The organism is Thalassospira sp. ABL2_045, from assembly GCF_056161285.1.
Window position 1 is genome coordinate 170,706 of record NZ_JBSWYV010000002.1, and the last position, 223,921, is coordinate 394,626.

Consider the following 223,921-nt stretch of genomic DNA (forward strand, 5'->3'; position numbering starts at 1 on the left):
AACCGCCTGCGGGGCCATCAGCGGCGAAAAGCCTCCAAGCAACAACATCGCAAGCCCGAGCCCGCCAAGGGCAAAGGCGACCGGCACACGCATCAAAAGCAGCGAAAACATCGCCGCCAGGGTCAGGACAATCGTCATTCGTGTGCCCCTTTCGGAATATCCTTGCCACGCGCAAGTCCGATGATTTCAATCACCGCCTGAATGGCAAGCAGGGCAAAGCCGATGGCAACCGGCAGTTCGGCAATCCATGCCGGAAGATCAAGCATGGTGCCGCTGGTGCGCCCGCGTTCGAAACTTTCATAGAAAATCTCCCAGCCCTTGATGGTCACCATCACTGAGAAGGCCAGAATGCAGGCCATGGCGATGATTTCGACAAGGCGCTGGATCTTGGGGGCGAGAAGCCGGGTCACCGCATCCACCGAAATATGGCGACGCGCCGACAGCGCCCAGGGCATGCCCAAAAGCGATCCCCAGATCAGGCACAGCTGCGAAAGTTCGGCCGCCCAGATGGTCGGTCGCACGAAGAAATAGCGTGCCAGCACTTCGTAGGTCAGCATGCAGCCCGCCAGTACGAACAAGATGGCCGCGACCCACGCAAGAATAAGCGTTAATCGATCAAACATGATTTAAACAGTGCATGTTGGAAGACGGGAAGCCATCACCGCGACAGTATGAAAACCAGTGGAACCTGCGCGGTGATGACACCAAATCAGATCAAGCCCAGATGAAGCCCAGTTCAGCTTCAAGCGACGTCCGGTCGGCATCCATCCGCAATCATGGCTGGCATGGCAGATGGCACCCGACCGGCGAGCGTCAAAGGACTTAGAACTTCTGAGCGGCCTCAAAGACCTGTTTGCCGAGATCACCGGCATCTTCAAGGAAGGCGTCATAGACAGGCTGTGCAACCGAACGCCATTTGGTCAGTTCTTCCTCGGTCGGTTTATAGACCGTCATGCCGGCTTCTTCGGATGCGGCATAGGCTGCTGCCTCGATCTCGCTCATGCGGTTGCGCACATCGGCCTCGGCATTCATGGCCGCGGTGTTGATGATGCTGCGCTGTTCGTCGGTCAGACCGTTCCAGAAGTCGGTATTGACCACGACAATGAACTCGACATCGGCATGGTTGGTCACGGTGATGTTGTCCATGACTTCCCAAAGCTGACGGGATTTAACGCCCGAAACACCGGTCATGCCGATATCAACCGTACCGCGCTGATAGGCGATATATTGTTCGGAACCGGAAATCAGGGTCGGCGCACCGCCGGCAGAAACCGTGAAATCACCCAGCGTCTTGCCAAAGACACGGACCTTTTTGCCTTCCATGTCTTCCGGGCCATGCAGTGGTGCATCCTTGGACAGCATGATGGCCCCACCATAAGCCTGCCACCACAGAACCGACGCACCGGTTTCGGCAATCGCGGCATCAAGCGGCGCACGTACCGGGGAATCCTTGGCGGTCGCCTTGCGGACCTTTTCCTCGGTATCAAACAGGAACGGCTGATAGAACACATCGACCGCCGGAATATCACCGACATAGCGGGTCAGCGATGCCACACCCATTTCAATCGCACCCGAGCCAACAGCAGCCGGGACTTCCTTGTCCTTGTAAAGCTGGGCTGAGTCATAAATCTGGACTTCGATATCGCCGTTTGACTTTTCCTCAACCTCGTTCTTGAACATCAAAAGGTTCTGACCGAGGTGGCTTTTCATCGGCAATTGCAGGGAAATACGCAATGTCAGGTCTGCGGCCTGAACGGTGCCGGAAAATCCGACAGCTGCCATCAATGCGGCAGCAAGGGCAAATTTCTTCATGATGGACGTCCTCCGAGAATTTTTATTCTGTTTCTTGCGTCAGGACGGCAAGGATGCGCCCATTTTTCGGCGCGGTTCAACATGTTTTGACTACGGCGAAACCCTGATCCCGCATGTCTTGATGCGGCGCACACAGAGGCCGAACACTACGGTAAAAAGACATCGCGAATACCAGCGCCGATATGATTACGGCACTGCAGTAATTAAATTTAATTGAGCAACAGTCAGTCAAAGACCGATTCTGGCATGCCAGAACACCCGTTCTGAATACAAATCCGAGAATCGTATAGGGTTTCAAACCACTATCTGATGATGCGCTTATACATCACGGTCGTGGCACTGAGCTTTTCTGAGTCCGGATCGCGGGCGAAATCGGGGATGATGCCCGTCGTCTCGAAGCCAAGTGCGGTGTAAAGCACCTCGGCACTGTCGCCGGTGCGGGTATCGAGCGTCAGAAGGGTCCGGCCGAGTTCGCGCGCACGGGTTTCTGCTGCTTGCATCAGCAATCTGGCAATGCCACGCCGGCGGCAATCGGGGCGCACCATCAGTTTGCTGATATCACCGCGATGGACCTGATTGGGCATGGTATCGTAATCAAGCTGCACTGTTCCGACCACCCGGTCCCCATCAAGGGCGGCAAACAGGATGCGCTTTCCCCCCTTAAGCGCCGGGATGGTTTTCCCACGCCAGAAGGCGGCAGCCTCGCTTAGCGGGAAAGGATCAATAAAGCCGATGCTGGCCCCGTCATGGACGCAGGCATGAAGCATTTCGGCGAACTGATCCAGACGGGCTGTGAGTTCATCAGCATCAAGGGTGAGGATTTCGGGATGGGGTTTTGTTTGCGGGTTCGACATCATGGGGGGTTCTTTCGATTAGTCGATGATAAACAGGTGGTACTTTGCCCCCTGATCCGGTGGTGTCTGAAAAACGTTGCCACCGCGCAATTGATAGCGCAGGCAATCGCCCTTCCGCAGGTCATGGGTTCGGCCATCTATTTTCATAGCAAGCGCGCCTTCGAGCATCACCAGATGATGTTCAAGCCCGTCGCGCGGCGATCCGTCATATTCAATGCGCTGACCTGGACCAATTTCGACTTCGATCACCTCGCCCGATAGCTGCTTTGATGTCGGGGAGACCAGCCGCCTTTGATAGCCGGTATCCGGATCGGTCCAGATTTCCTGATCATCGCGTGCGACCAGCGGGGCAAAGTCGTCTTCGACCATCTGCATCAGACGCGACAGGGTTACGCCGAAGGCGACACAGAGTTTGCCCAGCACGCTTGCGGTCGGGCTGACTTCGCCCTTTTCGATGCGCGACAGGCTGGCGCGACTGACTGCACTTTTCTGTGCGAGTTCATCGAGTGACCAGCCGCGTTCTGCACGCAGATCGGCCAGGCGATGGGCCAATCGGGTTTCTATTTCGTCCATAACAAACTCCGCGAATCTCTTATTTGGGATAATTTCCCTTTTATGAGAATTCGTCAAGATGGAAAAACCGGCCCCGCAGTCTGCACAGGCCGGTTCCCATTAAATCAAGGCATTATGTCCCGAAGGGTACCGCCTCAGGCATTGCCTGCCGGGATACGGGCAACGACCTTGATCTCGAAATCAAAGCCGGCCAGCCAATTGACGCCAACGGCTGTCCAGTTGGGATAAGGCGCCTGATCAAAGACAGCCCCCTTCACCGCCATGATGTCATCGAACTGGTTTTCCGGGTCGGTGTGGAAGGTGGTGACGTCAACTATGTCATCAAAGCTGCAATCGGCAGCCTTCAGCACGGCCTTGAGATTATCAAAGGCACGCTCGACCTGCTTTTTGAAATCAGGTTCGGGGGAGCCATCTTCGCGGCTGCCGACCTGGCCTGAGACAAACAACAGATCGCCGGATCGAATGGCCGGGGAATAGCCGTGGGCCTCATACAGCGCATGTCGGTTGGGCGGGAAGACGGGTTGGTTTGCGAGGGCCATAAAGACCTCCTTGTTTGAGGAAAATCAGCGGTGTGGTGTTTTGAGCTCAATTCAGATACGCTGCGTATGTGAAGACAGATATATTCACATACATCACGTATGTCAATTAACATACGCGGCGTATGTTAAATTCGGAGTGCCTGATGGCTGCCAAGACGCGCGCTGAAAAAATGGAAGAAACCCGCCTCAAACTGATCGCAGCAGGTCGCAAGGCCTTTGCCGAGAAGGGTTATGCGGATGCCTCGATGGATGAGTTGACCGCGACAGCCGGCCTGACGCGCGGCGCGCTGTATCATAATTTCGGGGACAAACGCGGCTTGCTGGCGGCTGTTGTGGATGAGGTAGATTCGGCCATGGCGCAAAAGGCCAAGGATACCGGGGATGCTGCCGGGGGTGGCTGGGACGGCTTGATGGCGGAGGGCCGGACCTATATCGAACTGGCCCTTGATCCCGAAATCCAGCGGATCGTGCTGCGAGATGGACCAGCCTTTCTGGGGGATCCCTCGCAATGGCCCAGTCAGAACCGCTGCTTGCAGGCAACGATCAAGACGCTCACGGAACTGGCCGATCAGAGCGCCATCAAACCGGTCGATATCGAGGCCCTGGCGAGATTGCTAAATGGTGTTGCGATGAATGCCGCCCTTTGGGTCGCAGCCAGTGACGATCCGCAAGACACACTGCGCAAGGCAATCGCCGCGTTTGAAATTCTTGCCGCGGGTGTGTTGGTGACACCTGCCGACAAATGATGTCCGCTTAACTGTGCGCTGAATGCTTAGGTGCCGGGATCACATTCCGGTCCCTGCCCCGTCATCAAGACGGGTCAGGCATCCTCGGCACCTTCAAGATCAAACCCGGCACGGGTCCAGCTTTGAATGCCGCCCTTGAGGTTGCTGACGGCGCAATCGACATGTTGCAGAACGGCGTTGGCGGCGCCAAAGGAGCGCTGACCGACCGAGCAGACAAAGACCAGATCGGTGTCACTTTCATCGGTGAGATCGACAAGGGCCGGGATATCGAAGTTCGAGGTCGGGATATTGATCGCGGTTTCGATATGGCCGGTTGCGAATTCTTCGACCTCGCGGACATCAATGACGGTGACGGCTTCTTCGCCGATCAGACGATCAAGTTCATGCGGTTCGATAAACTGTACGGTTTCGTCGCTCATAGTGATGTCCTTTTGGTGCCGTTTTGGGCCCGATCCTGTTTGCCCGTGATAGCGCCGGGCCCGCCTATTACGCAAATGCAAAATAATTTTGGTCGAGGCCTTTGACCAAAAAGCGGCACCAACACTGGACTGGCGGTCACTTAGATGTGAACAGGACCACATAATTTTCGGCTCTTCGACTTAAGCATCGTCTTGCGAAATCAGTTCCTTATTCCCACGTCTGAAGAACAGGGCAATTTGCCTTGGCAGGCTCAAAGGTCATTTTGATTTTCATTCGACAGAAGCCTGCCCCGACATATTCAATGTCGGCTTATTGGTCGCCGCACCGGGACCCAAAAGAGTCTGATCAAGACTGCAAAACGGCATACAGGCCGCAACTGCACAATCGAATTTTCACACGTTTGGCACGATCTGCCAGAGATTAATCGTGAACGCCTTTTGTTAATGCATGACCGTCTGGCGACGTCCCATCGCAGGAGACATGCCGACGTCGCCAAAACAAGGTCGGGCATTTCGCGCCCCGTAAAAGACAGAACGCATCATTGCGCAAGAACAGGAATGAAACAGGAAACACAAGTTTGACAGTGCGATAACGTTTGAAAGGAGACCGCGCCATGGCTGAGAAGGATATCTTCGAGCTGTATGCGGAAGGCTATGACGGAAAGCAGGAAACTGAACTGACCATCCGCGATTACCTTAATCTGTGTCGCGAAGACCCGACTGCCTATGCCTCTGCCGCTGAACGCATGATTACTGCGATTGGTGAACCGGAACTGATCGACACCTCGACAGATTCCCGACTAGGCCGCATTTTCCTGAACCGGACCATCAAACGTTATCCAGCCTTTGCCGATTTCTATGGCATGGAAGAAACCATCGAGCGCATTGTCGGCTTCTTCAAATACGCAGCCCAAGGACTTGAGGAACGCAAACAGGTGCTTTACCTGCTGGGGCCGGTTGGCGGCGGTAAAAGTTCGCTTGCCGAACGGCTCAAGGAGCTGATGGAACGTGAACCGATTTATGTCCTTAAGGCAGGCGATGAAATCAGCCCGGTCTTTGAAAGCCCGCTTGGTCTGTTTAACCCGGCCAAGATGGGCGACGCGATTGAAGACAAATACGGCATTCCCAAACGTCGACTGACCGGGCTTATGTCGCCCTGGGCGGTCAAGCGTCTGGATGAGTTTGGCGGGGATCTGACCAAGTTTTCGGTCGTCAAGCTAATCCCGTCGCGCCTGCGTCAGATCGCAATTGCCAAAACCGAACCCGGTGATGAGAACAATCAGGATATCTCATCACTTGTTGGTAAGGTCGATATCCGCAAGCTTGAATATTTCAGCCAGAACGACCCGGATGCCTATAGCTATTCCGGCGGTCTGAACCGTGCCAACCAGGGGCTCCTTGAATTTGTCGAGATGTTTAAGGCGCCGATCAAGATGCTGCATCCGTTGCTGACCGCGACACAGGAAAGCAACTATATCGGCACGGAAAACCTTGGCGCCATTCCGTTCCAGGGTCTGATTCTGGCCCACTCGAACGAGGCCGAGTGGCAAAGCTTCAAGGCCAACAAGAATAACGAGGCCTTCATTGACCGCATTTCCGTGATCAAGGTGCCCTATTGCCTGCGGGTAACAGAAGAAACCATGATCTACGACAAGCTGTTGCAGGGCTCCGAGCTTGAACACGGGTCCTGTGCCCCCGGCACGCTCAAGATGCTGGCGCAGTTTTCAGTGCTGTCACGCCTGCAGGAACATGAAAACTCCAATCTTTATTCCAAGATGCGGGTCTATGACGGCGAGACATTGAAGGATGTCGATCCCAAGGCGAAATCCATGCAGGAATACCGCGACACCGCCGGTGTTGATGAGGGCATGGATGGCATTTCAACCCGCTTTGCCTTCAAGGTTCTGTCGGAAACCTTTAACCATGACACGCACGAAGTTGCCGCAGATCCGGTGCATCTGATGTACGTGATGGAACAGGCCATCCGGCGCGAACAGTACCCGGAAGAACGCGAAAAGGCCTATATGGACTTCATCAAGTCCGAACTGGCCCCGCGCTATGCCGAGTTTATCGGGGCAGAAATCCAGAAGGCCTATCTCGAAAGCTATTCCGATTATGGTCAGAACCTGTTTGATCGGTATGTCGCTTATGCCGACGCCTGGATCGAGGATCAGGACTTCAAGGATCCCGATACCGGTCAGCTTCTCGATCGCAAGATCATTGATCAGGAGCTTTCGAAAATCGAGAAACCGGCGGGCATCGCCAATCCCAAGGATTTCCGTAACGAGGTCGTCAAGTTTGCCCTGCGGGCGCGTGCCAATAACAAGGGCAAAAACCCGGCATGGACATCCTATGAGAAACTGCGCGATGTGATCGAAAAACGCATGTTCAGTCAGGTCGAGGACCTGCTGCCGGTGATTTCGTTCGGCTCGAAAAAGGACAGCGAGACCGAGAAGAAACACAACGAATTCGTCAAACGCATGATCGATCGCAAATATACCGAACGTCAGACCCGCCGTCTGGTCGAATGGTACATGCGTGTCAACAAGGCCGGTTAAGCTTCCCCCTGTCTTTCCCGGCCCGACCGGGCGGCATCGTCCCTTGTCCGCCCGGTTACTTCTTCGCCGCAGGATGTGGCCTTGGTCCATCACCCAATGTCACATCCTGCGGGCATTCAAGGCGCAAGCGACCTGCACAACGCGCTTTTGAACCGTGCAAGGATGTGACTGCCCATGCTTTATATTGTGGATCGCCGCAAGAACCCGACCGGCAAAAGTCTTGGCAACCGGCAACGTTTCATGCGCCGCGCAAAGGCCCAGATCAAAAAGGCGGTTGAAAACACCATCCGGTCGCGCGGCATTACCGATATTTCCAGTGGCGATCAGATCACCATTCCCGGCAAGACGTTGAAGGAACCGGGTTTCCATCACCAAGGCCGCGGCGGCAACCGCAACTATGTCCTGCCCGGCAACAAGAAGTTTGTTCAGGGGGATCGCATTGCCCGCCCGCAAGGCGGCGATAATGGATCGGGCGGATCGCAAGCCAGCCCCGACGGTGAAGGTGAAGATGAATTCCAGTTCACGCTGACCCGTGACGAGTTTCTGGATGTCTTCTTTGAAGATCTGGAACTGCCCGACCTTTTGAAAAAAAGCCTCAAGCAGACCACCGCCTTTCGCACGGCACGGGCGGGCTTTTCGGTTGAGGGCACACCATCGAACCTGAGCCTTGTGCGGACCATGCGCAATTCACTGGCACGGCGGATCGGGCTCAGGCGTCCGAAAACCGCCGAGGTGCGCGAACTTGAAGAAAAGATATCCGCCCTGCAGGCCAAGGCGGAAAAACGCCCGAATGGCAAACTGACCAAAGCCGATGACGAAACCCTTCATACCCTGCTGGCCGATCTCGAGGAAGCCAAACGGCGAATGAAGGCGATCCCGTTCATTGATCCGATTGATACCCGCTATAACCAGTTCCAGCAGATCCCCGATCCCAATACACAGGCGGTGATGTTCTGTCTGATGGACGTGTCGGGATCGATGTCTGAGCAGATGAAGGAACTGGCCAAGCGGTTCTTCATGCTTTTGCATCTTTTCCTGCATCGCAAATACGAGCATGTCGAGGTGGTGTTTATCCGCCATACATCGCGCGCAGCCGAGGTTGATGAGGAAACCTTTTTCTATTCGCGCGAAACCGGCGGCACGATCGTGTCCACGGCACTCGAGGAAATGAAAAAGGTGCTGGCGGATCGCTACCCCACTGATCAGTGGAACATCTATGCCGCCCAGGCTTCGGACGGGGATAACTATTCCAACGACGGTGCGAAATGCACCGCCCTACTGGCCGAGGACCTTTTGCCGAAATGCCAGTATTACGCCTATATCGAAATCACCGATGAGCGCGAGGCAGAGATATTCGCCGCCGCCGAAGGTGAAACCGCCCTTTGGAAGGCTTATGCCCCGATTGCCCGTGACAATCCGCAATTCGCCCTGAAACGGGTGACGAAGGCCGCCGACATTTTCCCGGTCTTCAGGGAACTGTTTGCCAAAAACCGTGCGGAGGCCAAGCTATGAGCAGCAAGACCAAATCCGCCGACAAACTTCTTTTCACCAGTGCCGACTGGGATTTCGAGACGCTGAAAGCGACCTATGACGCGATTGAGGATATCGCAATCAACGAGCTCAAGCTTGATGTCTATCCCAATCAGGTCGAGGTGATCACATCCGAGCAGATGCTGGATGCCTATTCCTCGATTGGCATGCCGCTGATGTATCATCACTGGTCGTTTGGCAAACGCTTCGTGCGTGACGATGTTATGTATCGCAAGGGCTATCAGGGGCTGGCCTATGAGATCGTGATCAACTCAAACCCGTGCATTTCCTATGTGATGGAAGAAAACACCATCGTCATGCAGGCGCTGGTGATCGCACATGCGGCGTTCGGGCATAATCACTTTTTCAAGAACAACTACCTGTTCAAGCAATGGACCGATGCCGACGGCATTCTTGATTACCTGCAATTTGCCAAGCGCTATATCGCCAAATGCGAGGACCGGTATGGCTTTGATGCGGTTGAGCGGATCCTTGATGCCGCGCACGCCCTGATGGATCAGGGGGTTAATCGCTATTCCCGGCCGGAAAAACCCAACCTTGCCGCCGAGTTGGAGCGCGAGCGCGAACGCGCCAAATATGAAGACGAGACCTATAACGATCTGTGGCGCACCCTGCCCCAGTCCGACCCCGGTGATCAGGACATGGACGAGCTCAAACGCAAGATGCGGGTCGAGGAACGCCGCGCGCAGTTTGGCCTGCCCGAAGAAAACCTGCTTTATTTCCTCGAAAAGAACGCCCCGTCGCTTCAGGCGTGGGAGCGCGAGATTTTGCGCATCGTGCGCAATATCGGACAGTATTTCTATCCGCAGAAACAGACCAAGGTGATGAATGAAGGCTGCGCGTGCTATGTGCATTACGCCATCATGAACAGCCTGTATGACAAGGGCCTGATTTCCGAAGGCGCTATGATGGAATTCATCGATTACCATTCCCGCGTGGTGTTTCAGGCCGAATATGATGATCAGCGCTATTCGGGCTTTAACCCCTATGCGCTTGGTTTTGCCATGATGCAGGACATCCACCGCATCTGTGTTGACCCGACCGAGGAAGACCATAAATGGTTCCCCGATATCGCGGGTAACAATGAACCGGTCAAAACGCTTAAGGAAGCCTGGGCGCATTACCGCGATGAAAGCTTCATCCTGCAGTTCCTGTCACCAAAGCTGATGCGCGACATGCGGATGTTCATGATCAATGATCACAGCACGACACCGCATCTCGAAGTTGCCGCCATCCATGATGACAGTGGCTATCGCAAGGTGCGCCGGTCCCTGGCCCGGATGCATGACATTTCAGTGCGCGAACCGGACATGCAGGTGGTTGATGTCGATATCCGTGGCAACCGTCAGCTTTATATCCAGCATACCGAACATGAAGGCATCCGCCTTGAAAAGTCCGAAGCCGAAATGACGCTGGGCTATATCGGGCAATTGTGGGGCTATGGCGTGACATTGCAGGCCGTCGATTACGAAAGCGGCGAAATCCTGCATGAAATGAATTTCCAGCCCGAAGACCTGGCCGGGAATTGATCACCGTCCCCATCGCATCCAGGCAATAACGAACGGCCTAGCGGCAAGCGTGCAATCAGCGCGCGAATCCCGGCTCGATTCCACCCCTTTTGCACAGTTCGCTCCCTCTTTTGCGCGCAAAAATACAACCAATGCGTGCTTAAGATAAATCTTCAGCATGCCATGGTGGGAAAATTTCATACTGAGCCCTCTATTATGAAATTAAGAACTAAAATCAGTTGCACTGATGAAATAGGAATGATTATTACTTTCGAATGTCATGACACATCGCAACTACCCCCTTCCGGTCCAAACCGGAATGAAAGACCGTTTTATGGTTTCGCGCGTGACTGCACGCATATCCCATGCCCTGATCTTGCTGTTCATCGTTTCGGTGATCGGCTTTGCGTTGTTGCGGCTCATGCCCGGCGACTTTGCCGAAATCCTTCTGATGGCGCAGATGGATGGCACCCTGCCCGATGCCGATCAGGTGGCGCGCTATGCCGATCAGAACGGTCTGAATGATCCCCTGCCCCAACAATATCTGCGTTGGCTTTTCGCGCTTTTGCAGGGGGACCTTGGCACATCCTTTATCACCGACGAGCCGATCATAAGCGATATCACGCTCCGTATGGGGCAATCGCTTTTGCTAGCCGTGCTGTCGATGTCACTTGCCCTGATCATTGCTGTGCCGATTGGTATCGTCTGTGCGCGCTATCCCGGCAGCCGAATTGATCGCATTGCCGGCATGATCAGTGTCATTGGCATGTCGATCCCGAATTTCTGGTACTCGCTGCTTCTCGCTCTTTTGTTTTCGCTTGTACTCGGTTGGCTGCCGACCGGCGGGCATGGCACATGGGCGCATGCGGTTCTGCCGACATTGGTGATTGCGACCTCGATCGCAGGCGTACTGTCGCGCTATGTGCGGGGCAGCCTGCTTGAAGAACTGTCCAAACCTTATATCCGCACCGCCAAGGCCAAGGGGTTAAGCCGCCTGCGCACCGTTCTGCGCCACGCGGTGCCCAATACCGCGCCCGGTATCCTGACCTTTTCGGGCATGCAGTTTGCGCGAATTTTTGATGGCATGATCATTGTCGAAACCCTGTTTGCCTGGCCGGGGCTTGGCCGGTTCCTGGTGGAATCGCTATTGAACCGCGATTACCCGGCCATTCAGGCCTGCTTCCTGTTGATTGCGGGCAGTTACATTCTGGTCAATCTGATCGTTGATCTGAGCATTGCCTTTTACGATCCCCGCACCCGGGAGATCGTGTGATGCAGATGGAACGGATGTCATTTACCGGGGGGAAGCTGTTTCATGCCGGACGCCGCGTGTTTCGCGGTTATGTTCTGGTGATGGCGCTGGTGATCCTTGCGGTTTTGATCCTGCCGTTCTTTGCGCCCAATGATCCCTACAAGACACAGTTCCTGTTCCGGCTTCAGCCGCCAAGTTTTGATTATCCGCTTGGCACCGACGCGCTGGGGCGATGCGTTTTATCGCGCCTGATGTATGGCGCGCGCCTGACCACCGCCGCGGCCCTTGCGGTTGTCATTTCGGCATCCGTAATCGGCAGCCTGATCGGAACCCTTGCGGGGATGGTGGGCGGCATTATGGACCGGGCCATCATGCGGTTTTGCGAAGGCATGTCGGTTTTCCCGGCCCTTGCCATTTGCATGATCATTGCCGGGACATTGGGGCTTGGTCTTCAGGCGGTGATCATTGCGCTGATTACCGTGCACTGGACCGACTATGCCCGGGTGGTACGCAATGCGGTAATTGTCGAGCGTACCAAACCCTATGTCATGGCGGCCGAGGCCCTTGGTGCCCGCCACCACCGCATCGCACATCGTCATATTTTTCCGAACATCATCGGCCCGCTTCTCACCCTTGCGGCCTATTCCATGTCCTGGGCGATCCTGGCTTTTGCAGGATTGAGCTTTTTGGGACTGGGTGTCGAACCCGGCACGCCGGAATGGGGCCTGATGATTGCTGAATCGCGCAATTACCTGCGCGATCACCCTCGCCTGGTGCTTGCACCGGGCCTGACCATTGCGGCGTTTGTCGTCGCGGTCAATCTGCTCGGAGACATGTTGGGAGACCGTTTCCGGCTTCGTCAGATCAACTACCTTCACTAGATGGACAGAGACAGTAAGATGATCAAAAAGACACTTCTGGGTGCTGCCTTCGCAGCGATTGCCATGGGCAGCTTTGCCCTGGCCCCGCAACCTGCACAGGCAACCGAGGACAACACGCTTGTCATCGGTACCATGTGGGAATCCATGCCGCTTGCCATGAAGCCGCGTCGCTCGCGCTTCTTTAATGAAAGTGAAATCCTCGATACCCTGGTCAAGCTTGACTATGACCTGAAACCGATCCCCGGTCTTGCCACAAGCTGGAGCCGCGTTTCCCCGACCGTCTGGCAGTTCAAGCTGCGTGAAAATGTCGTTTTCCATGACGGTACCAAGCTGGATGCCGAAGCGGTCAAATTCTCGCTCGAACGGGTAATTGATCTGCTGCCGTATGCCGCAGACCTTCTCAACATCAAATCGATCACGGCGGTTTCGCCGCTGGTGCTTGAGATCGAAAACACCGAACCGTTTGCCGCCCTGCCCAACCAGCTTTCCGACGCGATCACGGTTGTCTATGCCAAGGCATCCTTTGATGATGCTGGCGAGTTCGTCAAACCGGTCGGGACCGGCCCATGGGTATTTGAAGAATACAAAAAGCAGGATCGCACCATTGTGACCCGCTTTGACGATTATTGGGGCGAAAAACCGGCCCTTGAGAAAGTCGTTTATCGCTATATCCCGGATCACAACTCCCGCACGTTGGCGCTTGAAGCGGGCGAGATTGATTTTGTCACCAACATGCTGCCCTCGGACGTCAAGCGTCTGTCTGAAGATGAAGACTTCAAGGTCTATGCCGAGCCGACCTCGGGCCTTTATTACGGTGCGTTCAATGCCGGTGAGAAAAGCGTTCTGTCGGATGTACGCATCCGTCGTGCGGTGAATGCGCTGGTGGATCGTGATCTGATTGTCAAAGGCGCGCTTGACGGTATTGGCGAGCCGGCCTGGGAATTCTTTGCCCCGACCTTTGACTGGGCCCCGCAGGCGGACGAGAAATACACCCTTGATCCGGAACTTGCCGCATCCCTTCTGAGCGATGCAGGCTATGAGAAAACCGATGGCAAATGGATGAAGGACGGCGAACAGCTGACCCTGCGTATCCTGAGCTATTCCTCGCGCACCGAAATGCCGATGATCACGGAGGCGATGGCCGCCCTTCTCAATGAACAGGGCATTGCCACCGAAGTCGGCATGTATACCTGGGGCGGGATGCTCGATCTGGTCAAACAGGGTGAATATGACGTTTCAGTCGTCTTCTGGACCCCGGAAATGACTGGTCATCCGGACCTGCACCTGAAATCGCAGTTCCATTCCAAGGCAGGCCTGAACTATCAGTTCTGGGCAAACGAAGCATTTGATGCCGCTGTCGACAAGGGCCGCACCCTTGATCCGGGTGCAGAACAGGTCGCGACCTATACCGAAGCGATGAACATCCTGCATGACGAAGCACCGATCATTCCGCTGGTGCACAAGGTGTTTGTTGTTGCCTCGACCAAGGATCTCGAGAACTACCGCATCCATCCGTCGGGCTTCTTCTTTGACTTCAAGAGCGTGTCGAAATAACCCTCGCGCACTTTGATCCAGCATAACGACCAAGAGCCGCCCCTTATCGGGCGGCTCTTTTGGTTTTTGGCAGAGATCCGGGCTTTAACGATGGAAACTACGGTTGTTGATTTTTCATTCCGGGTCCGTAATGCGTCTATTACGGTCAATCAACAGACTTTAATTTGATTAATTACTGAACCAGTAACGGTAAAGATCCGAGCTCGTCTGGCTTGTCATTTCAGGATTATCGAGGTCGATAATGTTCAAGCCGGGATGTTCCCGGAGGAAGCTGATGGCTGCCGATATTGTCGGGTGTTCGCGAAAATAGCGGTCTATAGCCCCGTCCTTTTCCGCGGCCTGAAAACCCTTTTCGATCATGTCGTGCAAAGCTTCGCTGTCCTTGCGCACATAAAAATAAAAGTCATAGGGATAGCGCAGCAGCAATTTTTCATAGACGGCAAGATCGTGCTGTTTGATGAGCGCCGAGATATTGTTTGTTTTGATCTCATGGATCGCAAGATGCATCGCATCAAACCGCTTGTTTTCAAGCATGCTATACAGGTTTTGCCCCGGCCCGCCCGTGACACAAAGTCCGGCATGTTTGAGAATGACTGTATCCACCCAGGAATTACCAGACCCGATACAAACGCTTTTGAGGTGTTCTTCATCATCGACGAAATCGAGAGTCTTGAGATTATCGGCCTTCGTGATCAGCAACCGATATCCTTGCAGGCCCTTGGTCAGGGGGAAGGCAATCTGCAACAAGTCACGTTCGGCAGTGCGGCTATATCCGGCAAGAGCAACATTCACCTCACCGTGATCGAGCATCTTAAACACCCGCCTTTGCGACAGGCCTTCAACAGGAACGATTTCGAGGCGATGGCGCCCCGGCGCATATTCAAGAGCCAATTCAAGCAAGCCGGTCTGAGCCGCATAATGGGCTTCGCGCCCGGCGGGCAACGGCACCTTGAGTGTTTCGGCATATAGCGGTTTGGCCATCATCAAGGCAATCAGAACCAAACCCCAAAAACATCTGAGCACTGACACCATCCCGTTCCTAATTAATCCGACCTGTTTTGCAAATCGACCTACACTGATTTAGGTGGGGATTATCCGTACGGGAAACAGCCCTATCGACACGCAACGACTAAAAAATCACGCCCCAGGGTCCAAACAGCATCGAAATCCTGCGCGGATAGAAAATTGACGACTTTCAGCTTGACGCTACGTTATGTTATATCATAACAAATAAAGTCGAATGAAAAACCCACCTCAGACCGGATGAATCATATGCCTTCCTTGCGCCACTCGCTCCGTCGATTTTTGCTTGCCGCCCCGCTTTTTGTCGCAGCCCCGCTGAGTGCAGCTGCCCATGGCGATGATGCCCTGAAGGTCGTGACATCCATCAAGCCAGTGCACGGAATTACCAGTGCCATCATGAAGGGTATCGGTGAGCCGGTCCTGTTGATTGATGGCGCGTCTTCGCCGCACACCTATTCACTGCGCCCCAGCGAAGCGCGCGCCTTGAATGACGCCGATCTTGTGATTTACGTGTCGCACGCGCTTGAAGGTTTCCTTAAAAAACCGCTTGAGAGTCTGTCGGGCCATAGCCATCAGCTGGAACTCGTTTCACTCACGGAATTGGCGCTGCGTGACATGCGTGAAGGCGGCACATGGGAAGCACACATGCATGATCATGAAGGTCATGACCATGATGATCATGAGGACCATGATGAGCATGATGATCATGAGGACCATGACGAACATGCCCATGATGACGACCACGACCACGATCACGACCATGACGCCGAACATGATCATGAGGAACATGAGGACCATGATCATGACCACGCGGCAGAACATGATGACCATGAAGAACACCATGACGAGGCCCACAACCACGACGACCACGATGGTGTCGACCCGCATATCTGGATGGATCCGGCCAATGGGGCGTCGATTGCGATTGCCATTGCCGATGAGCTGGCCGAGATTGATCCGGAACATGCCGAGGACTATCGCGCAAACCTGCAGACACTGCTTGCAAGCCTGACCAACCTTGGTAATGATCTTCGGGCAAAAGTTGCGCCGATCCATGACAAACCCTATGTCGTATTCCATGATGCCTATCAGTATCTCGAAGCCGGCTTTGGTTTGAATGCGGTCGGATCGATTACGGTATCACCTGATCAGAAGCCCGGAGCCAAACGCCTTCATGAAATCGAAGACAAAATCCATGATACAGGCGCTGTCTGCATTTTTGCCGAACCGCAATTCCGCCCGGCAATCGTTCAGGCTGTGGTCTCGGACACGGGTATCCGCACCGGCACGCTTGACCCGCTCGGTTCTGACATTGCAGCTGGTCCAAATGCCTATCAGGAAATTCTGGAACAGAATGTCGACGCCCTTGTCGACTGCCTTGGTTCCGGCTCGTAAAACAGCTTCGATGACTTTGGTTGCCAGCGCTTGTGTGCTGGCAACCGCCCCGTCGGCATTTGCGCATCCGCATGTCTGGATCGACGCAAATGCCGAATTTGTTTTTGAAGACGATAAGATTACGGCTGTGCATGTGCACTGGGTCTTTGACGACCTGTTTAGCATGACCATGATCGACGAGTTCGATAAGAACTATGACACCCGTTTCTTTGACGATGAAAATACCGCGGTGCATGACAATGCCTTTGCCGCCCTTGCCGAGTTTTCATGGCTGACACATCTGCGCAAGAACGAAGAACTGATTGCCTTTAGCGGTGCGCGTGATTTTGTCGCCGATATTACCGATGACCGTCGGGCAACCTATGATTTCACCCTGATGCTGGAAACACCGCTGGACCCGATGCAGGATGCCATCAGCCTGTCGGTCTATGACGCGGAATACTATATTGATGTTGCCTACACGCAGGTCGATCCCGTCCTGTTTGCCGGGGCCAGCAACCTGTCCTGCCATTTCGAGATGAGCGAAGATGAAAAGAACCGCATCTATTTTGACCTTGTCGCTCCGATCCGTGCCGACGTTATTTGCGCGGCCAAGGTGGCAGATGGCAGCAATTCTCGCGGCCTTGCTCCTGGCGATTTCGTTCTCGTCGAGTAATCCGGCAGCAGCACAATCTTCAAACCTTCTGGGCCGTGGGGCCGCTGATAGCAGTGAAAGTACGCCTGCGACTGCACCGGGCACCAACGCCCCCGACGACAGCTTCGTGTCCCTGCCCGACTGGCTGTCCGATATCATCGGTCAAACAGTCATCATTCAGACCAAGCTTAACCGTGAAATCACCGCCACCCTGCGCGAGGCCAAAAACGGCGACAGTTTCTGGCCGGGTCTTGTCATTATTGCCCTCTCCTTTGGCTATGGCGTTTTTCACGCGGCGGGTCCCGGACATGGCAAAATGATCACCACCACCTATTTCCTGTCACGTGATGCCGGATGGAAACAGGGTGTGGCGATGGGCAGTTTGATTGCCGCGGTTCAGGCCGTGTCGGCCATCATCATGGTGGGCGGTCTGACCCTGATCCTTAATCTGGGCCCGGCGGCTGTCACCAAGAACGGCCTGATCATGGAGACGGTGTCATATGCCTTGATTGCTGTGCTGGGCGCTGTGATGGCGCTTCGTATCCTGCAGGGCCGTGACGACTGTTGTGATCACCATGGACCGGGCGAGCATCACCACCATCATCATGATCACGATCATGCGCATGACCATGATCATCACGGGCATCATCACGATCACCATGACCATCACGCCCCTGCCGTTCAATCCAACTGGCAGATGATCTCGACCGGCATTGTCGCGGGCTTACGTCCCTGTACGGGATCGATCCTTGTGCTGCTGTTTACGCTGGCCAATGGCATGTTCCTGATCGGGATCGGCGCGGCCTTTGCCATGGCGCTGGGCGTTGCGATTACGGTCAGTCTGATCGGGCTGGCCGCGATTGGCATCCGGACCGGAACCCAACATATCTTCAGCCTGTCGGAAGCATCATCAGGCATCCTTCGCCGCACGGTCGGTTTTACCGGAGCTGCGATCATTACCCTGTTCGGGGTGATGCTGTTGCTGGCGTCCGCCCGGCAACTGGGCTGGCTATAATCAGGATTTGTAGGCGGCCGGGATGCTGTCTGTTGCCTTGATCAAGGCATCCATCACCATACGCACCCCGGGCGAGCGCCGCATATCAGGATGGACCACCAGCCAGACCGACTTGCTGAGTTCGGCCAAGCTATCATCGGCGACCACTTCCAACCGGTCATCTTCGTCGGCCATATAACGCGGCAGCAAACCCAGCCCGTGCCCCGTGGCAACGAAGGCCTGAACGGTCTGGGTGTCGTCGGCTTTTACCCGCACGGGCAGCTCCTGATCCAATGTATCCCAGACCCACCCTTGCTGATAATCGCCAAATGTATTGCGACCATCGGCACAGAATTCCCAATTTTCCTTGGCCACGCGGTCGGTATAGCCCTTGGCGGCATAAACCGCATAACGCAGATCCACCAGTTTACGGACAATCAGGCCGCTTTGATCCGGGCGGACCATGCGCACCGCCACGTCCGCCTCGCGCCGGGCCAGATTGGCAACAACGCTTGATCCCAGAATTTCATATTCAAGGTTCTTCTGGTCACGCAGCAACTCCGCCAGACGCGGAGCAAACAGCAATCGACCGGCACTGGGCGGGACGGCGATCTTGACAACCCCATGGGCACTTTCATCGCCGCGTGCCTGACGCTCGAATACAAGCACATCATCCTCGATCCGCAAGGCGACCGGCATCAGGTTTTCGCCAGCCTCGGTCAGTTTCCAGCCCGTGGCCAGACGATCAAACAGATGTGCACCAAGATCGGCTTCAAGCGCTTCGATCCGGCGTGAAACCGTTGTGTGATCCTTGCCAAGGCATCTTGCCGCGCCAGACAAGGTTCCTTCCTTTGCCACCGCAACAAAGAAACGCAGATCATTCCAGTTCATCAATCCGTTCCCGGCTCGGTTTGCATACATTTGATCACCTGCGTAACGCCGAAAACAACGTTCGACCATTGCGCAAATCTGCACAACTGTAGCGCAGTTTATCGGAATTCATTTGTATTTTTGCGCATGCCAACCTTGTCGACATTACAGAGCCCAACCGATCAAGGAGCATCAAAATGGCAGCCTCACACCATCTCGAATGTCATTCCGTCGTTGGTTGCCTTTCGAACACCTCATCGTCGGAGATGGTTGCACAACGCCCAAGCTCCCCTGCCGCGCGCCACCACGCTACCCAGGGCATTCGCGCGATCATCCCGACGATCCTTAAGGCTTTGCTGGCGGCTTACAAACGGCATCATAACCGAAATGCCCTTCATCGGCTGAGCGATGATCAATTGCGTGACATTGGTCTGGAACGCACACGTGACGGATACGCCACACGTGACGGCTATTGATTATTCTTCAATTCCCGTCCCCCGAACATCAAAGCGGCCCCGGTCCGAAACAGAACCGTTGGCAATCGACACGCTTTGATGCCACCAGCCTGGCAACAGGTTTTCGCCAGGCTGGTCAATGCCTCCCTTAAGGCATGCAAAGGCCCCTGCACTGCAGGGGCCTTTGTCCATTTTGAAACACTTGATCAGACCTGATATTCCTCGGCGATGTTATCGGCGGCCTTGACGAGGGCATCCATCACAAGGCGTACACCCGGCGAGCGGCGCATATCGGGATGGACGACCATCCAGACACTTTCGCGGCTGCGCCCGTCGACATCGGCGTGGATCAGTTCCAGTTCCTCGTCCTGATCGCCGAAATAGCGTGGCAAGACACCTACCCCGTGCCCGGCCGCGATGAACTGTCGCACGGTTTCGGTATCATCGGCCCGGAAACGGCAAGGCAATTCACGATCCAGCACCGTTCGTACCCATTCGCGCTTGGACGCGCCATAGGTGGTGTCTTCGTAGCCGCAGAATTCCCAATGCATTTCCGGCACGCGTTCCTGATACCCGACCGCGCCATACAGCCCGACCCCCAGCTCTACCAGTTTTCGGGTAATCAGGCCCGGTTCACGGGGCGTGATCATACGCACAGCAATATCGGCCTCGCGCCGGGCAAGGTTAACGATGTTGGCCGCCCCGACGATTTCAAATTCGAGTCCCTGATGCGCCTTGAGCAAGCGGGCAAGACGCGGGGCAAACAGCACACGCCCGGCCACCGGTGGCACGGAAATGCGCACCACGCCGTGGGCCGCTTCATCGCCCTTTGCCTGTCGCTCGAAAGTCAGGGCTTCTTCTTCGACTCGTTCTGCGACAGGAACAAGATTTCGACCCGCCGAGGTCAGCTGCCAGCCGCGTGGCAATCGGTCAAAAAGCTTCGTTCCAAGATCACCTTCGAGCGCCTCTATCCTTCTTGCAACGGTGGTATGCTCTTTACGCAGACGTCGCGCCGCACCCGATAAGCTATTTTCTTCTGCAAGAACAAGGAAATAGCGCAAATCGTTCCAATTCATAGCCGCTATTTCACCTCTTGGAATCACTTCAAATTTCCGTGCATTTTTGCACACTAACTATGCAAAACAAAGTAATTCCCGTTTTATTTCGCATATGACATTTTCCGCTCATCGAAAGGCAATCAACCGTAGATCAAAGGAGGCCATTATGGCACACACGGTTTCCGCTGCACCGCAGTTCAACGTCTCTGCAGACCCGTTCACCAAACGCATGCCGTTCGGGTCTATCCTGAGCCAGATCGCCGCCAAAATTGGCCCGGCACGTGCTCATAAAGCCGCCAGCTACGGTTGGGATTCGCTTAGCCACGCAGAACTTGCCGACCTCGGTCTGCAGCGCAAGTTCAACGGTTCGACCTGGTATGTCGACCGTATCCAGGGCTAAGCCTTGACCCGGTTGCGACACCGATAACGTCGCATGGACTACCCTGATGAAAAAAGGGACCCTTTCGGGTCCCTTTTTTTGTGTCTGAGCATTGGGCGTTTGATCAGAAACGATCAGCTGCGCAGTGCCTTGACCCTATCGGTTGCTTCCTGTGCAAGCTTTGTAATCTTGCCCCAATCGCCTGACTTGACCGCATCCTTGGGCGCAACCCAGGAACCGCCCACCGTAATGATGTTTGGCAGGGCCAGATAGTCAGCCAGGTTGGACAGCGACACGCCACCGGTCGGGCAGAAGGATACCTGCGGCAACGGACCGGAAATGGCTTTGAGCATCGAAACCCCGCCCTGCTGTTCGGCCGGGAAGAATTTCAGGATGTCATAGCCATGATCAATCAGGTTCATGATTTCAGACGGCGTCCCCGCCCCCGGAAGCAGCGGGCATCCGGTGTCTTTGGCCGCTTTCAGCAGACCTTCGGTATGGCCCGGGGAGACAGCAAAGGCACAGCCGATTTCGGCCATGCGTTCCATCTGCTTGGCATTGACGACCGTTCCGGCACCGGTAATCGCATCGGGCACTTCGGCAATTATGCGTTTGATGCTTTCTTCGGCCGCCGCACTTCGCAGGGTGATTTCAAGCACCGGCAAACCACCGGCGACCAGTGCCTTGGCAAGCGGCACGGCATCGTTGGCGTCTTCGATCACCAGAACCGGTACCACCGGCGCCTTGGACAGAATTTCTCGCGATGAAAGGCTCATAAACTTTCCTCCAGTTTTCGATTACGCCGTTAAAATCTTGGCGCAACCGATCAGGGCCGGGTATTTCGCCGTCATCAGGCGCACCGGCACATCATTCATCAAATCACGGAACCGCCCTTTGGCGATCATGCGCTCCTTGAGCGCGCTTTTCTTCATATAATCAGTAATGCGCGGACCAATCCCGCCGCCGATAAACACCCCGTCAAAGGCGCCGAGCGTTAAGACCAGATCCCCGGCAACACCGCCAAGGAACATGCAGAACCGATCCAGCACCTTGCAGCACAGCGGATCATTGGCACCAAGGGCTGCTTCAACCACCTCGGCTGCGGTTTTGGGCGATACATCCAGCCCGTCAATCGCAGCAAGCGCCCGATAAAGGTTTTCAATCCCCATCCCCGACAGCACACGTTCGGCCGATACCCGGTCCAACTCACCCGACAGGAATTTGACGATCTCGTAATCGAGATCATCAACAGCGGGCAATGACACATGCCCGCCTTCGCCCTGGATTGGAAGCCATTTACCTTCGTGAGGTAAAAGTCCCGAAACACCAAGACCCGTGCCCGCACCGACCACTGCCAAAGGCAAGCCTTGGCGCCCCGGTCCATCAAACAGCGTGATCAGGTCTTCGTCGCCAAGATAGGGAACCGACATGGCCAGACCGGTGAAATCATTGACCACCACCAGCCGATCCAGATTGAATTCGGCCTTAAGTGCGTCTTTGGAAAACACCCACGGATTATTGGTGAACTTGACCGTATCGGCCATGGCGGGACACGCCACGGCCACCGCAAATTCACGCAAATCCGTGCAGTCGGTTTTGGCCATGAAATCGCGCATGGCATCACCGATGGTGGCATAGTCACGCACCGGCAATGTCATGGGTGTATAGGGATCGCCAGCCTCATCCAGCCAGGCAAAGCGGGCATTGGTCCCGCCAATATCACCAACCAGCTGCATTATGCGACTTCAGCCTCCCCCGGGAAGGCCGCACTGGCACCAAGTTCCGCCAGACCAACATGTTCGCGGAAGACGCCAAACATCTCGCGGCCAAAGCCGTCCTGATGTTCGGCCTTGTTATCAAAGGTCGCAAAGTCACGCTTGGCCAGTTCGGCCTCGGTAACATTGAGCAACAGCTCGCCGGTTTCGGCATCAAGGCGAATGACGTCACCATCCTGAACCTTGGCGATCGGGCCGTTCATCATGCCTTCGGGTGTCACATGAATGGCGGCCGGAACCTTGCCCGATGCGCCAGACATGCGGCCATCGGTGACAAGGGCAACCTTGTAACCAAGATCCTGCAAGACACCCAGCGGCGGGGTTAGCTTGTGCAGTTCGGGCATCCCGTTGGCCTTCGGGCCCTGGAAGCGGACGACACAGACGACGTCACGATGCAGCTTGCCTTCCTTGAAGGCGTCCATCATTTCTTCCTGGGATGTAAACACCGCAGCCGGGGCTTCGATCACGCGATTTTCCGGTTTCACAGCGGAAACCTTGATCACGGAACGGCCGAGATTGCCCGAAAGCATGCGCAGGCCGCCATCGGCACTAAACGCCTTTTCGGCCGGACGCAGGATTTCCTCGTCATGGCTGTTTTCCGGCGCATCACGCCAGGCAAGCTTGCCATCATCAAGGAACGGCTCGGTGCCATAGGCCGCCACGCCACCGGTATGAATCGTTTCAAGATCCGGGTGCAAAATACCGTTCTTGAGCAGGTCGGAAATCACAAAGCCCATGCCGCCCGCGGCATGGAAGTGGTTCACATCCGCCTGGCCGTTCGGATAAACCCGGCACAGAAGCGGCACCAGACGCGACAGCTCATCGAAATCATCCCAACGCAGCTCGATCCCGGCGGCACGCGCCATGGCGGGCAGATGCAGGGTATGGTTGGTCGACCCGCCGGTGGCGAGCAAGCCAACAATACCGTTCACAAACGCCTTCTCATCCAGGATCTTGCCAATCGGGCGATAGTCATTGCCAAGCTTGGTGATTTGCATGGCGCGACGTGCAGCTTCTTCGGTCAGCGCATCACGCAGGTCGGTGTTCGGATTGACGAATGCCGCCCCCGGAAGGTGCAAGCCCATGACTTCCATCAGCATCTGGTTGGAGTTCGCCGTGCCATAGAAGGTACAGGTCCCCGGGCTGTGATAAGACGCGGTTTCTGCTTCGAGCAGTTCCTTGCGACCAACCTTGCCCTGGGCATAAAGCTGACGGATGCGGGCCTTTTCATTGTTGGGAAGGCCCGATGGCATCGGACCGGCCGGCACAAACACCGCCGGGATATGGCCATAAGACAGTGCGCCCATGACAAGGCCCGGAACGATTTTATCGCAGACGCCAAGATACATGGCAGCATCAAACACGTCATGCGACAGCGATACCGCGGTCGACATGGCAATGACATCGCGGGAGAACAGCGACAATTCCATGCCCGGACGGCCTTGCGTGACACCATCACACATGGCGGGAACGCCGCCGGCAACCTGTGCGGTGCCACCGGCCTCATAGACGGCCTTTTTGATACGGTCGGGATAAACGCCAAGCGGCTGATGGGCCGAAAGCATATCGTTATAAGACGTCACGATGCCAAGGTTTGCACCGTCTTCGCCGTTAATGCGCTGCTTTTCCGCAGCCCCGCACCCGGCCGAGGCATGGGCAAGGTTGCCGCACGAAAGGGCCGCGCGATGCGGGCGGTCAGATGCCGCCGCCTCGATTTTAGCCAGATAGGCTTCGCGGGTTGGTTTGGAACGCTCGATAATGCGTTTTGTAATCTGTTCTATTTCACGTTTCATGGGGTTCAGCCTTTCGGGTTCTCGGCGCTCCACCACAGATCGACGGGGACATCGTTCTGTTGCAAGATTGCGCGAACCGGCATCTCTTCGATTTCCGTGCCGTTTTTCGCGGTTTCATAGGTCGACCATTTGGACTGTCCGGTAATATGGATCGCAATATACCGGGCATTGAGGATGGCGGGCAAAGTCATGCTGATGCGCGGGACCGGGGATACGGTCGGGCGGGCAGCGGCGACCAGTTCGCCATGCTTGGGATAAAGCCCCTTATCAAGGGCTTCGGGGGTTGAGGACGGGAAAAGCGATGCGGTATGGCCGTCATCCCCCATCCCCAAAAATACGATATCAAGCGGCCAGTGCATTTCGGTGCGCAGACGCGCGCTAACGGTTTCGACGGCGTCTTCCGGGCTGGTATCGGCTGTTTTCAGCGATACAAAGCGGGCATTCTGCGCTTCGTTGATAAACAGGTTATCGCGCACGAGCTTTTCATTGGACTGATCATCATCAAGCCCGACCCAGCGATCATCGCCAAGGGTGACAATCACCTTTGACCAATCCAGACGCGCCGTAGAAAGGGCCTGAAACAGCGGCTTGGGAAAGCGTCCGCCGGCCACAGCGATGCTGGCGTGACCACGGGTTGCGATGGCAAATTCCAGCCGATCAACGGTTTCCTTGACCATTGCCGCAAGCATTTCATCGCCGCTTTTAAATGTGCGTTCGTTTGTCATGTCTTCTTCCCGAAGTTGGGGTCATGGCGTGGTTGCGCAAGTCCCCGGCACCAGGCATTGCCGCCCGGGCCGGGGTGCACAATTCTAGAACCCGGCTTCTTCGTTCCAGGTCCGGCCATCACGTTCGATCAGTGCGATGGCCGCAGACGGGCCCCACGTTCCGGCGGTATATCCCTTGGGCGTGACATGATTGTTTTGCCACGCATCCTGAATGGCATCGACCCATTGCCAGGCAATGTCCTGTTCATCGCGACGGACAAACAGGGTGTTGTTCCCATCAATCGCATCAAGCAACAGACGCTCATAGGCATCGGGGCTGCGGCCACCAAACGCCTCGGCAAAGGACAGGTTGAGTGCGGTTGGGCGCAACCGAACAAGACCCGGCCCCGGGTTCTTGTTATTGAGCACAAGATGGATGCCGTCATCAGGCTGCAGGCGCAGGACCAGCTTGTTGGCCTGATAGTTGGTCATGGATTTTGCCAGCGGGAAAATCTGGTGCGGGACGTCACGGAACTGGATGACAATTTCCGAATGACGCTTGGGCAAACGTTTGCCCGTGCGCAAATAGAACGGCACACCCGACCAGCGCCAGTTATCAAGCTCTGCCCGGATGGCAACAAAGGTTTCCGTGGTGCTGTCGGTATTGGCACCATCTTCTTCAAGATAGCCCGGGACTTCCTTGCCGCCCACGGCCCCCTTGCGGTACTGCCCGCGCACGGTGGAGCTGTCGATATTGGAATCATTGATCGGTTGAAGGGCTTTGAGCACCTTGACCTTTTCATCACGCACCGCATCCTGATCCAGGACATAGGGTGGTTCCATGGCAACAAGGCAGAGAAGCTGCAGCATATGGTTTTGCACCATATCGCGCATGGCACCCGCATCGTCGTAATAGGACCAGCGGCCTTCGACCCCGACTTCCTCGCCAACCGTGATCTGCACATGATCGATGTGCGCACTGTTCCACAGCGGTTCGAACATCGCATTGGCAAAGCGCAGGATCATCAGGTTCTGCACCGTTTCCTTGCCAAGATAGTGGTCGATACGGAAGATCTGGCGTTCTTCGAACACTTCACCGATCTGGCCGTTGATTTCACGGCAACTGTCAAGATCATGGCCCAGCGGCTTTTCAAGCACGACACGGGAATTGGGCGTCACCAGACCGGCCTTTTTCAGATTGAAGGCCATGTCGGCAAACAGTGCCGGACTGGTGGAGAAATAATAGACACGGTCGCGATCAGGCTGATCGGACAGCTTTTCATGCAGGGTCTTGAAGCCGCTCTCATCACCGGCAGATACCTGCACATAGGCGATGCGATTGGCAAATTTCGACCAGATTTCTTTGTCAAACTCACCTTCGGGAATGAATTTCTTCCCGGCTTCGAGCAGTTTGGCCCGGAAGTCTTCGTCGCTATGTTCGCTGCGCGATGCGCCAAAGATGCGGGTTTCATCATCGAAACGGCCGGTGCGTTCCATTTCATACAGTGCGGGAAAAAGTTTACGTAACGCCAGATCTCCGGTCCCACCGAAAATCACGATATCCGCGATACGATGCTTAAGCCTTTGCCTTTGTTTCATTATGCCCTTAGCCTTCCAACGTTTCCTTCCCGTCGCCAAGGTGGGACCCCGGATCTTGCGATCCTGGCAGACAATCGGGGCACGGCCGATGCCGTGATACAGAACCGGATTTTCCGATCCTGTCTGTTTTTTGTCACCCGACAGGAATATGACACCCGCCTTAATGACCGATCTTCTGTAGTCAGATCGCTGACAACCGGAACCCTGACATCCGGCTCTGCTGTGTCCTGATCAGCAAAGCTATTTTATCAGGTTTCTAACGCGCACTGTTACACGATCCATGGGGGCAAGACCACTGCGATCACGCGCGATAGAAGACGTTTTACCGAAATCCGGTTTAACCGTAACAGTTTGTAGCAAAACCACTGAGATTACAGCCGGATTTCCTGCATTTTAGGACAGTTGAAACATCGTGCAACAATTTGATTCTCACCACCCCTTTGCACCGACTGACCAAACAGTTTGCCGTTTTGACAAAACCCGCACCTGTTGTTGACAAAAACGTCACTCACGGGCCGTGCGCATGCATGTTCTTACAGCGCCAGCCAGCGTGGAATGAAGAACATCAAGCTCAAATTCGCGCAGACTCGCAAAGACTCGCAGATTTCCGCGCCTTCCCGGATCTTCCCTTGCCCAACAACGGCGTTCTTGTTCCCGTTCCTCGCTAAAAACGAGAACATTTGTGAACACAATTTATTCTTTTAATATCAATATTTTATAAGATTACACGCCCATTTGTTCCAATTTTGTTCTTGCTGGAACAAAATCAGAACAGTATGGTTTGTTCAGACAGATTGAGGAGGACAGACCATGTTGAAACTGATTGATAACCCGACCCGCTTGAACGAGCTTTGCAGCACGGTCGCCGTTGTCGGCAGTACAGGATTTTTCCTGTTCGTCATCGGACTTGGCATGGCTCAAACCCTTCGCGGTCTGATCTAGGAATTCCCAACACACGTTATCTGTGTTTCTGAGGCCCGGACCATAAGCCACCAAAGCTTTTGTCCATCACGGGCGTCTGACCGGCAGGCAACCCCGCACCCAAACCCTGTCCCGCCTGTCGGTCAGACCTTCCCTACGCCCGGCCTTCCCCAACAAGGCCTCAGTAATCGCAATAATATTTCCGCATACTGGCGCCGCTATTTCCCCGATAGCGGTGCTTTTTTTTGGTTTGGGCGAACCTGGCACCAGGACCCATCTGCCAAAAATGTGAGGAATGCTCATATTTAAGGGAACCCTTCCCGTGCGCGATATTGCCTGAAGGCTGAGAAAAACAATTATTGCAACGCAACAACTTACGCTGCATTGCAAAATTTCACTCGACAAAACGGGGAAATTTCGCTTGAATCAGGGTGAAAAATGACAATTTGGTCTTTCATCATACTTAATGGCTATTGCAAGTAAGCTGAACTCACGTAGGCTTCGTGGCAATTACTGGATTTCTGAACACTGCTAACCAGCCCTATTCCGCTGCGCACCAGATCAGCCCACGCCAAATGGCGGGTCTGACCAGAATCCTGAAAAACGCCAAGCTGCGCGCGCAAACTGCGGTGTGTCAGCTGAAACAGGATGAAAGCCGTAAACCAGGTCGGTGACCACATAAACGTTTGTCGGTCACCCGGGAGTGAGAGTTAATGCTGTATCACCTTTATGAATTGCAGCACGCCACAATAAGCCCGCTTCGCATGGCCGCTGATGCCAGCAAGAAGTGGCTGCGCAATCCGGCCAACCCGATGTCCTATACCCATCAGGGTCGGGCCGCGGCCGCAGCATGTGACGTGTTCACCCATATCACCCATCGTTACGGCAAACCGGAATTCGGTCTGGACAGCACGGTGATTGACGGCGAGACCGTACCGATCACCGAAGAAGTCGTTCACAGCGAAGCTTTTTGCAATCTGTTGCATTTCAAGCGCGAGACCGACCATCTGAAAACGCAACCCGATGACCCGCGCCTGTTGATCGTCGCCCCGCTTTCCGGGCACTTTTCAACCCTGCTGCGTGGCACGGTCGAGGCGTTGCTGCCCGATCATGACGTCTATATCACCGACTGGATTGATGCCCGTCTGGTGCCGGTTCATCTCGGCCATTTCGATCTTGATACCTATGTCGATTATATCATGCGCTTCTTGCGCAAGCTTGGCCCGAACACCCACATGATGGCGGTGTGCCAGCCTTCTGTGCCGGTGGTTGCGGCAGCGTCGCTGATGGCGGACGGTAACGAAGCCTGCCAGCCGGCATCGATGACCCTGATGGGCGGGCCGATCGATACACGCGAAAACCCGACCGAGGTCAACAAGTTCGCCAAACAGCACAGCCTGGACTGGTTTGAACGCCATGTGATTTCGCACGTGCCGCTGCCCCATGCAGGTGTGATGCGCCGGGTTTATCCGGGCTTCATGCAGCTGGCCGGGTTCATGAGCATGAACTGGGACCGTCACGTTTCAGCCCATCACGACATGTTCAACCACCTTGTCGAAGGCGATGGTGAAAGCGCCGAAGCAAAACGCACTTTCTATCAGGAATATCTCGCCGTGATGGATATGACGGCCGAGTTTTATCTTCAGACACTAAAGGTCGTGTTCCACGAACACAGCCTGCCCGAAGGCACCATGCGCTGGCAGGGTGTGCCGGTCGATCCGTCTGCCATCACCAAAACCGCCCTTCTGACCGTCGAAGGCGAACGCGATGACATTACCGGCATGGGCCAAACACGGGCTGCGCACAAGCTGACCACCAATCTGCCAGACAGCATGCGCATGCATCACGTTCAGCAGGGTGTCGGGCATTATGGCGTGTTTAACGGCCGTCGCTGGCGCGAACAGATCAGCCCGCGGATCAAGGATTTCATCCGCCGTCACGATCATGAGGGCAAAGGCGCGCGCAGCGCACCCAACGTTACCCACATTAACGCTGCCGAATAAGGCACCTAAGACTCAAAGCAAAAAGCCGCCCGCTGCAAAACGGGCGACTGTTTTGTATGCTGACACGGGCTATTCGACTGTGTATTCCGGCTGAACCCGACCATCATCGACCGACCCGCCATAGATCCCGTCGCCGTAAGGATATTGTTCGACCGGGTTAAGAGTATCAACAAGGTGGGCGAACACATCCGATGCACTGGCCTTCCAGGCACTGATGGCGCCGATGATCACCGGATTTGCAGCACCATCAAGCAGCGCAATTGCCGCATCAATATCGTCATTGGTCACCGCATTCTGGTCATCACGCAGCGGCAGATGCACGCCGATGACCTGATCGTCCTTGATCCCCATCAGTCCGATGCAGGATGTAAACTTTGTGAACATGACCGTATCGGCCTTTGCCCATTGCAACTCGGCAACGGCCTGTGCGTCCTGGGCCTCGCTATATGCAAACGCCATTTTGAAATCCTTTGTGCTTGTGATGGAAATAGCTTTCGACGACGCGTCACCCAAGCACATGTGAACCGCCGCAACGGCCACGCCGTAACCAGAATATCAACCACAGCAACGAGCCCGCCAACATGAGCACCCTGCCCGCATTTGAACGCTTCCCCCAAGATGGTCTTGCCGTGGTTTGTGGCGCAACAGGTGGCATCGGACAGGCTTTTGTGGATCATTTGCGGGCCAGCAATCGGTTTGCAGGTGTGATCGCGCTGTCACGGTCGAGCAGCCCGGCGCTTGACTTTGATCGTCCAAGCTCCGTTGCCGAATGCGCCGATTTCATCAAAACGCTTGGTGGGGAGTTGCGGCTGATCATTGATGCCACCGGCTACCTGCATGACGAGACGTTTCAGCCCGAAAAATCCCTGCGTCAAATCGATCCGGACTATATGGCCAAGCAGTTTCAGATCAACGCCATTGGTCCCGCGCTTTTGATGCAGCATTTCTGTCCGCTTCTGCCGCGATCGGGCAAATCGGTGTTTGCCACCCTGTCGGCCAAGGTCGGCAGCATCGGCGATAATCGCATGGGCGGCTGGTATGGCTATCGCGCCGCCAAGGCCGCCCTTAATCAGTTGGTGAAATGCACCGCGATTGAAATCGAACGCAACAAACGCGAGGCCGTCTGTGTCGCCCTGCATCCAGGCACGGTTGATACCGGGCTTTCCGGGCCGTTTGCCAAATCCGGCCTTCGGGTACAAAGCCCGCTTGAGGCGACGGCGAATATGTTAGGGGTGCTTGATAAACTCACCGCAGAAAACTCCGGCGGGTTCTTTGCCTATGACGGTGAGGCGCTGCCTTGGTAGCAGCGCTTAACCCGCAAGCAGACCAGTCAGAAGCGCGTGCTGAAGCAAAATGACCGTCTTGGCATCGCGGATGCGGCCATCGGTGATCATTGGCAGGATGTCATCGAACGGGACTTCGAGAACGTCGATATCCTCGCCCTCGTGATGCAGGCCACCGCCCTCGCCTTCGCGATGCTCGCGGGTGACTTCGGCGACGAACAGATGCAGGCGTTCGGTAACCGATCCCGGGCTCATGAAAAGATCAAAGACCTGCACGGGCTTGCCGATCTTGTAGCCCGTTTCTTCCTCGACCTCGGCAATCACGGCCGACATCGGATCGCGGTCATCAAGGACACCGGCCGGAACCTCGATCAACAGGCCGTCTTCATTGCCATTCACGAAACTTGGCAAACGGAACTGCCGGGTCAAGATCACGGTGCGATCAGTAAGGTTATACAGCAACACACCAGCCCCGTTGCCGCGATCATAGGCCTCGCGCGATTGATGTTGCCATGATCCGTCGGTGCGTTTCAGCTCAAAGCCCACACGATACAGGCGATACCAGTTATCCGACAGGCAATCGATTTCCTGCACCTGCACGTGATCCTGCTTGGGGATCGACCAGCCATTTGGAAGATCGGGATCGGACACAGGGATGTTCCTTTGTGCTGTCACCTAGCGATTGAGAAAAGCCGAAAGGGTCAGCAAGACAGCCTCGGGCTTTTCGGCATGGACCCAGTGGCCCGCCCCCTTGATGCTGGTAAAGGCGGCCTTTGGGAACAGCGCCTTGATCTGATCGCGGTCCTTGGGGTCGACATAGTGCGAATTGGCCCCGGCGATAAACAGCACATCATGATCATACTGATCAGAAAGCCCGTCTTCGGGCCAACCGGTAATATCATCCAGGTGATTGGCCATGGCATCGATATTGACCTGCCAGGACATCTTGCCGCTGTCCTTGTCGGTCACGACGTTCTGGGCCAGGAACTGCCGCACGCCTTTTTCCGAAACACCTGATGACAGGGCTTCTTCGACCTCGGCCCGGCGCGACACCGCATCGAAGTCAACCGCGCGCATGGCAGAGATATAGCCACTGTAATCGTGATCATAGACCACGGGCGCGACATCCACGACCACCAGATCAGCGACCAGTTCGGCTTCCGAGGAAAGGGCCAGCATCATTGATGCCTTGCCGCCCATGGAATGGCCGACCAGATGCACCGGTTTATCTGAAACTTCGCGGATCAGTTCTGCCAGATCGCCCGCCATGGCGGGATAGGTCATTTCCATATCCCAGCCCGATCGTCCGTGATTGCGCAGATCTGCGGTAACGACGTGATATTTCTCGGCCAGACGCCGAGCAATGGCCGTCCAGTTGCGGGCCTGACCAAACAGGCCATGGATGATCACGACGGTACCGTTGTCACGGTTTTCTTCGCCAAAGGCGTAATGGGCAAGCTTCATAAACACCAACTTCTGCGCGTTTCGAACGGGGTCGATCCCCTTTAATAACGATGCAAACCGCGAAGGTGAAGGGCACAAACAAAAACGCCCTCGCAACATCATGATGCGAGGGCGTTTTTAAGCGTACCGTTTACACGGTCGCAGGGCTTGGTTGAGCAGCGCGATCAGGCGCCAGCAGCAACACCGCCGTGCGGTTTGTTGTGCGTGCCAAACAGGCCACCAACTTTGCGTACAAGTGCGACAAGCATATTGCGCATCGCCTGTGCACGAAGATGTTCAGCTTCACGCTGCAGGGCAACCAGATCATAACCACGATACATTTTCATGTCCGTTTCCTCTTAAAAGCATCCGGCGTTGTTCCCGCCGGGGTTTCGCTGTGTGTTTCGTTAAATCCGATGTACGCCTGTTTGCGCATTCCTACGAGAAGAGTTTTCTCACCTCAAATATGCATTTGACGCATACCTATTTACCCGGATGTCATTTTTTCATCATGCATAATTAACATGTTTGTTTCATGACAAATAAAACGCTCATTTCCCTTGGGGTTTTGGCCGAAATCTCCCAACACGCAACGGATCGAGCAACACGGAGAAATGGAATACCACGGCCAAAAACGCGTTCAGCGCCTCAACCGCAGAAGAAAAATCATGGGAAAATGTTTTTCACAGGCGGGATTTTCTTCGGATTTGATGAATTTGACCCACGTTTTCGCCAGACTCCGACCAAACATTTTTGCATAGCTTAGCCAAAACACAAAAACGGCAACACCATTACCCGGTATTGCCGTTTTACGATCCTTGATTTCAGGCTTAAATTGAGGCCTCCCACTTACGCGGGCGGGTTCAAAACCTAAAGCGCGTAATTGAGGTATTTAGGTTCAAGATATTCCTCAAGCCCCCAATGCCCGCCTTCGCGACCCTGACCACTTTCCTTGACCCCGCCAAACGGCGCCCCTTCGTGGCTGGTGGTGCCATCATTGATGCCGACCACGCCGGTTTCAAGCCGATCGGCCAGACGTTGAATACGCCCAACATCGCGGCTGTAGATATATGACGACAGGCCGGTATTTACACGATTGGCGAGGGCAATCACTTCGTCCTCGGTGCTGAACCGATAGACGGGCGCGACCGGGGCAAACAGTTCCTCGTCAAAGCAATCCGCATCATGGGGCACATCGGTCATGACCAGCGGGCGGGTAAAGAAGCCTTCTTCGGGCAGTGCGGCACCATGGATCAGGGTCGCACCACGCTTTTGGGCATCGGCGACAAGGCGCTCGACCTTTGCCACAGCCTGCCGATTGATCAGCGGACCCAATTCTGTGCCGGGCACGAAACCATTGCCCATGGTCTGGGCGTTGCTGGCGGCGACGAACTTTTCGACAAAGGCATCATAAAGCCCGTCCTGCACAAATATCCGGTTGGCACAGACACAGGTCTGCCCACTGTTGCGGAACTTTGAAATCATCGCACCGGCAACAGCCGCATCAAGATCGGCATCGTCCATGACGATAAAGGGCGCGTTGCCGCCAAGCTCAAGGGAAAGCTTTTTCATCGTCGGCGCACATTGTTCCATCAGTCGTTTGCCGACCGCGGTTGATCCGGTGAAGGACAGCATGCGCACACGCTGATCGCCTGTAAGCGCCTCGCCAATCGGATGCGGAAGGCCGGTGACCACGTTAAACACACCGGCCGGAAAACCGGCCCGCTCGGCCAGTTTGGCAGCCGCCAACGCAGAAAGCGGGGTATCTTCGGCCGGTTTGACGATGACGGTACAGCCCGCCGCCAGTGCCGGGGCGCATTTGCGCACCACCATGGTCAGCGGGAAGTTCCAAGGTGTGATCGCGGCAACCACGCCCACCGGGTGCTTTTGCACGACAACACGACGATCACGCTGGGTGGCTGGCATGGTTTGACCATAGGCCCGCTTGGCCTCTTCGCTATACCATTCGGCATAAGCAATTGCCCCGACCACCTCACGAAGTGCCTGATCAAGGGGCTTGCCCTGCTCAAGCGTAATCAGGGCAGCCAGTTCTTCCTGATGGGCTTCGAGAAGATCGCGCCAGCGATGCAGGATATCGGCACGTTCGCGTGCCAGCATCCCGGACCAGGCCGGAAAGGCCGCATGGGCGGCATCAATCGCCTGACGGGCTTCGGCGGTACGCATAAACGGGACCGCCCCAATCACATCGCCCTTTGCCGGGTCCACAACATCAAGGGTTTCACGGCTGTCTGCGGTGCGCCACACACCATTGATATAAGCGTGCTTCAGGTTCCAGTCCCGAATGACAGCACGCGCACGTGCGCGCCCTTCACGGATCAGAGCATCCTGCGTCTGCGGTTCCGGGGCAGATTGGGTGGTTGGCGGGGTGTTGCTGGTGGCAGCAGGCATGGGCGAAGGTTTCCTCGGCGCGCGGCAACAAAAAAATCATCGTGATCACGCGCTTGTGATTACAGTTTCGGGGGCGTTGCTGGGACACTAAGCCTTTCGGCGGGCTCATGGCAACAACATGCTTACATCTCAATATAATAATTTTAAACTGAGCGCTGCATCCCGAGAGATACGTTATCGCGTTTTGAGAAGAGAGAACACACGATGAAGAAGCTCCTTACTGCAGGAATCCTTGGCTCTATGATGGTCGTGGGTGCCGCTTTCCCGATGATGGCACAGGCTGACGAAGCATCCGACAATGCGGCCGTTGAAAACCGCAAGATGCTGATGGATGGAGTCGGCGGTGCAATGGGCACGCTTGGTTGCTATATGAAGGGCCAGTGTGAACTGCCCGACCCGGTTCTGGGCAATCTGGCGAAGGGCATTGCCTTTGCTGCCGGTTCCGGCCCGACCGCGTTTGAGCCGCAGACCCCGGATGCATCCGTCAAAACCACGGCAAGTGGCGACATCTGGACCGACTGGGATGAATTCGCCGGCGGTTTCCCGGAAATGCAGCAAGCCGCCCTCGCCCTTGCGGAAGCGGTTGGCGACAAGGGTGCGATGGGGGCTGCCATGGGCAATCTTGGCAAGACCTGCAAAGGCTGCCACGACGAATTCCGCACCAAGTAACATTTTGCCTTGTCGCCCGCCTCACCCCGGGCGACCGCCCCTGATCAGATGCCCCCCCCCCATGCACTGTCCCCCAACAGCGCAACCGAGATTCTGATCAGGGGCCTTTTCTTCCAAAAGCAAAGGCCAACGTCATGCTCCCGCGACGTTGGCCTTTTTGTTTTGCGCATCACAGAAATCATCGGCGCTATGTAGTCAGGTCCTGACCCTGGGCTTATCCGCGGGCTAGGGTAATGCCACCCCAAACCGCCAAGGCACAGATTATCAGGATCGCAAGCCCCAATGCAGGTGACGCAAAGCGAATGGCAGCAAAACGCCCAGCCAGCTCAGCGGGCACCTGGCGCGTACCGATCACCATGGCCCGGATCAGGTTTTCGCGTTTGACCACCAGATAAAACACAGCGGCAAAGACATGCAGTCCGACGGCGGCATAGATCAGATTGATATTGGTGTGGTGGATCCAGTTCATGGTGCCGGCAAAGTCGGAACTGACATAAGCTACCAGCGGACCATCAAAGAACAGGAAGGTATCCTCGCTGGCAAACAGGCCCGAGACGGCCTGCAAACCGACCAAAATAATCAGTACCGCCACCATCCAGCCCCCTGCCGGATTGTGCCCGGCATAGGTCAGATCGGACATCGTCCCGTTCGGGATCTTCAGCATGTAATTGATCACGCGCTTGGGGCCGGTCAGGAAGTCCGCAAAGCGGGCGTTTGAACTGCCAACAAAGCCCCAGATGATGCGAAAGATCACAAGTACGAGCACGCTGTAACCGGCAATCGCGTGGATATCAATCATCACCTGCCGGTTGGTCCACCAAGCCGTCACAATGGCGATGACAAGGGCCCAGTGAAACAGGCGGACCGGGAAATCCCAGAGTTTGACTTTTGTTTCTTCTGATGTCGGGTTGCTCATCGGGCCTCTCTCTTTGCGCGATCAGTGGTTTTCAAATTCAAGAAAACGCCATACAGCACTGTCCAACAGGAAACTTAAAAACACATCAATTTTCAAAGCTTGGCACAGGCCTGACAACAGACTAGCGCCAACCCGTGGTTATCACATTGCGAAAACGTAAAATTTTGCAAATTCGTGATTCTTTATTTGAAATTCATTATCACAAGCAGTATCAGTTAGACGGAAGCATAGTGATCAGGGTCACAATCCGGGCGCGCACTTTATGGTGTGCACAGGATGGTTTCACTCTGGTCCTCGGGGCACTAGGCCCTTGGCTCACCATTCAGGGATAGATGGGAACTCCTATGAAGATCGCAAAGATTCTGGGTACGGCCGCGCTGGTCTCTACCCTTGGCGCGCAGGCATATGCCGCACCGGGCGCAAAAGATGTGCTGACCACCTATGCCGACATCGCGCATGCCGGTTACGAAGATTCACTGATCACCGCCAAGGAACTGCAGGCAGCGATTGACGACCTGGTCGCCAACCCGTCAGCAAGCACCTTTGATGCGGCAAAGTCGGCATGGCTGGCATCGCGCGCACCGTATCAGCAGACCGAAGTTTATCGCTTTGGCAATGCCATCGTCGATGACTGGGAAGGCAAGGTTAACGCATGGCCGCTTGATGAAGGCCTGATCGACTATGTCGAAACCGGTCTTTACGGCGAAGAAAGCGAAGAAAACCCGGCTTACACCGCCAACGTCATTGCCAACCCGACCCTGACCATTTCGGGCGAAACCATTGATGCATCGACCATTGATGCAGATCTGCTTGAAAGCCTGCATGAAATTGATGACGTCGAAGCAAACGTTGCGACCGGTTACCATGCCATTGAATTCCTGCTTTGGGGTCAGGACCTCAACGGGACCGATGCCGGTGCCGGTGAACGTAAATGGACCGACTATGCAGCTGGTGATGCCTGCACCAACGGCAATTGCGACCGTCGTGGTGAATACCTTCAGGCGGCAGCCGATCTGATGGTTTCCGATCTGGAATGGATCACCGAACAGTGGGCCGAAGGCGGCGAAGCACGTGAAACCGTTCTTGAAGGTGACGGCGTTCCGGGCCTGACCGCGATTGTGACCGGCATGGGTTCGCTGTCTTATGGCGAACTGGGCGGCGAGCGTACCAAGCTTGGCCTGCTGCTGCATGATCCTGAAGAAGAGCATGATTGCTTCTCGGACAACACCCACAACAGCCACTACTATGACGCGCTGGGCATCCAGAACGTTTATCTTGGCCGTTACACCCGTGTTGACGGTTCGGTCGTCGAAGGCGCATCGCTTTCCGATCTGGTTGCAGCCAATGACGAAGCGCTTGATACCGAACTGCGCGCCAAGCTGGCTGCATCGGTTGTTGCCGGTAAAGTCATGGTCACCCGCGCAAAGGGCGGCGAAGCCTTTGACCAGCTGATCGCCATGGGCAACGAAGATGGCAATGCCGTCGTTCAGGCCTTTGTTGATGCGCTTGTCGACCAGACCAAATCGATCGAACAGATCATTGCCGCTGTCGGCATTGACAGTATCGAATTCGAAGGTTCGGACAGCCTCGACAATCCGTCTGCAGTGAACTAATCGTTATCATCAGGCACCTGCCTGAATGACAGTGAACGGCGGGGGATGAATTCTCCCGCCGTTTTGCTTTACCTAGGGCTAGGACCTAACAGTTAGAAGACTTCCATGAACCGTCCCGCACGCACTTCCCTGTTTTTGCGCCCGTTCTGGGTGGCAGCCCTTGGCCTTGCCTTGGCGCCGATCGCACTTCAGGCCGAGACAATCGGCAACCCGGCCCTGCCCGGTGGGGAAACAAGTTGGCGTGCTGATCATGGACGCGATGCCTTCATGCATCAATCCGCCAATATGAGCTTTGAAAAGCGGCTTGATTTCAAGCTGGGTGAAGCCCTTTTTCAAAGGTTATGGGTCACCGCCCCCACCCGCACCAAGGCGGCAGACGGGTTGGGACCACTGTTTAATTCGCGGGCGTGCAGTGGCTGTCATATCCGAAATGGCCGCGGACATCCGGTTGATGAAAACGATAGCGCGGCCGGGGCCACATCCATGTTGCTGCGCCTGTCGATCCCGCCGCAAACGGCTGAGCAACTCAGCGATCATCTGGATGGCAGGCGCACCACCATTCCAGATCCGGTTTATGGCGGGCAGTTTCAGGATTTCTCGGTTGCAGGCATCAATGCCGAAGGCCGGGTCAAGGTCAGCTACGAGACCATGGACGTCACGCTTGCCGGGGACGAGTCCGTCAGCTTGCGCAAACCGACCTATGAGATGACCAATCTGGCCTACGGGCCACTGCATCCCGATATCATGGTCTCCCCGCGGCTTGCCCCGCCAATGATCGGGCTTGGCCTGCTGGAAGCAATCCCAGAAAGCACCCTGATTGCGGCCAGTGATCCGCAGGACGCAGACGGCGATGGCATTTCAGGGCGGCTTAATCAGGTTTGGGATATTGCAAAGGAAGACATGGCGATTGGCCGCTTTGGCTGGAAGGCCGGCATGCCGACCCTTGATCAGCAAAACCAGAATGCGTTTCAGTTTGATATCGGCCTTTCAACCCCGCTTTTCCCGAATGGCAGCGGGGACTGCACCATGGCGCAAACGGCCTGCCTCAATGCGCCAGATGGCAATGACCAGGAATTCGAAGGCCTCGAAGTTCATTCCGTCATGACGGACCTTGTATTGTATTACGCGCGCAACATAGCCCCGCCAGCCCGGCCCAAGGCCAATGATGCGGACGTCGTCGCGGGCGAGGCAATCTTTGAGGCAATTGGGTGCGCATCATGCCATACGCCGCACTTTGAATTGCCCGAACGTGCTGACCTGCCCGAACAATCCGGACAGGTGATCTGGCCATACACAGACCTGTTGCTCCATGACATGGGAGACGGCCTTGCCGACCACCGGCCAGAGGCACAAGCATCCGGCCATGAATGGCGCACCCCGCCGCTTTGGGGGATTGGCCGCGCGCAGGAAATAGATCCCCGCGCACGCTTCCTGCATGACGGGCGGGCGAGAAGCATTCTTGAAGCCATCCTGTGGCATGGTGGCGAGGCCCAAAGCGCGCGCGATGAGGTCACAAAGCTGCCACCATCAGAGCGCAGTCAGTTGCTGGCGTTTCTAAAGTCCTTGTGACGCGTTATATGTTGCGGAACAAGATACCCAGTCAGATGCCAAAACACGTGAATATCGGGAAAAGTCACATGATCTTCAAACCCAGTTGGCGCAGCTTGTCGCTTTCAACCACGACCATTCTTGCTGTTGGGTTGAGCGCCCCCGGTGCCAACGCCGATATCCCCGATGAGAGCTATCAGCCGGTTCTGGCGCATTTGCTGGGCACGGTTATGCCGCCCAAGCTTGATGAATTTCACGCGGCGACCGAAGACCTGGCCGATGAATTCCAGGATTTCTGTGCCGATCCGGATGATGACGGACTTGAAGACACCAAGACCGCCTTTCACGGGGCAATGGATATCTGGCAGGAAATCCAGCCCTGGCGCATGGGACCGCTGGTTGCCAATGGCCGCGATCAGCATATCGAATACTGGCCGGACAAACATGGCACGGCCGCGCGGCAGTTTCGCAAGCTGATGTTTGACAAGCCAGCTGCCTATACCGATCCCGAAAAGCTTGCCGGTGCCAGTGCCGCGCTTCAGGGTTTCCCGGCCCTTGAAGAAGTGCTGTTCGCCGATGATCACGGTGATCAGATGATTGCGGCTGATGAAGACGGCGTGTTCCTGTGCCAGTACGGCACTGCGATTGCCACCAACCTTGTTGCTCTGTCAGGCGAGTTGCAGGCCGAATGGCCCGCCTTTGCCACCGCGATGGAAAATGCCGGGCCCGACAGCATGGATTATCCCAGCGCGAAGTTCGCCGCGACCGATCTTTACCGTGCCCTGCATGAAGGGCTTTTGATCATCTCGACCCAGAAGCTTGCCCGACCGCTTGGTGAAAATGCCGAGGATGCCCGTGCCAGCCGTTCCGAAAGCCCGCTTGCGGAACGGTCGCTTCGCAATATCGAACATAACCTGATTGGTCTGTTTGCGATCTATGACGGCACGTGGGGCGATGTCGGCGAAGAAGGCAAGGGATTGGCTGCCCTGATTGATAACAGTCTTCTCAATCGCTCCTTCAAGCTCAATTGGCAGACGGTTGCTGACACGGTTGCTGAACTGCCGCCGTCGGTCGCAGAGGTCCTTGATCAGTCAGATGGCTATGCCACGCTCGCCGACCTCAAAGGGCAGATCGAATTCCTGACCATGCTTGTTGAAAACGATGTTGGCGGCAATACCCAGCTTGGCGGTGGCTTTAACGCCCTTGATGGCGATTAAGGCACACTGGAGAGGAGATCAAAGATGGAATATCAACGTCGTAGATTCCTGAAGCTTATGGGTGTTGGTGGGGCCTTTACCCTGTTGCCGGTCGGCCTTGCCCGTGCGGCTGCCCAGCCAAACCCGGAAGACCGCGCAGTTTATATTTCCGCCAGTGCCGGGGAGCATGATGACTATTATGTCAGCGCGTTTAGCGCATCGGGCAAAATCCTGTTTGAGCAGACCCTGCCCGGCCGTGGGCATGATATCGGGCTTCGCCCCAACCATGTTGATGTGGCCGCCGTTGAACGCCGTCCGGGGCTTTATGGCCTGATCCTTGACCGCCATACCGGCGAAGTTCGCGCCAAACTGCATTGCCCGGAAGACCGCCGGTTTTATGGCCATGCCATCTATTCCAATGATGGGCGCTATCTTTACATCACCGAAAACGACTTTGATCATGCCCGCGGGGTTGTTTCCGTCTGGGATGCCGAGGATGGCTATCGCCGGGTGGCGGAGTTTGACAGCTTTGGCACCGGGCCGCATGAACTGCATCTGATGCCGGATGGCGAACATCTGGTGATTGCCAATGGCGGCCTGCATACCCATCCCGATCAGGATGGCCGCACCCCGCTTAATATCAGTTCGATGGAACCGAACCTGTCGATCATTGAACGGCGCACGGGAAAGCTTGTCCATCAGGCAGCCCTCAAACAGGATTGGCACAAACTTTCGATCCGCCATCTTGATGTCGCCGCCAATGGCACGATTGCCGCAGGCTTCCAGTATCAGGGCGATCTGACTGATCAGGTGCCACTTGTCGGTATCTGGAAACCGGGGTCGGAAATCCGCCCGGTCGAGGCACCCGACACGGTTCAATACCGCATGCGGCAATATTGCGGATCGGTCCGTTTTGATGCATCGGGACAGGTATTTGGCATTTCATGCCCGCGGGGGGGGCTTGTGACATTCTGGGATGCGCAAACCAATGACTTCCTGACCCATATTGCCGCCCCGGATGGCTGCGGCCTTGCCGCCACGAATCAGCCCGGCGAATTTGTCGGCACCAGCGGCCTTGGCAATGGCTGGCGGATGGACGCGATTCGCCGAAAACGGGTCGAACTGCCCGACGATTCGCACAAATCGCTGCATTGGGACAACCATTTGCGGCGTATTCAGGCCTGATCAGGGCAATCGGCAAGACATTCAAAACCCGCACAAACCGTGCGGGTTTTGTTATTTAACAGCGCTGAAAACCGCAGAAAACCGCCCCCTTAACCGACTGTTCTTATCGGGATATTTACATCAGCAAATACTCAACCAAAAATTTTACGCAAATGAGAACGATTTTCACTTGCGCTGCATTTGGAGCTCACCTATAACGGTTCTCGACACAGCCCGCGAATGCAACCCATTCGCATTTGTCCCCAAAACGGCTTGTCTCTCGCCTACGGGTCCTCTCTCTCCGTAGGTCTCTCAAGGTGGAAAAGCGGTGGTTATCGATGCGGGAAACGATAACCGCCGCTTTCTCTTTTCGGGGACTGATTTCCATTCCGAAGACATGCAGAAACAAAAACACCCGGATGTTCAATCCGGGTGAGCGCAGAAGATATATGTCTTGTTGGGTCAGACCGTCTTGGAAAGCTTGTCACCGGCCGCCTGAAGAACGTTTTTGTAAAGCCCGTAGTTTTCGCGCGCGTCATCCTTTGGCGCGACGATACATAGCGTTGCTGAACAAATACCACTCTGATCATAGACCGGTGCGGCGAAGCAATGCGTGAAGGTATCAACGATGCTGTCGAACGAGAAAAAGCGTTCTTCATGTGCACGACGGATCTCGGCAATATAGGCATCGATATCCATTTGACGCCCATCGGGCAGGATAAAGTCTTCTGCCGGGATCAGGTCGCGGATTTCCTGATCATCAAGATGCCCCAGCAACAACCGACCAGACGCCGTCCAGGGGATGGCTGTGCGTTCGCCAACATCGGCAGAGATGCGAAATGGGCGACTGCCCTCTCGCTGAAGGGCGACGGTATATTTGTTGCCGTCCAGCATACAGAACTGCGACGTTTCCTTGGTGCTGGCGGTGATTTCATCCAGCACGCCAGCCGCCTGACGGGTCAGGTCGAAATAGTCGCGATAGGCAAGTCCCAGAAAATAAACCCGCCGACCGAGAAAGACCGAACCATGGGCATCGGTCGTCTCAAGCATGCCATGATCAATCAGTGTTCCGATCAGATCATAGACCGTAGAAGTCGGCGCCCCCAAGGCTTGGGCGATCTCGGCGGGACGCTGAGAGGTTTTGACATCACGCAGATGGTCAAGAATATCGAACGCACGATCAATCCCACGCGCACGCTTTCGTACCTGCTGTTCTGCCATAAACCCCTCTCTTAACGTCTTAGCGCAATAGTTGCAGACAGTTATGCCTTACGGAAGGCAATGCAGTCGACCTCTACTTTGCAATCAACAACCATTGACGACTGGACACAAGCACGTGCCGGGGGATTTTCGCCAAAATATTCCTCGAACACGCCGTTGAAGGACCAGAAATCACGCGCGTCATCAAGCCAGACACCGATACGCATGATGTCAGCCGCGCTGTAACCGGCGTCTTCGACGATTTTGAGCATGTTCTCGATCGCGATACGGGACTGTTCAACGATGCCGTTACCAACAACTTCACCGTCACGCATCGGGGTCTGGCCCGATACATACAGCCATCCGTCGGCTTCGGTTGCCTTGGCAAACGGCAGTGCCTTCTGACCGTTGCCCTTACCTTCGCCAACACCGTGTCTTTTAATGCTCATTAAAAATATCTCCTCGTTCTCAAAATTCTGAATTTGCAAGGAAGCCCTGCAAACGTTCGGTTTTCGGCGCGCCGAAAATTTCTTCGGGGGTGCCTTCTTCGTGAATGCGTCCCTGATGCATGAAGACGACCTTGCTTGAAACATCGCGCGCAAAACGCATCTCGTGCGTCACAAGCAACATGGTCATGCCCTCATTGGCCAGATCGCGAACAACGGCCAGCACCTCTGCGACCAATTCGGGATCAAGGGCCGACGTCACTTCGTCAAACAGCATGATTTGCGGGTTCATGGCGATGGCACGTGCGATTGCCACGCGCTGCTGCTGCCCACCGGAAAGCTGACCGGGATAGTGATCGCGACGTTGGCCCATCCCGACACGCTCAAGCCACTTTTCAGCAACTGCGCGGGCTTCGTCCTTGGGCATTTTCTTGGTCTTGATCAGACCCAGCATGACATTGCGAAGGGCTGTCATATGCGGGAACAGGTTGAATTGCTGAAACGCCATGCCGGTCATGGCACGCTGACGGGCAATTTCGCGTTCTGGCAGGCGACGTCGCTGACCACCGTCCTGCTTGTAACCGATGGATTGACCAGCCAGTTCAATCGAGCCCTGCTCGAAGTCTTCGAGAAGGTTCACACAGCGCAAAAGCGTGGTTTTACCCGAACCGGACGATCCGATCAGCGAAACGACGTCGCCTTGCTGCATGGTCAGATCGATGCCCTTGAGGACTTCGACCTTGCCGAAACTTTTGTGAAGGCCGGAAATAGTCAAAATTGGGGACATGATTGCCTCTTTATGGGATCGAAATGCGGCGTTCGACGGCACGACCGGCCTGCTCGATCACGAAGTTCAAAAGGAAATAGACAAAGCCCGCAAAGAGATAGAACTCAAGGCTGAGATAGGTGCGCGAGATAACCTGCTGCGTGGCGAGAAGAAGCTCGACAACGCCAATGATCGACAAAAGCGTCGATGCCTTGACGATCTCGGTCGCCGTATTGACCCAGGTTGGCAGGATTTGACGCAAGGCTTGCGGCAGCAGCACATAAACAAAGGTTTGTCCGAATGTCAGACCAACGGATTTGGCTGCCTCGGTCTGACCTTGTGGAATGGCGGACAAAGCGCCTCGGACGATCTCGCCAACATGCGAAGAACAAAACAGCGTAAGTGCGAGAACACCGGCCTGAAACGCCGTCAGGTCAAGACCAACTACCGACAGAATGTAGAAACACGCCAGGATCAGCACGAACACCGGCGTTCCACGCAAGAAGTCGATATACAAGCGCACGATAAAGCGCAGCCATTTCGCGCCGTAAGTCATCGCCAAACCGACAAACACGCCAAGGATCGAACCAAGCACGACCGATGCCACAGATATCAGGATGGTATCGCCCAAACCCGAAAGCAGGCTGAGCCGCGCGTTCCAAAGTTCAGTCAGGAAAAGAGAAAAGTTCATCTGATACCCCTTTAGCGCGGAACTGCAAGGCGCAGCTCAAGGCGGCGCAGGAGTGCTGCGATCACATAACAGGCAACCACATAGATCATTGAGGCGACCATCCATGTTTCAATCACACGGAAGCTTTCGACATTGATCTTGCGCGCATAAAAGGTCAGCTCCGGCACCGCGATCGCAGCAGCCAGAGACGTGTCCTTGAACAGCGAGATGAAGTTGTTTGAAAGTGACGGCAGCACATTGCGGAACATCACCGGAATGATGATGTTGGTTTTGATCTTGAACTCGGTCAAACCAATTGCAAGCCCCGCTTCACGCAGACCTTTTGGCAACGCCACCAGACCGGAACGGAACACCTCGGCCAGATACGCGCCAGCATAGATCGACAGCGTAAAAACAAAGGACGAGATTTTGTCCAGTGCGATGCCAAGCTGCGGCAGCGCGAAATAGCAAAACAGGATGAGAACAAGGATCGGGGTATTGCGGATCGCGGAGACATAAGCCACCGCGATCCAGCGCAAGGTTTTATGACGCGAAAGCATCCCGAACGCCGCCAGAAGACCGATCCCGCATCCGATCGCAATCGAGACAACGGCCAGAAACAGGCCAAGCCCCAGACCCTCTGCGAGGAGATCCCAGTTACGCCAGATGACGTCAAAATTGAAATCGTAATTCAAAGCGGAATTCCCGAATGCTGGCGTTGATTACTTGTACTCGACAGGGAAACCGATTTTCGGCGTGTCGAGTTCTTCACCAAACCACGTCTTGAAGCTTTCCGCATAGAACGGGAACTCAACGCCGGTCATGCCTTCATGCAGCACGGTATTGACGAAGTTCAACCAACGCTGATCGCCCGGCTTCACGCCACAGGAGTAGCTCTGCGGGTTCCAGGCATAACCGGCATCCTCATAACGGTCCGGGTTCTGAACCATGAACCAGCGAAGGGCAGACTGGTCAGTTGCAGCCGCTTCGGCACGCCCGGAGTTCAGCGCCTGATACATCAGATCGACGCTGTCATACTGATCGACTTCTGCGTCGGGCAGTGCGGAATGCACCATCTCTTCAGCATAGACGTTCTGCAGCACGGCAACAGTAACGTCATCACCAGCTGCTTTCAGCGCGTCGTAATCGGCATAGTCACCATTTGCCATCAACAGCAGGCCAACACCTTCGCGGTAGTAAGGAATGGTGAATTCGATCTGCTGTGCACGTTCGGCAGTCACCGTCATGAACTGGCAGGCCATGTCGACTTTGTCGGTCACAAGGTTCGGAATACGCGCATCACCAGACTGCTGAACATATTCGATCTTGTCCGGATCGCCGAACAGCGCCTTGGCAACCAGACGGCCCATATCGACGTCAAAACCCTTGAGCTGATTGTCACCATCGACAAAGTGCCACGGCGGGTTGGTCGAGCCCGTACCAAGAATCAGATAGCCACGATCAAGGACTTCCTCAAGCTTGCTTGCTTCCTGGGCCGATGCGGAACCAACTGCCGAAACAGCGGTTGCGGTCATGACAGTCGCTACTGCCAGGGTTTTAAGAAATGTCATTTCTGTCTCCAGTTTCAAATAAGCCACACATTCTTGAACCGTTTCTTATTTTTCCGTTATAACGGAATACATGCCGTTATTTCGGATTTACCCTAGCAGCGGCGTTCAAGATATGTCAATTTCGTTTTGCAAAAAGCTGAGAGCGCCAACCTCAAACTCACCAGGAACCAGCATGTTTGATACTCCCTGCCTTGTGATTGATCTTCCGGTCGTCGACGAAAACATTGCGCGTTTCCAGAAGCTTGCCGATGCGGCAGGCCTGCAGACGCGCCCGCATATCAAAACGCACAAACTGCCGTTTTTCGCCAACCGGCAAGTCGCAGCTGGCGCCATCGGCATCACCTGCCAGAAGATCGGTGAGGCCGAAGTGATGGCTGAGGGCGGCCTCAGCGACATATTGCTGACCTACAATGTGATCGGTGACGCCAAGCTGGATCGCTTGTTGGCCTTGGCCAAGAAATGCAAGCTATCGGTGACCTGCGATAATTCGACGGTGGCCGAAGGCCTTTCTTCGCACTTCGCCAATGCAGGGATCGATCTGACGGTTCTGGTCGAATGCGACACGGGTGCAGGTCGGTGTGGAGTCCAAAGCCCGATTGCAGCTTGCGAACTCGCATCGCAGATCAACGGTCTGCCGGGCTTAAGGTTTGGCGGATTGATGACCTATCCGCCGATGGATCATTCCGACGATGTCGATAAATGGTTGGCCGATGCCAAGAAGCTGATCCAGGCTGCCGGCATTGCATGCCCGGTTGTATCCACCGGCGGTACGCCGAACATGGATACACTTGCGGCCTTTGACCACGCAACCGAGCACCGCGCGGGCACTTATATCTACAATGACCGTTCCCTTGTTGCGCGCGGTGCCTGTGGTGTTGAAGACTGTGCTGCCGTGGTTAAAGCAACGGTGGTTTCCCGCCCGACAAAAACACGTGCGATCATTGATGCCGGCTCAAAGGCGCTCAGCTCCGATCTTCTGGGGCTCGAAGGGTTTGGCATGGTGCGCGAGGCAGCTGATGCTTCGATTGTTGGCCTGTCCGAAGAACACGGCATCATCGAGCTTGGTGATAGTGGTTGGAATCCGGCGGTCGGTGACATCATTTCGATCATCCCCAACCACATCTGCGTCGTTTCCAATCTTTTTCCGACCATCTGGGTCAAAGATGAAACCGGCGAAATGACGGAAATGCCTGTCGCGGCACGTGGCATGCTGCGCTAATTCACCCAAGGGAGTTTTGTGATGTCTGTTGATGTCATTTGCATTGGCGAGGCCATGGGTGAAATTTCATTCAGTCCGACAGCCGATACCAGCGTGAAGGTCGGCGGTGATACGTTCAACACCGCAGTTTATCTGGGCCGCCTTGGTATCAAAAGCGCATTTGCCTCCGCCGTCGGGACAGACCCGTTTGGCGATATGATCCGCGCCGAGCTCCAAGGCAATCAGGTCAGCGACGCGTTTCTGATCAGCACGGAGCACGCGAATACCGGCTTATACTCGATAACCAACCGCGCTGACGGCGAACGTTTTTTCCATTACTGGCGCAACCAGTCGGCCGCACGCCAGACATTATCACTGGCCTCCCCCAGCTATCTGCAGGCATTTGAAGATGCAGCTTGGCTTTATCTTTCGGGCATCAGCTTGCATGTCCTAGAAGATGACATGGCGTTGCTGCTACAAACGCTGGAAGCCTGTAAGGCAAAAGGCGGCAAAATCGCCTTTGACGGCAATTTCCGCCCAAAGCTTTGGGAAGGAAAGCATGATCAGGCGCGTGAGATTTATGCTCGCATCACGGCCTTGTCCGATCTCATCCTCCCAACCTTTGAAGACGAGGCGCTTTTATGGGGTGACGCAACAGCACAGGCAACAATTGATCGGATCGCCAAGCTTGGTCCGTCAATGATTGTCATAAAACAGGGTCCAGATGGTTGCTTGCTTTATGATCATGGTGATATCACGCATATCGCGATCCCCAATCCTGTCACGGCCGTCGACACCACGGCTGCCGGTGACAGCTTTAATGCCGGCTTTTTGGCCGCCCTGATCGAGGGCGAGGACGGGGCGGCGGCAACCTTGTCCGGCCACGAACTGGCAGCAAAAGTCATCACACATCGTGGTGCGATTATCCCCGCCGACGTCACGAACGGGTTGCAACCCATATCACCATGACCGCTTTAAAAGCCAAGTCTGGTATTTCGCCTGACTTGGCTTTGTCATTACAGCTTGCGCAAGGCGATCAGAAGCCTCAGCGAGTTGATCGTCACCAGTACTGTCGCCCCGGTATCGGCCAGAACGGCCAGCCACAATCCGGTCAGGCCGGTGATGGATGTGACAAGGAAGACCGCCTTGAGCCCAAGTGCGATGGCGATGTTTTCGCGGATCACCCGCCTTGCACTGCGTGACAGTTTCACGAGATTGACGACATCCCCCAGCCGGGCCTTGACCGCGACCGCATCAGCTGCCTCAAGCGCGATGTCCGTGCCACCGCCAATCGCAATCCCGACATCGGCGGATTTCAGTGCCGGGGCATCATTGATGCCATCACCGACCATGGCTACCGGGCCAGAACGCTTGGGATCATCCCGAAGGGCAGCGAGCGCATTCAATTTGTCCTCTGGCATCAGTTCGGCGCGATATTCCATGCCAAGCTCTGCGGCCATGCGCTTCGCAACACGGTCGGCATCACCGGTCAGCATTACCGGTGTGATGTTCAGTTTGTTGAGCGCTGCCAAAGCCTGTTTTGCATCGCCACGCGCCACATCGCGGAGCGCCAGCGCCCCGATCACCTGCCCGTCTTTCAGAACGACAACAGCCGTACTGCCATCTTCTTCCTGTGTGCATAGCCAGTCGCCCATTTCGCCACCCGGCATACCACTCAGACGTTTGGCAGCGCCGACCTGATACAAAGCACCATCAATGCGTCCTTCGACGCCGGCCCCCGCGATGGTTCGGGTCTGCTCGACGACCGGAAGCTCAAGACTTCGGTTCTCTGCGGCAGTAACAACCGCACGCGCCAAGGGATGGGATGTGACGGCCTCAAGGGCAGCGGCAATCGTCAGAATGCCGTTTTCGCCATATCCCTCTGCCGCCTTGATCGCGCTTAGTTTCGGTTTTCCTTCGGTCAGCGTCCCGGTCTTGTCAAACGCCATGGTGCGCACCGCCCCGATCAACTCCAGGCCAGCACCGCCCTTGACCAGAAGGCCGATCTTTGTTGCCCGGGCAAGGGCCGAGGTCACAGCCGCCGGGGTGGAGATGACCAGCGCACAAGGGCAACCAATCAGAAGCAGGGCGAGACCACGATAGATCCATTCTTCCCAGCCCTGCCCGAACAACACGGGCGGGATCATGACCGTTGCCAGGGCAAGACCCATGATGATGGGGGTATAGATGCGGGCAAACTTGGCAACAAAGCGCTCGACAGGGGCCTTGTGTTTCTCGCTTTGCTCAACCAGTTCGATTACGCGGTCAAGCATCGTATGCCCGGCCCTCCGGGTGACAGAAATCCGCACAGGACTGTCCGTCACGATGGCCCCGGCAAAGACCTCGGCGCCAACGTCGCTATAGACCGGAACGGATTCACCCGTCAGGTGACTGTTATCGATCTCGGCCGCACCAGTTTCGATCACACCATCGGATGGCACGCGCTCACCCGGGCGGACTTCGATGAGATCGCCGATTGCCAGCTGCTTGAGGGAGACGGCCTCAAACCCATCGCCCGAAACCCGCCGAGCGGTTTCCGGGGCAAGCTTCATGAGCGCCTTGACCCCGCTTCGCGCCCGGCCAGCCGCAACACCTTCAAGGCGTTCACCAATGGCAAACAGCAACACGACCATTCCGGCCTCAAGGCTTTCGCCAATGGCAACCGCGCCGATGACGGCCACTGACATCAAAAGCTCGATCGAGAAGATCGCCCCGCTTTGCGCAAGCCGAATGGCCTTTTTCATCACTGGCATGGCCGCCAGCAGGGAGGCCACGGACATCGCATAAGGCACTGTTGCCGGTAAGATCGCCCCGATCACCCCACCCAATGCAAGGCAAATGGCGGCAAAGGCGATCTCGTCATTATCCGCAGACCATGGCGCTATGCGACGCAACAGGCTTTGGGGCGGCGACACGGTACCTTCCCCATTCCCGTCATTCCCCGCGGCATCCTCACAGCAGGACGTGCCGCAGGATGGCTTTGCACCATCACCGCTGGTGGCCGTGCTTTTCTGTTCTGCTGGATAGCCAAGCTTGCCAAGTGTCGGGGAGACGGACTGGCTTTGATCCGCCTTATCAGCGGTGAACCCCAGAGTGACGCTTTCACGCATCATGGAAACATCGACACAGGCAACACCATCCATGCGGCCCAGCGCCGTTTCGATCTTTGCGACGCAAGATCCGCAATCCATGCCCGAGACATGCCATTGATAATGGACGATGCCCGTTTCCTGATCCTTGAGAATTTTCTGAAGGGTGGCGTTGTCATCATCACCCAGCTGGGCCGGGGTCGAAATCCCCTGCCCGTCATCAGAAAAGCTTTGATGCGGCATCGCCTGCGTCAGCGCCTTGAGAACCGCTTCCCGGCAATGCGCGCAGGAACCGACAGTCGGCACATCCGTCCATTTCGCGATGAAAGACATCCATCACCTCAAACAATCAAATTTCCGTTCATGTATTAAGGCGAACGTATTTTGCAGATGACTTCCTGTCAAGGACATTCAAATGAATATTTGAATGTCGAGCTCAGCTAGTCGTGTGTCACATGCGCAAAGGTATCGCGCACGACATGTGAAATGTGGTCATCATCGATTTGATACAGGATATGCCGCCCGCGCCGCTCGGATGCCAGGATACGCTGATCGCGCAAATGGCGGAGATGATGGCTGCAAAGCGATTGCGACATATTGGTCGCCTCTGCCAGCTCAGAAACCGTCTGGGGCTTTTCCATGCAGCGCAAGACAAGCTGCAAGCGCCCGGCATCGCCCAGAAGGGCAAATATCTTTGCGGCCGCTTCGATATCCGGCAAAGACAGGTTCTGCCCAGTTGCCCTTGACGCATCACGGGTAACAGCTTCGCCCTGCTCAGAACTCAGACCGAGACGGGCAGCAGTGTCGCATTCCTGACAATCATCAGGGTCGGTGACAGTAACGGGCGTGCGGGATTTTGTTTTGCTCTCTGACATGGGGACTATTTTCCACGCCCGCCCGCACAAGGCAAGGGGCACGTGAAAATGCTCGCAGATCGCCGCCGCTTCAGACAGGCCTGAAACAAATACCATTGACTCTTTTCGATAATTTATTCATGTTTTACATGAATTACGTAACGTGATTTGAAATTCAGCATTCAGGAGCCCCACAGATGCCCCCAACCCAAGCAGTTGATACGCTTCAGAAAGTGCGCACCATCAGCACGCTTCTTTACTGGGTCTGCGCGATTGCCATCATTTTTCAGATCCTTGTCGTGCCACTTATCTGGTACGCGCCGGGCTGGGTTGAAACCAGCGCCAGTCAGATGACCGTCAGCCTTGCCGATCTCCATGCCCTGTCTGGTTGGCAGAAATACGCAACCATGTCGGTAATGATGATCCCGTCACTTGTTTTGGCCTATGGGATCTATCGCTTGCGCAAGATGTTTGGTGCCTTTGCACATAACGCCATTTTCCAGACAGAACCCATCCGTCACCTCAAGGCGTTTGGGATCGCTCTTATGGCGCAAACCCTGATCAAACCGCTAACAGGTGCGGCAACCTCGGTTCTTGCAACCTTCCACCACCCGGCAGGTGAGCGGATTCTCGCCATCGGACTTAGCAATGCCGAAGCCAGCACACTGTTTCTTGGCGGACTGATTCTTGTGATTGCCTGGGTACTGGGCGAAGCAGCACGGATTGATGACGAAAACCGGAGCTTCGTCTGATGGCCATCATTGTCCGACTGGATGTCATGCTGGCCACCCGCAAGATGAAATCCAAAGAGCTCGCCGCCCGGATCGGGATCAGCGAACAAAACCTTTCACTTTTGAAGTCCGGCAAAGTGCGTGGTGTGCGATTTGAAACGCTCTCCGCCATCTGCACGGAACTCGAATGCCAACCGGGCGACCTTTTGGAGTTTCAACCAGATTAGTGCTCGGCCCAGGCACACAAGCCGAGTACAATAAATCCCGACAACGCGTCCGTTTTAAACCTTCATCCGATCCCCGGACGGGTCGTAGAACGGACGCAGGGATGCTTGGGCGCTCACCACTGTTCCAGCGACATCGATGCTATAGCTTGATGCCAGAATGTCGTTGGCCGTCTCGCCTTCGCATCCGATATAGCCCATCCCGACAGCAGCACCGAGATGATGACCATAGGCCCCCGATGTCAGGTGACCGACAATCTTGCCATCGCGCAGGATCGGTTCGTTATGGAACAGAAGCGGTTCCGGATCGCTCAGGAGGAACTGCACCATACGGCGTTTCAGACCGCTTTCACGTTTGGCGAGAACCGCATCCCGGCCAATAAAATCAGGCTTGTCGGTTTTAACCGCAAAACCCAGCCCGGCCTCAAGCACATGATCCTCGCAGGTGATGTCATGCCCGAAGTGGCGGAAGCCCTTCTCGATACGGCAACCATCCATCATGTGCAAACCACACAGCTTCAGGTCATGGCTTCCCCCCGCTGCTAGCAACGTTTCGAACACATGGGCCGCCATGTCGGTACTGACATAAATCTCCCAACCCAACTCCCCAACATAGGAAACGCGGTGGGCACGCGCGATCCCCATGCCGATTTCGATTTCCTGTGCCGTGCCAAACGGGTTGGCGGCGTTTGAAAAATCGTTGGGCGATACGGTGGATAACAAATCACGTGATTTCGGCCCCATCACAGCAAGCACCGCTTCGCCCGCTGTGACATCGGTAATGACGACCAAATGATCGTCAATATGGCGGCGCATCCACGTTTCATCAGCCAGCCGCGTTGCCGCCGGTGTGACAACAAGATACACCAGCTCCGACAGGCGGGTGATGGTCACATCGGCCTCGATCCCGCCGCGTGAATTCAGGAATTGGGTATAGACGATCTTGCCAACCGGCACGTCCATCTCGCCACCGCAGATGTCGTTAAGGAAGGCCATTGCATGTGGCCCTTCGACCCGGATTTTGCCAAAGGACGACATGTCATACAGACCAACACCGGTTCGGATCGACAGATGCTCTGCCTTGGCATTGTCAAACCAGTTCGGCCGTTTCCAGCTATATTCATATTCCGGTTTCTGACCCGGGTTGGCGAACCAGTTGGCACGTTCCCATCCGGCAAACTCGCCAAACACTGCACCGTTCTTTGCCAAATGTTCATGCAGGGGAGAACGACGAATACCGCGTGACGTTGCCTTTTGCCGGAACGGATAGTGATCTGCATAGAGCAAGCCGAGCGTTTCCGAAACGCGCTCCGTCAAATAGGTTTTATTGCCCTGAAATGGCTGCATGCGGGCGATATCGACATCCCCCAGATCAAAGGGTTTCTCGCCGTCTTCCATCCATTGCGCCAGCGCCATGCCAGCCCCGCCGGCCGATTGAATACCGACCGAATTGAAACCGGCCGCAACCCAGACATTCTCCATGCCTGGTGCCAGACCAAGGTGATAGGCGTCATCGGGCGTGAAGCTTTCCGGACCATTGAAAAAGGTATGAATGCCGGTTTGCCCCAGAAGTGGCAACCGATTGATTGCCATTTCAAGGATCGGTTCGAAATGCTCGAAATCGGGCGGGAGCTCGTCAAACTCGAAACTGTCGGGAATGCCGTTCATGCCCCATGGCTTTGCCTTCGGCTCAAACATCCCCAAAAGGATCTTGCCGGCATCTTCCTTGTAATAGGCGCACTCGTCTGGCACGCGCAGGACCGGCAAGTTGCCGAGATCGGGGACATTGTCGGTGACGATATAATAGTGCTCACACGCGTGCAGCGGCACATTGACCCCGGCCATTTTGCCGACATCACGCGCCCACATGCCCGCACAGTTGACAACCATATCACAGGCAATTTCACCCTGATCGCCATCTTCGGATTGCCATGAAACGCCAGTGATGCGTGCTCCCTGTTTGCGCATGCCAGTCACCTTTGTGCGGCTATAAATCTTGGCCCCGCGTTTGGTCGCACCGCGCGCGAGCGACAACGCAATATTTCCCGGATCGCCCTGCCCGTCTTTGGGCAGATACACACCCGCGGTCACGTCATCAAGATTGACATGCGGGTAGTAACCTCCAACCTCAGCAGGTGAGATTTCCTCGATCTCAACGCCAAATGCACGGGCCATGGCGGCCTGCCGGAACAGTTCTTCCTTGCGGTCCTCGGTCAGGGCCACCGTGATTGCGCCAACGCGTTTGAAGCCCGTGGCAACCCCGGTTTCGTCTTCAAGCGTGCCGTAAAGCTCCTGGGAATATTTGGCAAGGCGGGTCATGTTGGCGGTCGCGCGCAACTGGGCGATTAACCCGGCCGCATGCCAGGTGGTGCCAGATGTCAGTTCCTTGCGTTCAAGCAAGACAACATCTTTCCAACCAAGTTTGGTCAGGTGATAGGCCACCGAACAGCCAATGACACCCCCACCAATGATGACAACACGCGCTTTATCAGGAACAGACATTGGTAAACCTCAATACACTGGCGGAGAAATAATCCACAGCGCAACCGCCGGGATGTCATAAGGATTGGACCAGCGATAGCTGTCACCACGAATGCGGAAACTGTCACCGGTGGAAATCGTGTACATCTCATCCTCGATCCATAGATCGAGGGTCCCGGAGATCAGATAGACGACCTCGGTGGTTGGACGTTTGATGCTGTCCGCGATCTCTGCCCCGGGTTTGAAGGTGGAATGGATCACTTCGAAATCGTCAGTCAGATCCGGCGAAATCAGGGTTTCGACCAAACCGCTGTCATACGCCCCGATCTGACGCCTGGCGGCAGCGCGCACAACGCGTCCCTGCTCATTCTCCGGTGCTTCTGTGGTGCCGAAAAACAGCGACAACGGCACATCAAACAGCGCGGCGATCTCACGCAGATCCTCCATCGTCGGCACAGAAAGACCACGCTCAATCTGTGACAACCAGCCAACAGATCGCCCCAACTGCTGTGACATCTTATCAAGCGTCATCTTCCGGGCGTTTCGCAGGGCACGAATGTCCTGACCGAGTTTGGCAGCGTTCGACATGACTTTCCTCAAAAGGTCTCGCAGCTTGGCATCAAGCTTCGTGAAATTTGTGTCGTATTTTTCACAATCCGTCTATGAAAATTTTCGGTATTTTTTCACGTCCGGTTGATTTCGACCCTCCGTATCGCGGTTTTCCGGGAACCAGCCCCTGTTCCCCAACTAACGTTTTTGAGGTCGCAGCAAGGAAATATGGTTGGAATCACATATGCAGCACGCTGCCCCGACAGCATCGACCATAGAGTCCTTGCCGCTGGTAATCTGATTTGCCTATATGAAGATCAAGAACAGGCGCGACATCAGCGGGCACAAGCCCGCACCAACAGGGAAAACGCTTCAGGAAAGGAAGTCATTCAATGACGCAGAAAGTCGCATTGGTCACGGGTGCTGCACGCGGTATCGGACTTGCCACCACCAAACTGTTTATCGATCAGGGCTGGAAAGTCGCCATGATTGATCGTGACGGACCGGAACTGGATGCTGCGTCAAAAACTGTTTCCGATGCGGCTTCGGCCTTTGAATATGATGTCTCGGACCCAGTACAGGTTGACGAGATGGTCGATGCGGTCCTTTCGGCCTTTGGGCGGCTTGATGCTGTGGTGAACAATGCCGGTGTTGCCGACTTCCTGCCGGTCGAAGAAACCAGCTTTGCTGCCTGGCGCCGGATTATGGAAACCAACCTTGATGGTGTGTTCCTCGTCTCGCAGGCGACGATCCCTGCACTCAAGGAAACCAAGGGCGCGATTGTCAATATCGGCTCGATCTCGGGCCTTCGGGCATCAACGTTGCGCGTGGCCTATGGCACGTCAAAGGCGGCGGTTATTCACATGACCAAACAACAGGCCGCCGAACTTGGTGAATATGGCATCCGCGCCAATTGCGTTTGCCCCGGCCCGGTCAAAACCAAATTGGCAATGGCCGTGCATTCACCAGAAATCATCTCGGCCTACCTCGACGCCATGCCGCTGGGGCGTTACGGCACAGAAAACGAAATCGCCGAAGTCATCCACTTCCTGTGCTCGGAAAAGGCAAGCTTCGTCACCGGCCAGATCGTTGCTGCCGACGGCGGGTTCGAAACCACAGGCGTCGGCCTCCCGGCCCTTCGCGCCAACAAGTAAGGCACAAGCCATGCGCCCCCTTCGCGTGACCATGACGTTTGTTGCAATCCTCTCTCTGACTTCCTGCCTGACCTTCAACTGGCAGCGCAGCGTCCAACAGGCATTGTCGAATGCATGTAACTCTACAGGGGATTGTGGCTCTGAGGGGCCGGGCTCAAACTGAACCCAAAACAAAACGGCGCGTCCTTTTATGGAACGCGCCGTTTGCTGTTTTCTGAAGCGGAAAACTTACTCCCACTCAATCGTCCCCGGGGGTTTCGAGGTGAAGTCGTAGGTCACGCGGTTGATGCCGTTGACTTCGTTGATGATGCGGTTGGCGATGCGGCCGAGCAGTTCTGGCGGGAACGGGAAGAAGTCTGCCGTCATACCGTCGGTTGAGGTGACCGCGCGCAGTGCACAGGCATAATCGTATGTACGACCGTCGCCCATAACACCAACGGTACGCACCGGCAGCAGCACGGCGAATGCCTGCCAGATGGCGTCATAAAGACCGGCATTGCGGATTTCTTCGAGATAGATCGCGTCTGCCTTGCGCAGCACATCAAGCTTGTCACGCGTGATCGGCTGACCCGGAATACGGATCGCAAGGCCCGGACCAGGGAACGGGTGACGGCCGACAAAGCTGTCGGGCAGGCCGAGTTCACGGCCCAAATCACGGACTTCATCCTTGAACAACTCACGAAGCGGTTCGACCAGCTTCATGTTCATGCGTTCCGGCAGGCCGCCAACGTTATGGTGCGACTTGATGGTCACTGACGGGCCGCCGGTAAAGGACACACTTTCAATCACATCGGGATAAAGCGTGCCCTGTGCCAGGAAGTCGGCACCACCGATTTTCTTGGCTTCTTCTTCGAACACTTCGATGAAGAGACGGCCGATGGTTTTGCGTTTAACTTCCGGATCGGTTTCACCTTCGATCGCGCCGATGAAGGTTTCCGAGGCATCCACATGCACCAGCGGAATGTTGTAGTGGTCACGGAACAGCGAGACGACCTGATCGGCTTCGCCCGCACGCATGAAACCATGATCGACAAACACACAGGTCAGCTGATCACCAATGGCTTCGTGGATCAGAACCGCGGTAACGGAGCTGTCAACACCGCCCGACAGACCACAGATGACCTTGCCATCCCCGACCTGCTTGCGGATTTTGTCGATCGCATCGTCCTTATAGGCATGCATGGTCCAGTCGCCGGAGCACCCGGCAACACCGTGCGTGAAGTTCCTAAGGAGCTGTGCGCCATGCGGGGTATGAACCACTTCCGGGTGGAACTGCACGGCGTAGAATTTCTTCTCGTCATTGGCGATGGCTGCAAACGGCGCCCCGTCGGACTTGCCAACAACACGGAAGCCATCAGGCAGCGCGTCAACGCGGTCGCCGTGGCTCATCCAGACCTGTTCGCGTGCGCCTTCGGCCCAGACCCCTTTGAAAAGCTCGCAATCCTCGATCACATCGACAAAGGCACGCCCGAATTCACGATGATCGGAGGTCGAAACCTTGCCGCCCAGCTGATTGACCATGGTCTGCTGACCGTAGCAAATGCCCAGAACCGGAATGCCCAGCTCAAACACCTTGGCCGGTGCAGACGGCGCCTTGTCCCAGTGGACCGAAGCCGGACCACCCGAAAGGATCACGGCCTTGGGGGCATATTCATCCAGGAACGCGTCCGAGATGTTGTTAAAAGGATGGATCTCGCTATAGACACCGCTTTCGCGCACGCGACGTGCAATCAGCTGGGTGACCTGGGATCCAAAATCAATAATCAGCACGCGATCAGTCATCGGGCCGTATCTCCGTCGAAGATTGGGTTGCGCCGTACATACGCCAAACCATCGTCATGGGCAACCCGGCGCAGGTGGTCACCCAACGATGCATTCAAAAAACTTTTCCAAGCCTTGCGAGACGGGATGGTCAATTGCGGCGGTTTTGCGCGCAAGCCACCCCGAAAATCCCACAATTGGTCCCTTTTTTCTGCGCAATAGCCGCGCAGTATCCACCCTAACGGAACACGGGAAACACCCCGTCCAAGCATGAGCAGCACACGATCACGCAGAGCAAGGGACACATTATCATGAGCAGTTCTACCGGCAGCAAAATCGCCATGGCCGTTGCGGGCCTTATCCTGATTGCGGGTACGGCAACCGCGATCGCCATGACCCAGAAAGGCGGCGGCACCACCCTGCCCGTCACCAACAGCGAAGAAGCCGCGCCAAGCGAAAGCAGCAAAAGCCTGATCCCCGATAGCGTCGAGGAAATCGTTCCGGGCATGAAAAACCTTGAGAACGGCGACGCATCCAAAGGTGATGGCAACGCAACCGGCACCGGCAGCATCTTTGACGAGCCGGTAAAGTCCACCGAGTAACGCATTCTTGCGTTCACGGTTAAACAAAATCGGCCCTGCGAGCATCGCGCGCAGGGCCTTTTTCTTTACAGGCAGAGTAAGGGCGGCATGAGGCTTGGCTTGGGTTTCATATGCCATGCCCGCCACTGCCATTACTTTACCTTGCCTTTTGCTGTACGTTCGAACACCGCAACAAAGAAGCCATCCGTGCCATGGACATTCGGCGACAGACGCAGCCAGGGCTTGTCCTTGCCACCCGGGACTGGCACCGATTTCGGCGCATCCGGCCAGATTTCACTGATCGGCACAGGTTTGAAGTCCTTGCGATCGCGCATGAAGGTTTCGATCAGACGTTCATTTTCTTCGGGCATGATCGAGCAGGTCGCATAAATCAGGCGTCCGCCCTTGGTGACCTTTGCGGCACCGGCCTTAAGAATTTTGCTTTGCTGCGCCATCAGGGCCCGCAGATCGCGCTGCCCGATACGCCAGCGCAGTGCCGGGTTACGACGGAGCGTCCCAAGACCCGAACACGGTACATCCAGTAACACGCGATCAAAGAAGCCTGACTTGTTGCGCAGCCAGCTATCGCGTTCATCGGCAATGATGCGCTGCTGAATGCAATCACCTGCGCCTGCACGGCGCGCACGTTTACGGGCATTGTCCAGACGACCGCCATGGGTATCGCAGGCAAGAATGCGGCCCTTGCCGCGCATGTCTGCAGCCATGCCAAGCGTTTTGCCGCCACCGCCTGCGCACATATCAAGGATCGTCATGCCGGGCTTCGCCCCCACAAGGTTGACGCAAATCTGCGATGCCTCATCCTGAATTTCGATCAGGCCATCCTTATAGGCCTTGGTTACCAGCATGTTGAGGCCAAGCGGCAGGCGCAAACCATTGGGCGCATATTTGGTACGTTCGATATCCTTGATGCCATCGGATTTCAGCGACTTGATCGCATCTTCGACGGAACCCCGCAGGCGATTGACCCGCAGGTCAAGCTTGGCCGGCTGGTTATAGGCCGCCATCTCGTCTGCCAGATTTTCATGATGGAGCTTGAGCAGCTCTGCATAGAGCCATTTTGGCAGTTCGGTTTTGACCGCACCTGGCTGCGCATCATGATCAAGGCTGTTACCCGCAAGCTTGTTGGCAAGATGCCGTTCATTCGGGCGCAGTTCATCGGGGCAGAACTGATCGCCGTTAAACAGCCCTTCGATGGTGTCGCGGTCCAAGCCGTCATGCAGGACGAGCTCGGCGATCATGCGTGCACGGCCGTCCTGGAACTGATAGTCGCATTCGGCCAGCCACCAGCCCAGACGGGCCTGATGGCGGATCAGGTTATAGAAACGCTCACTGATTTCGCGACGATCCCCGCCACCGATATACCGGCGTGATCCGAAATAGCCTGACACAACGCGGTCGGCGTCATCTCGGTTATGGGTCCAGCCATCGTAAAGTTCAATAACGGCTGCTATGCGGGCACCGGGTTTCAAAGCGAAAAATCCAACCTGTTTGCGGGTGATGAACTGCTTCGCATATGGGAAGCAAACGATCACTCTACCTGAAAAAAGCTGATGACGGCAGGGATGCCTGCCGTCATCGAAATTTGAATGCGCCTCATATCATGGCAAGAACCATTCGCCAACCGCATGAAACGCAAGGCTGGTCCGCCAATCAGCGGGCGCAACCGCCTTAGCCGCCCGGACGATAGTTCGGTGCTTCGCGGGTAATCGTCACATCATGGGCGTGGCTTTCACGCAGGCCCGCATTGGTGATGCGGACAAACTCGGCGCGTTCGCGGAAGTCCGCAAGGGTAGCCGAACCGGTATAACCCATCGATGCCTTGAGACCACCAACCAGCTGGTGGATGATCTGACCAGCCGGACCTTTGTAAGGAACGCGGCCTTCGATGCCTTCGGGGACCAGTTTCAGATTGTCCTGAACATCCTGCTGGAAGTAACGGTCCGCCGAGCCACGTGCCATCGCTCCGACCGAGCCCATGCCACGATAGGACTTATAGGAACGTCCCTGATAGAGGATGACTTCACCGGGTGCCTCGTCGGTACCCGCCAGAAGCGAGCCGACCATGCAGGTGTTAGCCCCGGCTGCCATCGCCTTTGCGATATCGCCGGAAAACTTGATGCCGCCATCGGCAATGATCGGCACACCAAGCTTTTGCGACATTTCGCCGCATTCAAGAACCGCGGTCAGCTGCGGGACGCCAACACCGGCAACGATACGGGTCGTACAGATCGAGCCTGGGCCGATACCGACCTTGACGGCGTCGGCACCGGCTTCTGCCAGGGCCTTGACGGCTTCGGCAGTTGCTACGTTACCGGCAATGATCTGGGTATCGCCAACCTGTGCCTTGATCTGCTCGACCGCCTTGATCACACCCGCCGAATGGCCATGTGCGGTATCAATAACGAGAACGTCCACACCGGCTTCGACAAGGGCGGCGGCACGTTCAAAACCGGATTCCCCGACACCCGTTGCCGCAGCAACGCGCAGACGACCACTTTCGTCCTTGCAGGCATTCGGGTGCAGCTTGGCTTTTTCGATGTCCTTGACCGTGATCAGGCCGGTGCAACGATAGGCCTCATCAACAACAAGCAGCTTTTCAATGCGGTGTTGGTGAAGGAGTTTTTTGGCCTCAATCGTTTCGACATTCTCGGTCACCGTGACCAGACCTTCGTGGGTCATCAGTTCGGAAACCGGCTGCGAACGGTTGGATGCGAAACGCACATCACGGTTGGTCAGGATACCGACCAGCTTGTTCGAGCCACGTTCGACAACCGGAATACCGGAAATGTGGTTGGCATCCATCAGGTCGAGCGCATCGGCCAGCGTCTGATCGGGATGAATGGTGATCGGGTTAACAACCATACCCGATTCGAACTTTTTCACACGGCGAACTTCTTCGGCCTGCTGGGCGATATCGAGGTTCTTGTGAATGACCCCCATGCCGCCATGCTGTGCCATGACAATCGCCATTGCGCTTTCGGTTACGGTATCCATTGCCGAGGAAAGCAGCGGGATTTTGAGTTCGATATTCTTGGTAATGCGGGTGTTGGTCTGCACCTGAGCAGGCAGCACTTCTGATGCTGCGGGTTTGATCAATACGTCGTCAAACGTCAGGGCTTCGGCAATGCGGGTCATCTGGCCACCTCGTTAATCTGAGTTGGCGCGGAATTTATACACGTTATGCCCCAAATGCCAAGTTTTGTGCGCCCATAACAGCCCTGTGATTTTATTGATGCTTTATTTTGCGCATTCCGTTAGAAACTGGTCGATGGGGCTGCCGTCAGGCGAGCCCCTTTTTTGTTTCTGCAAATGCGGACCGCAGGGCAAGCGCCAAGCCAGCAACAAGCCGCACCTTCACCTAGAGGCTAAAGACGAACTGGTCGTAATCCATCCCGGCATCGGCAAGCAGGCCCGTGACCATTTTGATCCCGCGCGCCATGCCTTCCTTGCGGTTGGCTTCCTTTGCCTCTTCGTCGCAAAGTGCCTTATAGAGCGGGATGACCTTGTCGACCGCGTCACGGCGCGGCACACGGCGGTTGGAATGATATCCGATGATCTTGCCATCCGGACCAAAGGTCGGCGTGACATTGGCCAGCACCCAGTAATGATCACCATTAGCACTGCGATTGATCACATAAGCGAAAATCTCACGCCCGGCCTCGATGGTTTGCCACAGCAGGGCAAAAACACATCTGGGCATGTCAGGATGTCGGATGATGCTGTGCGGCTGACCAAGGATATCGCGTTCCCGATATCCGGCGACACGCAGGAACGTGTCATTGGCATAGGTTATTCTGCCTTTGAGATCGGTCTTGGAGACAATGATCTCATGCTCGTCAAAATGACGCTCCACACCTGTCAGGCTTAAGTTGTCCTGTTTCATCAGATAATTCCCACAAGCAATGGCCACCCCACATGGCCCGTTCCACCCATTCTGCAAGGTTTTTTACCTTGCCCTCTGATCATTAAAGCCAACAGCCTGATCAGGGTTTGATGTAACGCAACAATGCCTGAAGAATTATAACTATTCCAGTCTAGCGCCTTGTGGATACTGGAATAATTTTTCGCCTGTTATTCGACAGGCGACCAGCTGTCGTCTTCGCGAATCTCGGCATTCTTGATGTCGTCTTCGGCATTGTTCTGCCCGCGGAAGCCGGTTGCGATCAGATAGGCCTCGGGACTTTCCGGGCGCGATGCTGGTGGCTTGGCGTGTTTGGTGACGCGGAAATTCTTCTTCACGCGGTCAAGCAGGTCGTTCTCCGTTCCGCCCTTGAACACCTTGGCGATGAAAATCCCGCCCGGTGCCAGAACTTCTTCAGCAAACAAAAGCGCATGTTCGACCAGATCGATAATCCGGATATGGTCGGTCTGACGATGGCCGGTGGTTTCCGGCGACATATCCGAGATCACGGCATCCACCGGGCCCTGCAATTCATGCTTGATCATGTCAGGCGCCTGGATGTCGAGGAAGTCCGCCTGCAAACAGGTCGCGCCCGAAATACCTTCCCATTCAAGGATATCAAGGCCAACGACCTGGCCCTTGCCATGTTTGGAGCCGACCATATCAACCGCCACCTGCGTCCAGCCACCCGGAGCTGCGCCAAGGTCAACAATGCGCATGCCGGGTTTCAGCAAATCGAACTGGTTGTTGATTTCAATCAGCTTGAAGGCCGCGCGGGATCGATAGCCCAAGCGTTTGGCTTCCTGCACATAGGGATCATTGAGCTGGCGGTCGAGCCAGCGCGTCGAGGACAGCTTGCGCCCCTTGGCACTTTTCACCCGCGTGCGCAGGCCACGGCGTGCGCCGGTATCGATGGCTGCAATGGCCGAACCCTTGCGGCGGCGCTGCCCGCCTTTTCCGCTGCGATTGTCGCTCATGATCTATCCTGAACTGAATTCTGTTTTGGTCAAACCTGTCGGGACACAAACGTCAACCGATCAGGAGGAAGCCGGAATATGGGACACTGTATGACGGCGCGCGTCGCACGGGTCAATAGCATGGCCGTCTGCACGCATCAAATCGACCAGAATGCCTTCACGCAGGCCACGGTCGGCAACCTTGAGCGTCGCCAGCGGCCAGATATCACGAATCGCGGCAAAGATCGCAGCCCCGGCATCCATCAGTTCGGCACGCTGATTACCGATGCAGGGATGCCCCTTGCGCTTGTCCGATCCCATCCGCAAAAGCAATTCGGTCACGCGTTCCGCATCATCAAAGCGCAGATCAGACCCATCGACCTTGTGACGTTCATACCGTTCAAGGCCCAAGGCAATACCGCAGAATGTGGTCACGGTACCCGATGTGCCAACCATCTGGACCTTGTCATCATCAAGCATGTCCGAGCAGCAATTGCGCTGCGCAAATTCTTCGAGACGCTGCCGGATCTCGCTGCGCATGGCTTCAAACCGTTCGCGGCGTTCCTCAACCGTGGCATAACGTTCGGTCAGGCACAAAACACCACACGGCATGGAAAGCGTTTCAATGCACTGGGTCTTGCCGGTTTTATCCACCTTGATCCAGCAGATTTCGGTACTGCCACCGCCAATATCGAACACCACCGCATAAGGGCGTTCATCAAGCAGTGCCGAGCAGGCCTGAAGGGCCAGGCGGCTTTCTTCATCCGGGTTGATGATATCAAGTGAAATGCCGGTTTCATCAAACACGCGACGCACGAATTCTTCGCGGTTATCGGCACTGCGGCAGGCCTCGGTCGCGACCGCACGCAGTTTCGCACCGGGATGGCGGCGCAATTTCTTGGCACAAACACGCAGCGCGTCAATCGCGCGATCCATCGCCGCATCACACAGATAGCCCTTTTCACGCACACCTTCGCCAAGGCGAACAACGCGCGAAAAGGCATCAATGACCTTGAAGCCGTCATTACAGGGACGCGCGACCAGAAGTCGGCAATTCGAGCTGCCAAGATCAATCGCGGCATAAATCGGGGCGGTGATGCAATCGACCATGCGTGACGATTTGCCACCATGATCCGGCACGTGAACGGCGGTTCCCGGTTGCGGCATGCCCGGTTTATCCGGACCATCCAGCACGGCATGCCCGCCCATTGCAGCGCCGCCTGCCGGGCTGCTGGCCCTGTGCGTGTTGCTATGGGGAGAAACGTGCTTCACCTTTCGAAAACCTGCCTTTTGTTACGTGCGCATATTCCGTATCGCTGATCATCAAGACATTTATGTGACGATCTTGCGAATCAACTATATGAGTGTAACGACAATCCCCCGCAAGGCAAATCCCGTATGCCGTAATCGCATGGTTGAACAGATCGAAACAAAAAAGGGGTTGCCAAAACCGGGCGGGTTTTATACATAGCGGCCCACACCGCGCCGCATGTCGTGCATGGTGGACCAAGTTTTGTTGGGGAATAGGTTAACGGTAGACCTACGGACTCTGACTCCGTCAGTCCTGGTTCGAATCCAGGTTCCCCAGCCAACCTTTCCGGATATTGCAGCGCATTCTTTGCCACGCAATTTGTACGTTCCGGGCTATAAATGACGTACGCAAAGTCCTGCTGGGGAATAGGTTAACGGTAGACCTACGGACTCTGACTCCGTCAGTCCTGGTTCGAATCCAGGTTCCCCAGCCACTTTGCCCAACCTTCCCCAAAAGCCTTACCCATTTCAGACAGCAGCATAGTTGCCGCCTGTGCATCTTCGTTTTAGAGTGCCGCATTATTTATCGCGATTGGGGCATTATATGAAAACCGCGACCGGTGGCTGCTTGTGCGGCAAGATCCGATTTACGATCGGAGGTGAGCCCTATCGGGTCGGGCTTTGCCATTGTCTTGATTGCCGCAAACATCACGGGGCGTTGTTTCATGCCTCTGCCGTTTTTCCGGATCAGGCCGTCAAGGTTGACGGGGAAACAAGCAGCTTTCAGGGACGGCATTTCTGTGCGGCGTGCGGGTCATCGGTCTTTTCGCGCACCGAGGACGAGATCGAGGTGCATCTGGGCGCCTTTGACGCCCCGGACCAATTCATCCCGACCTACGAGCTTTGGACGATCCGGCGAGAAGCCTGGTTTCCTGAACTTCCGATCAAGCATCACTATGAACGCGATCGCACATCGGAAGGCCGCCGGGAGGATTAAGCGATCCGGGTAATACCCTGGTCGGTGATCAGCACATCGACCGGGACGTCATATTGATGGGGCAAAATGTCATCAAGACGGGTTACCTCAAAGCCGATGCCGATGACCAGTGGCTTGGGATCACATGCCGCCAATGTCCGGTCAAAGAACCCACCGCCATAGCCCAGCCGGTAGCCCTGCCCGTCAAAGCCGACAAGCGGGGCGAGCAGAACATCGACTGCAACCACGTCTGTTCCCCTGGGTTCCGGAATACGGGCAAAGCCCGGCACCATTTCGGTTTCCGGCGTCCATGCCTGAAAGACCATCGGTTGATCCTTGCCCGACACCACCGGCAAGGCCGCACGGCCCCCGGATGCAATATGCCCTTCGATCACCGGGCGCACATCGATCTCGTTCTGGATTGGCCAGTAAAAACCGACATTGGTATTGCCATGATCGGCAAGGAACGTCGCAAACTGCGTGCGAATTTTATCAGAGAGCTGATGATGGGTCGCCGCATCAAGGCCAGCCCGCCAGCCCAACAAGGCCCGCCTGACAGCGTGACGCCATTCTGACTGGCTGGTTGCGTCACCGGTGGCGGGTGCAGCGGGAAGATCAAGGATCATGAATGCCTGGAAAGTTTGCCGGTTTTATCAAAGTCGTTCCGGGAGGCTACATCAAAAACCCGGGCCCATAAACGCATAACGCGCCGGAAACCCGGCGCGTTAACGGTTGTCAGCAAAGAAAGCTGCAAGCCAGATAGAAATTTAGAGAATGGCGAGTTCTTCTGCCGACATGCGGCCATTGCGACCTTCAATCAGCTCAAACTGAATTTTCTGCCCTTCATCAAGTCCCTGCAGACCAGCACGCTGAACAGCGGTAATGTGCACGAATGCATCTTTGCCGCCCTCGTCCGGGGTGATGAAGCCATAACCCTTGGTCGCATTGAACCACTTAACCGTTCCGGTAGCCATATCCGTAGTCGTCCTTAGTTTAGTATGCGCATTTCCAAAGTCAGAAATGCTTGAAAACAGTCCCTACCTTACACCGCGCAAGGGCACAATTACCATCAACCAGAAAGCAACCACGCACTTGAAAGATGCACTGCATCGTTTCAATAATTACCGAAATTTTGGCTTAGTGCAATGGATTCATGTATTAAGTTCTTTTTTACCATCAGGAATTATCTGCCATGTGATGTGTATCACCGGGCTGCAACCGGCCTGAACCGAACACACCCATAGATAAATCAAATATAGACACTAATTCTCGCAAAGGTTCTGTATCGCGACAAATCAGCGACAGATCGACCACAATCACCGGCGGCAAATCGGCTGCGACGATATCGGTCCGACCAAACACGCGGATATTGGTGCTGTCGCCAATGATCCCGGTCAAACGGTTGGCAACCAGAAGATCGACGGCCTGCTCAAGACTGCTTAAGTCATGCCTGACGACCTCCCCGCGCAGCGAAAGTTCCGGTCGTGGCAAATTGGCAAGGATCCCCACATCCACCTTGGGCAAGGCGCGAATATCGATGACGACACGCTGAAACACCCTGAGCTCAAACCGAACCTTGCTGTCAGATGCGATGGTATTTTCAAACGTGGTCGGGCGCGAGGCCAGAACACAGTCGGTCAATCCGCTATCAAGGGCATCGCGAAACCGGTTATAGGGAAACACATCGAACGCCACCGGGCGCATCTGCGCCCCAAGGAGCGTGATAAATTTACGCTGTTCCGGAAGTGCATAACGCCCCACATTTGGCCTCAAACACGATATTGCTCGCAACCCTGACGGCATCGGTCGCCTGCGCAGCAGAGGCCCCAAACCCCAGGGCCATAACAACCATCGCCCCCAACACCATCCATCGTGCTTTTAGATTGAAGTTTCGGATCACTTGAACGCCCTGAATTTATGGTTATCGGGCTGACGCCGCGCGCAACGGATCGCGGCACATCAGGCCATGTTGGGTGCGGCCAGAAGCGCATCATAGAATGTGCTTTGCGCAGCATCGAGCGTCGACAATCAACAAGGTGAGACAACAGCAAAATTGCCGACTTTGACCTCGCCAGAAACAGTGATTTCATCAGATTTCTGTTTATCTGCGCGCAGCGGCACCGCAGACACGATAAGCAAAATCGTGACAGATGAAAGCACTCGGACTGCACGAAAAACAAGATGCGATACCATCATTCACCCGCCGCCTTTTGCGACACCAGTTTTCTGTGTGACTTCTTTGCCGGCTTACAAAAAACTTGTGCAAGAAACTCTTGTCATCAAAGGCTTAGCGGCCCATTTATTCGAAATGACTGATTTTGTCATTTTCTCTGGGGTAGAATTGCGTGACAAAGCCCTATGCTTTAGACGATGATAGAGATAACAGTATAGAAAACGTATAAATTACACTCAATTGTGTACGAGCAACCTAAAGCATCGGTTAATAACGGTGCGGGGTTGAAATTGGGACACCGTTAACTGAATGGGTATGGAATTCGGATCGGATAACAGGCAGTGACAGCGACAACCAAGATCGCGAACCCGCGCGATATTGCTCATAGCGTTATGGCGCTCGTTAACGAACTCAACCTGCAGCCTACGCCACAGGTTTATCATGTATTTTACAGCTATCTGACCGATGAGGTTCCCGAACTCAGCCAGTTGATCAAGGTTCTGATCCGCAACACGCAGGATCTTGATGAAGAGACGGTGTTTCGGATTTACCACAAATATCTTGGCACCCACGCGATGCAGCAGCATCTCAAACAAGGGGTCGAGGGACTTCAGTCCGCGGTCGAGCGGGTCGAACAGGCCGTCACATCAGTGATGCGCGATACCGATGTCTTCTGCGGCGAGATTGATGTGGCATCACAGCAACTGCTGGCCGATGACATTACCTTACAAGAAGCGCGCTCTGTCAGTCGCGATCTTTCGGAGAAATCGACCAAGGCGCGCGATACCTACAGCTCGTTTAATGGCAGTCTTGAGGAATATCACAAGGAAGTCCTTCGGGTGCGCACCGAGCTTGAGCTTGTCCGTCGCGATGCGTTGACCGATACCCTAACCGGGATTGCCAACCGCAAGAATTTTGACTCCTCTTTGCGTGATGCCGTGACGACGACCATGGAATCCGGTGCGCCGCTGTCGCTTTTGATGATCGACATCGACCACTTCAAGGATTTCAATGACAATTTCGGGCACCGCGCCGGGGACGGGGTTCTCAAAGCTGTGGCCCGGGTTCTGGTCAGTTCAACCAAGGGGGCGGATACGGTTGCACGCTATGGCGGCGAGGAATTCGCGATCATTCTGCCCGATACGGCCGCCGACAACGCGCAAAAACTTGCCGACAAGTTGCGACAAAACGTTTCAAACCAGCATATTATCAACAAGAAAACCGGCAAGGATTTCGGTAAGTTAACCGTTTCAATTGGCTTGACGGCCTATCATCTTGGAGAGAATATACTGGAGTTTGTGGACCGCGCAGACAAAGCACTTTATATGGCTAAGCAGGATGGTCGAAATACCTGCATTGCCCAATAGACAAACCGCTGCAGAATGCACCAAAACAGGACATAAATAAATACATCTCTGATAACAGAGAGACAGACCATAAAAACAAGAATAATAACCAACAAAACACCGAGCTAACACACGTGTCCGAATAGGCCAAAAGAACAGGACCGATGATCTAACAATCGGGCTTGTCATGTACAACATGGTAATGTGGTGCGCTGGCTTTGCAGGGCGGAGAAGCAGATGAATACACCGAGTAACGAACGTAAGATCGAGCTTGAGCACAAGATTTTCAAAACGTTCGAAGAATGCCACTTTCAGAAGTCTGATGTCTCAGACGAAGCTCTTTTTGTCCTGAAAATGGCAGAAGGATCGGTTGTGTCTTTGCCGCTTAAAGCGATTTGCCGGGAATTCGATATCGACCCGGAATCCAAGGATGGCGATCTGATCAACCTGATCGACAAGGCGCTGAACTTCATCAACGTCCTGCGCCCGGGCGATAATTTGCCACGCGAAGTCCTGACTGGCGAAGCATCCTGGGCTGTTGACGAAGACCACAAGGCGATTGCCTATAACCGTATTACCATGCAGTTGGTGACCTGGATGTCGGGGAGCGAGGAGCTCATCACCGACCCGGACGAACTGATGCAGATCGCCGAAGATCCGAACACCAAGAAAAAGATCAACCAGGCCTTTGACGAAGTTGCCGAGAAGCTTGGCATGGGGAAGGAAAACCGCGAGGAAGTCGTCAACCTTGTCCATCAGGTCGCAGACGAGCTGTCTTATATCGAGACGCTTCGCGTGAAATATCGCAAGATCCTGATGGTGGATCGCAAGATGCAGGAACTGCGCCGCATCTATGCCCATGAAAAAGGTGTTCTGGAAACCGTAACACAGGCCATTCGCCTGCTTGATGACGCCAAGAAGAAGTTCGAAACCACGTTTGACGAGCTGGACGCCAATACCGGGGAAATCATGTCGGTTCTGCGCAACTTCACATCCCAGCGCCAGTACATCCGAAGCCAGCGTGACGACCTCTATAAACGTCTGCGCGCCTGGCAGCCGCTGATTGAACAGTGGGAAGAACTCGAACTGGAACGCGGCCCCAAGGCCGTCAATCTGGTCAAAGAGACCTATCAGTTCTTGGCCCCGCGCTTCATGAAGGTCAAGCAATGGCTTTTGATGACCAAGGTGCAGGACGGCGTTTCCGAGCAGCATAACTTCAAGAACGAAGACGAACGCATGGGCAAGCTCAAAGGCAAAATGATGCAGTGGTAAGCCCTGCCCCACCTTCCCCGACATGAACAAAGGCGCGCTGTTTAGCGCGCCTTTTGTCATATGGGCTTTTTCAAGATCGCCTGATCAGAAAACCTAGCCGGTCTGATCACCGGTCATCGTGATCTTGAGCGCGATATGATCGTCAAGAACGGCAATCGACTTGGATGCATTTGCCGGAACAGGCACCTTGCGATCAATGCAATAAGCAATCATTGCTGCCGCCAATTCTGCCCCTGCTGTCGGGATAATCGCCTTTTGACCATCATCAGAGGTCACCGTCATACGCGCGATCACTTCGGGCTTGCGTTCCACTTCAAAACTGCTGATCTGACCAGCCGGAAGCGTTTTCCCTGTGCGCCGACCATGGGCCAGAATGGCCTTGATCAGTTCGCCGTCCTCAAAAACGATGCAGCGTATTTCACGCATGGTCGGAAACCCTCAAACAGTTGTTTGATTACATATGCTTGGAATCAAACAACAAAACAAACATCTAACGTCGCATGCGCCATTAGACATAGTGCTGATCGCTTGCGCAATCGGCAAAACCGCCATCTCAACTGGTCGCAAGCCAAACACCCACACCGATCATCAGCGTGCCGGCAACCCGGTTGAGAATGCGGACATTGCCGCTTTTTTCAAGGAACTTGCGCAGTGAACGACCGCCCGTCGCATAAAGCGTCATGCAAATCAGTTCAGTGACAAGAATGATGGCAACCAGTACCGAAAGCTGCGGCGCAATGGCATGCTGAAGACTGATGAAGGGCGGCAACAGGGAAATCATGAACGCCCAGCCCTTCGGGTTGGCAATTGCCGTCACAAAGCCCTGTGCAGCCAACCCGCCGGCCGAGGCTGTCTTGGCGCTTTCGACCTCTGCCGAAATGGCCATCCGCCCGCGCGACCGCCACAGCTGAATGCCAAGCCACACCAGATAGGCGCCGCCAATATATTTGAAGACCGCAAAGACCGCCGGGTACTGAAGCATGACGGCGGCAACACCAAGCGCAGACGCAACTACAACGATGCCAACACCCACCAGTTCACCCATCATCATCCAAAGCGTACGCTTCAGACCAATTGTCATGCCAAGGGTAAGTGCAAGTGTCATGCACATGCCCGGCGTAATGGAGACAAAGAAGGCCGTGGGGATAAAAGCCCCGATCAACGACAAACTCAGCATAACGTTTCCTGTGGCTTGGGTGGCGCCGTGTCCTGAGCGTCATTTTTGGGGCATGACGGCGTCAGGGCGGAAATGACTAACCCATAAGTGAAATCCCGACCAGTCTCTTTTTGTCATGACCGCCTTAACATCCCCCTCACCCCATCTGTTTGCCACCAAAAACAAGGCTGTATTGTTGGGAAACGACGCATCGGACCGACCCGCGCAATCCGGCCTCGCTAAATTCCACTCAAAAAACAAACCAAAAGGTACAAAAATTACTTGACCTGAAGCGGCCCCGCGACGAAATTGGGGGCGTCGCCAGCAAAGGCTGGCATCCTAAGCCAATTGATGAAGACCGATGACCGCAGACATTTGCAACATTGATGCATATGCCGACCGTGCCGAAGCCAGCGCTTCGCGCACCATTGCGCTGTCTGCCCTCAACCTAATTTCCGGTCTCCTTGGTCTAGCAGAGCTAGGCGCTCTACGACTTACTCGCCCCTGAGCGAACCATGCCGGTCCGGATCACACGCAAATCATGTCGATCCATTAGCCGCAGCTCAGGGGAAAAAGTCGCGCCAGACGGCCCGCACTCCTTCCAGACAGAATTCACATACCGGGCAAAGACCCGAATGATCAGGAAACAAGACAATGGCTAGTGCAAACGACAATCGCGTCATCATTTTCGACACCACCTTGCGTGATGGGGAACAGTCCCCGGGTGCTTCGATGACGCTTGATGAAAAGCTGCGCGTGGCGCAGGCGCTGGCGGAATTGAAGGTTGATGTTATCGAAGCGGGCTTTGCCATTGCATCGAACGGCGACTTCCAGTCCGTCAATGAAATCGCAAAACAGATCTCCGGCCCGACCATCTGCTCGTTGGCCCGTGCGGCCAAGGGCGATATCGAACGCGCCGCCGAGGCATTGGAACCGGCTGAGAACAAGCGTATCCATACCTTTATCTCCACAAGCCCCCTGCATATGAAATACAAATTGCAGATGGAGCCGGAACGCGTTCTGGAAAAGGTGATCGAAAGCGTGACCTTGGCGCGCAACTTCACCGATGATGTCGAATGGTCGGCAGAAGACGGTTCGCGCACCGAGCACGACTTCCTTTGCCGTTGCGTCGAAGCCGCCATTGATGCCGGTGCGACCACGATCAACATCCCGGATACTGTCGGCTACACCACGCCGACCGAATATGCCGACCTGATGAAGATGCTGATCAACCGTGTCCCGAACATCGACAAGGCAATCTTGTCAGTTCACTGCCACAATGATCTGGGTATGGCTGTTGCCAACTCGATCTCGGCGGCCAATGCCGGCGCCCGTCAGATCGAATGCACCATCAATGGTCTGGGCGAACGTGCGGGTAACGCCGCACTTGAAGAAATCGTTATGGCGATCAACACCCGTAACGATGCCTTCCCGTTCACCACGGGTCTGGACACCACCAAAATCATGAGCGCCTCGCGGCTGGTGTCAGCCGTTTCGGGCTTTGTCGTGCAGCCGAACAAGGCGATTGTTGGCGCGAACGCATTCGCCCATGAAAGCGGCATCCACCAGGATGGTTTCCTGAAGAATTCCGAAACCTATGAAATCATGAAGCCGGAATCGATTGGCCTGAACAAATCGAGCCTGGTGATGGGCAAGCATTCCGGTCGCCATGCCTTCAAGGAAAAGCTCAAGGAGTTGGGCTTTGCCGAATTGGGCGACAACGCGATCGAGGATGCATTCGCACGCTTCAAGGAATTGGCAGACAAGAAGAAAGAAGTCTATGACGACGATATCGTCGCCCTGGTTGATGACGGTCTGCGTGACAACGAACATATCAAGTTTGTTGGCCTGACCGTAACCTGTGGCTCCAAGGGTCCGCAGACCGCAGAGCTGGAATTGACCGTTAATGGCGAAACCCGCACGGCCAAAACCACTGGTGACGGCCCAATTGATGCGACCTTCAACGCGATCAAGGAAATCTATCCGCATGACTGGCGCCTGAAGCTTTATCAGGTCCATGCGGTTACCGAGGGCACCGATGCACAGGGCACTGTGACCGTGAAGCTCGACGGCGAAGATCGCACCGTGGTTGGCAACGCATCGGATACCGACACGGTAGTTGCGTCCTGCATTGCCTATGTCACCGCGGTGAACAAGCTGATCGAAAAGAGCAAGAAGACCGCACCGGACGCCATGGCATCCTGATCCGGTTTCACGCCGAAAACACAACAAGGGGTGGCATTTTTGCTGCCCCTTCGTCGTTTTGAGCCATGCGATTGCTCACCATGTTATTCATGGTATCTCAGCGACTCGCATTGCGTCTCAACGTACGTCGCAGTTACCACCAACGCCCAAGAATTGATTATTATGCAACCTCAGGACAACGTGATATATCGCTTGGGGAAAATTGAACTTATCCGCCAAGATCATATTCCTGATCATGTTTTTGACGTGCAAATTCAGGAAAATTACGCGCCTTAATTATTCCTCAATCCCCTGAGCAGATTATTCGTGCATCGGCTTAATCCTTGCGCTATCAAAGCCGATACATTCGTATTCAAGATTTTACTATTAACCGGGGCATAGGGCAGGAATGTTTTCCAAGCTTCTTGGGGTTTTATCCTCCGACATGGCGGTGGATTTGGGCACCGCTAACACACTGGTTTACGTCAAGGGACGTGGCATTGTCCTGAACGAACCATCCGTGGTGGCCATCACCGACGAAAAAGGCAAGAAACAGGTTCTTGCAGTTGGTGAAGAAGCCAAACAAATGCTCGGTCGTACCCCGGGGTACATTCAGGCGATCCGCCCGCTGCGTGACGGCGTTATTGCGGAATTCCACATCGCCGAAGAAATGATCAAGCACTTCATCCGCAAGGTTCACAACCGCCGCAACTTCGCGAGCCCGGAAGTGATCATCTGCGTTCCGTCCGGTTCAACCGCCGTTGAGCGCCGCGCCATTCAGGAAAGTGCTGAAAGTGCTGGTGCCCGCAAGGTCTGGTTGATCGACGAACCGATGGCTGCTGCAATCGGGGCCGGCCTGCCGGTTACCGAGCCGACCGGCTCCATGGTTGTTGATATCGGCGGTGGCACCACCGAGGTTGCCGTTCTGTCGCTGGGCGGTATCGTCTATGCACGTTCGGTCCGCGTTGGTGGCGACAAGATGGACGAAGCGATCATCGCTTATATCCGTCGTACGCATAACCTTCTGGTTGGTGAAAGCACTGCGGAACGCATAAAGAAAGAAATCGGCTCGGCCTGCGCCCCGGATGATGGTGATGGCGCAACGGTTGAAATCCGTGGTCGTGACCTGATGAACGGTGTTCCGAAGGAACTTCTGATTTCTGAACGTCAGATCGCAGAAAGCCTTGCAGAGCCGGTATCGGCAATCATCGAGGCGGTCAAGGTCGCCCTCGAACAGACCCCGCCGGAACTGGCTGCTGACATCGTGGACAAGGGCATTGTCCTGACCGGTGGCGGCGCGATGCTTGGCAACCTTGATTACGTTCTGCGTCATGCAACCGGCCTTCCGGTTTCGATTGCAGACGATCCGCTTTCCTGCGTTGCACTGGGTACCGGTCGCGCGCTGGAAGAAAAGAAAATGCTGCGTAACGTTCTGCACACAGCATACTAAACAAGGTCGGCTTGAATTATCATCACCGGGTCGTATCCTTACTGGACGCGACTCGGTGATTTCGTTATGGTTGAATATCCCGCACGGGATGATGAGCAACCTTTTGGGAATTCGCGGGGAATACATTGGCACAGCATGGTGGTCCGCAGCAGCGTATCTTTTCGCCGTTACGCACGGCCCTTCACCGCTTCGCTTTCATATTGCTGATTTTTTCGGCTTTCGGCCTGATGCTTCTGGGCAAGGCCGATACGGTTCTGATCGAACGTATTCGTGCGGCGTCGGCTGATCTCGTATCCCCGGTCATGAATATCGTTTCCCGCCCCGCTGCCAGCATCAATGAATTGACCGACAAGGTTTACAACCTTGCCCATCTCTATGAAGAGAACGAGCGCCTGCGCCGTGAAAACCAGCAATTGCTGGCCTGGCAGCAAGCCGCACGCAATCTTTCGCATGAAAACGCCCGCCTGCGCGACCTTGCGACCTATACCTCGCCACCGGCGCTGCAGCTGGTGACATCGCGCGTTATTGCCGACATGGGTGGTGCCTATGCCCATAGTGTGATGATTTCCGCCGGCTCGCGCGATGGTGTCTCCAAGGGACAGGCTGTCATTTCCGACGAAGGCCTGATCGGTCGCGTGGCCGAGGCCGGATATCAGGCGTCGCGTGTTCTGCTGATTACCGATATCAACTCGCGTGTGCCGGTCGTGGTCGAGAACTCCCGCGACCGTGCGTTTCTTTCGGGTGACAACACCAACCGTCCGCTTCTGACCTTCCTGACCGCCGATGCCGCCGTCGCACCGGGGGACCGCATTTTGACGTCTGGTCATGGCGGCGCCTTCCCACCGGGCATTCCGATCGGCATCGTGTCGTCTGTTTCGGAAAATGCGGTTCGCGTCGCGCCAATGTTCCGCCGTCATCAGCTTGAATATCTGCGCGTTGCCGATTACGGCCTACACGGCATTCTGAGCAACGACCGTATCGAGCAAAGCCAGCCGACGAACAACGAAAACACGACTGAGGTCTCGCCAGACATTCCCGACGGTGTGGGAATTGTTCCAGCCAGCCCGGCAGGAAGCGAAGCGCAAGCAGCCAATAACGCCCCCTCCCCCAATGCGGCAGGGGAAGCCCAGTGAAACCCGGCGTCTGGCAGCGACTGGACATTATTGCGCGCGGCCTTTTCCCAGCCTTTAGTGTCTTTGTCCTTCTGTTGATCAACCTTCTGCCGATCAGTGTGCCACTGCTTTCGACCGCATCACCGGCGCTGGCATTGATGGCTGTGTTCTATTGGTCGGTGAACCGTCCGGATCTTTTGACCGGCGTGACCGCCTTTTTCCTTGGGCTTTTGCAGGACCTTTTGATGGGCTTGCCGCTTGGCGTCAGCTCGCTGGTCCTGTTGCTGGTTCAGACCGGATCGGCAAGTCAGGGGCGCTTTTTCCACAACAAGCCCTTTAGCGTCATGTGGTGGGGATTTGCGCTTGTCGCCATTCCGACACTTCTGGTGCAGTGGTTGTTGAGCTCGGCCCTGATTGGCGCCCTGCTACCGATCAAGGCCACCATGATCAGTTATGTTCTGACCGCTGCGCTGTTCCCGATTGTGGCCTGGGTCCTGGCGCGCGCCCAGAACAGTCTTCTGCGCTATGTTTAGCGGGCCTTGCGCTGGCAAAAATCTGCGCGATATTGATGATTTGGCAACGGCTATCCACTATGCTGGCAGAAGGTGGTTTTCATCCCGGTTCAAGCGGGCTAAAACGGGCCAGAAATTGACCGCCCGGCCTTATGGCAACTGACCAAAAACAGGTATCCATCGCCCATGTGGCATCGTGACTCAGACCGGTTCAGACTATTTACCCGACGCGCGCTGATGCTTGGCGCGGGCAAGGGTGTATTGCTGACGGGTCTTGCCGCGCGGATGTATTACCTGCAGGTGCTTGAAAGCGATCGTTACCAGACGCTGGCCGATGAAAACCGCATCTCGCACCGCCTGTTGCCGCCACCGCGCGGGCTGGTCACCGACCGGTTTGGCGCCCCGCTTGCTGTCAACCGCCAGAACTATCACATCATGATCGTGCGCGAGCAGACACCCGATGTCCGCCGCACGTTACAAATCCTTGATCAGATTATCGAACTGGGTCCCGACACCATCGAACGTGTCGAGCGTGACGTTGCCCGCCGACGTTCATTCGTGCCGGTCACGGTCCGCGACAACCTGACATGGGATGAAGTTGCCCGCGTCGGGGTCAACGCACCTGATCTTCCGGGCCTGATCATTGATGCCGGACGATCGCGCGACTATCCGGAAGGCCCGCATCTTGCCCATTCACTTGGTTATGTTGCGGCCGTCTCGGAAAAGGAATTGACGGGCGATCCGCTTTTGGAATTGCCGGGCTTTACCATCGGCAAAAGCGGCGTTGAAAAGGTTTATGACCTTGCACTGCGGGGGACGGCTGGGACAAGCCAAGTCGAAGTCAACGCGCTTGGACGTGTCATTCGCGAACTGGAACGCGAGGAAGGCGACAGTGGCAACACGGTCGTCATGACACTTGATCTGGATTTGCAGCGTTATGCCAATCAGCGCCTGTCCGACAAGGAAAGCGCGTCAGCCGTTGTCATGGACATCCATAATGGCGAAGTGCTGGCACTGGCATCCCACCCGACCTATGACCCGAATGCGTTTACCAACGGTATTTCGCACAAGCTTTGGAACAGTCTGGTCAACAATCCCTATGCGCCGCTATCAAACAAGGCGGTTAATGGCACCTACGCGCCAGGCTCGACCTTCAAGATGTGTGTGGCCCTTGCCGGGCTCGAAGCCGGGATCATCACGCCCAATCAGAAATTCTTCTGCAACGGGCATCTTGATCTTGGCAATGCGCGCTTCCACTGCTGGAAACGTGGCGGTCATGGCTGGATGGACCTGCATGATTCCATCAAGCATTCCTGTGACGTTTACTATTACGAGATTTCCCAGAAGATCGGGATCGACCGGATCGCAGCCATGGCGCACAAGCTTGGCCTTGGCGAAGATACCGGTATTGACCTGCCCAACGAGCGAAGCGGGCTGATCCCGACCAAGGACTGGAAGGAAGTCCAGTTGGGCAAACGTTGGCAGGGTGGTGAAACTTTGATTGCCTCTATCGGACAGGGCTATGTCCTGGCAACGCCGCTGCAGCTTTGCACGATGACGGCACGACTGGCATCGGGCAAGGCGGTGCGCCCGCACCTGACCCGCGATAATGTCACCCCGGAAGGTGTCACCAGCCGTCAAACGGAAGAATTCCCTGAACTTCAGGTCAGCCGTGCCAACCTTGCGCGTGTGCGTGATGCCATGAATGGTGTGACCAACGAACTGCGTGGCACCGGCCATCGTGCACGCATTAAAATCGAAGGCATGGAAATGGCTGGCAAAAGTGGCACCAGCCAGGTTCGCCGCATTACCATGCGCGAACGCCAAACCACCGGCGTTCTCGATAACGACGTCCTGCCATGGAAATACCGTGACCACGCCCTGTTTGTCGCCTTCGCCCCGGTCGACAACCCGCGCTATGCCTGTGCGGTAGTTGTTGAGCATGGCGGTGGCGGTTCAAGCGTTGCGGGGCCGATTGTCCGTGATCTGCTGCAAAAGGCGCAGGAACTTCAGTCCGCCCGTCAGGGTATTTCTGCTGCCACGCCGACCAACCGCGCAAATTTGCGCTGGGATAAGTCCCAAACCAATCAGGACGAGGGTTAAGCCATGGCCGCAAGCAGATACCGTATTGGCGAGGACCCGGATTACGTCCCGATTGGGCGTCGGCTACTATTGCTGAACTGGACGCTTGTTTTTCTGATTGCCGCCCTGTCAGGGATCGGTTTTGCCATGCTGTATTCCGCGGCAAACGGGTCGCTTCAGCCTTGGGCTGAACGCCAGATGATGCGCTTTGCCGTCGGGGCTACGTTAATGATCATCATCGCGGTAACCGACATACGCATATGGCTGAAGCTTGCCTATTTCTCGTATTTTGTTGCGCTGATCCTGTTGATTGCGGTCGAGATCAAGGGTGACATCGGCATGGGCGCACAGCGCTGGATCAATCTGGGCTTCTTCCAGCTCCAGCCGTCCGAGTTGATGAAAATCTCATTGGTTCTGGCACTTGCACGGTATTTTCACGGCCTGACGGCCGAGGATGTCGGGCGCATCACGCTTTTGATCCCGCCGATCCTGATGGTGGCGGCCCCGTCCGCGCTGGTGTTACGCCAGCCCGACCTTGGCACGACCTTGCTTCTGATTGCCGGTGGCGGTGTGATTTTCTGGCTGGCGGGTGTTCGGATCTGGAAATTTGCCCTGGTTCTGGGCAGTGCGCTTGCCGCCATTCCGATCGGCTGGCAGTTCCTGCGTGAATACCAGAAGAACCGTGTTCTGACCTTCCTCAACCCGGAAAACGATCCGCTGGGGGCTGGTTATCACATTACCCAGTCCAAGATCGCACTTGGCTCTGGCGGGCTGTTTGGCAAGGGCTTCATGCTGGGGTCGCAAAGCCATTTGAACTTCCTGCCGGAAAAACAGACCGACTTCATCTTTACCATGCTGGGCGAAGAATTTGGCCTTGTGGGCGGGATGGCGTTGCTGGGGCTTTATGCGCTGGTCATCACTTATGGCTATGTCATCGCCCTGCGCTGTCAGAACCAGTTCGGACGCCTGGTCGCGATTGGTGTGACCTCGACCTTCTTCCTGTACGTCTTTATCAACATTGCCATGGTGATGGGGCTTATCCCGGTGGTGGGTGTTCCCCTGCCCCTTGTATCCTATGGCGGCACGGTCATGATGACCATTCTGGTCAGTTTCGGCCTGTTGATGAGCGTCTCGATCCACCGTGATATCCGGATATCCAGACAGGGCAATGACGACGGCCGCAGCTAAGAAGCTGCTTCGTCACACCCGCCATTTTCCCGATCACGCATCGAAGGGAAACAGGTCTTTAAACTCGGAAATTGTTTTGAAATCGGCCAACTTGCACCGGTTACGCCCGGTCTCCTTGGCCTCATAAAGCGCGCGGTCTGCCAGCGAATACAGTATTCCCGATATGTCAGCCTGTTCGGCGTTTCTGAGCATCTCGAACTGCTTTGCGACATCCGGGTCAAATTCTGCCATCCCTTCTTTTGAGGGCAAACCTGACACGCCAAAGCTTGATGTGAAGGAAAGCTTGCTGCCGCCAAAATCGACACTGTTGGCTTCGAGTTTATTGCGCAGACGTTCTGCAAGGATCATCGCACCTTCAAGTTCCTCGCCCGGTAGAAGGACTGCAAATTCTTCACCGCCCATCCGGGCCGGAAGATCAATTGTCCGCAAGGTTTTTCGAAGTGTCTCGGCAAGGGCGACCAGAACCGCGTCACCAGCCTGATGGCCGTAGGTGTCGTTCAGGGCCTTGAAACGGTCAATATCAAGCAGAATGACCGATACCGGCGTATCACGACGTCGCCAGGTCGAAATGGCTTCTTCAAGTCTGGCGAGATAAGCGCGCCGGTTTGGCAGTTCCGTCAGCGGATCTGTCGATGCAATCACCTCAAGCTTTCGCATCGCTGCGTTCAATTCTTCGGTGCGTTGTTCAACACGATGCTCCAACGTGATGTTCGCGTTCTGCAGTTCGTCACGCGCCTTGCGCAATTCCGCAAGTTGTTGGCGGATGGTTGCGAAAAGCCCAACCGTTACCGACCCCAGCAACTGCACCTCATCATCATGACGATGATACGGGGGCATGATCAGTGTTCTGCTGTCATCGGTCGGGTTGGAATTGACGATATAATTGCCAAGGCGGATCACGGGACGCGAAAACACATAATAGCTCATTGTGGCGAAACACATGGCCATCACTGCGGCAAGAACCATGGTGGCCAGAAATGACCACGACAAGCGGGACATGTAGGCATTAACGTAAACCTGCGGATTAAGATCGATCACCATTTCGCCAATGGTGGTCAGAGGTTTTCGATCAGGATCTCGGACCGGAACCGTGATGGTTTGCAAGCCACCAAACATCTTCTCGGCCCAACGAGAAGTCGGTATTTCACCTGCCGGACGTTTGAGCTCAAAGAAAATGCCATTCCGGGCATTGGTCAGCGTCACACCCGCAATCGAGCGATTATTAAGCATGCCGCGCGCCATCACATCGGCAAGTTCCCGGTCGTGTTTGACCAGCACCTGGGTTGCAACGGGCACACTTGAAGAAACGATACGCTGATTGCCCTGCTGATAGACGCCTTCAAGCCATTTATAGTCTTGGTATCCACGGATAGCGACAATCGCAAGACCAAGTGCAACAGCAAGAAAAAGCGTATATTTCAACTGGCGGGCTGCAATTGTGCTGCCCAGTTTCAAGCTGGCAAGAGCATCCATTTGCTTTTCATCAGACTGTCCCGCCAAGCGTATCGACCTCGTCTTCCTGAAGGGGGTTCCCGGACTGGCGCCTGTTGTTCCTAATCTCCGTCGCCAGGATGCAACGCAAAGTCATACTCCGTGCCGGGCGCGGAGTTGGCAATACTAAAATCATTAAAATCGAGACTATTCCAATCCCGGCTGCCGAGAACATCCACGAAATAGGAAATATTTTCGCGTGTGATGGCCTCCATCCTGAATGAGATTTCGGGATGACGGGACAGAAATTCAACACCTTGTATATAATCATGAAGCAATACGATTGCCCACGCACCGGCAAAGAAATGCCCGCCATGGGTCATCGTCATCTGGCCTTCTGCGACCTTACGAAGCCCATCGGGTGACCAGTTAAGCCCGCCAACAAAGACATCTTTGCCAGGCTTTCGTCCTACCTTTTCAAGCGCAGCCATTGCGCCCAGTGCGATATCGTCATTGGCAGCCCAGATGGCATCGACGCATCCACCACGATCCAACCAGTTTTCGATTTGACGGTATGCCTCATCATAGGACCAATTGGCCACCAGACGGCGCTGTTCCTTCAGAAGCGGGAACCGGCTCAGCGCATGATCCAGTCCTTCCAATCGCTGAAGAGACGCCGGGGTTTTGCGATCCCCTGCAATCGAGATCAGGCACAAAGGTCCCGGTTGACGATTGTCGCTTCCAAGGCGTGCACCGTCGATCAGCGATTTCGCAATATCATATCCGGCGCGTTCGTTGTCGGGCGTCAATGACAGGATTCGGTTTTCGAAATCCTTGCCCGGTTGCCCATGCGTAGCTTTTTGCTCATCGGTCAGATCATTGAGCAACATGATCACCGGAATGCCGCGTTCTTCTGCTTCAAGAACAATCCGGGTTCCTTGCTGATGCTCGTTCACGGCAATGATGTAATCAGGGGCGGGATCAAGGGCAAAAACCTTCTGCGCACTTTCGATCATCATATTGCTGTCGCGGTCGCTGTTAAAAACGATCAACTCATACCCGAACTGATCAGCTGCCGCCTGCATGGTGCCGCGGACATCTTTCCAGAAACCGCGATCTCCATATCCGGGATTGATGAAGGCAATGCGCACCGGCGCGTCTGAACCATCAGAGGACGTCATTTGCGCTTGTGCTGGCCCCGCCAGAAACGCAATCAGTCCCAAAAGAAAAAGCACGGCGTGGGGCTTCAAACCGGTTTCCTATTTTTGTTCTTGTTTCCATTCACCAGCGCGACCGTTCAAACGAGCTGCGTTGGCATCTGTCATCTCAAGGCGCATTACAAACCGTGAAACGCTGTCTCTTTCAAGCGCGACGATAGTCTCGGTCACCCCAAATCAATCGTCAGGAGCGACCCCGCCTTTCGACAGATGTTAATATACAATTGTATACAAACTTGGTGTCATAATTGAAACCGGTACTTTACAGTATCAAGATAAATGGTCAGGCCTTCATCCTGCGCCTGACTGCGCCTGTCGCAAAGCCGCTACAAGTTCTTCGTTCGACATGTTTGCCCGGTTCTTGATCCCCTTTTGCGCGGCCAGATGATACAGATCATCGCGGCGCCACTTGTCATATGTGGGCGCGGTATGCAGCCGACGTGCAGAAGTTTGCGGATCAGTTTCTCCAGAGAGTTTCCTATAGCTCGCCACTCTTGCCTCCTTTGTGGGACGGTCACAAGCAGTCTTGGTAATTTACTCAGTGTCACTGAATTGGAATGTTTCCACATTTCATGTAGGGGGTATTGCGGCATTTTCTATTGCCTGACGACATTTTTCACCGTCATCAGACCTAACAAGCTGAGCAAAAATGGAAAAATTTCCGGGCCAGCAGCATCTGACCGATTGCCAGATTGCGGTTCAGACCGCTCAAACCGGATGCCTGTGGATTATTTGCTTGCCAGGAATTCCTGCATGGCGACAAGCGTTTCGTTCACAGTCTGATCAAGCCCCTTGATCCGATCAACAAGCGGATCGCCGAAATCACCGTCAAAGCTTTCAAGTGCCAATGCTTCTTCGGCAAGTCGGGCGGCGGCCATGTTTCTTGCCATGCCCTTGATCGCATGCCCAGAGCGGTGAATACCGTCTGGGTCTTTGGTATCTGCGGCCGCGACAAGGCGTGTGCGTTCTTCCTCGTACGATGCAGGTAGCAAGTTCACCAGAAGCAAAACCTGATCCTTGCCAAGGGCGTCACACAACTCGTCAAACCGGGCGGTATCAATCAATTCCATCTGCACACCTTTCTCGTGCTGCAACGGATATCATCTCTGCGCGCACGGTGTTTCTCAAGATTGCCAGACAATAGCGACCTTTGGGTGGCTTATCCACGGGCCACGGTCGAGCACGCTTTTGCGACTTCTTGCGCCCAATGCAAGGTCTGGGCATCCATCGTCTGCATATGACGATATTTGTCAAACTGGGCGACAATCAAGGCCAGACGTTGCAAGAAAGCCGGGGGATTATCCAGTGCCAACAATTCATTGGCAAGCGGATCAAATGCCGCATTCTGAAATTCAAGTGACAGGCTGATGCGTGGCGCGCTTGCATAGGGGCTTGACCGTCCGCCCCAATGATAAAGATCCTGTCGCCAGCCCATAACCGCACCGGGCTGTGCCGGAAGTGCGCGCACATCCTGTAACGGCACATCAGCGGGCTTGGACACCGGTGCAGAATACCTCTTTTCAAAGTTTCGTGGCAAAACGTGCATGCAGCCGTTATCAGGCGTCGCGCTGCTAAGCGGCACCCACAGTGACAGGCTGATCAGCATGTCATCACCTATTGCGCTTTCGCCCTGATAATCACGATGGGGTGGCCAGCCGCTTCCATCAGCTTGCGGATCAACGTGCCACGCCCAGAAATGCGGTAAAAGCGCGATGCGATCGCCCAGAAAATGACTGAGGAGTGGACGCAAGCGACGAAAGACATCCCACCCTTCGTCATAAAGATAGATCAGCGCGGGCGACAGGTCGTTTGCAACCAGTGTCTCGATCCCGACCCGCAGTTTCGCAAGATCATCTTCTGGCAAAACATCGTGGATCAGAAAGTACCCCTCATCCCAAAACCGATCAGACAGTGCTCCTCCGTCAAAGCCACCTTTATCCGTACCAATTTCAGCGACATCGGCAGTTGGTCCGCCATCCCCCGAAATCGAAAGGTGCGGATTAAGCTTCTGCCAAACCTGAATGTCGACGGCATTTTGGGGTGTGATCATGGGAAAATGTCCGGTATTGAGGATGGCCGGACGATACGCAGCACATTGTTTGATGGCAAGCGCGGAAAAGTGTCGCCGGCAACAACGCGCACTCGATGGCAATCAGGATCAGGCTTGGCACCCGACATGACAAACGACACAACACAGTCCAAGCATCAAACACCGATCAATCACGGTGGCGCTGTTGACCGGGCCGCACAGCAATACGGTATTCCGGCACATGACTGGTTGGATTTGTCGACCGGTATCAATCCGCTCGCCTACCCGGTTGGCGACATTGATCCGGCCCATTGGCGAAGACTGCCGCTGGCCACAGAACTTGATGTGCTCAAGCAGGCCGCCAAGGATTGCTACCAGACACCGACTACAAAACACATTGTCAGTGCGCCGGGCACACAGGCCCTCATCCAGTCCATTCCGTTCTGGTTAAAAGACCGGATGACATCCCGCACACCAACACGCGTGCATATCATGGGCCCGACATATGGCGAGCATGAGCGGTGCTGGCTTCGGGCCGGCTTTCCCGTCGAGAACCATCAAACCCATCCGAATGATCGCTGTGAACAGGCGAAGGCAATATTGCGCAGTGCAGATGACGGAACGGTCGTCGTTCTGGTCAATCCGAACAACCCGGACGGCAGTCGCTTTGCCCCCCGCGACACCATCGAACTGGGCAAGCTTGCAGCAGCGCAGAATTGCTGGCTTGTGGTTGATGAGGCCTTTATGGATTGCCAACCAGACCAGTCGATCTGTCCCGATATTGATCAGTTGCCAACCACGATTGTCCTGCGCTCTTTTGGCAAGTTTTTCGGACTGGCAGGTGCCCGACTTGGCTGTGCGGTGATGGGGCAAGACCTTGCGATTGACCTTGAAAACCGCATTGGTCCGTGGGCCATTCCGGGCCCGACACTTGCGGTTGGCACAAAGGCCCTTCTGGATCGGGATTGGCAGGAAACAACGCGGGCCCGCCTAAGCTCTGATGCCCTGCGACTTGATCAGCTTATTACTGAAAACAGTGCATTGGTTCTTTGCGGGGGCACGGATCTGTTTCGCTATTACGATGGCGTAGATTGTGCCGCCCTGGCTGATCATCTTGCACGTCGCGGGATTTTGGTCCGGCTGTTTGATCATGATGGGAACAAGGTCCGCTTCGGCCTTCCGGGAACAGACACAGATTGGAAGCGCCTTGAAGATGCCATGACAAACTGGCGCTAACCCGATGATCAGGGTGCCCTAGTCCTGGTTTTCTTCCCAAGACTGTTTTTTGCGGTAAATCGTAGACGGACTAACACCAAGCGCATCGGCCGCACGTGGAATAGACCCGCCGCAACGTTCTATTGCCTCTTCAATCGCTTGTTTTTCGACCTGCCACAGGGGCTTGATCTCGCCAAAGGTTCTGTTGGCGGGCGCAAATGGTGGTGGCGACAAAGCGGCGGCTTCATCAGCGCCCACGCTTACCCCGACACTTGCGCCAAGCAGTTGATTGCTCCGCTCGGAATGATGGTTTTCAACAACCTTGCGCATCTGTCGCGCACCAGCCAGGAAAGCAAGTGCCTCCGGGTCGCCTTCCCACAGGCGTCCGGGACCGCCCGGCTCGTTTGAAACAACCGGGTGTGGTGGCGGCGCCTCGATCGTGCCTGATCCGAACTGATCGCCTTCGGACCCGCTATTGACCGGGCGCGGCACCATCGAAAGCGTGACCTCTGTCCCGTTATTCAGGACAACAATGTTTCGGATGATGTTTTGCAGCTGGCGAATATTGCCCGGCCAGGAATAGCGCGCAAACAGGGCGGAAACTTCGGGGCTGAAGCGTTCGAAATCGCGCCCTTCTTCGCGCGTGAAGCGCTGCAGATAGAAATTCGCGATCTGCAAGATATCGTTGTCACGGTCGCGCAATGGCGGCATGTGCAGCGGAATAACGTGCAGGCGATAATAAAGGTCTTCGCGGAACCGGCCGGACCGGACTTCCTCAAGCGGATCGCGGTTTGTCGCACAAACAAAGCGCACATCAACCGTTTCAATCGAACTGCCACCCACCTTCTGGAAGGATCCGGTCTGAATGAACCGCAGAAGCTTGGTCTGCAGATCAAGGTCCATTTCACAGATTTCATCAAGAAACAGCGTGCCGCCATCCGCGCGGTGTGCGGCCCCTTCGCGGTCTGAAACCGCACCGGTAAACGCCCCTTTGACGTGACCGAAAATCTCGCTTTCCATCAGGTCTTTGGGAATCGCACCGCAGTTTAGCGGAATGAAGGGATCTCTTGTGCGTTCCGAACGACGATGGATTGCCTCTGCCGCCAGTTCCTTACCCGTACCGGACTCACCGGTGATAAACACGGTGGCTCTGCTCGGCGCGGCATTTTCAATAATGCGGTATATATCGCGCATGTTTTCCGACCCACCGATGATGTCAAAATACATCTCGTCGGTATCGGCATCTTGCGGATCAGCCTCTGGTGCAGCCTGAAGTGATGGCCCACCCTTGACGGCCTTGGTCACCGTTTCGCGCAGTTTATCGGCGGTAAAGGGCTTTAACAGGAAATCCCAGGCACCTTCGCGCATCGCTTCGACCGCGACATTGATCGATCCGTGCGCGGTGATGACAACGATCTTGCAATCGGGTGCAATCTGGGCGGCGGCACGCAGAACTTCGCGGCCATCCATATCGGGCAAAATCAAGTCCAGAACAAGGACATCCGGCGGGTCCTGGCGCAAACGTTCAATGGCGTCGGTGCCACTGACGACATGATCGACAAAATGACCATCCGCACGCAGGTAATCCTGATACACACGCGCCAGCGAAAGTGTATCTTCAACAATTACAATGCGTGCCTGCTCTGGCATTTTCTTGTTCGTATCCCGATATACTACTGTGGGTGAGCATACCGACAGTGTTGCTCATCCCACAACTACTAACATTTGTTGCAGTCACAGCCCAAACCATACACAATCATATCAATGTTAAGAAAAGCATAGCCTTTATCAGGGTTTTGGCCCTGGTTACGCGCTTTGAGGGAGTCCGGACTTGAACTACAAGACAGAATTCGCCGATGGCACCACGACAGTTGAAGTGACGGGTCGCTTTACATTTGGGGACCATTCGAGTTTTCGCAAACTGATCGAAGAAGTCCGTGGTCATGAATCATCCACTCTTGTCCTGAATATTTCCGGTGTCGATTTCATTGATTCCGCCGGTCTTGGCATGCTGCTGCTTGCGCGTGACGAAGGTGAAAAGACCAACACCACTGTCGTCTTGCGTGGTGCGCAGGGGCAAGTCAAACGCATGCTTGAAGTTGCCCGCTTTGACACCCTATTCCGGCTGGAAGACTGATCCATGCCGGCAGGCGGTGAGGCCCATGCAAAGCATCTGATCGCCGTTGCGCAATCAGTTGCGCAGGAAGACGCCAATCAGCTTGTTCTCAACCCGAACATCTGGCAACAGCCAGACGACATTTCCATCAAATATGCGTCCGGCCAAACGCCCGAAGACTTTTCCAGTCAACGGCATTTTTCCGTGTGCATCCTGCCACCGATGGTCGGACGCGACTGGCTTGGTGGCCTGATCCGCCTCAACTGCGAAACATTTATCGAATGCTTCCCGGAACTTGATCTGGATGACCTTGCGCCGCTTTCTGGCAAAAAGTCGCGCCCCAAGCATGACCTTTTGGTGTGCCTTTCAACGCGCAGTGCCTATCACCTGCCGGTGGCGCGAAAGTTTGTTACCAGCCTGCGCCATCGCGGATTGATCGGCGACAGCATCGCATCCTCTGTCGAGATGGCCGTTCAGGAAGCCTTTGCCAACTCGTTGGTGCATGGCAATCTCGAGCTCGACACGGGTGGTCATTTATCGATGGATCGCTTCAAGGAGCTTGGCGAGGAAACCGAACGCCGCCTGGCCTCCAGGCGCCACGGTTCACGTGCCATTATCCTGACAGCGCGACGGCGCAAAAATGGTCAGGTCGTCATCACCATCAGTGATCAAGGTCAGGGTTTCACCCCACCGGACGAAAAGGCGACACTTGATATCACGCGCAAGGACAGCACCTTTGGCAGGGGGTTGCCCCTGATCCGAAGTCTTTGCCAATCGGTCAATTTTCTGCGCGATGGGCGCAGTATTGAACTGACATTTGATGACGACCAGTCTGCGAAACTGTCGCCCGAAGCCTCGTTCCTGTCCGATCTTGAACATCGCCTGACAACGTCAGCGGACACCGCACTGCGCATCCCGCAGAACGCGACCATATTGATCGCGGATGACACCATGTTGTCGCGCGAAATCATCGCGTCCTATTTGCGTGCGGACGGGTTTACCAATCTGGTCTTTGCCAAGGATGGCGAGGATGCCCTTGCCCAGATCAAGGCCCACAATCCTGATCTGATCATTCTTGATATCATCATGCCCAAACTGGACGGCTATGCGGTCTGCAAGGCGGTGCGCGCCGATCCGGCCTATGCCAAAACGCCGATCATTGCCCAGACTGCGCTGGAAGAAAACGAAGGCCGCACGCGTATTTTCGATGACGGGGCGACCGATTTGATCCTGAAGCCCCTCAACAAGGCTGAACTGATCGCACGCACCAAGATCCACCTTGAAAACCGGCTTCTGGTCCAAAAGCTTCAAGCCTATCAGGAACGCACCCAGTCCGAGCTCGAACTTGCGCGCAACATGCAGGAAAACCTCAACCCCGCCCCGGAACATTATCGCGGTGTCGGAATGGATTACGGCATGCGCATCAGCGCGACCTTCCAGATGTCCTCGGAACTGGGTGGTGACATGTGGGGACTGGTGCCCATTGATGCCCACCGCTTGGGTGTCTATATCGTCGACTTCGCCGGGCATGGGCTTGGTGCCGCGTTAAACACATTCCGCCTGCATTCCCTGATCTGGTCGGAACAGTTTGATGATCAAACGCCAGATACCTATCTGCAGGCCCTGAACCGCCGCCTTAAGGGGCTTCTGCCGGTTGGCCAGTATGCGACCATGCTTTATGGCATCATTGATCGGCAAAAGAACGTGTTCACCTATGCCAGTGCCGCCTGTACGTCGCCTGTTTTGGGCAACAGCATCACCGGTGATGCGCGCTATCTCGACGGGTCGGGTGTTCCGCTGGGTGTGATCCGTGATGCGCGTTACGAAACCCGTGAAGTGCCGTTCGACAAGAACAGCTTCCTGCTGCTTTACAGTGATGCCCTGATTGAAACCACGCTTGATAACGGTCAGTTCCTGTGTGAGGAAGGCTTGCTTTCAATGCTGCAGGAAACCGTGCTCGAAGGCGGCAGCGACATTGATCTGGCAGCACAGATCGCCGATCAGTTCATGGACCGGGCACCCGCAAAGCTTGATGATGATTTCACGATTGTCTCGTTGCAGTCCGCCATGATCCCGGCGGCAAGCCGAGAGCGCTGAGAGACTGTTTTTCGGGAAACGTAGCGCGCCGGACCAACACAAGACTGCACCAGATCACCGAACGGTTCGATATCCCCCCACGACACCTGCGTGCGATCAAGGGGCATCTCCAGTTCCCTGGAAACCGTATCTTTCGAACCGGCCTGAAGACGACTTGCGATGGCTGCCCGCACAAGATTGGCCAGCCCTTTGCGCGCGCCGGCATGATCCGGTTCAGACGCCAGTACCGCGCCAAGCTGATCCAGGGCACGCATTTTGTCGCGACAGCCAAGCATGTCAGCCGCCAACACCCGCAATTCCCGTGCATCCGGGCGCAGGCTGATCGCGATTTCAAGATGTTCAAGGCCAAGATCACGACGGCCGGTCTGAATATACACTCGCGTCAGCCCCAAATGGGTTGCCCCATCAAGATCATCAATCAGCAACGCCCGACCAAACGCGTTCAGTGCCAATTCGGACAGTCCAAGATCAAGCAACACATGCCCCAAAACACGAAGACGGGCTGGCTGGTCAGGAAGACTGTCGATCAGATTGCGCAGACGGGCACGGATTTCAGGGGCAAGATCAATCTCGCCCGCGATGGCCATTGCGGATGTTTGCAAAGTCTCTGTCTGCGACGACATGGTCAAGGCCCCGTTCCCGCCAAAACTCGGAACCGATAATCACGCCATATGGCCCGGATATCGATCCGTCTTGGAACAGAGTACTGTCATCTGGTTGCGGGAATATTAACCGAGTCGCAGCTTTTACGGTTTGGCACCTTAACGCAGGCAGATGCCTTGATTACCGAAGTCCGCCATCAAGTGCTTCAAGTCTGACTTCGCGGTTCGGACGGGCAAAGAAATAGCCCTGCATCAGCCGCCCGCCCAATGTGGTCAGAACATCACGCTGGCTATCGCTTTCAATCCCTTCAAGCACGCAATCAATGCCAAGGTTCTGGCACATATCGATCACGGTCTTGACGATCCGTCGACTGCGTTCATTGTGCGGCACGGGGGAGACAAAGCTGCGATCAACCTTGAGCACATCAAACTCCAGCTCATGGACATAGCGCAGACTGGAATAACCGATGCCGAAATCATCAAGGGCAATACGGGCACCATGTTCGCGCAGATAGCGGATGCTGGTACGCGCGGCTTCAAAATCGCGCAGGAATGCGGTTTCGGTGACCTCGAATGTCAGCCTGCCCGGATCGATATCGTGTTTCCTGATCTCGTCGATCAGCCATTCAACGGTGTCTGACAGCACAATATCGCGGGCCGACAGGTTAAACGATACCGGCAGCTTTGCCGGCCAATCCCGCATATCGACCATCAGTTTTTCAAACAGAACCCGCGTGAGGAAGCTGACCTGTCCGGTCTTTTCGGCAACCGGGAAAAACGTCCCCGGGGATACCTGCCCCATCAGAACACTGTCCCAGCGTGCCAGCGCCTCAAGCGAACTGACCTCGCCCGACTGGATGTCAAAAATTGGCTGATAATGCAGGCTGAGCTCACTCGAAAGGTCGGCCTTGCGCAGCGCCTGTTCGATCTGGGAATCATGTCGGATCAGGGTTTCATGATGGGCGGCAAACAGAACCGCCTCACCGCGCGCATTCTTCTTGGCGTGATAAAGGGCAAAGTCGGCCCGCTCAAAAAGACCATTCGGGGTGCGGGCCACAGTCGGATAGGTCGCAAGGCCTAGCGATGCCGAAACCTGAACCGTTACACCATTGAGCAAGAAGGGACGGTTAAGGCCATCACACAGCTTCTTGCCAAGCGCCATCAAGGTCAGCGGATCGCCATATCCCTTGACCAGCAAGCCGAACTCATCCCCGCCCAAGCGGGCCAAAAGCATGTCGGGGCCAAGGATATTGCGCAAACGTCTTCCCGCCTGCTGCAAAAGCTCATCACCGGACGGATGACCATGCACATCATTGACCGGTTTGAAGCCATCAAGATCAATCATTGCAACGGCAAAGGTCTCGTTCTCCTTGGCAGCATTCACCGTATCTTCGAGGGTGGCAAAGAATGCACGCCGGTTCGACAGGCCTGTCAGCGGATCAATCAGCGCAAGCGCCTCGTTCTGGCGCGAAAGATCAATCATCGCCTTGTGCTGTGCTTCCAGATCATTCTGGGTTTCAATCAGACCCGAGAAATTGGCATAGAAGCTTCGGATGATCTGAATGATCATCACCGAAACCAGCGCCATATTCACCGCAATCGCGACATAGACCTCGTTGCCGCTTGATCCGAAAAAGACCACGAAAGTGCCCAGCACGATGCCCACCACCAACATGGCGGCCGGCGGAAAGTTGACCAGACAGAAGATACAACCGACAACCGTGATCGAGATGAAATAGGCAACATAGCCGCGCTGAAACGCATCGCCATAGCCAAACATGGTAATGGCCCAGGCCGTAAACAGCACCGCTACCATCACGGCCAGAACTCGGATCCGCTTGAGATGCTTTATGCAGGCGTCGACATTATCCACATCGACCCGCGCCCAGTCCCAGGCAATGGCGCGAAAGATACAAATGGCGCCCAGAACGATCACAGCATGGATCGTCATCCAGTCAGGGGCGGAGCCATAATGGGTGTAGGCAAGTGCCACCGCATTGGCCAGAAGCAGCATGTAAAGGACGGGAATTTGACGCGACAGGGCATTAACCTGCGCACGCACCAGCTCCGGCTTGTCCGTTCGAATTTTAAGCGTGTCGGCAATCCCTTGCCACCAACTACCGGCTGCCACGTTTCAGAGACCTAATGCATTCTGTGTCATGCAAAAAATATTACACAGATTTTGCCGAGGGGACATCCCTGATTGTGCAGGGCACATAAAGATCTTCTTGCTATGGAATTTCTAGGTCTTCTTTGCCGCAGATGACTGTTTTCGCCCCTTCTTTTTCGGTCGATTCTTTGCGGCATGTGCCCGACCAGCTGCCCCCAGCGCCATATGGGCAAATTCAAGAAGCTGATCCTCATCATCAAGCCATTCCCCGGGCGCTGCGAAATAGGCAATCGTATGGGGATCCTTCTGCGATGGGACGACAAATCTCGGCATTCCGATGGTGTCATAGGTTGCTTGTGTTTGCGCGTCCCCCTTGAGATACAGGACATCATCAAACACCAGCGCAAAGAACAGCCCGTCACAATAAAGCCCGAAGCCACCAAACATCCGCCGTGGGCGAATGGTACCAAGTGGTGCCAGAAGTTCCGAGACCATCTGAACGAATTCGTTATCGACCGATGCCATTGAGTATCTCGCCTTCAACACCTTCGGAAATCAGATAGTCACGCAACGACCGCCCCGGAACCGGGCGAAACCGCGCGGTCGAAATATCCATATGGGCAATGCGGTCTGCACGAAACACGCGAAACGCTTCACGCAATTCGCACCAACTGGCCAGAAGCCATGTACTGCCAAAAAACAGCATGCCAAGTGGCCAGACACGGCGGCGGGTATTATCCCCCTTGGCATCGGTGTAGTCGATTTCAATCAGAAACCGTTCGCGAATGGCACGCCTGAGGTCGGGCATCGAAATGGCAATCGGTTCCTGGGCAATTTCGGCCACCGCAATCGGAACACCCCCAACCAGTCCCCGGATTTTCTCCGGCAGGACCGCCTCGATCTTGGTCAGGGCATCGCCCGCCGCACGCGCCATTTGCGGATCGGTCCAGCTTTGAACCATGCGCGCGGCAACCACAAGTGCCTCGATCTCGTCGGCATCAAACATCAATGGCGGCAGGTCATAGCCATCGCGCAGGATATATCCAACGCCCGCCTCGCCTTCGACCGGGACACCCGATGCGGCAAGGTCGCGAATATCGCGGTAAATGGTGCGTTCGGAAACTTCCAGTTCCTCGGCCAGATCACATGCGCGGCAAAGTTTCCGGCGGCGCAAGATTTGTACAAGGCGAAATAGTCGGTCGGCCCGTCTCATGATCACTCCTTCGTCATCCTGCCCCGAAAATTATCATACCGCTCCTGACAGGCTCCTGTCAGGAGGGATGTGCAACCATGGCGAAATCGGGACAGGATTTACCCCCCAACGTCAGGAGCATGACGATGAAAGTGACCAACGCCTTTCAGATTATCATCACTGAAAAATTCAGCCAAAGCCGCGCCTTCTATAAAAAGCTCGGCTTTACCCCGGTTTTTGACGGTGACTGGTATTGCCAGCTTGTCTGGCCATCTGCCCCATCCGTTCAGCTCGGCCTGATGACACCGGGCCATGAAAGCCAACAGGCAATCTTCCAATCCGCCACCATCGGCGACGGCACCGTTCTGACCCTGGAAGTCGAAGAAGCCCGCGATGCCGCCGATGAGCTGCGCGAAGCCGGTTTCGAATTCGCGGTCGATCTTCGTGATGAACCCTGGGGACAGCGCCACTTTGCGCTGCTGGATCCCAATGGCGTGCGCATTGATATCGCAAGCCCGACCGCCGAGCTTTCCCCGAAATTTGCCCAGCAGTTCAAGGAAACCGGCGAAAGTGCAATCGCCTGATCCCCCTTGCGCCCCAAAGCCCCACGCACCTTAAATCAGCGGCCTGCCCCAATGGCAGGCCGTTTCTTTACGCCAGCGATTTTGCAAACTGGGATATCGCCGCTGCGGCATCCGCGATGTTCTGACTTTGGGTCCGACCGGAGCTTTTGCGCGGTTTGAAATCATGCTCGCCGTCTTCAACCCAGTGAAGCGCGATGCGATCCGAAAGGTCATAACCCGCAATCTCGTCAGGTTTGCCAAACGGATCACGCGTGCCATGACAAATCAGGCTTGGCGTTTTAAGGGTCTTGAGATGCTCTGTTCGCAGGTTCTCTGGCTTGCCGGGCGGATGGAACGGATAGCCAAGACAAACAAGCCCGGCAACACCAAGATCATCTGCAACCATGCTGGCGATCCGACCGCCCATGGATTTCCCGCCGATGATCAGCTTTTCCGGCCCACCAAGTTGGCGAACCACGTCGCCATAAAATTCGATCAATACCGGTGCCCGGTCCGGTCCGCGCTTTTTGCCATCGATCCGGCGTTTGGCCATATAGGGGAACTCAAATCGCGCCACGCGCAGGCCCGCCTGTACCAGTTCGCTGGTCATTTCGTCCATGAACGGGCTATCCATCGCCGCCCCGGCCCCATGGGCCAGAACGATCGTGTGATCGGCCTTTTCATCGCCATCGAACTGAAAATTGATTGGATCGGTGCTCACAACAGGGTCTCTTTTGACTACCGGATATCTCCATCCGTCATACAGAACCCATCAACACACTCCAAGTCAGATATGCCCATAATGAGTTGGAACCACTCAAATACTCGCATCCAACGCGCGGCAGAGCTATACTGGCCTCCCCACCACGGCGCGCCCCACAGCGCCATACCAACATCACATCGCGCCACCCGCGATCAGATGCCTGACATCCACGACAAAGGCCCCAATCGTGCCCCCAGAACAAGATCCGTTACCGACAAATCCGCCCAAAGAACGGCTTGGCCTTCTTCCCAAACCGGTTCAGTGGCTGTTGCTGATCTCGGTTTCGCTGGTGTTTTCCGTCCTGCTTCATCATTGGCAGGTTCCGGCATCCCTTCTGGTCGGGCCGATGATCATCGGTATCCTGATGGGAACCAATGGTGCGACCATTGCCGCCCCGAAACCGCTTTATCTTGGCGCGCAGGCCGTGCTGGGTGTGATGATTGGCGGATCGATGACGGTGGGTATCCTGACATCCTTTGCCACTGACTGGCCGATGATCCTTGGCATTACCGGCGTCACCCTGCTTGCCAGCAGCTTTCTGGGCTGGATCCTGTGCGTCAAACAGGTGCTGCCGGGCACGGCAGGCATCTGGGGATCAACACCGGGGGCTGCGTCCGCCATGGTGATCATGGCCGATGCCTTTGGCGCCGATGCCAGGCTGGTGGCCTTTATGCAATATGTCCGCGTGGTGATCGTGGTCGGTGTGGCATCGAGTGTCGCCAATTTCTGGGTGGATCCGGAAATGCTGGCAGCGATGGGACCGCATGACTGGTTCCCGGCCTTTGATGCCGGCGGCTTTGCCATCACACTTGGGTTGGTGGCGGTGTGTTGTTATGTCGGGCAGATATCGCGCCTGCCATCCGGACCGCTTCTGGTGCCGATCATTGTCACCATGATCCTGCATGTCAGCGGGGTGTTGGATGTCGTGCTGCCGGAATGGTTTCTGGGGCTGACCTACGCCATGATCGGCTGGGTGATCGGATTGAAATTCACCCCACCGGTTCTGCGCCACGCGGCACATGCGCTTCCCAAAATCCTGCTCTCGATCTTTGTTCTGATCGGGTTCTGTGCCGGGATTTCAGCGCTTCTGGTGGTGTTTATGGATGTTGATCCGCTGACGGCCTATCTCGCGACCAGCCCGGGGGGGCTTGATTCTGTTGCGATTATCGCGGCCAGCACGAATGTCGACCTGTCCTTCATTCTCGTGCTGCAGGCGACGCGCTTTTTCATGGTGCTGGCCTTTGGGCCGCCGCTGGCACGGATGGTTACCCGGCGCACAGCCCATCTGACGGGCTGAAGCACCGGGCTACAAAGATGTATGGGCTTAGACCCGAATACGGCGAAATACGCCCGATGCGGTCATCACGCCAAGGATCACCAGAACCACCGCCAGAACCAGCGCAAGGTTGCCCGGCTCCGAAAGCAGGATCACACCGCCCAGTGCGGTCAGGGCCGGGGTCATCGCGCCAAAGGCCGATGCACCGGTCGATCCGATATGACGCACGGCAAGGCCATAGGTGATCACGGCAACACAACCCGCCAACAGGCCTTGCGCTGTGAGCAACATCGCAATCTCGCCAATCGGGGCATCACCAATGGTGGTACCGGTAAACAGCGTAATGATCGCCATCGCCACAAACGACCAGAACCCGACAAAGGATGCCGCTTCAAGCGCGCCAAGACCGCTTTGACGCATCGCATGGGTGTAGCACGCCCACATAAACGCCCCGGCCGATACAAGGCCATAGCCCATCAGCATGTCATCACTGATCACACCAGCCGGTTTGAGCGCCACAAGCGACAGAACGCCAATCACAACGGCGGCATAGCCGATCATGCGGACCTTGCCCGGACGTTCCCCAAACAAAAGGATTGCAATCAGAACCGCCCAAACCGCCATGACACCGGGCAAAAGAATGCCAACATGGCTTGCCGGAACGAATTGCAGGGCACTTGCGACCATCAGGGTGTAAAACGCGCCAGAACCGGTGATCATCAAAAGGCCGTTGGCCCATGAAAGGCCTTTGGGCCAAATGCCTTTCTTAATCCATATCGGGGCAAGCAGGACAAAAGGCACTCCGAAACGCATCAGGCCAATATCAACAGCGGTAAAGCTTGAAGTCATGGCATAGCGGGTGGCAATCAGCCAGCCGGCCCAGATGCAAACCGTCGCAAGCGCGGCGGTCACACCAACCAGTCGGCTTTCCGTCGCACCAGTGGTAGAGAGCGCGGAAGTTTCAGACATAACAGGGTATCCAGTAACGGGTTGATTTTGGGGCTATTGATCCTGAATTCGATCACGCATCTGCGAAGACGGCAACCCCTTTGACGTCGAGCCTGCTATGCGCCCCACTATACGCAACGAAAAACGGCGCAAGGTTTCCCCTGCGCCGCTTTGGTTTGATGGCTTTGATTTCTGATCAGATGCCGAATTCGGCGAAGAAATCGTTGCCCTTGTCATCAATGACGATGAAGGCCGGGAAGTCTTCGACTTCGATCTTCCAGACGGCTTCCATGCCCAGTTCCGGATATTCGTGCACTTCAACCTTCTTGATGCAATCCTGCGCCAGACGGGCTGCCGGACCACCGATGGAGCCAAGATAGAAACCGCCATATTTCTGGCAGGCATCCTTGACCGCCTTGGAACGGTTACCCTTGGCCAGCATCACGAACGATCCGCCAGCGGCCTGGAACTGTTCGACATAGGCATCCATACGACCCGCCGTGGTCGGGCCAAACGAACCGGACGGCATGCCTTCTGGCGTCTTGGCCGGGCCCGCGTAATAAACCGGATGGTTTTTAAGGTATTCCGGCATCTCTTCGCCGGCATCCAGGCGTTCCTTGATCTTGGCATGCGCGATGTCACGGGCCACGATCACGGTGCCGGTCAGCGACAGACGCGTCTTGACCGAATATTGCGACAGCTGCTTGCGGATTTCATCCATCGGACGGTTGAGGTCAACCTTGACCACTTCGTCATCAAGATGCTCATCGGTGACATGCGGAAGGTATTTCGCCGGATCATGTTCGAGATCCTCGATAAAGATACCGTCCTTGTTGATCTTACCGAGAATCTGACGGTCGGCAGAGCACGACACACCCAGACCAACCGGGCAGCTAGCCCCGTGACGCGGCAGACGGATCACACGCACATCGTGGCAGAAATACTTGCCGCCAAACTGCGCACCGATGCCCATTTCGCGGGTCATCTCAAGGATCTTCTGTTCCCATTCAAGATCACGATAGGCCTGACCATGATCGCCGCCTTCGGTCGGCAGGTTATCGTAATAACGGGCTGAGGCCATTTTCACGGTCTTAAGGCAGGCTTCCGCCGAGGTACCACCAATGACAACCGCCAGATGGTAAGGCGGACATGCCGAGGTCCCGAGTGTGCGGATTTTCTCATCCAAAAACTTGCGCAGGCTTTCCGGGTTCAGAAGCGCCTTGGTCTGCTGGAACAGGAAGGTCTTGTTGGCTGACCCGCCGCCCTTGGCCATGAACATGAATTTGTATTCATCGCCCTTGGTCGCATAAAGATCAATCTGTGCCGGAAGGTTCGAGCCGGTGTTCTTTTCCTCGAACATGTTTTTCGGCGACACCTGCGAGAAGCGCAGATTGTGCTTCTGATAGGCCTGCCACACACCCTTGGACAGGGCTTCTTCATCGGAACCGTCGGTGATGACCTTGCCACCACGCTTGCCCATGATGATTGCAGTCCCCGTATCCTGACACATCGGCAAAACGCCGCCCGATGCGATGGATGCGTTTTTCAAAAGATCCATCGCCACGAACTTGTCGTTGGCGGTTGCTTCTTCGTCATCAAGGATTTTGCGCAGCTGTTCGAGATGCCCCGGACGCAGCAAATGCGAGCAATCAAAGAAAGCCTGAAGGGTCAGCTTTTCGATCGCTTCAGGATCGACTTTCAAATAGGTCTCGCCATTGACGTCAACGGTCGAAACACCCTCGTCCCCGATCTTGCGGTAAGGGGTCGTGTCTTTACCCTGATCAAACATGGGTTTATAGACAAAATCACTCATGGGAAGGTTCTCGTCTCTCTCAAAAACAAGGTGGGTTTGTTCTTTGTGTGGCTGGTTTTAGCGCCAATTGTACCAAATTGCCACGATACATTAGCGTAAGACGCCTTGCCCCGGACGCGGGAAACATCAACGGGTTCGGGCAAAGAAAAAGGGCGGATTAAACCCGCCCTTTAAACAACTTATTTCTTTCGGAACGCATCAAGTGCGATGACCTCGCCGGTTTCATTGGCATCCGGCTTGGGCTTCTTACGCGCCTTGGACGGTTCGGCGACCAGTGTCGGTGCGCCCTCTTCGTCTTCGATCAGATCGGCATCAAGATCGTCATCTTCATCATAGTCGAAATCTGCGTCATCCATTTCTTCTTCGACGCTAAACGTCAGCATGAAGTTGGCAGACGGATCGACAAAGGCCAGCATGGCATCATAGGGCACGACAACCGTGGTCGGCATGCCATCGAAGCTCATCCCCACCGAGAAGTGATCATCTTCGGATTTCAGATCCCAGAACCGGTGCTGCAGGACAACGGTGATGTTGTCTGGATGCGCCTTGCGCTGGCTTTCAGGCAGGGCCACACCGGGATGGTTGGTCTGGAAGGTGATATAATAGTGATGCTCTCCGAAAAGGCCCTCTTCGGCTACGCGCGCGAGGATGTCTTTCACCACACCGCGCAGCGCCTGGTCGACCATAAGATCGTAGCGGAATTCTTCCGGTTCTTGCATCAGTAATCCTGTGTCTGGCGAAACCACCGGGGATGTCCGGCGCGTCCCGTCATTGTCATATGGCATCTTTGCGCGCCAATTACATCTTGGCGCGTTTGATAATGACTCTATTCATAACGAAGCGGGAAAGAAATACAAGAGTGGGGCGTTCTGTTGCTAGGTGCCCCGTCCCCCACCAAATTACCGCTCCCGGCAATCGGAATTTCGCTTTGGTGCTAGTACCGCTTAGGCGGCAGCAGCAACCGGAGCATTGTTGTCGTTTGCATTTACAAACATTGGCCCGATGCGGTGGTACCATGCCGAGCGCCCACATTGACTTTTACTGCTCACGTCGATCCTATTTCGGCCCCACGAAGATTGTCTGGGTCGGACAACCGATAAAGTTTGGTGGAGCCGCCGGGTACCGCCCCCGGGTCCGTAAAGCCTATTCTGTCACGCAGTTTAGCGCCGTAGTCGAGTTGCCCCGACAGCCCCTATATAGGTCAAAAGCCCCCCGTTTCACAAGGGGAATCGGGAAATCTTTTTTTCATTTTCGACGGAACATTTCGCGATCCCCGCAAGCAGCCACGCCCCGCATTGGAGGGAATCACACGCGGCGGAAGGTGTCCGGGTAATCGATGACAAGACCGATGTCATCAATCTCAAGCTCTGCCGAGAAATTGCGAAACAGCCCTTCATAACGATAGCGTTTCCCGGGCACTAAACAGGTGTAACGCTGTGGCGCGCTGCGCGGTAGGAAATCACCCTCTATCTGGCTTGGCAACGGCACATAGGCCGCCGAAATCTCTTGCGCCTCGCCCTCAGCCGGTTTCAATCGCTTGATCGGAAGCATGTTTGTCGCAGGTGTGATGCCGATATCAACATCAAGGCACCCTGCCAAAGACGGCAGGCCGCGCTTTGCGATGCAATCAAACCAGTTTCCCTTACCGTCCGACGTCACGTGCATTTCTGCCCCGCCGACATAGCTTACCTTAACTTCGCGTGTCGCGAACGCGGCATCCGTCACCACAAGATAAGACCCGCCATAATGGCCCTGACGCGTCCCGACCACGTCTCCTTCAAGCTCTATCCCGTCCGGACCAGACTGACAGAAACAGTATTCAAGGCCGTTTCCATTCCAATCGACCCACTGAACAGTCTTTTGCAAAACCAACACTCCCATGTGGCAAACGCACCCAAATCCCTGAAAGCTGACTATACCCAACATTCGCGATTTTGCCTGACCTGTCCTGACAGGATGTGTCAGTAGAGGCGGCATGCTTAAGGGCATGACAAAGATCGGATGGCGTCGCTTGCCCGTGCCACTCGACCTGACTATGCTGCGACCAAAGCGATTCCAAAAATGCAGGGAACAGCATGCAGCAATATCTCGATCTGATGCGTCTGGTGCGTGACACCGGCACACGCAAGGAAGACCGGACCGGCACCGGGACTGTCTCAGTCTTTGGTCACCAGATGCGTTTCGACCTCGCCAAGGGGTTCCCGCTGGTCACCACCAAAAAGCTGCATCTGAAATCGATCATCCACGAATTGCTGTGGTTCCTTGATGGCGATACCAACGTCAAATATCTGCAGGACAATGGCGTGCGCATCTGGAACGAATGGGCCGATGAGAATGGCGACCTTGGCCCGGTATATGGTGGCCAGTGGCGCTCCTGGCGCGGTGCCAATGGCGAAACCATTGACCAGATCACCGGCCTGATTGACCAGATCAAAAACAATCCCGATTCCCGCCGTCTGATCGTGTCGGCCTGGAACGTTGCAGACGTGCCCAACATGGCGCTGCCGCCGTGCCACTGCCTGTTCCAGTTCTATGTCGCCGATGGCAAGCTGTCCTGTCAGCTTTATCAGCGCAGTGCGGATATCTTCCTGGGTGTGCCGTTCAACATCGCATCCTATGCGCTATTGACCATGATGATTGCGCAGGTCTGTGATCTTGAGGTGGGTGATTTTGTCCATACCCTTGGGGACGCGCATCTTTACACCAACCATCTTGATCAGGTCGAAGAGCAGCTTGCGCGTGATACCCGCCCGCTTCCGACCATGAAGATCAATCCGGCGGTCAAATCGATCTTTGATTTCAAGTATGATGATTTCGAACTGACCGGCTACGACCCGCACCCGCATATTGCCGGCAAGGTTGCTGTCTGATGACTGATCCCGAAATTGAACGCGTCGCCGTTGTTGCCGCGGCCGCCAATGGTGCGATTGGCAAGGATGGCTGGATGCCGTGGGAGCTGCCCGATGACCTTAAACGGTTCAAGGCACTCACCCTTGGCAAGCCGATGATCATCGGGCGCGTAACGTTCGAGGCCATCGGTCGCCCGCTTCCCAAACGCACATCGATTGTTGTTACCCGCGACACCGATTGGTCGTATGACCATGAAAATGTCCGGGTGTGCCACACCATGGAAGACGCCATTGCACTGGCTGATGAAATTGCCCTGCGCGAGGGCGTCAATGAAGTGATTATTGGCGGCGGTGCGCAGATCTATCATCTCGCCCTGCCCTATACGACGCGGTATGAGCTGACAGAAGTCCATGACGAGATCGAAGGTGATACCTTCCTTGATCCGCTGCCCGCCGATCAATGGCGCGAAACAGCCCGCGAGAAGATCGAAAATCCTGACGGGCCGGATTACAGCTTTGTCACGCTCGATCGCATCGTAAAATCCTGATTTATCCGTGCGTTGCAAGCTGCCGGTTGATTTTCCCGCGCATTCGCCCCATCTTGGTTTGAATTATAGAACAGTCGTTCCAAAGCCTGGAACCGATCAAAGGATCTGCCGATGCCACGGCCACGCGCGTTTGACGAAGAAAGCGTTCTTGATAACGCGATGAACATCTTCTGGAGCAAGGGGTTTGAAGCAACCTCTATTCAGGATCTGGTTGATGAAACCGGCCTGAACCGCGCCAGCATGTATGCAAGCTTCGGCGACAAGAAGGCTCTGTTCCTGCGCGTGCTGGATCATTACAGCCAGAAAATCAGTTCTGAACGATTTGCCGATCTGCGCAACATCGATGACGGCCGTCTGGCAATAGAAAAGACATTTCGTGATACCGCCAAAACCGGCTGTGCCGAGGGCCGACACAAAGGCTGCCTGATGGTGAATTCCGGTATGGAACTGGCGCCGCATGATCCGGAAACCGCCGCCATCGCCCATCAGGCGTTCCGCCGGGCCGAAGATACCTTTGCCACCGCCCTAAAACGCGCCATGGACCAGGGCACGATTTCAAAAAACAAGAATGTCCGTGCGCTTGCCCGCTTCCTGACCGGATCATTCCAAGGCGTTCAACTGATGTCGCGCCGGGGTGCCGATCAGGAAACACTTCAGGATTACACCGACACCATTCTGGCCGCGCTGGACTAATCCACCACGTTTTCACCACCGTTTCCGGTTGCGCATTGCCTTGCGCTCCTTGATAGTCTGGCAACGCAATCCATGCCCGCAATTTGTGCACACATGCCGGACACATCATGAAACGCAGCGACACGTTCTGGGACTCTGTTGCCGACAAATACGCCCGCAAACGCATCGGCAACGAAGCGGCCTATGCGCAAACCCTTGATCGCACGCGTGCCTATCTTTCCCCCGATCAACAGGTTCTTGAAATCGGCTGTGGCACGGGCACGACAGCCCTGAAACTGGCCGCCGATGTTGCGCAGCTGACCGGTACCGATATTTCCGGACGCATGATCGAAATCGCCCAAGACAAGCTCAAGGGTGACGCCCCCAAGAACGTCAGCTTTGCAAAGCAAACGATTGAAGACATCGCCGCTGCGCCAGATCGCTTTGACGTCGTGCTTGGCTTTAACATCCTGCATCTGTTTGATCAGCCCGAAGATGCCATCTCCACCCTGCATAACGTCATCAAGCCGGGCGGGATGTTGATTTCCAAAACACCCTGCCTTGGTGAGAAGCTTGGCTATCTCAAACCGCTGATCTGGATCCTTCAGAAACTGGGCAAGGCACCGCGCATTCATTTCCTGAACTATGACCGACTTGAAAACATGATCCGCACGGCCGGGTTTGAACTGCTTGAAACCGGTGAATATCCAGCCAGCACCGGATCACGCTTCATCGTCGCCAAACGGGATTAGCCCCCTTCCCGACATATGCTTCCCATCACAGTTCGGTGATGCCTGATCTTTGCTGTTGATTTATGGAATGATCGTTCCATAATCATATCCAACAAAACACAGCCCAAGTCATGAGGAACGAAATGTCTGCAATTACCCCACTTATGCCGCGCCAGAAGGTGCCGTCCCTGTCCGTCCCGCTTGTTGGTGGCGGCACATGGTCGCTTGCCGACCAGAAACCGGAAAACTTCACCATGGTCGTTTTCTATCGCGGCCTGCATTGCCCGATCTGCGGCAAATACCTTAAGGATCTCGATACCAAGCTTGAAGATTTCGCCAAACGCGGCGTCAATGTTGTGGTGGTATCGTCCGATGGCGAAGACCGCGCGACCGAGGCCAAGGCGAAATGGGGCCTTGAGAATGTGGATCTTGGTTATGGCCTGAGCCTTGAGAACGCCCGTGAGTGGGGTCTTTATATCTCGACCTCGAACGGGGTGACCTCGAGCGGCTATGAAGAGCCGGCCATCTTCTCTGAGCCCGGCCTGTTTCTGGTGCGCCCGGACGGCACGCTTTATTTCGGCACGTTTCAGACCATGCCATTTGCCCGTCCGGCCTTTGACCAGATCCTTGGCGCACTTGATTTCGTCATTGCCAAAAACTATCCGGCACGCGGCGAAGTGATTGATCATACCAATCCCTAAGCACGCCTCTTACAGCCGATAAAATGCCAAAGGTCCGGTTCCAAAGCGCAGGAACCGGCCCTTTTATTCTTCATAGCATTACAATCGCCGATTAGCCTGCCATGGCAGCGGCAAAATGCGGCGCATCCAATTCCTGTGCGCGCTGATAGGCCGGGCGGGCATCAATCCGCGCGATATAGGCCTCGAACTCCGGATATTTCGGCAGAATGCCAAACATGCAACCAAACCGGATGGTCGAACCATACACCACATCCACCGTGGTGAAGTTCTCCCCCATCAGCCAAGGGTCCGCCTTGCCAACAAAATCAACCAGGATCGGCACCAAAGTTTCCCAATCGCGATAGGAATTCTGGCTGCTGTCCTCGGACCTGTACTGGCGCACCCGGTCAATCATGGCCGGTTCGATGGTGGACGGCGAAAAGAACAACCAACGCAGATATTCGCCGCGCTTCGGATCATCAAGTTTTGGCGCCAACCCGGCCTCGGGATACAGATCCGCCAGATAGCAGCAAATGGCGGCCGCCTCGGTCACGACCGTGTCGCCATGGACGATGGTCGGCACCTTGCCAAGCGGATTAAGCGCAAGGAATTCTGGCGTTTGTCCTTCACCAGCACGAATGTCGAGAAGTTTGACATCAAACGGAATCCCCAACTCGTGCAGCATCCAATGGACGGTACCGCTGCGTGACGGGATCGCGTGATAAAAGGTCAATTTCCGATATGATGACATTCAAAGTGCTCCTGCGTTTGCGCGTGTTGTTATGTGCGATATGCAGAGGCAATTTCCCCTTGTTTCCCAATAATGTAAATCGCACCACACGCGGGTTCCTGACAGCTATATGGCAGGAGGATGTCAGCCAACCGCTCCGCCTCGCCCAAATGCATCAGCACCACTATATATTCAATAGCCCTTAATAAAATCGCCCTTGGGTTGTATAGTGAATACCAACGTGACCAAAAAAGATCGCGGGGCATCACATCACACACAGGGGACTTCACATGACCAAGCGCAGACTGATCGTGTTTTTCGACGGCACCTGGCAGGAACCGGCCAACACGCCGCAACCCACCAATGTCGTCAAACTTCTCCGCGCCGTCCCCAGCAGTGGAGGCGATGTATCGCAGATCGTGTTTTATGATCGCGGGGTCGGTACCGGTAATTGGTTCGATAAGCTACGCGGCGGTGCATTTGGCAACGGGTTGTTGGAAAACGTCGTGGATGGCTATCGCTTTTTGGGCAACAACTACCAACCCGGCGACGAGATCTTTATCTTTGGCTTTTCACGCGGTGCCTTTACCGCACGCAGTCTGGCAGGACTGATCGGGCTGTGCGGCATTTTAAAGCCCCCCTATCTCGGGCATCCGCTTCAGGATGATATTGCAAAAATTGCCAGCTCCGACCTGTCGGCAGAAGCCAAACGCACCAAGATTTCGACCCTTGATATCGAAGCCCATCAGGACGTGCCGATTGAATGTGTCGGCATCTGGGACACGGTCGGATCGCTCGGTATTCCAGGTGACCTTGGCCGCCGCCTGATCCCGGCCAAATATCACTTTCATGATGTCCAGCTTGGCGCCAATGTTCGGGTTGCCCTGCATGCCATGGCGATTGACGAAAAACGCAGCGCCTTTTCGCCCACCCTGTGGGTCAAGGAAAAGGGCAGCAAATTGCCAAAAGACCAGATCGTCGAGCAGGTCTGGTTCCCCGGCGTGCATAGCAATGTTGGTGGGTCTTATGATGATTGCGGGTTATCGGACATCACGCTTGACTGGATGATCAAGCGGGTCAAGAAACACACCAAGCTCAAGATTGATGAAGCGGGCCTTAAAACCAAACTGGCCCCGTCCGTCGAAGGGCGCGGGTATGAAAGCCGTGGAACGCCATACGTCCTGTCGCGCTTCTATCCCTATCAGCGGCTGATCAATCAGATCGTCCCAAAAGAGGAAAGCTATTTCGACAAACTGCGTCTGAAATGCCCGGACTATGATTGCCGCAACATTATTCCCGAGGGGCTAGAGACGATCAATGAGGCCATCCATGTCAGCGCCCTGGAACGCTGGAACATCAGCACGGGTGTCCTGCATGACAACTCGACGGAGGGATCACTCGAGCGCGTGCTTTATCGGCCGTCCAATCTGAATGCGGCGTTGAAGGCGCATTATGCCGGCAAACACACGCCCAGCATCATCAATTGGAGCGGGGCCACCATGCGCAAGGACATCCCGTGGCCCGAGCAATCAACACTCACATAGCGCGCGATTAATCGTCGCTGGTTGACGGCTTGCGCGGACGCAAAACAATCCACGCCGCCACCAATGTCAGCAAAGCCATACCAAACCAGGTCAGCGCATAACTGAGATGGTTGTTGGGGAAACGGATTTTGGTCAGGCCGCCGAGGGGCAGTTTGGCCGGATTTTCCGCGCCGTCCCCATCAATGAAATAGGGTGCGACGTTTGAGGCATCAAGGCCACGTTTAGTCGCCATTGCATGCACATCACGCGAATACCAGCGGTCATCATTGGGCACGTTATCGCGCATGAAGGTGCCAACCGGTTCGTTGATGCGAAGCAGGCCGGTTACAGTGACCTCGCCTTCAACCATGCCTTCGGGGCGCGTATCCGGATCGCGCTTTTCGGTCGGAACGAAACCACGATTGATCATGACGATCGTGCCGTCACCGCGCATCAAGGGCGTCAGCACCCAGTAACCCGCCCCGTAGTCGGTGGCGGTATAGACCTGACTTTCAAGATCGTTGCGATAGGTGCCCGTCACACGGACCTTGCGGTATTCATCGCGCGCCCGGCTGACATTTTTCCAGTCATCGCGTGTGGGGGCCGCCACCGCGTCACCATGAACGCGCGCATCCACCCGATCAATGAGATCAAGTTTCCACGCCCGACGTTCCACCTGCCAGTAGCCAAGGGCACAAAACCCGGAAAACAGGATGGCCGCCAGCAGCACGACAACGATCTTTGTTGTCGTCGAGGGGCCCTTTTTCGGAGCATCGGTTTCGGAGATGGAAACATGATCGTCGGACATGCCGGGTTCTTTCAAATGGCGGTATGCGGGTGTTTAAACAAAAAGGGCGCGATCCCCCTACAGGTATCGCGCCCCCTTTAAATATCAAGCAGTGCCTAGCCGAAGCTCGGGATCATGTCGTGATCCATCTGCGGCATCATGTTGGTATTCAGGTGATACATCACCCACAGCGAACCGGCGATGGCAATCGCCACGATCACAAGGGTAAAGATCAGCGCCAGCATGTTCCAGCCACCTTCAGATTTGGTGTTCATGTGCAGGAAATAGACCATGTGAACAATGATCTGAATAACCCCAAGACCCATAATCCAAAGCGCGGTTGCCACCTTGCTGTCGAGAACACCATCCATGACAAGCCAGAACGGGATCGCGGTCAGGATGACCGACAGGACGAAACCGATCACATAGCTTTTATAGGTACCATGCGAGGCGCCGCCATCATGATGGTCATCATGTGCGTGTGAATGTGCACTCATCCCAGAACTCCCAGCAGATAAACAACGGAGAAGACACCGATCCAGATCACGTCAAGGAAGTGCCAGAACATCGACAGGCACATCAGACGACGCTTGTTCTCGACGACCAGGCCGCGCTGGGCGACCTGAACCATCAGGGTCACAAGCCAGATGATGCCAAAGGTCACGTGCAGACCGTGGGTTGCCACCAACGTATAGAACGCGGACAGGAAACCACTGCGCATCGGCGTCGCACCAAGGTGCCAGAGGTGATGGAACTCATAAAGTTCCAAGCCCACGAAGGCGATACCGAACAGGCCGGTAATCGCCAGCCAAAGCTGGGTTCCTGCAACATTGCCCTTTTCCATCGCCAGCATGGCAAAGCCATAGGTGATGGATGAGAACAGCAGCATCGACGTGTTGATCGCCACCAGTTCAAGGTCGAACAGGTCAGCCGGTGCCGGACCCGCTGCATAGTTTTGACCAAGAACGGCATAGGTTGCAAACAGGATCGCAAAGATGAGGCAATCGCTCATCAGATAGATCCAGAAGCCGAGCATCGTACCCGTTTCCGGGTGATGCTCTTCTTTCAGGTAAAAGACCGGCGCTTCGGTCTGAGAGGCAGTTGTATTCGCCATTGTCATTCCCTTACGCCTGCTGTTTTGCCAGAAGGGCGGTACGTTCTTCTTCGGTCGCCACAACTTCGGATGCCGGGATGTGATAATCGCGGTCATAGTTGAAGGTGTGGGCAATCGCCCCAACGATCAGCACGATGAAGCTTGCTGCAACAAGCCACCAGATGTGCCAGACCAGAGCAAAGCCAAGAACGAGCGAGATCGCAGCCAGGATAAAGCCAGCGCCGGTATTTTTCGGCATGTGGATATCCAGGAAGCCCGACGTCGGACGGACGAAACCACGTTTCTTCATGTCATCCCAGGCGTCCAGTTCATGAACAACCGGGGTGAAGGCGAAGTTGTAGGCTGGCGGCGGCGACGAGGTCGACCATTCCAGCGTACGACCACCCCACGGGTCACCGGTTTCATCACGCAGTTTGTCGCGTTTGATCACCGCAACAACGATCGACATGATGAACGAACCGATACCACCGGCAATCAGAAGCGCACCAAAGGCCGCAATGATGAACCAGATCTGCAGCGACGGATCGTCAAACTGGCTCATACGGCGGGTGACACCCATCAGGCCGAGAACATAAAGCGGCATGAAGGCGAAGTAGAAACCAATGGTCCACAGCCAGAAGGACATCTTGCCCCAGAACTCATCGAGCTTGAAGCCGAATGCTTTCGGGAACCAATAGACGATCCCGGCAAACATCCCGAAGACCACACCACCGATAATCACGTTATGGAAGTGAGCAATCAGGAACAGGCTGTTATGCAGGACAAAGTCGGCCGGCGGGACAGCAAGCATCACGCCCGACATGCCACCAATCACGAAGGTCAGCATGAAACCGATGGTCCAGAGCATGGGAACATCGTATTTGATGCGGCCCTTATACATGGTGAACAACCAGTTGAAGACCTTCGCCCCCGTCGGGATCGAGATGATCATGGTGGTGATGCCAAAGAAGGCGTTCACACTTGCCCCCGACCCCATGGTGAAGAAGTGGTGCAGCCAGACGATATAGGACAGGATGGTGATCACCACCGTCGCATAGACCATCGAGCTGTAACCAAACAGGCGCTTGCGGCAGAAGGTCGACACAACTTCGGAGAACACACCAAACGCCGGCAGGATCAGGATGTACACCTCTGGGTGGCCCCAGATCCAGATCAGGTTAATGTACATCATGGCGTTACCGCCAAGATCGTTGGTGAAGAAGTTGGTGCCCGCATAGCGGTCAAGACCAAGCAGAACCAGAACGGCGGTCAGAACCGGGAACGCTGCAACAATCAGAATGTTGGTGCAAAGCGAGGTCCAGGTAAAGACCGGCATTTTCATCATGGACATGCCCGGTGCGCGCATCTTGACGATGGTGACAATCAGGTTCACCCCCGAAAGCAACGTCCCGACACCGGCAATCTGCAAGGCCCAGATATAGTAATCAACCCCGACCCCCGGACTGTAGACAATGTCAGACAGCGGCGGATAGGCCAGCCAACCGGTCATTGCGAATTCGCCGACAAACAGCGACGCCATGATCAGCGCGGCACCACAGGTGGTCATCCAGAAGCTGAAATTGTTCAGGAACGGGAAGGCAACGTCGCGCGCGCCGATCTGCAGCGGCACAACGAAGTTCATCAGACCGGTCACCAGCGGCATCGCAACGAAGAAGATCATGATTACGCCGTGGGCTGTAAATATCTGATCATAGTGGTGCGGCGGAAGGAAACCTTCGGCACCATTGAAAGCGATGGCTTGCTGGGCACGCATCATGAGAGCATCGGCAAAGCCACGCAGAAGCATGATGATTGCCAGAATGATATACATGATGCCGATCTTTTTGTGATCGATCGACGTGATCCACTCGCGCCAGAGGTATCCCCACAGACGGAAGTAGGTCAGACCACCGACAACGGCGATGCCACCCACGACCACACCAAGAAACGTCACAAGAATGATCGGATCATGGAGAAACGGGAAGGAGTCGAGGGACAGCCGGCCAAATATAAAATGTAAAAGGTCCGGATTGGAGAACATCGGATTACTCTTCTTTCAAATGCAGAATGGCACCGCAACCGATGCCAGAACTGCGAAGGGCCGGTTGGCATTCACCAACCGGCACTGCATTTAAAACCCTGCCGAAACACCTGTGGGTGCAATACTCATCGCACGCGAAACCGGTTCGTTATCAAACAACGGAAGGTTCGCGATTTCGCCTGACAAGCCACCTTCGGGGGTGGTGCAAAGCGTTGCGACGAAGGACTTGCTATCAGGCAACGGCTGGCTGCCACGCATCTGCGGAACGTCATAAGTCAGCGACATGACGTTATAGATACCGGCAAGACCGCCACCGCCGTTTTTGTCGATATGCATCATCTCGTTCATGCACATCTTCGACTGATCGACGCACATGTTGAGAATGGCCTGATAGAGTTCCGGATCCACAGAGCTATAGTAGTGGACCGGTTCCTTCACACTCGGCTTTTCGAGTTCGAGATACTGCGAACGGCCAAGGAAGTTCTCATCAGACTTCACATCGTTCACCCAGGCGTCAAAGCCCTCTTCGCTCAGGCCGTGGAACTTGAAGCGCATGTGAGAGAAACCCTCACCGCTATAGTTCCCCGAAAAGCCATCAAACACGCCCTCTTCGTTGATCACGGCATGGAGTTTGGTTTCCATACCCGCCATCGAATAGATCTGACCCGCAAGGGCCGGAATGAAGAAGGAGTTCATGATCCCCGAAGAGGTAATCTTGAATTCAATAGGTGTGTCGATCGGAGCTGCGAGCTCGTTAACGGTCGCAATGCCCTGTTCCGGATAAAGGAACAGCCATTTCCAATCGAGGGAAACAACTTCGATCACCATGTGCTCGGCCTCATCGTCAAGCGGACGCTCGGCATCGATACGGTCAAGCGGACGATACGGATCAAGCGTATGGGTGGTGACCCAGGTAATCGCGCCAAGGGCAATAATAATCACCAGCGGTGCCGCCCAGATGACGACTTCAAGCTTGGTGGAATGGTGCCATTCGGGATCGTATTCGGCATTCTTGTTACCCTGGCGGTATTTCCAGGCAAAGAACACGGTCAGTGCCATCACCGGAACGATGATCAGCAACATCAGAATGGTCGAAACGATAATCAGGTCGGACTGCTGGGACGCGATATCACCGGCCGGGTCGATTACAACAAGGTTGCAACCGGCAACAAGCGGCAAAATCGAGGCCAAGGCTGCGCCACGTACAAGTTTTGAAAGCATGTGCTTCATACTTCCTCAGTCTCTGGAAGATGTTCTCAAAGACAACCATATGCCAATGAGTCGCATAAGCGATCCAACAAAGACCGCTACGCGCGTACCCCGCCGCACCCGCATATAGGAATTACAATTCCAAACATCCACGGAAAGGGCACAAAGAAAGCAATTTTTTTTCAAAAAAATGCCGGATCGGAAAGTTGGCGAGATTGCTATAGCTGCATCGCAGCAATGTCAAGCTACCCGCGGCGCATAGCAGGGTCTTAATGACAAATATCATTCTAATGTAAACCGGACGTTGTGCGGTGCAGAACGATAATTGACACTGACGTTTGCAATTCACATGTCTATACTTAGACTCGATCCAAAGTCGTATCGTTCATTCATCCGAATTTGTGATCCAATCAAAAGCAGTTAGGACCAAAATGGTCCGACCAGTGATTTAGGGAGAACGGCGTGAACCAAACGACAGAAAACTACGCGACCGCCACCTCTTCAGGTTTGGAACGCGATGCGCGGCATCACAACGCCGACGCCACCAATGATCCGGGCCAGATCGCGCTTGGCGTGATTATCGGCCGGACGTCCGAGTTTTTCGATTTCTTCGTCTATTGCATCGCATCGGTACTGGTCTTTCCGCAATTGCTGTTTCCCGGTGAAACGGCCCTTTTCGGCACCATGTATTCCTTTGCCATCTTCTCTCTGGCCTTTGTCGCCCGCCCTGTCGGATCCCTCGTCTTCATGACGGTGGACCGCCGATATGGACGGGGTGTGAAACTCACGATTGCCATGTTCCTGCTGGGCGGCTCCACCGCCGCCATGGCCTTTCTGCCAAGCTTTGCCTCGGCAGGGGTACTTGCGATATATCTTCTGTGTGCTTTCCGCTTCCTTCAGGGTCTTGCATGGGGTGGCGCATGGGACGGGCTGGCATCGCTTCTCGCACTTAATGCGCCGGACAACCGCAAGGGTTGGTATGCGATGATCCCGCAGTTGGGCGCACCGCTTGGTTTCATGCTGGCCGCATCCCTGTTTGCCTATCTTCTGCTGACCTTGCATCCGGATGATTTCCTGGCCTTTGGTTGGCGATACGCGTTCTTCGTGGCCTTTGCCATTAACGTGGTCGCGTTGTTTGCCCGCCTGCGTCTGGTGGCAACCTCGGAATTTGGCCATCTGCTCGAAAAGAATGAGCTTGAAGCAGCCCGCGTCATGGATACGCTCAAACATAACGGGCGTACCGTTATGTTGGGCGCACTGGTCCCGATGGTCAGCTACGCCCTGTTCCATCTGGTCACTGTCTTTGCGCTGAGCTGGGTGTTCCTGTATGCCAACGGCAATCCGGGGCAGTTCCTGCTGACCCAGGGTGTTGGTGCGGTTCTGTGTGCCTTCGGGATTGTCGCATCGGGCTTCATCGCCGATCAGCTCGGCCGTCGCCGCCTGTTGGGCTATAGCGCCGGGATCATCTTGCTGGGGGCGGTTCTGACACCGCTGCTTTACACCTATAACATCATCAATGAAGGCATGATTGTTCTGGGTGGCTTTGCAGTTCTGGGCCTGTGCTTTGGTCAGGCGGCCGGAACGCTGGCATCAAACTTCAAGCGCGAATACCGCTATACCGGCTCGGCCCTGACATCCGACCTTGCATGGTTGCTCGGTGCCGGTTTCGCACCGCTGATCGCACTTTACTTGTGTGACAAGTTCGGTCTGCCCGGTGTCGGTGCCTACCTGCTGTCAGGCGCTGTGGTGACCCTTCTGGTCCTGCAATTCAACAAGCAGTTCGGCGCAAAAACCAGCGACTGATCGCCAAACACCATAATACCCAAGCAAAACACCCCGGCCAGATTGGTCGGGGTGTTTTCGTTTGATACCTGTCGAAACGATCTTGGTTTATGCCGATTAAGGTTTGGCAGCTGATGGTTCCGTTTCAGCAGACGTTGACGGTTCATCTGCGACAATCGCCAACCTGAAGCCATTATAGCGTTTGCGCAGCATCATTTTGATGACAACAAACATCCAGAAGAACGACCACAGGAAGCCCACAAGACCTGTGATGTAACCGACTTCAATATCGGGTTTACCCATCGCGGCACCGACAAATCCGATGATAAAGCCAATCACCCCACTCAAGACAGCACTACCAACAATTGTACCTGCGTAGGATCGCCAAACGAGCAACCACCAGATCCTTACAAGCCGACCATCCGTGATTTCGAGTTCCTGCATAACGACAACCTCGCTTTAAGCATTTAAATTTTACGTATTATGGTTGTCTCCCCCAGCGGATATTCCACCTGAAACTCTTGATTGATGCAATACCAAAACCGCAAACCTAAAACACCCCGACCAATCTGGCCGGGGTGCTTTTGTTCGCCAAAGAGCGAAGCAGTCTTAGGAGTAGTTCGACGGGAACATGGCGCGTTTTGCTTCTTCATCCATTTCGGTTTTGAACGCGTGATCCTTGCCGACCTCACGTGCGCTGATGGCGGCGGGCAGGCTGTTGATCGCGTCAAACCAGCGTTTGATATTGGGATACTTGTCCCAGACATCCGGGTTCTTGTGCACGAACGGTGCCTTGTCGACCCAGCCCCAAGCAGAGATATCGACAATCGTCATCTCGTCGCCAACAATGAACTCGCGGCCTTCAAGGTGATCTTCGAGCACCTGATAATGGCGGGCGATCTCGTTGCGATAGCGGTTCACACCATAGTCGCTGCCTTCGGGTGCTACATGCTGGAAATGCACCGCCTGGCCGGAAAACGGGCCAAGGCCGGTGGCGATGAACATCAGCCAGGACAGGAACTCACCGCGGTCTTCCGGCTTGCCCAGGAACTTGCCCGACTTTTCGGCGAGATAAAGCAGGATCGCGTTTGAATCAAACACCCGCACTTCCTTGCCGCCCGGACCATCGGTATCGACGATGGCTGGCACCTTGCCATTCGGGTTGATCGCCCGAAAGGCCGGGTCATGCTGCTGACCTTTGCGGGTATCGACCGGCAGGACCTCGTAAGGCAGTCCGGATGCCTCGAGCATCATCGAGATTTTCTGCGGGTTCGGCGTCGGGTGGTAGTAAAACCGGATCATAAACATCTCCTTGCAGGTCTTCACCGTTACACAATGGCGTGACCCGCTCTTGCATTTTGGAACGATCGTTTTAAATTGACCCATAACGTCCCGATTGGCAAGCTTCGATCATTGAAGACGCCACAAGAAAGATATCCAGGAGCGATAAGTCCATGATTGATCTGTATTACTGGCCGACCCCCAACGGCCATAAAATCACGCTGTTCCTTGAAGAAGCCGGACTGGATTATAAAATCGTGCCGGTCAATATCGGTGCCGGGGATCAGTTCAAACCGGAATTTCTTGCCTTTTCACCCAACAACCGCATGCCGGCGATCATTGATCATGATCCGGCCGACGGCGGGGATGCCATCACGGTGTTTGAGTCTGGCGCCATCTTGCAATATCTGGCCGAGAAAACCGGCAAGTTCCTGCCAACCGGTGTGCGCGCGCGCAAAACCGTGATGGAATGGCTGTTCTGGCAGATGGGCGGCCTTGGCCCGATGGCCGGTCAGAACCACCATTTCGGCACCTACGCCCCGGAAAAGCTCCCCTACGCCATCACCCGTTATGTCAATGAGACCAACCGTCTTTATGGCGTCCTCAACAAGCGTCTCGAAGGACGCGACTTCATTGCCGGGGACGAGTACACCATTGCCGATATGGCCTGCTATCCGTGGATCGTCAGCCACGAAAAACAACAGCAGGACCTTAATGACTTCCCGAACCTGAAACGCTGGTTTGAAACCATCAAGGCCCGCCCGGCGACGATTGCGGCCTACAAGGCCGGTGAAGAGCTCAGCAAATGGCAGATGAGCGAAGAGGACAAGAAAGTCCTGTTTGGCCAAACCGCCAAAAGCACCAAGGCCTGAAACAAGCCCCACCGCCCTGCGTTGATATGATGCAGGGCGGTGGAGTTTGCCCATCCCCCTGAAAGCAGGCAACAGTGATCTGTCGGCGTACAGTTCGGCGTATATTTTCAAACAGTTGCGCGCATTTCTGTCGCCACTGCCTGACGACCAACCACGCAACGGGGATCAGATGCGTCACGACCACACCGCTTCGACCAAAATGAAAGATTGGCGCCGCGCTATCGCCAGCACGGCGCGCAAGACCCTGACCGTTCTGATCCCGACCGTAATCCTCGCATCCTGCGCCTTCCCGCCCGAGAACGAGCTTTATCAGCAATCGCCCGATATCCCGCCCTACACACAAGACAGCTTTGCCGAATATGTCGCGCAAACCCGTGACTGGGTGGCCGAGCATCGCGTTTTCATCACCGATGACCGCGACACCGAACTGGCGCGCAATATTCCATTTGAACTGGGCCGGACAACACCAGACGGCAAATCCCCCAAACGCGGCGTGCTGTTTGTCCATGGCCTGGGCGCAAGCCCATGGTATTTCCATGACATCGCAGCTGAGATGGCCCAAAACGGTTGGCTTGCGAGATCAATGCTGCTGCCCGGCCATGGCACCCGCCCGGCTGACCTCAGCATCCCGGATTATGCCGACTGGACCGCGGCGGTCGCCCATCAGGTCAAACTGCTTGAACGCGAAGTCGATGAAGTCTGGCTTGGTGGTTTCTCGACCGGTGCGAACCTCGTGACCAGTTATGCCGCGCGAAATCCTGGAATCTCGGGCCTTTTGTTGTTCTCGCCGGGCATTGAACCGGGCACCGATCTGTTGTTTCTGACACCGGTCATTCAGTATCTTTGGGATTGGGTTGACGCCGACCCGGAAGACAACGCCATCAACTATCAATCCCTGTCGACCAAGGCGTCCGTGCTCTATTACCGCAGTGTGAACGATGTCGAAGATGCGCTTGATGAAGGCCCGTTTGACCGCCCGACGCTTGTTTCGATGAGTGCTGATGACAGCGTCCTTGATCCGCTTGCCATATTGCGCCGCTTTGAAACCGATTTCACCCACCCGGCATCGCGCTTTGTCTGGTATGATGACACCGATGCGCCAAGTGATGATCCACGGGTCAAAAGCCTTAACAGCAATCTTCCAGACCAACAGATCAGCAATTTCTCGCATCTGAGCGCGCTGTTCTCGCCAAACAATCCCTATTACGGCACGGATGGCAGCTTTGTATTTATCGAGAACGGTCAGGAAGATATTGAACGACCAGATGATCGCGCCAAACTCTGGCGCAGTGCCTGGGGCTATACCGAGCCCGGCAAATATCATGGTCGTCTGACCTGGAACCCCTATTTCGATGCATTGATCGACACCATTAACGACGTCACCAACTAACGCCAAGGATCGGGTCCCCATGACCGAGACGACACAGCAAACCACAAACCCGCGCTCCAATCATCGCACCCGGGTATTTGCCCTGATTGCGTTTATGGTGTTGTGCCTGATCATTTCGGCCTTTGGCGGGGCGGTGACAGCCACCAGTGTTAATGACTGGTATGCGACGCTGAACAAGCCGTTTTTCAATCCGCCCAACTGGCTGTTCGCGCCGGTCTGGACCATCATTTATTTCATGATCGCCTTTAGCGGCTGGCGCGTCTGGCTGACCAACGGGTTTGCCCAGACAAAATTGGCCTTTGGCATTTATGGCGCGCAATTGGCGCTTAATCTGGCCTGGTCATTCCTGTTCTTTGGGGCGCAGTCACCATTACTCGGCCTGATTGATGTCATCGCGCTGCTTGTCATGATCCTGATCAACACGATTGTCTTCTTCCGGTTGGATCGCTTCGCCGGGATACTGTTACTGCCCTATGTCGCCTGGGTCGGGTTCGCCACACTTCTGAATGCCGCCATCTTGCACCTGAACAGTTAAGGCCGGATCACACGGCCTTCATCGGGAGTCGAATTTTTGATTGCGTTCTTCACCCTTGATCGATAAATGTTACGTTATAACATAACATTTATCCCGATATCCAACCGAGGTCGATTGATGAAACGCCTTCCCGTTACGGTCCTGTCCGGCTTTTTGGGGGCCGGCAAGACCACCCTTCTGAACCACATCCTGAACAACCGCCGTGGATTGCGGGTCGCCGTGATCGTCAATGATATGAGCGAGGTCAATATTGACGCTGACCTTGTGCGCAATGGCGGGTCGGAACTTTCCCAGACCGATGAAAAACTGGTCGAGATGACCAATGGCTGCATCTGCTGCACGCTGCGCGATGACCTTCTGGCCGAAGTCCGCCGCCTCGCCGAACAGGACCGGTTTGACTACCTGCTTATTGAATCCACCGGCATTTCCGAACCCCTACCCGTCGCGGCAACCTTTGATTTCCGCGATGAGGATGGTCAGTCGCTGGGTGACATTGCCAAGCTTGATACCATGGTCACCGTGGTCGATGCCGCGCGCATGATTGCCGATTACAGCTCCACCGACATGCTGACTGACCGGGGCGAAAGCCTGGGGGATGCGGATAATCGCAGCATTGTCGATTTGCTGGTCGACCAGATCGAGTTCGCCGATGTCATCGTCATGAACAAACTGGATCTGATTTCCGATGACGAACGCAAATCGGTTCTTGCCATCATCAAGGCGCTCAATACCGATGCCGAGGTGATTGAGACCAGCAACAGCATCGTTGTCCCCGAAAAGATCCTGAATACAGGCCGCTTTGATTTTGATCGCGCCCAAAGCCATCCGCTGTGGGCCAAGGAGCTTTATGGCTTTGCCGATCACGTGCCCGAGACCGAGGAATACGGGATAAAAAGCTTCACCTTCCGAACCTCCCTGCCGTTCCACCCCGAACGGTTTCACGCCTTCATCAACAGCGAATGGCCGGGTGTGTTGCGGGCAAAGGGGCATTTCTGGTTGGCCACCCGCCCGAACTGGGTCGGTGAAATCAGTCAGGCCGGTGCGGCGGTCAAGACCGAGGCACTCGGCACCTGGTGGTGTGCGGTTCCGCGCGACAGATGGCCCGACAATCCGGCATGGCGCGACATGGTTCTGTCGAAATGGGATCCGGTCTTTGCCGACCGTCGACAGGAAATCGTCTTTATCGGGCAGGACATGAATGAGGCCGCCTTGCGTGCCCGTCTGTCGGATTGCCTGATTGACGAAGACACAGACGGCCTGTCGGTACGCTTTGATCCCGAACGCTATGCCGATCTTGCCGATCCGTTCCCACGCTGGGGTCAGGCTGCCTGATCAGGATGCCCTAAACAAAAACGCCACCTTTCGGGGTGGCGTTTTCTGCTTCTGACTGCTGGATCGGATCAGTGTGCTGTGTCGTTAGCTGCTCGGTTCAAGGCCCGCTTCTGCGCTTTCGGCTTTGGCGTCATCGTTTGCCACTTCGTCGGCCTTGACCTGCGCAACACTGTCCATGCCAAGCCGACCGATAGACGGCAGGCGCAAGGCCGGGCGGTTGAAATCAATCCCGAAATTAAGGCCAAGCAGGTTCAGCTCGATCCCTTCTTCCAGACCAAGCGACATGCCAAGCACCCCCAGAAGGTTGGCCTGAACACCCTGCCCGCTGGATGACAGTCCGACCGGATTGGTGATCGGACGATAATCCTTGCCGATCGCATTGGCCGGCATATCAAGGTTCAATCCCGGCACTTCACGACCGATATGGGCAATGAAGGTATTGCTGTTCGGCCCCGGATAGCTGCGGTATTCGCGCGGGAACGGATAGGATTTGATGGCCTCTTCGATTTCGGGGATCAGCTTTTCGGCCGCTTCACCGCGATGATCAGCCATCAGTTTCGGCTCCGAGCCATACCAGAGACCATCGGGGATCGCGTAGTTCTGTCGCACCACATTGCCGCTGCCCCAGCCAACCACGTCATAGCGGGTATAGCGGGTCTCACCGGCACGTTTGTAAATGATCCACGGATGCACCGCAAAATAGCTGCGCCAGCCAAACGTATCGGCCGCCATCACCATGACAATCGCCTGATCGCGGTTGGCTTCTGCATCGGGGGCTATCCCTGCCGAATGGCGCGGCGCATTACGCCACGTATAACGTTCCTTGTTTTTCTCACCCGGCGGGTCCTCTGCCAGGCTGATGCCAAACGGCAGGACAAGAACGGCCAGAAGACCAAGAAACAGGGTTTTGCCTTTACGCACGATCAATCCAATCTGATTTTGCAACGCAGTATGCGTCCGGTTAAAGCAAAGAAGTAGGATCAAAAAAAGGCAATGCAATCTTTTATCCTGTGGGGAATGCGCCCATCCCCTCAAAAAGGTGATGAAGGTAACACCAAACGATTGCGACCAGCCCGGACTTAGGGCCAGGCGGCAAAGGTATCGTCGCGCACCCGTTCCGCCGCACGCCTGAGCCGGCGGTAGGCCCCAGGCGCCTCGCCCATATAGCGTTTGAAAAACCGGCTGAAATAAGCCGGGTCGCGGAACCCCAGGCCATAGGCAATCTGTGCAACACCCAGCGGTGACTGTTCAAGGCGCATGCAGGCTTCGCGCAATACGCGTTCATGGATGATGGTGAGTGGCGGCTTGCCGGTCGCGCGCAAAACAGCTGATCCCAAACGCCGTTCACTGACCCCAAGCGCAGTTGCGTAATCGGCCACATTCCAGTGTTCGCGAAAATGCAGTTCAAGCACCTGCAAAAACCGCTGAAACGTGATCGAGCCCGGACCATGTTTGTCACGCTGGGCCATCACGCCTTCGGCCAGACGTAGCACCATGGTCAGAATGATCTGAAGATGCGCACCCACCACAAGACTGGCCCCAAGTGCATTTTGCATCAGCTCCGCCCGGATCGCCTCAAAGCTGCGAGAGAGGAGCAGCAGGTTTCCGCTATCCTCAGCCGGGGTCACGTTATGCACCGTGTCGGCCGCAAAGCGAAGCGGCAAGCCACCCCCGGCCGGCGTTCCACCAGCCATCCCACTGCCATCCCCGCAATGGCGCGCCACCAGATCATCCGCAACCGACAGCAAATACCCGTCACTGCCCGCCGTAACACGAAAGCGTTGCGTTTCGCCAAGCGGCAACCAGACAAGCGCTGGGGCCTTGCAGGTAATCGTCCCCTGCCGCAAGCCGATCTCGGCCCGCCCCCCAAGCAACAGCACGGCATAACACCGATCACGGCGGCCGGGATCATTCATCACCCAGGACTGAACCGACAAGGGATGATCAAAGCGATCCATCACCGCCTGTGTCGTGACGGGCAGCAGATCCTCGAACGGGTTGTCGGCAAGTGTTTCCGAACGCGTAACCGGGCTTGAGACCGGAATTTGACGGGGAAGTTGATCAGGCATGCCTTTTTGTCGCGCATATATTCCAAATGGTCAGGGTCAGGACCTGTTAATTTGGTTTGAATGGTCGCTCAGATTTGTGCGGATACTAGAAGCACAGCCGCAGGAAGATATTAATCTTTCAAGGCTTTGCGACGACGTAGCCCGTGCAAATCTGAGCGATCCGAAGGACAGAGCTTATATTTGCAAACTCCTGCGTCAAATCCCTTGCACGGGATACCAACCCGCTCGGCGGCATTTTCCTTGGATTTCACAAATATAAGCTCTGCCATTCTAATCAAATTAACAGGCCCTGACCCTTGACGCATAAAAATACAATTTTTCGTCTTAAATTGTCAATTTCGCCGTCTTTACATTGGAACCGTTCCATCGCTTACTAGGATGGCGGTCAAAGAAACCGTCAAAAACAACAATACACATAAAGAATGCGTTCCCATTATTTTGCACATGCGAACTAATGGGCGGGAGGTTACGCCGGAGATTTACTTCATATCACGAAGTAAATAACAGAGTATCTTTGCCTAAACTCCTGAAAATACGCGCAAACGGGAAAACCGTCTCTGCAAAGAGATCAGGAGGAATAGCATGCAAATCTCAGCAAAACTGCGCCTCGCGACCATTGCTGCGGCAACCACCGCTGTCATGAGCACCGCGACGCTGTTTGGGGCCAACGCCCAGGACACATATCGTATCGGTTATGCCATCTCGAAAACCGGCCCGGCCGCCCCGGGTGTGGCAACCAGCACCATCCCCAACTATGAAATGTGGGTAAAGGAAATCAACGATGCTGGCGGCCTTCAGGTCGGTGACAAGAAACTCCCCATCGAGGTCGTTGAATATGATGATCGCTCAAGCTCCGAAGAAGCGGTGCGCGCGATTGAACGCCTGATCAACCAGGACAAGGTTGATTTTATCCTCTCACCCTGGGGCACGGGCCTTAACCTTGCCGTGGCACCGATCCTGGATCGCGCGGGCTATGCCCATCTCGCTGGCACGGCCGTGACCGACAAGGCGCCGCAACTCGCCAAGCGCTGGACGAATTCATACTGGCTGCTGGGTACTGGTGAACAATATGCCGTTGAGTTGGCCAAGTTCCTTGAGGGCCTGAAAGCCGAAGGCAAGATCAATGACAAGGTTGCAATGATCGCGGTTGCCGATGGTTTTGGCATCGAGCTTTCCAAGGCCGGTCGCGAAGCGCTTGAAGATCGTGACTTTGATCTTGTGTACGACAAGACCTATCCGCTGGGCTCGCAGGATCTGGCAACCATCGTCAATGACATAAAGGCCCTTGGTGCGGATACCTTTGTCGCCTTTTCCTACCCGCCGGGCACTCTTGGCCTGACCGAACAGTCCCGTGTTCTGGGCTTCAACCCCAAGGTCTTCTATGCCGGTGTCGGCACCGCCTTCCCGCTTTATAAAAACCGGTTTGGTGACAATGCCGAAGGCGTCGTCAGCCTTGGCGGTGCGAGCGAGGATGATCCGAAAATCGGCGATTACATCAAACGCCACGTTGAATTCGCAGAACGTGAGCCAGACCGTTGGGCATCCATCGTCAACTGGGCGACGCTTCAGTCCCTGCAGCAGGCCATCGAGCGTGCTGGCACGACCGACCGCGAAGCCATCAATGCCGAACTGGCCAAAGGCGGCTTTGACACCATCCTTGGTACCTACAAGCCGGGAGACCAGACCTTCTGGCAGGTTGGTCAGTGGCAGGATGGCAAGTTTGTCGGCCTTGCCCCGACCGACATGGAAGGTGCAGCCGAGCTCGTCTTCCCGAAACCTGAATGGAAGGCTGCGCAGTAAGCGCGCCACATAAGGACGTCGGGGTTCCTCACCCACCCAAACTCCCGGGAACCCCGACGCCCCTTTTGGATGAAGTGAATGTTTAGCTACGCAGTCTTTTCCGGGATTACCCTTGGCGGGATGTATGCCCTCGTCGCCATGGGCCTGACCCTGCAATATGGTGTTTCGCGCATCATGAACCTTGCCTATGGCGAGCTGGTGATTGTCGCGTCCTTTATTGCCTTTGTTTTCATGACCTCGCTTGGCATCAACCCGCTTGTCGGTCTGTTGATCATCATTCCCGCAAGCTTTGCGCTGAACTGGGTGATTTATCGCATCCTGCTGACCCCGCTGGTCGCACGCGCAAAGAACCGCGGCATGCTTGAAGTCGACAGCATCCTGGCCACCTTTGGCCTGCTGTTCATCGTTCAGGGTGTGCTGCTGGTCTGGTTTGGTGGCAATTATTACAGCTACGATTTTCTCAATAACGCCGTCGATATCTTTGGCGCGACGATTGCCGCCAATCGGCTTGTTGCCCTTGGCTTTGCGGTTGTCATCGGACTTGGTTTCTATCTGATCCTGACGCGCACCCGCATGGGCACTGCACTCCGTGCAGTTGCGGCTGATCCGACCTCGGCGCGCCTGGTCGCGATTGATGTCAATTTCGCATCCTGCTTTGCCTTTGCTCTTGGCGGTGCGATGGCGGCCGTCGGGGGCGTTCTGGTCAGCATGTTTTTGACCTTCTCAACCTCGATGGGGGTTGTCTTTACCATGAAGGCGCTCATCGTTGTGATCATGGGCGGGCTTGGTAACATGCTGGGCGCGCTGATTGCAGGCCTCATCCTGGGTGTCGCGGAAAGTCTGGTTGCGACATATATCGACCCGGGCCTGACCATTGCGGTGACCTATGTGATCTTCCTGCTGGTGCTGCTGATCAAACCATCCGGCCTGTTCGGGAGGGCCGCGTCATGAGCATGCTTAAACCCGATTTCATCAAGCCCGTGGGGCTTGGTGCGGTGATTTTTGCGGCCCTTGCCTTCCTGCCGAGCCTCGTTGACAGCTACTACATGTCGCTTGCGATCAGTGTCGTCAGCTTTGCGGTTCTTGCAACCGCATGGTCGATGTTCTCCGGCCCGACGCGCTATATCTCGCTTGCCACTGTCGTGTTCTTTGGCATCGGGGCCTACACGGTCGCGGTTCTGGGCGAAGTCCTGCCGTTCCCGTTGGTGCTTATTTGTGCCGGATTGGCCGGGACGGTGATTGCCCTTCTGGTTGGCTTTTCCACGCTGCGTCTGGCGGGTGTGTATTTCGTGATCTTTACCTTTGGCCTGACCGAACTGGTCCGTCAGGTGGTCAGTTGGTACGAAGTCAACGTTACCCGCGAAATGGGGCGCTATGTCTTTCTTGATATCACCCAGAACGACATTTACTGGCAGCTGCTTGCCCTGTTTGCGGTCCTGCTGCTGACCGGGTTCATTCTGGGCCGATCTCGCCTTGGCTTTGCCCTTCGCATCATTGGCGAGGACGAAACAGTCGCCAAGCATTGCGGGATTGATGTCACCCGTGTGAAAGTTGCGCTGTTTGTTCTGTCTGCCTTGTTCATGACACTGACCGGCGCCATCATGGCCCCGCGCTGGACCTATATCGATCCGGTGATTGCCTTTAACCCGATGCTGTCGTTCCAGGTTGTCATCATGGCACTTCTGGGCGGTCCGCGTCGCTTGCTCGGTCCGCTTCTGGGGGTTATTCCGCTGACTCTTCTGTTTGAGGTCCTGACCGCAAGCTTCCCGAACCATTTCAGCATCCTGCTTGGCTGTGTGTTCATGGTGATTGTCTATCTTCTGCCCGGCGGGGTTGTCGGATTGTATGAAAAGTACCGCGCCCCGAAAAAGCGCGTGCTTGCAACCGATCAAAACGCCGAACCCGGGGGGAACGCAGCATGAATACCGAAATCCTTCTGTCGATCTCAGGCCTGCACAAAGCCTTTGGCGGGTTGATTGCCGTCAATCAGATGCAGTTCGATGTCCATCAGGGCGAAATTCTTGGCCTGCTTGGCCCGAACGGATCGGGCAAGACCACGGTGATGAACCTGATCTCAGGCGCCCTTCAGTCCAATGACGGCAAGGTTGTCATCAGCGGCAAGGACATCACCAACCTGCCTGCCCACAAGATCAGCCATTCCGGCATTGCCCGCACCTTCCAGCTCGTGCGTGTCCTGCCCGATCTTGATTGCGTGGAAAACATCGAAGCAGGTCTTGCCTATCGCACCAAGCCGCTTTGGGGCGATGCTGCGCACGCAGCCGCCCTTGAATTGCTTGATCGTATCGGTCTTGCCAAACAGGCCCATACCCCGGCGGGCGATCTGACCTATATCGATCAGAAACGCCTTGAACTGGGGCGTGCGCTTGCCCTTCAGCCCAAGCTTCTTTTGCTTGATGAATGGCTCGCCGGGCTAAACCCGTCCGAACTTCAGGATGGCATTGCCCTTGTGCGCAAGCTCAAGAACGAAGGGCTTACCATCATCATGGTTGAACATGTTATGGATGCGATCCGAAGCCTATGTGATCGATGTGTGGTGATGAATGCCGGGGCCAAGATTGCCGATGGCACACCAGACGAAGTTCTTTCCGATCCGGAAGTCGTGCGCGCCTATCTGGGAGACAGCCATGCTTGATATCAAAAAACTCTCCGTCTCCTATGGCAAGCACGCCGCCCTTCGCGAAGTCGACGTTACCGTTGATCGTGGCGAGATCGTTGTCATGCTCGGTGCCAATGGTGCCGGTAAAAGCAGCCTGCTTAAGGCCTGTGCCGGTCTGGTAACCGCCCATGACGATACCCGCATCAATCTTTCTGGCAGTGAGTTGACCGAACTTTCCGCGCACAAGATTGTCGAAGCCGGGCTTGCCCTTGTGCCGGAAGGGCGCGGCATTTTCGGCGAACTGACGGTGCGTGAAAACCTCGCCCTTGGTGCCTTTGCCAAACGCGCACGGACGGCTGAAAAGCAAAACCTTGAACGCGTGATTGATCTTTTCCCCAAACTGGCAGAACGGCTTGATCAGGCGGCCCGCACCATGAGTGGCGGTGAACAGCAGATGGTGGCCATTGGCCGCGCACTGATGTCCAATCCGGATATTCTTCTGCTGGATGAGCCATCCCTTGGCTTGTCGCCGATCATGACCGGGGACTTGTTCAAAGCCCTTGCGGCCATTCGTAAAACCGGGGTTGGTGTGCTTCTGGTCGAACAGAACGCCCATCAGTCCCTTGCCATATCAGATCGGGGTTATCTGATCGAAAACGGGGCCATTACCGGGCAAGATAGTGCCAAGGCCCTGCAATCCGACCCGGCTGTGCAAAAGGCCTTCCTTGGCCTTGGGGCTGCGTGATGCAGCCTTTCGCCACCACACAGCAAACCACAAGAAAGTCAGGAGAAACGTCATGAACGACACGAAATTGTTGATCGATAATCAGGACGTCAATGCGTCCAACAACCGCACCTTTGAACGCAAGAACCCGGTCACCGGCGAAGTTGCAACCGTTGCGGCCGCAGCCAACGCGGCAGATGCGCGCAAGGCTGCCGATGCCGCCGCCGCAGCCTTTCCGGAATGGTCCAAAATGGGTCCGGGTGCGCGCCGCAAGGTTCTGCTTAAGGCTGCCGACATCATGGAAGCCAAGGGCGATCAGTTCGGTCAGCTGGTGCTTAATGAAACCGGAAGCACGCGCATGTGGGGTGGTTTCAACGCCCATCTTGCTGCCAACATGCTGCGCGAAGCCGGTGGCATGACGACGCAGATTCAGGGTGACCTGATCCCGTCCGACACACCGGGCCTGATGGCCATGGGCATTCGCCAGCCGGTTGGTGTGGTTTTGGGCATTGCGCCGTGGAACGCACCGGTGATCCTTGGCACACGCGCGATTGCGATGCCGCTTGCGTGCGGTAACACCGTGGTTCTAAAGGCATCCGAACTGTGCCCGGCCCTGCATCGTCTGATCGGTGATTGCCTGGTCGAGGCCGGCGCACCGGAAGGTGTCGTCAATGTTGTCACCAACGCACCGGAAGATGCGCCGGAAATCGTTGAAACCCTGATCGCCCACCCGGCCGTGCGCCGCATCAACTTTACCGGGTCGACCCGTGTGGGCCGCATCATCGCCAAACTGGGTGCCGAGCACCTCAAACCGGTTCTGCTGGAACTGGGCGGCAAGGCGCCGTTCCTTGTTCTCGATGATGCCGATCTTGATGAAGCAGTTAACGGTGCGGCCTTTGGTGCCTATATGAACCAGGGCCAGATTTGCATGTCGACCGAACGCCTGATCGTCGATACCGCGGTTGCCGATGACTTTGTCGCCAAATTGGCCGCCAAGGCCAACACCTTGACCGCCGGCGATCCGGCCAAGGCTGATCATATCTTGGGCGGTGTTGTCAGCATCGAGGCGGTTAATCGCATCGAAGAACTGGTCGAAGATGCCGTTTCCAAGGGCGCAAAACTGGTTGCCGGTTCCGGCAAGGCCAAGGACGGTGTTTTGATGGATGCGATCCTGCTTGACCACGTCACCCCAGCCATGAAGATCTATTCCGAGGAAAGCTTTGGCCCGATCTGTGTCGTCATCCGTGCCGGTGACGAGGACGAGGCTGTCCGGATCGCCAATGACAGCGAATATGGCCTGTCCTCTGCCGTCTTCTCGACCAACATCCCGCGCGCGATGGAAGTTGCCAAACGCATCGAAAGCGGCATTTGCCACATCAACAGCCCGACCGTGCAGGACGAGGCACAAATGCCTTTCGGTGGCGTGAAATCATCGGGCTACGGGCGCTTTGGTTCCCAGGCATCGATTGATGAATTCACCGAAATGCGCTGGATCACGATCCAGAGCGGCAAGCGTCACTACCCGTTCTAAGTCGACAGACGCGATTGGCCCGCGCGGAACATCCGTCGGGCCTTTCCGTTATCAAAGCATACGCAGGGGGGAAGCCTGATTTCGTGAGAACTGTTCCCTCACCAAATCAGGACCTGTGTGCGGGCCGTCAGATGCGTCATCTGGCGGCCTGCTCTTTTATGGCGGGGTGATCAGCCGCGCAGAACGGCCTGTATCAAGACTTCAAGCGCACTTGAAAATTTCGACCGGTCTTTCTGGGTAAAGGACGCATTGCGCCCCTGCTCGCCAGTCACTTCGCGCATATGGGCGGCGATTTCGCGGCCCGCCAGCGCATTGCCGATATTGGCTTCGGTAAATTCCTGCCCATTGGCTTTCAACACCCGCGCACCGATCTCAATCCCACGCGATGCCAGTGGAATGTCGTTGGTGACAATTACATCGCGTGCGCGCGCATTCTCAGCAATCCAGTCATCGGCGGCATCGGGTTCCGGCGGCACAATCACGATCTTGATCAGCGGATTGCGCGACGGGCGAATGCCGCCATTGGACACCAGGATCATCTCGATCCGGTGACGCTCGGCCACACGTTCGCATTCTGCCTTGACCGGGCAGGCATCGGCATCAACCAGCAAACGTGGGCGGGAGTTTTCAGTATTTTCGTTCATGTCCCGATCATCAATGGGACGCGATCAAAGTCAAGCAATCATGAACCCAGCTGCGCGGTCGCAGATGTTTTGGCATCGCGCATCATCGCCAGAACCACCGCCCCGACAAAGGCAAAACCACAGGCCATCAAGACGGTCGTCTGGAAGTCAAACGCACTGGCAACTACCCCGGTCAGAAGGTTCCCGATTAGCCCGCCCACAAACAGCGTGCTGACATAATAGCTGGTAGCGACACCGGGCTGGTCGGTGGCGAAATTCTGAACGAATGTCATGCTGATTCCGGCAAAGATGCCGTAATAGATGCCATCAAGGGCGGCGAGTGCCAGCACATCAAAAAGTGTGCTCGCCTGATAAATCAGGCCAAAGAACACAGCCCCCAAAAGGGCTGCGATCAGCATGCCCTTGCGCTCCCCCGTGCGTTTAATCAGCGACGCACAGAAATAGATCACGACAACCTCGACAAAGCACTTCACGGTCAGCGCAAAGCCCGCCGAAGACGCCATCAAGCCAAGCTCGGTCGAGAAATAAAGTGGCATGGCCGAAACAAACACCACATTGGCCGCCCCAATGAAAAACACCGGCACGCAGGCCAGCAAAAGCCCGACATTCAGCGGCACCTTCCCACCCTGTGCCAGACTGTCAGGATGATGGGTCTTGAAAGCATTGGGCACGGTTAGCAAACAAATCACAAACCAGATCACCGCCAACCCGGCAATGGTGTAATAGGTCGCCGAGAACCCGAACGCCCCATAGAATGAAAGCGATGCCGCCGGCCCGACCATCCAGCCAAGCGAGGTCTGCATACGTAAAAAGCCATTAAACTTGACGACATCACGCCCGGTCTGCTCGGCAAATAACCGCCCGAAACTATACATCACCGAAAGCGCACCGGCCCCAACCCCAAGCAGGACCGAGACAATCACCAGATAAACCCAGTAAACCTGAAACGTCCCAAGGATCGCCATGCCCGCGGTGAAACACAGGATGCTGATCACCAGCAAAATCTTGACCGGAACCCCACGATCAATCGCCCGCCCGAACGTCCGGTTGGCAAGCAGCGTCACACTGACCTGAACGATCATCACCATGCTAAGCTTCCATGGCGGCTCCCCAAGGCCTTCAACCACGTAAAGCCCGGCCAACGGCACCGCCCCGCTTGAGGTAAACGCCCCCATCAGAAGCAAGCCCAGCACCAGAAACGGATACCGATCCAGAAGCGCAATCGCACCCTTGGCGGAACCAACTGGAGTATCAGACTTTTCGTGATGGGCGGGGTGGCTCATAAACCGTTTCTTTCCCAAGGGGTTGATGAAACGGTTCTACAAGCAAGTCCCAAAACAGTAAATGATTCCAGACATCAGGATGAAGATGTCACGAATTCGACATGGTCGGGATTACGCAAGACCACCAACAAAGCTTGCAAGCTCTGATGTCTTGGGATTTGAAAAGACTTCTTCCGGGTCGCCGGTTTCGTGGATGCGGCCCTGATGCATGAAGACGAGCTTGTCACAGACTTCACGGGCAAAACGCATTTCATGGGTCACCATGACAAGGGTCATGCCCTCCTCGGCAAGTTTTCGAACAACCGCCAGCACCTCATTGACCAGCTCCGGATCAAGGGCGGAGGTCACCTCGTCACACAGCAGCACCTTTGGTTTCATGGCAAGAGCACGGGCAATTGCAACACGCTGCTGCTGCCCGCCTGAAAGCTGATCGGGATAATGCATCATCTTGTCGGACAGCCCTACCTTGGCCAGCATTTCCTCGGCAATTTCCTTGGCCTCCGCCTTGGATTGCTTTTTCACGACCTGCGGGGAAAGCATCACATTTTCAAGGGCGGTATAGTGGGGAAACAGATTGAACTGCTGAAACACCATTCCGACCTGAAGACGCAAGGCCAGAAGATCGGCATCACGTTCACTGATCTTGTTTCCGCCAACCATAATCATGCCGCTGTCGATCTGCTCAAGACCGTTGATGGTCCGCAAAAGGGTGCTTTTCCCCGATCCGCTTTTTCCGATCAGGGCAATCACCTGCCCTTCATCAATGGTAAGATCGATACCTTTAAGGACTTCCAGTTCGCCAAAGCTTTTGTAAATAGCATGCAGTTCAACGAGCGACATGGCGGAACTTTCCTTCAAGATGGCGGGCAAAAAGCGATAGCGGATAGCAGATCAGGAAATACATCAACGCGACACAGCCATAGACCGTAAAGGGTGCATAGGTTGCGTTGGTGATCATCGTTCCGGCCTTTGTCAGCTCGACAAACCCGATGATGGAGGCAACAGCCGTTCCCTTGACCACCTGAACCGAGAACCCGACCGTCGGCGGAATGGCAATACGCATGGCCTGTGGCAGGACGATATAGCGCATCTGCTGGGTGAAGTTCATGCCAAGGCTTGCCGATGCCTCCCATTGGCCACGCCCGATCGATTCAACACATCCCCGCCAGATTTCAGCCAGAAACGCACTGGTAAACAGTGTCAATCCGAGGGTTGCTGCGACCCAAGGCGACACATCCAATCCGATCAGGGGCAATCCAAAGAACACAATGAACAACTGCATCAAAAGCGGGGTACCCTGAAACAGCTCGACATAGCCGCGCACCAGCCGCACCAACCACGGATTTCCCGCTGTCTGGATCATCAAAAGAACAAGACCAACCAGCCCGCCCAGCACAAAGGCTGTTAGCGAGAGCAAAACCGTCCAGCGCCCGGCCAGCAAAAGATTATAAACAATATCCCACAGGGTAAATTCAGACATGACGCCGCCGTTCGAACAGGTAATTCCCCAGTACCTTCAACCCCATCCGAAGCAGGATCGACATCACCAGATACAAACCGGTAACGACAAAATAGACTTCAAAAGCGCGGAAATTGATGGCCTGGATATAGTTGGCACCAAAAGTCAGCTCCTCAGCCGCAATCTGCGAACACACTGACGAACCGAGCATCACGATAACGATCTGGCTTGAAAGTGCAGGCCAGATTTTTTTGAGTGCAGGCAGGATCACGACATAGCGGAAAATCTGCAGCCTGTTCATGGCAAGACTTTGCGCAGCCTCAATCTGCCCTTGCGGGACCGCTTGGATCCCTGCCCGAATAATTTCGGTCGAGTAGGCGCCAAGATTGACAATCATGGCAAGGAGGGCCGCCTGAAACTCGGTCAGCTTCACCCCAAGAGCGGGCAACCCAAAGAAAATGAAAAACAGCTGAACCAGAAACGGGGTGTTGCGGATCAGTTCGACATAGATGCCAACAATCTGGCTGATCACCGGGGCGCGCGACGCACGCGCCCACGCCCCCATGATCCCGAAACCGACGCCAACGACCGCACCGATCACGGTTAATTCCGTCGTCAGGATTACTCCGTCAAACAGCAGCTTCCAGTGCGGCACAATTGCGCCGAAGTCAAATTCATATGCCATTGATCTGCAACGATCCCGTCAGGTCACAAAAGACGCTTAGAGCTCTTCGGGAAGCGGAATGCCAAGCCACTTTTCGGCAATCGCATTCAAACGTCCATCAGCCATCGAAGCGGCAATGATCTCGTTGACCTTGGCCTTGAACTCCGGCTCTTCCTTGTTCAGACCCACATAGCAAGGCGAATTCTTGATCAGGAATTTTGGCTCCGGCTTGCGCGGCGGGTTGCGCTCGATGATCGCAGCTGCGGTAACGTTACCAGTCGCAATCAGGTCAACCTGACCTGCCAGGAATGCTGAAATCGTACCGTTATTATCTTCGTAGCGTTTGATATCAACATCAGACGGGGCGATTTTCGTCAGTTCCAGATCCTCGATCGCGCCACGGGTAACACCAACCGACATGCCCGCAAGATCAGCAGCCTTTTCCACCGAATAATCGGCCGGGCCGAACACGCCGTTATAGAACGGTGCATAAGGGTCGCTGAAATCAATGACCTTTTCACGATCCGGGTTCTTGCCAAGGCTGGAAATCACCAGATCGACCTTGCCCGTGGTCAGATACGGAATACGGTTGGACGAGGTTACCGGGACAAGCTCAAGCTCGACACCGAGATCGTCGGCAATCAGGGCAGCCATATCAATGTCATAGCCTTTTGGCTGCATGTCGGTCCCGACCGAACCGAATGGCGGGAAATCCTGTGGAACAGCAACTTTCAGCACGCCTGCTTCGGAAATGCTGTCCAGAGCACCGGCACTGGCCGCACCAAGCGGGGCTGCGAGCATTGCAACTGCGGCAATCGCCGTCTTGAAAAAGTGTTTCATAAGCCTCTACCTGTTTTCAGTGTGATTTATGCATGTTTTTTAGACTAGTTAAAACGCTGCACATTTTTTGATCTTTTGTCTATGAGTATTTTTCCATTCGGCCTAATCTATTGTAAGAAAATCAACCAGAACCCCGAAAAACCGCCAATGATGCCAAAGAACAATTTCCTTAACTGGTCTGACCAGATAAAGGAAAAATCATGACACGAAGTGAAAGCACCCCAGAGCGCGCAGCTCGGGATATCCAAACCCTGATCGGAGACAAGGGATTAAAGGCAGGCGACCCGCTACCAGCCCAGCGCAACCTTGCAGCAACACTTGGCATCAGTCGCACCAGCTTGCGTGAAGCATTGGCAACGCTTGAAGCGCTCGGGATCGTTCATGTGCAGGCGGGAAAAGGTGTATACATTGCGGATCGCAAGACCCATACACCGCTGGATCAGGACCGCAACCGACAGGCAGCACAAGTCTATCAGTTCAGGTTGGCGATTGAACCTTATGTCGCCGGGCTTGCCGCGCATATGCGCACACGTGATCATTTGATCGCCCTTCAAAGCAGTATTGATGATATGCGCGTAGCCCTTGAGGCGGATGACCTGATTGCTGCCGCCAGTGCCGATACCGATTTTCACGAAATTCTGCAAAAGGCCTCAGGCAACCCGATGTTTGCCACCGCCATGCATCCTGCAGCACAGACCATCCATGAAAACCAGATGCTGCCTTTTGCCAATGCCAAGGCCATCGCAGCCCCCCTGGCAGAACATGAGCTCGTTCTACGCCACATCAATGATCGCAATCCGTCGGGCGCGCGGGATGCCATGCATCTGCATGTGCTCAGCGCCGCGACCAGAGCAAAGATTTCCTTCCTGCGCCCATAGCGGCTCAACATGCCAAAACAAAACCCCCACCCGGTTTCCCGGATGGGGGCTTCGTTAATGCGGTGCCCTTCACAAGGAAGGACAAGCCGAATTAGCCTGCCGACAGATCGTCAGCCGAAACGCGACCCGAACGGGAGTCGGTGCGCAGTTCGTAGTTGATTTTGTCGCCTTCCTGCGGGTGGCCCATGCCAGCGCGCTCAACAGCGCTGATGTGCAGGAATACGTCATTTCCGCCTTCGTCCGGCTGAATGAAACCAAAACCTTTAGTTGCGTTGAACCATTTAACGGTACCTGATGCCATCTTAAAATCTCCTATCGAGTATTGATTGGCGTTGTGACACACCCCGCGTGGGTGCGCCTATCTGTGTCCGGTCAATCAAATCAGGCGCGATCGCGTCTTTTCTGATTGCCCGGGGAAGTCTTGTGGCCTCCGCCGCCCGGCTGCCCGCCAGACTGGGATCCACGGTGATTGCGGTTACGGTTTGCACCGCCGCTTTTACCTTGCGGTCTGGCATTCCGGGCGCCCTTGCCCCCGTTGCCATTCGCGCGGCGTTCTTCGGTGCTGCCCATAAAGGACAAACCGGAAGAAATTGAATTGTCGCCCTTGGCCCGATCACGACGTTGACCATCGGATGAAACCCTTTTTGCCGGGCGCTTGCGTCCGTCATTCGAACGCGCGCCACCATCGGCGCCATTACCATTGGCGGATTTGGTTTTCATCCCGCCCTTGTAACGGCTTTTGGATTTCTCAAGCGCCGGGTTGCTTGCAGCCTGTTCGCCCGAAGCACTTTCAGCAGCACGGCCACCCTCGCCCTCGCGGCGTGGATTGGGTTTGTTGCCATCAGTGCGATCACGACGCGGCGCGTTGCCACGTGCGTCCTGACGCGGACCACGACCATTACCCCGATTACCGCCTGCGCCACCAGCATTGCCACGGCTACCGTTGCCACGCCCCTGACCACCGCCATTATTGCGGCGGCCCTTGTTGGCTTCGCGGGCGGCCTCGGACTGTGCTTCCTGTTCGGCAGCAGCCTTGGCGTCGCGACGGTCAATCACCGGAATCGACTGACGGGTGGTTTTTTCAATATCACGCAGAAGGCCGCGTTCCTCGTCATCACAGAATGCGATGGCGGTTCCGCTGGCACCACCACGGGCGGTACGACCAATACGGTGCACATAGCTTTCCGGAACGTTCGGCAGTTCGAAGTTCACAACGTGGGTCACGCCATCAACGTCAATGCCGCGCGCAGCAATATCGGTGGCAACCAGCACGCCGATCTGACCATCCTTGAAGGCATTCAGCGCGCGTTCACGCTGGTTCTGGCTTTTATTGCCGTGAATGGCAGCTGCACTGATTTTGTTGGCTTCCAGATGGCGCGCCACACGATCTGCCCCGCGCTTGGTGCGGGTGAAAACGAGCGTGCGTTTGAAAGCCGGATTATCAAGAAGCTCTGCCAGCAACTGACGCTTACGCGTGCGTTCAATCATATAGACCGACTGATCGACCCGTTCCTGCGTGGTGGCAACCGGGGTTACAGAAACCTTCACAGGATCAGAAAGCATATCGCCGGCCAACTGACCAATCTGACCCGGCATGGTGGCCGAGAAGAAAAGGTTCTGACGTTCGCGCGGCAGCATTTTAATGATGCGCTTGATCGGCGGCAGGAAGCCAAGATCAAGCATATGATCGGCTTCATCCAGCACGACAACTTCAACATGTTTGAGCGACAGCTTGCCGCTATCAACATGATCAAGCAAACGACCGGGCGTTGCGACCAGCACTTCGACACCGGGCGTAATCGCCTTGATCTGCGGGCCATGGGCAACACCGCCCACCACAACAGCGGTGCGGACATTCAAAAACCGGCCATAGGCACGGAAACTGTCACCGATCTGGGCGGCCAGTTCGCGCGTCGGCGCAAGAACAAGCACCCGGCAAGCGCCCTTGGGCGTGCGGGTATCGGATTTGGAAAGACGGTCAAGGATCGGCAGCGCAAAAGCCGCCGTTTTGCCGGTGCCGGTCTGTGCGATACCAAGCAGGTCCTTGCCTTCAAGCAGCGAAGGAATGGACTGCGCCTGGATCGGGGTCGGCGCGTCATAGCCTTCTTGTGAAAGCGCGCGCAAGACCGGCTCGGCCAAGCCAAGTTCTGAAAACTGGGTCAAATAAGGATAACTCGTGGATTAGAGGCTGCAGACAGCTGGGACATCGCCCGGGAAAATAAAGTAATCAGGTCTGCGCCTTGCAGTTCTGGAAGCACCCGCGTAGCTGGACACTTCAATGCGTTCTTAGGTCAATCACTCGACAGTAGGGATTTTTAATTCCCTCTACGCTTCTGGAGCGATCAAATATCGAAGCCACCATGCGCAGAGTTTTATCCCCTTGTCAAACGGGATATTTGTTACAGCCCCGCGTTTTACGCACAACGGCACGGCAGAATTGCACTGCAATAACCTCAGAACGCCCGGCTAGAACAATAACTCTACTTACCTAGAGCGGGTTCAGCCTTTGCGAAGCGGTTTTCTCTGTGCCAAGCGATATAATCTTTCGACGGCAAATATCGAAACGGCTGATAGATATCCTTTCCATCGAAACCAGAAAGAACATCTTCGATCCTCTGGTCATGTTTAACCAACGAATGCAGACGTCGATCAACCTCGACCCGGTAGTTTTCATCCAATGTCCAATAGCCGCAATCAAACGCTCGATGATGATTTCTACAGAGAGAAAGGCCGTTGTCCGGTCTGAGGCGATGAATTTCCTGATCACTCGCACTGTGATCAATGATATGTGCAGCCTCCAACATCTTCGTCAACGACAGACCACATACACAGCATCGATTCTTATATCCAGTAAGCACTGCATCCCTGAAAAAACTCTGCCCTAATCGCACAGTCACTTCAGCTTTGGTTGCAGTTTTACGGCCGGAAACATCAAACGGCTCGTCCGCTTCCTCCATACCTTTCCTAAGGTACAAATCATTGGCGCTGTCAAAACCCAAATTCGTAGTGGTGTTAGAGAGTTTGAAGCGTTCGATGGCGCGTGCCATTTCCGCCACCACACTTTCCGGGCTGCGGTGAAAGCGATCAATCAACTGTCGATCAGCCTTGCTGACGTTGGAGAAGCCCTTACGATCAAGCGTAGGGTCTAGGTTTGCGTAGTTCCCCAATTTGAAAGCGATTGCACTTGGCGACCTACCAATCACCTGAGACAGAGCAATAACTTTTTTGTTTCGCTGATCGAACTGACCGAACTCTAGCTCGAAGTACAAGCTCAGGGCCGCATACCGTTGGTCATCTGTCCAGTTTTTGCTCACCAAAAGAACTCTCCGCCGCAACCTCCTTGAAACTTATATCTTTTCAAGGGGTTGCGAAACAGAAAACACTTAGTACGCGCTGCACGGGTTGCCGGCCCCACACGGATTATAAGCTGCGCAAGGGTTACTCGCCGCGCACGGATTTGCCGCCGCACAGGGATTGCTCGGTGCAGGCGCACAAGGCGAGACAGCACAAGGTGACGCCGCACAGGGGTTATAGGCACCACAAGGGCTACCAGCCGCGCAAGGATTGTAGCCCGCGCACGGGTTGGCAGCACAAGGGGCCGCGGCACACGGATTGGCCGAACGGACTCCCGTCGTGCTGAATGCGCCACATGGACTTGTGGCAGGCGTAGCCCCGCAAGGATTAAACGCGGCGCAAGGATTGGCTGAACACGGGCTTGCCGCGCACGGGTTTGCAGCGCAGGGATTGTAGCCTGCCCCACATGGGTTGGCTGCGCACGGGTTATATCCCGCCCCGCATGGGTTCGCGGCACATGGATTCGCCGCACAGGGGTTGTAGCCGGCGCCGCACGGGTTCGCACCGCAGGGATTTGCGGCACACGGGTTTGCACCACACGGACTAGCCGCACAAGGATTGGCACCACACGGATTTCTGCCCGCACCGGGGAGTTTTGCCGGGGCCGGATTGGCAACGGCGGGGATATTTGCGGTGTGGCTGTAATGGTCAAGCGCAACGGCACCGGTTGCTGCAAGGAAGACCGCACCAAACAGAAGTGTGTTTTTCTCGCTCATTTCCGGAAACCATCCATTCCAAAGATCGAACGCAGCGCAATGCCAACCCAACTGCCCCCAAAGGCCAGCGCAAACCACAGCCAGCCATGGACACTGCCCGATGCGATCCCGCTAAAGAACGCCCCGATATTGCAACCAAAGGCCAGACGCGCGCCATACCCCATCAAAAGCCCGCCGATTGCCGCCGCCAGAAGGGATGCGACCGGAACGGAAACCTTTGGCGCGAACTTGCCCGCAAGGGCAGCAGCAAAGGCAGCACCGATCACGATGCCGAAATTCATCACCGAGGTGTTGTCTTGCAGAACGGAATTGCCAAGCGCACGCGCCGGCCCACCCCAGTTCCAGAATTCCCAGGTTTCGACCGGAATACCAATCACCTGCGCGATCTTTGCCCCCCAAAGGCCAAAGCCAAAGGTGATCGACCACGGGTGACCCGCAATCAAAAGCGTCGCGACATTGAGCCCGGCCAGAAGCAACCCGGTCCAGATCAGCGGCCACGGCCCATGGAAGAAACGCGCAAGGCCTTCGCGCGGCGCACTTGAAACCACTTCAAGCCCGCCATGAGCCCGTTTTTCAACAAACACGGTTAGAAGCGCCACCAGCGCCAAACCACCAAAGGTCACAGCAAGGCCACCGCCCATTCCAAATTCACGGCCGAGGCTCATCGGCGGCAAGGACGGCAGTTCCAGCCACATCGGCAAATGGGCCGTACCGATTACGGCACCAATAATAAAGAAGACAAGTGTGAGCAGCATGCGCGCGCTGCCACCACCAACGGTGAACAAGGTGCCAGAACCACACCCGCCGCCAAGCTGCATGCCAAGACCAAACAGAAACGCCCCGATCAGAACCGACATGCCAACTGGTGCCACCGCCCCGACAACAGATCCGCCCAGTGGACTGCCAAGCGAGAGCATCGGGATGAAGGCCGCCGCAGCAACACCAATCATCAAAAGCTGCGCGCGCAAGGCACGGCCACGTTTCTCAACCGAGAACCGGCGCCAGCCGCCCGTAAAACCAAAGGAGGCATGATAAAGCGCAATGCCAAGCAATCCGCCAAGGCCATACAGAACAGCCTGCTTAAGATCGACCGCCTGTGAAATGGCGATGCCGACAAGGACAAACAGGACGGCGGTGACGACGGCCGGTCCCTTGTCAAAGGTGAAACCCGGTGTGCCCGGATTTGCTTTTAGGGTCGTGTCAGACATGGTGAGGCTCAATAACCTGAAATCAGATACTTAAATGAAAACGGAACCGGGTCACCGGTTCCGTCCAAAATGTTCGAAGCTGTCAGGAGCCGATCAGGAACCCGGGGTTTCCGGGATCACCATTTCACGGTTCGGGTCAGCCGCCCATTCGGTCAGGGAACCATCATACATGGCCGTGTTCTTGTTGCCCATCACTTCGGAAAGACCAAACCATGCAACCGATGCCCAGTGACCGGTATTGCAATAGGTGATTTCCTTGGCATCCGTTGCGACACCGGCATCCGTAACAAGGTTTTCAATCACGTCCGCCGCAACAAATGCGCCGTCCTGATCACTATAGAACTGCGACTGCGGGATGTTTTTTGCACCTGGAACGGCGCCAGGGCGTGCGACCACGCCGCTTTTCGCCTTGCCGGTAAACTGTGATACCGGGCGGGCATCAACAAGCTCAATGCCTTCGGCCCGCGCCTTGGCAACGTCATCGGCGGTTGCCAGAAGTTCCGGACGGAAATCGGCGTTAAACGCGACTGCAGTCGGTGCGACCGGATCGTTTGAAACGGCTTTGCCCGCTGCCAGCCAAGCGCGCTGACCACCATCAAGAATGGTGACCGCATCATGACCCAGAACCTTGAAGGTCCAATATACACGAGTGGCAGAACCGAAGTCCGAGCTGTTCTGACCGGCCGGAACAACAACAACCTGTTTGTCATTGTCGATGCCAAGGGCACCGATGCGTTTGGAAATCACATCAACCGGCGGCAGCATGCCAACCACATTGTCGACCTTGGCGCGCCAGCCGAATTTGCCATAAGGCGCGTAAACCGCACCCGGAATGTGGCCGGCTTCATACGGGCTGCCATTCTTGGTCAGCGAACGGATATCAACGACAACCAGCGACGGGCTATCAAGATTTTCCGCGACCCAGTTGGCATCAACCAGCGGCTTTTCGGTAAGACGTTGAGCCTGCGCAGCACTTCCGGCAAAGGCAAAAGCGACCGCAGCAACGGCAGAAAGGATAAGGGAACGCATGGGGCTGTCTCCAATGATCATTTCATTCTGATTTTGTGCAACATACCTAATCCATCATAAATAAATGTCAATAGAATCTATAATACGTATATTTTTTGTATTTATAGATCAAACGCCAAGCCCACCCGCGAAATCAGGCTACTGATTTGGCGCCCTAAGGTCGAAGGTTGTTCAGATAGCGCGCAAATTCGCGGGCAAAGGAATCCTGGGTTTCGAGATTGCGCAAGGCCGGTGGCCGCGTCAGGAAGCCGTGAAGGGTTGCAATGATGAATTCTGCCACCGCAGATGGTTCAACATCCGTGCGCACCATCTTGTTGAACTGGGCCTTGCCAAGATGCGAGGCCAGCCCGCGCCGCCAATAGCGATACACACCATCAATACGCTTGCGCAGGTTTTCATCAAGCTCCCCCGCCCCCGATGCCAGACGGGCAAGCGGGCAACCGCCCGCCAACATGTCCGGGGCATTTTCACCACCCAGTCGATCAACCTGCCCCATTATCACGGGCAGAATGTCATCGGCGCCTTCAAGGTCATCAAGCCAGACATCATCAACATAGCCCGGCAGGCATTCCTCGATCACGGCATTGACCAGCTTGGCCTTGCCCGAAAAGTGATGATAAAGCGCGCCCTTGGTGCAGCCGCTTTGTTCCAGGATATTGCTGATGGATGCGCCTCCAAACCCGGCGCGACGGATTTCACCGAATGCCGCATCAAGAAGCTTCTGTCGGGTAGCGTCCGGATTGCGGACCCGTTTGGGCACGAGTGCCGTTTCAGCTGAACCGTCAATCGAACCATCCAGTTCCATGCTTTCACCGACTTCCAGAACATCATCGTCAAGATTTTCATCAGGACGTGAAATGCGGGAAAGTGCGGCAGAAAAGCTGAAAGGTTGTTTTGACATCGAGCCGTTCTTTATTCTTGATTGAACCAGGAGTTGGACCCCGTAAACATCAGGTTCTACTGTTTTTTTCACGACGTCAATAATACTGCAGTCCAGTCGAAACCTCTGTATAGGGGCGATTATCACGCAGCCCCTTGCAATTCAGATCAAAGCGTACTCTATTGTTCGCCCATGCCCTTTCGGGCCGAGCCCAAAACATCCGTTGGATCGCAGATGCAGCTTGATTCCATCGCCTTCGTTGCGGCCGAAACCAAAATCGCACAGGATGCGATGTATCGGCTGAAACACCGATACGGTCACATCGCGCCCGACAAGGCCGAGGTGATTGTAGCCCTTGGTGGTGACGGGTTCATGCTTGAAACCCTGCACCGATATATGGGCCGCAAGGTGCCGATTTACGGCATGAACCGGGGCACGGTCGGCTTCCTGATGAACGAATTCCGGGAAATGGATCTGACCGACCGCATTGCCGAGGCCCAGACCGTTGAACTCCATCCGCTTCAGATGGAAGCTCATACCGTTTCGGGCGAAAGCCTGTGTGCGCTGGCGATCAACGAAGTATCGCTTCTGCGTGAAACCCGTCAGGCAGCTAAACTTCGCATCAAGGTTGATGGCGTTGAACGTCTGGCCGAGCTGGTTTGCGATGGCGCACTTGTTTGCACGCCGGCCGGCAGCACGGCCTATAACCTGTCGGCCCATGGTCCGATCCTGCCGATGGGAAGCGGGTTGTTAGCGCTAACACCGATCAGCCCGTTTCGCCCGCGTCGCTGGCGCGGCGCGCTTTTGCCGCACGGTGCTGAAGTCGTGTTTCAGATCGAGAACCCCGAAAAGCGCCCGGTTTCAGCCGTTGCCGACTATACCGAGGTGCGCGATGTCGCCAGTGTAAAAATCCGTGAAGATCGCAGCATGAAAATCAAGCTGCTGTTTGATCCGGAACACAATCTTGAAGAACGTATCCTCAAGGAACAATTCGTCGAATGACCACCAGTGCCCTTGCCCCGTCCAAAGATACCGTTGAATGGTGCCGTAAACTCATCCGTCACCAATCCGTCAGCATGACACCCAATCTGGCGCTGATTGACGAGGTGAAGGCATTCCTTGACGCGCTCGGCTATGACACGCTGGTGGTCCACGACCCGTCCGAGACCAAGGCCAACCTGTATGCCACCATCGGCCCGAAGGTGGATGGCGGCGTGATCCTGTCCGGCCATAGCGATGTGGTCCCGACCGAAGGCCAGAACTGGGCATCCGATCCGTACGAAATCGATATCCGCGACGACAAGATGTTTGGCCGCGGCGCCTGCGACATGAAAGGTTTTCTCGCCTGCCTGCTGGCCAAGGCGGAAACCTTCAAGAACGCAGATCTGCGCGTGCCGATCCATTTGGCGTTTACCTATGACGAGGAAGTCGGCTGCCTTGGTGTGCCCAGCCTGGTTGAGGCGATCAACAATCTGCCGCACAAACCGGCCATGTGCATTGTCGGTGAACCGACCGAGATGAAGGTCATCACCCAGCACAAGGGCAAGTTTTCCGCGCGCGCCCATTTCACGGGCCGTTCGGGCCATTCATCCCTGCCGCGCGAAGGTGTAAATGCGGTTGAGTTCGCATCCGAATTCGTCGTCTTCCTGCGCCAGCTTGGCCGCAAATGCCGCGAAGAAGGCCCGCATGATGATGAATTCGTGCCCAACCACACCACCTTCCATACCGGGGTGATCGAGGGTGGCACGCAGCTCAACATCATTCCACAGAACTGCTTTGTCGATTTCGAATTCCGCAATCTGCCCAATGACGACCGCGAAGCATTGAAGGCGCAGATTTACGATTACATCGAAAACACGCTGCAGCCCGAAATGCGCGAAATCTATGAAGATGTCGGGATCGAGATCGAAGTCGTTTCCGACATGCCGGGCCTTGCCACTGGCGATGACGAGGAAGTCACCAAACTCGTCATGGCCCTGACCGGGGCCAACACCACCGGCAAGGTCAGCTTCGGCACAGAAGCCGGCGCGTTCTCGGCCCTTGGCGATATCCCGACGGTCGTCTGTGGCCCGGGCAATATCGAACAGGCCCATAAACCCGACGAGTTCATCGAACTGGATCAGTTAGGGCGCTGCGAAGTGTTCCTCGACAAACTGCTGGGCGTGTTGGTCAAGTAACCGGGCACACCGCCGGATTAGCGAAACTCGGCGGCCATTTGCTGCAACTCACCCCACAGACTTTCGGCAAAGCTTCGCAGGACAATCAGCTCGAAACTGTCATCACCAACCCGGGTGATCATCGCGCCAATATGCCCGACCTGGGTCATGGCCGACTGGCCAATGGCGAACAGATCGGCTGACAGATCAACCATGGTCCCCTTGGCCAAAACCGTGCGCGATGACGGCCCCGACAGCACCATACGCACCCGCCCGTGTGTCTGATCGCAAAGAACAAACTGACCCGAAAGTACCGAGCGGATTTCAACCAGCTTATCATCGGCAACATCAACACTTCCCACCCAGAACCACTGACCGGGCGAAGATTTCCGCATATCCGCACCCAGTTCCGCGGCAAGCTTTGTGATTGCCTGCTTCAATGCCGTTTCATCGCTTTTGGCATCGCCGAGCACATGGAAGACAAAGCCACCCGTCACCGGGGCGAGATTGATTGACGCGCCCGATGCGACTTGGGGCGAAAATACGCTGCGGTTTTCGAGTGGATAATCACGCATGGAGCTTCTCATTTTCCGGGTCGACAAAGGCAGGATTGCACAGGATGCCGGTGACAGTTGTTCCGGCCAATCCATTCCAGATTACAACTTCTTCCCCAACACGGCTCGGGCCGTTTTTCACCAAAGCCAAGCCAATCGCATGCCCCAGTGTCGGCGAATGACACATCGAGGTGACATAACCCTGATCATTGGCAAGGCTGACGTCATCACCGGGATTAAGAATATGCGATCCGGTGGCGAACTTGTCTGATGCTGATTTCGGCTTGATGCCGACAAGCGCCGGACGGCTTGGGTCCACCAACCCTTCGCGCAGGTTCATCACGCGACCGATGAAATCATCCTTCTTGACGGAGACCATCTTGCCCATGCCGAGATCCGCGGGTGTCACCGTGCCGTTGATTTCCGCGTGGGTGACATGGCCCTTTTCAATTCGCATGACGCCAAGGGCCTCAGTGCCATAGGGTGCAATGCCAAATTCCTCACCGGCTGCCATGATGGCATCGGCAACGCTTTCGCCATATCCGGCCGGTACCGCGATTTCGTAAGCCAACTCGCCCGAGAACGAAATCCTGAACAACCGCCCCTTCAGGCGCCCGCCAAACATCGACACATCGCGTGCGGCCAGGAACGGGAATGCCTCGTTCGAGATATCCTCATCAATGATTTTGGCCAGCACATCGCGCGATTTCGGCCCGGCAATGGCCATCTGTGCCCATTGATCGGTAACTGAAGCCATACGGACATCGAGCTCCGGCCACAGTACCTGCGCACAGAATTCAAGATGGGTCAGAACCCCGGCAGCAAGGGCCGTCGTCGTGGTCATGAAGTAATGATTTTCGCCGAGACAACTTGTCGTGCCGTCATCATACACAAAGCCATCCTCGCGCAGCATGATGCCATAGCGCGCCTTGCCCACCGGCAGCTTCAGGAAGGCATTGCAATAAACGCGGTTCAGGAACTCTGCCGCATCGGCGCCAAAAATCTCGATCTTGCCAAGGGTCGATACATCACAGATGCCAACCTTGGTTCTGACCGTGTTTACTTCCCGATCAACACTGTCGCGCCAGAACGTCTCGCCGTTTTTCGGGAACCAGCTGGAGCGATACCAAAGTCCGGTTTCAACAAACTTGGCCCCATTGCGTTCTGCCCAGCCGTGCAGTGGCGATTTGCGAATGGGCTGGAATTCCACGCCCTTTGACGCGCCGACAAGCGCGCCAAACGACACCGGCGTATAGAAGGGGCGGAAGGTCGTGGTGCCGATTTCACCCGGCGACACCCCCTTGATGTCAGCCAGAATGCCAATCGCGTTTACATTCGATGTCTTGCCCTGATCGGTTGCCATGCCATTCGTGGTATAGCGTTTGGCAAGTTCGACATGATCATACCCCTCGCGCATGGCAAGCGTGATGTCAGATGCCGCAACGTCGTTCTGGAAATCGACAAACGCCTTGCCCTTGGTCGATGCGACCGACCAGATCGGCTGGACATGATCGACGGTTTCATCACCTTGCGTCACCCCCGGAAGCGTTGCCGCCTCCCCCATGACGCCAAGCTCTGCCAGCATCTTGACGGCCGCTGCCCCACCGGCTGCAAAGCAATCGACAATGCCGGTTTTCCCGGTAACGGCGCCGCACGGCGTCATACCATCGTTTTCCGGCGGCATGAAACCGACATGCTCATCCGACCAGACAGGCTTGCCCCCACGGTGGCAGGCCAGATGGACAATCGGGCTATAGCCGCCTGATACGCCAAGGGCATCCACCGCAATGACTTCATCTCGGCCATCATCATGGCGCACCGTAATCGATTTGATCGCCTTGCGACCTGCGGTATCACGCACCATCGCCCCGGCAATCATGCGCGCCTTGCCGTCATAACGGATATTCGGGCAGGTACGCGGGTCAATGATCGCAGCGACATCAATCCCGCGCGCCTCAAGATCCATCGCCGTCTGATAGGCCTGATTGTTATTGGCAAAAAGCGCCACGCGCTTGCCCGGTGCCACGCCATAGGCATTGAGGTACGTGCGCATGGCACCCGCCATCATGACACCCGGGCGATCATTGCCACCAAAGACAATGGGTCGTTCTTCTGCGCCGGTCGCGAGCACCACCTGACGCGCGACAATGCGCCACAGGCGTTCCATCGCACGATGGGGACTGATCGCGTCTTCGGGCAGATGCTTTTGCACCCGTTCGACCGCGGCAAACACCTGATCGTCATAGGCGGCAAAAACGGTGGTGCGTTTCTTGATCTCGACATTGGGCAGCGCATGCAATTCGCCGACGATATCGGCCAGCACCGCATCGGCTGGCTTACCGCCAACCGGGCTGCCTTCTGCAAGCAGGCCACCGCCAAGTTGCGCGCCCTCATCGGCAACGATCACCCGCGCCCCGGCGCGCCCGGCGGTCAAGGCTGCTGCCAAACCGGCGGGGCCCGCCCCGATCACCAGAAGATCACAATGCGCCCAGCATTTCTCGTAATAACTGGGATCGGGATCATAGCTTGCCCGGCCCAGCCCCGCAGCCTTGCGGATCAGCGGTTCATAGACTTTTTCCCAGAAGGCCGCCGGCCACATGAATGTCTTGTAATAGAACCCGGCGCCCAAAAGCGGCCCCAGCAACCCATTGGCGGCCCCGATATCAAATTTGACATTCGGCCAGCAGTTCTGTGATCGCGCCTCAAGCCCGTCAAACAGTTCCGCCATGGTCGCACGGGTATTGGGATCGCGCCGCCCATCCCGCCCGATGGTCAAAAGCGCATTGGGTTCCGCCGCCCCGGCGGTCAGGATGCCGCGCGGACGATGATATTTGAAACTGCGCCCGACAAGTTGTCGGCCATTGGCCAAAAGGGCTGAGGCAACCGTATCCCCGCCAAAGCCACTAAGCGCTTCGCTATTAAAGCTAAAGCGGCGCACATCGTTGCGGTCAATCAGCGTACCGCCATCAATCCGGAAACTGGTCATGCCCCGCCCTCCGTTTTAAGGGTACTGGCGTCAACCACCTCGGATGTTTCATGGGTCAGGGTATTACGGCTAAGCACCAGCCAGCGCCGACACCCGCCGGAATGGTGCCAATATTCGCGATGCTCCCCGCGCGGGTTATCGCGCAGGTAAACATGATCGAACCACACGGCTTCATCGGCACCGGCGTCTGGGCGCGGGGTTGCGACTTCGCTGCGAACGGAAAATTCCTCTTTCGGGCGCAGACCGCAATGAGGACATTTGACAAGACTACTCATTTCCAAATTTCCTCAATGCAAGTTGGCCTGGGCGCCAACGCCCTTTTCATCCAGAAGATAACCGCGTGCAAAGCGGTCCATGCGAAACGCGGCTGCGGTTTCATGCGGCGTATCGGTCGCGAGCAAATGGGCATAGCAATATCCCGATGCCGGGGTTGCCTTGAACCCGCCATAGCACCAGCCACCATTGAAATAGAGATTGCCAAGATGCGTGCGATCCATGATCGGCGATCCATCCATGCTCATATCCATGATCCCGCCCCAGCTGCGCAAAATGCGCACCCGCGAAAGTGCCGGGATCATCGCCATGCCGGCCTCGGCGACATGTTCGACACAGGCAAGATTGCCGCGCTGGGCGTAGGAGTTATAACCTTCGATATCCCCACCGAATACAAGGCCACCCTTATCGGATTGCGACACATAAAAATGCCCGGCGCCAAAGGTCACCACGGTATCAATGAACGGCTTCAAGCCCTCGGAAACGAAGGCCTGCAAGGCATGACTTTCGATCGGCAGGCGCATATCGACCATTTTCGCGACATGGCTTGAACTCCCCGCCACCGCCATGGCGAGCTTGTTGCACGTGATCGCACCACGCGTGGTTTGAAGCCCGGTGATCTGATCGCCATCGCGGTCAATGCCGGTGACTTCGCAATTCTGGATGATATCAACGCCGTTCTGATCGGCCCCGCGCGCAAAACCCCACGCCACTGCGTCATGGCGCACCGTGCCGCCGCGCGCCTGCATCAGGCCGCCCATGATCGGGAAGCGGGCATTTTCATAGTCCAGAAACGGCAGCTTTTCGCGCAGCTTTTCGCGCCCCAGAAGTTCCGCATCCACCCCATGCAGGCGCATGGCGTTGCCACGCCTTGTATAGGCATCGCGCTGGGCATCGGAATGAAACAGATTAATCACGCCGCGCTGGGACACCATGGCGTTGAAATTGAAATCCTGCTCAAGGCCTTCCCACAGCTTCATCGAAAGTTCGTAAAACGGGTTGTTGCCTTCCAGCAGGTAGTTGGATCGAATGATCGTCGTGTTCCGCCCGATATTGCCCGAACCGAGATAGCCCTTTTCAAGCACGGCGACATTGCGCACACCAAACACCTTCGAGAGGTAATAGGCGGTTGCCAATCCATGCCCGCCACCGCCGATAATGATCACATCGTAATGGGGTTTCGGGTCCGGATTGCGCCATGCCGGCTTCCAGTTCTTGTTCTTGGAAAACGCATTGCCAAGCAATGACAGGGCTGAATAACGCATCATCGATCTTTCGCTGTTGCCCACATCGGGTACTCAGCAATCTTGACAGAGGCGCGAATTCCAGCTTGTCTTATAAGGACATCCGATAACACAAATGCGACATTCCTGGGTGAATGTCGCGCCAAAGCGGGGCCGTGGCCATCATGACATCAGATATACAATCCAAGGCCACACCTGCCACTTCTGCCCGTTCGGTCGGCAGCAAACCGCTTCCGGCAACCCAGCATATCGGCTTCATGCTGCTGCCCGATTTTGCCTTGATGTCCTATGCCTCTGCGATTGAGCCGCTGCGCGCCGCCAACCTTCTGGCTGGCCAACCGATCTACAAGATCCTGAATTACTCGGCTGCGGGCGGAAATGTTCTGTCCTCATCCGGCACCATGGTGCCGACCTCCCCGCTTTCGCAGGCGCCAACCAACCTGCATACCCTGTTTGTCTGTGCAGGCGGCCATCCATCCCAGTGGCAGGCGCCGGGCATGCTTGGCAATTTGCGCAAGCTGGCCCGTTGGGGTGTACGCATGGGGGGCATTTCAAGCGGGGCTTATGTTCTGGCTGCCGCCGGGCTTTTGGCGCAGCGGCAATTCACCATTCACTGGGAACATGCCCCAACCCTGATCGAAGCCTTTCCGGATCTGGAGCCCGAACGCGCCCGCTTTGTCATTGACGGGGATCGCATCACGTGCGGCGGCGGGGTCGCCCCGCTTGACATGATGCATGCCATGATTGCCGAAACCCTTGGATCGGATTTCGCCACCCGCGTATCGGACTGGTATCTGCACACCCAGGTCGGACAATCGGGCAGCCCGCAGAGGGCATCGCTTGCCGAACGCTATAACCTGCATCATCCGGGATTGCTTCGGGTTCTTGAAAAGATGGAAACCACCATCGAGGATCCCAAAACCCGCGATGAAATGGCACGCTTTGCCCGGCTTTCAACCCGTCAGCTTGATCGCCTGTTTGATCAGCATCTGGGTAAATCGTTTCTGGAAACCTACCGGCAAGTAAGGCTTGAACATGCGCGCAAGCTTCTGACCCAAAGTGCGCTGACCATTTCCGAAATCGCCTTTGCCACCGGCTTTTCCAACAGCAGCCATTTTTCGCGCAGCTACAAATCGGTTTACGGCATCAAGCCAAGCGAGGCACGCGGCAGCTAGCTGCCCTCGATACCTCGGAACCTATCCAACCGAGGGATGCATTCCCGAGACGCGAATTCGACAGAATCGGCACAACTCCGCGAATCTGCGTATTTGATACGCATCGAATTTTGACGTCTAATTTTTACTCAAAATTGGGCACATTTGATTTAGCAAATTTATAAGTTATTGTTTTTATTAATTTTACTGCGTCGCACAATAAAAAACACATTAGAACTTGTTCACTATAGGGAATTGATTTTTAATAAAAGGAATGTCCATCGGGGGGCATTATGTGATGGAGAGACTAAAATGGAACAATCCGTACCAGAGTTGATGGCAAGGCTGGACAGCCTTGAAGCATCGCTCAGCATGGCAACGACCATCAATTCCGAAGTATTCTATTGGTGGTGTACTGCACTGATGCTTGCAATTCACGCGGGCTTCCTTGCTTACGAAATGGGTGCATCGCGTGCAAAGAACGCGCTGGCATCCGGCATGAAAAACCTGATCGCATTCGCATTCCTGGTCCCGACCTTCTATTACGTTGGTTGGTGGATCTATCTTGCGTTTCCGACAGGCTTCACCATTTCCGACGGTTCCGAGGCAGGCCTGCCCTGGAGCGAATATATGGGTCCGAACCTGACCGATAACGCATCGGGCATTTTCTATGCGGCCTTCACGCTGTTTGCGGCAACCACCGCCTCGATCATGTCGGGCTCGGTGATCGAACGTATCCGTATTTCTGGCTTTACGATCCTTGCGATCTTCCTGGGCTCGGTTGTCTGGATCCTTGGTGCATCCTGGGGCTGGCACCCGGATGGCTGGCTCACCACCGAGTGGGGCCTGCATGACGTTGGTGCGGCGGGTGCCGTTCACACCGTGGCCGGTTTCTTCACCCTTGGTGTTCTGATCAACCTCGGCCCGCGTATCGGTCGCTTCAACGCCGACGGTTCGGTCAACAACATCGACGGCCACAACATGCCGATGTCGCTGATTGGCCTGATGCTCATCGTGATGGGCTTCTTCGGCTTCCTTGGCGGCTGCATCATCTATACCGGCGACACCTGGATGACCATCTACAACACCCCGGCAACCCTGTCGGCATTCGCATTCAACACCCTGATGGGCGTTGCAGGCGGCATGATCGGTGCGTATCTGGTCACCCGTGATCCGTTCTGGATGATGTCCGGTGCGCTGATCGGTGTGATTTCCTCTGCGCCGGCACTTGACCTGTACTATCCGGGTCTTGCCTTCCTGATCAGCTTCGGCGGCGGTTGCGTCATGCCGAAACTCAACGACATCCTCGTCGAGAAATTCAAAATCGACGATGCGGTTGGTGCAGTTGCTGTTCACGGCTTTGGCGGTGTCTGGGGTCTTATCATGGCTGGTATCTTCGCTTCGGGTTACCCGAACGTTGCCGGTCCGGAGATCTCGTTCGTTGGCCAGCTTTCGAGTGCTGTTGTCTTCATGATCCTTGGCTTTGCACCGGGTTACGTTCTGTCCCTGGTTTTGAAGGTTGTTGGTCTGCTGCGCGTTTCTGAAAACGCAGAGCTGGCTGGCCTCGACAAGGCTGAAGTTCCGGCAAGCGCATATCCGGAAAGCTCTGTTCCGGCTGCGTTCACCAACGATCCGACTTCGCCGACCCCGGCTGAGTAATCGCGATCTGAATCTTTCGAAACAAGGAAACTGAGAAATGAATACAGCTCCGCTTACAACCTGGGAAGGTGCAGAAGCTTACTTCACCTTCGCTGACAAGCCGGCACTGCTTGTTCTTTTCACACTGGTTGGTATTGCCGTGTGTGTCTGGACCATCACCTCGATGGCCCGCCACGAGAACAAAGCATACAAAGACATGTAATCTTTGGATTGTCGGGATGTGTTGCCGATGCGCCCTGAACCCAAGCGGCATCACATCCTGCCACCATGATGCGAAAGGCCAGCTTCAAAACTGGCCTTTCTGCATTTCTTGCCCGAATTGACACCGGGCGAAACCACCCGGACACGACAAGATCGCCATGATCAGAAACGCGATCACACGTCACCCGTGACGGCACCCAAAGGCAAACGCCACCGCCGCCCGCACCAAGATCATTCACTGCACGAGGCCACAATGATCGACTTTTCCCGAACTGACGTGCCTTATCCCCATTCTGTCCGCGCCGCCCGGCCCAGTCGCATTATCAATGCCGGACGTACCGCGATGGACCGCAACCGCGAACGCTATGAAGTACCGGGCCGCGGTGCGATCATGATTTCCGTGCGCGAAGGCGACCAGCTGGCACTCCGCAATTGTGAAGGCATGCAAACGGTTGAACTGATCGGTCTGACACCGGCCGGTGCCCCACGCCCCGAGATTTTTGAACCCCTGGCCCACGGCGCGCCCAAAGGCCTGATGGATCTTTTGTCCGATCCGCTTGATGACAGCCTTGCGCGTTTTGCCCAGACCCTGCGCAAACGTGATATCAAACTTGGAGCCTGTCTTGCGCATCGTCTTTTTGGCAATGCCAGCCCCCCGGGCGATACGGTTGAGCTGACGATCCAACTTGATGGATATGTCATCATCGCCACCCCGGCCCCGCTGATGCAGATTGATGCGCACAATACGGCAACACCGATCACCGCCCTGATCAAACGCGCCCATCATCATGACACCTATAGCTTCGCCCTGCCCGATCCATTGGCCGATCCGGTTGTCGATTTGCGGGTCAATTCATCAACCGCAGAGTCCTATGAAATCAAGGCCGGGGATTACATCCAGATTCTCGATGTCGATGGGCGGCAATGTACGGATTTTCAGTGCTTTGATGCGCGCAAGCTTGATCGCGGTATTCAAAACCCGCTTGATGTCACCACCACACGCACCTTGATGGGCCATGCCTATCCAATGCCCGGCCTGCATGGAAAGTACTTTGATCAGGATATGGACCCATTGGTCGAGGTCATTCAGGACACCTGCGGGCGCCATGACGCCTTTGCCATGGCTTGTGCGGCGAAATATTACGATGACATCGGCTACCCCGGCCATGTGAACTGCACGGATAACTTTAATGGCGCGCTGTCAGGCTACGGTGTTGATCCGCGCCCCGGCTGGATGGCGATCAATTTCTTTTTCAATACCGGTATTGATGATCACGGCGTGATGTTTGCAGATCAGCCCTGGTCGCGTCCGGGCGATTATGTGCTGCTGCGCGCAATGACCGATTTGGTCTGTGTCTCGTCGGCCTGCCCGGATGACACATCAGCCGCAAACGCCTGGAAACCGACCGACATCCATATCCGAAGCTATGACGGCAACGAGAAGTTTTCCCACGCCGTTGCCTGGCGCCCGACTGCAGAGGCCGAAGCAAAAATGACCAAAGAAACTGCCTTCCACCCCCGTCTGAGTGAACTGACCCGAAACTTCGTCGAATATAAGGGGTTCTGGCTGGCCCATGAATATACCGGCCATGGCATGATCGAAGAATATTATGCCTGCCGCGAAAAGGCCGTGGTGATTGATCTGTCTGCCCTGCGCAAGTTCGAGATCACCGGCCCGGACAGCGAAACGCTGATGCAATATTGCCTGACGCGCAATGTCAAAAAGCTTGGCATCGGACAGGTCGTCTATTCCGCCATGTGCTATCCCCATGGCGGCATGATTGATGATGGCACGCTGCTGCGTCTGGGCCAGGACAATTTCCGTTGGATTTGCGGCGATGACTATAGCGGTGTCTGGCTGCGCGAACAGGCTGACAAACTTGGCCTGCAGGTCCTGATCAGATCATCGACCGATCAGATGCACAACATCGCTGTTCAGGGCCCCAAAAGCCGCGATATCCTGCGCGAAGTGATCTGGACCCCACCCCATCAACCCAAGCTTGATGAAGTCGAGTGGTTCAAATTCACCATCGGGCGGATCGGGGGCGCCAAAGGCGCGCCTGTTGTCGTCTCACGCACGGGCTATACCGGCGAACTCGGCTATGAAGTCTGGTGCCACCCCAAAGACGCCAGCACCGTCTTTGACGCCGTCTGGGACGCGGGCAAGCCACACGACCTGACCCCGATGGGGCTGGCGGCCCTTGATATGGTCCGGATCGAGGCGGGTTTGATCTTTGCCGATTACGAGTTTTCCGATCAGACCGACCCGTTTGAAGCCGGGATCGGCTTTACCGTACCGCTGAAATCCAAGGAAGATGATTTTATCGGCCGTGATGCCCTGATCCGGCGCAAGGAACACCCATCGCACAAGCTGGTCGGGATCGAGATTGATGGCAATGTCACGGTCGGGCATGGCGATTGCGTCCATATCGGACGTGCACAGATCGGCGTAATCACCAGTGCGGTGCGATCGCCCATTCTTGGCAAAAACATCGCGCTAGCCCGGGTGGATATCGCCCATGCCGATATCGGCACCGAGGTCGAGATTGGCAAGCTCGATGGTCATATGGTCCGCCTGCCTGCGACCATCACCGCCTTCCCGCACTATGACCCCAAAAAGGAAAAGCCACGGTCCTGATGGCCGTGGCGCTCAAGCCCGAAAAGAAACCCCGCAGCCAGTAAGGCTGTGGGGGTGACTGCGAGTTTGGTTAAGGGAGACGGCGGACTTACGCCCGCTTCTTTGAAAGGCTTGGAAAGCGCGGCTGCCTATTCGGCAGCCGTTTTCTTTTCGATCTGCAAATAGGCTTCAAGGCTGTCATCAAGTTCTTCAAGCCACGGCGTGTGATGGGGTGGTGACATATTGCCCGTCATGAGCGAGCGATAGGACTTGTTGCGATAGCCCATGATGTCGTCGGCCTTGTCATGTTCCCATTCCTCGAAGGTCTTGTTCACCCCTTCGATATCGAACATTGGATAGTCCGTCATTTCAATGAGATGGGCGGTGTAATCACCCTGGAACCAGATCATGTCGTGATCGTCCTTAAGGCCTTCTTCGCGATCACGCCAGGCTTGGCTGTCGGCCTTCATTTCATCCTTCGATGGCAGGGGAATGCGGCCCATGATGACATCGCGGGCAAACCATGCCTGCGCATCAAACATGTTGAAGGTAAAGAACTGGTCCTGCATGCCGAGATACATCATCTTCGGATTTTCTTCCCAGACGACACCTTTATAAAGACCCAGCGGCCACAGACGGTTATCGGTCTTAAGACGCAGATCATCGGTCAGGAACGGGAAGTAATGCTGATAGCCGGTACACAGAATGATCGCATCGACATCACGCGATGAACCATCCTTGAAATAGGCGGTATTGCCATCAACCTTGTTCAGAAGCGGCACCTCTGCCCAGTTATCGGGCCAGTCAAAACCGATCGGATTGGTCCGGTGGCTGACTGTGACCGACTTGCAGCCATATTTATAGCATTGCGATCCGATATCCTCGGCCGAATAGGACGTGCCGATGATCAGGATGTCCTTGTCCTTGAATTCCAGCGCGTCACGGAAATCATGGGCATGCAGCACACGCCCGCCAAAGGTATCAAAGCCCGGGAACTCCGGCACATTCGGGGTCGAGAAGTGACCATTGGCAACAATGACATGATCAAACTCCTCGGTCGAAACCACGTCATTTTTCAGATCATGTGATGTTACCGCAAAGGTCTGGCTGTCTTCATCGAACTCGACCGTGCGCACCGGGGTTCGGAACCGCACCCACGGGCGGACATTGGCCTTTTCAACGCGGCCTTTGATGTAATCCCAGATCACCGCGCGCGGCGGATAGGACGCGATGGGTTTGCCGAAATGTTCCTCGAAGGTGTAATCGGCAAATTCAAGGCATTCTTTCGGGCCGTTCGACCACAAATAGCGATACATCGACCCGTGGATCGGTTCGCCATATTCATCAAGACCGGTGCGCCAGGTGTAGTTCCACAAACCACCCCAGTCTTCCTGACGTTCAAAACACACAATTTCGGGGATTTCGGCCCCTTTCGCTGCGGCAGATTGGAATGCACGCATCTGCGCCATGCCTGATGGGCCGGCGCCAATAATCGCAACACGAAGTGTCATAGCCTCAAATCCCCAATAAAAGCGTTATGCGTCTCCTCCGTCCGGTTTCGCACCGGTTCTTTCTTGGTTAATCGGGGAAAATCCCCGGTGACGTCGGCGCGCCGTCGTCAAATTGTGAAAGCCATTCGACCAGGATCGGGTGGTAGCGTGACAGCCCCTTGTAATCGACAAGCTCGGGGCGCAGATCGCGCATGACACGATGAATGCGGCGCGCCCATTTCGGCTGGGTCACCACTTCGTTCATCGCCATCAGATAGGTGCGAATGGGAAACAGGATCGCGTTTGATCGCGGCAGACGCCAGAAGGTCTGAAGCTCCACCCGCAGATGGACCTTTTCGCCAATATTTTCCGGCGTTACGGTCATGCGATCCGGACCCCATTTGGGATAGTTTTCTGGACTGGTATCCAGACGCGGGTTCACCGTCAGCGTCCAGTTCAGGCGACGTGAAGGCTGTCCTTGCGGCAAGGTCAAAAGGAACTTCAACGCACGCTGGAACACGCCCAACTCATGGGCGAGCGGCACCGGCGCATGCCATTCAAAGAAATTCATACCAATGTCGAAATCAAGCGACCAGTCGGCCTGTGCGGTGATGATCCCGGCATCCATCCAAAGGTTGCCATCACGCTGATCAAGGATGGCATGATCACCCTGTACCTGACGGCCGATATATTCCATCGGATGGCAGGGCAGCGTCGAACTGTCGCCAAAGGTGAAAGTATCATCGATCTGAAGCGGCTTGTTGATCCAGTGCCAGCGATCACCATCCATGGTCAGTTTGAACAGGTCGGGATAATCACGCGCCTTGGACACCATCACGAGCTCGACAAAATCCCAACCCGCCGTTTCCATATGTTGCAGGGCCTGACAACGACCGGGATCCTCAGCCAGAACCAGCGCTCGGTCCTTCATTTCCGCGACATAATGCTCATCGACATCGAACGCATTTTCAAACGGGCTCCCGGCACGGGCAGCGTGATGCGGCTCGATATTGGTCGAGTACATATATTCGTCTTCCGGGAACGGAAACGGAAAACGCGGGATGTTTGACAGGCTGTTGGCGTAGGAAAAATCGCCGCGGAAGCTTTCGTCTTTAAACTGGATTGTCATGACTGAAATCCCCCTTACAGATCAAGTTCAAGGCGTTTGCCACGGAAGCGCGAAACACACGGCATGATCAGCTGCTTGGATGCGCGCTGTTCTTCATCAAGCCAGTGGTCGTTGTGCATGATCTCGCCGTCGCACGAGACGACAGCCGTTTCACACTGACCACAAGCCCCGCCACGGCACATGCAATTGATCGGGGTGCCCGATGCTTCGACCGCTTCAAGCAGGCTTTGCTCGGCCCCGACGGTGATATCAATCCCGGCCTTGGCCAGATGCACTTCAAAGGGTTCACCAACCGGTGGCGCGAGGAAGTGTTCAAAATGAACATGGGCTGCTGGCCACCCCAAATGCGTGGCGGTTTCAACCACCCGTTCGATCATGCCTTTGGGGCCGCAAACATATACATGCGTGCCCAAGGGCTGACTGGACAGAAGCGCTTCGAAATCAACGCCTTCGCCCTGATCATCGCAATAGCACGACACATGGTCGCCAAAGCGATCGGCAAGGCTATCCATATATGCCGCTTGCGAGACGGATCGCGCGGCATAATGCAGCTCAAACGGCACACCGAGTTTGTCGGCCTGGGTCATCTGGGCGATGAACGGCGTTATGCCAATCCCGCCTGCGATCATCAGGTGTTTTTTGGCGCGAAGATCGAGTGAGAACAAATTGACCGGGGCGGAGATTTTCATCTCCATGCCGGGTCGCACCTGCTCATGCATGTATTTCGATCCACCGCGCCCGGTATCGTCACGACGCACTGAAATCGCATACTGATCGCGCTCAAACGGCGAACTCATCAGTGAGTAGGGATTTTTGCGTTTCGTGCCATCATCCAGCATCTCGACAACGATATGCGCCCCGCCGGAAAAGGCCGGCAGTTCATCGCCATTCACATGCTTGAATTCGAACCGTTTGATGATCGGATTGACCTCGACCACGTTGCTGACGACAACCGGAATCAAATGATCGGATGCACTCATTTGAACACCTCCTTGATTTCGATTTCCTCAGTCGGGTCTTCGGCATTGATGCACACACCCTGGAAGGCAGCCAAACGCCGGGAATAGTGATCGCGCACAAACAGCAACAAGTCACAGGACGGGCATTTGACCGGCTGGGTGGTGACATCCTCGATCATGGTTTTGCAGTGAACACACTGAACACGCCGCGCCAGACTCCCACGGTGTTCACACTGCACGGCTGTATGATCGAGGCCGCATTCCTCGCCCTTGGCAACACCCTGCCCGACAAGACCTTCGGTCCCGGCAAGATAAAGCTGCGTGCCCATCTTGGCGTCCGACAACCATTCGCCAAGCTTTGCGACGGCCTCTTCAATGGTCGGGAAATGTTCAAACCGGTTGGCGCCGAGTGCATAAAGCGACGTGATAAGGGCGGCCTCACCCGGGGTCGGCACATACAGGATATGCACCTTTTCCATCATGTCGCGCGGCAGTTCCTGCACAACGCGAATGACACATTCGGCACCGGATGCATCGGCCAGAAAATAATGCGCCAGACCCGGCACGATCTTAAGCGTGCCATAAGTCGGACGGGAAAGAATGCTTTCTTCGATGATACTCTCAGACATGGTAGCGGGGTCCCATTCTGTCAGAAACCACAAGGATCAAGGCGCGTGATCCGGGGGCCCCTCTGGCAGCCCCCGGTCATCTGGCTTAACCCTTGGCTGTTCTTTTCGATTTGGTGGGGTCGTCAAATGGCATGGTATGGGCCATTCCGCCGAGCATGCCTTTTTCGCCAGCAACCTCAAGGCGCACACCCTGTTCGGCGCAATCCACCGCCAGACGGGCAATCGCCATGGTCTGATCCTTGAGCGGGGAATACATCGCACAGGTCACGACACCGACCTTGCTACCGTCCTTGAACACTTCGGCCCCTTCGGCCGGGACTTCCTTGCCATCAAACAGGATGCCAAAGATCTTGAAGCGTTCCTTGCCCTTCAGACGATAATGTTCCTCGGCACCGCGGAAGCCAGTTTTGCCGGGGCTGACGGTGAAATCAAGGCCAAGCTCCCAAAGCGTATCGCCCGGACCTTCATTTTCGAACGGATACATCTGCGAGTTATCATAAGGGTAAAACAGCAGGTAGCTTTCAACACGCAGCATATCAAGCGTGGTAAAGCGGGTCGGGATGATGCCCATATCCTTGCCCTCGGCAACGATACGATCCCAGATCACCCCGGCATCCTGACCGCGACAGAAAATCTCATAGCCGCGTTCACCGGTATAGCCGGTGCGCGAAATCATCACCGGCAGACCAAACAGCTGGGTCTGCATGTGATGGAAATAGGGCAGATCGCGAATGCCCGGCACATATTCCGCCAGATAATCGACGGCAAGCGGCCCCTGCAGTGACAGATCATGCAGGTTGTCGTCAAAACGAACCGACACATCGCGACCGACAGCCGCCTTGGTCAGTTCTTCGTGCCCGGTGCCAGATCCGTGAACCACCATCCAGGAATTCGGACCCATGCGATAAATCACGCAGTCATCGGTGAATTTGCCCTGATCGTTGAGCATGCAGGCATAAACCGATTTACCGGGATAGATCTTTTCGACGTTGCGCGTGGTGGCATAGTCGATGACGTGGGATGCATGCGCGCCGGTGATGTGAACCTTTTTCAAGCCCGAAACATCCATGATCCCGGCTTTGGTGCGGATCGCGACATATTCCTCGTCCCAGTCCTTGTCATAGGTCCAGGCTGTGCCCATCCCGCTCCAGTCTTCCAGATTGGAACCAAGCGCACGATGCCGGTCGGCAAGGGCTGAAAATCTCCAGCTCGCAGTCATAGTGATGGCCTCCTGATATGATTGCCTTTGCGCACAATCAGCGCGCTAATTCTGGCTTATTTTGTTCTATATTTTGGCGGCAACTTGTTCGCGAACGCAATAATTATTTTTCATTCTATTCAAATTTTATTCCTCAAAGGCTATTTTGCGCGGCATTGCAGCAACTTCGCCCAGCGCCATTGGTATAGGGATCTGGCAAATATATTTTCCCTGTAGTTGATAAATATTTCCTGCCAGTGTAAGTCATGCCTATGGCGTATCTGCGACCCGAGATGGTAAAAGCCCGGGCCTCATACGACCGATATAAAAGCAGGCCCCGCAAAGGGACCGATTGAGGAAACCAGAAACGAGCAGGAACCGCACCGGGAGACAACCGGTGACGGAAGGCAAGCCAGCATGGCAGAAACAAAACCACACCAAGCAGTGCAGACCACCGACACAAGCGAGCAAGGATCAGGCATGGACTCGATGAGCAAACCCGCCGCCCTCACCCAGGACCCGCATGCGCTCCGCGAGCCCAAGGAAAACAATCTGGAAATCGCCATCGGCCACGAAGTCCGGGCGCTGCGCAAGAAACTGGGCATTACGATTTCGGATCTTGCCTCAGCAACCGGGATCTCGATGGGGATGCTGTCCAAGATCGAAAACGGTGTGACATCGCCGTCCCTGACCTCGCTTCAGGCACTGGCCAGTGCGCTGGGCGTGCCGCTGACCGATTTCTTCCGCCGATATGAAGAACCGCGCAATGCGGTCTTTGTCAAAGCCGGCGAAGGGATTGCGATTGAGCGTCGCGGTACGCGCGCGGGCCATGAATATAACCTGCTGGGTCATATCGATAACAACACCAGCGGCGTGGTGGTGGAGCCTTATTTGCTGACCCTGACCGAGGAGTCGAGCAGCTTCCCCGCTTTCCAGCATGAAGGCATGGAATTCATCTATTTGCTTGAGGGTGAAGTGCGCTACCGCCATGGCGATCAGCTTTACTACATGAAATCCGGCGACAGCCTGTTCTTTGATGCTGACGCCCGCCATGGACCGGAAGAACTTCTTTCATTTCCAATACGTTATCTGTCCATCATCTGCTATCCGGCGCGGGGATAGACCTTCACCAGAGTGAAAAAATCAATTCACTCAGAAGAAATTTTTATTCTTCATAGTTGATTCCGCATTCGCGAACAGGTAGTCTCCGTTTCAGAAACAGAATGGAGACTGTCCTGCCATGTGCGGCATTGTTGGTTTATTCCTTAAAGATAAAAGTCTGGAACCGCAGCTCGGCACTTTGCTGTCCGAAATGCTGGTGACCATGACCGACCGTGGGCCCGATAGCGCGGGCATCGCAATTTATGGTGCTGACCAGAATAATCTGGCCAAACTCACGATCCAGTCTCCGGACCCGGAAACAGATTTTGCCGGCCTGACCGAAGACCTGCGCAAGGCGGGGATCACAAACGCATCGATCCTGCCTAAAAGCACCCATGCAGTCATTACGGTTTCAAGCGATCAGCTTGATGCGACCCGTACCGCCCTTGAAGAACTCCGCCCCGATGTCCGTGTCATGGGCACCGGCAGTGCGATGGAGATCTACAAGGAAGTCGGTCTACCCAAGGATGTGCTCGAACGCTTCAAGATTTCGGATATGACCGGCACCCACGGTATTGGCCATACCCGCATGGCAACCGAAAGTGCGGTGACAACGCTTGGCGCGCACCCCTTCTCGACCGGGTCGGACCAGTGCCTTGTCCATAATGGATCACTGTCAAACCATAACAACCTTAGGCGCGAACTGACGCGCGAAGGTATTCGCCTTGAAACCCAGAACGATTCCGAGGTCGCCGCTGCCTATCTGACTGGCGAAATGGCCAAGGGCAAGAACCTGGGCGAAGCACTGACCAGCGCGCTTGATGACCTGGATGGTTTCTTCACCTTTGTCGTGGGCACCAAATCGGGCTTTGGTGTTGTCCGCGATCCGATTGCCTGCAAACCGGCCGTGATGGCGGAAACCGATGCCTATGTCGCATTCGGATCCGAATACCGTGCACTGGTCAACCTGCCGGGCATCGAAGACGCCAAGGTTTGGGAGCCGGAACCGGCCACCGTTTATTTCTGGGAACACTGATTAACACGAACCCTGTCGGCTGCTGCGATGGCGCGCCGACCGACCGCAAGATTTTTCGCGGTCAAATGAGGAAGGAACACACATGCCAGTGTTTGATCTTGCAACCACCGAACTGCGCGCGCTCAATCAGGCGCTGCATGCGCTTGATAAAAGTGGCCCTGCTGAAGATTTCGAAGTTACCAACCCGCGGGGCTCACATGCCGTTGCTGTCGGCATCGACGCAGCTGTCAATGTCACGATTGATGGAAGTGTCGGCTATTACTGTGCAGGCATGAATGAAAAGGCCACCATCACGGTCAATGGCAATGCCGGCCCGGGTGTGGCGGAAAACATGATGTCGGGCAAAGTCGTCATCAAGGGCGATGCCAGCCAGTATGCCGGTGCCACCGCCCATGGCGGGTTGCTGGTGATCGAAGGCAACGCGTCCTCACGCTGTGGCATTTCGATGAAAGGTGTCGATATCGTCGTCAAAGGCAATATCGGCCACATGTCAGCCTTCATGGCGCAGTCAGGTAACCTTGTTGTTCTGGGCGATGCCGGTGATGCACTTGGTGATTCCCTGTATGAAGCGCGCCTTTTTGTGCGCGGCACGGTCAAAAGCCTCGGTGCCGATTGCGAGAAAAAGGAAATGCGGCCTGAACATATCGAGCTTCTGACCAAGCTTCTATCTGACGCGGGCATTACCGATGTGAAGCCAGAGGAATTCACCCGCTATGGCTCGGCCAGAACGCTTTACAACTTCAATGTCGATAATTTCGACGCCTATTGATGCGGCACGCTGAGACCTGCGCAGCATCGAAAATTTGCGCAGTTCAGCCCAAAGACAGGATCAGAACATGAGCTACAAAAATCCCGTTACGACGCCGCGTAAATCGGCAACCTTTGATGACTACACCCTTTCGGAAATCCGCCGTGCTTCCGCGACTGGCATTTATGACATCCGTGGTGGTGGCGCGAAACGCAAGGTCCCGCATTTTGATGATCTGCTGTTCCTTGGTGCGTCCATGTCGCGCTATCCGCTCGAAGGGTATCGTGAGAAATGCGAAACGGCTGTTACGCTCGGCACCCGCTTTGCCAAGAAACCGATCGAACTTAAAATTCCGATCACGATTGCCGGTATGAGCTTTGGCTCACTTTCCGGTCCGGCCAAGGAAGCCCTTGGACGCGGCGCATCGGCGGCGGGCACATCGACCACGACAGGCGATGGCGGCATGACCGAGGAAGAGCGCGGCCATTCCACCCAGCTTGTTTATCAGTATCTGCCGTCACGCTATGGCATGAACCCGCGCGATCTCAAACGTGCCGATGCGATTGAAATCGTCATTGGTCAGGGCGCGAAACCGGGCGGCGGCGGCATGCTGCTGGGTCAGAAGATTTCCGATCGCGTTGCTGAAATGCGCAACCTGCCGATGGGCATTGATCAGCGTTCAGCCTGCCGTCATCCGGACTGGACCGGCCCGGATGATCTTGAAATCAAAATTCAGGAAATCCGCGAAATCACCGACTGGGAAAAGCCGATCTTCATCAAGGTTGGTGGCGCACGCCCCTATTATGACGTGGCCCTTGCAGTCAAAGCCGGTGCGGATGTCATCGTGCTTGATGGCATGCAGGGCGGCACGGCCGCCACCCAGGAAGTCTTTATCGAGCATGTCGGTCAGCCGACCCTTGCCTGCATCCGCCCGGCGGTAAAAGCATTGCAAGACATGGGCATGCATCGCAAAGTACAGCTGATCGTTTCGGGTGGCATCCGCAATGGTGCCGATGTGGCCAAGGCGCTTGCCCTTGGCGCGGATGCGGTTTCCATCGGGACCGCAGCCCTTGTTGCCATTGGTGACAACGACCCTAAATGGGAAGAAGAATATAATGAACTTGGCACCACCACCGGTGCCTATGACGACTGGCATGAAGGTCGTGATCCCGCAGGCATCACGACACAGGATGCCGACCTGATGAAGCGGGTTGATCCGATCGCCGCCGGACGGCGACTGGCCAACTATCTGAAGGTCATGACCCTTGAAGCGCAAACAATTGCGCGCGCCTGCGGCAAAAATCATGTGCACAACCTCGAACCCGAGGATCTCTGCGCACTGAATATCGAAGCGGCCGCCATGGCTGGTGTACCGCTCGCCGGGACCAACTGGGTTCCCGGACAGGGAGGCTTCTAAACCATAACCGAACCGTCGGCTCGGCACGTGTTAGCGCGTGCCGGAACGCCGATGGCACCGCAAAGAATTCGTCAGGGGACTTCGATGACCAAGGATCTATCAGCCTTTGCCCGGGAACGCGGCATCAAATACTTCATGATCAGCTTTACGGATCTGTTTGGCGGACAGCGCGCCAAACTTGTCCCGACCCAGGCAATTGCCGACATGCAGGAAGAAGGTGCGGGCTTTGCCGGTTTTGCCACCTGGCTTGACCTCAGCCCGGCCCATCCGGATATGTTCGCCATTCCTGATCCGGATTCCGTCATCCAGCTTCCCTGGAAACCGGAAGTCGCCTGGGTTGCGGCCGATTGCGTCATGGAAGGCACACCGGTCGAACAGGCGCCGCGTAATGTCCTGAAAGCGCAGATTGCCAAGGCGGCCGAGCTTGGACTCAATGTCAAAACCGGGGTCGAGGCGGAATTCTTCCTTGTCACCACCGATGGTTCGGAAATCTCCGATCCGGCCGATACAGCGGAGAAACCGTGCTATGACCAGCAGGCCGTCATGCGCCGCTATGACGTCATCGCCGAGATTTGCGACTATATGCTCGAACTCGGTTGGGGCGCGTATCAGAACGACCATGAAGACGCCAATGGCCAGTTTGAAATGAACTGGGAATTTGATGACGCGCTTAAAACCGCAGACAAGCATTCCTTCTTTAAGTTCATGGTCAAATCGATTGCCGAAAAGCATGGCCTTCGCGCAACCTTCATGCCCAAGCCCTTCCCGGGTCTGACCGGCAATGGGTGTCACTGCCACGTTTCGGTCTGGGACAATGACGGCGGCAATGCCTTTGCCGATGATGACATGCCGTTTGGCCTGTCAGCCAAGGGCAAGCATTTCCTGGGCGGCATCATGAAGCATGCCTCGGCCATGGCGGTCATCACCAACCCGACGGTCAATTCCTATAAGCGCATCAACGCACCGCGCACCATGTCCGGTGCGACCTGGGCCCCGAACACCGTCACCTGGACGGGCAACAACCGCACCCACATGGTGCGTGTCCCGGGACCGGGCCGCTTTGAATTGCGCCTGCCAGACGGGGCGACCAACCCCTATCTTCTGCAGGCCGTAATTATTGCTGCGGGGCTTGATGGCATGGCGACCAATGCCGATCCGGGACCGCATTACGACATCGACATGTATCAGGAAGGTCACCTGATCAAGGATGCGCCGCGTCTGCCATTGAACCTTCTGGATGCCCTGCGCGAGATGGGATCGAACGAAGACCTTCAGCTGGCGATGGGCAAGGAATTCTCGAGTGCCTACCTCAAACTCAAGCAGACCGAGTGGAATTCTTATGTTTCTCACTTTTCCCGCTGGGAACGTGAGAACACACTTGATATTTAATGCTTCTGCCCGGCCCCATCTTCCTCCCCGATGGACGGGGCCGGGCAATTTTTGATTACAGCAAACGAGAAAGCCAGACGCGATGAAAAGCTACGTCCTGACCGTTTCCTGCGACTCCCAGCGCGGGGTGGTTGCTGCTATTTCGGCCTATTTGGCCGGGCATGGTTGCAACATTACCGATAGCTCACAATTCGATGACCTTGAAACGGGTCTGTTCTTCATGCGGGTCGCCTTCGTCAGTGAAGAAGGCGTTGATCAGGAAACCCTCACCCGGGGATTTGAGGGTCCTGCAGCCGAACTCGGCATGAAATACGAAATTCGTGACAGCTCCGAGAAGATGAAAGTTCTTCTGATGGTGTCGCGCTTTGGTCATTGCCTGAATGATCTGCTGTATCGCTGGAAGATCGGTGCGCTGCCGATTGATATCGTTGGTGTGGTGTCAAACCACCTTGATTATCAAAAGGTTGTCGTTAATCACGACATTCCCTTCCACCACATCTCCGTGACCAAGGAAAACAAACCGGAAGCCGAGAAAAAGCTTCTCGATCTGGTGTCCGACTATGATGTCGAGCTGATCGTTCTTGCCCGCTACATGCAGGTTCTCTCTGACAGCCTGTGCAAGAAGATGAGCGGCAAGATCATCAACATCCACCATTCCTTCCTGCCAAGCTTCAAGGGAGCAAACCCCTATCGTCAGGCCTATGAGCGCGGGGTCAAACTGATCGGGGCGACCGCCCACTATGTGACCGCCGACCTTGATGAAGGTCCGATCATTGAGCAGGACATTGCCCGCATCACCCACGCCCAGAACTCGGCCGATTACGTGTCGATTGGCCGTGACGTTGAAAGCCAGGTGCTGGCACGTGCGGTACACGCCCATATCCACCACCGTTCGTTCATTAACGGCAACCGCACCATCGTCTTCCCGCCGAGCCCGGGAAGCTACGCATCGGAGCGCATGGGCTGACCTGCCTTAAAAAGATTGCAGATATGAAGCACCCCGATCCAACAATGATCGGGGTGTTTTTTTAGTACCGCTGTTTAAATCTCGGCATCGCGCATCTGGTATGGCAAAGAAATCAGCACATTCAGACCGCGCTCTTCGCCATTCTTGATGATGATATTCCCGCCATGAGCGCGAATGGCGCGTTGGGCTATGGACAAGCCCAGACCAAATCCGCCGCCCCAGGCATCTGATTCGCTGCGAACAAACGGCTCGAACAAGGCATCAAGCTTTTCAGGATCAATGCCGGGCCCCTCATCAGCAATTGCAATGCGGAACTGGTTGTACTCCGTATCGCAATCCACGGTGATGTGAACGACCTGCCCCTCGATCGAATGGCGCAGTGCATTTCTGACAACATTTTCAAAGGCACGACGCAAAAGCTCCGGATTGCCATGCATTGCCGGCATCTTGCCATCGTAACGGGGACACGGACCGAAGTCGGTCGAAACTGTAATCCCCGCCCCATCGGCTTCAAAGCGGGCATCGCTGATTACACGCCCGAGAAGCGGCTTCATATCGATCCAGGCCTGATGCTGTGCTGCGTTACTTTCCACCCGCGCAAGGGTCAGCAGTTCACCAACCAGGTCATCAAGACGCCCCGCCTCCTTTTCAATCCGATCGAGAGAAACTTCGTTTTTGTCCGGCTTCTGACGTGCAAGGCCAACAGCCAGTTGCATGCGCGCAAGCGGAGATCGCAATTCATGGGAAACGTCGTTTAGCAACCGATCACGCGCATAAACCAATCGTTGCAAACGGTCAGCCATGACATCAAAGTCGCGCGCCAGATCGGCAATTTCGTCACGACGGCGTCCCATACTGTCGCCCAATCGAAAATCCAGGTTCCCGTTTGAAAGCTCATCAAAACCGTTACTGATTTTCAGGATTGGACGCGTCAGATACCAGGCCAATGCACCACTAAAGATCAGCGCACCAAGCACGCCAAGAATGATCAGTGGGTTGGGGACCTGCCATCGTGACCGTTCCGGGATTTCAGCAATGATGTCACTGACATCAAGAATGATGCGAATTTTCTCTCCAGACGGTCCTGTAACAACACGTTCAAGTTCCGGTCGCGCCTTCAGACTGTCCATCCATTCCGGATCATTATTGTCAGGATGTTCAAAGGATTCTTCGATGTACGGTCCTGTCACAAGAACCAAACGACGACGTTCCAGTGCCGGCCAATGCGAAATCGTCTCGCGGACAGCATCAAGGCCACCAATTTCCGCAACCTGTGCTGCGTTATCCAGATAGCCTGGAGCAGTTCTTTTCAGATACCCGATATGAAATGGTTCCGGCGGTCCACCATATAATTGAAGCAGCATCCAGACCCCGACCGAAATCGCGGAAAAGGTGACGATGAACCCGACAAGTATTTTACCAAACAGCCGCGATTTCATGCTTCTTGCCTCAGCCGATAGCCAAACCCGCGCACAGTTTCAACAAGCCCTGCATCGCCGCTTGCTGTCAGAAGCTTCTGTCGCAGGTTACTCATATGCACGTCGATGGAGCGATCATACACTTCACGTGGTCGACCAAGCACCTCACGCGAAAGTTCGTCCTTGGACAATGCCCGCTTCTCGGCACGCATCAAAACTTCCAGCAAATTGAATTCCGATACGGTCAGGTCAAGGAGCGTCCCGTCATAGCTCGCCATGCGACTGGCGGTTTTCAGGACCAGTTTGTCATGCAACAATTCTTCTGATTTGTTTGACGTCCCGGCATTGGTTTCACCGTTAGTCGAAACCGGCTCTGCTCGACGCAAAACCGCCCGAAGACGAGCGACCAACTCACGCGGGTAATAGGGTTTGGGGATATAGTCATCTGCGCCCAACTCCAGTCCGACAACGCGATCAACATCGTCTCCCTTGGCGGTCAGCATGATGACGGGTACGCGACTTTGGGCACGCAATTCACGCAGCACATCAATCCCGCCCATGCCGGGCATCATGATATCGAGAAGGATCGCGGCATAATTACCCTGAAGGGCGCGCGCCAGCCCCTCCTTGCCGTTATAGGCCTGAGAAACCTGAAAACCTTCGCCTTCAAGATACTCTGCAAGCATCGCTCCGAGCTCGGCATCATCATCAACAAGTAATATCCGGGTCACGTCGTCTGGGTCTTTCCTGAGCATTGCGGGATTGCTAGGGCATTTTTGTTGTTCCGATCATCCCATTGTAGCCATGAATGCGCCGGTTAAAAGGGGCTCCGGGCCGTCTTTACACATTCCTTACACATCATTTTCGTCCTCCTCACCCACACAGGTTTGTTGGCTTGCTATCTCTGTTGCATCAGAAATGCGCATGCTGCGCGACTGATTGACTTCAGGAAGACATGCTTGATGACCAAATCTGTGAAACGCATTCGAAACATTATTATTGCAATGGCTGTCGTGGCCGCTGTCGCTTGGGGGTTACAGTACTATCTGTTTCCCACCAGCGCCGGCCCCCAGTATGTCACAGCAAAACCCCGTATCGGCACACTCGAAGAGACGGTTCTGGCAACCGGTACCGTCAGTGCCTCCAAACTCGTCAGTGTTGGTGCGCAGGTGTCGGGTCAAATCAAAGTTCTTCATGTGAAGTTGGGAGATCGTATTTCCAAAGGCGACCTGATTGCCGAAATCGATCCTGCAACCCAGGAAAACGACCTGAGCGAAGCCGAAGCGTCTCTTACCAATATCAAGGCTCAACTCGCAGCAGAGCAAGCAACCCTGAAACAGGCAGAGCTTGATTTCGCGCGCCAAAAGAAAATGCGCGCCCTCGATGCGTCCCCTCAGGAAGATTTTGATGCTGCACAGGCGACGCTTGCGATTGCCAAGGCCGATATAGATGCCCTGAAAGCCCAAATCACTCAGGCCGAAATTGCCGTCGACACAGCTCGGATTGATCTTGCTTATACCAAAATCACCGCCACTATGGATGGAACAGTTGTCGCCCTTCCCGTCAAGGAAGGCCAGACAGTCAACGCTTCTCAGGAAGCGCCGACCATCATCAAACTGGCCAAGCTGGACACCGTCACGATCAAGGCGGAGGTATCAGAAGCCGACATCATTCATATCACCGAGGGCCTGCCGGTCTCTTTCACAGTTCTGGGGGATTCCAACACCCTCTATCACAGCACCCTTCGCGCCATCGAACCTGCCCCGACCGGGATTGAAGATGATGATGAAAATACCGATGACGAAGCCGTTTATTACAACGCCCTGTTCGACGTCGAAAATCCTGACCGACTTTTGCGGCTCTGGATGACAGCAGAAGTCGTCATTACTTTGAACAAGTCCGAAAATACCATGATCGTGCCATCTGCATCACTGGCCGGCCCCAACCCGGATGGTACTTATGTTCTTGATGTTATTAATGCCGAAGGCATGGCCGAGCCCCGGACAGTCACGGTTGGATTGAACACCAATATTGATGCCGAAGTCACCAGCGGTCTGGATGCCGATGACGAGATTGTGGTCGGCATCGCCAACAGCAACGAAATCACGAGCACCGATAGTGATCGACGCGGCCCTCCTGGCGGGATGTTCTAATCATGCATGAAACAATGGCAACGAACCAAACCCCGACCGGTAATGCGACAACGGCACCACTGATTGAAGTTCGCAACCTTTGGCGACATTACCCAGCGGGCGAAGACCAAATTGCAGTTTTGAAGGGTGTAGACCTGACAATCGAACGCGGCGAAATGGTCGCTATCATTGGTGCCTCGGGATCGGGCAAATCGACCCTGATGAATATCCTCGGCTGTCTTGATCGCCCGACAGAGGGCGAATACCGCATCAATGGACGTTTAACCGGCGATCTTGAACCCGACGAGCTCGCCGCCCTGAGACGGGAATATTTTGGATTCATCTTTCAACGCTACCATCTGCTGTCCGACCTGACGGCATTGGGCAATGTCGAAGTGCCTGCGATCTATTCCGGAACGGATCCGGAAGAACGTACTGCAAGGGCGACAGACATTCTGAACCGCGTGGGTTTGGGTGAACGCATTAACCACCGTCCCAGCCAGCTTTCCGGCGGACAGCAACAGCGCGTCAGTATTGCCCGGGCTCTGATGAATGGTGGGGACGTCATTCTGGCGGATGAACCAACCGGTGCACTCGACAGCCAAAGCGGCAAGCAAACTCTTGATCTGTTGCGCAATCTGCATCGCGATGGTCAAACCGTTATTCTGGTCACACATGATCAGGATGTCGCAGCCCATGCAGAGCGCATCATTGAGATACGCGATGGCGAAATCATTCGTGATGAACGGATTACCGCCAAGAACAACACTGAACGTGATATCACCACCGCCCCCGTGCAAAACAACGGTGGTAGCTGGATCTCGCAAATCAACCGATTTGGTGAAGCATTTCGTATGTCGCTGATCGCGATGAATGCGCATCGCCTGCGGACTTTCCTGACAATGCTTGGCATCATCATCGGTATCGCCTCTGTTGTCTCTGTTGTGGCCCTTGGAACAGGATCACAGGAACGCATCCTTTCCGACATCAGTGAAATTGGAACCAGCACGATTGATATCAATCGCGGCAAGGATTTTGGTGATCGTGACGCCGATCAAATCAGAACGCTAACTGTTGGCGACGCAGAAGTTCTATCCAATCAATACTATGTCGACAGCGTCACCCCCCAAGTTTCAAGCACAGTCACCCTGCGCTATCGCAATATCGAAGTTGACGCCAACACCACGGGTGTCGGAACGGATTACTATCGTGTACGCGGCTATGAAATGGCGCAGGGCAGCTGGTTCGACCAAACGGCAATTACCAACCGTGCACAAGTTGCGATCATTGATGACAACAGTCTGCAAAAGCTGTTTCCGAACGGAGAAAACCCGATTGGCGAGGTCATTCTTCTCGGCTCAGTCCCGGTCAAGGTCATCGGGGTCACGGCCGAGAAAACCAGCACCTTTGGCAATCAGGACAGCTTGAATATCTGGGTTCCCCACAGCACAGCGCTTACGCGCATTCTGGGCCAAAATTATCTGAGCAGCATCACGGTTCGGGTCGCCGATAGCGTCGCCCCTGCTGTTGCTGAAAGCCAGATCTCCGACCTTCTGAGCTTGCGTCACGGAACCAAGGATTTCTTCACCATCAACAGTGACAGCATTCGGCAGACGGTCGAAAAGACCACAAGCACGATGACCCTTCTGATTTCCTCAATCGCCATCATTTCATTGATCGTCGGTGGCATCGGCGTGATGAACATCATGCTGGTTTCCGTCACAGAACGCACCGGCGAGATTGGCGTGCGTATGGCTGTTGGCGCACGCCAAAGCGACATTCTGCGCCAGTTCCTGATTGAAGCGGTTGTCGTCTGCATTCTGGGCGGAGCACTTGGTGTTCTGAGTGCTCTTGGTATTGGCGCGTTGTTTGATCTCATCGGCAGCAGTTTCTCGATGGTCTATTCATCCGCTTCGATCATTGGCGCTTTCGCCTGTGCAACGCTTATCGGCGTGACCTTTGGCTTTTTGCCCGCCCGCAATGCCGCAAGGCTTGATCCTGTCGATGCACTGTCGCGCGACTAACAGAAAGGTCCAATCATGAAAAACATACTGAAAACCGGATCCATTCTGTCGATGCTGGTGCTTGCGGGATGCTCAAGCCTTTCGGAAGTCACTTATAGCTTGCCGGAAATGACGATGCCCAATCAATGGGGGGTATCAGAAACATCCATCCCCCAAGCGACAGACAGCACCGAAGGCAAGGACACCGCCACGATGACTGAGTCCGTTGCAAAGACGCAATGGTGGGCAAATTTCAACGATCCGCATCTCGATGCGCTGATCGCAAAGGCGCTTGAAACCAACAACGATCTGGCCGCTGCCACGATCAAAGTTCGTCAGGCCCAACTCACCGCTGGCTTGGCAGAAGATGCACTTTACCCTGATCTTTCTGCAGGCAGCGACATCTCAACTTCCCGCCAGTTTGACAGCGAAGACAACAAAAGCGATGGTGACATTACGCGCAGTTATGGTGTGGAAGCCGGGATCAGTTATGAGCTTGATCTCTGGGGCAAGCTTGGCCACGACTATGACGCCACCAAATGGGAAGCGCTTGCCACCCTTGAGGATCGCGAAAGCACGGCACTGTCGCTGATTGGTACCACTGCCACACTTTACTGGCAGGCAGTTTATTATCATCAGCGCCTCGATATCGCTCAGGCCAGCATTGACTATGCCCAACAGACGCTTGATCTGGTTGATGTCCAGTATAGCTCCGGCTCTACCTCATCGCTTGAAGTAAGCGAAGCCAGAAGCAACCTGGAAACACAGCGTGCGGCCTACACGCAAATTGAACAAAGCCTGACTGAGACCAAAAATGCGCTCTCGATCTTGTTCAATCAGCCGCCGTCAGATATCGAGATCACACGTGCAACCCTTCCGGCAGGTATCTTGCCCGACATTCCTGAAGGACTGCCCGCCGACTTGCTGATACGCCGCCCGGACGTACATGCGGCTGAACTTCGCTTGCGCGAAAGTGTTGAAGAGCTCAATTCCGTCAAGACCAGCCTGCTGCCCACGATCAGTTTGACCGGCACAATGGGCTCAAGCAGTGATCAGTTGCGCAACCTGTTATCCAACCCGATTGGTACACTCGGTGCCAGCCTTGCCCTGCCCTTCCTCAACTGGAATGAGGGCCAGCTGAATATCAAGGTTTCCGAGGCCGAGTATGAACAGGCAATCGCCGAGTTCCGCCAGACCACCTATGCCGCCATGGCAGATGTTGAAAATGCCCTTTCGGCGCGCACCAATTACGATCGCCGGGCAGAACGGCTTGAGGCTGCAGTCGAAGCATCCGCAAATGCCGAACGTATTTACGAGGCACGCTTCAGGTCCGGCGCCGTAGCCATGCAGGATTGGCTTGACGCACAGGAAAACCGACGAACCGCCGAAGAAACGGTTCTTGAAAACCAGCTTGATCGCATCACCAATCTCATCACGCTTTATCAGGCGCTTGGCGGCAATGCCGAGCGCTCAGGAACGAATGAACTGCCACCGTCAGAGGCCTAAGCCATGCGTCACCAAGATAAGGAAACCACTCACCGAACGGGCAAATTTCTAATGCTTGCTGGAAGCGGACTTTGCCTTGCTGCCTTGATCCTGACTGTCAGGGAGTCAAACCTCCTGAACCAGACAGAGTATATGCTCAGCCAAAGTCAAAATGGCCTAGCCCCACATTTTGACTGTGCGGCAATATATTGCCCATGGAACGAGGCCGCGCATCGCATAACTGATCGCATCGAAGATATTTCTCACACCAGAACATTCCTGCCGAGCCGCCGTCCACCGCCGCCAATGTTCGAAGAGTTCAACCCCTTTCACCAACCACCCTGGTTTGCAGACAACTTCCTGACAGGTGAATAACAATTCCTATTATGATAAGAGTTTATTTTAAAGCCGCGCTCAAGCAGGCTTAAACACTCAATCAGGGAAACGTCATGCCAAATCATCTGCCATCCGCGCCCGCAACAGTTTTGCCAAGCGATCATGATCAGGCGATCCTGCTTGGACGCGTCTGGAACCCTGATGTTGCCGGCCCTGTCCCGGTTTTATGCGATGGCGGTAGCCTGTATGACATCAGCTCAATCGCGCCCACCATTAGCCAGATCCTTGAGATCGACGGGCTGTTGGCAAAACTCGGCAACCCGGATGTCTTTCCCGTCCTCGGTGATCTTGAAACGGTACTTGCTAATTCTTCCCCGGCCATGACGCCCGAGAAAATGCATCTTCTGGCCCCCAATGACTTGCACGTCATCAAGGCAAGCGGGGTGACGTTTGTCGCAAGCTTACTCGAACGCGTGATCGAAGAACAGGCGCGCGGGGACGCCACCAATGCCGATAATATCCGCTCTGAAATCATGGCCGTTCTGGGCGGCAGCCTGGCCGATATTGAGCCCGGCTCCCCCAAGGCGGCAGAGATCAAGGACCTTCTGATCGCGAAAGGCGCATGGTCGCAATATCTTGAGGTCGGCATTGGCCCGGATGCCGAGATTTTCACCAAGGCGCCGGTTCTATCGGCCATGGGTCACGGCAGTCCGGTTGGCATTCATCCCTTATCGACCTGGAACAATCCGGAACCGGAAGTCGTTCTGTCCGTGACATCGGGGGGCCGCATTGTCGGCGCGACGCTGGGCAATGATGTCAACCTGCGCGATGTTGAAGGCCGCTCTGCACTGTTGCTGGGCAAGGCAAAGGATAATAACGGGTCCTGCGCCATCGGGCCGTTCATCCGTCTGTTTGATAATCACTTCACCCTTGATGACATCAAGGCCGCCGACATTGCCATGTCGGTGGATGGCAAGGACGGTTATCACCTGGAAGCGGTCAGTTCGATGTCGCAAATCAGTCGCCCACCCGAAAGCCTTGTCGTCCAGACGATTGGCGCGCATCACCAATATCCGGATGGCTTCATGCTGTTTCTGGGCACCATGTTTGCCCCGACCGATGATCGGGATGGCACCGGTCAGGGCTTCACCCACAAGCCGGGCGATATCGTCACCATCGCCACCCCGAAACTTGGCAGCCTGATCAACGAGGTTGGCGCATCAGATACAATCCCGAGATGGGAATTTGGCATCGGCGCGCTGATGCGCAATCTGACGCAAAGAGGCCTGCTGTAACGCAAAAAGCCGCCCCGGATGGAGCGGCTTTTTTAACGATTTATCCCGATCTGGATCAGGCGATATCGGCTGGCAGGACATCGGTCGGGATGTTCTGGTAGCAGACCGGACGCAGGAAGCGGCGGATCGCCATCGTGCCCACAGAAGTCGCGCCAAAGTTGGTCGAAGCCGGATACGGCCCGCCATGAACCATAGTATCGGAAACTTCGACACCGGTCGGGAAACCGTTGGCCAGAACGCGACCTGCCTTGTGCTCGAGGATCGGCAGCAGCGAACGGGCATCTGCCGCATCTGCTGCATCAAGATGAAGTGTGCAGGTCAGCTGCCCTTCAAGCGACTTGGCAATCTTGCGCATTTCAGCGACATCCTTGACCCGAACCACAAGACCCAGCGGACCAAAGACCTCTTCACCGAGTTCGTGGTTGGCCAACCAGTTCTCTCCAGTGGTCTCGAACAGATATGGCGTGGCATTACGCAGATCACACGACGTGGTCAGAACTTCCTGCACGCCTGATGTCGCAGCAACACGCTTTGCGCCAGCGCGATAGGTTTCGGCCATACCGTCAGTCAGCATGGTCTGAGGACCAACGTCAGCAAGACCTTCCTTGGCCGCGGCAACGAATGCATCCGCATCCGGGCCTTCGATCACAACAGCAATGCCCGGATTGGTGCAGAACTGGCCAGCGCCCATGGTCAGCGACCCTGCCCAGCCCTTTCCGATTTCCGCACCGCGCGCCTTAACAGCACTGGGCAGCAGGAACATCGGGTTGACCGAGCCGAGCTCGCCAAAGAACGGGATCGGCTCCGGACGGGCTGCACACAGATCATAGAGCGCACGACCACCGCCAAGCGATCCGGTAAAACCAACCGCCTTGATCAGCGGATGCTGCACAAGGCTTTGGCCCACATCGCGCTTGCCGCCCTGAATAAGGCTGAAGACACCGGGATGCATACCGCATTTCTTGATCGCAGCATCAATCGCCTGCGCAACAATTTCACCCGTGCCCGGATGGGCCGAATGGCCCTTGACCACGACCGGGCAACCGGCTGCCAGCGCCGATGCGGTGTCACCGCCCGCGACCGAAAAGGCCAGCGGGAAGTTTGATGCACCAAATACGGCAACCGGGCCAATCGGGCGCTGCATCAAACGCAGATCCGGGCGCGGCAGTGGTGCGCGATCCGGAAGCGCTTCGTCATGACGACGGTCAAGGTAAGCACCATCAAGGATGTGGCTGGCAAACAGACGCAGCTGACCAACGGTACGGCCGCGCTCACCCTGCAGGCGGGCTTCCGGCAGGCCGGTTTCCTGCGTGCCGATTTCGGTAATTTCATCGCCGCGCGCATCGATTTCATCGGCAATGGTATTGATGAATTTGGCACGCTCTTCGCGGGTCGAATAGCCAAAGGTCCAAAACGCGTCCTCAGCAGCCTTTGCGGCCTGATCAACAAGGGCGGGCGTTCCGACCGGGAAGGTATTGGCCGGGCCATGGGCCGGTTCGGACTGGAAGGTCGTCTCGCCGGCGACCCAGTCACCGGCAATCAGATGTTTTCCTGTCAGGGTATAAGACATTTCAATCAATCCTTTGGACTTCGTGGATAGGGGTAAAGGTCTGGCGAAACAGACCAAGGCATTTACCTGATCTTACTGGCTTTTGAGCCATTCCTCATACTTTTTCTGATTTTCATCCTTGGTGCAGGGATAAAGTCCGATGATTGAGGCCCCGCTTTGGACCTGCTCAAGGACAAAGGCCTCGTAACTTTCCATGCCGGCACAGGCATCGGCAATTTCAACGGCCAGATGGGCCGGGATCACCATCACCCCGTCAGTATCACCAACCAACACATCACCGGGGAATACCGCCACATCGCCGCACGCAATCGGGATGTTGATATCAAGAGCTTCATGCTTGGTCAGGTTGGTGGGCGCCGATGGACCGGCACAATAGGCTGGCATATCAAGCGCGCCAATGCCTTCGGCATCGCGGAAACCGGCATCTGATACAATGCCCGCCGCCCCACGCACCGCCAGACGGGTGACAAGGATCGATCCGGCAGATGCCGCAGACGCATCCTTCCGACCATCCATCACCAGCACATGACCGGGCGGGCAGGTTTCGACCGCGACCCGTTGCGGATGGTCGGCATTGCGGAAAACCTCAAGCGCGTTGCGGTCTTCACGGGCCGGGATGTAACGCAGGGTAAAGGCCTGCCCGACCATGTTTTTCTTTTTGGGCGCAACCGGTTTGACGCCCTGAATGAACTGGTTGCGCAAGCCCCGCTTAAACAGCTGGGTTGCGATGGATGCCGTGGAGGCGCGCATCAGCTTTGCGCGGGTATCCTCGGAAAGTACATATTCGGTCATCTCGGGGTCCTTAGAAAATATCAGGTTCGCCGGCAGTCTTGCCGAAAGCAGTTTCAAGGAAATCAAAGTCACAGCCCTGATCGGCCTGTGTGACATGGCGCGAGAACATATAGCCGTAGCCACGTTCAAACCTTGGTTCCGGCGGCGTCAGGGCCTGGCGCCGTTTTTCAAGTTCTTCGTCAGTCACCAGCATATCAAGTGAGCGGTTGGGCAGATCCAGACGCACGGTATCCCCGTTTTGCAGAAGTGCCAGCGGTCCGCCAATGAAGCTCTCCGGGCTGACATGCAAGACACAGGCGCCGTAAGACGTGCCTGACATCCGCGCATCGGAAATCCGCAACATGTCACGATGACCCTGTTTGATCAGGGCCTTGGGAATGGGCAGCATGCCCCATTCCGGGAAGCCCGGCCCGCCCTGTGGCCCGGCATTGCGCAGAACCATCACATGGTCTGGCGTGATATCAAGGTTCTCGTCATCGACGGCCTTTTTCATATCCGGATAGCTGTCAAAGACAATCACCGGGCCTTCATGCACATGGAACTTCGGATCACAGGCCGCCGGTTTGATCACCGCCCCGGTCGGACAGAGATTGCCTTTAAGAACCGCAAGCGAGCCTTCCTTGTAAACCGGATTGGTGATCGGGCGGATGACATCATCATTATAAACCACCGCCCCTTCGAGATTCTCACCCAATGTTTTGCCGGTGACGGTGATGCAGGTCGTATCAAGCCGATCTTCCATCTGCTTCATCAGCGCGCGCAGACCACCGGCATAGAAGAAGTCCTCCATCAGGTAATCCTTGCCCGACGGCCGGACATTGGCGATCAGCGGTGTGCTGCGGCCAAGCTCATCGAGGTCTTCAAGCTTAAGCCCAACACCCGCGCGTTTGGCCATCGCAATCAGATGCACCACCGCATTGGTCGAACAGCCGGTTGCCATGGCAACGATTGCGGCATTGCGGCAGGATGCATCGGTGATGATTTTATCAGGTGTCAAATCTTCCCAGACCATATCAACGATCCGGCGACCACAATCCGCCGACATGCGCTGGTGACCGCTATCGACTGCGGGGATTGACGATGCACCCGGAAGTGTCAGCCCCATGGAATCGGCAATTGCCGTCATGGTCGATGCCGTACCCATGGTCATGCAGGTCCCGGCAGAACGCGCAATACCGCCCTGAATGCCAAGCCATTCATCATCGCTAATGTTTCCTGCACGCCGTTCATCCCAGTATTTCCAGGCATCGGACCCGGAACCCAGCGTCTTGCCGGCGTAGTTACCGCGCAGCATCGGACCGGCTGGCAGATATATCATCGGCACACCGGCTGAAATTGCGCCCATGACCAGACCCGGTGTCGATTTGTCACAGCCGCCCATCAGAACCACCCCATCAAGCGGATGGCAGCGAATGTTTTCCTCTGTCTCCATGGCAAGCAGGTTGCGATAAAGCATCGAGGTCGGCTTGGTGAAGCTTTCATCAACCGAAAGCGAGGGCAGTTCAACGGCAAAGCCACCCGCCTGCGCGACACCGCGTTTGACATCAACCACCCGTTCGCGGAAATGGGCGTGGCAGGTATTGAGCTCCGACCAAGTATTGAGAATACCGATAATCGGCTTTCCGCGGAAATCATCCTCGGAATAGCCAAGCTGCATCATGCGTGATCGATGCCCGAAAGAGCGCAGATCATCGGGGGAAAACCAGCGTGCCGATCTCAGGTCCTGAGGCTGTTTCTTACTCATTGTCTTATCCTCGGAATGTAAAACGCGACCATGTTTGCGGCGGGCGGCGATCAGAAAGGTGATCTTTTATCTTGGACGCAAACACACTGATCTGAGAGTTTTCGCCGCCGTCATCAGACATGGAAAGATATTCACTTGTGACTGTTTGATATAGTAATATATTAGTGCATATCCGACAAGACGCCTGTATACAAATTGCGGGGACAGACAAGAATTGCGGGAACATCATGGTCGAAAACCTGATCAAAGACGCACCGACTGCCAAAAAACGTCTGCCGAAACTCAAGCGGGGTTCGGCCAGTACGCAACTCCATGATTCCTTGCGCCAGCGCATCATTGATCTTGAACTGGCACCGGGCCAGTACCTGTCGCGGGTTGAAATCGCCGAGGAATATGGCGTTAGCCAGACACCGGTGCGTGATGCATTACTCAAGCTTGAAGAAGAAGGCCTCGTTGATACCTTTCCGCAATCGAAGACAGAGGTCTCGCGCATCGATGTCGAACACGCGCTTGAAACCCAGTTCCTGCGCCTGTCGGTCGAGCTTGAAATCACCCGCCGTCTCGCCAATGCCAAAGACCCTGCCCTGACTGTCAAAGCCCACTCCATTCTTGCCCAGCAAAATGCGGTCAGCGCCGCAAACGATCTTGATACCTTTGGCAAACTTGATCGCGATTTCCATTACGCGCTTTATGAGGCTGCCGGTGTCGCCCAACTCTATGGTGTGATCGAAGCGCGGTCCGGTCATATTGACCGTCTGCGCAAACTCAACCTGCCCGACCCGGGGAAATCGGCCTCCATCCTTGATTGTCACGCCCGCATTCTGGCAGCGATCGATGCGGGCGATGCCGACACCGCCTGTGAGGTTGTCCGCGAACATCTGATGGGCACCCTTGCCACCGTCGATGCCATCCGCGAACGCCATCCGTCCTTCTTCTAAAACGGTCCGGCCAATCCCCTGCGCGGGCTATTCGATCAGCCCGTTTCCTTTCATGAAGGCCGCCAGCTTTTCGGATTGCGCGTCGGTCAGCGGCCAGGCCGATGGCGGACGGGTCGGCCCGCAGTCATCGCCAAGCAGCTTCAGCGCCGATTTCACACCGGTAACGTTCGTGCCGTTCATTTCTTCAGCCCGGACATCCTCGAATGCCTTCATTTCGGAAATCAGCTTGCGTGCCGTGGCATAGTCGCTGGCCTCAAGGGCGGCATGAATGGCCATGGAGCGTTCCGGCCAGACATTGATCAGGCCCGACGTGAAGCCACGTGCCCCCACGGCATAAAACGCCGGCGCCCAGGTTTCGGCCAACCCGCCGACCCAGACGATATCCGGATCACAGGCATGGATGGCCTCGGCCAGTTTCATCGGATTGGGGGTTGCCCATTTAACCCCGGCAACACCTTCGACGGCACATAGATCGGCAATCGCCTTGGTACCGATGGTGTCATTACGCAGATACAGCATCATCGGCAGACCGCCGGATGCATCGGCAATGCGTTTGATGTAATCAACCACACCACGCGGGGCGACGAACGGGTCTGGCGGCTGATGGATCATAAGTGCCTCTGCCCCGGCGTCGGCTGATGCCTTGGCAAGTGCGCAGGCATCACGGACACCACGGCCGATCCCGGCCAGCATCGGTGCACGGCCATCGAGCATTTCCGCAACCGATTTTGCCATCGTGATCGCCTCATCGGTGGTCAGGGCATAAAATTCGCCCGTATTGCCATTCACCACCGGGAAATGCACGCCTGCGGCCAATGCACGATCAATCACAGGGACGAGCTTTTCGGGTGCGACCTCGCCATCGCTGTCATAGGGCGTGACCAGAATGCCCGAGATCCCCGATAAAACATCGCGCAATTCGGTTTTTGAAAGTGCCATGGTTTCCTTATCCCCGTGCCGTGTCCCGCAGACACCGAACCAGTCGGCTCGGGCGTGCGCGGGATCATCTTGTAATATTTACTTACATCTTGAATAACAAGTATCGCACGCGATGGCAATTCCCTTTGTGCGCACACGAAGCTATACACCCCACGCGCCATGGACATGCGCAGGCGCACCTGTTGCTCAGACAAATGGTCAAGGGAATTTTACAAGTTCGGGAAGATTGGTGGCCGGTCAGGCAAAGCGGCGGAACAGCCCGCGTCGTTCACGGCAAATCATGGTAAGGCCCGCTTTGCGGGCAAGGTTCACCGCCGTCAGGGTCGGCCCCGACAGGGTGACAAGTCCGCCGACGCCAAACTGCACGGTCTTGGTGACGATTTCATAGGAACAGCGGCTGGTCATCAGAACGAAACCACCGGCCGGATCAATTCCCTGCCGCGCGATGGCGCCAAGCACCTTGTCCAGTGCGTTATGGCGCCCGATATCTTCGCGCACGAGAACAATGTTACCGCTACCATCAACAAAGGCGCTGGCATGCAGCAGCCCGCCGCCCTTACGGTTACGGGTCTGATGATCGGGAAGCGCATCAATCGCGCGCAGAACAACATCCTGCGCCATGTTCGATGGTGTCACCGTACCGATCTTGTCCATCGCAACCGCTTCGAGCGATTGCACACCACACAAGCCACAACCCGACCGACCTTCGAGGGTGCGTTGCCGATCGGCAAGGCGATCAAACACGTCGTCATGCAGATCGGCCTCGATCACGTAACCCTGCAGGGTCTTACGCACATCGCGGAGCGTAATCTGGGACATGTCATCGGCGATGCCTTCGGACAGGGCAAACCCCACCATGAAATCTTCGAGATCATGCGGCGAGACCATCATCACGGCATGGGAATGCCCATTAAACGTCAAAGCAGCCGGAACTTCCGGCTGCAACATGATGGGGGCATCATCATTACCATCATCGCCCGAGACGGCGCGCGCAAGATCAACGTGGCGCCCGTCGAGAATGCGATTTTCCGATGGCTTGGCCGTCATGCGGTTTCCTTGACCTTCCGGATCTTCGGGGCGGCTTTCAGCACCAGCGGATGGAAGTCGGCATTGCCTTCGGCGATCATGTCAAACAGCTGCTTGCGCATGCGCGGTTCCCAGAAATCGCTGATATGGTTTGCGACACCATCAACGCCCTCGCCCTCGGGCTGGGATTTGAAAAAGGTCGCGATCTGATTGGCCATATAGACAAGTTTGTCAGGTGCCATTGCGGTTCACTCTTTGACTGTAAGCTTTATGTAGAAGCAGGAAGTGCCAGACATCATGCCAAGGGAGTATAGCACAATGTCTGGCTCGCGATCCTATTCAGCGGCATCGACGCGCGGTTTGATCCGGCGCGACTGTTCGGCCTGACGATCATATTCCACCTGCCATTCGGTCGGACCATTGGATGGTGAGACCTGAACGGCGGTAACCTTGTATTCCGGGCAGTTGGTCGCCCAGTCGGTATAGTCGGTGGTAATCACGTTGGCCTGTGTGCCCGGATGGTGGAAGGTGGTGTAAACCACACCCGGTGCGACACGGTCGGTAATGGTGGCGCGAAGGGATGTTTCGCCCGACCGTGATGCCAGACGGATCCAGTCCCCTTCACGAATGCCACGCTGTTCGGCATCGTGCGGGTGGATTTCCAGCAGGTCTTCCTTATGCCAGGCGGTGTTTTCCGTCCGGCGGGTCTGGGCGCCCACGTTATACTGACTAAGGATACGTCCCGTCGTCAGCAGAAGCGGGAAGCGCGGACCGGTGCGCTCATCCGTTGCCACATATTCGGTGACAACGAACTTGCCCTTGCCACGGACAAAGCCATCGATATGCATGACCGGGGTCCCTTCCGGGGCCTTGTCATTACACGGCCACTGGACCGAGCCCTTTTCTTCGAGCAGGTCATAGTTGACGTTGGCAAAGCTTGGCGTGGTTGCGGCAATTTCGGCCATGACCTGTGACGGATGGGTGTAATTCCAATCAAGGCCCATCGCACGCGCCAGGTTCTGGGTAACTTCCCAATCGGCAAAGCCGTTCATCGGCGTCATCACCTTGCGCACACGGTTGATACGGCGTTCTGCGTTGGTGAATGTCCCGTCCTTTTCCAGGAAGGTCGAACCAGGCAGGAAGACATGCGCGTAGTTCGCCGTTTCATTCAGAAACAGGTCATGGACAACCACACATTCCATCGCCGCCAGACCGGCCGCAACATGTTTGGTATCCGGATCAGACTGAAGAATATCTTCCCCCTGAATATAGATGCCCTTGAACGTGCCTTCGACAGCGGCATCAAGCATGTTGGGGATACGAAGACCCGGTTCTTCGTTGATCTTAACACCCCAGATATCTTCAAAGATATCGCGGGTGGCACTGTCCTGCACATGGCGATAGCCCGGCAATTCGTGCGGGAAGGACCCCATATCGCAGGAACCCTGCACGTTGTTCTGACCACGCAGCGGGTTCACGCCAACACCCGGACGGCCGATATTGCCGGTCGCCATGGCAAGGTTGGCAATCGCCATCACGGTGGTGGAACCTTGGCTGTGCTCGGTAACACCAAGACCGTAATAGATCGCGCCATTCCCACCTGTGGCAAAGGCACGGGCGGCCTTGCGCATGGTATCGGCGTCAACACCGGTCATATCGGCGATGGCTTCTGGGCTGTGTTTCGGATCGGACACAAAGCTCGCCCAATCCTGGAATTCGTCCCAGTCACAGCGTTCACGTACGAACGCCTCGTCAAACAGGCCTTCGGTCACGATGACATGGGCAAGCGATGTCAGAACCGCAACGTTGGTGCCCGGACGCAGGGCGACATGGGCAACCGCCTCGATATGCGGGGAACGGACCAGATCAATCCGGCGCGGATCAATCACGATCAGTTTCGCACCTTCGCGCAGACGCTTTTTCAGGCGCGAGGCAAAGACCGGATGGCCGTCGGTCGGGTTGGCCCCGATCAGGATGACAACATCGGTATGTTCGACAGAATCAAAATCCTGCGTCCCGGCCGAGGTGCCAAACGTGGTTTTCAAACCATAACCGGTCGGCGAGTGGCAAACACGCGCACAGGTATCAACGTTGTTGTTGCCAAATCCGGCACGGATCAGTTTCTGAACAAGGAAGGTTTCCTCGTTCGTGCAACGCGATGAAGTGATCCCACCCAGCGCACCCTTGCCGTATTTGGTCTGAATGCCCTTGAACTTGTCTGCGGTAAAGCGAAGCGCTTCTTCCCAGCTGACTTCCTGCCAGGGATCATCAACGCTTTCGCGGATCATCGGGTTAAGAATACGGTCCTTGTGATTGGCGTAGCCATAGGCAAAGCGCCCCTTCACACAGGAATGGCCACGGTTGGCCTTGCCATCCTTATAGGGCACCATGCGGACCAGTTCCTCGCCGCGCATTTCCGCCTTGAACGAGCAGCCCACCCCGCAATAGGCGCACGTGGTGACAACCGAATGTTCCGGCTGACCGATTTCAATGACCGACTTTTCCTGAAGCGTTGCCGTCGGGCAGGCCTGTACACAGGCACCGCACGATACGCATTCGGAATCAAGGAAGTCTTCATGCATGCCCGGTGAGACGCGCGATTCAAAACCGCGGCCTTCGATGGTCAGGGCAAAGGTGCCCTGCACTTCTTCACAGGCCCGGACACAGCGCGAGCAGACAATGCATTTCGACGGGTCATAGGTGAAATACGGGTTGGTTTCATCCTTGGCCATGTAGCGCGGGTTTTCTTCGCCGTTCTGGCGGACCTGAACGTGGTTTTCACCCTCATAGCCATAGCGCACATCACGCAGACCAACCGCACCGGCCATGTCCTGCAATTCGCAGTCACCATTGGCGGCACAGGTCAGGCAATCCAGCGGATGGTCAGAGATATAAAGCTCCATCACGCCTTTGCGGATTTTCTTGAGCCGGTCGGTCTGGGTATGGACAACCATGCCATCCGATGCCGGCGTCGTGCAGGATGCCGGGGTACCGTTACGGCCTTCGACCTCAACCAGGCACAGACGGCACGACCCGAACGCATCGACCATATCGGTCGCACACAGTTTCGGGACCTGAATGCCGGCCTCCATCGAGGCGCGCATGACAGAGGTACCTTCCGGCACGGTGACATCCTTGCCATCGATGGTCAGGGTGACGGTCTTTTCGGAATTCTTCGCCGGGGTTCCGTAGTCAACTTCTTTGATCAAGGACATCGTTTCACTCCGCAGCTATATCAAGCGCGCGTGGCTTGAAGTCATCAGGGAAATGGGTCAGGGCGCTTAGAACCGGATAAGGCGTAAAGCCCCCCAGCGCGCACAAGGATCCAAACTTCATGGTCTCACACAGATCGCGCAGCAGTTCGATCTGCAATTCAGGCTCTTCACCACGTTCAAGCTTGTCGACCACTTCGGTCCCGCGTACAGAGCCAATTCGGCACGGCGTGCATTTGCCGCACGATTCAATCGCACAGAATTCCATGGCAAAGCGGGCCTGCTTCATCATGTCGACCGTGTCATCAAACACGACAATACCGGCATGACCGATCAGGCCATCGCGCTTCATGAATTCTTCGTAGTCAAACGGCGTATCAAACAGTTCCTTGGGGAAATAGGCGCCCAAAGGCCCGCCGACCTGAACCGCCTTGATCGGTCGGCCCGATGCGGTGCCACCGCCGATCTGTTCGACAATTTCGCCGAGCGTCAGACCAAAGCCGACTTCATAAAGCCCGCCATGTTTGACGTTGCCGGCAATCTGGATCGGGATGGTGCCGCGCGACCGGCCCATACCGTAATCACGGTAATATTCCGGACCCTTTTCCAGAATGACCGGAACAGAGCACAGCGAAATCACGTTATTGACCACCGTCGGGCGGCCCAGGAAACCTTCAAGGGCGGGCAGCGGCGGCTTGGCGCGAACGACACCGCGCTTGCCTTCCATGCTGTTGAGAAGCGACGTTTCTTCGCCGCAAACATAGGCGCCCGCACCCATGCGGACTTCCATGTCAAACGCCTTGCCGGAACCAAGGATGTTATCGCCCAGAACACCGGCAGCACGGGCAACTTCGATCGCCTCGTTCATCACGTCAATCGCGGTCGGATATTCCGAACGGGTATAGACATAGCCCTTGGTCGCCCCGGTGGCGAGACCGGCAATGATCATGCCTTCGATCAGGACAAACGGCTCGCCTTCCATGATCATGCGATCGGCGAAAGTGCCACTATCGCCCTCATCGGCGTTACAGACGATGTATTTCTGATCGCCGTCTGCTTCGCGAACGGTATTCCATTTAATCCCCGTCGGGAAACCGGCACCGCCGCGACCACGAAGGCCACTGTCGGTAACGGCCTTGACGATTTCTTCGTCCGTCATCTTGAGCGCGTTTTCAAGACCACTCAGGCCTTCATTGGCACGGTAATCATCAAGCGACACCGGATCAATGATGCCGCAGCGCTGAAATGTCAGGCGCGACTGGCTTTTCAGGAACGGGATATCCTGTGTGCGTCCGAGGAACAGCTTGTGTTCGCCCCCGGTCAGGAAATCGGCATCAAACAATGCGTCGATATCATCGGTGCTGACCGGGCCATAGGCAACACGCCCGCGCGGCGTTTCGACCTCGACCATCGGCTCAAGCCAATACATGCCAAACGAGCCGTTGCGCACGACTTTGACATCGGCTCCGGTTTTGGTTGCCTTGGCGGCAATCGCGGATGCGACATCATCTGCCCCCAGCGCGACCGAACCGGAATCTAGTGGAACATAGACCTTGATGCTCATGACCCCACCTTTTCCAGAATGCGATCCGCACTGACACGGCCAACAACCTTGCCATCAATCATCGCCGCCGGGGCGCAGGCGCACAGACCAAGGCAGAAGACAGGTTCAAGCGTGATCTTGTGATCGGCGGTGGTTTGCGACCAGTCGACTTTCAAATGACGACGGATCTGATCACCAAGGGCATCGGCCCCCATCGCCTGACAGGCTTCGGCCCGGCAGATCTTGATGACATGCTTGCCCGCCTTTTCTTCGCGGAAATCATGATAGAAGCTTGCCACCCCGTGGACTTCCGCCCGGCTCAGGTTCAGCTTCTTGGCAATGGTCTGAAGCGCGCCATCGGGGATAAAGCCAAACTCTTCCTGCACCTCGTGCAGGATCGGCAAAAGCGGTCCCTCAAGGGCTGCCATCTGATCACAAATGGCAGCGACGCGGACATTCTGGTCCTCGGTCGTTTCCGACATGCAAGCCTCTCTCTCAAGCATGTTGTCAAATTCTTGATTATTCTAAGCATTGTCAGGCATTGCGCCTGCGCGTTCAATAAAGCCATCCCGTTACGCGATAGCGAAAACCTATCAAGCGGTTTGCAGCTCTGAAATGCGGGCTGCCTCCTTGATCAAAGCCGACACAACCGGTGTTGCCGGTTCGCGCCGTGCAGCGATCAGGCCAACGGTGTGGGTCGCCTCGGGTTCGGTGATCGGGATCGATTTCACCCGGTCGCGCATGCCGAAACTCTCGACCATTTTTTCGGGCATGATGCTGGCCCAGTTACCAGTTTGCACATGAGTAAACAGCGCAATCATCGAATCACTTTCAAGCGTCGCACTGACTTTCGCCCCCACCGCATCAAGATGCTGATCAATGATGCGGCGGTTTTGCATATCTGGCGTTAACAGGCACAGCGGCAATTTCGCAGCTTCGCGCCATGTAATGCTGTCGCGCCCGGCAAGATCATCGATGTTTGACGTCACCAGATGATAGCGTTCGCGATACAGCGGAATGGCGGTGACACGCCCAAGTGGCTCATTATCAAGATAGGTGATCCCTGCATCAATTTGCAGGTCATCGAGCAGCGCCTGAATTTCAGCAGAGGTCCGCGACAGGATGGCAAAGCTGACATCGGGGTGTTTTTCACGAAACGGTGTGGTCAATTCATGGACCATCGAAAGTGCGGTCGGCACAACCGCAATCTGCACCTGCCCGGTCAGGCCAAAGCGCATGGCGCGCATTTCATCGCGCATGGATCGGGTGCTGCCGACAATATGGCGGGCCCATTCCAGAACCCGCTCACCTTCGGGTGTCAGGCCCTGATAGCGCGATCCGCGTTTGACCAGGACAACGCCAAGATGGTCTTCAAGTTGGCGCAAGGCGCTCGAAAGGGTTGGCTGGGTCACGCCGCATTCTTCGGCAGCATGTCCAAAATGCTGCTCGCGGGCGAGAACCATAAACATTTCGAGTTTATCAATCATGGCGTATCCGGCATCGCAAGATCGATGCTTTTTATGGCGGTGATGGCGATCCTGTTTTCGGCTCGCTTTGTTTTTGGCTGAACACTCTAGGGTCAGGACCTATTAATTTGATTTGAATGGCAGACGTTATATTTGCGAAATCCAAGGAAAAGCCCGCTGGTCGGGTCGGCATCCCGGACAAGGGATTTGACGCTGGAGTTTGCAAATATAACGTCTGTCCTCCGGATTAATCGGATTTGCACGGGCTACTTTGTCGTAAAACTTTGAAAGATAAATACCTTCCTGCAGTTTTACTCCGCGTATCCGCACAAATCTGTTTAACCATTCAAACCAAATTAATAGGTCCTGACCCTAAATCGCGGGGAAGTGTTCCGATTGCAGGATAACCGATTACCCCTTCGGGCATAAAGGTTATTCCTGCAACAGAACGCAGATCCGGGCTGGATGAACGGAACCCGGATCTGCCCCTGACGCGTTGGCACGATGTCCCACTCGTGCCCTGTTTTACTGGCAAGTGGACAGCACCAGTAAAACAGGCGCCAGCCGAGGGTGCGTCGGCTGGCGCCCTTGGTCAGGTTAGGCTTTCGACGGCGCTTCGCTTCCGCCGGCTTCCTGGGTTTCCATGTGATGCTTTTCATGGATCGGGCTGACCAACTTGTTGGCAATCAGCGCAATCGCAAGCAATGCTGCCATGGCATACATGGTGGTGTTATACAGGCTTGAGGTCGGATCGACCGTGCCTGCCGGTGCAATTTCCATCAGACGCCCGATGGTCACCGTTTTGGCGGCAACCAGCTGATCAAGCTGAGCGATGCCGGCACCGAATTTCTCCTGGAATGCTGCCGGATCAACCTTTGCTGCCAGATCCTTGATCGAACTGGTGACCGAGGCCTGACGCAGCTGGGTGATGGCAAGCGGACCGAGAACACCAGCAGTACTCCAGGCAGTTAGAAGACGACCATGGATACCACCGACATATTTGGTGCCGAAGATATCGGCGAGATAAGCCGGAATGGTTGCAAAACCACCGCCATACATCGTGAAGATGATCATGGTTGCGGCATAGAACATGACAAGCCATGTCACAGCCGGATTGATGCTGACCTGTTCTGCGGCAAACGGGATCGACATATAGAGAACGATGCCCAGAATGAAGAAGCAGTAATAGGTGTTCTTGCGCCCGATATAGTCAGACATCGAGGCCCAGAAGAAACGACCGCACATGTTAAAGACCGAAATCATGAACACATAGGTCGCCGCAAAGGCGGAGTTGACGATAAACGGCAAGGTCGTACCAAAGATTTCCGTCATCATGGTCTTGGCAACGCCAATCACCCCGATACCGGCGGTCACGTTAAAGCACAGAACAATCCACAGCAGATAGAACTGCGGGGTCTTAAGCGCCTGATCAATGTGTACGTTGGCATGCGTGATCATGCGTTTGGACGCGGCATCCGCAGTCGGCGGCGTCCAACCAGCCGGAAGCCAGCCTTCGCGCGGCACGCGATAGGAGAAGGATGCAATGATCATGACGATGAAGTATGCGACACCAAGCGTAAAGAAGGTCGCAGCCGCACCGGTATTACCGGTTCCGGCAACATAAACGCCTTCTTCGATCGGCACTGGTGCAGCGGCAACCTGTGCGGCACCGGCAACTACGACTTCGACCATCTGGCCACCAACTTCGGCCATACGTTTGCCGCCCTCGGTCACGAGGTTCACGGCACTTTCCGGACCAAGATAGTCAGGCACCTTGTAGAACGTGGCAAGCAGGGCTTCCTTGATCGGGGTTGCGATCATCGCACCACCGCCAAAGCCCATGATGGCCATACCGGTCGCCATGCCGCGCCGGTCCGGGAACCAGCGGATAAGGGTCGAGACCGGCGAAACATAGCCAAGCCCAAGACCACAGCCGCCAAGCGCCCCATAACCCAGATACACCAGCCACAGCTGGTGGGTCATGATGCCAAGGCCACCGATGATGAAACCACCACCCCAGCAAAACGCCGCGACAACGCCGACCATGCGCGGGCCGACTTCTTCAAGCCATTTGCCGCCAAAGGCAGCTGCAAGGCCAAGAAAGACGATGGCAACAGAGAAAATCCAGACAACGGATTGCAGACCCCAGTCACCGGAGCTTGCACTGACCACCCCGAATTCCTTGATCAGTGGCGGGTTAAAGATACTCCAGGCATAGACAGAGCCGATGCACAAATGAATGGCGATGGATGCTGGCGGAACTTTCCAGCGGTTGAAATCGTCGCCAGCGACGATGTGTTCTTTCTTGAGCTTGTCAAACATGACGTTGTTTTCCTCCCGGTCTTTTGATTTTTCCTTGCCCTTCCCCGTCGCACAATTGGTCATGGTGCAGGGCAAACACGGTTAAATCCGGAATTCTCAACTTGGCAATCGCCATGCCACAGCGTGACAAGTGTGGTTTTCTGTCATTTTTCCAAACTGAACTTGCATGCTGCGCCGCACGCGCATGGACAAAATGTCCACAAGCCTAATGCGCGCATAACGTGCAGATAGACAAAATGTCCACTCGCATTTGCAGCATTTCTGGCGGGAATGTGCGCGTTGGTCCTAGTCGGCTTCTGGCAGCCAGATGGTAAAGACCGTGCCCTTGCCCGGTTCACTTTCAACATCAAGCGACCCGCCTTGGCGATCAATCAGGGTACGGGTGATCGACAGGCCAAGCCCCGTGCCTTCGCGCCGTTTGGTGGTATAGAACGGATCGAAAATGCGATTAAGGACATCAGCATCCATGCCAGTACCGGTATCGCGCACCGAGATCTGAATACCGGGTTTGCCATCGTGATCGGCATCCACATCAATCAGGGTCAATGTCCCGCTTTCCGGCATGGCATGCAGGGCATTGACCATCAGGTTAACCAAAACCTGCTGTAACTCGGTCCGGTTCATCAGAACCAGCCGGGTGGATTGGTGTTCACGGACGACCTCGATATCGGCACGGCTGAGCAAATGGGCCACCAGTGGCATGCAATCGTCAATCACCTCGGCCACACTGTGGCGCTCGACAAAGCCTGCATATTCTTCGGGCTTGGCAAATTGCAAGAGCTTGGTGACGATCAGATTGATGCGATTGACCTGTTCGTCAATCAGGCGGAATTCAGTATCGCCGAGCCGCGCATGTTCCCCCAGAAGGTCGCGCAAGACATCCAGATTACCCTGAAGAACGGCGACCGGATTGTTGATTTCATGCGCCACACCGGCGGTGATTTCACCGATTGCCGCCAGCTTTTCGGACATAATCAGCTGGCGCGTGGTGGCTTCGAGTGCCTGATTGGCTTCGCGCAGCTCGCTGGTGCGGGCATCAACGCGGGCATTGAGCTGATCATTCCAGGCACGCAGGCGTTTGTCGCGTTCCTGCACCTGATCAAGCAGATCATCAAGATGATCGGCAACAAGGGCGATTTCGTCCTGCACCTGATCAAGGTTGGTACGTGCGGACAGATCGCCATTTTCCACCCGGCCGATGGTATTGGCCATGCGTTCAAGCGGTTTGAAAATGCCGCGCGCCCAACGCAGGAAGATCGGCACCGACAGGGCCGCAACAAACAGAAATGCACCGATCAGGATCAGAAGGCTCTCATATTTGGTCTGGGCAAAGGGTGCTTCGAGGAACCCGACATACAGCATGCCAACCCGTTTGCCATAGCTGTCCTTGATCGGCTCATAGGCCGAAATGTACCAGTCATTGACCACAAAGGCCCGGTCCAACCAGACATTGCCATCCTCTAGCACGGTCTTGCGCACGACACCCGACACCCGCGTGCCCAGCGCACGGCGATCGGCAAACAGACGTACATTGGTGCTAACGCGAACATCATCAAGAAACAGCGTCGCTGTTCCCTGGCTTCCCTCGGGCAGGCTGCTTTGACGGTAGACAAGGTCATTGATCGTATCGATGAAGGCGAGATTCTGGTTAAGCAAAATACCACCGACCAATGCCGCACTGCCGCCCAAAGGCAGTTCAACGTGACTTGCCGAATGCACCACCATGCCGCGCGTTTCCGCATCGCGGGTCGACGGAACGGCATTGGGTGTTTCAATCAGATCAAGGCGCGCACGTTCAGCCAGATCAGGGGAAATGGCCGCAAGGTCACGATTGCTGAAAATATCGATGCTGGTGGAGGATTGGCCGTTATAGGCACTTTCAATCACCGGCCAGTCGCCATCACGTCGATCGCCCACTTCGTTATCGCGCCCGGGTGACAGATAAAGGAAATCCAGACCAAGCTCCTGCTTGCGCTTGGCAAGCAGGCTGGCAATTGAGTCTTCGTTCCCTGTTGCCAGCACATCACGCACCGCAACCGACTGACCAAGGGCCTCGATCTGTTCGCCGGTATTTTCCAGGATATGGGTGAAATACTGATGGGCAATTGTCAGATCGCCGCTGACCTTTGATGTCAGCAGCGCATCAAACTTGGTGTTCCAACGCACCATCATCACGCCCAGCAACAAGGGCAGGATGACGAGCGTTGGCAAAAGCGCAATCGCCAACAGCTTGAAGCGGACAGACCGTGTTCTTTTGGCAGGCGGCGTGGTGGCGCTGGTGGCGCTCGGCGATGACGCTTCGGTCATTCCTGTTCCCAGCTTGCGCATTTGCGATCAATCGTCTTGCGCGAGACCCCCAACCGTCTGGCGGCTTCGTTGCGATTGCCGTTGGTCTTGTGCAGCATCGCCAGAATGTGACGTCGTTCCATCTCATCAAGGGTTTCATCAGACTCAGGCTGTGCCCCCTGATCAGCGCGTTCTTCGCGGAACTCATCGGGGAACTTGCCCAGAATAAGCGTGCGTTCAATCAGGTTGCGCAATTCACGCACGTTGCCCGGCCATTCATAGCGCGTCAGCCCGGCCCGAACAGAAGCATCCATCGGCACCTCGCGCACGCCAAGCTGCTTGGACAGCTTGTTCATGAACAATTCAGCTAGTTCCAGCACATCGTCGCCGCGTTGGGAAAGTGGCGGCATTTCGATATGCATGACATTGATGCGGTAAAACAGATCGGCACGGAAACGCCCGGCTTCGACTTCGGCCTCAAGATCGGCGTTGGTGGCAAAGACAAACCGCAGATCGACAGGGGCTTCACGTTCTGATCCCACCGGGCGGACACGGCGGCTTTCAATCGCGCGCAAAAGCTTGCTTTGGGTGGCAAGTGACAATTCACCGACTTCATCGAGAAACAGGGTGCCGCCCTGCGCATGCATGAACAGGCCGTCGCGTGCGGCCTGCGCCCCGGTAAAGGCGCCTTTGACATGGCCAAACAACTCGGCCTCGATCATCTCGGACGGAATGGCGGCACAGTTGATCGGGACAAACGGCTTTTCCGCACGATCCGAAAGCGCATGCAGCGAACGCGCGGTGACTTCCTTGCCGGTCCCGCTTTCCCCGGAAATCAGGATCGAGGTCGGCAATGGGGCCACTCGGGCAATGGTTTCACGGATTTCCTGAATTTGCGGCGAATAGCCAATCAGCTTGTCACGCAGCAACACATGATCGGATGTCGCACGCAATTCGTGGCGCAACACATGGTTTTCCCGACGCAAGCGCATCCGATCCAGACAGCGGGCCACCGCGTTCAAAATCTGGTTGGAGCGAAATGGTTTGAGGACAAAGTCCACCGCACCGGCCCGAAGTGCCTTGATGGCGGTATCAAGGTCGGCATAGGCCGTCATCAGAATGGCGTCAGAGAAAAAGCCGATCTCGCGCTGTTCGGTTAACCACTCCACCCCGCTTTTGCCGGGCATGATGTTATCAAGGATGACGACATCAAAATGGTGTTGATCCAAAAGGGCTGTGGCTTCTTCGCAGTCGGCGGCTTCTTCGACCTGTTTGGCCCGCGGACCAAGGGTACGGACAAGGAAGTTGCGCATGCCCGGCTCGTCATCGACGATCAGGATGGATGCCTTTTCAAGCCACGGGCCGAATTCCGGCCCCGGCCCGTTATAGCCTGCGTCATTACCAACTGGCGGCGCTGCCCCTTCGGACGCGCCCAGAACGGTCGATCTCATGATGTTCCTCCGCTGAAACATGCTTTTTTATTTTTTGAAAGCTTAGTTCAGCGGACGAAGAAAAGCAAAACCGTTGGTGGTGGTTACGCCATTCCGACGTCGAATTTGACCACCACCAACGGGATCAGGGTGTGCTGGCTTACGCGTCTTTGCGATGAATGGCAAAGGGCGACCAGCTTTGGCTTGTCGGCATGACTTCAAGCGAGTTGACGTTTACATGCGCTGGCAAATTCGCCACCCAGAAGATGCTTTCGGCAATGTCTTCTGGCTGGATCGGGTCGGCACCCTTGTAAAGCTTGTCATAGGCTTCCTTGTTGCCACCCGTGCGGACCAGCGTGAATTCGCTTTCGCAAAGCCCCGGCTCGATCGAGGTGACGCGCACACCCGTACCGGCAAGATCACAACGAATACCAAGCGAAAATTGCTGCACAAACGCCTTGGTCGCACCGTAAACATTACCGCCCGGATAGGGCCAGTTCGATGCGATGGAGGCCAGATTGACAATCGCCCCTTTGCGCGCGATCAGCTTATCGAGCATGATGCGCGTCATCGCCACCAACCCTTTGTTGTTGGTATCAATCATCGTCATCCAGTCTGACAGATTGCATTCCTGTGCCGGGCCGGTGCCGAGCGCGAGACCGGCATTATTCACCAGCAAATCGACATCCGCAAAATCAGCCGGCAAGCTATCAACCGCCTTCTGGATAGCGTCAGAGTCCTGAATGTCAAAGCACAGCGCATGGGCGACCTTGGCCCCACCGAGTTCTTCGACAAGGGCATCAAGGCGTTCGGCGCGGCGACCGGTGACAATGACTTTCCACCCTTCCTTGACAAAACGGCGGGCCGTTGCCGCGCCAAAGCCAGAAGTTGCGCCGGTAATAAGTGCTGTTTTGGTCATGGGAATCTCCGATGGTGCAAGCAATTTGATTTAAAGGGTCACAGACCAATTGCGATGGTCTGAACGAAACCGATAATGGCAATGATAACGAGGCTGATGGCACAAACCCGGCGCCAGCTTGTTGGCGTCAGACGGCGATAGATTATCTCGCCCGGGAAATAGGCAATTATGGCGATCACCAGCAATGGCAAGACAAGTGTGATGAACCCGTCAGGCAACATGCCAGATGCCGCCCGGGTGATAAATCCAAGGATATCGACCGAGCCGAAATAGATCGCAAGCGTGTTGCGCACCCGGACATCCTGTGTCCCGCCGGCCAGAAGCCAGGCCGCAACCAGCGGTCCGCCCACAGCAAAGCCCGACATCAGAATACCGACCGAGCAGGCCAGCAAAGCGCCAATGACGAAATGGCCCATCCATTTTGGCGGATGATGAAGCATGGCCACCAGGGCCGCCACCGCAATCGCCAGATTGGTCGCGATCCGAATGGTCTGATCATCGAGTGCAAAGGCGACATAAGGACCAAGCACCGCACCGAACAAGCCAAAGGTCAGCAAGATCGTGCACGCCCGCCAATCGACCTTGTTCCGGTCAAAGTCACGCAGGATCAGTCCCGTCAGGACGATATCAATGACCAGAATAACCGGCGTGGCGGTTGCCGGGGCAAGCACCGTCGACAGTCCAAGGGCGGCAAGCAAGGCAAAGCCGAAACCGGTGACGCCACGAAACAGCGCAGCAACCGCGACAACCATGCCAGACAGGATCAGTTCCATGGAATTCCTCGTTGTTACAGACCTGAATTACGCCACCCGCTAACCGGACAATAGAGCCACAATGCCCCTTTTAATGGAGCCACATAGCGATCTGGACCTAAATATTGTCGAGTTCTGGCACTAACGCTGTGTCAGGTGACCGGTTTAGCTAGCAGCATAAGATTTCCGCCCCACACTCTTGCAGACAGGAGCCAGCATGAACGTGTCCGTCAAGCCGAACATGACCAATCATTGGATGCCTTTCACCAACAACCGTCTGTTTCACGAAGAACCACAGATGTTTGCCAAGGCAGAAGGCGTTAAATACTGGACACCGGAAGGCCGTGAAATTCTCGATGGTTCATCGGGTCTGTTTTGCTGTGCGGCCGGTCACGGACGCCCGGAAATTGCGGACGCGGTCTACAAGCAGCTGAGCACGCTGGACTATTCGCCACATTTCCAGCGCGCCGCCCCCGTTTCGTTCGAGTTTGCCGAAAAGCTGGCCGGCATCCTGCCCGATGGTCTTGATCGCGTGTTCTTTGCCGGATCGGGATCCGAGGCGGTTGATACCGCAATGAAGATGTGCCTGGCCTACCACCGCGCGACGGGTAACGCACAGCGCACCCGTTTTGTGTCACGTTCGTGGGGCTATCATGGTGTGAACCTTGGCGGGACGTCGCTTGCCGGGATGGTCAATAACCGTCGCGATTTTTCGGGGATCACCTGTGACGTTGTTCATATGCGCCACACCTGGACCGAAGAACAGAAATTCACCCGGGGTCAGCCGGAAACCGATGCGGATCTGGCCGATGATCTGGAAGAAATCTGCAAGACCTATGGCGGCGATACCATCGCTGCGGTCTTTGTCGAACCGATTGCCGGTTCGATTGGCACCATCGTGCCGCCGAAAGGCTATCTCGAGAAGCTTCGCGCGATTTGCGACAAATACGGCATCCTGCTGGTATTTGATGAAGTGATTACCGGTTTTGGCCGAACAGGTTCTGCTTTCGCCTCCCAGGCATTCGCAGTCAAGCCGGACCTGATCACCATGGCCAAGGCACTGACCAACGGCGCCATTCCAATGAGTGCGGTTGCCACCAGTGCCGAAATTCAGGGCGCCGTCTTTGACGCCGCTGGCGATGCGGATCGCCCGGAGTTCTTCCATGGCTACACCTATTCCGCCCATCCGGTGGCCTGTGCCGCGGGTGTCGCGACCCTTGATATCTATGCCAATGACAAACTGTTCGAACGTGGAAATGCACTGTCTTCGCATTTCCTAGATGGTGTGTTTGGTTTGCGCAACCTGCCGCATGTCAGTGATCTGCGCGGCTATGGCATGATGTCGGGCATTCAGCTGACACCGGGCGATGCGCCGGGTGCCAAGGGAAGCTGGGCGCAACGCGCCCTGTTTGACGAAGGCCTGCATGTCAAGGCGACCGGGGATGCGATCATCTTCGCGCCGGCGCTCGTCAGCACCGAACAGGACATCGACGATATGGTTGCCATCCTTCAGAAGGTTCTTGGCACACCAATGTAATCTGCCTGCAGGGGACAGATACCGATCTCAGGGGAGTGGGGTCGGGATAGGGTCCAAACTCATTCTCATGATCGCCCCGGCAACTGATATGAGAGAAAAAGCTAGGAAAAACCCGCAGATCGGGGTGATCCCCGGTCAAGGGATTTGACGCAGAGGCTTTCTCTCAGATCAGTTGTCCTTCGGATCACCCGGATTTGCACGGGCTATTTTGTCGCAAAATCTTGAAAGATATAGATCTTGCTGCGATTTTGCTCCGCATATCCGCACAAATCCGGGAGACCGGGACGATTATGTGAGTGAGTTTGGACCCTGGGGATCGCCATACAGCTTACTGTGCGGCGGTCCCTTTCCTGTTTTCGACCATCACTGCCATAATGGCGTCGCGCAGCTGGGTGATACCGGGTGCGATCTGATCGCGTTCAATCACGGCAAATCCCATCCGCAGGCGATCACGCGGGGCCGCGTCCGGATCGCAATAATGCACATCCCCCGGCTCGACCAACACACCGCGTTTGGCAGCTTCGCGATGAACGGCCCACGCATCGATGTTTTTGGGCAACTTGACCCAGACAGCCGATCCCCCGGTGGTCGGGGTGACATTGAGTTCAGGCAATTGCTTGGCAATTTCGTTTTGCATGATCTGCCATTTTTCCGACAGGCGATCACGTGTCCGGCGCAAATGTGCGTCCAGATGCCCTTCGCCGATAAACAGGGCCATGGCGCGCTGATCCTGTGCCGATGGATGGCGGTAATTCAGTCGCCTGAGCGCGCGCAATTCCTTGATCAATTCACTGTCGGCAAGGATGTAGCCGATCCGCAGGCCCGGGAACATCAGCTTCGTCAGGCTGCCGATATAGATGATATGCCCGGCATTATCATAGCTTTTCAGCGCTGCACGTTGATGGCCAAGATAGTTCAGTTCGTGTTCGTAATCGTCCTCGACAAGAATGAAGTCATCCTTGCGCGCCCGTTCGACAAGCTGCAGGCGGCGATCGAGCGACATGGTCACGCTGGTCGGGCATTGATGCGACGGCGTGGTGTAAACCGTATCGCAATCTGCAAGAAGTGGCGAGTTGGCAAGCCCTTCGCTGTCGATCGGAAGTGGGCAAATATCGGCCCCGGTTGCGGCAAAGATGTTGCGCGCATCGACATAGCCCGGATCTTCCATGCCGACGGTGCGCCCCCGCCCGGCCAGCAACTGCCCGACAAGGAACAAGGCGTTTTGCGCCCCGATGGTGATCAGCAACTGCTCGGGATGCGCGCGCAAGCCACGATGGGGCAGAATGCGGGTGATGATCTGCTCAAGCAGCTGGGGATCATCCATATCAACCTGATCCCCAACCCAGCTTTGCGAATGGGCCAACGACCCGGCAAGACGCATGGAATCGCGCCAGCGCGAAATGGTGGTTTTGTCCGGTGCGACCTGACCGTAAATGAATGGATAGGGAAAATCGCGCCAGTTTGCCGGTTTGACGATATTGCGTGCCTCGGTCGGGCGGAACTGCAAATGGCGTTGCCACAGGTCGGGATCGCGTTCCTTGGAAAACAAGGATGCCGTGCGTGTATCCACACTCAGACGCAGTTGCTGGCGGATGTATTGTTCATTCACAAAATGCCCGCGGCGCCAGACCGCTGTCAGGTAGCCATCATCAAGAAGCCGTTGATAAACAAGGACAACCGTGTTGCGCGACACCTTGAGTGCCGAGGCCAGATCACGGGTCGATGGCAATGGTTCGTGCGATGGCAAACGCCCTTCGAGAATCGCATCGACGAGCCCCTGATGCAGTTGCTGCTGCAAGGTTTGTCCGGCGACTGCCGGGTCTTCAAGTCGAATGTCGAGCATGGCGAAGTTCCGTTTTACTTCGGCACTGCAGCACGCTAACCTGCCTGGTACCATAGTTTTTGTCTTGTGGCTCTATTACTAGAGTAACCGGCAGATATACCATTTTGTCAATGCGATAAAGCAGGAACAAGAACCGCGATCATAATGCGGTCGGTTCAGGGAAGTTATGTCCACCAGGGAGGCGCATGGTGCGCCGCACATAAAGGGAAAATCCCGGCTATCAGGAGACATACGGATGACCAAGCTCAATTCCGGCCCCAAATTTAACCGGCGCACACTTCTCAAGGGCTCGCTTGCTGCCGGCTCTGCATTGGCAATGCCCGCGATCATCAGCAAAAAAGCACTCGCCTCTTCGGGCGAGATCAACATTTTGATGTGGTCCGACTACCTGCCGGAAACCTTCCTCAAGTCGTTTACCGATGCCACGGGCATCACGGTCAACTACACCGGTATCGGCTCGAACGAGGAAATCATCAACAAGATGAAGGCCTCCAAAGGTCGCGGCTTCGACATCGTATCGCCGACCAACAACCGCGCCCTTCAGTGGAAGGCACTGGAACTTCTTCAGCCGTTCGACATGTCCAAAGTCGCCATTGACGCCGTAAACCCGGCGATGGCCAAAATCGGCAGCACCGACTGGGCGTTCGAGGCTGGCACCACCTACTGGCTGCCGCACATCTGGGGCACCGAAGGCATGGCATGGCGTACCGACCAGTTCCAGCCGGACGGCACCTTCCCGTCCTATGGTGATGTCTGGGTCGAAGAAAACGCTGGCAAAACCATGGGCCGTGCGCATTCCATGATGCTGGGTGCGGGTCTTTACATGGAAACCATCGGCGAACTGGCACCGGGCTCGGTCTGGAAAGCTTACACCTCCGAAGAAGAAATGCGCCCTGTTTGGGACAAGATCACCGAATGGTGCATCGCGCGCAAAGGCAACATCAAACTGATCTGGAATGATGCTGACACCCAGAAGAACGGTCTTCTGAACGAAGGTGTGATCGTTGGTCAGACCTGGGATGGCCCGCCGCTTGCTCTTAAAACCGCTGGTGAGCCGGTCATGTATCGTGCACCGAAAGAAGGTGCACTGGCATGGGTTGACGGCCTTGCACTGCCGACCGGTGCAGAGAACATCGAACAGGTCTACGAGTTCATCAAATACGCCTACACGCCGGAACTGGCGGGTGAGGCGATTGACCATCACGGTTACAACTCCCCTGTTCTGGGTGCCGACAAGTTCGCTGGCGAAGCCTATGCCAAGAACTTCGCCGACGCCTATCCGGGTGAAGCGCTGGCCAACCTTAACCCGTGGCCGTCCGAACCGCAGTGGTATGCGGACATGCGTACCGAGTATGTAAACCGCTTCGAAAGCGCCTGATTTCGATCCATGGGGCGGCACGATTTTATGCGTGCCGCCCTTTTTGGGTTTTCAGGGTCGGATCTATTTTTTCAAACAACAATAATTCCGTCGTCGTCCATATGTCGGGGCGAACAGGACTTTGAGGTTTTCGGGGGTTGTCAGTTCTATGACCAAAGAAATTTCGCTTGAGCATGTGTGGGTCGAGTTCGGTGAATTCACCGCCGTCCACAAGGCAAATCTGAACATCGCAGGTGGCGAGTTCTTTTCATTCCTCGGCCCGTCGGGTTGCGGCAAGACGACGCTTTTGCGCTGTATTTCCGGTTTTCAGGAACCGACACGCGGCAAGGTGAAAATTGGTGGCGATGACATGAAAGGTGTCGGCCCGAACAAGCGCCCCACCGCCCTTATTTTCCAGAACCTTGCCCTTTTCCCGCTGCGCTCGATTGCAGATAACATTGCCTTTCCGCTTGAAGTGCGCGGCGTTGACAAGAAAACCCGGCGCAAACGCGCAGACGAGCTGCTTGAACTGATTGCCCTGCCCGGCCAGGGCGACAAGAAAGTCAGCGAGCTTTCCGGCGGTCAGAAACAGCGTGTCGCCATTGCGCGTGCGCTTGCGGTTGAACCCGATATCCTGCTGCTTGATGAGCCGCTTTCGGCACTCGATCTGAAACTGCGTCAGCATATGCGCACCGAGCTTCGCGCCATCCAAAAACAGGTTGGGCTGACCTTCATTTACATTACCCACGATCAGGGCGAGGCACTGACCATGTCGGACCGCATTGCCGTGATGAACAAGGGCAAGATCGAACAGATCGGTGATGGCAGATCGATTTACGATCATCCAACCACAAGCTTCGTGGCCTCATTCGTCGGCGAAAACAATGTGTTTGATGGCACGGTGATCTCCAATGACGGCCAAAAGATTCAGGTTGATGCCGGTCTTGGCACGCCACTGACGGTCGAAAACCACCCTGCGGGTGGCCCGGCTTTGGCCCCTGGTGATGCTTGTCATCTGTTCGTTCGCCCGGAAGCGCTTCGGGTGTCGCAGGGGGATGGTTCCGTCAACCAGTTCGAAACCAACTTCGTCACGGAAGAATTCGAAGGCAACATGCGCCACATCGTGATGAACGCGAATGGCAAGGACTTGAAGCTTTCGCTGATCAATGACGGCAGCAATGCGATAGATGTCAATGCCCCGGTCAAACTCGATTTCGCACCGGAACTGGGCATTGCGCTCAAACCGGGCGAATTGGCCAGCGCGTAACGGGGGGCAAGTATCATGCGTGATCTATTTTACGACCTCGTGAGACGCAACGGGATGGCAGTCTCGATCTATCTGATGCTTGCCGTAAGCATCTGGGTGTTCCTGCTGATTATCCTGCCGCAGCTGACCATGCTGGACTATTCGTTCCGCTTTAACCTGCCGCCCGCCAAAATCGGCGGCCCGGAAGATGTCTATACCCTGGAACAATATCGCTATTTCTTCCAGGGCAGCGGTGCGTCGGACGGGATCAATACCCTTGATATCGGCATCCTGTTCAAAACGCTGTTCGCGGCTGTGTTTGTGACGATCTTTGATCTGATCATCTGCTATCCGGTTGCGTTTGTTCTGGCAAAATCATCGGCCGGTGCCAAGGCACGGTTGCTGGTGCTTGCACTGATTGTCCCTTACTGGATCAATGAAATCCTGCGCGCCTTCGCGTTTCGCATTCTGTTTGGCGCCACGGGGGTCATCAACGAAACCGGCATGGGGATTGGTCTTTGGGATACGCCGATCGACTTCATCCGCGAGGATGTCGCGCTTTATGCCGGGTTGGCGTACGCCTATATCCTTTTGATGATCTTCCCGCTTTATAACGCGATTGAAAGCCTTGATCGCAACCAGATCGAAGCGGCGCGCGACATGGGGGCCAACTGGTGGCAGATCCATGCCAAGGTTGTCATTCCCTATGCCAAGCCGGGGATCGCATCGGGCATGACCATGGTCTTCATGCTGACATCGGGTGCGCTTGCTGCACCACAGATTTTGGGTGGCCCATCAAACCTGTGGTTCACGCAACTGGTCTATCAATGGTTTAACTCGGGCGGTAACTGGCCGCGCGGATCGGCCTATGCGATGGTCCTTCTGATTGTCTGTATCGCACTTGTCTTGCTTGTGATGCGCCTGTTCAAGGTATCGATCGGGGAGATCAAACAATGAAGATGAAATCCCCGAGTGCAATGATCCCGGGTTTGTATCTGACCCTGTTCTTTGCCTATCTTTTCGGGCCGCTGATCATCATGGTGATCACCGCGTTCAACTCATCCACTTTCCCACGTGTTTCGCCCTGGGAATGTTTTACCACCGACTGGTTTGGCAAGCTTGCGGCCGACGACAAGCTTTTGGCTGGTCTAGGCAACTCGCTTTTGATCGGGGTTGGTGTGGTCTGTGTTGCCATTCCGATCGGTCTGGCGGCGGCGATCACACTTTCACAGGTGGGGCCCAAGCTTCGGGCAACGCTTTACACGATCTTTATTGCCCCCATTCTGGTCCCGGGCGTCGTCATCGGTCTTTCGACCCTGATCTTCTGGGACCGGATCGGCACGATGTTCAATGCCCCGTATGAGAGCTTCTTCTATGACGGGACGTTCCTGACCATCTTTGGCCAGGTGACATTCATCGCGGCCTATTCGATGCTGGTGTTCCTGTCGCGTATTCAGCGGTTTGACACCACACTCACCGAAGCGGCCCTTGATATGGGTGCGACACCCACGCAGGCGTTCGTCAAAGTGCTTTTGCCGTTCATGGCACCGGCAATCGGCTCGGCCACGGTTCTGGCGTTTCTGGCCTCGCTTGAAAACTACAACACCACGGTGTTTACGATTGTTTCAAGCAGCACCTTTACGACGGTTCTTTCATCGAAGGTGCGTTATGGTCTGGATCCTTCGATCTCGGCTGTGGCGGTGATCATTATCGCCATCACCCTGGTCGGGGCGATCATTTATGAAAGCCGCAACCGCTATAACACCAAGGGCTGGGCGCATGTGATTGCAGAACGCCCGGTTCTGAAAGTCGCAACCCATCCGGGGACGGTTGCCGCAATTCTGGGTCTTCTCGCCCTGGCGGCTGTTGTGTTCATCCAGAACCACGATTCAAATGCCTGCACCGCGCAGATCCTTGAGGACAAACGTGCGCTTCAACAGAAGCTGATGGAAGAACAGTCGCTCAACACTCCGGAACAGACTGTCCCGGCACCGACCACGCCAAATCTTGGTCCGCTGGGCGGGGATGAAGGGGGTGCTTCGGCACCAAGTCCGTTTGGCAACAACATCTTCTCACCCGAGAACCTTGGAACAGGTGCACCTGAAGGCCAGTAAGACAACAGACCTTCAAGTCACCCCAACCAGCCAACAAAAAGGGCAGCACATCATGTGCTGCCCTTCTTCGTTCATGACATCGTGTTTCCGTGTCAGGACGGGATGGCTGCGGTTGCCTCGATCTCGACCACGGCTTCGTCTTCGACCAGTTCCTTGACCACGACCATGGTCATGGCCGGGAAGTGCTTGCCAAGGATGCGCTGATAGGCTTGGCCCACTTCGCGCTGATTGGCGAGATATTCTTTCTTGTCGGTGACATACCAGGTCAGACGTGCGAGATGTTCGGGCTTACCCCCCGCGGCTTCAAGAACGGCGACAATGTTTTTCAGCGCCTGTTCCATCTGTCCGACGAAATCCTTGGCGACAAAGACCTGATCTTCGTTCCAGCCAATCTGGCCGCCGATATACAGTCGTGCACCGTCGGCCAAGACACCATTGGCATATCCCTTGGGCTGTTTCCATCCGTCCGGCTGAATGATTTTATGCATTGTTTTCTACCACTTGATTGATTTCTTTTTCGATTTTGGCACGCAAATCATCGGGCCATGCCACTGACTTTCCGGCCCCATGCCGTGTAAAGACGAGGGTAACCGTTGTTTTCAGGCGTTGCTCGCCACCTGATTGTGCGGTGATTTCCAGCTCAAGACTGGAACGCCCGATCCGTGCGGGGATCAGGCAGAATTCCAAAACATCGCCAAGCTTGCTCGGTGCCGTGAAGGCAACACTGAGCGCGGCTGTCGGAACGGCGACCTGCATCGGGCCATGCATGGTCGGGAACCCACAGCCAATGACCTGATCAAACCATTCCTCGACCGTGGCATTCACCATCTCGAAATAGCGCGGATAAAAGACAATCCCCGCCGGATCGCAATGCTGGAACAGAACTTTCTGCTGATAGGTGAATGCCGTCATATCAGACTCCCAGATACCGATCTGCAAGATCGTCGGTCAGCTCGTTCACCGCCCCGGTCCAGGCCGTGATGCCCTTTTCGACAATCACATAGCGGTCTGCCACGCCCGACAGTTCCTTAAGCGATTTGTCGACGACAAGGATCGTGAGCCCCGATTGTTTGAGCTGATTGATCGCTGCCCAGATTTCCTGACGCACGACCGGTGCCAATCCTTCGGTTGCTTCATCAAGGATCAGCAAACGCGGGTTGGTCATCAATGCGCGACCAATTGCCAGCATCTGCTGTTCGCCCCCCGAAAGCGTCGATGCCTTTTGATCGCGCCGTTCGGCCAGACGCGGGAAAAGACCGGCAACACGATCAAAATCCCATTCGCCCGGGCGGGCGGCGGCCACCAGGTTCTCCGTCACACTCAACTGCGCAAAGCACCGACGCCCTTCTGGCACCAGACCAAGACCAAGGCGGGCCGCCTTGTGCGAGGGCAGTTTTGACAGATCCTGACCGGCAAAACGGATCGAACCATCACGATGTTCCATCATGCGACAGATGGTCTTGATGGTGGTGGTTTTGCCCATGCCGTTCCGGCCCATAAGAGCCACGGCCTCGCCTTCGTTCAAGGACAAATCAATGCCAAACAAGGCCTGTGACGCGCCATAAAACGCAGTTACGCCACTAAGTTCGAGAAGTGCAGTCATATCAGGCGTCCTCCCCGAGATAGGCACGTTTGACATCGTCATTACCGCGGATTTCATCGACCGTGCCGGTGGCAATGATCCGGCCATATACCAGTACCGAAATCCGGTCGGCCAAGGCAAAGACCGCATCCATGTCATGTTCGACCAGAAGGATCGGGGCCTGACCGCGCAAACCATCAAGGAAACCAGTCAGACGTTTGGAGCCCTCTGGCCCCATGCCTGCCATTGGTTCATCGAGCAGGAATGCCTTGGGTTCCAGTGCCAGGGCGACGGCCATTTCAAGCTGGCGACGTTCGCCGTGCGAAATATCGGCAGCACGCATTTGCGCCCGATCCGCCAAGCCGACCCGTTCAAGCTGGGCCATCGCCGGATCAACCAGCGACTTGTCACTCAGCACCGGTTTGAAGAAGCGGAACACCTTGCGGCTGACCGATTGGCGCGCCAGCATGACATTCTGCAGGACCGAGAATTCCGGCATCAGCGAGGATACCTGAAACGTGCGGGCCAGCCCCATGCGCGAGCGCGTTACCGCATCAAACTCGTTGATGTGCTGGCCATCGAAATGGATCTCGCCACTATCGGATTTGATTTCACCGGCAATCTGTTTGATCAGGGTGGATTTGCCCGCCCCGTTCGGCCCGATCAGGGCATGGATTTCACCCGGGCGCAGATCAAGCGTGACACTGTCACTGGCCAGAAGCGATCCGAATTGCTTTGTGACATTGGAAAGCGAAAGAATGGCATCAGACATGTTTACGCTCCCCCGCCAGAACACCGACAAGACCACCGCGCGCAAACAGCACGACCAGCAGCAACAGGACGCCAAGCGGCAATTGCCAGAATTCCCAAACACCGCCCAGAAGATGTTCCAGAATGATGTAAAGGGCTGCACCGGCAAGCGGGCCAAACAAACGCCCAACCCCGCCCAGAATGACAAACACCATGATTTCACCTGACATGTGCCAGGACAGCATGGTCGGACTGACGAACCGGTTGAGATCGGCATAAAGCGCGCCGGCAAGGGCGGTGATCATGGCCGAAATGACAAAGGCGACCAGACGAATGCGAAACGGTGCAATGCCAACCGCGGTCATACGTTGCGGGTTCTGACGCGCACCCTGAAGCGCAAGCCCAAAGCGCGAGCGGATCAAAACAGCCGAAAACGCCATCGCAATCGCCAGCATCACCGCACACAGGGCAAAGAAGCTGATCGGGTCCAGGGTATTAAGCCCCGGGAAGCCATTGCGCACATAGATCGACAAGCCATCTTCGCCGCCATAAGCCGGCCAGGAAATCGCGAAGTAATAGATCATCTGCGCAAAGGCCAGCGTGATCATGATGAAATAGACCCCGCTTGTGCGCAGCGTAATCGCCCCGATGACCAGCGCAATCAGGGCTGACGCGATCAGGGCAACAATCCAGATCACGATCATCTGGGTCGTGCCTTCGATCAGAAACGGGCTTTCCATGATCGGTTCATAGTTCAGCGCATGGCTGGCGAGGATACCGGCAGCATAACCGCCAATCCCAAAGAACGCCGCATGGCCAAATGACACAAGCCCGCCATAACCAAGAACAAGGTTAAGCCCAACCCCTGCCATGGCAAAGATCGCAACCTTGGTGGCAAGGGTGATGATAAAGGGTTCATCCATACCAAGCGCGATCAGCGGGACTGCGACCAGCGCAATGGCAAGAATGGAATTGATAAGAAACTCGCGGTTCATGGTCATCAGGAAGTCGCCCCGAACAGACCGCTTGGTCGCAGGAATAGAACCAGCGCCATCACGATATAAATCAACATGGATGCCAGTGCGGAGCCAATCGCCGTGGCACTGGACGGATCAAGGAAGGTCGCAAAGGCATGCGGCAACAGGAAACGCCCCATCGTATCGGTAAAGCCGACCAGCAAGGAGCCGACAAGCGCCCCCTTGATCGATCCGATTCCGCCAATGACAATCACGACAAAGGCCAAGATCAAAACCGGTTCGCCCATCCCGACCTGGACGGACTGAGTCGTGCCAACAAAGGCCCCTGCCAGTCCGGCCAGGGCCGCACCAAGGGCGAAAACCACCGTATAAAGACGGTCAATATCAACCCCGAGGGCTGCGATCATGCCACGGTCGGCCTCGCCCGCACGGATGCGGATGCCAAGGCGGGTTTTGCCAATCAACAGGAACAGACCGACCGCAACCGCAAGCCCGGCAACAATAATAGCCAAACGGAAAAGCGGGTATTGCGATCCGCCCGGCAGGATAACAGTGCCGGTCAGGAAATCAGGCACGCTTAAAAACAGCGGGAAGGATCCGAAAATCCAGCGGGTGCCTTCGGAAAAAATCAAAATAAGTGCAAAAGTCGCCAGAACCTGATCCAGATGATCGCGGTTATAAAGACGGCGAATAATCAACATTTCGACCAGTGCACCGGCGATGGCAGCCGCCATCAGACTGGCAACAAGACCCAGCCAGAAAGAACCGGTCCATGCAGCCACAGCCGCACAGGCAAACGCACCGACCATATAGAGCGAGCCATGGGCAAGGTTAATCAGCCCCATCACACCGAAAACCAGCGTCAGCCCCGATGCCATCAAAAACAGCATCACCCCGGACTGAAGGCCGTTTAACAGCTGCTCCAGAAAAAGAGAAAACATTATTGGAAACTCCGTCACAAGGTGGTCGGGGACCGATTACAAAATCGAAACCGGTCCCCGGCCTCTTGTCAGCTCTTTATTACATCGAGCATTCCGACGCATAGGCGTCAGAGTGATCCGTCAGTGCGGTGCCAACGATCTTGTTTGTCAGGACATCGCCCTCTTTGACGACTTCACGGACATACAAATCCTGGATCGGGTGCTGGTTCGGACCGAAAGTGAACTTGCCACGCACGGAATCGAAGTCCGCCGCACGCAGGGCTTCACGGAAGGCATCCTTGTCGGAAATGCTTGCCTTATCCATTGCCGACAACAGGAGGTTGGCGGTATCGAAGCCGAACGATGCATAAAGCGACGGCAGACGACCATATTCCGCCTGGAAGCTTTCAACGAACGCAGCGTTGGTGGCGTTGTCGATGTCTTTTGACCAGTTCGAGGTGTTTTTCACACCAAGTGCGGCGTCACCAACGGCACCAAGAATGCCCTGATCCATCGAGAAAGCCGGACCAATCAGCGGCTTATCCACGCCCGACTGGGCGTACTGCTTCATGAACGCGATGCCCATGCCGCCCGGCAGGAAGAAGAAGACATGATCCGCATCCGACGCCCGAATTTCCGCGATTTCGGCTGCGTAGTCGGTCTGACCAAGCTTGGTATAAACTTCGTTGGTGATGTCCCCAAAGAAGAAGCGTTTGAAACCGGTCAGGGAATCTTTACCCGCCGGATAGTTCGGCGCAAGGATGAATGCTTTTTCATAACCCGCGCTGGCTGCGTAGCCACCTGCGGCTTCGTGCAGGTTGTCGTTCTGATAGGAAACCGAGAAGTAGTTCTTGTTGCAGCCACGACCCGCCAGCTGCGACGGTGCCGCGTTGACCGACATGTAAATTTTGTCCTGTGCAACGGCAGACGGCACAACGGCCATGGCAAGGTTCGACCAGATAATGCCGGTCAGAACATCAACCTTTTCCTGCTGAATCATTTTGTCAGCAAGCTGAACCGCGACATCCGGTTTACGCTGATCATCCTCGATAACGACTTCGAGATCGGGATTGTTTGCCTGTTTGACAGCAAGCATGAAGCCGTCACGTGCATCAATCCCAAGACCTGCGCCACCGCCAGAAAGCGTGGTGATCATACCAACCTTGACCGGCTCCGCCTGCGCAGCACCGGCAGCAAGCAAAGCAGCGGCTGCTGCGATGGTTGTCTTAATACCCTTCATTAAAGCCTCCGTGTTTATAAAATTTTTCGTTCAGCAACACGTTGATCCCGCGACATTTATGTCTTTGTGCGTCGCGGTTTTTGTGAACCTGATGCCTGCCCCTGATTTTGCAGTATTTGCATCCGGTCCGTCCATCCTCAAAGCGCGGTTCGCACCCGCCAGAGTTCCGGAAACAGTTCTACTTCCAACATTTTCTTCAGATAACTGACGCCTCCCGTGCCGCCAGTTCCACGCTTGAACCCGATCACGCGTTCGACCGTCGTGACATGGTTAAAGCGCCAGCGACGGAAATAGTCTTCGAAATCGACCAGCTTTTCCGCCAACTCATAAAGCGACCAGTACTTGCCCGGATCGCTGTAAACCGTCTGCCATGCCGCGATGACCGCATCATCGGGCGCATAGGGTGCCGACACATCGCGGTTCAAAACCTCTGCTGGGACCTCGATCCCCTCCGCACTCAACAACCGCAATGCTTCGTCATAGAGGCTGGGTGTTTCCAGCTCAGCCTTCAGCATCGCGGTAATGTCTTCGCGGTGCGCGTGCGGGCGCAACATGGCGTGGTTGCGATTGCCCAGCATGAATTCGATCAACCGATACTGATAGGACTGGAACCCCGATGACGGCCCCAACGCATCGCGAAATGTCGTGTAATCGCTTGGCGTCATGGTGCGCAGAACATCCCAGGCATTGTTGAGCTGTTCGAAAATGCGCGACACGCGTGCCAGCATCTTGAATGCGGGGCGCACATCGCCGCCGTGGATCGCCTGGCGGGCGGCGGTGATTTCACGAATGGCAAGCTTCATCCAAAGCTCGGACGTTTGATGCTGAATGATAAACAGCATTTCATCATGGGCGTCCGATTGCGGGTGTTGGGCGGTCAGGATCGCATCAAGCGACAGATAATCGCCATAAGACATCTGATCGGAGAAATCCGTGCGCGCACCTTCGGAGCTTGGATCATATGGCGTGGTGGGTTTTGCCATGTCAGGTCACCGCATTGCGTTTGTGGAATTCCGGCTTGTCCCAAGCCTTCGTTTCCATGATGTCAGCAAGGATTTTGACCGCACCGTCGACATCAGCGTTGTCGATATAAAGCGGGGTAAAGCCAAAGCGGATAATATCGGGTGCGCGGAAATCGCCGATCACACCGCGCGCAATCAAGGCCTGCATGACGGCGTAACCCTGATCGAACTTGAACGATACCTGCGACCCGCGTTCGTCAGGATTGCGCGGGCTTGCCAGCTCCAACATCGGACAGCTTGCCTCGACCCCGGCGATGAACTGTTCGCACAGCTCGATACTGCGTTTGCGGATATCGACCATCTCAACGCCGTCCCATGCCTTCATGGCCTCTTCCAACACGGTCATCTGAATTACCGGTGGGGTGCCAACACGCATGCGCGAAACATCCGGCGCCGGGGTATAATCAGGATCAAAGGCAAAGGGCGCCGCATGACCAAGCCAACCCGAAAGTGCCGGGCGGGCGACCTTGGCATGATCGGGCCGGACATAGATAAAGGCTGGCGCGCCCGGTCCACCATTCAGATATTTATAGGTACACCCGACCGCGAAATCGGCATTGCATCCGGTCAGATCAACCGGCACAGCCCCAGCCGAATGCGCCAGATCCCAGATCACCAGCGCACCGGCGGCATGAGCCAGATCAGTGATGCGTTTCATGTCATGCATGCGCCCGGTGCGATAATCGACCTGGGTCAACATCAACACAGCCAGATCCTCGTTGATCAGGCTTTCGACATCTTCCGGGTTCGGTGTTTTCAGAACGTGACCACGATCAAGCGATTTGATCAGGCCATCGGCCATGTAAAGATCGGTCGGGAAGTTACCGTTATCTGAAACAACCACCTTGCGATCCGGGCGCATTTCAAGCGCGCTTGCCAAGGCCTGATAAACCTTGATCGACAGGGTATCGCCCATCACCACATTCCCGGGTGCCGCCCCGATCAAACGCGCGACAAGATTGCCGACACGTTCGGGCTGCTCCATCCATTTGGCATCGTTCCAGCCACGGATCAGCATTTCCCCCCATTCCTGTTCGATCATCTCCTTGGCACGGTTTGCGGCCGTTTTTGGCAGCATACCAAGCGAATTCCCATCAAGGTAAATAACACCTTCCGGGATATGGAACAGGGATTTGGTGGCGGCAAAGTCGGTCATGCAGACGGTTCCTGTTTCAGTCTGAAGCGCTGGATTTTTCCAGTCGCGGTTTTTGGTAACGCCTCGATAAAGACGACGGAGCGCGGATATTTAAACGGCGCGATCGTCGCTTTTACATGATCCTGAAGCGCTTTGGCCATCTCGGGCGTTGGTTTGAATTCGGCCGCAAGAACGATATGGGCCTGAACAACAGTGCCGCGTTCTTCATCGGGTGCGCCAATCACGGCACATTCGGCAACAGCCGCATGGGCAAGGAGGGCTGCCTCGACCTCTGGCCCGGCGATGTTATAACCCGACGAGACAATCATATCGTCATTCCGTGCAGCAAAGTGATAGTAGCCGTCTTCATCAACGTAAAACGCATCCCCGGTTAGGTTCCAGCCATCGCGGACATAAACATGCTGGCGCACATCATCCAGATAACGACACCCGGTCGGGCCACGCACCGCAAGCCGGCCGACCGTTCCAACCGGCACTTCATTCATTTTGTCATCGACAATCTTGGCTTCATACCCGGTCACCGGGCGGCCGGTGCAGGCCGGGTGGCTGTCGCCAAAACGGTTGGAAATAAAGATATGAAGCATCTCGGTCGCGCCAATGCCATCAAGCATCGGCTTGCCGGTTTTCTCCATCCAGGCTTCATAAACCGGTGCTGGCAAGGTTTCACCCGCCGAGACAGCTGCGCGGAGCGACGAAAGATCAGCCCCCTCTTCCATCGCGGACAACATCACGCGATAGGCGGTCGGTGCGGTAAAGCAGACCGTGGCCTTATAAGTTTCGATGATTTCGATCATGTTGGGCGGCGATGCCTTTTCAAGCAAGGTTGCCGTCGCCCCGAAACGCAGCGGGAAGATCGCAAGCCCGCCAAGGCCAAAGGTAAAGGCCAGCGGCGGTGATCCGACAAACACGTCATCGGGCGTCACATTCAGCACTTCCTTGGCATAGCCATCAGCAATGATCAAAAGATCCCGGTGGAAATGCATGGTGGCCTTGGGGCTGCCCGTCGTGCCCGATGTAAAGCCAAGCAAGGCAACATCATCGCGCCCGGTTTTGACCGCGTCGAACTTGACCGATTTGGTCAGGGCAATACGATCCAGTTCCGCATCATGATTGGCCGTACCATCAAAGCCGATCACCTTTTTAAGGAACTTGCTGTCCTTGGCGCACGCCACCAGTTCATCCATCAGCCGCGTGTCACACAGGGCAAATTCGATCTCGGCCTTATCAACGATCTGACCCAACTCACCGGCACGCAGCATCGGCATGGTATTGACTACAACCGCACCAGCCTTGGTCGCCGCCAGCCAGCAAGCCACCATCGCCGGATTGTTGGCCGAACGGATCAGAATACGGTTGCCCGGCTTGACACCGTAATCCTCGACCAATGCATGGGCGATGCGGTTGGTCCAGTCTGCCAGTTCCTTGTAGGTGCGCTGGCGTCCATTGCCGATCAGGGCCGTGTTGTCACCAAATCCCTGTTCGACCATCTTGTCGGTCAGTTCGACCCCGGCATTCAGATATTCGGGATAGTCAAACCCATCCAGATTGATTTCCGGCCATTCTGCAAACGGGGGCAATTTATCCCGTGTGAAGCTATCGGTATGTGCGGTTGGTCCGAGCATTGTGAAGTCCCTGATACAGCCATTATTACGCCAGCGTTTGCCGTGCGATGATTATTTTCTGGACGTCGGATGCGCCTTCATAAATCCGAAGGGCGCGAATTTCCCGGTACAGCGTTTCAACGATGTGGCCGCTGCGCACACCATCGCCGCCATGGATTTGCACCGCCTTATCAATGACGGTTTGTGCATGATCGGTTGAATAAAGTTTGGCCATTGCCGCTTCGCGACTGACCCGTGTTGCGCCGCTGTCCTTAAGCCAGGCGGCGCGGTACACCAGAAGGGCCGAGGCATCGATATCAAGCGCCATGTCCGCCACATGACCCTGCACCATCTGCAGATCAAAAAGCGGTGCGCCAAACAGTTCGCGTTCCTGAACACGGGTGACGGTTTCATCCAAAGCCCGTCTGGCAAAGCCAAGGGCCGCCGCCGCCACGGTGGAGCGGAAAACATCCAAAACCGACATCGCAATTTTGAACCCGTCGCCACCATTGCCCATGAGGGCTGCGGCCGGGATACGACAATCGGTAAATTTCAAGCGTGCCAACGGATGCGGTGCAATGGTGTGCAGGCGTTCCGCGATCTCAAAGCCCGGAATACCTGCCGGTACGACAAAGGCCGACAGGCCCTTGGCCCCGGGGGCCTCACCCGTGCGGGCAAACAGGCAATAGAAATCGGCAATCCCGCCGTTTGAAATCCAGGTTTTCTCGCCGTTCAGGATGAAGTCATCGCCATCGCGTTTTGCCTCAAGCGCGATATTGGCAACATCCGACCCCGATTGCGGTTCGGTCAGGGCAAAGGCGGCAATCGCCTTGCCGGAACGGACTTTGGGCAACCAGGTATCTTTCTGGTCTTTGGTTCCGAACAAGGAGATTGCGCCACTCCCCAACCCCTGCATCGCAAAGGAAAAATCAGCAAGCCCATCATGGCGCGCCAGCGTTTCGCGGATCAGGCAAAGCGATCTGACATCAAGCTTTGATCCAGCATTCTCCGGATCAATCGCCGCATGACGCAACCAATCACCACTGGCCAGACGGGCAACAAGATCACGACAGGCAGCATCGACGTCTTCATGATTGATGCCCTTGATGTTGGCCGCGGCCCAGTCATCAAGCTTTGCCGCCAGTTCACGATGGCGGTCTTCAAAGAATGGCCAATCAAGATAGGTCTTATCTGCCATCAGTCGCCCTCGAACACCGGTTTTTCCTTGGCAACGAATGCCTTGTAGGCGCGATTGAAATCTTCGGTCTGCATGCAGATCGCCTGTGCCTGGGCTTCGGATTCAATCGCCTGTTCGATGGACATGTTCCATTCCTGGGCCAGCATGGTTTTGGTCATCATATGACCGAAATTCGGGCCCTTGGAAATGCGGGTTGCCCGTTCGATTGCCTCGGCCTCAAGAACGTCTGCATCGACAAGGCGGTTATAAAATCCCCAGCGTTCGCCTTCCTCGGCCGACATGGATCGGCCGGTATAAAGAAGCTCTGCCGCACGGCCCTGACCGATAATGCGTGGCAGGATGGCGCACGCCCCCATGTCACAGCCGGCAAGACCGACACGGGTAAACAGGAAGGCTGTTTTCGATGCCGCTGTCGCCAAACGCAGATCAGATGCCATGGCAATGATGGCCCCCGCGCCCATACAAACACCATCAACAGCCGCGATGACAGGTTTGCCACAGCCAATGATCGCCTTGACCAGATCACCGGTCATGCGGGTGAATTCCAGAAGGCCCTTCATGTCCTTGTCGATCAGAGGCCCGATAATGTCATGCACATCCCCGCCGGAGCAGAAATTGCCCCCGTTCGACCCAAACACGACCGCCTTAACGTCATCGGCATAGGCCAGATCGCGGAAAGTATCGCGAAGCTCGGCGTAACTATCAAAGGTCAGCGGGTTCTTGCGGTCCGGACGATCAAGGGAAATGACCGCAACGTCGCCTTCCATGCGCCAGTTGAAATGCTTAGGCGTGATGTTTGCCATCTTAGTCATTGTGGGGCGCCTCGTTATGGTGGGAAATATTGCGAAGGATTCGGATCAGGGCATCGGCATCACCCGACGACAAATCATCAAACAAATCCGAAACCCAGCCTTCATGCACCAGGGCACGTTCGGCGAAATCCTTTTCACCGGCCGGGGTCAGGCGAACAATCGATGCCCGGCGGTCATTCTCGACTGGCAGGCGGACAACCAGTCCTTCTGCCACCAGACGATCAACGATCCCGGTCACATTGCCGTTCGATACCATCAGAGACTTTGAAAGCTCGCTCATGCGCATGCCATCGCGTTCCCGGTAAAGGGCGGCCAACACGTCAAACCGTGGCAGGGTGGTGTTGAATTCCGTGCGCATCTTTTCGCGCAGCTCGCCTTCGATCTGACGAGACACCTTCAGGATCTGCAGCCAGGCCCGCAGACGTGCCTTGGACAGATCAGACGTTTCGTTTCCCGCCTGTTCGGAAAGCCCTTCGGACTTGTTCATGTTCATACTTCTCCTCCCGAAACGGAAATCGTCTGTCCCGTTATCGATGCCGCGTTCGGGCTGCATAGCCACATGACGGTGTCAGCCACTTCTTCGGGCTGAATGAACCGGTTTTGCGGATTGATTTTGGCAAGGCTTGCGCGCGCGGCCTCATCGGTCATGCCGGTCTTGGCAACGATGTTTTCCACCGATTTCGCCAGCATCGGCGTTTCCATGAAGCCCGGGCAAACGGCATTGATCGTGATCGCGCTGTTGGCAAGCTCTGCCGCCATGCCCTTGACCATGCCGACCACGCCATGCTTTGCCGCGCAATACGCCGTGACATAGGCATAGCCCTTAAGCCCGGCGGTCGAGGTGATCGAAACCAACCGCCCCGGCTTGGCCTTGTCCATTACAGCCAATCCCTCGCGAAACGTCAAAAACGTCCCGGTCAGGTTGACATCCATGGTGCGTTGCCAAAGATCGACTGACGTTTTGCCAAGGGGCGCGCTTTCGGCCATCCCGGCATTGGCAATCACCAGATCAGGCGTACCAACCACATCAACCATGGTGGTGAACATGTCACGCACCGACGTTTCATCAGTCACGTCCGCCACGATGGCGGTGATGTTTTCATGTTCGGCAACCTCGGCCAGCACATCTGATCGCCGCCCGGAAACAACAACCTTCACACCAGCATCGGCCAGCATCCCGGCCATCACAGCCCCGACACCGGACCCGCCGCCTGTGATCAATGCGTTATGAACGGCAAGATCGGTCATCTGTGCTTATACCTTTCCGGTCATGGTTTCAGCCCGCTCGGCCAAACGGCACATCTGATCGCGCCCGGCATAATAAGGGGCCGGCCAGTTTTCCGTGCGATTGCCAAGGGCGGCCCCTTGATGCAGCGTCCAATACGGATTGGCCAGATGCGGGCGTGCCAGACAAACAAGGTCGGCACGACCAGCCATCAGGATCGAGTTGACGTGATCGGCCTCATAGATATTGCCAACCGCCATCGTCGGAATATCGGCCTCGTTGCGGATACGATCCGAGAAGGGTGTTTGGAACATGCGGCCATAGACCGGCTTGGCATCGGTCGTCGTCTGGCCGGCCGAAACGTCACAGATATCAACGTCATTGGCTTTCAGCATCTTGGCGATCTCGACCGCTTCTTCTGGCGTAATGCCGGCATCTCCGACCCAATCATTGGCCGAAATACGCACCGACATCGGCTTGTTGCTTGGCCACGCCGCACGAACCGCGTTGATGACTTCAAGCGGATAACGCATCCGGTTTTCAAGCGATCCGCCATATTCATCATCGCGGATATTGCTGACCGGGCTGATGAAGGATGACAGAAGATACCCATGCGCGGCATGGACCTCGATCATGTCAAAGCCTGCACGTTCTGCCATTTTGGCCGATGCGACAAACTGATCACGAACCATATCCATGTCTTCGCGCGTCATGGCCTTTGGCACCGCATTGCGATCCGACCATGCGATGGCTGATGCCGACATTAGCGGCCAGTTGCCATCCTTAAGCGGTGCGTCCATTTCCTCCCAGCCCAGCTGGGTGGAACCCTTGCGCCCGGAATGCCCGATCTGCATACAAAGCTTGGCATCGGTTTCGGCGTGAACGAAATCGGTGATCCGTTTCCACGCCTGTTCGTGGCTGGCGTCATAGGCGCCCGGGCAGCCTGGCGTTATCCGCCCTTCTGGCGAGACACAGGTCATCTCGGTATAAACCAGCGCCGCACCACCTTTGGCGCGCTCGGCATAATGCACCAGATGCCAGTCGGTCGGGCAACCATCAACCGCCTTGTACTGCGCCATTGGCGAGACAACGATGCGGTTCTTTAGCGACATCTCGCGCAACTGATAAGGCACAAACATCGGATGACGCACCGGTTCGGACTCCGGAAGCCCCGCCTGCGTCTGGAACCATTTTTCTGCCCCTTCAAGCCACTTGGCATCGCGCAGGCGCAGGTTTTCGTGGCTGATGCGCTGTGATCTGGTCAGAAGCGAATAGGTGAACTGGGTCGGATCAAAATCGAAATAACGTTCGATTTCCTCAAACCATTCCATCGAGTTGCGCGCAGCCGACTGCAGACGCAGAACCTCAAGACGGCGCTCGTCTTCGTATTTGTCAAAGGCCGACGTCATGTCGGGCTCTGAATGCAGGTAATTGGCGAGCGCAATTGCGCTTTCAAGCGCAAGCTTGCTGCCCGATCCGATGGAAAAGTGCGCGGTTGCCGCGGCATCGCCCATCAGAACGATGTTTTCATGCGACCAGGTCTTGCACAGAACCCGCGGGAAGCTGAGCCAAGCTGATCCACGAATGTGGTGCGCGTTGCTCATCAACGGATGACCGCCAAGATGGTCCTTGAAGATGGCCTCGCAGGTCGCAACTGACTCTTCCTTGCTCATCTCGCCAAAACCATAGGCATCCCAGGTTTCCTGCGTGCATTCGACAATGAAGGTCGCAGTTTCGTCATCAAACTGATAGGCGTGCGCCCAGACCCAGCCCTTATCGGTTTCCTCGAAGATAAAGGTAAAGGCGTCATCAAATTTCTGATGCGTGCCCAGCCAGACAAACTTGCATTTGCGGGTATCGATATCGGGCTGGAAGTGGTCTGCAAATTCGGTGCGGGTTTTGGAATTCAGGCCGTCACTGGCGACGACCAGATCAAATTCCTTGGCGTAGTGGGCAGCACTTTCGGCTTCGGTCTCGAACCGCAGCTCCACACCCAACTCACGTGCACGTTCCTGGAGCAGGATCAGAAGCTTTTTACGGCCGATGCCACAGAACCCATGCCCGGTGGAAATTGTCTTTTCGCCGCGATACTGAACCGCAACGTCATCCCAATATGAAAAGTTGGCGCGAATGGCCTCGGCACTTTTGCCATCATTCTCGGCCAGATTGTCCAGCGTCTCGTCAGACAGCACCACGCCCCAGCCAAATGTGTCATCTGGCTTGTTGCGTTCAATCACAACAACCTCATGCGCGGGGTCGCGCAATTTCATCGAGATTGCAAAATAAAGTCCCGCAGGACCGCCACCCAGACAAGCTACTCTCACCAGCTTTTCCCTTCCTGATTTGTTTGGTTGTTTCGGGAAACTGATAAAACAGTACGCCTCGATTTCATTTATTTCAAGCACAAATATTTTAGGTTTGAAATATTTTCAGATTTGCCTAGAATTTCCCCCATAATCACAATGCGCCGCGCACCGTAACGTGGCGCACCACACAGAATTTCAGGGAACCGACCATGATTACCGACTGGGACGATGCTTATGCCAATGGCGATTATATTGCCGATGCCGCAACCTATCCGGAACTTTGGGCGACCCAATCGGCAACGTTTCGCGACACTTTAACGAACGATGATCGCGCCCGGATCGACATTGCTTATGGCGATGCGCCGCGCGAAAAATATGATCTGTTCCTGCCGACCGGCGCACCCAGGGGCATCGTCGTGTTCGTGCATGGCGGTTATTGGAAGGCGTTTGATAAATCAAGCTGGTCGCATCTGGCCAACGGTGCGGTTGCCAAGGGCTGGGCTGTTTGCATGCCAAGCTACACGCTTGCCCCCGACGCGCGTCTGTCAAAGATCACCACGCAGATCGGGGCGGCCATCACGCACGCGGCCAACCAGATCGCCGGCCCCATCCACATCACCGGTCATTCTGCCGGCGGGCATCTTGTCAGTCGTATGGTATCTGACACATCCCCCCTTGCCGCCCAGGTTCAGGCACGGATTGAAAATACTGTCTCGATCAGCGGCCTGCATGATCTGCGCCCGCTGCTCAAGACCACGATGAATGATGTCCTGCAGCTTGATGAGAACGAGGCTGTCCGCGAAAGTGCTGCCCTGCTAAAGCCCGCCTTACCGTGTTCGATCACCTGCTGGGTCGGGGCGGAGGAGCGCCCGGAATTCGTGCGTCAGAATGATCTGCTTGCCAATATCTGGACCGGCCTTGGTGCCAGCACGCGCGCTGTGCATGCCCCCGACAAGCATCATTTCAATGTCATTGCCGATCTTGCAGACCCAGATTCTGATCTTGTCGCCTGCCTGCTCACCCCGATCCGTGCGGAGGACGCATAATATGTCGACCGTCACCCTCACATTCGAAAACGCCATTGCCTTTATTACGATCAACAACCCGCCAATCAACGCCACCAGCCATTCGGTTCGCGCTGGCCTCGTCGATGCGCTTGATCAGATTGACAGTAATGACGACATCCGGGCCGCGATCCTCATCTGCGACGGCAAAACCTTCATCGCCGGTGCCGATGTCAGTGAATTCGGCCAACCGCCGAAAGCCCCGATCCTGCCCGACGTAATCAATCGTCTTGAGGCCATCACCAAACCGATCATTGCCGCCATTCATGGCCACGCTCTTGGCGGCGGGCTGGAAGTCGCCCTTGGCTGTCATTACCGGATTGCTGACAGCAAAGCCAAACTCGGTCTGCCGGAAGTCAATCTTGGCCTGATCCCGGGTGCGGGTGGCACGATCCGCCTGCCGCGTCTGATCCCGGTCACAGAGGCCGTTGCCATGATCACCAGTGGCAAACCCGTCGCGGCCAGCAAGGCCAACGAAATCGGCCTGCTTGATGCCATCGCCCACGGTGCGCTCCGCGATGCCGCGCGCGATTTTGCCCAAACCATTCTCGATCGCGAAATGCCAACGCCGCTTTTGCTGCGCGATCCCGTCAACGCGCCCAGTGCCACCGAATGGGATGACGTCACCGCGGCCACAAAGAAAAAAGCACGCGGTCAAAACGCCCCGCTAGCGGCCATTTCGGCCATCCGGGCCGGAATTGAGAACGGCCCTGATGCAGGGCTTACCTATGAGCGCGAAAAATTCGTTGAGTTGCGTGACAGCGAGCAGTCAAAGGCACTCCGTCATATCTTCTTCGCCGAACGCTCCGTTGCCAAACTACCCGAACTCAAGGGCATTGATCCCAACCCGCTCCATCAGATTGGCGTGATTGGTGGCGGCATCATGGGGGCGGGTATTGCTACGGCGTCATTGCTTGCAGGCTATGACGTCACGATCATTGAACGCGATGACGATGCCTGTGCCAATGGCCGCGCCACCGTCGAAAAGCATTTGTCAGGCAGCCTCAAGCGCGGCCTGATCACTCATGAGCGCTTCGACGCGCTCATGACCGCCCTTTCCACCAGCACCGACTATACGGCCTTGGCGGATGCCGAGCTGGTGGTCGAGGCTGTGTTTGAAGACATGAATGTCAAACATGACGTGTTTGGCAAACTCGCAAAGCATTGCAAGCCCGACGCTGTTCTGGCTTCCAATACGTCCTATCTCGACATCAATGAAATCGCTGCCAACTGCGCACACCCAAACCGCGTCATAGGCCTGCATTTCTTCTCGCCCGCCCATATCATGAAGCTGCTGGAAGTCGTACGCACCGATAAGGCCGACGCCAAAAGCCTCGCAACCGCGTTTGCATTCGCCCACGCCCTTGGCAAGATCGCCGTCCCTTGTGGTGTCTGTGATGGCTTTATCGGCAACCGGATCATGTCCGCCTACCGCAAGCAATGCGAATACATGCTCGAAGATGGCGCACTCCCCCATCAGATCGATACCGCCATGGTCGAGTTCGGCTTCCCGATGGGCCTGTTTGCCATGCAGGATATGGCGGGCCTCGAAATTTCCTGGGCCACCCGCAAACGCCTCGCCCCGTTCCGCGATCCAGCTGAACGTTATGTCGCCTTGGGGGATTATCTCTGTGAAATGGGCCGCTTTGGCAAGAAGGACGGCCTTGGCTGGTATCGCTATGATGAAAATGGCAAGGCACAACCGGACCCGGAAGTCGACGCACTGGTAATTGCTGAGTCAGAAAAGAAAGGCATCACACGCCGCGACTTCACCAACACGGAAATCATGGATGTGATCCTTGGGGCCACGCGCGCAGAAGGAGAGAAGATCCTTGCAGAGGGTATCGCCACCAGTGCCGATGCAATCGATGTTGTAATGATCAATGGTTATGGCTTCCCACGCCATAAGGGTGGGCCGATGTTTGTGACAAATTCAGACTGAACTCATGTTGCTAACCTCTGGCGTTTCGGTCCGACCCCTCAGAATTTGGATAAGAGGGTGCCGTTGGAGTTAAACGAACCAATAACAGAAGTGGCACCTTCATTTTTCTTGCTAGCCATTACTCATTGCTTCCATATTGCTTTCCTGTGCGAATGCCCCGTTACATGTATGTTGAGAAATCTTGTTATGCATACCCAACTCGCGTTCCGACTTAGACCACGAACCTGCTTTCCGCGTTCATCAAAGGACTTTCCGAACAAATGCCTGACGTCAGTTTCATCGCAACGTTTTACAATAAAGCAGATTTCATCCCGCAAGTGACGAGGGCGATTTTCGCCCAAAAGGATGTGGGAGATTGCGAGTATATCTTTTTGGATGATGGCTCAACAGATAACAGCTTAGCTGTGCTAGAAGATTGCACTCGCGGCCACGACAACGTCAAAATCATTACTCAGAAAAATGCAGGCCCAGCCATAGCAACCAATGTCGCTATTGATGCTGTGACGCGCCCCTATATCAAGTTCTGTGATGGCGACGACATTCTTCACCCGCGGGCAACCGTTGAACTATACAAAGCGCTTAAGCAATTCGATGTAGGTCTCGCCTGGAGTTTGGGAGAAGTTGTGCCTGCGAACTCTGAAAAAATGGACGCTCCTGATTTACCGTTGTCAGGGCAAGCGCCTCAGCTCTTGGCTAACCCCATAGAGCGCGCTTTAAAACTGGCGATTTTCAACCTAACCTGCGTTCTGGTCAGAACGGAGACTGTTCGCGCCGCAGGCGGATGCGACCCTCGCGTCTTTATCCAAGACTATTCTTTCACGCTGCGCCTCGCAAACCAGACTGACTTTGTGCTTGTTCCAAGCATTCTGAACTGGTGTCCGACTGTCGAGAACGCCAAAAACCGAGCCTCTGCATTAGGCGGAGGAACTCAAGTTCTTCATGATCTCAATGCTGCACTGGCCTATTTCATTTACGATCATCCAGACATGGACGCAAATGTTCGCACCAAGATACTTCAACGAGCGACAAGCCGCGCTTGGACATGGGCTAAACGACAAGAACGTGCGACGGTGTTTTCGAAAGAGTTTGCTCGTTATGTTGCCGCCAAACTTTTTCCAAACCGTGGGAGCATCTTTGAGCGCACGAAGGCCACCTGCGCCTCTTTTCATCCGGAACGTGGGGTACGAATTCCCCAAACAGCAAAGTAGTCCAGATCGTTCTAGTTTAAGACAGGATTAATCTCCGCCCTTCGGGCTGCGCCAGCTCCGGCCTTTGGCCTCTGCAAAGAACCTGCAAACAGGCTATGGCCTGTTTGCGATCTTCCGATCCATATGCACCCGACAAGCGAACATTAAAAAAGCAGCGGTGTTAAGTGTCAAGGACCGCTGCATGATATATGCGCATCCTTGCGTTTGCCCTTACAATGATTTTGCGCATGACGGCGA

At 55.6% G+C, this 223,921-nt stretch carries 203 protein-coding genes, 2 tRNA genes and 1 other RNA gene (1 of these 206 running past the window's edge); 85 read left to right on the forward strand and 121 right to left on the reverse strand.

Translation table 11 applies throughout. The features are described 5' to 3' along the window. From ACXAIA_RS04940 to ACXAIA_RS04965, 6 genes are all read right to left on the reverse strand, one after another. Positions 1-138 carry the 5' end (the start) of a TRAP transporter large permease gene (locus ACXAIA_RS04940; RefSeq protein WP_475348359.1) on the reverse strand. Its footprint begins 1,134 nt before the window's first position, so only the first 138 of its 1,272 coding nucleotides appear in the window; it begins with the start codon at positions 136-138; the stop codon falls past the left edge of the window. Beyond that, on the reverse strand, positions 135-623 hold the full coding sequence (locus tag ACXAIA_RS04945; protein ID WP_475348360.1) for a TRAP transporter small permease: 489 nt from the start codon (positions 621-623) through the stop codon (positions 135-137). Before ACXAIA_RS04945 ends, ACXAIA_RS04940 begins: the two co-directional genes overlap by 4 nt. A gap of 199 nt (positions 624-822) precedes the next feature. Beyond that, complete coding sequence (locus tag ACXAIA_RS04950; RefSeq protein WP_475348361.1) at positions 823-1,812, reverse strand: TRAP transporter substrate-binding protein; 990 nt, start codon at positions 1,810-1,812, stop codon at positions 823-825. A 302-nt stretch (positions 1,813-2,114) separates the two neighbouring features. Continuing rightward, the gene (locus ACXAIA_RS04955; RefSeq protein ID WP_475348362.1) at positions 2,115-2,669 is read right to left on the reverse strand and encodes an N-acetyltransferase family protein; all 555 of its coding nucleotides are present in this window, start codon (positions 2,667-2,669) and stop codon (positions 2,115-2,117) included. A 15-nt stretch (positions 2,670-2,684) separates the two neighbouring features. Continuing rightward, positions 2,685-3,239 carry a helix-turn-helix domain-containing protein gene (locus tag ACXAIA_RS04960; RefSeq protein WP_475348363.1) on the reverse strand — a complete coding sequence of 185 codons (555 nt, stop codon included), beginning with the start codon at positions 3,237-3,239 and terminating at the stop codon, positions 2,685-2,687. Positions 3,240-3,373: 134 nt separating this feature from the next. Next, on the reverse strand, positions 3,374-3,778 hold the full coding sequence (locus tag ACXAIA_RS04965) for a RidA family protein (protein WP_475348364.1): 405 nt from the start codon (positions 3,776-3,778) through the stop codon (positions 3,374-3,376). A 143-nt stretch (positions 3,779-3,921) separates the two neighbouring features. Here ACXAIA_RS04965 and ACXAIA_RS04970 point away from each other — a divergent pair, with 143 nt between their 5' ends. Further along, positions 3,922-4,524 (forward strand): TetR/AcrR family transcriptional regulator, encoded by a 603-nt coding sequence (locus ACXAIA_RS04970; protein WP_475348365.1) that lies wholly within the window; start codon positions 3,922-3,924, stop codon positions 4,522-4,524. Positions 4,525-4,598: 74 nt separating this feature from the next. Here ACXAIA_RS04970 and ACXAIA_RS04975 read toward each other — a convergent pair whose 3' ends face one another. Continuing rightward, positions 4,599-4,943 carry a rhodanese-like domain-containing protein gene (locus ACXAIA_RS04975; protein ID WP_475348366.1) on the reverse strand — a complete coding sequence of 115 codons (345 nt, stop codon included), beginning with the start codon at positions 4,941-4,943 and terminating at the stop codon, positions 4,599-4,601. Positions 4,944-5,557: 614 nt separating this feature from the next. Here ACXAIA_RS04975 and ACXAIA_RS04980 point away from each other — a divergent pair. From ACXAIA_RS04980 to ACXAIA_RS05005, 6 genes are all read left to right on the forward strand, one after another. Next, positions 5,558-7,501 (forward strand): PrkA family serine protein kinase, encoded by a 1,944-nt coding sequence (locus tag ACXAIA_RS04980; RefSeq protein ID WP_475348367.1) that lies wholly within the window; start codon positions 5,558-5,560, stop codon positions 7,499-7,501. 174 nt (positions 7,502-7,675) lie between these two features. Continuing rightward, on the forward strand, positions 7,676-9,013 hold the full coding sequence (locus ACXAIA_RS04985) for a YeaH/YhbH family protein (protein ID WP_475348368.1): 1,338 nt from the start codon (positions 7,676-7,678) through the stop codon (positions 9,011-9,013). Next, positions 9,010-10,581 (forward strand): SpoVR family protein, encoded by a 1,572-nt coding sequence (locus ACXAIA_RS04990; protein ID WP_475348369.1) that lies wholly within the window; start codon positions 9,010-9,012, stop codon positions 10,579-10,581. The genes ACXAIA_RS04985 and ACXAIA_RS04990 overlap by 4 nt, the downstream gene beginning before the upstream one ends. A 298-nt stretch (positions 10,582-10,879) precedes the next feature. Further along, positions 10,880-11,833: an ABC transporter permease gene (locus ACXAIA_RS04995; RefSeq protein ID WP_475348370.1), complete on the forward strand. Its 954-nt coding sequence runs from the start codon at positions 10,880-10,882 to the stop codon at positions 11,831-11,833. Continuing rightward, positions 11,833-12,693 (forward strand): ABC transporter permease, encoded by an 861-nt coding sequence (locus tag ACXAIA_RS05000; RefSeq protein WP_475348371.1) that lies wholly within the window; start codon positions 11,833-11,835, stop codon positions 12,691-12,693. Before ACXAIA_RS04995 ends, ACXAIA_RS05000 begins: the two co-directional genes overlap by 1 nt. Before the next feature lie 18 nt (positions 12,694-12,711). Further along, positions 12,712-14,247, forward strand: coding sequence for an ABC transporter substrate-binding protein (locus tag ACXAIA_RS05005; protein WP_475348372.1), 1,536 nt, complete (start codon positions 12,712-12,714; stop codon positions 14,245-14,247). 168 nt (positions 14,248-14,415) lie between these two features. Here the strand turns inward: ACXAIA_RS05005 and ACXAIA_RS05010 are convergent, their stop codons facing one another. Continuing rightward, complete coding sequence (locus ACXAIA_RS05010) at positions 14,416-15,270, reverse strand: substrate-binding periplasmic protein (RefSeq protein WP_475348373.1); 855 nt, start codon at positions 15,268-15,270, stop codon at positions 14,416-14,418. A gap of 249 nt (positions 15,271-15,519) precedes the next feature. Between ACXAIA_RS05010 and ACXAIA_RS05015 the strand changes: the two genes are divergently transcribed. From ACXAIA_RS05015 to ACXAIA_RS05025, 3 genes are read left to right on the forward strand one after another with little or no spacing between them, the layout of a single operon-like run. Then, positions 15,520-16,665, forward strand: coding sequence for a zinc ABC transporter substrate-binding protein (locus tag ACXAIA_RS05015; RefSeq protein WP_475348374.1), 1,146 nt, complete (start codon positions 15,520-15,522; stop codon positions 16,663-16,665). 10 nt (positions 16,666-16,675) lie between these two features. Beyond that, complete coding sequence (locus tag ACXAIA_RS05020; RefSeq protein WP_475348375.1) at positions 16,676-17,320, forward strand: DUF1007 family protein; 645 nt, start codon at positions 16,676-16,678, stop codon at positions 17,318-17,320. After that, positions 17,268-18,314, forward strand: a complete 1,047-nt coding sequence (locus ACXAIA_RS05025) for a nickel/cobalt transporter (protein ID WP_475348376.1) — start codon at positions 17,268-17,270, stop codon at positions 18,312-18,314. Before ACXAIA_RS05020 ends, ACXAIA_RS05025 begins: the two co-directional genes overlap by 53 nt. On the opposite strand, the gene ACXAIA_RS05030 is transcribed toward ACXAIA_RS05025, so the two are convergent. Beyond that, positions 18,315-19,184, reverse strand: coding sequence for a LysR family transcriptional regulator (locus ACXAIA_RS05030; protein WP_475348377.1), 870 nt, complete (start codon positions 19,182-19,184; stop codon positions 18,315-18,317). Positions 19,185-19,360: 176 nt separating this feature from the next. Here ACXAIA_RS05030 and ACXAIA_RS05035 point away from each other — a divergent pair, with 176 nt between their 5' ends. After that, complete coding sequence (locus ACXAIA_RS05035) at positions 19,361-19,639, forward strand: DUF1127 domain-containing protein (protein WP_475348378.1); 279 nt, start codon at positions 19,361-19,363, stop codon at positions 19,637-19,639. A gap of 185 nt (positions 19,640-19,824) precedes the next feature. Here ACXAIA_RS05035 and ACXAIA_RS05040 read toward each other — a convergent pair whose 3' ends face one another. After that, positions 19,825-20,694 carry a LysR family transcriptional regulator gene (locus tag ACXAIA_RS05040; protein ID WP_475346543.1) on the reverse strand — a complete coding sequence of 290 codons (870 nt, stop codon included), beginning with the start codon at positions 20,692-20,694 and terminating at the stop codon, positions 19,825-19,827. Positions 20,695-20,842: 148 nt separating this feature from the next. Between ACXAIA_RS05040 and ACXAIA_RS05045 the strand changes: the two genes are divergently transcribed. Then, positions 20,843-21,076: a hypothetical protein gene (locus tag ACXAIA_RS05045; RefSeq protein ID WP_475348379.1), complete on the forward strand. Its 234-nt coding sequence runs from the start codon at positions 20,843-20,845 to the stop codon at positions 21,074-21,076. A 113-nt stretch (positions 21,077-21,189) separates the two neighbouring features. Here ACXAIA_RS05045 and ACXAIA_RS05050 read toward each other — a convergent pair whose 3' ends face one another. The 5 genes from ACXAIA_RS05050 to zwf all read right to left on the reverse strand — a co-directional run bounded on the left by ACXAIA_RS05050 (position 21,190) and on the right by zwf (position 26,926). Further along, the gene (locus ACXAIA_RS05050; protein WP_475348380.1) at positions 21,190-21,831 is read right to left on the reverse strand and encodes a bifunctional 4-hydroxy-2-oxoglutarate aldolase/2-dehydro-3-deoxy-phosphogluconate aldolase; all 642 of its coding nucleotides are present in this window, start codon (positions 21,829-21,831) and stop codon (positions 21,190-21,192) included. A gap of 21 nt (positions 21,832-21,852) precedes the next feature. Further along, positions 21,853-22,791, reverse strand: coding sequence for a glucokinase (glk, locus tag ACXAIA_RS05055; protein ID WP_475348381.1), 939 nt, complete (start codon positions 22,789-22,791; stop codon positions 21,853-21,855). Next, on the reverse strand, positions 22,791-24,623 hold the full coding sequence (gene edd / locus ACXAIA_RS05060; RefSeq protein WP_475348382.1) for a phosphogluconate dehydratase: 1,833 nt from the start codon (positions 24,621-24,623) through the stop codon (positions 22,791-22,793). The genes glk and edd overlap by 1 nt, the downstream gene beginning before the upstream one ends. A 5-nt stretch (positions 24,624-24,628) precedes the next feature. Beyond that, positions 24,629-25,348 carry a 6-phosphogluconolactonase gene (gene pgl, locus ACXAIA_RS05065; protein ID WP_475348383.1) on the reverse strand — a complete coding sequence of 240 codons (720 nt, stop codon included), beginning with the start codon at positions 25,346-25,348 and terminating at the stop codon, positions 24,629-24,631. Between the two features lie 84 nt (positions 25,349-25,432). Further along, entirely contained in the window at positions 25,433-26,926 is a 1,494-nt protein-coding gene (zwf, locus tag ACXAIA_RS05070; protein WP_475348384.1) for a glucose-6-phosphate dehydrogenase, read from the reverse strand. An 810-nt stretch (positions 26,927-27,736) separates the two neighbouring features. Here zwf and ACXAIA_RS05075 point away from each other — a divergent pair. Both ACXAIA_RS05075 and ACXAIA_RS05080 read left to right on the forward strand, forming a co-directional pair. Beyond that, entirely contained in the window at positions 27,737-27,868 is a 132-nt protein-coding gene (locus tag ACXAIA_RS05075; RefSeq protein WP_255353093.1) for a hypothetical protein, read from the forward strand. A gap of 692 nt (positions 27,869-28,560) precedes the next feature. After that, entirely contained in the window at positions 28,561-29,850 is a 1,290-nt protein-coding gene (locus ACXAIA_RS05080) for a polyhydroxyalkanoate depolymerase (protein WP_475348385.1), read from the forward strand. Positions 29,851-29,919: 69 nt separating this feature from the next. On the opposite strand, the gene ACXAIA_RS05085 is transcribed toward ACXAIA_RS05080, so the two are convergent. Beyond that, a complete protein-coding gene (locus ACXAIA_RS05085) occupies positions 29,920-30,309 on the reverse strand; it encodes a hypothetical protein (RefSeq protein ID WP_475348386.1) in 390 nt (129 codons plus the stop codon). Positions 30,310-30,431: 122 nt separating this feature from the next. Between ACXAIA_RS05085 and ACXAIA_RS05090 the strand changes: the two genes are divergently transcribed. After that, positions 30,432-31,154 carry an SDR family NAD(P)-dependent oxidoreductase gene (locus ACXAIA_RS05090; protein WP_475348387.1) on the forward strand — a complete coding sequence of 241 codons (723 nt, stop codon included), beginning with the start codon at positions 30,432-30,434 and terminating at the stop codon, positions 31,152-31,154. Between the two features lie 6 nt (positions 31,155-31,160). Here ACXAIA_RS05090 and ACXAIA_RS05095 read toward each other — a convergent pair whose 3' ends face one another. The 4 genes from ACXAIA_RS05095 to ACXAIA_RS05110 form a co-directional block, all read right to left on the reverse strand. Continuing rightward, entirely contained in the window at positions 31,161-31,784 is a 624-nt protein-coding gene (locus tag ACXAIA_RS05095) for an NUDIX domain-containing protein (protein ID WP_475348388.1), read from the reverse strand. Between the two features lie 24 nt (positions 31,785-31,808). Further along, on the reverse strand, positions 31,809-32,597 hold the full coding sequence (locus tag ACXAIA_RS05100) for an alpha/beta fold hydrolase (protein ID WP_475348533.1): 789 nt from the start codon (positions 32,595-32,597) through the stop codon (positions 31,809-31,811). A 164-nt stretch (positions 32,598-32,761) separates the two neighbouring features. Beyond that, on the reverse strand, positions 32,762-32,923 hold the full coding sequence (locus tag ACXAIA_RS05105; RefSeq protein WP_475346555.1) for an RSP_7527 family protein: 162 nt from the start codon (positions 32,921-32,923) through the stop codon (positions 32,762-32,764). A gap of 523 nt (positions 32,924-33,446) precedes the next feature. Beyond that, positions 33,447-34,985: an NAD-dependent succinate-semialdehyde dehydrogenase gene (locus tag ACXAIA_RS05110; RefSeq protein ID WP_475348389.1), complete on the reverse strand. Its 1,539-nt coding sequence runs from the start codon at positions 34,983-34,985 to the stop codon at positions 33,447-33,449. Positions 34,986-35,189: 204 nt separating this feature from the next. Here ACXAIA_RS05110 and ACXAIA_RS05115 point away from each other — a divergent pair, with 204 nt between their 5' ends. Further along, the gene (locus tag ACXAIA_RS05115; protein WP_475348390.1) at positions 35,190-35,654 is read left to right on the forward strand and encodes a c-type cytochrome; all 465 of its coding nucleotides are present in this window, start codon (positions 35,190-35,192) and stop codon (positions 35,652-35,654) included. Between the two features lie 214 nt (positions 35,655-35,868). Here ACXAIA_RS05115 and ACXAIA_RS05120 read toward each other — a convergent pair whose 3' ends face one another. After that, a complete protein-coding gene (locus ACXAIA_RS05120) occupies positions 35,869-36,570 on the reverse strand; it encodes a cytochrome b/b6 domain-containing protein (RefSeq protein WP_475348391.1) in 702 nt (233 codons plus the stop codon). Positions 36,571-36,914: 344 nt separating this feature from the next. Between ACXAIA_RS05120 and ACXAIA_RS05125 the strand changes: the two genes are divergently transcribed. The 4 genes from ACXAIA_RS05125 (at position 36,915) to ACXAIA_RS05140 (ending at position 42,112) form a co-directional block, all read left to right on the forward strand. Continuing rightward, positions 36,915-38,183 carry an imelysin family protein gene (locus ACXAIA_RS05125; protein ID WP_475348392.1) on the forward strand — a complete coding sequence of 423 codons (1,269 nt, stop codon included), beginning with the start codon at positions 36,915-36,917 and terminating at the stop codon, positions 38,181-38,183. Between the two features lie 105 nt (positions 38,184-38,288). Beyond that, positions 38,289-39,752, forward strand: a complete 1,464-nt coding sequence (locus ACXAIA_RS05130) for a di-heme oxidoreductase family protein (RefSeq protein ID WP_475348393.1) — start codon at positions 38,289-38,291, stop codon at positions 39,750-39,752. Between the two features lie 68 nt (positions 39,753-39,820). After that, positions 39,821-40,948, forward strand: a complete 1,128-nt coding sequence (locus ACXAIA_RS05135) for an imelysin family protein (protein ID WP_475348394.1) — start codon at positions 39,821-39,823, stop codon at positions 40,946-40,948. Between the two features lie 24 nt (positions 40,949-40,972). Beyond that, positions 40,973-42,112, forward strand: coding sequence for a DUF1513 domain-containing protein (locus ACXAIA_RS05140; RefSeq protein WP_475348395.1), 1,140 nt, complete (start codon positions 40,973-40,975; stop codon positions 42,110-42,112). 441 nt (positions 42,113-42,553) lie between these two features. On the opposite strand, the gene ACXAIA_RS05145 is transcribed toward ACXAIA_RS05140, so the two are convergent. From ACXAIA_RS05145 to ACXAIA_RS05170, 6 genes are read right to left on the reverse strand one after another with little or no spacing between them, the layout of a single operon-like run. Beyond that, entirely contained in the window at positions 42,554-43,312 is a 759-nt protein-coding gene (locus tag ACXAIA_RS05145; RefSeq protein ID WP_475348396.1) for an IclR family transcriptional regulator, read from the reverse strand. 41 nt (positions 43,313-43,353) lie between these two features. Then, a complete protein-coding gene (locus ACXAIA_RS05150) occupies positions 43,354-43,740 on the reverse strand; it encodes a RidA family protein (protein WP_044828368.1) in 387 nt (128 codons plus the stop codon). A 19-nt stretch (positions 43,741-43,759) separates the two neighbouring features. Next, positions 43,760-44,524 carry an amino acid ABC transporter ATP-binding protein gene (locus ACXAIA_RS05155; protein ID WP_475348397.1) on the reverse strand — a complete coding sequence of 255 codons (765 nt, stop codon included), beginning with the start codon at positions 44,522-44,524 and terminating at the stop codon, positions 43,760-43,762. A gap of 10 nt (positions 44,525-44,534) precedes the next feature. Continuing rightward, on the reverse strand, positions 44,535-45,194 hold the full coding sequence (locus ACXAIA_RS05160; RefSeq protein WP_475348398.1) for an amino acid ABC transporter permease: 660 nt from the start codon (positions 45,192-45,194) through the stop codon (positions 44,535-44,537). Between the two features lie 11 nt (positions 45,195-45,205). Next, on the reverse strand, positions 45,206-45,868 hold the full coding sequence (locus ACXAIA_RS05165) for an amino acid ABC transporter permease (RefSeq protein ID WP_297023265.1): 663 nt from the start codon (positions 45,866-45,868) through the stop codon (positions 45,206-45,208). 27 nt (positions 45,869-45,895) lie between these two features. Further along, the gene (locus ACXAIA_RS05170) at positions 45,896-46,744 is read right to left on the reverse strand and encodes a transporter substrate-binding domain-containing protein (protein WP_475348399.1); all 849 of its coding nucleotides are present in this window, start codon (positions 46,742-46,744) and stop codon (positions 45,896-45,898) included. 172 nt (positions 46,745-46,916) lie between these two features. Here ACXAIA_RS05170 and ACXAIA_RS05175 point away from each other — a divergent pair, with 172 nt between their 5' ends. Then, positions 46,917-47,963 (forward strand): D-TA family PLP-dependent enzyme, encoded by a 1,047-nt coding sequence (locus ACXAIA_RS05175; protein WP_475348400.1) that lies wholly within the window; start codon positions 46,917-46,919, stop codon positions 47,961-47,963. Positions 47,964-47,984: 21 nt separating this feature from the next. Further along, the gene (locus tag ACXAIA_RS05180; RefSeq protein ID WP_475348401.1) at positions 47,985-48,911 is read left to right on the forward strand and encodes a sugar kinase; all 927 of its coding nucleotides are present in this window, start codon (positions 47,985-47,987) and stop codon (positions 48,909-48,911) included. A 47-nt stretch (positions 48,912-48,958) separates the two neighbouring features. Here the strand turns inward: ACXAIA_RS05180 and ACXAIA_RS05185 are convergent, their stop codons facing one another. Further along, positions 48,959-51,364 (reverse strand): heavy metal translocating P-type ATPase, encoded by a 2,406-nt coding sequence (locus ACXAIA_RS05185; protein WP_475348402.1) that lies wholly within the window; start codon positions 51,362-51,364, stop codon positions 48,959-48,961. 107 nt (positions 51,365-51,471) lie between these two features. Next, positions 51,472-51,906 carry an ArsR/SmtB family transcription factor gene (locus tag ACXAIA_RS05190; RefSeq protein ID WP_475348403.1) on the reverse strand — a complete coding sequence of 145 codons (435 nt, stop codon included), beginning with the start codon at positions 51,904-51,906 and terminating at the stop codon, positions 51,472-51,474. Between the two features lie 176 nt (positions 51,907-52,082). Here ACXAIA_RS05190 and ACXAIA_RS05195 point away from each other — a divergent pair, with 176 nt between their 5' ends. Further along, positions 52,083-52,637, forward strand: coding sequence for a DUF2975 domain-containing protein (locus tag ACXAIA_RS05195; protein ID WP_475348404.1), 555 nt, complete (start codon positions 52,083-52,085; stop codon positions 52,635-52,637). Continuing rightward, a complete protein-coding gene (locus ACXAIA_RS05200; protein ID WP_475346567.1) occupies positions 52,637-52,843 on the forward strand; it encodes a helix-turn-helix domain-containing protein in 207 nt (68 codons plus the stop codon). The genes ACXAIA_RS05195 and ACXAIA_RS05200 overlap by 1 nt, the downstream gene beginning before the upstream one ends. 54 nt (positions 52,844-52,897) lie before the next feature. On the opposite strand, the gene ACXAIA_RS05205 is transcribed toward ACXAIA_RS05200, so the two are convergent. Beyond that, positions 52,898-55,342 carry a GcvT family protein gene (locus ACXAIA_RS05205; RefSeq protein WP_475348405.1) on the reverse strand — a complete coding sequence of 815 codons (2,445 nt, stop codon included), beginning with the start codon at positions 55,340-55,342 and terminating at the stop codon, positions 52,898-52,900. 9 nt (positions 55,343-55,351) lie between these two features. Further along, positions 55,352-55,909, reverse strand: a complete 558-nt coding sequence (locus ACXAIA_RS05210; protein WP_475348406.1) for a helix-turn-helix domain-containing protein — start codon at positions 55,907-55,909, stop codon at positions 55,352-55,354. 353 nt (positions 55,910-56,262) lie between these two features. Between ACXAIA_RS05210 and ACXAIA_RS05215 the strand changes: the two genes are divergently transcribed. Then, on the forward strand, positions 56,263-57,024 hold the full coding sequence (locus ACXAIA_RS05215; protein WP_475348407.1) for an SDR family NAD(P)-dependent oxidoreductase: 762 nt from the start codon (positions 56,263-56,265) through the stop codon (positions 57,022-57,024). Positions 57,025-57,252: 228 nt separating this feature from the next. Here ACXAIA_RS05215 and guaA read toward each other — a convergent pair whose 3' ends face one another. Next, positions 57,253-58,806: a glutamine-hydrolyzing GMP synthase gene (gene guaA / locus ACXAIA_RS05220; protein ID WP_475348408.1), complete on the reverse strand. Its 1,554-nt coding sequence runs from the start codon at positions 58,804-58,806 to the stop codon at positions 57,253-57,255. Between the two features lie 290 nt (positions 58,807-59,096). Between guaA and ACXAIA_RS05225 the strand changes: the two genes are divergently transcribed. Continuing rightward, entirely contained in the window at positions 59,097-59,387 is a 291-nt protein-coding gene (locus tag ACXAIA_RS05225) for a hypothetical protein (RefSeq protein WP_475348409.1), read from the forward strand. 131 nt (positions 59,388-59,518) lie between these two features. Here the strand turns inward: ACXAIA_RS05225 and ACXAIA_RS05230 are convergent, their stop codons facing one another. From ACXAIA_RS05230 to ACXAIA_RS05250, 5 genes are all read right to left on the reverse strand, one after another. Then, positions 59,519-60,856: an RsmB/NOP family class I SAM-dependent RNA methyltransferase gene (locus ACXAIA_RS05230; protein WP_475348410.1), complete on the reverse strand. Its 1,338-nt coding sequence runs from the start codon at positions 60,854-60,856 to the stop codon at positions 59,519-59,521. Between the two features lie 199 nt (positions 60,857-61,055). Next, positions 61,056-62,522 (reverse strand): IMP dehydrogenase, encoded by a 1,467-nt coding sequence (gene guaB, locus ACXAIA_RS05235; RefSeq protein WP_475348411.1) that lies wholly within the window; start codon positions 62,520-62,522, stop codon positions 61,056-61,058. A 223-nt stretch (positions 62,523-62,745) separates the two neighbouring features. Beyond that, a complete protein-coding gene (locus ACXAIA_RS05240) occupies positions 62,746-63,270 on the reverse strand; it encodes a PAS domain-containing protein (protein ID WP_475348412.1) in 525 nt (174 codons plus the stop codon). Positions 63,271-63,458: 188 nt separating this feature from the next. Beyond that, the gene (locus ACXAIA_RS05245; RefSeq protein WP_475346580.1) at positions 63,459-64,265 is read right to left on the reverse strand and encodes an RlmE family RNA methyltransferase; all 807 of its coding nucleotides are present in this window, start codon (positions 64,263-64,265) and stop codon (positions 63,459-63,461) included. 60 nt (positions 64,266-64,325) lie between these two features. Then, complete coding sequence (locus ACXAIA_RS05250) at positions 64,326-65,516, reverse strand: Ppx/GppA phosphatase family protein (RefSeq protein WP_475348413.1); 1,191 nt, start codon at positions 65,514-65,516, stop codon at positions 64,326-64,328. A 245-nt stretch (positions 65,517-65,761) separates the two neighbouring features. Between ACXAIA_RS05250 and ACXAIA_RS05255 the strand changes: the two genes are divergently transcribed. From ACXAIA_RS05255 to ACXAIA_RS05265, 3 genes are all read left to right on the forward strand, one after another. Continuing rightward, positions 65,762-65,835, forward strand: a tRNA-Gln gene (locus ACXAIA_RS05255). An 80-nt stretch (positions 65,836-65,915) separates the two neighbouring features. After that, positions 65,916-65,989 (forward strand) — tRNA-Gln (locus tag ACXAIA_RS05260). 110 nt (positions 65,990-66,099) lie between these two features. Then, a complete protein-coding gene (locus tag ACXAIA_RS05265) occupies positions 66,100-66,492 on the forward strand; it encodes a GFA family protein (protein ID WP_475348414.1) in 393 nt (130 codons plus the stop codon). On the opposite strand, the gene ACXAIA_RS05270 is transcribed toward ACXAIA_RS05265, so the two are convergent. The 3 genes from ACXAIA_RS05270 to ACXAIA_RS05280 form a co-directional block, all read right to left on the reverse strand. Then, positions 66,489-67,097 (reverse strand): 5-formyltetrahydrofolate cyclo-ligase, encoded by a 609-nt coding sequence (locus tag ACXAIA_RS05270; RefSeq protein ID WP_475348415.1) that lies wholly within the window; start codon positions 67,095-67,097, stop codon positions 66,489-66,491. The two genes, ACXAIA_RS05265 and ACXAIA_RS05270, sit on opposite strands and share 4 nt — an antisense overlap. Positions 67,098-67,238: 141 nt before the next feature. Further along, entirely contained in the window at positions 67,239-67,445 is a 207-nt protein-coding gene (locus ACXAIA_RS05275; RefSeq protein ID WP_008892097.1) for a cold-shock protein, read from the reverse strand. A gap of 202 nt (positions 67,446-67,647) precedes the next feature. After that, on the reverse strand, positions 67,648-68,232 hold the full coding sequence (locus ACXAIA_RS05280) for a hypothetical protein (protein ID WP_475348416.1): 585 nt from the start codon (positions 68,230-68,232) through the stop codon (positions 67,648-67,650). Between the two features lie 753 nt (positions 68,233-68,985). Here ACXAIA_RS05280 and ACXAIA_RS05285 point away from each other — a divergent pair. Next, positions 68,986-70,011, forward strand: a complete 1,026-nt coding sequence (locus ACXAIA_RS05285; protein ID WP_475348417.1) for a GGDEF domain-containing protein — start codon at positions 68,986-68,988, stop codon at positions 70,009-70,011. A gap of 216 nt (positions 70,012-70,227) precedes the next feature. Continuing rightward, positions 70,228-71,262, forward strand: coding sequence for a hypothetical protein (locus tag ACXAIA_RS05290; protein ID WP_475348418.1), 1,035 nt, complete (start codon positions 70,228-70,230; stop codon positions 71,260-71,262). A 93-nt stretch (positions 71,263-71,355) separates the two neighbouring features. Here the strand turns inward: ACXAIA_RS05290 and ACXAIA_RS05295 are convergent, their stop codons facing one another. Next, entirely contained in the window at positions 71,356-71,688 is a 333-nt protein-coding gene (locus tag ACXAIA_RS05295; RefSeq protein ID WP_475348419.1) for a hypothetical protein, read from the reverse strand. A 127-nt stretch (positions 71,689-71,815) separates the two neighbouring features. After that, the gene (locus ACXAIA_RS05300; protein ID WP_475348420.1) at positions 71,816-72,439 is read right to left on the reverse strand and encodes a LysE family translocator; all 624 of its coding nucleotides are present in this window, start codon (positions 72,437-72,439) and stop codon (positions 71,816-71,818) included. Between the two features lie 633 nt (positions 72,440-73,072). On the opposite strand from ACXAIA_RS05300, the gene ACXAIA_RS05305 reads away from it, so the two are divergent. The 6 genes from ACXAIA_RS05305 to rodA all read left to right on the forward strand — a co-directional run bounded on the left by ACXAIA_RS05305 (position 73,073) and on the right by rodA (position 80,946). Continuing rightward, positions 73,073-74,623 (forward strand): 2-isopropylmalate synthase, encoded by a 1,551-nt coding sequence (locus tag ACXAIA_RS05305; RefSeq protein ID WP_475348421.1) that lies wholly within the window; start codon positions 73,073-73,075, stop codon positions 74,621-74,623. A gap of 388 nt (positions 74,624-75,011) precedes the next feature. Then, the gene (locus tag ACXAIA_RS05310; RefSeq protein ID WP_008892088.1) at positions 75,012-76,052 is read left to right on the forward strand and encodes a rod shape-determining protein; all 1,041 of its coding nucleotides are present in this window, start codon (positions 75,012-75,014) and stop codon (positions 76,050-76,052) included. Between the two features lie 125 nt (positions 76,053-76,177). Further along, positions 76,178-77,185 carry a rod shape-determining protein MreC gene (gene mreC / locus ACXAIA_RS05315; RefSeq protein ID WP_475348422.1) on the forward strand — a complete coding sequence of 336 codons (1,008 nt, stop codon included), beginning with the start codon at positions 76,178-76,180 and terminating at the stop codon, positions 77,183-77,185. Continuing rightward, positions 77,182-77,697 carry a rod shape-determining protein MreD gene (mreD, locus tag ACXAIA_RS05320; RefSeq protein ID WP_475346594.1) on the forward strand — a complete coding sequence of 172 codons (516 nt, stop codon included), beginning with the start codon at positions 77,182-77,184 and terminating at the stop codon, positions 77,695-77,697. Before mreC ends, mreD begins: the two co-directional genes overlap by 4 nt. Before the next feature lie 165 nt (positions 77,698-77,862). Further along, on the forward strand, positions 77,863-79,779 hold the full coding sequence (mrdA, locus tag ACXAIA_RS05325) for a penicillin-binding protein 2 (RefSeq protein ID WP_475348423.1): 1,917 nt from the start codon (positions 77,863-77,865) through the stop codon (positions 79,777-79,779). A 3-nt stretch (positions 79,780-79,782) separates the two neighbouring features. Continuing rightward, positions 79,783-80,946 carry a rod shape-determining protein RodA gene (gene rodA, locus ACXAIA_RS05330; protein WP_475348424.1) on the forward strand — a complete coding sequence of 388 codons (1,164 nt, stop codon included), beginning with the start codon at positions 79,783-79,785 and terminating at the stop codon, positions 80,944-80,946. Between the two features lie 33 nt (positions 80,947-80,979). On the opposite strand, the gene ACXAIA_RS05335 is transcribed toward rodA, so the two are convergent. The 4 genes from ACXAIA_RS05335 to ACXAIA_RS05350 all read right to left on the reverse strand — a co-directional run bounded on the left by ACXAIA_RS05335 (position 80,980) and on the right by ACXAIA_RS05350 (position 85,644). Further along, positions 80,980-82,419: a GGDEF domain-containing protein gene (locus ACXAIA_RS05335; protein WP_475348425.1), complete on the reverse strand. Its 1,440-nt coding sequence runs from the start codon at positions 82,417-82,419 to the stop codon at positions 80,980-80,982. Positions 82,420-82,499: 80 nt separating this feature from the next. Then, the gene (locus ACXAIA_RS05340; RefSeq protein WP_475348426.1) at positions 82,500-83,558 is read right to left on the reverse strand and encodes an ABC transporter substrate-binding protein; all 1,059 of its coding nucleotides are present in this window, start codon (positions 83,556-83,558) and stop codon (positions 82,500-82,502) included. Positions 83,559-84,322: 764 nt separating this feature from the next. After that, on the reverse strand, positions 84,323-84,688 hold the full coding sequence (locus ACXAIA_RS05345) for an Hpt domain-containing protein (protein WP_475348427.1): 366 nt from the start codon (positions 84,686-84,688) through the stop codon (positions 84,323-84,325). A 65-nt stretch (positions 84,689-84,753) separates the two neighbouring features. Next, positions 84,754-85,644, reverse strand: coding sequence for a phytanoyl-CoA dioxygenase family protein (locus ACXAIA_RS05350; protein WP_475348428.1), 891 nt, complete (start codon positions 85,642-85,644; stop codon positions 84,754-84,756). 126 nt (positions 85,645-85,770) lie between these two features. On the opposite strand from ACXAIA_RS05350, the gene cobD reads away from it, so the two are divergent. Beyond that, the gene (cobD, locus tag ACXAIA_RS05355) at positions 85,771-86,859 is read left to right on the forward strand and encodes a threonine-phosphate decarboxylase CobD (RefSeq protein WP_475348429.1); all 1,089 of its coding nucleotides are present in this window, start codon (positions 85,771-85,773) and stop codon (positions 86,857-86,859) included. Between the two features lie 18 nt (positions 86,860-86,877). Here cobD and ACXAIA_RS05360 read toward each other — a convergent pair whose 3' ends face one another. Next, on the reverse strand, positions 86,878-88,488 hold the full coding sequence (locus ACXAIA_RS05360; protein ID WP_475348430.1) for a sigma-54-dependent transcriptional regulator: 1,611 nt from the start codon (positions 88,486-88,488) through the stop codon (positions 86,878-86,880). 181 nt (positions 88,489-88,669) lie between these two features. Between ACXAIA_RS05360 and ACXAIA_RS05365 the strand changes: the two genes are divergently transcribed. Both ACXAIA_RS05365 and ACXAIA_RS05370 read left to right on the forward strand, forming a co-directional pair. Further along, positions 88,670-88,975, forward strand: coding sequence for an STAS domain-containing protein (locus ACXAIA_RS05365; protein ID WP_475348431.1), 306 nt, complete (start codon positions 88,670-88,672; stop codon positions 88,973-88,975). A 3-nt stretch (positions 88,976-88,978) separates the two neighbouring features. Next, positions 88,979-91,051 (forward strand): SpoIIE family protein phosphatase, encoded by a 2,073-nt coding sequence (locus ACXAIA_RS05370; protein ID WP_475348432.1) that lies wholly within the window; start codon positions 88,979-88,981, stop codon positions 91,049-91,051. Here ACXAIA_RS05370 and ACXAIA_RS05375 read toward each other — a convergent pair. The 4 genes from ACXAIA_RS05375 to ACXAIA_RS05390 all read right to left on the reverse strand — a co-directional run bounded on the left by ACXAIA_RS05375 (position 90,955) and on the right by ACXAIA_RS05390 (position 94,976). Next, on the reverse strand, positions 90,955-91,674 hold the full coding sequence (locus ACXAIA_RS05375; protein ID WP_475348433.1) for a hypothetical protein: 720 nt from the start codon (positions 91,672-91,674) through the stop codon (positions 90,955-90,957). The two genes, ACXAIA_RS05370 and ACXAIA_RS05375, sit on opposite strands and share 97 nt — an antisense overlap. Positions 91,675-91,834: 160 nt before the next feature. Next, positions 91,835-93,784 (reverse strand): putative bifunctional diguanylate cyclase/phosphodiesterase, encoded by a 1,950-nt coding sequence (locus ACXAIA_RS05380; protein WP_475348434.1) that lies wholly within the window; start codon positions 93,782-93,784, stop codon positions 91,835-91,837. A 111-nt stretch (positions 93,785-93,895) separates the two neighbouring features. After that, entirely contained in the window at positions 93,896-94,288 is a 393-nt protein-coding gene (locus ACXAIA_RS05385) for a TfoX/Sxy family protein (protein WP_475348435.1), read from the reverse strand. Continuing rightward, positions 94,272-94,976 (reverse strand): helix-turn-helix transcriptional regulator, encoded by a 705-nt coding sequence (locus tag ACXAIA_RS05390; protein WP_475348436.1) that lies wholly within the window; start codon positions 94,974-94,976, stop codon positions 94,272-94,274. The genes ACXAIA_RS05385 and ACXAIA_RS05390 overlap by 17 nt, the downstream gene beginning before the upstream one ends. A gap of 125 nt (positions 94,977-95,101) precedes the next feature. On the opposite strand from ACXAIA_RS05390, the gene ACXAIA_RS05395 reads away from it, so the two are divergent. Further along, on the forward strand, positions 95,102-95,539 hold the full coding sequence (locus tag ACXAIA_RS05395; protein WP_475348437.1) for a VOC family protein: 438 nt from the start codon (positions 95,102-95,104) through the stop codon (positions 95,537-95,539). A 67-nt stretch (positions 95,540-95,606) separates the two neighbouring features. Here ACXAIA_RS05395 and ACXAIA_RS05400 read toward each other — a convergent pair whose 3' ends face one another. Continuing rightward, positions 95,607-96,239 carry an alpha/beta family hydrolase gene (locus ACXAIA_RS05400; RefSeq protein ID WP_475348438.1) on the reverse strand — a complete coding sequence of 211 codons (633 nt, stop codon included), beginning with the start codon at positions 96,237-96,239 and terminating at the stop codon, positions 95,607-95,609. A gap of 229 nt (positions 96,240-96,468) precedes the next feature. Between ACXAIA_RS05400 and ACXAIA_RS05405 the strand changes: the two genes are divergently transcribed. After that, entirely contained in the window at positions 96,469-97,578 is a 1,110-nt protein-coding gene (locus ACXAIA_RS05405; RefSeq protein WP_475348439.1) for an AbrB family transcriptional regulator, read from the forward strand. 27 nt (positions 97,579-97,605) lie between these two features. Here ACXAIA_RS05405 and ACXAIA_RS05410 read toward each other — a convergent pair whose 3' ends face one another. The 5 genes from ACXAIA_RS05410 to ACXAIA_RS05430 form a co-directional block, all read right to left on the reverse strand. Next, a complete protein-coding gene (locus ACXAIA_RS05410; RefSeq protein WP_475348440.1) occupies positions 97,606-98,526 on the reverse strand; it encodes a DMT family transporter in 921 nt (306 codons plus the stop codon). A 175-nt stretch (positions 98,527-98,701) separates the two neighbouring features. After that, complete coding sequence (locus tag ACXAIA_RS05415; protein WP_475346614.1) at positions 98,702-100,318, reverse strand: fumarate hydratase; 1,617 nt, start codon at positions 100,316-100,318, stop codon at positions 98,702-98,704. A gap of 179 nt (positions 100,319-100,497) precedes the next feature. Further along, complete coding sequence (locus ACXAIA_RS05420; protein ID WP_475346615.1) at positions 100,498-101,037, reverse strand: SspB family protein; 540 nt, start codon at positions 101,035-101,037, stop codon at positions 100,498-100,500. A 139-nt stretch (positions 101,038-101,176) separates the two neighbouring features. Then, positions 101,177-101,545, reverse strand: a transfer-messenger RNA (tmRNA) gene (gene ssrA, locus ACXAIA_RS05425). Between the two features lie 78 nt (positions 101,546-101,623). After that, positions 101,624-102,184, reverse strand: coding sequence for a putative glycolipid-binding domain-containing protein (locus ACXAIA_RS05430; RefSeq protein WP_475348441.1), 561 nt, complete (start codon positions 102,182-102,184; stop codon positions 101,624-101,626). 209 nt (positions 102,185-102,393) lie between these two features. Between ACXAIA_RS05430 and ACXAIA_RS05435 the strand changes: the two genes are divergently transcribed. The 5 genes from ACXAIA_RS05435 to ACXAIA_RS05455 all read left to right on the forward strand — a co-directional run bounded on the left by ACXAIA_RS05435 (position 102,394) and on the right by ACXAIA_RS05455 (position 105,819). Then, the gene (locus ACXAIA_RS05435) at positions 102,394-103,188 is read left to right on the forward strand and encodes a thymidylate synthase (RefSeq protein WP_475348442.1); all 795 of its coding nucleotides are present in this window, start codon (positions 102,394-102,396) and stop codon (positions 103,186-103,188) included. Continuing rightward, complete coding sequence (locus ACXAIA_RS05440) at positions 103,188-103,715, forward strand: dihydrofolate reductase (protein ID WP_475348443.1); 528 nt, start codon at positions 103,188-103,190, stop codon at positions 103,713-103,715. Before ACXAIA_RS05435 ends, ACXAIA_RS05440 begins: the two co-directional genes overlap by 1 nt. Before the next feature lie 111 nt (positions 103,716-103,826). Continuing rightward, positions 103,827-104,408, forward strand: a complete 582-nt coding sequence (locus ACXAIA_RS05445) for a TetR/AcrR family transcriptional regulator (RefSeq protein ID WP_475348444.1) — start codon at positions 103,827-103,829, stop codon at positions 104,406-104,408. Positions 104,409-104,515: 107 nt separating this feature from the next. Beyond that, a complete protein-coding gene (locus tag ACXAIA_RS05450; protein ID WP_475348445.1) occupies positions 104,516-105,139 on the forward strand; it encodes a class I SAM-dependent methyltransferase in 624 nt (207 codons plus the stop codon). Between the two features lie 122 nt (positions 105,140-105,261). Continuing rightward, a complete protein-coding gene (locus tag ACXAIA_RS05455; RefSeq protein ID WP_475348446.1) occupies positions 105,262-105,819 on the forward strand; it encodes a peroxiredoxin-like family protein in 558 nt (185 codons plus the stop codon). A gap of 91 nt (positions 105,820-105,910) precedes the next feature. Here the strand turns inward: ACXAIA_RS05455 and ACXAIA_RS05460 are convergent, their stop codons facing one another. Beyond that, positions 105,911-106,549, reverse strand: a complete 639-nt coding sequence (locus tag ACXAIA_RS05460) for a glutathione S-transferase family protein (protein ID WP_475348447.1) — start codon at positions 106,547-106,549, stop codon at positions 105,911-105,913. A 269-nt stretch (positions 106,550-106,818) separates the two neighbouring features. On the opposite strand from ACXAIA_RS05460, the gene ACXAIA_RS05465 reads away from it, so the two are divergent. Further along, the gene (locus ACXAIA_RS05465; RefSeq protein WP_475348448.1) at positions 106,819-108,072 is read left to right on the forward strand and encodes a DUF2235 domain-containing protein; all 1,254 of its coding nucleotides are present in this window, start codon (positions 106,819-106,821) and stop codon (positions 108,070-108,072) included. 7 nt (positions 108,073-108,079) lie between these two features. Here ACXAIA_RS05465 and ACXAIA_RS05470 read toward each other — a convergent pair whose 3' ends face one another. The 5 genes from ACXAIA_RS05470 to cyoA all read right to left on the reverse strand — a co-directional run bounded on the left by ACXAIA_RS05470 (position 108,080) and on the right by cyoA (position 113,193). Beyond that, a complete protein-coding gene (locus tag ACXAIA_RS05470) occupies positions 108,080-108,859 on the reverse strand; it encodes an SURF1 family protein (RefSeq protein WP_475348449.1) in 780 nt (259 codons plus the stop codon). Positions 108,860-108,954: 95 nt separating this feature from the next. Then, a complete protein-coding gene (locus ACXAIA_RS05475) occupies positions 108,955-109,335 on the reverse strand; it encodes a cytochrome o ubiquinol oxidase subunit IV (protein WP_475348450.1) in 381 nt (126 codons plus the stop codon). Then, complete coding sequence (cyoC, locus tag ACXAIA_RS05480) at positions 109,332-109,952, reverse strand: cytochrome o ubiquinol oxidase subunit III (RefSeq protein ID WP_475348451.1); 621 nt, start codon at positions 109,950-109,952, stop codon at positions 109,332-109,334. The genes ACXAIA_RS05475 and cyoC overlap by 4 nt, the downstream gene beginning before the upstream one ends. Before the next feature lie 10 nt (positions 109,953-109,962). After that, positions 109,963-111,972, reverse strand: coding sequence for a cytochrome o ubiquinol oxidase subunit I (cyoB, locus tag ACXAIA_RS05485; protein WP_475346627.1), 2,010 nt, complete (start codon positions 111,970-111,972; stop codon positions 109,963-109,965). Between the two features lie 90 nt (positions 111,973-112,062). Next, positions 112,063-113,193, reverse strand: a complete 1,131-nt coding sequence (gene cyoA / locus ACXAIA_RS05490; RefSeq protein WP_475348452.1) for a ubiquinol oxidase subunit II — start codon at positions 113,191-113,193, stop codon at positions 112,063-112,065. Between the two features lie 450 nt (positions 113,194-113,643). Here cyoA and ACXAIA_RS05495 point away from each other — a divergent pair, with 450 nt between their 5' ends. Next, on the forward strand, positions 113,644-114,984 hold the full coding sequence (locus ACXAIA_RS05495) for an MFS transporter (protein ID WP_475348453.1): 1,341 nt from the start codon (positions 113,644-113,646) through the stop codon (positions 114,982-114,984). A gap of 96 nt (positions 114,985-115,080) precedes the next feature. Here ACXAIA_RS05495 and ACXAIA_RS05500 read toward each other — a convergent pair whose 3' ends face one another. Both ACXAIA_RS05500 and ACXAIA_RS05505 read right to left on the reverse strand, forming a co-directional pair. Further along, entirely contained in the window at positions 115,081-115,407 is a 327-nt protein-coding gene (locus ACXAIA_RS05500) for a hypothetical protein (protein WP_475348454.1), read from the reverse strand. Positions 115,408-115,572: 165 nt separating this feature from the next. Further along, complete coding sequence (locus ACXAIA_RS05505) at positions 115,573-116,265, reverse strand: glutathione S-transferase family protein (RefSeq protein WP_475348455.1); 693 nt, start codon at positions 116,263-116,265, stop codon at positions 115,573-115,575. A gap of 152 nt (positions 116,266-116,417) precedes the next feature. On the opposite strand from ACXAIA_RS05505, the gene ACXAIA_RS05510 reads away from it, so the two are divergent. The 4 genes from ACXAIA_RS05510 (at position 116,418) to zigA (ending at position 120,373) form a co-directional block, all read left to right on the forward strand. Then, the gene (locus ACXAIA_RS05510) at positions 116,418-117,116 is read left to right on the forward strand and encodes a glutathione binding-like protein (protein WP_475348456.1); all 699 of its coding nucleotides are present in this window, start codon (positions 116,418-116,420) and stop codon (positions 117,114-117,116) included. 169 nt (positions 117,117-117,285) lie between these two features. Then, positions 117,286-118,506, forward strand: a complete 1,221-nt coding sequence (locus ACXAIA_RS05515; RefSeq protein WP_475348457.1) for an alpha/beta hydrolase — start codon at positions 117,286-117,288, stop codon at positions 118,504-118,506. A 19-nt stretch (positions 118,507-118,525) separates the two neighbouring features. Further along, positions 118,526-119,041: a TspO/MBR family protein gene (locus tag ACXAIA_RS05520; RefSeq protein WP_475348458.1), complete on the forward strand. Its 516-nt coding sequence runs from the start codon at positions 118,526-118,528 to the stop codon at positions 119,039-119,041. A gap of 117 nt (positions 119,042-119,158) precedes the next feature. Further along, positions 119,159-120,373 (forward strand): zinc metallochaperone GTPase ZigA, encoded by a 1,215-nt coding sequence (gene zigA / locus ACXAIA_RS05525; RefSeq protein ID WP_475348459.1) that lies wholly within the window; start codon positions 119,159-119,161, stop codon positions 120,371-120,373. 84 nt (positions 120,374-120,457) lie between these two features. Here zigA and ACXAIA_RS05530 read toward each other — a convergent pair whose 3' ends face one another. Continuing rightward, entirely contained in the window at positions 120,458-121,318 is an 861-nt protein-coding gene (locus tag ACXAIA_RS05530; RefSeq protein WP_475348460.1) for a DUF3750 domain-containing protein, read from the reverse strand. A 134-nt stretch (positions 121,319-121,452) separates the two neighbouring features. Beyond that, positions 121,453-122,442 carry a helix-turn-helix domain-containing protein gene (locus tag ACXAIA_RS05535; RefSeq protein WP_475348461.1) on the reverse strand — a complete coding sequence of 330 codons (990 nt, stop codon included), beginning with the start codon at positions 122,440-122,442 and terminating at the stop codon, positions 121,453-121,455. 582 nt (positions 122,443-123,024) lie between these two features. Here ACXAIA_RS05535 and ACXAIA_RS05540 point away from each other — a divergent pair. From ACXAIA_RS05540 to ACXAIA_RS05565, 6 genes are all read left to right on the forward strand, one after another. Continuing rightward, the gene (locus tag ACXAIA_RS05540) at positions 123,025-124,242 is read left to right on the forward strand and encodes an amino acid ABC transporter substrate-binding protein (protein WP_475348462.1); all 1,218 of its coding nucleotides are present in this window, start codon (positions 123,025-123,027) and stop codon (positions 124,240-124,242) included. Positions 124,243-124,320: 78 nt separating this feature from the next. After that, the gene (locus ACXAIA_RS05545) at positions 124,321-125,193 is read left to right on the forward strand and encodes a branched-chain amino acid ABC transporter permease (protein WP_475348463.1); all 873 of its coding nucleotides are present in this window, start codon (positions 124,321-124,323) and stop codon (positions 125,191-125,193) included. Further along, the gene (locus tag ACXAIA_RS05550; protein ID WP_475348464.1) at positions 125,190-126,164 is read left to right on the forward strand and encodes a branched-chain amino acid ABC transporter permease; all 975 of its coding nucleotides are present in this window, start codon (positions 125,190-125,192) and stop codon (positions 126,162-126,164) included. The genes ACXAIA_RS05545 and ACXAIA_RS05550 overlap by 4 nt, the downstream gene beginning before the upstream one ends. After that, positions 126,161-126,895, forward strand: coding sequence for an ABC transporter ATP-binding protein (locus tag ACXAIA_RS05555; RefSeq protein ID WP_475348465.1), 735 nt, complete (start codon positions 126,161-126,163; stop codon positions 126,893-126,895). Before ACXAIA_RS05550 ends, ACXAIA_RS05555 begins: the two co-directional genes overlap by 4 nt. Then, on the forward strand, positions 126,888-127,604 hold the full coding sequence (locus ACXAIA_RS05560) for an ABC transporter ATP-binding protein (protein WP_475348466.1): 717 nt from the start codon (positions 126,888-126,890) through the stop codon (positions 127,602-127,604). Before ACXAIA_RS05555 ends, ACXAIA_RS05560 begins: the two co-directional genes overlap by 8 nt. A 52-nt stretch (positions 127,605-127,656) precedes the next feature. Next, complete coding sequence (locus ACXAIA_RS05565) at positions 127,657-129,114, forward strand: aldehyde dehydrogenase (protein WP_475348467.1); 1,458 nt, start codon at positions 127,657-127,659, stop codon at positions 129,112-129,114. 170 nt (positions 129,115-129,284) lie between these two features. Here the strand turns inward: ACXAIA_RS05565 and ACXAIA_RS05570 are convergent, their stop codons facing one another. From ACXAIA_RS05570 to ACXAIA_RS05595, 6 genes are all read right to left on the reverse strand, one after another. Further along, positions 129,285-129,758, reverse strand: coding sequence for a YaiI/YqxD family protein (locus ACXAIA_RS05570; RefSeq protein ID WP_475348468.1), 474 nt, complete (start codon positions 129,756-129,758; stop codon positions 129,285-129,287). Between the two features lie 38 nt (positions 129,759-129,796). Then, positions 129,797-131,041, reverse strand: a complete 1,245-nt coding sequence (locus ACXAIA_RS05575; protein WP_475348469.1) for an MFS transporter — start codon at positions 131,039-131,041, stop codon at positions 129,797-129,799. Between the two features lie 111 nt (positions 131,042-131,152). Further along, complete coding sequence (locus tag ACXAIA_RS05580) at positions 131,153-131,881, reverse strand: amino acid ABC transporter ATP-binding protein (protein WP_475348470.1); 729 nt, start codon at positions 131,879-131,881, stop codon at positions 131,153-131,155. Further along, positions 131,868-132,521, reverse strand: coding sequence for an amino acid ABC transporter permease (locus ACXAIA_RS05585; protein ID WP_475346647.1), 654 nt, complete (start codon positions 132,519-132,521; stop codon positions 131,868-131,870). Before ACXAIA_RS05585 ends, ACXAIA_RS05580 begins: the two co-directional genes overlap by 14 nt. After that, a complete protein-coding gene (locus ACXAIA_RS05590; protein WP_475346648.1) occupies positions 132,514-133,185 on the reverse strand; it encodes an amino acid ABC transporter permease in 672 nt (223 codons plus the stop codon). Before ACXAIA_RS05590 ends, ACXAIA_RS05585 begins: the two co-directional genes overlap by 8 nt. Positions 133,186-133,221: 36 nt before the next feature. Further along, positions 133,222-134,004 carry a transporter substrate-binding domain-containing protein gene (locus ACXAIA_RS05595; protein WP_475346649.1) on the reverse strand — a complete coding sequence of 261 codons (783 nt, stop codon included), beginning with the start codon at positions 134,002-134,004 and terminating at the stop codon, positions 133,222-133,224. A gap of 200 nt (positions 134,005-134,204) precedes the next feature. Between ACXAIA_RS05595 and ACXAIA_RS05600 the strand changes: the two genes are divergently transcribed. Further along, entirely contained in the window at positions 134,205-134,882 is a 678-nt protein-coding gene (locus ACXAIA_RS05600) for a FadR/GntR family transcriptional regulator (RefSeq protein WP_475348471.1), read from the forward strand. A 91-nt stretch (positions 134,883-134,973) separates the two neighbouring features. On the opposite strand, the gene ACXAIA_RS05605 is transcribed toward ACXAIA_RS05600, so the two are convergent. From ACXAIA_RS05605 to ACXAIA_RS05630, 6 genes are all read right to left on the reverse strand, one after another. Continuing rightward, positions 134,974-135,183 (reverse strand): cold-shock protein, encoded by a 210-nt coding sequence (locus ACXAIA_RS05605; protein ID WP_044828301.1) that lies wholly within the window; start codon positions 135,181-135,183, stop codon positions 134,974-134,976. 80 nt (positions 135,184-135,263) lie between these two features. After that, complete coding sequence (locus ACXAIA_RS05610; protein ID WP_475348472.1) at positions 135,264-137,045, reverse strand: DEAD/DEAH box helicase; 1,782 nt, start codon at positions 137,043-137,045, stop codon at positions 135,264-135,266. Positions 137,046-137,362: 317 nt separating this feature from the next. Then, entirely contained in the window at positions 137,363-138,196 is an 834-nt protein-coding gene (locus ACXAIA_RS05615) for an HNH endonuclease (RefSeq protein WP_475348473.1), read from the reverse strand. A 752-nt stretch (positions 138,197-138,948) separates the two neighbouring features. Further along, complete coding sequence (locus ACXAIA_RS05620; RefSeq protein WP_475348474.1) at positions 138,949-140,160, reverse strand: YeeE/YedE family protein; 1,212 nt, start codon at positions 140,158-140,160, stop codon at positions 138,949-138,951. Between the two features lie 93 nt (positions 140,161-140,253). Further along, positions 140,254-141,189, reverse strand: a complete 936-nt coding sequence (locus ACXAIA_RS05625; RefSeq protein ID WP_475348475.1) for a sulfurtransferase — start codon at positions 141,187-141,189, stop codon at positions 140,254-140,256. 154 nt (positions 141,190-141,343) lie between these two features. Continuing rightward, entirely contained in the window at positions 141,344-142,090 is a 747-nt protein-coding gene (locus tag ACXAIA_RS05630; RefSeq protein WP_475348476.1) for a TetR/AcrR family transcriptional regulator, read from the reverse strand. A gap of 213 nt (positions 142,091-142,303) precedes the next feature. Here ACXAIA_RS05630 and ACXAIA_RS05635 point away from each other — a divergent pair, with 213 nt between their 5' ends. Further along, the gene (locus ACXAIA_RS05635; RefSeq protein WP_475346655.1) at positions 142,304-143,071 is read left to right on the forward strand and encodes an NAD kinase; all 768 of its coding nucleotides are present in this window, start codon (positions 142,304-142,306) and stop codon (positions 143,069-143,071) included. Beyond that, a complete protein-coding gene (gene argE / locus ACXAIA_RS05640) occupies positions 143,068-144,246 on the forward strand; it encodes an acetylornithine deacetylase (protein WP_475348477.1) in 1,179 nt (392 codons plus the stop codon). The genes ACXAIA_RS05635 and argE overlap by 4 nt, the downstream gene beginning before the upstream one ends. Positions 144,247-144,263: 17 nt before the next feature. Here argE and ACXAIA_RS05645 read toward each other — a convergent pair whose 3' ends face one another. Genes ACXAIA_RS05645 through ACXAIA_RS05660 form a run of 4 tightly spaced genes read right to left on the reverse strand, consistent with a single transcriptional unit; the run spans position 144,264 to position 149,306 of the window. Beyond that, entirely contained in the window at positions 144,264-144,800 is a 537-nt protein-coding gene (locus ACXAIA_RS05645) for a sarcosine oxidase subunit gamma (protein WP_475348478.1), read from the reverse strand. Further along, entirely contained in the window at positions 144,793-147,765 is a 2,973-nt protein-coding gene (locus ACXAIA_RS05650; protein ID WP_475348479.1) for a sarcosine oxidase subunit alpha family protein, read from the reverse strand. The genes ACXAIA_RS05645 and ACXAIA_RS05650 overlap by 8 nt, the downstream gene beginning before the upstream one ends. Next, on the reverse strand, positions 147,762-148,040 hold the full coding sequence (locus ACXAIA_RS05655) for a sarcosine oxidase subunit delta (protein ID WP_475348480.1): 279 nt from the start codon (positions 148,038-148,040) through the stop codon (positions 147,762-147,764). The genes ACXAIA_RS05650 and ACXAIA_RS05655 overlap by 4 nt, the downstream gene beginning before the upstream one ends. A 12-nt stretch (positions 148,041-148,052) precedes the next feature. After that, entirely contained in the window at positions 148,053-149,306 is a 1,254-nt protein-coding gene (locus ACXAIA_RS05660; protein ID WP_475348481.1) for a sarcosine oxidase subunit beta family protein, read from the reverse strand. Between the two features lie 140 nt (positions 149,307-149,446). Here ACXAIA_RS05660 and ACXAIA_RS05665 point away from each other — a divergent pair, with 140 nt between their 5' ends. The 4 genes from ACXAIA_RS05665 to ACXAIA_RS05680 all read left to right on the forward strand — a co-directional run bounded on the left by ACXAIA_RS05665 (position 149,447) and on the right by ACXAIA_RS05680 (position 154,934). Then, positions 149,447-150,457 carry a GlxA family transcriptional regulator gene (locus ACXAIA_RS05665; RefSeq protein WP_475348482.1) on the forward strand — a complete coding sequence of 337 codons (1,011 nt, stop codon included), beginning with the start codon at positions 149,447-149,449 and terminating at the stop codon, positions 150,455-150,457. A 291-nt stretch (positions 150,458-150,748) separates the two neighbouring features. Continuing rightward, the gene (locus tag ACXAIA_RS05670) at positions 150,749-152,095 is read left to right on the forward strand and encodes an ammonium transporter (protein WP_475348483.1); all 1,347 of its coding nucleotides are present in this window, start codon (positions 150,749-150,751) and stop codon (positions 152,093-152,095) included. Positions 152,096-152,132: 37 nt separating this feature from the next. Continuing rightward, positions 152,133-152,297, forward strand: coding sequence for a hypothetical protein (locus ACXAIA_RS05675; protein ID WP_475346663.1), 165 nt, complete (start codon positions 152,133-152,135; stop codon positions 152,295-152,297). A gap of 252 nt (positions 152,298-152,549) precedes the next feature. Continuing rightward, positions 152,550-154,934 carry a DUF1989 domain-containing protein gene (locus tag ACXAIA_RS05680; protein ID WP_475348484.1) on the forward strand — a complete coding sequence of 795 codons (2,385 nt, stop codon included), beginning with the start codon at positions 152,550-152,552 and terminating at the stop codon, positions 154,932-154,934. A gap of 128 nt (positions 154,935-155,062) precedes the next feature. Here ACXAIA_RS05680 and ACXAIA_RS05685 read toward each other — a convergent pair whose 3' ends face one another. From ACXAIA_RS05685 to ACXAIA_RS05705, 5 genes are all read right to left on the reverse strand, one after another. After that, positions 155,063-156,424: an NAD(P)-binding domain-containing protein gene (locus tag ACXAIA_RS05685; protein WP_475348485.1), complete on the reverse strand. Its 1,362-nt coding sequence runs from the start codon at positions 156,422-156,424 to the stop codon at positions 155,063-155,065. A 67-nt stretch (positions 156,425-156,491) separates the two neighbouring features. After that, on the reverse strand, positions 156,492-157,532 hold the full coding sequence (locus tag ACXAIA_RS05690; RefSeq protein ID WP_475348486.1) for a heme-dependent oxidative N-demethylase family protein: 1,041 nt from the start codon (positions 157,530-157,532) through the stop codon (positions 156,492-156,494). A 14-nt stretch (positions 157,533-157,546) separates the two neighbouring features. Continuing rightward, the gene (locus ACXAIA_RS05695; RefSeq protein ID WP_475348487.1) at positions 157,547-158,512 is read right to left on the reverse strand and encodes a PDR/VanB family oxidoreductase; all 966 of its coding nucleotides are present in this window, start codon (positions 158,510-158,512) and stop codon (positions 157,547-157,549) included. After that, the gene (locus ACXAIA_RS05700; protein ID WP_475348488.1) at positions 158,509-159,120 is read right to left on the reverse strand and encodes a dimethylamine monooxygenase subunit DmmA family protein; all 612 of its coding nucleotides are present in this window, start codon (positions 159,118-159,120) and stop codon (positions 158,509-158,511) included. Before ACXAIA_RS05700 ends, ACXAIA_RS05695 begins: the two co-directional genes overlap by 4 nt. A gap of 85 nt (positions 159,121-159,205) precedes the next feature. Further along, the gene (locus ACXAIA_RS05705) at positions 159,206-160,339 is read right to left on the reverse strand and encodes an aminomethyl transferase family protein (protein ID WP_475348489.1); all 1,134 of its coding nucleotides are present in this window, start codon (positions 160,337-160,339) and stop codon (positions 159,206-159,208) included. Between the two features lie 396 nt (positions 160,340-160,735). Between ACXAIA_RS05705 and ACXAIA_RS05710 the strand changes: the two genes are divergently transcribed. From ACXAIA_RS05710 to purU, 6 genes are all read left to right on the forward strand, one after another. Then, entirely contained in the window at positions 160,736-161,440 is a 705-nt protein-coding gene (locus ACXAIA_RS05710; RefSeq protein ID WP_475346670.1) for a helix-turn-helix domain-containing protein, read from the forward strand. 118 nt (positions 161,441-161,558) lie between these two features. Further along, positions 161,559-162,455, forward strand: coding sequence for a class II glutamine amidotransferase (locus ACXAIA_RS05715; RefSeq protein ID WP_475346671.1), 897 nt, complete (start codon positions 161,559-161,561; stop codon positions 162,453-162,455). A gap of 82 nt (positions 162,456-162,537) precedes the next feature. Continuing rightward, a complete protein-coding gene (locus tag ACXAIA_RS05720; protein WP_475348490.1) occupies positions 162,538-163,224 on the forward strand; it encodes a GltB/FmdC/FwdC-like GXGXG domain-containing protein in 687 nt (228 codons plus the stop codon). Between the two features lie 67 nt (positions 163,225-163,291). Next, entirely contained in the window at positions 163,292-164,620 is a 1,329-nt protein-coding gene (locus ACXAIA_RS05725) for an FMN-binding glutamate synthase family protein (protein WP_475348491.1), read from the forward strand. A gap of 84 nt (positions 164,621-164,704) precedes the next feature. Next, on the forward strand, positions 164,705-166,009 hold the full coding sequence (gene glnT, locus ACXAIA_RS05730) for a type III glutamate--ammonia ligase (RefSeq protein ID WP_475348492.1): 1,305 nt from the start codon (positions 164,705-164,707) through the stop codon (positions 166,007-166,009). An 82-nt stretch (positions 166,010-166,091) separates the two neighbouring features. Continuing rightward, complete coding sequence (gene purU / locus ACXAIA_RS05735) at positions 166,092-166,976, forward strand: formyltetrahydrofolate deformylase (protein WP_475346675.1); 885 nt, start codon at positions 166,092-166,094, stop codon at positions 166,974-166,976. Positions 166,977-167,050: 74 nt separating this feature from the next. On the opposite strand, the gene ACXAIA_RS05740 is transcribed toward purU, so the two are convergent. Both ACXAIA_RS05740 and ACXAIA_RS05745 read right to left on the reverse strand, forming a co-directional pair. Then, positions 167,051-168,415, reverse strand: coding sequence for a sensor histidine kinase (locus ACXAIA_RS05740; RefSeq protein WP_475348493.1), 1,365 nt, complete (start codon positions 168,413-168,415; stop codon positions 167,051-167,053). After that, entirely contained in the window at positions 168,412-169,125 is a 714-nt protein-coding gene (locus ACXAIA_RS05745) for a response regulator transcription factor (RefSeq protein WP_475348494.1), read from the reverse strand. Before ACXAIA_RS05745 ends, ACXAIA_RS05740 begins: the two co-directional genes overlap by 4 nt. Before the next feature lie 231 nt (positions 169,126-169,356). Between ACXAIA_RS05745 and ACXAIA_RS05750 the strand changes: the two genes are divergently transcribed. The 4 genes from ACXAIA_RS05750 (at position 169,357) to ACXAIA_RS05765 (ending at position 175,645) form a co-directional block, all read left to right on the forward strand. After that, positions 169,357-170,547: an efflux RND transporter periplasmic adaptor subunit gene (locus ACXAIA_RS05750; protein ID WP_475348495.1), complete on the forward strand. Its 1,191-nt coding sequence runs from the start codon at positions 169,357-169,359 to the stop codon at positions 170,545-170,547. A gap of 14 nt (positions 170,548-170,561) precedes the next feature. Next, the gene (locus ACXAIA_RS05755; RefSeq protein WP_475348496.1) at positions 170,562-172,550 is read left to right on the forward strand and encodes a MacB family efflux pump subunit; all 1,989 of its coding nucleotides are present in this window, start codon (positions 170,562-170,564) and stop codon (positions 172,548-172,550) included. Between the two features lie 15 nt (positions 172,551-172,565). Next, positions 172,566-174,035, forward strand: coding sequence for an efflux transporter outer membrane subunit (locus tag ACXAIA_RS05760; RefSeq protein WP_475348497.1), 1,470 nt, complete (start codon positions 172,566-172,568; stop codon positions 174,033-174,035). A gap of 428 nt (positions 174,036-174,463) precedes the next feature. Next, positions 174,464-175,645, forward strand: a complete 1,182-nt coding sequence (locus ACXAIA_RS05765) for a fumarylacetoacetate hydrolase family protein (RefSeq protein ID WP_475348498.1) — start codon at positions 174,464-174,466, stop codon at positions 175,643-175,645. 55 nt (positions 175,646-175,700) lie between these two features. Here the strand turns inward: ACXAIA_RS05765 and ACXAIA_RS05770 are convergent, their stop codons facing one another. The 3 genes from ACXAIA_RS05770 to araD form a co-directional block, all read right to left on the reverse strand. Next, positions 175,701-177,215 (reverse strand): aldehyde dehydrogenase (NADP(+)), encoded by a 1,515-nt coding sequence (locus ACXAIA_RS05770; RefSeq protein WP_475348499.1) that lies wholly within the window; start codon positions 177,213-177,215, stop codon positions 175,701-175,703. A gap of 72 nt (positions 177,216-177,287) precedes the next feature. Continuing rightward, a complete protein-coding gene (locus ACXAIA_RS05775; RefSeq protein ID WP_475348500.1) occupies positions 177,288-178,007 on the reverse strand; it encodes a ribonuclease activity regulator RraA in 720 nt (239 codons plus the stop codon). Between the two features lie 10 nt (positions 178,008-178,017). Then, positions 178,018-179,751: an L-arabinonate dehydratase gene (araD, locus tag ACXAIA_RS05780; protein WP_475348501.1), complete on the reverse strand. Its 1,734-nt coding sequence runs from the start codon at positions 179,749-179,751 to the stop codon at positions 178,018-178,020. A 227-nt stretch (positions 179,752-179,978) separates the two neighbouring features. Here araD and ACXAIA_RS05785 point away from each other — a divergent pair, with 227 nt between their 5' ends. Continuing rightward, a complete protein-coding gene (locus ACXAIA_RS05785; protein WP_475348502.1) occupies positions 179,979-180,689 on the forward strand; it encodes a GntR family transcriptional regulator in 711 nt (236 codons plus the stop codon). A 27-nt stretch (positions 180,690-180,716) separates the two neighbouring features. Here ACXAIA_RS05785 and ACXAIA_RS05790 read toward each other — a convergent pair whose 3' ends face one another. The 12 genes from ACXAIA_RS05790 to ACXAIA_RS05845 all read right to left on the reverse strand — a co-directional run bounded on the left by ACXAIA_RS05790 (position 180,717) and on the right by ACXAIA_RS05845 (position 196,605). Continuing rightward, on the reverse strand, positions 180,717-181,628 hold the full coding sequence (locus tag ACXAIA_RS05790; RefSeq protein WP_475348503.1) for a dihydrodipicolinate synthase family protein: 912 nt from the start codon (positions 181,626-181,628) through the stop codon (positions 180,717-180,719). Positions 181,629-181,865: 237 nt separating this feature from the next. Beyond that, a complete protein-coding gene (gene fdhD / locus ACXAIA_RS05795) occupies positions 181,866-182,675 on the reverse strand; it encodes a formate dehydrogenase accessory sulfurtransferase FdhD (protein WP_475348504.1) in 810 nt (269 codons plus the stop codon). Continuing rightward, complete coding sequence (locus ACXAIA_RS05800) at positions 182,672-182,896, reverse strand: formate dehydrogenase subunit delta (RefSeq protein ID WP_044829040.1); 225 nt, start codon at positions 182,894-182,896, stop codon at positions 182,672-182,674. The genes fdhD and ACXAIA_RS05800 overlap by 4 nt, the downstream gene beginning before the upstream one ends. A 93-nt stretch (positions 182,897-182,989) precedes the next feature. Next, positions 182,990-185,869, reverse strand: a complete 2,880-nt coding sequence (gene fdhF, locus ACXAIA_RS05805) for a formate dehydrogenase subunit alpha (RefSeq protein ID WP_475348505.1) — start codon at positions 185,867-185,869, stop codon at positions 182,990-182,992. 4 nt (positions 185,870-185,873) lie between these two features. After that, the gene (locus tag ACXAIA_RS05810) at positions 185,874-187,430 is read right to left on the reverse strand and encodes a formate dehydrogenase beta subunit (RefSeq protein ID WP_475348506.1); all 1,557 of its coding nucleotides are present in this window, start codon (positions 187,428-187,430) and stop codon (positions 185,874-185,876) included. Further along, positions 187,427-187,891: a formate dehydrogenase subunit gamma gene (locus ACXAIA_RS05815; protein ID WP_475346689.1), complete on the reverse strand. Its 465-nt coding sequence runs from the start codon at positions 187,889-187,891 to the stop codon at positions 187,427-187,429. The genes ACXAIA_RS05810 and ACXAIA_RS05815 overlap by 4 nt, the downstream gene beginning before the upstream one ends. Positions 187,892-188,002: 111 nt before the next feature. Next, the gene (locus tag ACXAIA_RS05820) at positions 188,003-188,896 is read right to left on the reverse strand and encodes a LysR family transcriptional regulator (protein WP_475348507.1); all 894 of its coding nucleotides are present in this window, start codon (positions 188,894-188,896) and stop codon (positions 188,003-188,005) included. 576 nt (positions 188,897-189,472) lie between these two features. Then, positions 189,473-191,197: an OFA family MFS transporter gene (locus ACXAIA_RS05825; protein ID WP_475348508.1), complete on the reverse strand. Its 1,725-nt coding sequence runs from the start codon at positions 191,195-191,197 to the stop codon at positions 189,473-189,475. A gap of 285 nt (positions 191,198-191,482) precedes the next feature. Further along, positions 191,483-193,504, reverse strand: a complete 2,022-nt coding sequence (locus tag ACXAIA_RS05830; protein WP_475348509.1) for a sensor histidine kinase — start codon at positions 193,502-193,504, stop codon at positions 191,483-191,485. Next, positions 193,501-194,934 carry a sigma-54-dependent transcriptional regulator gene (locus ACXAIA_RS05835; protein ID WP_475348510.1) on the reverse strand — a complete coding sequence of 478 codons (1,434 nt, stop codon included), beginning with the start codon at positions 194,932-194,934 and terminating at the stop codon, positions 193,501-193,503. Before ACXAIA_RS05835 ends, ACXAIA_RS05830 begins: the two co-directional genes overlap by 4 nt. A 139-nt stretch (positions 194,935-195,073) precedes the next feature. Beyond that, entirely contained in the window at positions 195,074-195,832 is a 759-nt protein-coding gene (locus ACXAIA_RS05840; protein ID WP_475348511.1) for an SDR family oxidoreductase, read from the reverse strand. Positions 195,833-195,870: 38 nt separating this feature from the next. Continuing rightward, a complete protein-coding gene (locus ACXAIA_RS05845; protein ID WP_475348512.1) occupies positions 195,871-196,605 on the reverse strand; it encodes a TSUP family transporter in 735 nt (244 codons plus the stop codon). A 196-nt stretch (positions 196,606-196,801) separates the two neighbouring features. Between ACXAIA_RS05845 and aptA the strand changes: the two genes are divergently transcribed. Then, positions 196,802-198,121 (forward strand): omega-aminotransferase AptA, encoded by a 1,320-nt coding sequence (gene aptA, locus ACXAIA_RS05850; RefSeq protein ID WP_475348513.1) that lies wholly within the window; start codon positions 196,802-196,804, stop codon positions 198,119-198,121. A gap of 328 nt (positions 198,122-198,449) precedes the next feature. Here aptA and pdxR read toward each other — a convergent pair whose 3' ends face one another. Beyond that, on the reverse strand, positions 198,450-199,964 hold the full coding sequence (gene pdxR, locus ACXAIA_RS05855; RefSeq protein ID WP_475348514.1) for a MocR-like pyridoxine biosynthesis transcription factor PdxR: 1,515 nt from the start codon (positions 199,962-199,964) through the stop codon (positions 198,450-198,452). Between the two features lie 235 nt (positions 199,965-200,199). Between pdxR and ACXAIA_RS05860 the strand changes: the two genes are divergently transcribed. The 4 genes from ACXAIA_RS05860 to ACXAIA_RS05875 all read left to right on the forward strand — a co-directional run bounded on the left by ACXAIA_RS05860 (position 200,200) and on the right by ACXAIA_RS05875 (position 204,681). Further along, positions 200,200-201,342, forward strand: coding sequence for a substrate-binding domain-containing protein (locus ACXAIA_RS05860; RefSeq protein ID WP_475348515.1), 1,143 nt, complete (start codon positions 200,200-200,202; stop codon positions 201,340-201,342). Between the two features lie 148 nt (positions 201,343-201,490). Continuing rightward, on the forward strand, positions 201,491-202,588 hold the full coding sequence (locus ACXAIA_RS05865) for an ABC transporter ATP-binding protein (RefSeq protein WP_475348516.1): 1,098 nt from the start codon (positions 201,491-201,493) through the stop codon (positions 202,586-202,588). 15 nt (positions 202,589-202,603) lie between these two features. Beyond that, on the forward strand, positions 202,604-203,524 hold the full coding sequence (locus ACXAIA_RS05870) for an ABC transporter permease (protein WP_475348517.1): 921 nt from the start codon (positions 202,604-202,606) through the stop codon (positions 203,522-203,524). Further along, complete coding sequence (locus ACXAIA_RS05875; RefSeq protein WP_475348518.1) at positions 203,521-204,681, forward strand: ABC transporter permease; 1,161 nt, start codon at positions 203,521-203,523, stop codon at positions 204,679-204,681. The genes ACXAIA_RS05870 and ACXAIA_RS05875 overlap by 4 nt, the downstream gene beginning before the upstream one ends. 92 nt (positions 204,682-204,773) lie before the next feature. Here the strand turns inward: ACXAIA_RS05875 and ACXAIA_RS05880 are convergent, their stop codons facing one another. From ACXAIA_RS05880 to ACXAIA_RS05950, 15 genes are all read right to left on the reverse strand, one after another. After that, on the reverse strand, positions 204,774-205,169 hold the full coding sequence (locus ACXAIA_RS05880; protein ID WP_297024956.1) for a RidA family protein: 396 nt from the start codon (positions 205,167-205,169) through the stop codon (positions 204,774-204,776). Beyond that, entirely contained in the window at positions 205,162-205,593 is a 432-nt protein-coding gene (locus ACXAIA_RS05885) for an acyl-CoA thioesterase (RefSeq protein ID WP_475346702.1), read from the reverse strand. Before ACXAIA_RS05885 ends, ACXAIA_RS05880 begins: the two co-directional genes overlap by 8 nt. 1 nt (position 205,594) lies before the next feature. Next, positions 205,595-206,284 carry an ABC transporter ATP-binding protein gene (locus ACXAIA_RS05890; protein ID WP_475348519.1) on the reverse strand — a complete coding sequence of 230 codons (690 nt, stop codon included), beginning with the start codon at positions 206,282-206,284 and terminating at the stop codon, positions 205,595-205,597. A gap of 1 nt (position 206,285) precedes the next feature. Beyond that, positions 206,286-207,035, reverse strand: a complete 750-nt coding sequence (locus ACXAIA_RS05895; RefSeq protein WP_475346704.1) for an ABC transporter ATP-binding protein — start codon at positions 207,033-207,035, stop codon at positions 206,286-206,288. Then, positions 207,028-208,014 carry a branched-chain amino acid ABC transporter permease gene (locus ACXAIA_RS05900; RefSeq protein WP_475348520.1) on the reverse strand — a complete coding sequence of 329 codons (987 nt, stop codon included), beginning with the start codon at positions 208,012-208,014 and terminating at the stop codon, positions 207,028-207,030. The genes ACXAIA_RS05895 and ACXAIA_RS05900 overlap by 8 nt, the downstream gene beginning before the upstream one ends. Further along, positions 208,014-208,931 (reverse strand): branched-chain amino acid ABC transporter permease, encoded by a 918-nt coding sequence (locus ACXAIA_RS05905; RefSeq protein WP_475348521.1) that lies wholly within the window; start codon positions 208,929-208,931, stop codon positions 208,014-208,016. Before ACXAIA_RS05905 ends, ACXAIA_RS05900 begins: the two co-directional genes overlap by 1 nt. Before the next feature lie 79 nt (positions 208,932-209,010). After that, positions 209,011-210,150, reverse strand: coding sequence for an ABC transporter substrate-binding protein (locus tag ACXAIA_RS05910; protein ID WP_475348522.1), 1,140 nt, complete (start codon positions 210,148-210,150; stop codon positions 209,011-209,013). A gap of 137 nt (positions 210,151-210,287) precedes the next feature. Next, a complete protein-coding gene (gene kynA / locus ACXAIA_RS05915) occupies positions 210,288-211,133 on the reverse strand; it encodes a tryptophan 2,3-dioxygenase (protein ID WP_475346708.1) in 846 nt (281 codons plus the stop codon). Position 211,134: 1 nt separating this feature from the next. Further along, entirely contained in the window at positions 211,135-212,328 is a 1,194-nt protein-coding gene (gene kynU, locus ACXAIA_RS05920) for a kynureninase (RefSeq protein ID WP_475348523.1), read from the reverse strand. Beyond that, complete coding sequence (locus ACXAIA_RS05925) at positions 212,325-213,950, reverse strand: AMP-binding protein (RefSeq protein ID WP_475348524.1); 1,626 nt, start codon at positions 213,948-213,950, stop codon at positions 212,325-212,327. Before ACXAIA_RS05925 ends, kynU begins: the two co-directional genes overlap by 4 nt. 25 nt (positions 213,951-213,975) lie before the next feature. Further along, on the reverse strand, positions 213,976-215,127 hold the full coding sequence (locus ACXAIA_RS05930; RefSeq protein WP_475348525.1) for an acyl-CoA dehydrogenase family protein: 1,152 nt from the start codon (positions 215,125-215,127) through the stop codon (positions 213,976-213,978). Beyond that, positions 215,127-215,939, reverse strand: a complete 813-nt coding sequence (locus ACXAIA_RS05935) for an enoyl-CoA hydratase family protein (protein WP_475348526.1) — start codon at positions 215,937-215,939, stop codon at positions 215,127-215,129. The genes ACXAIA_RS05930 and ACXAIA_RS05935 overlap by 1 nt, the downstream gene beginning before the upstream one ends. Then, positions 215,932-216,426, reverse strand: coding sequence for a MarR family winged helix-turn-helix transcriptional regulator (locus tag ACXAIA_RS05940; RefSeq protein WP_475348527.1), 495 nt, complete (start codon positions 216,424-216,426; stop codon positions 215,932-215,934). The genes ACXAIA_RS05935 and ACXAIA_RS05940 overlap by 8 nt, the downstream gene beginning before the upstream one ends. Positions 216,427-216,428: 2 nt before the next feature. Next, the gene (locus ACXAIA_RS05945; protein WP_475348528.1) at positions 216,429-217,187 is read right to left on the reverse strand and encodes an SDR family NAD(P)-dependent oxidoreductase; all 759 of its coding nucleotides are present in this window, start codon (positions 217,185-217,187) and stop codon (positions 216,429-216,431) included. Between the two features lie 6 nt (positions 217,188-217,193). Further along, positions 217,194-219,488: a bifunctional salicylyl-CoA 5-hydroxylase/oxidoreductase gene (locus tag ACXAIA_RS05950; protein WP_475348529.1), complete on the reverse strand. Its 2,295-nt coding sequence runs from the start codon at positions 219,486-219,488 to the stop codon at positions 217,194-217,196. A 191-nt stretch (positions 219,489-219,679) separates the two neighbouring features. On the opposite strand from ACXAIA_RS05950, the gene ACXAIA_RS05955 reads away from it, so the two are divergent. From ACXAIA_RS05955 to ACXAIA_RS05965, 3 genes are all read left to right on the forward strand, one after another. After that, a complete protein-coding gene (locus ACXAIA_RS05955; protein ID WP_475348530.1) occupies positions 219,680-220,516 on the forward strand; it encodes an alpha/beta hydrolase in 837 nt (278 codons plus the stop codon). A gap of 1 nt (position 220,517) precedes the next feature. Next, the gene (locus ACXAIA_RS05960; RefSeq protein ID WP_475348531.1) at positions 220,518-222,476 is read left to right on the forward strand and encodes a 3-hydroxyacyl-CoA dehydrogenase NAD-binding domain-containing protein; all 1,959 of its coding nucleotides are present in this window, start codon (positions 220,518-220,520) and stop codon (positions 222,474-222,476) included. Positions 222,477-222,736: 260 nt separating this feature from the next. Continuing rightward, entirely contained in the window at positions 222,737-223,684 is a 948-nt protein-coding gene (locus ACXAIA_RS05965; RefSeq protein ID WP_475348532.1) for a glycosyltransferase family 2 protein, read from the forward strand. The last annotated feature ends 237 nt before the right edge of the window (positions 223,685-223,921 follow it).

Excerpts from the sequence above, each read along its gene's own strand:
- fdhD (WP_475348504.1), bottom strand. The coding sequence starts at position 182,675 with ATGACGGCCAAGCCATCGGAAAATCGCATTCTCGACGGGCGCCACGTT.
- ACXAIA_RS05145 (WP_475348396.1), bottom strand. The coding sequence starts at position 43,312 with ATGGCAGAACAGCAGGTACGAAAGCGTGCGCGTGGGATTGATCGTGCG.
- ACXAIA_RS05470 (WP_475348449.1), bottom strand. The coding sequence starts at position 108,859 with ATGTCCGACGATCATGTTTCCATCTCCGAAACCGATGCTCCGAAAAAG.
- ACXAIA_RS05245 (WP_475346580.1), bottom strand. The coding sequence starts at position 64,265 with ATGAGCGACAATCGCAGCGGAAAAGGCGGGCAGCGCCGCCGCAAGGGT.
- ACXAIA_RS05290 (WP_475348418.1), top strand. The coding sequence starts at position 70,228 with ATGAATACACCGAGTAACGAACGTAAGATCGAGCTTGAGCACAAGATT.
- ACXAIA_RS05050 (WP_475348380.1), bottom strand. The coding sequence starts at position 21,831 with ATGAGCCTTTCATCGCGAGAAATTCTGTCCAAGGCGCCGGTGGTACCG.
- ACXAIA_RS05875 (WP_475348518.1), top strand. The coding sequence starts at position 203,521 with ATGAAGATGAAATCCCCGAGTGCAATGATCCCGGGTTTGTATCTGACC.
- ACXAIA_RS05305 (WP_475348421.1), top strand. The coding sequence starts at position 73,073 with ATGGCTAGTGCAAACGACAATCGCGTCATCATTTTCGACACCACCTTG.
- ACXAIA_RS05535 (WP_475348461.1), bottom strand. The coding sequence starts at position 122,442 with ATGCCTGATCAACTTCCCCGTCAAATTCCGGTCTCAAGCCCGGTTACG.
- ACXAIA_RS05860 (WP_475348515.1), top strand. The coding sequence starts at position 200,200 with ATGACCAAGCTCAATTCCGGCCCCAAATTTAACCGGCGCACACTTCTC.
- glk (WP_475348381.1), bottom strand. The coding sequence starts at position 22,791 with ATGCAGCTGGTTGGTGATATTGGCGGGACCAATGCCCGCTTTGCCTGG.
- pgl (WP_475348383.1), bottom strand. The coding sequence starts at position 25,348 with ATGACAAACGAACGCACATTTAAAAGCGGCGATGAAATGCTTGCGGCA.
- ACXAIA_RS05845 (WP_475348512.1), bottom strand. The coding sequence starts at position 196,605 with ATGGAACTGATCCTGTCTGGCATGGTTGTCGCGGTTGCTGCGCTGTTT.
- ACXAIA_RS05555 (WP_475348465.1), top strand. The coding sequence starts at position 126,161 with ATGAATACCGAAATCCTTCTGTCGATCTCAGGCCTGCACAAAGCCTTT.
- ACXAIA_RS05475 (WP_475348450.1), bottom strand. The coding sequence starts at position 109,335 with ATGAGTGCACATTCACACGCACATGATGACCATCATGATGGCGGCGCC.
- ACXAIA_RS05565 (WP_475348467.1), top strand. The coding sequence starts at position 127,657 with ATGAACGACACGAAATTGTTGATCGATAATCAGGACGTCAATGCGTCC.
- ACXAIA_RS05000 (WP_475348371.1), top strand. The coding sequence starts at position 11,833 with ATGCAGATGGAACGGATGTCATTTACCGGGGGGAAGCTGTTTCATGCC.
- rodA (WP_475348424.1), top strand. The coding sequence starts at position 79,783 with ATGGCCGCAAGCAGATACCGTATTGGCGAGGACCCGGATTACGTCCCG.
- ACXAIA_RS04955 (WP_475348362.1), bottom strand. The coding sequence starts at position 2,669 with ATGATGTCGAACCCGCAAACAAAACCCCATCCCGAAATCCTCACCCTT.
- ACXAIA_RS05335 (WP_475348425.1), bottom strand. The coding sequence starts at position 82,419 with ATGGATGCTCTTGCCAGCTTGAAACTGGGCAGCACAATTGCAGCCCGC.
- ACXAIA_RS04995 (WP_475348370.1), top strand. The coding sequence starts at position 10,880 with ATGAAAGACCGTTTTATGGTTTCGCGCGTGACTGCACGCATATCCCAT.
- ACXAIA_RS05885 (WP_475346702.1), bottom strand. The coding sequence starts at position 205,593 with ATGACGGCATTCACCTATCAGCAGAAAGTTCTGTTCCAGCATTGCGAT.
- ACXAIA_RS05600 (WP_475348471.1), top strand. The coding sequence starts at position 134,205 with ATGACACGAAGTGAAAGCACCCCAGAGCGCGCAGCTCGGGATATCCAA.
- ACXAIA_RS04985 (WP_475348368.1), top strand. The coding sequence starts at position 7,676 with ATGCTTTATATTGTGGATCGCCGCAAGAACCCGACCGGCAAAAGTCTT.
- ACXAIA_RS05930 (WP_475348525.1), bottom strand. The coding sequence starts at position 215,127 with ATGGCAGATAAGACCTATCTTGATTGGCCATTCTTTGAAGACCGCCAT.
- ACXAIA_RS05190 (WP_475348403.1), bottom strand. The coding sequence starts at position 51,906 with ATGTCAGAGAGCAAAACAAAATCCCGCACGCCCGTTACTGTCACCGAC.
- ACXAIA_RS05175 (WP_475348400.1), top strand. The coding sequence starts at position 46,917 with ATGTTTGATACTCCCTGCCTTGTGATTGATCTTCCGGTCGTCGACGAA.
- ACXAIA_RS05825 (WP_475348508.1), bottom strand. The coding sequence starts at position 191,197 with ATGTTTGACAAGCTCAAGAAAGAACACATCGTCGCTGGCGACGATTTC.
- pdxR (WP_475348514.1), bottom strand. The coding sequence starts at position 199,964 with ATGCTCGACATTCGACTTGAAGACCCGGCAGTCGCCGGACAAACCTTG.
- ACXAIA_RS04945 (WP_475348360.1), bottom strand. The coding sequence starts at position 623 with ATGTTTGATCGATTAACGCTTATTCTTGCGTGGGTCGCGGCCATCTTG.
- ACXAIA_RS05580 (WP_475348470.1), bottom strand. The coding sequence starts at position 131,881 with ATGTCGCTCGTTGAACTGCATGCTATTTACAAAAGCTTTGGCGAACTG.
- ACXAIA_RS05865 (WP_475348516.1), top strand. The coding sequence starts at position 201,491 with ATGACCAAAGAAATTTCGCTTGAGCATGTGTGGGTCGAGTTCGGTGAA.
- ACXAIA_RS05035 (WP_475348378.1), top strand. The coding sequence starts at position 19,361 with ATGGCAGCCTCACACCATCTCGAATGTCATTCCGTCGTTGGTTGCCTT.
- ACXAIA_RS05240 (WP_475348412.1), bottom strand. The coding sequence starts at position 63,270 with ATGAAACAGGACAACTTAAGCCTGACAGGTGTGGAGCGTCATTTTGAC.
- mrdA (WP_475348423.1), top strand. The coding sequence starts at position 77,863 with ATGTGGCATCGTGACTCAGACCGGTTCAGACTATTTACCCGACGCGCG.
- ACXAIA_RS05625 (WP_475348475.1), bottom strand. The coding sequence starts at position 141,189 with ATGCGTTCCCTTATCCTTTCTGCCGTTGCTGCGGTCGCTTTTGCCTTT.
- kynA (WP_475346708.1), bottom strand. The coding sequence starts at position 211,133 with ATGGCAAAACCCACCACGCCATATGATCCAAGCTCCGAAGGTGCGCGC.
- araD (WP_475348501.1), bottom strand. The coding sequence starts at position 179,751 with ATGAGTAAGAAACAGCCTCAGGACCTGAGATCGGCACGCTGGTTTTCC.
- ACXAIA_RS05935 (WP_475348526.1), bottom strand. The coding sequence starts at position 215,939 with ATGACTAAGATGGCAAACATCACGCCTAAGCATTTCAACTGGCGCATG.
- ACXAIA_RS05420 (WP_475346615.1), bottom strand. The coding sequence starts at position 101,037 with ATGCAAGAACCGGAAGAATTCCGCTACGATCTTATGGTCGACCAGGCG.
- ACXAIA_RS05130 (WP_475348393.1), top strand. The coding sequence starts at position 38,289 with ATGAACCGTCCCGCACGCACTTCCCTGTTTTTGCGCCCGTTCTGGGTG.
- ACXAIA_RS05505 (WP_475348455.1), bottom strand. The coding sequence starts at position 116,265 with ATGATCCGGTTTTACTACCACCCGACGCCGAACCCGCAGAAAATCTCG.
- ACXAIA_RS05185 (WP_475348402.1), bottom strand. The coding sequence starts at position 51,364 with ATGTCTTTCATCGCGAAATGGACGGATGTGCCGACTGTCGGTTCCTGC.
- ACXAIA_RS05300 (WP_475348420.1), bottom strand. The coding sequence starts at position 72,439 with ATGCTGAGTTTGTCGTTGATCGGGGCTTTTATCCCCACGGCCTTCTTT.
- ACXAIA_RS05775 (WP_475348500.1), bottom strand. The coding sequence starts at position 178,007 with ATGACCGAATATGTACTTTCCGAGGATACCCGCGCAAAGCTGATGCGC.
- ACXAIA_RS05960 (WP_475348531.1), top strand. The coding sequence starts at position 220,518 with ATGTCGACCGTCACCCTCACATTCGAAAACGCCATTGCCTTTATTACG.
- ACXAIA_RS05005 (WP_475348372.1), top strand. The coding sequence starts at position 12,712 with ATGATCAAAAAGACACTTCTGGGTGCTGCCTTCGCAGCGATTGCCATG.
- ACXAIA_RS05455 (WP_475348446.1), top strand. The coding sequence starts at position 105,262 with ATGTCTGCAATTACCCCACTTATGCCGCGCCAGAAGGTGCCGTCCCTG.
- ACXAIA_RS05140 (WP_475348395.1), top strand. The coding sequence starts at position 40,973 with ATGGAATATCAACGTCGTAGATTCCTGAAGCTTATGGGTGTTGGTGGG.
- ACXAIA_RS05710 (WP_475346670.1), top strand. The coding sequence starts at position 160,736 with ATGGCAGAAACAAAACCACACCAAGCAGTGCAGACCACCGACACAAGC.
- ACXAIA_RS05570 (WP_475348468.1), bottom strand. The coding sequence starts at position 129,758 with ATGAACGAAAATACTGAAAACTCCCGCCCACGTTTGCTGGTTGATGCC.
- ACXAIA_RS05520 (WP_475348458.1), top strand. The coding sequence starts at position 118,526 with ATGACCGAGACGACACAGCAAACCACAAACCCGCGCTCCAATCATCGC.
- ACXAIA_RS05560 (WP_475348466.1), top strand. The coding sequence starts at position 126,888 with ATGCTTGATATCAAAAAACTCTCCGTCTCCTATGGCAAGCACGCCGCC.
- ACXAIA_RS05815 (WP_475346689.1), bottom strand. The coding sequence starts at position 187,891 with ATGTCGGAAACGACCGAGGACCAGAATGTCCGCGTCGCTGCCATTTGT.
- ACXAIA_RS04980 (WP_475348367.1), top strand. The coding sequence starts at position 5,558 with ATGGCTGAGAAGGATATCTTCGAGCTGTATGCGGAAGGCTATGACGGA.
- ACXAIA_RS05135 (WP_475348394.1), top strand. The coding sequence starts at position 39,821 with ATGATCTTCAAACCCAGTTGGCGCAGCTTGTCGCTTTCAACCACGACC.
- ACXAIA_RS05435 (WP_475348442.1), top strand. The coding sequence starts at position 102,394 with ATGCAGCAATATCTCGATCTGATGCGTCTGGTGCGTGACACCGGCACA.
- ACXAIA_RS05395 (WP_475348437.1), top strand. The coding sequence starts at position 95,102 with ATGAAAGTGACCAACGCCTTTCAGATTATCATCACTGAAAAATTCAGC.
- ACXAIA_RS05705 (WP_475348489.1), bottom strand. The coding sequence starts at position 160,339 with ATGACTGCGAGCTGGAGATTTTCAGCCCTTGCCGACCGGCATCGTGCG.
- ACXAIA_RS05595 (WP_475346649.1), bottom strand. The coding sequence starts at position 134,004 with ATGAAACACTTTTTCAAGACGGCGATTGCCGCAGTTGCAATGCTCGCA.
- ACXAIA_RS04970 (WP_475348365.1), top strand. The coding sequence starts at position 3,922 with ATGGCTGCCAAGACGCGCGCTGAAAAAATGGAAGAAACCCGCCTCAAA.
- ACXAIA_RS05760 (WP_475348497.1), top strand. The coding sequence starts at position 172,566 with ATGAAAAACATACTGAAAACCGGATCCATTCTGTCGATGCTGGTGCTT.
- ACXAIA_RS05965 (WP_475348532.1), top strand. The coding sequence starts at position 222,737 with ATGCCTGACGTCAGTTTCATCGCAACGTTTTACAATAAAGCAGATTTC.
- ACXAIA_RS05630 (WP_475348476.1), bottom strand. The coding sequence starts at position 142,090 with ATGTCAAAACAACCTTTCAGCTTTTCTGCCGCACTTTCCCGCATTTCA.
- cyoA (WP_475348452.1), bottom strand. The coding sequence starts at position 113,193 with ATGCTTTCAAAACTTGTACGTGGCGCAGCCTTGGCCTCGATTTTGCCG.
- ACXAIA_RS05295 (WP_475348419.1), bottom strand. The coding sequence starts at position 71,688 with ATGCGTGAAATACGCTGCATCGTTTTTGAGGACGGCGAACTGATCAAG.
- ACXAIA_RS05645 (WP_475348478.1), bottom strand. The coding sequence starts at position 144,800 with ATGCGTGATTATCCACTCGAAAACCGCAGCGTATTTTCGCCCCAAGTC.
- ACXAIA_RS05695 (WP_475348487.1), bottom strand. The coding sequence starts at position 158,512 with ATGAGTGCATCCGATCATTTGATTCCGGTTGTCGTCAGCAACGTGGTC.
- ACXAIA_RS05150 (WP_044828368.1), bottom strand. The coding sequence starts at position 43,740 with ATGAGCATTAAAAGACACGGTGTTGGCGAAGGTAAGGGCAACGGTCAG.
- ACXAIA_RS05440 (WP_475348443.1), top strand. The coding sequence starts at position 103,188 with ATGACTGATCCCGAAATTGAACGCGTCGCCGTTGTTGCCGCGGCCGCC.
- ACXAIA_RS05390 (WP_475348436.1), bottom strand. The coding sequence starts at position 94,976 with ATGAGACGGGCCGACCGACTATTTCGCCTTGTACAAATCTTGCGCCGC.
- ACXAIA_RS05085 (WP_475348386.1), bottom strand. The coding sequence starts at position 30,309 with ATGGCGTTTGCATATAGCGAGGCCCAGGACGCACAGGCCGTTGCCGAG.
- ACXAIA_RS04975 (WP_475348366.1), bottom strand. The coding sequence starts at position 4,943 with ATGAGCGACGAAACCGTACAGTTTATCGAACCGCATGAACTTGATCGT.
- ACXAIA_RS05670 (WP_475348483.1), top strand. The coding sequence starts at position 150,749 with ATGGAACAATCCGTACCAGAGTTGATGGCAAGGCTGGACAGCCTTGAA.
- ACXAIA_RS05700 (WP_475348488.1), bottom strand. The coding sequence starts at position 159,120 with ATGTCTGAGAGTATCATCGAAGAAAGCATTCTTTCCCGTCCGACTTAT.
- ACXAIA_RS05360 (WP_475348430.1), bottom strand. The coding sequence starts at position 88,488 with ATGCCAGAGCAGGCACGCATTGTAATTGTTGAAGATACACTTTCGCTG.
- ACXAIA_RS05740 (WP_475348493.1), bottom strand. The coding sequence starts at position 168,415 with ATGAAATCGCGGCTGTTTGGTAAAATACTTGTCGGGTTCATCGTCACC.
- ACXAIA_RS05510 (WP_475348456.1), top strand. The coding sequence starts at position 116,418 with ATGATTGATCTGTATTACTGGCCGACCCCCAACGGCCATAAAATCACG.
- ACXAIA_RS05155 (WP_475348397.1), bottom strand. The coding sequence starts at position 44,524 with ATGTCCCCAATTTTGACTATTTCCGGCCTTCACAAAAGTTTCGGCAAG.
- ACXAIA_RS05460 (WP_475348447.1), bottom strand. The coding sequence starts at position 106,549 with ATGTCATCATATCGGAAATTGACCTTTTATCACGCGATCCCGTCACGC.
- ACXAIA_RS05385 (WP_475348435.1), bottom strand. The coding sequence starts at position 94,288 with ATGGCATCGGTCGATAACGAATTCGTTCAGATGGTCTCGGAACTTCTG.
- ACXAIA_RS05195 (WP_475348404.1), top strand. The coding sequence starts at position 52,083 with ATGCCCCCAACCCAAGCAGTTGATACGCTTCAGAAAGTGCGCACCATC.
- ACXAIA_RS05205 (WP_475348405.1), bottom strand. The coding sequence starts at position 55,342 with ATGTCTGTTCCTGATAAAGCGCGTGTTGTCATCATTGGTGGGGGTGTC.
- ACXAIA_RS05940 (WP_475348527.1), bottom strand. The coding sequence starts at position 216,426 with ATGAACAAGTCCGAAGGGCTTTCCGAACAGGCGGGAAACGAAACGTCT.
- ACXAIA_RS05665 (WP_475348482.1), top strand. The coding sequence starts at position 149,447 with ATGACATCAGATATACAATCCAAGGCCACACCTGCCACTTCTGCCCGT.
- ACXAIA_RS04965 (WP_475348364.1), bottom strand. The coding sequence starts at position 3,778 with ATGGCCCTCGCAAACCAACCCGTCTTCCCGCCCAACCGACATGCGCTG.
- ACXAIA_RS05675 (WP_475346663.1), top strand. The coding sequence starts at position 152,133 with ATGAATACAGCTCCGCTTACAACCTGGGAAGGTGCAGAAGCTTACTTC.
- ACXAIA_RS05755 (WP_475348496.1), top strand. The coding sequence starts at position 170,562 with ATGGCAACGAACCAAACCCCGACCGGTAATGCGACAACGGCACCACTG.
- ACXAIA_RS05180 (WP_475348401.1), top strand. The coding sequence starts at position 47,985 with ATGTCTGTTGATGTCATTTGCATTGGCGAGGCCATGGGTGAAATTTCA.
- ACXAIA_RS05030 (WP_475348377.1), bottom strand. The coding sequence starts at position 19,184 with ATGAACTGGAATGATCTGCGTTTCTTTGTTGCGGTGGCAAAGGAAGGA.
- ACXAIA_RS05115 (WP_475348390.1), top strand. The coding sequence starts at position 35,190 with ATGAAGAAGCTCCTTACTGCAGGAATCCTTGGCTCTATGATGGTCGTG.
- ACXAIA_RS05890 (WP_475348519.1), bottom strand. The coding sequence starts at position 206,284 with ATGACTGCACTTCTCGAACTTAGTGGCGTAACTGCGTTTTATGGCGCG.
- ACXAIA_RS05785 (WP_475348502.1), top strand. The coding sequence starts at position 179,979 with ATGGTCGAAAACCTGATCAAAGACGCACCGACTGCCAAAAAACGTCTG.
- guaB (WP_475348411.1), bottom strand. The coding sequence starts at position 62,522 with ATGACCCGCATTGCCGAAGCCCTGACGTTTGACGACGTATTGATCAAA.
- ACXAIA_RS05650 (WP_475348479.1), bottom strand. The coding sequence starts at position 147,765 with ATGACCAGTTTCCGGATTGATGGCGGTACGCTGATTGACCGCAACGAT.
- ACXAIA_RS05810 (WP_475348506.1), bottom strand. The coding sequence starts at position 187,430 with ATGAGCATCAAGGTCTATGTTCCACTAGATTCCGGTTCGGTCGCGCTG.
- ACXAIA_RS05680 (WP_475348484.1), top strand. The coding sequence starts at position 152,550 with ATGATCGACTTTTCCCGAACTGACGTGCCTTATCCCCATTCTGTCCGC.
- ACXAIA_RS05445 (WP_475348444.1), top strand. The coding sequence starts at position 103,827 with ATGCCACGGCCACGCGCGTTTGACGAAGAAAGCGTTCTTGATAACGCG.
- ACXAIA_RS05160 (WP_475348398.1), bottom strand. The coding sequence starts at position 45,194 with ATGAACTTTTCTCTTTTCCTGACTGAACTTTGGAACGCGCGGCTCAGC.
- ACXAIA_RS05125 (WP_475348392.1), top strand. The coding sequence starts at position 36,915 with ATGAAGATCGCAAAGATTCTGGGTACGGCCGCGCTGGTCTCTACCCTT.
- ACXAIA_RS05955 (WP_475348530.1), top strand. The coding sequence starts at position 219,680 with ATGATTACCGACTGGGACGATGCTTATGCCAATGGCGATTATATTGCC.
- ACXAIA_RS05685 (WP_475348485.1), bottom strand. The coding sequence starts at position 156,424 with ATGACACTTCGTGTTGCGATTATTGGCGCCGGCCCATCAGGCATGGCG.
- ACXAIA_RS05075 (WP_255353093.1), top strand. The coding sequence starts at position 27,737 with ATGTTGAAACTGATTGATAACCCGACCCGCTTGAACGAGCTTTGCAGC.
- ACXAIA_RS05045 (WP_475348379.1), top strand. The coding sequence starts at position 20,843 with ATGGCACACACGGTTTCCGCTGCACCGCAGTTCAACGTCTCTGCAGAC.
- ACXAIA_RS05225 (WP_475348409.1), top strand. The coding sequence starts at position 59,097 with ATGAGCAGTTCTACCGGCAGCAAAATCGCCATGGCCGTTGCGGGCCTT.
- ACXAIA_RS05120 (WP_475348391.1), bottom strand. The coding sequence starts at position 36,570 with ATGAGCAACCCGACATCAGAAGAAACAAAAGTCAAACTCTGGGATTTC.
- ACXAIA_RS04960 (WP_475348363.1), bottom strand. The coding sequence starts at position 3,239 with ATGGACGAAATAGAAACCCGATTGGCCCATCGCCTGGCCGATCTGCGT.
- ACXAIA_RS05215 (WP_475348407.1), top strand. The coding sequence starts at position 56,263 with ATGACGCAGAAAGTCGCATTGGTCACGGGTGCTGCACGCGGTATCGGA.
- guaA (WP_475348408.1), bottom strand. The coding sequence starts at position 58,806 with ATGACTGATCGCGTGCTGATTATTGATTTTGGATCCCAGGTCACCCAG.
- ACXAIA_RS05340 (WP_475348426.1), bottom strand. The coding sequence starts at position 83,558 with ATGACGTCCTCTGATGGTTCAGACGCGCCGGTGCGCATTGCCTTCATC.
- ACXAIA_RS04990 (WP_475348369.1), top strand. The coding sequence starts at position 9,010 with ATGAGCAGCAAGACCAAATCCGCCGACAAACTTCTTTTCACCAGTGCC.
- ACXAIA_RS05080 (WP_475348385.1), top strand. The coding sequence starts at position 28,561 with ATGCTGTATCACCTTTATGAATTGCAGCACGCCACAATAAGCCCGCTT.
- ACXAIA_RS05790 (WP_475348503.1), bottom strand. The coding sequence starts at position 181,628 with ATGGCACTTTCAAAAACCGAATTGCGCGATGTTTTATCGGGGATCTCG.
- fdhF (WP_475348505.1), bottom strand. The coding sequence starts at position 185,869 with ATGTCCTTGATCAAAGAAGTTGACTACGGAACCCCGGCGAAGAATTCC.
- cyoC (WP_475348451.1), bottom strand. The coding sequence starts at position 109,952 with ATGGCGAATACAACTGCCTCTCAGACCGAAGCGCCGGTCTTTTACCTG.
- ACXAIA_RS05465 (WP_475348448.1), top strand. The coding sequence starts at position 106,819 with ATGACCAAGCGCAGACTGATCGTGTTTTTCGACGGCACCTGGCAGGAA.
- ACXAIA_RS05660 (WP_475348481.1), bottom strand. The coding sequence starts at position 149,306 with ATGATGCGTTATTCAGCCCTGTCATTGCTTGGCAATGCGTTTTCCAAG.
- ACXAIA_RS05375 (WP_475348433.1), bottom strand. The coding sequence starts at position 91,674 with ATGTCGTCGCAGACAGAGACTTTGCAAACATCCGCAATGGCCATCGCG.
- ACXAIA_RS05635 (WP_475346655.1), top strand. The coding sequence starts at position 142,304 with ATGCAGCTTGATTCCATCGCCTTCGTTGCGGCCGAAACCAAAATCGCA.
- ACXAIA_RS05270 (WP_475348415.1), bottom strand. The coding sequence starts at position 67,097 with ATGATCCTTGATCTTCCCGCTGCACCCGCCACCGGTGACGCAACCAGC.
- zwf (WP_475348384.1), bottom strand. The coding sequence starts at position 26,926 with ATGAAACAAAGGCAAAGGCTTAAGCATCGTATCGCGGATATCGTGATT.
- ACXAIA_RS05590 (WP_475346648.1), bottom strand. The coding sequence starts at position 133,185 with ATGGCATATGAATTTGACTTCGGCGCAATTGTGCCGCACTGGAAGCTG.
- ACXAIA_RS05905 (WP_475348521.1), bottom strand. The coding sequence starts at position 208,931 with ATGTTTTCTCTTTTTCTGGAGCAGCTGTTAAACGGCCTTCAGTCCGGG.
- ACXAIA_RS05090 (WP_475348387.1), top strand. The coding sequence starts at position 30,432 with ATGAGCACCCTGCCCGCATTTGAACGCTTCCCCCAAGATGGTCTTGCC.
- ACXAIA_RS05620 (WP_475348474.1), bottom strand. The coding sequence starts at position 140,160 with ATGTCTGACACGACCCTAAAAGCAAATCCGGGCACACCGGGTTTCACC.
- ACXAIA_RS05895 (WP_475346704.1), bottom strand. The coding sequence starts at position 207,035 with ATGTCTGATGCCATTCTTTCGCTTTCCAATGTCACAAAGCAATTCGGA.
- ACXAIA_RS05830 (WP_475348509.1), bottom strand. The coding sequence starts at position 193,504 with ATGACCGAAGCGTCATCGCCGAGCGCCACCAGCGCCACCACGCCGCCT.
- ACXAIA_RS05925 (WP_475348524.1), bottom strand. The coding sequence starts at position 213,950 with ATGCTCGGACCAACCGCACATACCGATAGCTTCACACGGGATAAATTG.
- argE (WP_475348477.1), top strand. The coding sequence starts at position 143,068 with ATGACCACCAGTGCCCTTGCCCCGTCCAAAGATACCGTTGAATGGTGC.
- kynU (WP_475348523.1), bottom strand. The coding sequence starts at position 212,328 with ATGACCGACTTTGCCGCCACCAAATCCCTGTTCCATATCCCGGAAGGT.
- ACXAIA_RS05800 (WP_044829040.1), bottom strand. The coding sequence starts at position 182,896 with ATGGCACCTGACAAACTTGTCTATATGGCCAATCAGATCGCGACCTTT.
- ACXAIA_RS05170 (WP_475348399.1), bottom strand. The coding sequence starts at position 46,744 with ATGACATTTCTTAAAACCCTGGCAGTAGCGACTGTCATGACCGCAACC.
- ACXAIA_RS04950 (WP_475348361.1), bottom strand. The coding sequence starts at position 1,812 with ATGAAGAAATTTGCCCTTGCTGCCGCATTGATGGCAGCTGTCGGATTT.
- ACXAIA_RS05585 (WP_475346647.1), bottom strand. The coding sequence starts at position 132,521 with ATGTCTGAATTTACCCTGTGGGATATTGTTTATAATCTTTTGCTGGCC.
- ACXAIA_RS05200 (WP_475346567.1), top strand. The coding sequence starts at position 52,637 with ATGGCCATCATTGTCCGACTGGATGTCATGCTGGCCACCCGCAAGATG.
- cyoB (WP_475346627.1), bottom strand. The coding sequence starts at position 111,972 with ATGTTCTCCAATCCGGACCTTTTACATTTTATATTTGGCCGGCTGTCC.
- ACXAIA_RS05835 (WP_475348510.1), bottom strand. The coding sequence starts at position 194,934 with ATGAGATCGACCGTTCTGGGCGCGTCCGAAGGGGCAGCGCCGCCAGTT.
- ACXAIA_RS05840 (WP_475348511.1), bottom strand. The coding sequence starts at position 195,832 with ATGACCAAAACAGCACTTATTACCGGCGCAACTTCTGGCTTTGGCGCG.
- ACXAIA_RS05040 (WP_475346543.1), bottom strand. The coding sequence starts at position 20,694 with ATGAATTGGAACGATTTGCGCTATTTCCTTGTTCTTGCAGAAGAAAAT.
- ACXAIA_RS05750 (WP_475348495.1), top strand. The coding sequence starts at position 169,357 with ATGACCAAATCTGTGAAACGCATTCGAAACATTATTATTGCAATGGCT.
- cobD (WP_475348429.1), top strand. The coding sequence starts at position 85,771 with ATGACAAACGACACAACACAGTCCAAGCATCAAACACCGATCAATCAC.
- zigA (WP_475348459.1), top strand. The coding sequence starts at position 119,159 with ATGAAACGCCTTCCCGTTACGGTCCTGTCCGGCTTTTTGGGGGCCGGC.
- ACXAIA_RS05210 (WP_475348406.1), bottom strand. The coding sequence starts at position 55,909 with ATGTCGAACGCTGCCAAACTCGGTCAGGACATTCGTGCCCTGCGAAAC.
- purU (WP_475346675.1), top strand. The coding sequence starts at position 166,092 with ATGAAAAGCTACGTCCTGACCGTTTCCTGCGACTCCCAGCGCGGGGTG.
- ACXAIA_RS05690 (WP_475348486.1), bottom strand. The coding sequence starts at position 157,532 with ATGACAATCCAGTTTAAAGACGAAAGCTTCCGCGGCGATTTTTCCTAC.
- ACXAIA_RS05540 (WP_475348462.1), top strand. The coding sequence starts at position 123,025 with ATGCAAATCTCAGCAAAACTGCGCCTCGCGACCATTGCTGCGGCAACC.
- ACXAIA_RS05450 (WP_475348445.1), top strand. The coding sequence starts at position 104,516 with ATGAAACGCAGCGACACGTTCTGGGACTCTGTTGCCGACAAATACGCC.
- ACXAIA_RS05370 (WP_475348432.1), top strand. The coding sequence starts at position 88,979 with ATGCCGGCAGGCGGTGAGGCCCATGCAAAGCATCTGATCGCCGTTGCG.
- ACXAIA_RS05870 (WP_475348517.1), top strand. The coding sequence starts at position 202,604 with ATGCGTGATCTATTTTACGACCTCGTGAGACGCAACGGGATGGCAGTC.
- ACXAIA_RS05945 (WP_475348528.1), bottom strand. The coding sequence starts at position 217,187 with ATGACCGATCTTGCCGTTCATAACGCATTGATCACAGGCGGCGGGTCC.
- ACXAIA_RS05110 (WP_475348389.1), bottom strand. The coding sequence starts at position 34,985 with ATGCCTGCTGCCACCAGCAACACCCCGCCAACCACCCAATCTGCCCCG.
- ACXAIA_RS05550 (WP_475348464.1), top strand. The coding sequence starts at position 125,190 with ATGAGCATGCTTAAACCCGATTTCATCAAGCCCGTGGGGCTTGGTGCG.
- ACXAIA_RS05720 (WP_475348490.1), top strand. The coding sequence starts at position 162,538 with ATGCCAGTGTTTGATCTTGCAACCACCGAACTGCGCGCGCTCAATCAG.
- ACXAIA_RS05715 (WP_475346671.1), top strand. The coding sequence starts at position 161,559 with ATGTGCGGCATTGTTGGTTTATTCCTTAAAGATAAAAGTCTGGAACCG.
- ACXAIA_RS05265 (WP_475348414.1), top strand. The coding sequence starts at position 66,100 with ATGAAAACCGCGACCGGTGGCTGCTTGTGCGGCAAGATCCGATTTACG.
- ACXAIA_RS05910 (WP_475348522.1), bottom strand. The coding sequence starts at position 210,150 with ATGAAGGGTATTAAGACAACCATCGCAGCAGCCGCTGCTTTGCTTGCT.
- ACXAIA_RS05310 (WP_008892088.1), top strand. The coding sequence starts at position 75,012 with ATGTTTTCCAAGCTTCTTGGGGTTTTATCCTCCGACATGGCGGTGGAT.
- ACXAIA_RS05605 (WP_044828301.1), bottom strand. The coding sequence starts at position 135,183 with ATGGCATCAGGTACCGTTAAATGGTTCAACGCAACTAAAGGTTTTGGT.
- ACXAIA_RS05725 (WP_475348491.1), top strand. The coding sequence starts at position 163,292 with ATGAGCTACAAAAATCCCGTTACGACGCCGCGTAAATCGGCAACCTTT.
- ACXAIA_RS05350 (WP_475348428.1), bottom strand. The coding sequence starts at position 85,644 with ATGATCACACCCCAAAATGCCGTCGACATTCAGGTTTGGCAGAAGCTT.
- aptA (WP_475348513.1), top strand. The coding sequence starts at position 196,802 with ATGAACGTGTCCGTCAAGCCGAACATGACCAATCATTGGATGCCTTTC.
- ACXAIA_RS05900 (WP_475348520.1), bottom strand. The coding sequence starts at position 208,014 with ATGACCATGAACCGCGAGTTTCTTATCAATTCCATTCTTGCCATTGCG.
- ACXAIA_RS05515 (WP_475348457.1), top strand. The coding sequence starts at position 117,286 with ATGCGTCACGACCACACCGCTTCGACCAAAATGAAAGATTGGCGCCGC.
- ACXAIA_RS05820 (WP_475348507.1), bottom strand. The coding sequence starts at position 188,896 with ATGATTGATAAACTCGAAATGTTTATGGTTCTCGCCCGCGAGCAGCAT.
- ACXAIA_RS05100 (WP_475348533.1), bottom strand. The coding sequence starts at position 32,597 with ATGAAGCTTGCCCATTACGCCTTTGGCGAAGAAAACCGTGACAACGGT.
- ACXAIA_RS05025 (WP_475348376.1), top strand. The coding sequence starts at position 17,268 with ATGGCAGCAATTCTCGCGGCCTTGCTCCTGGCGATTTCGTTCTCGTCG.
- ACXAIA_RS05575 (WP_475348469.1), bottom strand. The coding sequence starts at position 131,041 with ATGAGCCACCCCGCCCATCACGAAAAGTCTGATACTCCAGTTGGTTCC.
- glnT (WP_475348492.1), top strand. The coding sequence starts at position 164,705 with ATGACCAAGGATCTATCAGCCTTTGCCCGGGAACGCGGCATCAAATAC.
- ACXAIA_RS05500 (WP_475348454.1), bottom strand. The coding sequence starts at position 115,407 with ATGCAGGAACTCGAAATCACGGATGGTCGGCTTGTAAGGATCTGGTGG.
- edd (WP_475348382.1), bottom strand. The coding sequence starts at position 24,623 with ATGAAACGTGAAATAGAACAGATTACAAAACGCATTATCGAGCGTTCC.
- ACXAIA_RS05275 (WP_008892097.1), bottom strand. The coding sequence starts at position 67,445 with ATGGCTACCGGAACGGTTAAGTGGTTCAATGCGACCAAGGGTTATGGC.
- ACXAIA_RS05545 (WP_475348463.1), top strand. The coding sequence starts at position 124,321 with ATGTTTAGCTACGCAGTCTTTTCCGGGATTACCCTTGGCGGGATGTAT.
- ACXAIA_RS05770 (WP_475348499.1), bottom strand. The coding sequence starts at position 177,215 with ATGTCTTATACCCTGACAGGAAAACATCTGATTGCCGGTGACTGGGTC.
- ACXAIA_RS05655 (WP_475348480.1), bottom strand. The coding sequence starts at position 148,040 with ATGAGTAGTCTTGTCAAATGTCCTCATTGCGGTCTGCGCCCGAAAGAG.
- ACXAIA_RS05020 (WP_475348375.1), top strand. The coding sequence starts at position 16,676 with ATGACTTTGGTTGCCAGCGCTTGTGTGCTGGCAACCGCCCCGTCGGCA.
- ACXAIA_RS05410 (WP_475348440.1), bottom strand. The coding sequence starts at position 98,526 with ATGTCTGAAACTTCCGCGCTCTCTACCACTGGTGCGACGGAAAGCCGA.
- ACXAIA_RS05880 (WP_297024956.1), bottom strand. The coding sequence starts at position 205,169 with ATGCATAAAATCATTCAGCCGGACGGATGGAAACAGCCCAAGGGATAT.
- ACXAIA_RS05015 (WP_475348374.1), top strand. The coding sequence starts at position 15,520 with ATGCCTTCCTTGCGCCACTCGCTCCGTCGATTTTTGCTTGCCGCCCCG.
- ACXAIA_RS05415 (WP_475346614.1), bottom strand. The coding sequence starts at position 100,318 with ATGAGTGATTTTGTCTATAAACCCATGTTTGATCAGGGTAAAGACACG.
- ACXAIA_RS05105 (WP_475346555.1), bottom strand. The coding sequence starts at position 32,923 with ATGAAAATGTATCGTGGTTATGATCTGGTTGCCCTGCAGCGTGAAGCT.
- ACXAIA_RS05765 (WP_475348498.1), top strand. The coding sequence starts at position 174,464 with ATGCCAAATCATCTGCCATCCGCGCCCGCAACAGTTTTGCCAAGCGAT.